The following is a 230,686-nucleotide window of genomic DNA, read 5'->3' as shown; positions in this document are numbered from 1 at the left end:
CAAGCCAAAAACGAAAAGGCCGCATGAAAACCTGAGGGTTGTCATGCGGCCTTTTGTTTGCCTGGCCTTTATAAGGACGACTGTGTAGTACAGCGCGAGCAAGCTCCCTCGCCACGGGGATCGAGCAGAGTCATATCAGCGCTTGTCTTCAACGGTCCACTTGCCACCGTCGTAGAATGCCTTCCAACCGGTCGGCTTGCCATCGACCTCGGTCTGCACGTATTGCTCCTTGGTCTTGCGGCTGTAGCGAATCACCGCTGGGCGTCCGTCCGGATCCTTCTGCGGCGCGTCGCAGAGGAAATGGTACTTCGGATCGATCTCGTCCTTGTGCGGCAAGATTTCAATCACCAACGGTGCCCGGGTCTCGCGGTTTTTCGGGAACTGGCTGGCTGCCAGGAACAGGCCGGAGGCGCCATCGCGCAAGATATAGGTGTCATTGACCTTCTCGCACTTGAGCTCAGGCATCTTCACCGGATCCATCTTCGGCGGCGCCGCGTCACCGCTCTTGAGCAGCTTGCGGGTGTTCTTGCAGGCCGGGTTGGTGCATCCGAAAAACTTGCCGAAACGGCCGGTCTTGAGCTGCATTTCGCTGCCACACTTGTCGCACTCCAGGCTTGGACCTTCGTAGCCCTTGATGCGATAGGTGCCTTCTTCGATCTCGTAGCCGGCACAATCAGGATTGTTGCCGCAGATGTGCAGCTTGCGCTTTTCGTCCAACAAGTAGGCATCCATCGCCGTGCTGCAGATCGGGCAACGGTGCTTGCCGCGCAGTACCAGCGATTCCGACTCACCCTCATCGTCCGCAGCGATTTCGTCGCCCGGCACCAGATTGACCGTCGCCTTGCAGCGTTCCTTGGGCGGCAGGCTGTAGCCTGAGCACCCTAGGAATACGCCAGTCGAGGCGGTACGGATCTGCATCGGGCGGCCGCAGGTCTGGCATGGGATGTCAGTCATGACCGGCTGGTTGGCGCGCATGCCATCTTCAGGGCTCTCGGCTACCTCGAGTTTTTTCTTGAAATCGCCGTAGAACTCGTCGAGCACATTCTTCCAGTCCCGCTCACCCTGGGCCACATCGTCCAGGTTTTCTTCCATGCCGGCGGTAAAACCGTAGTCCATCAGGTTCGAGAAGCTCTCGGAGAGACGCTCGGTAACGATGTCCCCCATTTTTTCCGAATAGAAGCGACGGTTGTGCAGCGTAACGTAGCCGCGATCCTGGATCGTGGAGATGATCGCCGCATAAGTCGACGGACGGCCGATGCCGCGTTTTTCCATTTCCTTGACCAGGCTGGCCTCGGAGTACCGTGCCGGCGGCTTGGTGAAGTGCTGGGTCGGATCCAGCTTGATCAACTTCATCACGTCGCCCTGGGCCATGTCCGGCAGGACATCGTCATCGCCTGGCTTGGTGATTTGCGGCATGACGCGGGTGTAGCCGTCGAATTTCAGGATACGGCCCTTGGCGCGCAGCTCGAAGTCGCCAGCACCGACGCTGACCGTGGTCGACAGGTATTGCGCCGGCAGCATCTGGCAGGCCAGGAATTGGCGCCAGATCAGCTCGTAGAGACGCTCGGCATCGCGCTCCATGCCCGACAGCTTGCTTGGCTCGGTATTGGCATCGGATGGGCGAATCGCTTCGTGAGCTTCTTGTGCGCCTTCCTTGCTGCTGTAGACGTTCGGCGTATCCGGCAGGTATTTCTTGCCGAACTCATTTTCTATATAAGTCCGCGCCATCGCCACGGCATCGGCCGAGAGGTTGGTCGAGTCGGTACGCATGTAGGTGATGTAGCCCGCTTCGTACAGACGCTGGGCCATCATCATGGTTTTCTTCACACCGAAGCCCAGGCGGTTGCTCGCGGCCTGCTGCAAGGTGGAAGTTATGAATGGCGCCGACGGCTTGCTGCTGGTCGGTTTGTCTTCGCGCTTGACGATGCTGTAGCTCGAAGCCTTGAGCTTCTCCAGCGCCGCCATGGCCTGAGCTTCGTTGAGCGGCTTGAAGGCTTCGCCTTTTTCGCGGGCCACTTCGAAGCGCACGGTTGCGCCCTTGGCGGTGCCGAGATCAGCGTGGACTTCCCAATATTCCTCGGGAATGAACGCGCGGATTTCCCGCTCGCGCTCCACCACCAGCTTCACCGCGACCGATTGCACACGACCAGCCGACAGGCCGCGAGCGATCTTGGCCCACAACAAGGGCGAGACCATGTAGCCCACGACGCGGTCAAGGAAACGACGGGCCTGTTGAGCGTTGACCCGATCGATGTCCAGCTCCCCCGGTTGGGAGAAGGCTTCCTGGATGGCCTTCTTGGTGATCTCGTTGAACACCACGCGCTTGTAGCGGCTGTCATCCCCACCAATGGCTTCGCGCAGGTGCCAGGCAATGGCTTCCCCTTCGCGGTCCAAGTCCGTCGCGAGATAGATGGTGTCGGCGTCCTTGGCGAGCCGACGCAGTTCTTCGATGACCTTTTCCTTGCCTGGGAGGATCTCGTACTTGGCTTTCCAGCCGTGTTCCGGATCGACCCCCATGCGTGAGACCAGCTGCTTGCGCGCCTTGTCCTTCGGCGACAGCGCCGGCGCTTCACCAGCGGCCGCCTTGCCGCGCTTGGCGGCTGGCTCCTTGCTGGCGCTAGCCGAACCGCTGGTGGGCAGGTCTCGGATATGGCCGATACTCGACTTCACCACGTATTGGTTGCCCAGATACTTGTTGATGGTCTTGGCCTTAGCCGGGGATTCCACAATGACCAGCGATTTGCCCATGGATCAGAAAATTCCTGAGTTCTAAAAAGTGAAAGGCGGTTGGCGCCTGACGCGGCACCGCTATATATAGTGGCTGCAAGGTGAGGTCAAGGGCGGGGTCGCCCTCGCACTGGCCTCAAGGCTTGGAAAAAACGCTCTCCTCGACCTGCACCAAAGCAAAGCGCGGCACTTGTTCACCGTCAACTTCGACAGACTCCTGGAACATGCTCAATGGACGCACCCAAAAGCCGTAATCGCCATACAGGGCTTGGTAGAAGACTACTTCTTCCTCGGTTTCCGAATGCCGCGCAACACTGAATACGCGGTACTGCGGACCTTTGTAATGTTGGTAGAGCCCAGGTTGTATCGGCATGCATTGGCCCTCACTCAAATCTTTTCAAAATAAAACAAAATCTTTTTGCCAAACCCGAAAACAAAAACCGGGGCACTTGGCCCCGGCTTCCATCAACGCAACGCTTAGACGCGTTCGAAGACAGTGGCGATGCCCTGGCCGAGGCCAATGCACATGGTGGACACCCCAAAGGTGCCGCCGTTCTGCTTCATGACGTTGAGCAGCGTGCCAGAGATACGCGCACCAGAGCAACCGAACGGGTGACCCAGGGCGATCGCGCCGCCGTGCAGGTTAACCTTCTCGTTCATCTTGTCGAGTATTTTCAGATCTTTCAGCACAGGCAGGGCCTGCGCGGCGAAAGCTTCGTTGAGCTCGAAGAAGTCGATGTCGGAAATGCTCAGGCCTGCACGCTTCAAGGCTTTCTGCGTGGCCGGTACTGGACCATAGCCCATGATCGCCGGATCCACACCCGCGACGGCCATCGACCGAATCACTGCCATCGGCTGGATGCCCAAATCCTGGGCACGCTGGGCCGACATCACGATCATGCACGACGCGCCGTCAGTGATCTGCGACGAAGTACCCGCCGTCACGGTGCCGCCCTTTGGATTGAAGGCGGGCTTCAAGGCTGCCAGGCTCTCCAGGGTGGTTTCCGGACGAATGGTTTCGTCGTAGTCGAACAGCTTCAGGAAGCCATTCTCGTCGTAGCCCTGCATCGGGATGATTTCATCCTTGAACTTGCCTTCCACGGTCGCCTTGTGGGCGAGCTGGTGGGAGCGCACGCCAAAGGCGTCCTGCTGTTCGCGGGTGATGCCATGCATCTTGCCGAGCATTTCCGCGGTCAGGCCCATCATGCCCGAGGCTTTTGCCGCGTACAGAGACATGTGCGGGTTCGGGTCGACACCGTGCATCATGCTCACGTGGCCCATGTGCTCGACACCACCAACCACGAACACGTCGCCGTTGCCGGTCATGATCGCCTGGGCGGCAGTGTGCAGCGCGCTCATGGACGAACCGCACAGGCGGCTGACAGTCTGGCCAGCGGCAGTGTGGGGGATCTGGGTCATCAACGACGCCATGCGGGCGATGTTCCAGCCCTGCTCCAGGGTCTGGTTCACACAGCCCCAGATCACGTCTTCAACTTCGTTGGGGTCGACCTTGACGTTGCGTTCCAGCAGTTTGCTGATCAGGTGCGCCGACATGTCTTCAGCGCGGGTGTTGCGGTGCATGCCGCCCTTGGAGCGGCCCATCGGCGTACGACCGAAGTCGACAATCACGACGTCTCTAGGATTCAAGCTCATAAATGTTCTCTCGCTCTAGTCGTTGGGCGCTTAACCGAAGAAGCTCTGGCCGTTCTTGGCCATCTCACGCAGCTTCGCGGTCGGGTGGTACAGCGCGCCCAGATCAGCGTACTGGTCAGCCAGGGCAACGAACTCGGCCACACCGATCGAATCGATGTAGCGCAGCGCACCGCCACGGAATGGAGGGAAACCGATGCCATAGACCAGACCCATGTCGGCTTCGGCGGCGGTTTCGACGATGCCGTCTTCCAGGCAACGCACGGTTTCCAGGCACAGCGGGATCATCATCCAGTTGATGATGTCCTCGTCGGTGACTTCGCGCTGCTCGTAGACGATCGGCTTGAGCACTTCCAGCACCGACGAATCGGCGACTTTCTTCTGCTTGCCGCGCTTGTCGGTCTCATAGGCATAGAAGCCCTTGCCGTTCTTCTGGCCCAGGCGCTTGGCTTCGTAGAGCACGTCGACGGCCGAACGGCGGTCGTCCTTCATGCGGTCCGGGAAGCCTTCAGCCATGACGTCGCGACCGTGGTGGCCGGTGTCGATGCCGACCACGTCCATCAGGTACGCCGGGCCCATCGGCCAGCCGAATTTCTCCATGATCTTGTCGATGCGCACGAAGTCCACACCGGCGCTGACCAGCTTGGCGAAACCGCCGAAATACGGGAACAGCACGCGGTTGACCAGGAAACCCGGGCAGTCGTTGACGACAATCGGGTTCTTGCCCATTTTCTTGGCATAGGCCACGGTGGTGGCGATGGCCTGTTCGCTGGACTTCTCGCCACGGATGACTTCCACCAGCGGCATCATGTGCACCGGGTTGAAGAAGTGCATGCCGACGAAGTTTTCCGGACGCTTGAGGGCCTTGGCCAACAGTGAAATGGAAATGGTCGAGGTGTTCGAGGCGAGGATGGTGTCCTCTTTGACCTTGTCTTCGACTTCAGCCAGTACCGCCTGCTTGACCTTCGGGTTCTCGACGACCGCTTCGACCACCAGGTCGACATGGCCGAAATCGCCGTAGGACAGGGTCGGACGAATGCCGTTGAGCACTTCAGCCATCTTCGCGGCGGTCATGCGACCTTTGTCGACGCGACCGACCAGCAGCTTGGCGGCTTCGGCCAGGCCCTGCTCGATCCCGTGCTCGTTGATGTCTTTCATCAGGATCGGCGTGCCCTTGGACGCCGACTGATAGGCGATACCGCCACCCATGATGCCGGCGCCGAGTACAGCGGCCTGCTTCACGTCACGGGCGATTTCGTCATAAGCCTTGGCCTTCTTCTTCAGCTCCTGGTCGTTGAGGAACAGACCGATCAGGCTCTGCGCAGCCGAAGTCTTGGCCAGCTTGACGAAACCGGCGGCTTCGACTTCCAGGGCCTTGTCGCGACCGAAGTTCGCAGCCTTCTGGATGGTCTTGATCGCTTCGACCGGCGCCGGGTAGTTCGGGCCCGCCTGGCCGGCCACGAAACCCTTGGCGGTTTCGAACGCCATCATTTGTTCGATGGCATTGAGCTTGAGTTTTTCCAGCTTCGGCTGACGCTTTGCCTTGTAGTCGAACTCACCGCTGATTGCGCGCTTGACGGTTTCAAGGGCCGCTTCCTGGAGCTTGCCAGGTTCGACCACCGCGTCCACGGCGCCCACTTTCAGCGCGTCTTCGGCGCGGTTTTCCTTGCCGGCGGCAATCCACTCGATGGCATTGTCGGCACCGATCAGGCGTGGCAGGCGCACGGTACCACCGAAGCCCGGGTAGATGCCCAGCTTGACTTCCGGCAGGCCGATCTTGGCCGCGGTGGACATGACGCGGTAATCCGCCGCCAGGCACATTTCCAGGCCACCACCCAGGGCGATGCCGTTGATGGCTGCGACGGTGGGTACGTTGAGGTCTTCGAAGTCGCTGAAGATACGGTTCGCTTCGAGGTTGCCAGCGATCAGTTCGGCATCGGGCAGCTTGAAGTTGTCGACGAATTCGGTGATGTCGGCGCCGACGATGAAAACGTCCTTGCCACTGCTGACGATCACACCCTTGATCGAAGCATCTGCCTTGATAGTGTCCACAGCCTGACGCAATTCATTCAGGGTAAGACGGTTGAACTTGTTGACGGACTCACCCTTGAGGTCGAATTTCAGTTCGACGATGCCACTTTCAAGAGCCTTAACCGTGATGGCTTTACCTTCGTAAATCATCAACTGATCTCCACGATATGGAAGCTGAACAGTACACGTTGGACGCTGGCCCCTGGCTCGGCACGGACATTACCGCCGATGCTACGCCAATCCGCCAGACACACCCGTCAACGCGATAGTCGGGTTCTGTAGGAACGTTCTGAAAATACAAACGCTCAATTCATACGCCCGTTTGATTTGGGTACGTCACCTTCACGGAATTTCCGACAATTGTCAATCGCCCTAAACAAGCGTTTGAACGGGACTCCGCAGTCATTTCCGTACCGCATGGATCAGCAACACGGAGCCGCATGAGCAACCATTCATAGAATCAATAATTAGAAAAGTCGCCCTAATTCCAACCGCAACGGATTCAACCGACTACGCTGGTGACAACACATTTGAGTTCTATACGCGAAGGTCGTTTCGAATGAACGACCAGAAGAAAACGCTTACCGGCCTGCCTGGCCACCCAGCCCGATGTATCTGTCGGGCTTTTTTACGCGTCAGGCCAGCGCCTTGAGCACAGCAGAAATGTCCTGCAAGACACTGGCTTCGCCTTTTTCCCCCCAGTACAACGCGATCATCTGCCGGTCGGCCTCGACCTTGTAGACATTATCCGGCAACGTCCGGAAATGATTGAGCAACGATTCATCCCGGCAGGTTTCCTGCCATTGATTCACCCACACGCCAGGCGCCTTTTGCCAATAACTCCAAACGGCCGGCCGGCTGCCACGCCGGGCTCGGTGGTATTGCGCACATGGGTTTGGAGGCTGCTGGAGAAGCCAGTGCGGCCAGTCCTGCGGGGTCAGCTGCATGGCCAGCCCGAGGCGTCGCGCCTCCATGCGAAGGGCCATGCGCCCGCTCTGGGAACGGGACGGCCGCAACCATGCCAGGGGGCTTAATACCACCAGCAGGATTGACACCACTATCCAGACCGTCATATCTGTACTCCCGAATTCTGATGAGCCCATTGAGCTGCGTCGCCATCAATGCGCTTGAAACCAGCCATACTTACCGTATCGCCATTCTCTGGAGTGCTTTTCATGTACTACGAACACATCCTGGTCGCCGTCGACCTTACTGAAGAATGCGATCCCGTCGTCAAGCGCGCCCTCGCCCTGTGCGAAGGCCGGGAAAACAAACTGTCGCTGGTGCACATCGTCGAACCGATGGCCATGGCCTTCGGCGGTGACGTTCCGATGGATCTTTCCCAGCTCCAACAGCAGCAGTTCGACCAGGCCAAGGAACGCCTTGACCGACTGATCGTGAAATACCCCGCCCTGAAAAAGGAAAATAGCCACCTGACCTACGGCCAGCCGCGCCAGGAAATCCATCACCTGGCCAAGGAGCAAGGCTGCGACCTGATCGTGGTCGGCAGTCATGGCCGTCATGGTTTGGCGCTGTTGCTGGGCTCCACGGCCAACGACGTGCTACATGGTGCGCCTTGCGATGTGCTGGCGGTGCACCTGGTCAAGCGCACCTGACCCCTGAACTTGCTCGCTCCCACAAGCGATGACATTTTCAACTGAAAATCCCGGCGTTCATTGCTGAACACCGGGATTTTTTAGCTCAACGGATCAAGCGTCCAACTCAGCCCAACGCTCGACCAATGCATCCAGCTCGGCCTGCAGTTGCTCCAGATGCGCGATCACCTTGGCGGTTTCAGCCGCAGGACGCTGGTAGAAGCCGGGATCGGCCATCTCTGCTTCCACCGCGGCGATCTGCTGCTCTTTCGCTTCGATATCGCCTGGCAGGGCTTCGAGCTCACGCTGCAGTTTGTAGCTGAGTTTTTTCTTCGCTGGGGCCGGTGCAGCAGCGGTGGCAACCGGCGCGGGCTCGGCCTTGACCACCGCCGAATTGAGGTCGGCCTTGCCAGACTTGCTCTCGGTCACGCCCAACAGGCGCGGCGAGCCGCCCTGGCGCAGCCAATCCTGGTACCCACCGACGTATTCGCGCACCAAGCCTTCGCCTTCGAATACCAAGGTGCTGGTGACCACGTTGTCGAGAAATGCCCGGTCGTGGCTGACCATCAGCACGGTGCCATTGAAGGTCAATAACACTTCTTCCAGCAGCTCGAGGGTCTCCACGTCCAGGTCGTTGGTCGGTTCGTCGAGCACCAGCAGGTTCGCCGGCTTGCTGAACAGCTTGGCCAGCAGCAGGCGTGCGCGCTCACCACCCGAAAGCGCCTTCACCGGTGTACGGGCGCGCTGCGGGCTGAACAGGAAATCGCCGAGGTAGCTCAATACGTGGCGGCTCTGGCCATCGATCTCGATGAAGTCGCGACCTTCGGCCACGTTGTCGATCACGGTCTTTTCCAAGTCCAGCTGATGGCGCAACTGGTCGAAGTAGGCGACATCGATCTTCGTCCCCTCTTCCACCTTGCCGCTGGTCGGCACCAGCCCGCCAAGCATCAGCTTGAGCAAGGTCGTCTTGCCGGTACCGTTGGCGCCGAGCAGGCCGATCCGGTCGCCGCGCTGCAGGACCATGGAGAAATCCTTGATCAGAAACGGCCCGCCCGGGTGAGCGAAGCTGACGTTTTCCAACACCATGACCTGCTTGCCGGATTTATCTGCCGTTTCCAACTGAATATTGGCCTTGCCGGTGCGCTCGCGGCGTTCGCTGCGCTCGACGCGCAGGGCCTTGAGGGCGCGCACGCGGCCTTCGTTACGGGTACGTCGGGCCTTGATGCCCTGGCGGATCCAGACTTCTTCCTGGGCCAGGCGCTTGTCGAACAAGGCGTTCGCGGTTTCTTCCGCCGCCAGCACCGCTTCCTTGTGCACCAGGAAGCTGGCGTAGTCGCCGTTCCAGTCGATCAAGCCGCCGCGATCCAGTTCGAGGATGCGGGTTGCCAGGTTCTGCAGGAAGGAACGGTCGTGGGTGATGAACAGCACTGCCCCTTGGAAATCCTTCAGCGCTTCCTCAAGCCATGCAATGGCGCCGATATCCAGGTGGTTGGTGGGTTCGTCGAGCAGCAGGAGGTCAGGCTCGGACACCAGGGCCTGGGCCAGCAGGACACGGCGACGCCAACCGCCGGACAGTTCGGCCAAGGTCTTGTCGGCCGGGAGCTGCAGGCGGCTCAAGGTGCTGTCGACCAACTGCTGCAAGCGCCAGCCGTCGCGGGCCTCGAGGTCGTGCTGCACATGCATCAGTTTGTCGAGGTCGGCATCGGTGACGATGTTCTGGCTCAGGTGGTGGTATTCGGCCAACAGCGCGCCGACACCGTCCAGGCCTTCGGCAACCACGTCGAACACGGTCCGCTCGTCGGCCACCGGCAATTCCTGGGGCAATTCGCCGATCTTCAGGCCTGGCGCACGCCAGACCGAGCCGTCGTCAGGCTTCTGGTCGCCCTTGACCAGCTTCATCATGCTGGACTTGCCAGTGCCGTTGCGGCCGATGATGCACACCCGCTCTCCACGGGCGATCTGCCAGGACACCTTGTCCAACAACGGCATCGCGCCGAAAGCAAGGGACACATCGCTGAATTTGAGCAGGGTCATGAGCTTCTCCAAAAACCGGGCGCGCATTCTACCTGAGAAGAGCCCTCAAGGGTCCGCCAATTTCGTCGTCGAAGCACTCTGCACAACAAATGTTGCGAAGTTGTGCCAACGGCCCTGCAAAGCTTTCGCCGGTTGCTGGCAAAAGGCTAAGCTACAAGCAAGTTACCCTGGGTTATTCCTTGGGCTTGTCATGTTTTTTCTGCCCGGACGTATCATGCGCAGTCGCCTTTTCAGTGTTCTATCTTGTTTGTTTGTGTGTGCCACTGCCGTTCAAACCGCCCAGGCGGTGGACATTTCCACCCAGCGCCAATATTACGACGAGGCCAAGCGCGCCCTGGCGAAAGGCGATTCCGGCCCCTACTTTCGCTACAGCCAGGCCCTGCGTGATTATCCGCTGGAACCGTACCTGGCCTATGATGAACTGACCGCGCGACTCAAAAGCGCGAGCAACGCCGAGATCGAAAAATTCCTCGCCGAGCATGGCGACCTGCCCCAGGCCAACTGGATGAAGCTGCGCTGGTTGCGCTGGCTGGCCGAGCGTGGTGACTGGGCGACCTTCGTCAAGTACTACGATCCCAAGCTCAACTTCACCGAACTGGATTGCCTCAACGCTCAATATCAGCTCAGCCACGGCCTGAAGGCCGAAGGCTACGCCAATGCCGAAAAGCTCTGGCTCACCGGCAAATCCCAGCCGGCGGCCTGCGACGCGTTGTTTGGCATGTGGGCGACGCAGGGGCAGTTGACTGAGCAGAAACGCTGGGAGCGCGCCAAACTGGCGGCCCAGGCACGCAATTATCCACTGGCCAACAGCTTGGTCAGCGGCCTGACCACCCTCGCCGCCCGGGGCAAGTTGTTGGTCGATGTCGCGCAAAAGCCCGAACTGCTCAACCAGCCTTCACGCTTCACCCCCGCCGACGAGCCGATGTCCGACATCGTCAGCCTCGGCCTGCGCCGCCTGGCCCGCCAGGATCCGGAGAAAGCCATGGCATTGCTGGACGGCTATGCCAGCACCATGCATTTTTCCCGGGACGAAAAAGTCGCCATTGCCCGGGAAATCGGCCTGACCTTGGCCAAGCGCTTCGACAGCCGCGCCCTGGATGTCATGACCAAGTATGACCCTGAACTGCGGGACGACACCGTATCGGAATGGCGCTTGCGGCTACTTTTGCGCCTGGCCCGCTGGGACGACGCCTACCAACTGACCCGGCGCTTGCCGGAATCGCTGGCCAGCACCAATCGCTGGCGCTACTGGCAGGCCCGCAGCCTGGAACTTGCGCAGCCGCAGAACCCTGAAGCACTGACGCTGTACAAGCATCTGGCTCGCGAGCGTGATTTTTACGGCTTCCTGGCTGCCGACCGTTCCCAGTCACCCTATTCGCTGATCAACAAGCCGCTGCCCATGAGCCAGGCGCTGATCAACAAAGTACGCAACACCCCGGGCATACGCCGGGCGCTGGAGTTCCATGCCCGCGGTCAAATCGTCGATGGGCGACGCGAGTGGTATCACGTCAGCCGCCATTTCAACCGGGACGAAATGGTTGCCCAGGCGAAACTGGCCTACGACCTGAAATGGTATTTCCCGGCCATTCGCACCATCAGCCAGGCCAAGTACTGGGATGACCTGGACATCCGCTTCCCGATGGCCCACCGCGACACCTTGGTGCGCGAAGCCAAGGTCCGCGGCTTGCATCCAAGCTGGGCGTTTGCCATTACCCGGCAGGAAAGTGCTTTCATGGACGACGCCCGCTCCGGTGTCGGCGCCAGCGGCCTCATGCAACTGATGCCAGCCACTGCCAAGGAAACCGCACGCAAGTTCAGCATTCCCCTGGCATCGCCACAGCAAGTGTTCAACCCGGACAAGAATATCCAGCTGGGCGCGGCCTACCTGAGCCAGGTCCACAGCCAGTTCAACGGCAACCGCGTCCTTGCCTCCGCCGCCTACAACGCCGGCCCCGGCCGCGTTCGCCAATGGCTGCGCGGCGCTGATCACCTGAGCTTCGACGTTTGGGTCGAAAGCATCCCCTTCGACGAAACCCGCCAATACGTGCAGAACGTGTTGTCCTATTCGGTGATCTACGGCCAGAAACTCAACTCGCCGCAACCGCTGGTGGACTGGCATGAGCGGTATTTTGATGATCAGTGAGTATTAGCGGAAGCTGTACCGGACAAGAGAAAATGCCCGCGCCTTTCGACGCGGGCATTTTTTTTGGTCGGCTACTTGGTCGGTCGCTCCCGCATTGGGTTTCGGCTCGTCAGGATTTCAGCACGTCCGGCTCAATGAACGTCCTCGCCATGCTGACTGAACTGCAACGCCGCCAACCGCGCATACAACGCATTGCTCGCAACCAACGCCTGATGGCTACCCACCGCAACCACCTTGCCCTGGTCCATCACCGCGATCCGGTCGGCGTTCTTCACCGTGGCCAGGCGATGGGCAATGACCAGGGTGGTGCGGTTTTTCATAAGGTTGGGCAAGGCTTGCTGGATCAAGTGTTCGCTTTGGGCGTCGAGGGCGCTGGTGGCTTCGTCCAGCAGCAGGATCGGCGCGTCCACCAACAGCGCCCGGGCGATCGCCAGGCGTTGGCGCTGGCCGCCGGACAATCCGAGGCCGCCATCGCCCAAGTGGGTCTGGTAACCGTCAGGCATTTTCTCGATGAAGTCATGGGCGTGGGCAATTTGCGCGGCCTCGCGCACTTGCTCGAACGTTGCGCCGGGATTGCCGTAGCGGAGGTTTTCTTCGACCGTGCCGAAAAACAGCGCCGGGTTTTGTGAAACCAGGGCGAAATGGCGACGCAGGTCCAAGGGATCGACCGAGGTCAACGGCACGTCATCAATCAGGATCCGTCCTTGCAGCGGATCGTAGAAACGCAACAGCAAGTCGTACACCGTTGACTTGCCCGCACCGGAGGGCCCGACCAAGGCGAGGGTCTCGCCGGCCTTGATACTCAGGTCGAGGCCATCGACCGCATAGCTGTCCGGCCGGGATGGATAGGCAAATCGCACGCCTTCAAGGCGCAAGTCACCTCGTACCCGCTCTGGCAACTTCACCAGGCCCGTAGCCGGCGGTTGGATGATGTTCTCCGAGCGCAGCAATTCGGCAATGCGTTCTGCGGCGCCCGCAGCCCGTTGCAGCTCGCCGATCACCTCGCTGAGGGTACCGAAGGCGCTGCCGACGATCAGGCTGTAGAACACGAACGCCGCCAGCTCACCACCGGAAATCCGTCCGGCGATCACATCCATGCCGCCGACCCAGAGCATGACGCCCACCGCCCCCAGCACCAGCACGATCACTAACGTGATCAACCAGGCACGCTGGGCGATGCGCTTGCGGGCAGTGTCGAAGGCCTGCTCCACCGTTATGGCAAAACGTTGTTCATCCTGGACCTGGTGGTTGTAGGCCTGCACGGTCTTGATCTGGCCCAGGGTTTCGGAAACGTAGCTGCCGACGTCGGCAATACGATCCTGGCTCTGGCGCGACAAGCTGCGTACGCGGCGACCAAACACCAGGATCGGCGCCAGCACCAATGGCAGGGCAACAACCACAATGCTGGTCAGCTTGGGGTTGGTGATAAATAGCAGCACAATCCCGCCAACTACCATCAAGGCGTTGCGCAAGAACAACGACAGCGACGAGCCGATCACCGATTGCAACAAGGTCGTATCGGCGGTCAGGCGCGACTGGATTTCCGAACTGCGGTTGTTTTCATAGAAGCCAGGATGCAGATACACCAAGTGATTGAACACCTGCCGCCGGATATCGGCCACCACCCGCTCGCCGATCCATGACACCAGGTAGAACCGCGCGAACGTACCGATCGCCAAGCCCACCACCAGCATCATGAACAAGCCAATGGACTGGTTGAGCAGGTGCGGCGAGCGAGTCATGAAGCCCTGGTCCACCAGCAGCCGGATCCCCTGGCCCATGGACAACGTGATACCCGCCGTGACGATCAGGGCCAGCAACGCACCGGCAACCTGCTTGCGATAAGGAGCGATGAAGCCGCTGGCCAGGCGTATGGCGCGGCGATGTCGGGATGAAAGCATTGAGAGTGTCCGATAATGCAACAGGAAATGGGTCGGCCGTCAGCACCGAAACGCAGCGGAACAAAATGGAATCAGAATGAGTCAGGTTAAATATGACCACCCAGACTAGCGCCTAGATGTTATCGGTCTAACGTCTGGCTGGAAACGCGAGTGTGTTTCTGGTTGAGTGGAGTTGTCGTCATGAACCTTCAAGGAGTGTCATGGCTCGGTCACCTGACGACATTACGATAGGCACGCAACCTGATGAGGAGACAGGCCATGTCCTTGCAACACAGCAGCGACGACAAGATTCAAGTGATCCGCACCCAACCGGACCAGTCCCTGGGCTGTTCATTCATCGATGCTCAGGGCCGCGAAGTCCCGATCACCGAAGACATGATCCAGAAGGCCTGCAGTGAACTGGAGAAACGACTGGTCAAGCCTGCCGAACAAAAGTGATACAGCCCGTCTTCAATTGAACCCGACCTTGATGTCGGGTTTTTTATGCCTGTTCAGCCTGTCCGCTTAAACGGCAGTGGCACCCAGGGCAGCCACGATCCCTTGCAAGACTGGCGATTGTCCTTCGATACGCACCTTCAAACTGTCGATTTCGCGGCGTGGCGGGTAATGCTTGCGCAACGCATCGAAAGCACTGCGCTGTTCGCTCACCGTGCCGATCAGGCTGCGGCGAAAATCCGCATCGTCACGGCGTGGGTCATACACGCTCCGGCACAACGCCGCCAGCGCCCAGGCCGGGTCGGTATCGGCGTCCAGGGTGATGCCTGCGAGCCAGGGCCGGGGCAGCAGGTCCGCCAGGCTGACGTCGGCGGGCCGCCCAAGGAAGTCGCACAACGCCTGGTAGATCTGCGCCGTACCGCGCTGGCGGCCGTCCAGGCTGTAGCCGGCGATGTGCGGGGTGGCGATGACGCACAGGTCAGCCAGGTCCACGTCCACCGTCGGTTCCTGTTCCCAGACATCCAGGACCGCCTGCAGGTCTTCGCGCTCCAACAGCACCTCGCGCAGCGCCGAATTGTCGATGACCGGGCCGCGCGCGGCGTTGATCAACCAAGTGCCAGGCTTGAGGTTGTTCAGGCGTTGCTCATCAAAAAGGTGCCAGGTCGGTTGCTCGCCTTCGCGGGTCAATGGCGTGTGCAGGCTGATGATGTCGCACTGCTCGATGATCTGCTCCAGGCTCACGTAGTCGCCGCCTTCGGCAGCCTGGCGAGGCGGATCGCAGACTTTCACCGTCCAGCCAAGGCCCTTGAGGACCTCGATCAATCGCCCACCCACCTGTCCCGCGCCAACCACGCCAAACGTGCGCTGGGCAAGATCCGCGCCTTCGATCTCCGCCAGGGTCATGAGGCTGCCCAGTACGTAATCCACCACGCCGCGGGCATTGCAGCCGGGCGCGCTGGCCCAGCGGATGCCGGCCTCGGCAAAATAGTCCAGGTCCAGGTGATCGGTGCCGATGGTGCAGGTGCCGACGAAGCGTACCTTGCTGCCCTCCAGCAGCGCTCGATTGACCTGGCTGACCGAACGCACCAGCAACACATCGGCCTGCTCGACCAATGTCCGGTCGATGCCACGCCCCGGCACCCGGCGGATTTCACCGAAACCTTGGAAAAATGCATCGAGCAGGGGGATGTTTTCGTCGGCGACGATCAGCATGGCGAAGCTCCTTTGGCGGGATGGGCAGTGTAGGCGTTCCGCTGGGCCTGCGCATCACCTGGCGCGATTACAAATCCACAACACAGGTTTTTTCCTGACCACTGCGTCAAGGCGTAGAATTCGCCGCCTTGCGTTTATCTTTTCGGATGCTTGCCCTGTGAATCCCGTGATTGACACCCCCTCCGCCCTCTCCCGCCCGGCCCGGGTTCGCCTGGAGCTCAAGACGTTGCTCGCCCTCGCCTTGCCGATCATGGTGGCGCAATTGGCGACCACTGCCATGGGCTTTGTCGATGCGGTGATGGCCGGCCGGGTCGGCCCGCGGGACCTCGCTGCAGTGGCGCTGGGCAACTCCATCTGGGTGCCGGTGTTCCTGCTGATGACCGGCACACTGCTCGCCACCACACCAAAAGTTGCCCAGCGTTTCGGCGCCGGCACGTTTGAACAGATCGGCCCCTTGGTGCGCCAGGCATTGTGGCTCGCCCTCGCGGTGGGTCTGATCGCGACCCTGGCGCTGTTCAGCGCCGAGCCGATCCTGCACATCATGAAGGTCGATCCTGAGCTGATCGGCCCGTGCATGGAGTACCTGCGGGGCATCGGCACAGGCCTGCCAGCGGTGGCGCTCTATTATGTGCTGCGCTGCTTCAGCGACGGCTTGGGGCGTACGCGACCGGCGATGGTGCTGGGGCTGTGCGGACTGGCGCTGAACATTCCGCTCAACTACATCTTCATCTATGGACACCTGGGCGTCCCGGCCATGGGCGGGGTCGGCTGCGGCTGGGCCACCGCCATCGTGATGTGGTTCATGGCAGTGGGCATGGCGGTCTGGACATACCGGGCCCCGATCTATCAATCGAGCCGCTTGTTCACTCGTTTCGACTGGCCGCAATGGTCGATGATCAAGCGCCTGCTGGGCATCGGCCTGCCGATCGGCATCGCGGTGTTTGCCGAATCGAGCATCTTCGCGGTGATAGCCCTGCTGATCGGCAGCCTCGGCGCCACGGTGGTGGCCGGGCATCAAATCGCGCTGAACTTCAGCTCGCTGGTATTCATGATCCCCTACTCCCTGGGCATGGCCGTGACGGTACGAGTGGGCCAGGCGCTTGGACGCGGCCAGCCTCGGGAGGCGCGCTTCGCCGCCGGAGTCGGCATGGGCACCGCGCTGGCGTACGCCTGCCTGTCGGCGAGCCTGATGTTCGCGTTGCGCGGGCCTATCGCAGCGATCTACACCGCCGACCCGCGGGTGATCGAAGTGGCATCGATGCTGATCGTCTACGCGGCGCTGTTCCAGTTCTCCGACGCGATCCAGGTCACGGCGGCGGGCGCATTGCGCGGCTACCAGGACACCCGGGTGACGATGATCCTGACACTGTTCGCGTATTGGGGCATCGGCTTGCCCGTGGGTTACGCCCTGGGCTTGACCGACTGGCTCGGCACCGCCAGCGGCCCGAGCGGGTTGTGGCAAGGCTTGATCGTGGGCTTGAGCTGCGCCGCGCTGATGCTGTCGATTCGCCTGGCACGCAGCGCGCGCGGGCAGATCCGCATGAGTCGCTCGCCGGGTTAGGCGAGTTTTTTGCGGATCCAGTAGAGGTAAGTGCCCGCCTCTTCTTGCTGGGCCACGAGTTCGTGGTCCAGGAACACGCAAAACTTGGGAATGTCGCGGCGCGTCGAGGGATCGGTGGCGATGACTTTCAGCAGGCCACCGGGGGCCAGGTCGCGAATGTGCTGGTGCAGCATCATCACCGGCTCCGGGCAATTGAGGCCCGTTGCGTCCAGCGTGCCGTCCACCGGCGTGTCGTTCATTTCACTCATGTTCTACTCCTGGAACCGGCCGGCATTGTCGCGCAATGTCGGCGCGCTTAACAAATGTACATCAGCCCTGCGGCGAGGGAGCTTGGTCCCTTGCCACAAAAGCCCCGGCGCGGTTTCAGCGGGACTTCGGCTTTTTAGCGTCCAACCGCCGCAAATGACAGGTCACTTCTTCACGGTCGTGGTACAGCTGCTTGCAACCGATCTCGACCTGGATGCCACGCGCCTTGAACCCGTCGGCGATGCGCTCGAGCAGGCGTTTCACCTCGGCGTAACGCTGCTTCATCGGTAACTTGAGGTTGACCACGGCCTCGCGGCAATGACCTTCGCCAATCCATTCTTCCAGCATCGCTGCGTTGCGCGCCGGTTTCTCGACGATGTCACAAACCATCCAGTCCACAGGCTGCTTGGGCTTGAACGTGAAGCCGTCCGCCATCAAGTGCTGCACCAGGCCGGTGTCCATCAGGCTTTCGGCCATCGGGCCGTTGTCGATGGCCGTCACCAACATGCCACGTTTGACCAGTTGCCAGGTCCAACCACCCGGCGCGGCACCGAGGTCCACACCGGTCATGTCGCTGTGCAGGCGTTCGTCCCACTGGTCCCGAGGGATGAAATGGTGCCAGGCTTCTTCGAGCTTCAGTGTCGAGCGGCTCGGTGCTTCCCGGGGGAACTTCAGGCGTGGGATGCCCATCGGCCACATCGCCGAGTTATCCGCCTCCGCCAGGCCCAGGAACACTTCGCGGCCACTCTTGAAGGTCAGCAACAGCCGTGGCTTGCGCGGGTCGTCCACCAGCTTGCCGGCCCCACTCAAGGCCTTGCGCAGCGGGCCTTCGAATTTCTTACAGAAATTCGACAGTTCCTTGCCGTCATTCGTATCGACCACTTCCAGCCACAGGCTGCCGCACGTCGGGAAGACGGCCATCTGAGCCAGGATCACGCTGATCCGGTCGGTTTCAGGCAATTCGATGAACGTGCCGCGGGCCCACTGGCGCGGGAAGATCAGCTCGGCAAAACGCTGCCCACGCATCAGCCGCTCGGCGCCGTCCTCTTCAGTACAGACAAATTCGGCGCAAGCGCTGGCCGGCTTGGCCTTGGCATAGCCGGCCACGTTGAGCCGAGCCGCGTGTTCGGCGATCTCGGAACAGACCTCGCCTTCGAAGCCCGGCCGGCAGTGCATAAAAAGCGTGTTCATTGAAACTCCGTAGCAAAGCCTGTCACGAAAACCGGCGCATGATAGCGGAGTTCGGAACCGCGAACCTGCCCATAGAGTCCAGTGATTAGTCATACGCTCAAAACAGGGCTAGGTTAAAGGCTCTGTCCGTTCCGTCAGTCCGTAGCCGTGCGGACTCAAAGGAGTGATTTCAATGCCGTCCCTCGATAGCCTGAAAACCCTTAAAACACTGCAAGTCGACGCCAGGACCTACCACTACTTCAGCTTGCCGGATGCCGCCCGAAGCCTCGGTGACCTGGACAAGCTGCCGATGTCGTTGAAGGTGCTGCTGGAAAACTTGCTGCGCTGGGAAGATGAAAAAACCGTCACCGGTGCCGACCTCAAGGCTGTGGCCGGTTGGCTCAAGGAGCGCCGCTCCGACCGCGAGATTCAATACCGCCCGGCACGGGTGTTGATGCAAGACTTCACTGGCGTCCCTGCCGTGGTCGACCTGGCCGCCATGCGCGCAGCCGTGGAAAAAGCCGGTGGCGATCCCCAGCGGATCAACCCGTTGTCACCGGTAGACCTGGTGATCGACCACTCGGTGATGGTGGACAAGTTCGCCAGCCGACAGGCATTCGAACAGAACGTCGACATCGAAATGCAGCGCAACGGCGAGCGCTACGCTTTCCTGCGCTGGGGCCAGAGCGCCTTCGACAATTTCAGCGTAGTGCCGCCAGGCACCGGCATCTGCCACCAGGTCAACCTCGAATACCTGGGCCGCACCGTCTGGACCAAAGAGGAAGACGGCCGCACCTACGCCTTCCCCGACACCCTGGTGGGCACCGACTCCCACACCACCATGATCAACGGCCTGGGCGTGCTCGGCTGGGGCGTCGGCGGGATCGAGGCGGAAGCGGCGATGCTCGGCCAACCGGTGTCGATGCTGATCCCCGAAGTCATTGGCTTCAAACTCGTCGGCAAGCTGCGCGAAGGCATCACCGCCACCGACCTGGTGCTGACCGTCACGCAGATGCTGCGCAAGAAGGGCGTGGTGGGCAAATTCGTCGAGTTCTATGGCGACGGCCTTGCCGACCTGCCGCTGGCCGACCGTGCCACCATTGCCAACATGGCCCCGGAATACGGCGCCACTTGTGGCTTTTTCCCCGTAGACGATGTGACGTTGGGCTACCTGCGCCTGTCCGGCCGGCCGACGGAAACCGTAAAACTGGTGGAAGCCTACTGCAAGGCCCAAGGGCTGTGGCGCCTGCCCGGTCAGGAACCGGTATTTACTGACACGCTGGAATTGGACATGGGCAGCGTCGAAGCCAGCCTCGCCGGCCCCAAGCGTCCTCAGGACCGGGTCTCGCTGCCGAATGTCGGCCAAGCCTTCAGTGACTTCCTCGGCCTGCAAATCAAGCCCACCAGCAAAGAAGAAGGTCGCCTGGAAAGCGAAGGCGGCGGCGGTGTCGCAGTGGGCAATGCCGACCAGGTGGGCGAAGCGGAATATGAATTCGAAGGCCATACCCATCGCCTGAAAAACGGCGCCGTGGTCATCGCGGCAATTACGTCCTGCACCAACACCTCTAACCCCAGTGTGATGATGGCCGCCGGATTGCTGGCCAAGAAAGCCGTGGAAAAAGGCCTGGCTCGCAAACCCTGGGTGAAGAGTTCCCTGGCGCCGGGCTCGAAAGTGGTGACCGACTACTATAATGCCGCCGGCCTGACCGAATACCTCGACAAGCTCGGTTTCGACCTGGTGGGCTACGGTTGCACGACCTGTATCGGCAACTCAGGTCCGCTGCCAGACCCGATTGAGAAAGCCATCCAGAAAGCCGACCTGACCGTGGCGTCGGTACTGTCGGGCAACCGCAACTTCGAGGGCCGGGTGCATCCCTTGGTGAAAACCAACTGGCTGGCCTCACCGCCCCTGGTCGTCGCCTATGCCCTGGCCGGTACCGTGCGCATCGACATCAGCAGCGAACCGCTGGGTAACGATCACGACGGCAACCCGGTCTACCTCCGGGACATCTGGCCGAGCAGCAAGGAAGTGGCCGACGCCGTGGCCCAGGTCGACACCAGCATGTTCCATAAGGAATATGCCGCCGTGTTTGCCGGAGACGAGCAATGGCAAGCGATCGAAGTGCCACAAGCCGCCACCTACGTCTGGCAATCGGACTCGACCTACATCCAGCACCCACCGTTCTTCGACGACATTGGCGGGCCACCACCGGTCGTCAAGAATGTCGAAGGTGCGCGGGTCCTCGCGCTGCTGGGAGACTCGGTGACCACCGACCATATCTCCCCGGCCGGGAATATCAAGGCCGACAGCCCGGCCGGCCGCTACCTGTGCGAACAGGGCGTGGAGCCACGGGACTTCAACTCCTACGGCTCGCGGCGGGGCAACCACCAGGTAATGATGCGGGGCACCTTTGCCAATATCCGCATCCGCAACGAAATGCTCGGCGGCGAGGAAGGTGGCAATACCCTATACATCCCCAATGGCGAACGCATGTCGATCTATGACGCCGCGATGTTGTATCAGGCTAGCGGCACGCCCCTGGTGGTCATCGCGGGCCAGGAGTACGGCACAGGTTCGAGCCGGGACTGGGCGGCCAAGGGTACGAACCTGCTCGGGGTCAAGGCGGTGATCGCCGAGAGTTTCGAGCGTATCCACCGTTCCAACCTGGTGGGCATGGGCGTGCTGCCGCTGCAATTCAAGCTCGATCAGAATCGCAAGAGCCTGAACCTTACCGGCAAGGAAACCCTGGACATCCTCGGCTTGAGCGACACCGAACTGACGCCGCGCATGAACCTGCCCGTGGTGATTACCCGGGAAGACGGAAGCCAGGAGCGGATTGAAGTGCTGTGCCGCATCGACACCTTGAATGAAGTGGAATATTTCAAGGCCGGTGGGATCCTTCACTTTGTCCTACGGCAACTGATTGCAGGATAAAAAGAAGCGTCCTACGAAAACACCGCCTCAGATGGGGCGGTGTTTTTTTGGGCGCCTGCCTATAATCCCCGCCGGCTCTGCGAGCTTCGCCAGTTTTCCAGCCCAAAGGATTCGACATGCCCGCCCTACCGTGGCCATACCTGGCCCTTCTATCGATCGGTTACGGCCTCGCCCTGGCCTATGGCCACCTAGCCTGGACAGCCGTCATTTCGATCGCGCTATTGTTATTCGCCGGGTACGCCGTTCGGCAGCGGCAGACCCCGGTCGGACAATTCCTCGGGCATTGCCTGTTTGCCGTGCTCGCGGTCGCGCTGGCGCTGCACTGGATGCCGGGCTTCTTCAATGGCAGGGCTATCGCGACGCAACGCTTTACCGAAGATGCCGTGCGGTTCGCCATGTACCTGAACCAGGACAAACCGCTGATCGGCTTCTGGCTCCTGCTGTTCTGCCCCTGGATCGTCGGTCGGCGCCCGTTTCGCTTGTCCGCCTACGCCACGGCCCTCGGCTTGTGCCTGAGCACGGTCATGGCACTAGGCGGGGCCCTGCTGCTGGGCATGATCCATTGGGCACCGAAATGGCCGGACCAAGCCTGGCTGTGGCTACTGAATAATCTTTTATTGGTGACGTTGGTGGAGGAAGCGCTGTTTCGTGGCTACATTCAGGGTGGCCTGAGCCGACGCTTCAAACATTTGCGCCATGGCGACAACCTCGCGTTGCTAATGGCCTCGCTGGTGTTCGGCCTGGTGCATGCCGGCGCCGGTTGGGAATGGATGCTGCTGTCGGGACTGGCCGGTATCGGTTACGGCCTGGCCTACCGATTTGGCGGCCTGGGCGCGGCGATTGCCACGCATTTTGGGCTGAACCTGCTTCATTTCGCCCTATTTACCTATCCGATGCTCGCGTGATACCGCCGGGAAGAATTATTTCAACAAAAAGCTGACGGTGCCGACAACCTTTCAAAGCCTTGCGGACTACAACACCATGCGTAACAACCAACCGATTACACAACGCGAAAGGACCTTCCCGGCCCAGCAACGATTGATTTCCACCACCAATACCAAGGGTGTGATTACCTACTGCAACGATGCATTCGTTGAAATCAGCGGGTTTTCCAAGGAAGAGCTGATCCATTCGCCACACAACCTGGTACGCCATCCGGATGTCCCGTCAGCGGTGTTCGCCCACATGTGGAATACCTTGAAACAAGGCTTGCCATGGATGGGCATCGTCAAGAATCGCAGCAAGAATGGCGATCATTACTGGGTCAACGCCTACGTCACGCCGGTATTCGAAGGCAATCAGGTCGTTGGCTATGAGTCGGTACGGGTCAAACCCACCGCCGAGCAGATTACCCGGGCCGAAGCCCTCTACAAGCGCATCAATGACGGCAAGGCGGCGGTGCCGAGCAGCGATAAGTGGGTGCCGATCCTGCAGGATTGGCTGCCGTTCATCCTGGTCAGCCAGTTGAGTTTCGTTGTCGGTGCGTTCCTCAACTCTTCCTGGGGCTTTGCCCTCGCAGCCCTGCTCTCGGTGCCGTTGGGGCTGATGGGCCTGCAGTGGCAGCAACGCGGAATCAAGCGCCTGCTGCGCTTGGCCGAGCAAACCACCTCGGACCCGTTGATCGCGCGGATGTACACCGACAGCCGTGGCGTCCAGGCGCGCCTGGAGATGTCGATCCTCAGCCAGGAAGCTCGCCTGAAAACCTGCCTGACCCGCCTGCAGGACACTGCCGAGCACCTCAACGCGCAAGCCCGGCAGTCCAACTCCCTGGCGCACGACAGCTCCAGCGGCCTGGAACGCCAGCGGGTGGAGACCGAACAAGTCGCCACTGCCGTCAACCAGATGGCTGCCACCACGCAGGAGGTCGCCAGCCACGTGCAACGCACCGCCGATGCCACCCAGGAGGCCAATCGCCTGACCGGCCGTGGTCGCGACATCGCCGGAGAAACCCGCGAGGCCATCGAGCGCCTGTCGGTCGTCGTGGGGGAAACCGGGCAGACCGTGACTCAGTTGGCCAAGGACAGCGATGAGATCGGTGGCGTAGTCGATGTGATCAAGGGCATCGCCGACCAGACCAACCTGCTGGCCCTCAACGCCGCCATCGAAGCGGCCCGCGCCGGCGAGATGGGCCGCGGCTTTGCCGTGGTGGCTGACGAAGTTCGGCAACTGGCGCAACGCACCAGTGAATCCACCGGGCAGATCCATGCCCTGATCGCCAAGCTGCAACAGACCGCCAACAATGCCGTGCAGACCATGGATGCCGGTCATCGCCAGGCCGAAGAAGGCGTGGCGAGGGTCATGGAAGCGGACCAGGCACTGGTGGGCATCAGCGAAGCGGTTGCCCACATCACCGACATGACCACCCAGATCGCCGCGGCGACCGAGGAGCAGAGTTCGGTGGCGGAAGAAATCAGCCGCAACATCAGCAACATTTCGGAACTGGCCGACCAGACCTCGGGCCAGGCCCACAGCTCGGCGCTGCTCAGCGAGGAACTGACCCGCACGGCCAACACGCAATATTCGTTGGTGGAGCGGTTTAACCGCTGACTGCAGCCTGCAAACAAAAAACCCGGACAGCGAGAGCTCCCGGGTTTTTTATTGGCGGACAGGCCGCTATCAATCTTGAACCAGAAACCCGGCCACTCGCCGCGCCGCCGTCTCCAGATGCGCCTCATGACTGAACCCTGAAGCCTTCAATGGCTTCAGGTCATGATCCCCTGCCTCCAGCCATGACACCTCGATACTTGGCGATAGCCCATAGGCTCCGACCGCCTCCCGACTACCCAACGCATCCCGCTCACCCTGAACGATCAAGGTTCGAGTCTTCAATCCGGCCAGGTGCTCGACCCGCGGTTTCTCCGGCTTGCCCACCGCGTAGAACGGATAGCCCAGGCACACCAGCGCATCGGTGCCCAGCTCATCGGCCAGCAGGCTCGCCATGCGCCCGCCCATGGATTTGCCGCCAATGGCCAGCCGCCCAGCGACATAAGGCCGCACCGTGGCGTACACCTCTCGCCAACATTCCAACAATTTCGGTGCGGGATTGGGTGGACGTCTACCCCCGTCCAGGCGCCGCTGGGCCATGTAGGGAAACTCGAAACGCAACACATTGACGCCATGCGCGGCAAGGCGCGCGGCCATTTCTTCCATGAATCCGCTGTCCATCGGCGCACCGGCACCATGGGCCAGGATCAAGGTCGGCGGCTCGGCGCCGGCGTCCGGTTTCGCGGCTGTCCATAACCAGCCGTGATTGGCCACACATCGCGCCCATTGATCCCCGTCAATACTGGCCTTGTGCTGTTTGTCCATGCTTGCCTCGCTTTTAGTCTGCCTATAACTCCAGGCGAAGACGCCGCACTGCCTTGCGCAGGCGCTACTTCGGCTGAACCGTGGATGGGGAACCATGAACACTTCTATCAGTACCGCCTACAACTACAAGGTGGTCCGCCAATTCGCCATTATGACGGTGGTGTGGGGCATCGTCGGCATGGGGCTCGGGGTTTTTCTCGCCGCCCAATTGGTCTGGCCACAGCTCAATTTCGATTTGCCCTGGACCAGCTTCGGCCGCCTGCGTCCGCTGCACACCAACGCGGTGATCTTCGCCTTCGGTGGCTGCGCCCTGTTCGCCAGTTCGTTCTACTCGGTGCAACGCACCTGCCAGACCCAGCTGTTTGCGCCGAAACTCGCCGCGTTCTGCTTCTGGGGCTGGCAACTGGTGATCCTGCTGGCGGCCATCAGCCTGCCGCTGGGCTACACCAGTTCCAAGGAGTACGCCGAACTGGAATGGCCGATCGACATCCTGATCACCATCGTCTGGGTGGCCTACGCCATCGTGTTCTTCGGCACCGTGGCCAAGCGCAACACCAAGCACATCTACGTCGGTAACTGGTTCTTCGGCGGGTTCATCCTGACCGTGGCGATCCTGCACATCGTCAACAACCTGGAACTGCCGGTGAGCTTCACCAAATCCTACTCGGTGTACGCCGGGGCCACGGATGCGATGGTGCAATGGTGGTACGGTCATAACGCCGTGGGCTTCTTCCTCACCGCAGGCTTCCTGGGGATGATGTATTACTTCGTGCCGAAACAGGCCGAACGTCCGGTGTATTCCTATCGCCTGTCCATCGTGCACTTCTGGGCACTGATCACCCTGTACATCTGGGCCGGCCCGCACCACCTGCACTACACCGCGCTGCCGGATTGGGCGCAGTCGTTGGGCATGGTGATGTCGCTGATCCTGCTGGCGCCGAGCTGGGGCGGCATGATCAACGGCATGATGACCCTCTCGGGCGCCTGGCATAAGTTGCGCAGCGACCCGATCCTGCGGTTCCTGGTGGTGTCCCTGGCGTTCTACGGCATGTCGACCTTCGAAGGTCCGATGATGGCGATCAAGACCGTCAACGCCCTCTCCCACTACACCGACTGGACCATCGGCCACGTACACGCCGGCGCGCTCGGCTGGGTGGCGATGATTTCCATCGGTGCGCTGTACCACATGATTCCGAAGGTCTTCGGTCGCACGCAGATGCACAGCATCGGCCTGATCAACGCGCATTTCTGGCTCGCGACCATCGGCACCGTGCTCTACATCGCCTCGATGTGGGTCAACGGCATCGCCCAGGGCCTGATGTGGCGTGCAGTGAACGAGGACGGCACGCTCACTTACTCCTTCGTCGAAACCCTGGTGGCCAGCCACCCTGGCTTCATCGTGCGGCTGGCGGGTGGGGCGATTTTCCTCCTCGGCATGCTGCTGATGGCCTACAACACCTGGCGCACCGTGCGGGCCTACCAGCCTGCCGAAGCCGCCGCTGCCGCGCAGATGGCCTGAGGAGTCCGCCATGAAACACGAAACAATCGAAAAAAACGTCGGCCTGCTGATGCTGTTGATGGTCCTGGCCGTGAGCATCGGCGGCCTGACCCAGATCGTGCCGCTGTTCTTCCAGGACGTGACCAACAAGCCGGTGGATGGCATGAAGCCCTACACCGCCCTGCAATTGGAAGGCCGCGACATCTACATCCGTGAAGGCTGCGTCGGCTGCCACTCGCAGATGATCCGTCCGTTTCGCGCCGAGACCGAACGTTATGGCCACTACTCGGTGGCCGGTGAAAGCGTCTGGGATCACCCGTTCCTGTGGGGCTCCAAGCGCACCGGCCCGGATCTGGCCCGCGTCGGCGCGCGCTACTCCGATGACTGGCACCGCGCCCACTTGTACAACCCGCGCAACGTCGTGCCCGAGTCGAAAATGCCGGCCTACCCATGGTTGGTCACCCAAGCGGTCGACAGCAGCCACACCGAAGGCAAGCTGCGCGCCATGCGCACCCTCGGCGTGCCGTACACCGATGACGATATCGCGGGCAGCGTGGCCTCGCTCAAGGGCAAGACCGAAATGGACGCGCTGGTGGCCTACCTGCAAGTGCTCGGCACTGCCATCAAGAGCAAGAGGTGAGCCATGGTGTTTGAAATGAGTACTGGAATGATCCGCGGCCTGGGCACCGTCGTGGTGTTCATCGCCTTCATCGGCTTGGTCCTGTGGGTGTTCAGCAGCAAGCGCGGCCCGGAATTCGCCCAGGCACGCCTGCTGCCGTTCGCCGACGAACCGCCTGCTGACATGACCCCCCAAGACCCTGCACCAAGGAGTACCCGGCCATGACCACTTTCTGGAGTACGTGGATCTGCGTACTGACCATTGGCAGCCTCATCGGCCTGACCTGGCTGCTGATCGGCACCCGCAAGGGCGAGACCAAGGGTAGCGTCGACCAGACCATGGGCCACAGCTTCGATGGCATCGAGGAATACGACAACCCGCTGCCACAATGGTGGTTCCTGCTGTTTGCCGGCACCCTGGTATTTTCTGTCGGCTACCTGGTCCTCTACCCAGGCCTGGGCAACTGGAAAGGGATCCTGCCCGGCTATGAAAATGGTTGGACCGGCGCCCACGAATGGGAAAAGGAAATGGCCAAGGCCGACGCCAGGTTCGGGCCGATCTTCGCCAAGTTCTCGGCGATGCCGGTGGAAGAAGTCGCCAAGGATCCGCAGGCCTTGAAAATGGGCAGCCGCTTGTTCGCATCCAACTGCTCGGTCTGCCATGGCTCGGACGCCAAGGGCGCCTTCGGCTTCCCGAACCTGGCTGACAGCACCTGGCGCTGGGGCGGTAATGCCGAGACCATCAAGGCGACCATCATGGGGGGTCGCATGGCGGCGATGCCGGCCTGGGGCGAAGTGCTGGGAGACGCCGGGGTCAAGAACGTTGCGGCCTATGTACGTCACGATCTGGCCGGCCTGCCCTTGCCTGCCGACAGCGGTGCCGACCTGCAAGCCGGCCAGCAAGCGTTCAACGCCACTTGCGTCGCCTGCCACGGTGCCAACGGCCAGGGCACCGAAGCCATGGGCGCGCCAAACCTGACGCAACCGGCCGGCTTCATCTATGGCACCAGTCTGGCCCAACTGCAACAGACCATTCGCCATGGCCGCCAGGGCCATATGCCTGCGCAGAATGAACTGCTCGGCAATGACAAGGTGCAACTGCTCGCCGCTTACGTCTACAGCCTGTCCCACGGCGCCGGTACCGAGCGCCTGCAAGCCGAAAACAAAAGCGAATAAATCCTGACCACACGAACAGCCGCTTTCATCCGCAAGCGGCTGTTTCGTACCCCTGCGCGACGCATTGTCGCACCCCTCCCATAGTCTTCCTTTCGGTTCTCTGGAATCGGGTCTAAGCTTGCCTTTGCGTGCACTGGCGACTGCCGGTTTCAGGTCGATCCGACCCGATGCGTTCGACAATCGTTCGTTCAAAAGGCCGCAAACGCAGGTGAATACCGGCTATTGCGACAGTTGCCTGGCATCCCCCGAACGCCATGTTTGAACACACCCCGTTACAACCGACCTGACCCCCTCGCCTCCTTCCTTTGTCGCGACATTTTGCCGTGGGCCAATTTTGTCCCTACACAGAACATGGAAAGGCCGCAGAATCAGCTTTGGAAAGCATTGACCCAGGTCATGGCGCGTTGCAATGACCCCCCGCTTTCTCCATACTTGCGACCGATTTTTATCCTAATAAAACACCCAAACCGTGGAACCTTAGAATGAGCACAGCAATCAGTCCGACTGCTTATAACTATAAGGTAGTCCGCCAGTTCGCCATCATGACGGTGGTCTGGGGGATCCTTGGCATGGGGCTCGGTGTCTTCATCGCCTCGCAACTGGTCTGGCCGGAGTTGAACTTCGATCTGCCATGGACGACATTTGGACGCCTGCGCCCGCTGCACACCAACCTGGTGATCTTCGCCTTCGGTGGTTGTGCGTTGTTTGCCACTTCTTACTATGTCGTGCAGCGAACCTGCCAGACGCGACTGATTTCCGACAGCCTCGCCGCCTTCACCTTCTGGGGTTGGCAAGCGGTGATCGTCGGCGCGATCGTGACCTTGCCAATGGGTTTCACCACCACCAAGGAATACGCGGAACTGGAATGGCCCCTGGCTATCCTGCTGGCGATCGTCTGGGTGACCTACGGTTTGGTGTTCTTTGGCACGATCGTCAAGCGCAAGACCAAGCACATCTACGTCGGTAACTGGTTCTACGGTGCTTTCATCGTCGTGACCGCCATGTTGCACATCGTCAACCACGCGTCCCTGCCGGTCAGCTTCTTCAAGTCGTACTCGGCCTATTCGGGCGCGACCGATGCGATGATCCAGTGGTGGTACGGCCACAACGCCGTGGGTTTCTTCCTGACCACCGGCTTTTTGGGGATGATGTACTACTTCGTGCCGAAACAGGCCGAGCGTCCGATCTATTCCTATCGCCTGTCCATCGTGCACTTCTGGGCGTTGATCACCCTGTACATCTGGGCCGGTCCGCACCACCTGCACTACACCGCGTTGCCGGACTGGGCACAGTCGCTGGGCATGGCGATGTCGATCATCCTGCTGGCGCCAAGCTGGGGCGGCATGATCAACGGCATGATGACCCTGTCGGGCGCCTGGCATAAGCTGCGCACCGACCCGATCCTGCGCTTCCTTGTGGTATCGCTGGCGTTCTATGGCATGTCGACCTTCGAAGGCCCGATGATGGCCATCAAGACCGTCAACTCCCTGAGCCACTACACCGACTGGACCATCGGCCACGTACACGCCGGTGCACTCGGCTGGGTCGCGATGATTTCCATCGGCGCCATCTACCACATGATCCCGAAACTGTTCGGCCGTACGCAGATGCACAGCACCGGCCTGATCAACGCGCACTTCTGGCTCGCGACCATCGGCACCGTGCTCTACATCGCCTCGATGTGGGTCAACGGCATCACCCAGGGCCTGATGTGGCGCGCCATCAACGACGACGGCACCCTCACCTACTCGTTCGTCGAAGCGCTGCAAGCCAGCCACCCGGGCTTCATTGTCCGTGCCCTGGGCGGCGCGTTCTTCGCCAGCGGCATGCTGCTCATGGCCTACAACGTGTATCGCACCGTTCGTGCCTCTGACCCGGCTGAAGCTGAAGCCGCCGCCAAGATCGCCGTAGTTGGAGCTCACTGATGAAGCACGAAGCAGTAGAGAAGAATATCGGCCTGCTGGCCTTCTTCATGGTCATCGCCGTGAGCATCGGCGGCCTGACCCAGATCGTTCCGCTGTTCTTCCAGGACGTGACCAACAAGCCGGTCGAAGGCATGAAGCCACGCACCGCCCTTGAACTGGAAGGGCGCGACGTCTACATCGCCAACGGTTGTGTCGGCTGCCACTCGCAGATGATCCGTCCGTTCCGCGCCGAGACCGAACGCTACGGCCACTACTCGGTCGCCGGCGAAAGCGTCTGGGACCATCCGTTCCTGTGGGGTTCCAAGCGTACCGGTCCGGACCTGGCCCGTGTTGGCGGCCGCTACTCCGACGACTGGCAGCGTGCGCACTTGTACAACCCGCGCAACGTCGTGCCTGAGTCGAAAATGCCGGCCTACCCGTTCCTCGTAGAAAACAAGCTCGACGGCAAAGACACCGCCAAGAAAATGGAAGTCCTGCGCTCCCTGGGCGTTCCCTACACCGACGAAGACATCGCCGGTGCCCGGGATGCCGTCAAGGGCAAGACTGAAATGGACGCGCTGGTGGCCTATCTGCAAGGCCTGGGCACCATCATCAAAAGCAAACGGTGATCTGGATGGATATCGGGATGATTCGTGGCTTGGGCACCGTCGTCGTGATGGTGGCCTTTATTGGCCTGGCCCTTTGGGTGTTCAGCCCCAAGCGCAAGTCGGAGTTTGACGACGCGACCTTGCTGCCGTTCGCGGATGATCCCGAAGCCATCAAGCACGTCGAGCAAGCTTCTAGGAGTAACAAAGAATGACTACGTTCTGGAGTCTGTACGTCACAGTCCTCAGCCTGGGAACGATCTTCGCCCTGACCTGGCTGCTGCTGTCGACCCGCAAGGGCCAGCGCAGCGAAGCCACCGAGGAAACGGTTGGCCACTCCTTCGACGGGATCGAGGAGTACGACAACCCCCTGCCGAAATGGTGGTTCATGCTGTTCGTGGGCACCATCATTTTCGCCCTCGGCTACTTGGTGCTCTACCCTGGCCTGGGCAACTGGAAAGGCCTGCTGCCAGGCTATAACTACCTGGACACCGAAAAGCAGACCGCCTTCGCCAACGGCCAGACCGGCTGGACCGGTGTGCACGAGTGGGAAAAGGAAATGGCCCGTTCGGATGCCAAGTTCGGCCCGATCTTCGCCAAGTTCGCTTCCATGCCGATCGAAGAAGTCGCCAAGGATCCGCAAGCCCTGAAAATGGGTGGCCGCCTGTTCGCCTCCAACTGCTCGGTCTGCCACGGTTCCGACGCCAAGGGTGCCTACGGCTTCCCGAACCTGACCGACGCCGACTGGCGCTGGGGTGGCGAGCCGGAAACCATCAAGACCACCATCATGGGCGGTCGGCATGCCGTCATGCCGGGCTGGGCTGCCGTGGTTGGCGAACAAGGCGTCGCCGACGTGGCCGCCTATGTGGTGACCAGCCTACACGGTCGCAAACTGCCGGAAGGCGCCAAGGCCGATCCGGCCAACGGCCAGAAGCTGTTCGCAGCCAACTGCGTGGCTTGCCACGGTCCAGCCGGCAAAGGCACGCCTGCCATGGGCGCTCCCGACCTGACGCACCCGGCCGGTTTCATCTACGGTTCGAGCTTCGCGCAACTGCAGCAGACCATCCGCTACGGTCGCCAAGGCCAGATGCCGGCCCAGGCCGATCTGCAAGGCAACGACAAGGTGCACCTGTTGGCCGCCTACGTCTACAGCCTGTCCCACGGCGAAAAGGCTCCGGCCGCTGACGCTCAGTAAGGCCAGTCCCTGCTACACGAAAGGCCCCGCCAATCCGATTGGCGGGGCCTTTTTCATAGGCCTTCGCCGCATTGGTCCACGGACTGACCGTGGTAACTGGCAACGTGACGGATTTTAAAAGCAGCGGCGTGGCATTGCTCAACCCCTGGTCAAGCTGATATCACAGCGGACCGACACTTCACCGCCAGGGAGACAGGCGCAATGAAACGCATCGATCCACTCAAGCACACAGGCACCAGCCTGAGCATCACCGATGTCTGATGCGCTCTGGGCGGCCCGCCTGGGCGACGCGTTGAATCACACCTCGATGATGGCCGACATCCTTGGGGGCGTGCTGGAGGTGGCGGCGAACATCGCGATCACGGCAGTGGCCACCGCCGCGGTAGTCGCGGCCACGGGTATTACGGTAGTCACCGGCGGCCTGGGCTGCTTCGTGCTTGGACTGGTGGTGGGAACAGTGGTCGGCCTGGCCATGAGCAAGACCGGGGCAGACAAGGGGCTGAGCAATATATGCGAGGGCATCGGCAACGCCCTCTTTCCGCCTACGGTGCAGGCGAATATTCTCACCGGCTCCGCCGACACCTTTACCAATAACATCCCATCTGCTCGCGCCGCCGGGGCCATCGAATCCCATGTCGCCCCGGCCGGCACCGAGCTGGAGGCCCCGGAACCTGAAGAAGAGCCCAGCTACCTGGACATGGCCGGGGAGTTCTTCTCGCAGATGTGGCGTCCTACCGTCGCCACTCCGGCACCCGGCGCGGTACCCAAGCCGCAAGACCTAGTCATCTGCATGAAACACCCGCCGATGCCGCCACAGTTCATGGCCGAAGGTTCGGAGAAGGTCACCATCAACGGCCAGCCCGCCGTGCGCAGTGGCGACCGCAGCACCTGCGATGCGACAGTGGTGTCGGCCGGGCTGATTTCGCCCAACGTGACCATCGGCGGCGGATCAGTGGTGGTGCGCGAGATCCGCAGCGGCAAGACCCCGGGCGTAGGCCTGGCGGTTACCGCGTTGCTGATGCTCAAAGGCGGCAAGGGCAAGTTCTTCAGCAAGTTGCCGTGCATGCTGGTGGGCGGCGCGGTGTCCATGGCCGCCAGCAGCGCGGCGAACGCGGCCGCCAACGCCGCCATGGGTTCATCGAACCCGGTGCACGCCGCCACGGGTGCCAAGGTGCTGGGCGGTGACGAAGACCTGGATTTCGTCCTGCCCGGCATCCTGCACATCGACTGGCAACGCGTGTACAACAGCCGCGACGAACGCCGCGACAGTCTGTTCGGGGCCGGCTGGAGCGTCGCCTATGAAGTCCAGGTGCAAATCCAGCCCCACCCCGACGGCGGCGAAACCCTGATCTACACCGACGAACAGGGCCGGCCCATCGACATGGGCTCCATTCCCGTGGGCGGCGCTGTGTTCAGCGCTGGCGAAGGCCTGGCCGTGCGCCGCCATGCGAACGGGCAATTGCTGATCGAAAGCGAAGACGGCCTGTACCGCTTGTTCGAACCTTCGCCAGCGAACCCTTCGCACCTGCGCCTGAGCCAACTGGGTGACCGCAACGACAACCGCATCCACCTCGACTACGACGATGCCGGACACCTGGTGCGACTGCGCGACACCTTCGACTTGGTGCACGTCGAGCTGATCCGCGCAGGCGAACGCGTCACCCACATCGAACGCCTCTACCCCGACCACTCGCGGGAAGTGCTGGTCAGCTACGCCTACGACGCGGCCAACACCCTCGCCGAAGTACGCAACGCCAGCGGCCAGGTGCAACGGCGCTTCCGCTACGACGCCGGGCAACGGATGGTCGAGCACCAATTGCCCACCGGCCTGCACTGCTTCTACGAATGGGCCCTGATCGACGACCAGGAATGGCGCGTGGTCCGGCACTGGACCGACGAAGGCGACGCCTACCAGTTCGACTACGACCTCAAGGCCGGCGTAACCCGCATCAGCGACAGCCTACAACGCGTGAGCATTCGGCACTGGAACAGTCAGCACCAGATCACTCGATACAGCGACAACCTCGGCCAGACCTGGTTGTTCGAATGGAACGATGAGCGCCAGTTGCTCAGCGCCACCGATCCCCAGGGCGGCCAGTATCAATTCAGCTACGACGACGCCGGCAACCTGATCAGCGAAACCGACCCGTTGGGCCGCAGCGAATCCACCCTCTGGCTCGAACACTGGGCCCTGCCGCTGGTGGACACCAACGCCGCCGGCCACAGCTGGAAATACCGCTACGATCAACGCGGCAATTGCACCGCGCAAACCGACCCGCTGGGCCACATCACCCGCTATCGCTATGACGCCCACGGTCAGGTCGTGGAGATCATCGACGCCACCGGCAAAAGCAAAAAGCTGCGCTGGAACCCGTTCGGCCAATTGGTGGAACACGTCGATTGCTCGGGTTACCCGACGCGCTTCAGTTATGACCAGCGGGGCTACTTGCACACCATCACCGACGCCCTCGGCGAGCGCACCCAATTCAGCTACGACACCCAAGGGCGCTTGCTCAGCAGCCAATTGCCGGACGGCCGCACCGAGCACTACCAGCGTGACACCGCCGGCCAACTCACCGGCTACACCGACCCGGCCGGGCACACCACGCGCTACCAACACAACCGCCGCGGCCAGGTCCGCCAACGCACCGACGCCCAAGGCCGGCAGGTGCAGTTCGCCTACGATAGCTTCGGCCGGCTGCAAGCGCTGACCAACGAGAATGGCGAGAGCTACCGGTTTGCCTGGGATGCAGGGGATCGGTTGAGCGAGCAACAAGACCTGGATGGCAGCGCCAAGCGCTACGACTACGACCGCCTCGACAACGTCGCAGCGGTGACGGCGATGCCTGCGCCGTACGGCACGGGCCTGGCGCTCATTCCCGAAACACCGCCGGCGTCCATCGTCCATCGCTTGGAGCGCGACGCCGTGGGCCGGCTGATCGCCAAAAACACCGACGATGGCCGCACCGAATACCGCTACGACCCGCTGGATCAACTCACCGCCGTCACCTTCACCGACCTGCAAGGCAACGCGAAAACCCTGAGCTTTACCTACGACGCCCTCGGCCAGCTGCTCGCCGAAAACGGCGCCGCCGGCAGCCTGCAACACCACTACGACGAACTCGGCAACCTGATCCAGACCCAACTGCCCGATGGCCGCTGGGTCAACCGCCTGTACTACGGCAGCGGCCACCTGCACCAGATCAACCTCGACGGCCAAGTCATCAGCGACTTCGAACGCGACCGCCTGCACCGCGAAGTGCTACGCACCCAAGGCCAGATCAGCACCCGCAGCGAATACGACCGCAGCGGCCGCCTGCGCACGCGACAACGCCGCCACAGCAGTCAACCTTCGCTGCTGCCAGCGGCGGTGCAAAAACATTTCGAGTACGACCCCGCCGATAACCTCATCGGCAAACTCGACCAGCAACCCGCCGCACAACAGCGCCAGCTCCTGCACTACGACGCCACCGGCCGCATCATCGCCAGCCAGGACAGCCTGCACGGCCAGCGCGAAACCTTCACCTACGACGCCGCCGCCAACCTGCTGGACGGCCCAGCGCCCGGCGCCGGGCTGGTGGTGCACAACAAACTGCTGACCTACCAGGACAAGCGCTACCGCTACGACGCCTTCGGCCGGATGATCGAAAAGCGCAGCGCCAAACGCGGCGTGCAACACTTTGCCTATGACGCCGAAAGCCGCTTGATTGAAGTGCGCAACGACAACGGCAGCGTGGTGAAAATGACCTACGACCCGCTGGGCCGGCGCATCGAAAAAACCGAACACGACAGCAATGGTTACCCGCTGGGCGAAACCCGTTTCACCTGGGATGGCCTGCGCCTGTTGCAGGAACATCGCCACCAGCAAACCAGCCTGTACCTCTACGAAGACGACGGCTACGAACCCCTCGCCCGCGTCGACGGCAGCGGCCCGCTGCAAAAAATCCGCTACTACCACAACGACCTCAACGGCCTGCCGGAACAACTCACCGAAGCCGACGGACACAACGTTTGGCAAGCCACGTATCGGGTCTGGGGCAACACGCTGGAAGAGGTGCGCGAGGCTTATTACATTGAGGAGCAGAACCTGCGGTTTCAGGGGCAATACCTGGATCGCGAAACAGGGCTGCATTTCAATACGTTCAGGTTTTATGATCCGGATGTGGGGCGGTTTACTACGCCGGATCCGATTGGGTTGAAAGGTGGGCTCAATCTTTACCAATACGCTCCGAACCCTACCGGTTGGGCGGATCCATGGGGCTGGGCGTTTGCAGGGGTGGACTTCACGGGAAGCAGTGACCTGTTCCCAACAACGGGCTCACAAAAGAATATCGTGACCATCAAGATGCAAGGCGCAAGGGGACGCGACTTCACGCAGGCCTTCAAAGAGGCCGGTATCTCGAAGAAAGCAGCGAAGGACTACACCTGGCACCACGTTGATGACTTCAACCCCAAAACCGGTACAACCACGATGCAGCTCGTTAAAACGACCGCACATGAGGCTACGTTTCCGCATGGTGGTTCAGTCGCGCAATATGAAAAACACTTCAAGGTTAAGTACGAGAGCACTGAGTCAGTCCTTGCGGCCTCCAAAAAAGGTTGGCTGGCCAACAAGATCCCTAAAGCCAAAGCTGGGCGCTGCTCATAAACGGAGATTAACGATGCTTGAAAATACATTCTCAGATGACGAAGCAGCCATCACGCCAGCGGACTTGGATCTTTTAGAGTCCGCTATTGGCAAGAAGCTACCCACACCCTTTAGAAACCATTACCTCAAGTACAACGGCGGCGTACCGGAGCGCACCTACTGGGTCGGCGATGATTTCGACGAGCCACTGGAAGTGGCTGCCTTCAAGCCAATTGCTGGCGCTGACTCCACGGTGCTATCCACCTACCAGTTGATGCTGAAGAAACAGGTACTTCCTGCACACCTCTTACCTTTCGCAAATGACTGGGGTGGCAACTTCTTTTGCCTGAACCTTGATACCGAAGCCGTTAGCTATTTCACGACTGATAGCTTCGATAGCGACCTCAGCCCTGAAGAGAATCAGGCTCAATCCGAAAAGCTGGTCTGCTCGAATTTCCTCCGCTTCGTTCAAGGGCTGATCGATGAGGAAGATTTGGACGAGGAATAAATCAGCGAACGCCACAGGGTGTGATCCGAAACGCAAATCCCGTGGCGAGGGAGCTTGCTCCCGCTGGGTGGCGAAGCCGCCCCAAAACAGGCTGACGCATTCTCCAGAAAAATCGCATCAGCCGGTTTACGACGGCTGCGCCGCCGAGCGGGAGCAAGCTCCCTCGCCACGGATCGTCTACACCTCAAAAGCAGGCGTGTAACCCGCCTTCACCAACCTGCAAGGCAGCGCGCAAACCCTGAGCTTCGCCTACGATGCCCTCGGCCAGTTGCTCGCCGAAAACAGCGCCGTCGGCAGCCTGCAACACCACTACGACGAACTCGGCAACCTGATCCAGACCCAACTGCCCGATGGCCGCTGGGTCAACCGCCTGTACTACGGCAGCGGCCACCTGCACCAGATCAACCTCGACGGCCAAGTCATCAGCGACTTCGAACGCGGCCGCCTGCACCGCGAAGTGCTACGCACCCAAGGCCAGATCAGCACCCGCAGCGAATACGACCGCAGCGGCCGCCTGCGCACGCGACAACGCCGCCACAGCAGCCAACCTTCGCTGCTGCCAGCGGCCGTGCAAAAACATTTCGAGTACGACCCCGCCGACAACCTCATCGGCAAACTCGACCAACAACCCGCCGCACAACAGCGCCAGCTTCTGCACTACGACGCCACCGGCCGCATCATCGCCAGCCAGGACAGCCTGCACGGCCAGCGCGAAACCTTCACCTACGACGCCGCCGCCAACCTGCTGGACGGCCCAGCGCCCGGCGCCGGGCTGGTGGTGCACAACAAACTGCTGACCTACCAGGACAAGCGCTACCGCTACGACGCCTTCGGCCGGATGATCGAAAAGCGCAGCGCCAAACGCGGCGTGCAACACTTTACCTATGACGCCGAAAGCCGCTTGATTGAAGTGCGCAACGACAACGGCAGCGTGGTGAAAATGGCCTACGACCCGCTGGGCCGGCGCATCGAAAAAACCGAACACGACAGCAATGGTTACCCGCTGGGCGAAACCCGTTTCACCTGGGACGGCCTGCGCTTATTGCAGGAAAGTCGGTACAACCAGACCAGCCTTTATCTTTATACGGATAACACCTACGAACCCCTTGCGCGGATCGATGGATACGGCGCGCATCAAAAAGTCCGTTATTACCACAACGACCTGAACGGCCTGCCAGAACAACTCACAGAAGCCGACGGGCGTAGCGTCTGGCAAGCTCGCTTTGAGCTGTGGGGTAATCCCCTTCAGGAAATTCGTGAACCCTACTTCATCGAAGAGCAAAACCTGAGGTTCCAAGGACAGTACCTCGATCGAGAAATTGGGCTGCACTACAACGTTCTCAGGTTTTACGATCCCGACGTGGGTCGCTTCACTACGCCCGACCCAATAGGCTTGGCCGGGGGCGTTAATTTTTATGCCTATGCGCCCAACCCTATCGGCTATGCAGACCCTCTAGGCCTAGCAGTCGACCCGCTGATAAAACTGAAAGACCGTGGGTACACAGGCGTCACGAAGACACCCGGTGGAGGTCTCGACTATTCTGAAAGTAACGCGCTATACAACAAAAAACCCGGCGTGAACCCAATCGTTAGAATTGAATACACCGGGGACTACGGGAAAGACTTCGAGGCCGCAAACAAGGCGGCCAACTTGAGTCAAAAAACTACGCCGTCCGGTCATGTATGGCACCACCTGGAAGATTACGATCCCAAGACCAACACAGGCACGATGCATCTCATCAAGCAAAACGCCCACAATGGCATAAGCCATAACGGCGGCGTAGCTCAATACAAAGCAGCTAGAGGCAAGGCCTATACCCACCCAGCTCGTTTCAAGAGCAGAACAAAAGGAGTATCCAAATGCGGCTGACCCTCGAAGAATCCGAACGCGCCCTCTCTGTGCAAGAGTTGAATGAGTTCCAAGAAAAATTCAATGTGGAATTACCGACAGCCTTTAGGCAATTTTATCTAAAGCACAACGGCGGCGATTTGTCTGAGAGCAGTAGCGAGAATGATTTCTTGCTGGGTGGATTCACGCCGATCAAATACGGACAAGCCCCTATCGAAACGGTCTATCGCGACTTGACGGACGACGTTCCGTCGTTAAAGCAAATGATCCCCTTTGCATACGATCAGGGTGGTAACTCCTTCCTCTTGTCCGTTAAGGAAGCTGACTTCGGAAATATTTACCTGTACTTGATGGATGAAGAGGATCTGGCGTTCGTATGCGAATCATTTGAGGAGTTCCTTGCTGAACTCACGGGCCAATAGAGCCATGCGGCACAGATTGCGCTACCGATTACAGCCTCGTGCCCGCACTGAAAGAAGATCTGAAGCTTTCGAAAAACCGCGACGTCATTGAGAAATACGAGCTCACCAATATGTGGGGGATGAAGACTTGAGCGACAGGCTGTGCCGCTATTTCGATACGGGCATTAACCGCGACGATCTGAAGTTTGAAGTCTTCCCAGGGCTTTGGCCGGATCGTGAGAGCCTAAGGCCGTTAACCTGCCGCTTACCTGTGCCGCTTAGATAGACCGGCGGCGTGAGCGGGCTTTAAGGCATTCAAGACCATGATCTTAAAAGAAATCTACCTGTACCCCGACTTGGGCGAATTCAGCGACGAAATTATTCATCCGTTTCGCGACCAAAGTCGATCGATCTGCAATTTTCTCGAGCGCCACCGGGGTGCAGAAAAATTCGAAACGCCGAATTTCAAGAAGATCTGCTTTGTCGGCACCCGCCAAGCCGTCAATGAGCCCTGTGTAAATTCCAGCGGCGCGCTCATCGTCAATGTCATGGCGAGGGAGCTTGCTCCCGCTGGGCGGCAAAGCCGCCCCAGCCATCCAGCACCCCGCCAACGCCATGCGGTGTCTATAGTCAATTGATCCAGGTCAAGACTTGTTACATCCGCTACACCATTCGGCCCAGACACCCAACGCGACCAAAGGTCGCACCCTTGGACCAGAGCGACAGGCGTATCATTGCGCCACCGCAACACCCTTTTTGACCGTGGTCGGCACGTACTGGCCTCGGCATTTTTCCACTGCCGTGGGATGCAATTGATGAGCAACCAGATTCCGGTACATGACGTTACCCCGCCTGCCAAGGACGCCAACAAAAGCGTCGACCTGTATGCCTCTCGGGAAAAAATCTACACCCGTGCCTTCACTGGCCTGTTCCGCAACCTGCGAATGGTCGGTGGGGCGTTCCTGTTCCTGCTGTATTTCGGCACGGTCTGGCTGAATTGGGGCGGTCACCAGGCTGTCTGGTGGAACCTGCCGGAACGCAAATTCTTTATTTTTGGCGCGACTTTCTGGCCCCAGGATTTCATCCTGCTGTCGGGGATGTTGATCATCGCCGCCTTCGGCCTGTTTTTCATCACGGTGTATGCCGGTCGGGTCTGGTGCGGCTACACCTGCCCGCAAAGCGTCTGGACCTGGATCTACATGTGGTGCGAAAAGGTCACCGAAGGCGACCGCAACCAGCGCATCAAGCTCGACAAGGCGCCCATGAGCGCCAACAAGTTCCTGCGCAAATTCGCCAAGCACAGCCTCTGGCTGCTGATCGGCTTCGTTACCGGCATGACCTTCGTCGGTTACTTCACGCCGATCCGCGAGCTGGTCTTCGAGTTCTTCACCGGCCAGGCCGATGGCTGGTCTTATTTCTGGGTCGGCTTCTTCACCCTCGCCACCTACGGCAATGCCGGCTGGCTGCGTGAACAAGTGTGTATCTACATGTGCCCTTACGCCCGATTCCAGAGCGTGATGTTCGACAAGGACACCCTGATCGTTTCCTATGATCCGCGTCGCGGTGAAAGCCGTGGCCCGCGCAAGAAAGGCATCGACTACAAGGCGCTCGGCCTCGGCGATTGCATCGACTGCACCATGTGCGTCCAGGTCTGCCCCACCGGAATCGACATCCGCGACGGTTTGCAGATCGAATGCATCGGCTGCGCAGCCTGCATCGATGCCTGCGACAACATCATGGACAAGATGGATTATCCGCGCGGCCTGATCAGCTACACCACCGAACACAACCTTTCGGGGCAGAAAACCCATAAACTGCGCCCGCGCCTGATCGGTTATGCCCTGGTGCTGCTGGCGATGGTCAGCTTGCTGGTCACGGCGTTCTTCATGCGTTCGCTGGTGGGTTTCGACGTCAGCAAGGACCGCGTGCTGTATCGCGAAAACGCCGAAGGCCGGATCGAGAACGTCTACAGCCTGAAGATCATGAACAAGGACCAGCGCGACCATACGTACGTCCTCGAAGCCGCCGGCCTGCCTGATCTCAAGCTTCAAGGCCGACGGGAAATCAAGGTCGCCGCGGGTGAGATCTACAGCCAGCCGGTCGAGCTGTCCAGCGCGCCGGAGCAACTGCCATCGAGCACCAACGAGGTGATCTTCATCCTCAAGGATGCCGATGACGAAAGCGTTCACGTTGAAGCCAAGAGCCGGTTCATCGGCCCCCAGACTCGTTGAGAGAAATGAACATGCCTGCAGCAACCGCCACCAGCCCTTGGTACAAGCACCTCTGGCCGTGGATCATTATCGGGATCCTTGCCTGCTCGGTAACGCTGAGCCTGACCATGGTGACCATCGCGGTAAACAACCCGGATAACCTGGTCAACGACAACTATTACGAAGCCGGCAAGGGTATCAACCGCTCCCTGGAGCGCGAGCTGCTGGCCCAGACCCTGCAACTGCATGCCAACGTGCAGTTGGACGACCTCACCGGCGAAGTGAACCTGCGCCTGGACGGCAACAGCCGCCCCCAGACCCTGGAACTGAGCCTGATCTCGCCGACCCAGCCGGAGAAGGACCGCAAGATTGTCCTGACCCGCAACGACAGCGAACCTGGGCGCTACGTCGGCCAGTTGGCGGACAAGGTCGAAGGACGCCGGTTCGTCGAGTTGCTGGGCGTGGAGAACGACAAGACCTGGCGTTTGTTCGAGGAAGAGCAGATCAACCACGACCAGGCCATCCTGCTCGGCGACGAGCCGCTGCAAGGCGCTGAAGACCTGAAATAAGCTGCTTTTGTGGCGAGGGAGCTTGCTCCCGCGGGGTCGCGAAGCGGCCCTGTTTTTGAGCCGACAGTCCTCAGGCATATTGCGTATTGAAACACCACTGCTGCGCAGCCGAGCGTGAGCAAGCTCCCTCGCCACAAAAGGCCTTCACCCGACAACCATGACCACGCCACAGCCCTGCTATCACTGCGCCCTGCCCGTTCCTCCCGGCAGTCGCTTCACCGCCGTTGTCCTCGGTGAGACCCGCGAGCTGTGCTGCCCGGGTTGCCAGGCAGTGGCCGAAGCGATTGTCGCCGGCGGCCTGGAAAGCTATTACCAGCATCGCAGTGAAGCGTCGGCCAATCCCGGGACCTTGCCCGTCCAGTTGACCGATGAACTGGCGCTGTATGATCGCCCTGACGTGCAGCAGTCGTTCGTTCGCCATGAAGGCGAGCTGTGCGAAACCACCCTGCTGATGGAAGGCATCAGCTGCGCCGCCTGTGGCTGGCTGATCGAAAAACACTTGCGCACTTTGCCGGCGGTGGCCGAGGCGCGACTGAACCTGTCCAACCATCGCCTGCACGTCCGCTGGGCCGATGCTCAATTGCCGCTGAGCACCCTGCTCGCCGAATTGCGCCAGATCGGCTACGCCGCGCACCCGTACCAGGCCGATCAGGCCAGCGAACAGCTTGCCGCGCAAAACCGCCTGGCCCTGCGCCAGCTGGGCGTGGCCGGCTTGCTGTGGTTCCAGGCGATGATGGCGACCATGGCCACCTGGCCGGAATTCAACATCGACCTGAGCCCGGAGATGCACACCATCCTGCGCTGGGTCGCGCTGTTTTTGACGACGCCTATCGTGTTCTACAGTTGCGCGCCTTTCTTCAAAGGTGCCATGCGTGACCTGCGTACTCGCCACCTGACCATGGACGTTTCAGTGTCGCTGGCCATCGGTGGCGCTTACATCGCGGGGATCTGGACGTCCATTACCGGTGCCGGCGAGTTGTACTTCGATGCCGTCGGCATGTTTGCGCTGTTCCTGCTGGCGGGCCGCTACCTGGAACGTCGGGCCCGGGAGCGCACCGCTGCCGCCACCGCTCAACTGGTCAACCTGCTGCCAGCCTCGTGCCTGCGCCTGGATGAAGACGGCCAGAGCGAGCGCATCCTGCTCAGCGAGTTGCACACCGGCGACCGGGTGCTGGTCCAACCCGGCGCGATCCTGCCCGCCGACGGCAGGATTCTCGAAGGCCAGTCCAGCGTCGACGAATCGCTGCTGACCGGTGAATACCTGCCGCAACCCCGCCAGGCCGGCGATGCAGTCACGGCGGGCACGCTTAACGTCGAGGGCGCGCTGACCGTCCAGGTGCTGGCGTTGGGACAGGACACGCGCTTGTCCGCCATCGTGCGCCTGTTGGAACGCGCCCAGGGCGAGAAACCACGGCTGGCGGAAATCGCCGACCGCGCCGCCCAATGGTTCCTGCTGTTCTCCCTGGTTGCGGCGACGGCCATCGGCTTGTTGTGGTGGTATATGGATGCTTCGCGCGCCTTCTGGATCGTCCTGGCGATGCTGGTTGCGACCTGCCCTTGCGCGCTGTCCCTGGCGACGCCGACCGCCCTGACTGCCGCTACCGGCACCCTGCATAAACTCGGCCTGCTGCTGACCCGGGGTCATGTACTGGAAGGCCTGAACCAGATCGACACGGTGATCTTCGACAAAACCGGCACTCTGACCGAAGGACGCTTGGCGTTGCGTGCCATTCGACCACTGGCGGCACTCGACAGCGACCAATGCCTGGCCTTGGCCGCCGCCCTGGAAAATCGCTCCGAACACCCGATTGCCCGCGCCTTCGGCCGTGCGCCGCTGGCCGCCGAGCATGTGCAGAGTTTCCCGGGACTGGGGCTTGAAGGCACAGTGGGCGAACAGCGACTGCGCATCGGCCATCCCGGCTTTGTCTGCGAAACGAGTGGCGCGCCCGTCCCGCAGATGCCGAACGAACCCGGACAGTGGCTGTTGCTGGGCGACGACATCGGACCGCTGGCCTGGTTTGTCCTCGATGACCGCCTGCGTACGGATGCCTCGGCCCTGGTCGCGGCCTGCAAAGCGCGGGGCTGGCGCACCCTCCTGCTGTCGGGTGACAGCTCGCCGATGGTTGCCAGCGTTGCCGCCGAACTGGGCATCGATGAAGCTCGCGGCGGCTTGCGCCCTGACGACAAGCTGGCCGTGCTCCAACAGCTGCATCAGCAAGGTCGCAAAGTGCTGATGCTCGGCGACGGCGTCAACGACGTCCCGGTGCTGGCGGCGGCGGATATCAGCGTCGCCATGGGCTCGGCCACCGACCTGGCCAAGACCAGCGCCGACGCCGTCCTGCTGTCCAACCGCCTCGAGGCCCTGGTCCACGCCTTCAGCCTCGCCCGGCGCACCCGTCGGGTGATCATCGAGAACCTGGTCTGGGCGGGGCTGTACAATGGCCTCATGTTGCCGTTCGCCGCCCTCGGCTGGATCACGCCGGTGTGGGCCGCGGTCGGCATGTCCATCAGTTCGTTGACCGTGGTGCTGAATGCGCTGAGGCTGACCCGCCAACCCAAGGCGCAGGTTCTTGACGCCACGCCCGATACCCGTCCGCAGCCGGCCTGAGCCGCGCGGGCATGGAGATCCGACATGCCAGCTCTTTACGTGATGATCCCCGCCGCGCTCCTGATCGTCGCCATCGCCGTCTATATATTCTTCTGGGCCGTCGACAGCGGCCAATACGACGACCTTGACGGCCCGGCCCATAGCATTCTGTTCGACGACCAGGACCCGAACCACAAGGCGGCGGTGGACGAAGCCAGCGGCGAGCCCCAAAAAACCGACGACAAGGCACCGCCCCATGCTTGATCTGGCGCCGCTACTGGTCTCGGCCGTCATCCTCGGCCTGCTGGGCGGCGGCCATTGCCTGGGCATGTGCGGGGGCCTGATGGGCGCCCTTACCCTGGCGATTCCCAAGGAACAGCGCAGCCGGCGCTTTCGGCTGTTGTTGGCCTACAACGTGGGACGGATCCTGAGTTACGCCACGGCCGGCTTGCTGATCGGCCTGGCCGGCTGGGCCGTTGCCAACAGCCCGGCGGCGATGATCATGCGGGTGCTGGCGGGCCTGCTGCTGATTGCGATGGGCCTGTATCTCGCCGGATGGTGGAGCGGCCTGACCCGCATCGAAAGCCTCGGCCGTGGCTTGTGGCGACACATCCAGCCAGTCGCCAACCGCCTGCTGCCGGTATCGAGCCTGCCACGGGCCTTGCTGCTCGGCGCGCTGTGGGGCTGGTTGCCCTGCGGGTTGGTCTACAGCACCCTGCTGTGGTCCGCCAGCCAGGGTAATGCCCTGGACAGCGCGCTGTTGATGCTCGCCTTCGGCCTCGGCACCTGGCCCGTGCTGCTCGCCACCGGCCTGGCGGCGGAGCGTGTCACCGCCCTGTTGCGTAAACGCAGCGTGCGGATGGCCGGCGGATTGCTGGTGATTGTCTTCGGCATCTGGACGCTGCCGGGGCCGCACCAGCATTGGCTCATGGGGCACTGACCGAGTCGCCGCCGTTGACGCAAATCAACACGCCCCTTTCGCCTCGCCCATAGACTTTCGACCATGCCAGCCTATCCGGGGAACGCCCGCATGCTCGACGCCATTCGTTGGGACTCAGACCTGATCCGCCGCTACGACCTGGCGGGACCACGCTACACCTCTTACCCGACTGCGGCGCAGTTCGCCGGCCAGGTGGGCTCCTTCGACTTGCTCCACGCGCTTCGTGACAGTCGCAAGGCGCTCAAGCCGCTGTCGTTGTATGTGCACGTGCCGTTTTGCGCCAATATCTGCTACTACTGCGCCTGCAACAAAGTCATCACCAAGGATCGCGGTCGCGCCCATGCCTACCTGCAACGCCTGGAGCAGGAAATCCAGCTGATCGGCTGCCATCTCGACCCCGCCCAGCGCGTTGAGCAACTGCACTTGGGCGGAGGCACGCCGACGTTCCTCAGTCACGACGAGTTGCGCCAATTGATGGCCAAGCTGCGCCAGCACCTGAGCCTGATGGACGACGATTCCGGCGACTACGGCATCGAGATCGATCCCCGGGAAGCCGACTGGTCGACGATGGGCCTGCTGCGGGAACTGGGCTTCAACCGCGTCAGCATCGGCCTGCAAGACCTCGACCCGGCCGTGCAGCGTGCCGTCAACCGCCTGCAAAGCCTGGAAGAAACCCGCGCCGTGATCGAAGCCGCGCGCACGTTGCAGTTTCGCTCGATCAACATCGACCTGATCTACGGCTTGCCCAAGCAAACGCCAGAGAACTTCGCCCGCACCGTCGAGGAAGTCATCAACCTGCAACCCGACCGCCTTTCGGTCTTCAATTACGCTCACCTGCCGGAACGCTTCATGCCGCAACGGCGGATCAATAGCCAGGACCTGCCGAACCCGGTCCAGAAACTGGCGATGCTGCAAGGCACCATCGAGCAACTGACCGCCGCCGGTTATCGCTACATCGGCATGGACCACTTCGCCCTGCCCGACGACGAACTGGCGATTGCCCAAGAGGAAGCGACCCTGCAACGCAACTTCCAAGGCTATACCACCCACGGGCATTGTGACCTGATCGGCCTCGGCGTGTCGGCCATCAGCCAGGTGGGTGATTTGTACTGCCAGAACAGCAGCGACCTGGCCCAATACCAGAACGCCCTTGCCGACGGGCAGTTGGCAACCAGCCGTGGCCTGGTGTGCAATGCCGACGACCGGTTGCGACGCGCAGTGATCCAGCAACTGATGTGCCATTTCTCGCTGGCGTTCGCCGAGATAGAGCAAGACTTCAATGTCGATTTTCGGGGTTATTTCGCGTCTTTATGGCCGCAATTACAGACAATGGCAGCCGACGGGCTGCTGGAATTGACCCAAACGCATATCAAAGTACTGCCCGCCGGGCGCCTGTTGGTGCGTTCTGTCTGCATGGTGTTTGACGCGTATTTGGAGCAGCAAAACCGGCAACGATTTTCCCGAGTCATCTGAGCGCGACAATTTGACGGTGATACTGCACTGGCCGGAGTTTGTATGGTGGGTTACCCTTACGGCTTATGTGTGTTTTTCTCACAAGGATTTAAGAAATGTCCGAGCCAGTCAAATCCCGCGCTCACAACCAGGCCCATTGCAAGGACTGCAGCCTGGCCCCGCTGTGCCTGCCACTTTCGTTGAATCTGGAGGACATGGACGCGCTGGACGACATCGTTAAACGGGGACGGCCCCTGAAAAAAGGTGAGTTCCTGTTTCGCCAGGGTGACGCCTTTGACTCGGTCTACGCCGTGCGCTCGGGCGCCTTGAAGACCTTCAACCTGAGCGACGGTGGCGAAGAGCAGCTCACCGGCTTCCATCTGCCCAGCGAACTCGTGGGCCTGTCGGGCATGGACACCGAGACCCATCCGGTTTCGGCCCAGGCGCTGGAAACCACCTCGGTGTGTGAAATTCCTTTTGATCGTCTCGACGAACTGGCCTTGCAACTGCCGCAACTGCGCCGGCAATTGATGCGGGTGATGAGCCGGGAGATCCGTGACGACCAGCAGATGATGCTGTTGCTCTCGAAGAAGACCGCCGACGAGCGCATCGCCACGTTCCTGGTCAACCTCTCGGCGCGTTTTCGTGCCCGTGGGTTTTCGGCCAACCAGTTCCGCTTGAGCATGTCGCGCAACGAAATCGGTAACTACCTGGGCCTGGCCGTGGAAACCGTGTCCCGGGTCTTCACCCGCTTCCAACAGAGCGAATTGATCGCAGCCGAAGGCAAGGAGATCCATATCCTCGATCCGATCCAGCTCTGCGCCCTGGCCGGCGGTTCGGTCGAAGGCTGATGCGCTCGCGCGGCTGAGGCTTTTGTCCCGCCGCGCTATACTGCCGCGTTTGCAGCCAGCCAGGACACCTCGACGATGGTCTTTGATTCCTTCGACATCAAATCCCTGATCCGCCCCGTGATCGATTTCCCCAAGCCAGGCGTGATCTTTCGCGACATCACCCCGTTGTTCCAGTCACCCACCGCCCTGCGGCTGGTCATGGACAGTTTCGCCCACCGTTATGTCGAGGCCGAGTTCACGCACATCGGTGCGATGGATGCGCGGGGCTTCCTGATCGGCTCGATCCTGGCCTATCAGTTGAACAAGCCGCTGGTGTTGTTCCGCAAGCAAGGCAAGCTGCCGGCCGACGTACTGGCCGAGGGTTACCAGACCGAGTACGGCGAGGCTTTCCTGGAAGTGCACGCCGACAGCCTGTGCGAGGGTGATTCGGTGGTGATGTTCGATGACCTGATCGCCACTGGCGGGACGCTGATTGCCGCTGCCAACCTGATCCGCCGCATGGGCGCGAAGGTCCATGAAGCCGCCGCGATCATCGATCTGCCGGAGCTGCTCGGCTCCCAGCGCCTGGAAGACATCGGCATCCCGACGTTCTGCCTGACGCAGTTCTCGCTCAGCGAAAAATAATGGTCAAGTGAGTCACCCCGTGGGAGCGAGCTTGCTCACTCCCGCGGGAATTCGTGTTGCAGTTATAGAGCGATCGGCTTGCGCCCCGCAAACGAATGCGCCAGTGTCCCGCCATCAACCAATTCCAGCTCCCCTCCCAGCGGCACGCCGTGGGCGATGCGGGAGGCGACCAGGCCTTTGTTGCTCAGCAATTGGGCGATGTAATGGGCGGTGGCTTCGCCTTCGACCGTCGGGTTGGTGGCGAGGATGACTTCCTTGAACGTACCCGCCTCTTCGATCCGCGCGATCAGTTGCGGGATGCCGATGGCTTCAGGCCCCAAGCCGTCGAGCGGGGACAAATGGCCCTTGAGCACGAAATATCGCCCGCGGAAGCCGGTCTGCTCCACCGCATACACATCCATCGGCCCCTCGACCACGCAGAGCAGGCTGTCGTCCCGGCGCGGATCGGCACATTGCGGGCAAAGGTCGTCTTCAGTCAGGGTACGACATTGGCGGCAGTGCCCGACACCTTCCATGGCCTGGCTCAAGGCCAGGGCCAGGCGCGACCCGCCGCTGCGGTCACGCTCCAGCAGTTGCAACGCCATGCGCTGGGCAGTTTTCTGACCCACGCCCGGCAAAGTTCGCAGGGCATCGATCAGTTGGCGAATCAAAGGGCTGAAACTCATGGAGGAAACGTCCGACATAACAACGAGACGCGGTTTATACCCGCGCCTCCGATTAGCGTCAAATACTCAATCGCGCCCCACTCGCACCACCAACTTGCCGAAGTTTCGCCCCTCCAACATGCCGATAAAGGCCTGGGGCGCATTTTCGAGACCGTCGACCACGTCTTCGCGGAACTTGACCTTGCCATCGCGCACCCAGGGCGCCATGGCACTGATGAACTCCGGCTGGCGATCACCGTAGTCGTCGAACACGATGAAACCCTGGATCCGCACGCGCTTGGTCAGCAGCGTGCGCTGTAACTGCGGCAGGCGATCCGGACCACTTGGCGGCTGATGATCGTTGTAGGACGCGATCAAGCCGCAAAGCGGAATGCGCGCCTTGGCATTCAGCAGCGGCACCACCGCATCGAAGACCTTGCCGCCGACGTTTTCGTAATAGATGTCAATGCCTTGGTCGCAAGCCTGGGCCAGTTCTTCGGCGAAATTCGCGCCTTTATGGTCGACGCAAGCATCGAAACCCAGCTCATCGACCACGTATTTGCACTTCTCGCTGCCTCCCGCCACACCCACCACCCGCAGCCCCTTGATCTTTGCCACTTGCCCCACCACCGAGCCCACGGCGCCCGATGCCGCGGCCACGACCAGGGTTTCGCCGGCCTTGGGCTGGCCAATGTCCATCAACCCCATGTAGGCCGTCATGCCTGGCATCCCCAGCACACCAAGGGCCATCGAGGGACTGGGCAAGCCGGAAGGGATGGGAATCACGTTACGGCCATCGCTGATGCAGTGGCTTTGCCAACCCGTGGCGCCCACCACCAGATCACCCTCATGGAATTTCGGATGCATCGAGCGCTCCACCCGGCTGACAGCGCCACCGGTCATCACCTCGTCGATTTGCACCGGCGCAGCGTAGGAAGGCGCGTCACTCATGCGTCCGCGCATGTAGGGGTCCAAGGACAGGAACTGCGTCTTGAGCAGGATTTGCCCTTCGGCCAGGTCCGGCAGCGTCACGTGTTCAAGACGAAAGTTTTCGGAGGTTGGCGCACCCTGGGGGCGTGAGGCCAGGACGATGCGTTGGCTGGAAATCGATGACATGCAGGCGTCTCCTTGTTCGTTGAGCGGACACGTATAGGGAGCAGACCATTACCGAGGGGGCAGCGTTCGATGTTTTATCCAGCTACACAGGACCTGCGGCGAATATCACAATCGAAACCACTTCAATCCAGTGTCTGTGCAGGCTTGCTCGCAAACGCGATCGGACAGACGCCATTTGCCTCGGCCAGAAACAAAAATGCCAGGCGCGATGCCTGGCATTGTGTGTAGCCCATCCCAAGCGGGATGGCGAATCAGAACGGCAGTTTCATGCCCGGCGGCAGTTGCATGCCAGCGGTCATGCCGGACATCTTGTCCTGGCTGTTGGCTTCGATCTTGCGCACTGCGTCGTTGACGGCAGCAGCGAACAGGGCTTCAAGCATTTCCTTGTCGTCTTCGCTCAGGCCTTCGACCACGCTCGGGTCGATGCTGACGCGCTTGATGTCGTGGCGACCGGTCATGACCACGGTCACCATGTCGCCGCCGGACTTGCCGGTGACTTCAGCGTTGGCCAGTTCTTCCTGCATCTTGGCCATTTTTTCCTGCATCTGCTGCGCCTGCTTCATCAGGCCGGCCATGCCACCTTTCATCATGGTAATCACCTCGAAAGTACTTGGATAAACAACGCGCCCGGCCTGCCCGGCCCGGCGCCTTCAGTTATGAGCCCTGGGTGACCGGGGCCTCGACAGGTTCGATAGTATCGTGACGGACCACGGCGCCGAACTGTTGCATCATCTGCTGGATGAACGGATCGTTGTGGATGGACTCCTCGGCTTCGCGCTGTCGGTCGGCACGGCGCCGGGACGCGGCCTGGGCCGGGGTTTCCTGCTCGGGCTTGATCAGCTCGATGGTCAACGTGAGAGTGCGCTGGTGGTACTGGTTCAGCGCATCGTTGAGGCGACGCTGCTGGGTCGCGTTGAACAGCGCGCTATGGGCCGGATCCAGATGCAGCAACCAATGGTCGCCCTCGATCGAGATCAACGTACAGTTGGCGGCGATGCTGCCGGTCATGCCGCTGATCTGCAGCTTGGGGAACAGCTCCAGCCATTGCAGGGCCAGCCCGGTGGCCGGCATCGCCGCTGGTTCCGGCTCGGGCTCCGGGGCCGGCTCGGCGGCATGCTCACTGGCCAGGTCATCCAGGTAGCTGTAGGCCGAATCCATGTCCGGCTCGATGTAATCCTCATCCAGCGGCGGCTCGTCGTCCAGGTCGATGCCCGGCGTCGCGACATCGACATCGGCCACTGTTGGCTCCGGCATCGGCGCAGCCACCCACTCGGGTGCGTCGGGCACAACGCTGTCAGGGGTCGGCATGGGCATCGGCGGCAGCTCGGGCTGCTCGGCGATGGTTTCCAGTACGGGCTCCACGGCGGGTTGCTGGACAACTTCCGGCTCGACCGGGTCGTTCCAAGGCAGGTCGATGACTTCTTCGGCGACGGGCCCGGGGAGCGCCTCGACGACTGGCTCAGGTGCCGACTCGACGACCGGCTCCGGCGTGGTAACGACAGGCGCCGGTTGGGCCGCGGGCGCCGCTACCGGAGCACAAGCCACTGCCGACGCAACAACGGGCGTGGCAGCCACTGGCTTGGCGGAATCAGCTGTGGCCTGGCTGATCCCCACTGGCTTTAGCGCTTGTCTCGGCGCGTCCGCCGTATCGGCCGGTCGGAACGCAAGCATTCGCAGCAGCACCATCTCGAAGCCGCCACGCGGATCCGGTGCCAAGGGCAGGTCGCGACGACCGATCAGGCCCATCTGATAATAGAATTGCACGTCTTCGGCAGGCAGCGCCTGGGCCAGAGCCAGCACGCGGTCCCGGTCACCATGGCCGTTGTCGACCCCCTCGGGCAAGGCCTGGGCGATGGCGACCCGGTGCAGCACGTTGAGAATCTCCGAAAGCACGCCGTTCCAGTCCGGCCCCTGCTCAGCCAAGTGGCGCACCGCTTCCAGCAACGCTTTTGCGTCCCCTTCGATCAGCGCATGCAAAACGTCGTAGACCTGGCCGTGATCGAGGGTGCCGAGCATGGCGCGCACCTCGGCAGCCATGACCTTGCCTTCACCGAAGGCGATGGCCTGGTCGGTCAGGCTCATGGCGTCACGCATCGAACCGTCGGCGGCGCGTCCCAGCAGCCACAGCGCATCGTCCTCGAACGGCACGTTCTCGACACCCAGCACATGCGTCAGGTGCTCCACGACGCGTTCCGGCGTCATGTTCTTCAGGGAGAACTGCAAGCAGCGCGACAGAATCGTTGCAGGGAGTTTCTGCGGGTCGGTGGTCGCCAGGATGAACTTGACGTAGGGCGGCGGCTCTTCAAGCGTCTTGAGCAGCGCATTGAAGGAATGACTGGAGAGCATGTGCACTTCGTCGATCAGGTAGACCTTGAAGCGCCCACGGCTCGGGGCGTACTGCACGTTGTCGAGCAGCTCGCGGGTGTCCTCGACCTTGGTGCGGCTCGCGGCGTCTATTTCGATCAGGTCGACAAAACGACCTTCGTCGATTTCCCGACAGACCGAACATTCGCCGCAAGGCGTCGAAGTGATACCGGTTTCACAGTTCACGCACTTGGCAATGATCCGCGCGATGGTGGTCTTGCCCACGCCGCGGGTGCCGGTGAACAGATAGGCATGGTGCAGCCGCTGGCTGTCCAAGGCATTGATCAGAGCCTTGAGCACATGGGTCTGGCCGACCATTTCGCGGAACGAGCGCGGACGCCATTTACGTGCAAGAACCTGATAACTCATCGAAAACCGTCGCAACGAAGGAACATAAGCGGCTAATGCTAGCGGAGCAGGGGCGAAATTGCATCCGGTGTACTCGTCTAATCTGACTAAGCTTGGTTGGAAAGCTCGGTTGTCGACACGCTTTTGTTCAGTCAGGAGAGTTTATGCGCTTGGCCATGGGGGCTTTGCTGTTATTGGGAACGGGATGTTTCGCTGATGAGGCCCCCTTGCGTTTCGCCATCGCCGATGGCTGGGCCATGCCCATGGTGCAGATCGATAGAGACCGCCCGACCCAGGGCATCCTGCCGGACATCATGACCAGCCTGGCGACGCAGGTGGGCATGCCGGCGCAATTCCATATCCTGGCCCGCGCAAGACTGGACAGCGCCATGGAGCATGGCGAAATAGACCTGCGCTGTTACGTCTCGCCTGATTGGGTAAAGGATAAAGGCGGGGATTATCTGTGGAGTGTCCCGCTATTCTTCCAGCGCGATGTGCTCGTCGGTTCGGCCAGCGCTCCCGCCCGCATAACGCCACGGGCGCTCACGCAACAGTCCATTGGTACCGTGCTCAGCTACAGCTATCCCACCCTGCAGCCATTGTTCGACAGCGGCCACCTGCGGCGTGACGATGCGCGTAGCCAGGATCAAGTGTTGGCAAAACTGTTGGCCGGGCGCTATCGCTATGCGGTCAGTAATCAATGGGCGCTGGACTGGTTCAACCAGCGTCACAGCGCTGACCGACAGCTACATGAAGTCGCCGTCCTCCAGGAACAGCGACTGAGCTGCTATGTGCGCAATGATCCGAAGATTCCGGCACAGCGCATCCTGCGCACCTTGTTGAACATGAAGATGTCCGGGGAAATCGACGCGATCATCCAGCTCTATACCGGCCGCTCCGAAGGGTCGCAGGCCGACGTCGCGTCTCCGTGACTTCCAGGCAGGGCCTGCCATTGCGGTGGCGGGACAAAGCTCTTCGCCCAGCCGGGCACCTGGCCGGCCGGCATGGGCCGGGCGATGAAATACCCTTGGGCCACCTCGCAGCCCAGGCGCAGCAGCAACTGACCGTGCTCGAGGCTGTCCAGGCCCTCCGCGACCACCTGGCGACCAAATGCCCGGGCCAGGCCGATCACCGCCTTGGTCAACGCCAGGTCATCCCGGTCTTGAAGAATATCGCGCACGAATGTCTTGTCGATTTTGATGGTTTGCGTACGCAAGTGCTTGAGGTCGTTGAGCGAACAATGGCCCGTGCCGAATCCACCCAGGGAGAACGCTACCCCCAAGGCTTGGCAGGCCTGGAGGCAGGCGCTGACCTGGGCGAGATTTTCCACCGCGACCGACTCGACAATCTGCAGGTCGAGCATGCGCGGGGACACCGCCGGATGCCGTTCCAACATTGCCTGCAACCGCTCGACGAAATCCGCCCGCTGGAAGTGCCGCGCCGATATGTTGATGCTCACCGGCCACCCCTGCCCCACACGTTGCCATTGCTGTAGCTGGGTCAGCACCTGCTCCATGACCCATTCGCCCACCTCGACAATCAGGTCGGTCTCTTCCACCAACGGCAGGAACTCACGCGGCGGCACCAGCCCACGCTGCGGGTGTTTCCAACGCAACAACGCCTCGAGACCTACCACTGCACCATTGCGCATGTTGACCTTGGGCTGGAAATGCAGCCGCAGCTCATTGTCAGCCAGGGCTTGGCGGACCCGCTCAACGGTCTGGTAGGTGGCCCGCACCTCTTTATCCCTGGACACATCGAACAGATGGAAACGATTGCGACCGCTCTGCTTGGCCACATACATCGCCTGGTCGGCGTGGCGCAGCAACGTATCGGCGTCCTCGTTATCCCAGGGAAACAGGGTGACACCGACGCTGGCGAAAACATTGATGCTCTTGCCGTCGATGACGTAAGGCATGGAGACCGCGACCAGCACCCGGTTCAATGCCGCGTGCAGCTCGTCCATGCCATGCACATGACGCAACACCAGCACAAACTCATCCCCGGCCAGTCGAGCGACAACGTCCTCGCCGCGCACAATGCTGCGCAACCGCCTGGCGACCTCTATCAGCAATCGATCACCGCTGGCGTGGCCATAACCATCGTTGACTGCCTTGAAACCGTCCAGGTCGAGCATGCACACGGCGAGGGGCAGGTTTTCCACCTGGGAAAATTCAAGCGCCTGGTCCAGCAGGTCGGACAAGTAGGTGCGATTGGGCAACCCCGTGAGCACGTCATGACCGACACGCCATTGCAGTGAATGCAGCAGGCGACGTTTTTCGCTGACATCGAAACGGATCGCCAGATAACGCTCGACGCGCCCCGTGGTTTCGTCGGCTACCGGCACCAGCGTGGTATCGACCCAATGCAGCGTACCGTCCTTGGCCCGATTGCAGATTTCACCCTTCCAGACTTTTCCCACGGCGATAGTCCGCCACATGGCACTGAAGAACTCACCGGGATGCTGGCCGGAATTGAGGAGCCGGTGGCTCTCCCCCAGCAGCTCATCGCGCGGGTAGCCAAACAGCTCGCAAAACTGATCGTTGACGTACGTGATACGCCCGTTCAAGTCGGTTTCGGAAAAAATGGCGGCGGCGTCGACAGCCCTGCGGTACTTCTTATCCATCGAAGCAGTCATCCATGAGTCAGGCTCGTTTGTCGCGCGCGGTTGCACCGCCCCCCGGACGGGCGAAAATCAACTAGGCTCAAATACCTTGAGAAAGCTGGAGTACGGACGCTGGCGGTGCGGCCTGAACCCTCCTAGCCCCGCCTTGTGTCACTGCGAAAAGAAGCACGAGCCCCGGCCTACCCACACGCCCGGCTTCCAAAGCAGAACACCAAACTCCCGTACCAAAGGCCGATTCTACGAAACACATCACATTTTGCAAAGCAAGGTGATGGAACGCGCGGTTGCCTAATGCGAAAATCTATCGTTAAGTTCTTGATTCTGAATGGGAATTAAGCGATGCAAATTTCAAGTCTGGGTCCAGCCATCAGACGCTACCGCAAAGTAGCGGGGCTGACTCAGGCTGAACTTGGCGAAAAGACCGGTTTTGACCCGAAAACCATCAGCCGCTTCGAAACCGGTACCTACACTCCCAGCGTCGAAGCATTGCTCCTGCTTGCCAACGTACTGGACGTCCAGCCCAAGGTTTTTTTCGCAGACATGGGCGACGAAGACGAGCAACGGGCGTACCTGTTCAGCGTCATCCACAAAGCCACCCCGAAAGACCTCGGGAAGCTGATTGCGGCGGTCGACCAGGCGCTGGCCAAGCCTTGATGCGATGTGAAACGGGCGATGCCTGGCAGATCGCAAGCGTTGCCGGGCTGGCAGTCCAAACCGATCAACCCTTGCCTCTCGCCCGATCCACGGCCACGACCACCCAAGACACCAGCAAAAAACCCACCAGCACCATCAACGCATTAGTCAGGGTCTGCGGATAACCCAATCGATCCACTTCGATGAAGGGATAAGGATAGGAGCCGACCCAGCGGCCGCGTATCAGGATGTAAATGAAATAGACCAAGGGGTAGATCAGCCACGGCCACACACTGCTCCAGCGCAAGATTCCCTTTGGCACGCAGAACCACCAATAGATGACAAACAGGATAGGCATCACGTCGTGCAGCAACTCATCGGCCACCCATTGCAAACCCTGGGGATTCCAGGTGTGACGCAGCAGCAGGTTGTAGGCCAGGCAGACCAATACGATGGCGGCAACCACCCCGCCCTGTACGGACGGCCGAAGGAAGAAGCGCCGCAACGGCGAATCGCCTGAGGTAGCAGCGAACGTCAGCACCACCGCTACCAAAATATTGGTCAGCACCGTGAAATAACTGAAAAAGACATCCACTCCCCCCAGCAAACTCCTCCCATCCTGCCAGCGCGAAGCCAGGATCAGATAAAGCTGGAGAAACAATGCCAACCATCCGAGCGCCGCAGCGAACTTGACCGCGATGCCGCTTGCGCCTTGCGTTGATACTCTGTCTTCGCTCATGAGCTTGCCCCTGGCTGCGCGCCCCTGCGACTGCAAAGCCCCATGGATTGGGTACTCGATCAACAGGTGCCTGACGCACACGAACGTAGGAAAAAGGGGCATCCGGCTCTACTGTCAGATCTGACAGTCCCGATCAACGGTAGGAAAACGCGTGAGCGCACGACACTTGGACAGCAGGGAACATTGACCGAACCCGGCGCAAAAAAAGAAATCATGGAGAATTTTGGCAGACCTTGCGAACGAAGGCCTGGAGCGTTATGGAGGCAACCCCACCAGCCACACCCCGGCACACAATGTTCCCGCTGTGGCTGCTTCCTTCCGGATCTGACCAGGTTCACGGGTAATCGTTGCGGGGGGACCGATGGGGTCACCATAACGACGCCCGCCTGACGGCGAGCCGCGCCATTGTACCTATCTGACAAGAAGTTACAACCGTTCGTGTCATATTGAAAAAACCGAAGATGTTCAAGCACTTGCTGTGGGAGCAAAGCCTGCTCGCAAAGGCGTCGGCACATTCGATAGGATGCCGGCTTCCATCCATAGGACCTACAACAACACCTCATCCGCCCGACCGCCCTCCTCCTGGATCACCAGATGGATGAAATGCAATTTGGTGATCACCGCCGCCGGTACGACGAACGGGTAGAAATCCGGCTGACCCATGCTGCGGGACAATTCGTTGAGCATGCCGGCCAGCTCGATCCACGCATTGACGAACGAAAGGAAGGCCGCGCCGCCTGCGTGTTCGGCATCGTACAAGGTCTCGGGGGGGAACGGCTGGTAGTCGAAATCCATTTCCCGCGCACTCATGCCGAAGCCCAACGCGGTGTCGACGGCGTCCATCATGTGCAGGTAATGGGCCCAGGTTTCGGCCCAGTCTTCCCAGGGATGCATGGTGGCGTAGGCGCTCACGTAGCGGCTTTGCCAATCCAGCGGCGCGCCTTGTTGGTAATGCCGCTCCAAAGCCTCGGAATAACTGGCACGCTCATCGCCGAACAGCGTGCGAAACGGCTCCAGCCAATGGCTGTCGGCAATCAACCGATCCCAATAATAATGGCCGACCTCGTGACGAAAATGCCCGAGCAACGTGCGATACGGCTCGTGCATCTGCTGGCGCACGTGCTCGCGATGAGCATCGTCGGCTTCCTTGATGTCGAGGGTGACAAGGCCGCTGGCGTGCCCGGTCGTCGGCGGTTTTCCGTCGGGATCGACGCCGATGAAGTCGAAGGCCAGGCCGATGTTGTCGTCGGCGGTCTTCGGGATGACCGGCAGGCCGAGGGTAATAAGTTGTGCCACGAGACGACGCTTGGCGGTTTCGACCTTGCACCAGCGTTCAGGGTTTTCCGGGATCGACAGGTCGGGAATCGTGCGGTTCAGGCTGCAGGCGATGCACAGCGTGTCTTGCCCGCTGGCTGGCAGCAGCCAGTTGCAGGCCGCGGGGGTATCGAGATTGGCGCAGCGACGGAACAGTCCGGCCTGCGGGTCGACATCCAAGGTCCAGGTACCAGGCTGCTCGCCGGGTTGCAGGGACGACAGGCGACTCTGCTCCGGCTGATAGCCCAGCGCCGCCAGGCAGGCCAGGCATTGGCTGTTGCGAAAGAACAGCGACTGACCGCAACGACACGGCCAGATCTTACTGTTACGTGATCGATCGCCCAGAAACGGCGCGGCGATGCGTGAGCTCAGTTGTTCGAAGAAGCGGTACATGGCGATCTCTCCCTGGAGCCTGCAAGACTAGATCGCCTTACGTTCATGATCGTTCCAAATCACTGGGTCATGACGCCGATAAACCGTGGCGAGGGTACAAGCTCCCTCGCCACAAATAAGCCGAGGACCCTCAGAGCGCGACGCCATGCCCTGTCAGGAATTCGACAAAGGCTTGTTCATCGAGCACCTTGAGCCCCAGCTCGTTGGCCTTGGTCAATTTCGAACCGGCACCCGGCCCAGCGACCACGCAGTGGGTCTTCGCCGACACGGAACCGGCGACCTTGGCTCCCAGGCTTTCCAGCTTGTCCTTGGCGACATCGCGACTCATCAGCTCCAGCGAACCGGTCAGGACCCAGGTGTGCCCCGCTTCAGGCAATCCCTCGACGACTTTTTTCTCGCTCTGCCAGTGCATGCCGAAATCCCGCAGTTGCTGCTCAGCGGCCAAGGCCTGCTCGCGATTGGCGGCGATGGCGAAGAACTCGCGCACAGCGTTGGCCTGTTTTTCCGGCAGCGCTTGGCGCATGTCCAGCCAATCGGCATCCATGACCGCTTCGAGTGAGCCGAACTTGTCCGCCAGCTTTTGCGCACCGCCCGGCCCGACCGACGGAATGTGCAGCTTGTCGAGGAAGCCGCCCAGGGTGGTGCTGGCGGAGAATTCCGCGCTCAGCTCGCCCTGATCCTGAATCTGCAGGCCATGGCGCAGCAAATCCTTGATCACCTGGCGATTGTGCGGGTCTTCGAAGAAGCTGTGGATCTCATGGGCGACTTCGAGGCCGACATCCGGAAGGTACGTCAGCACGTGCGGCAACGCCGCCTGCACACGCTCCAGCGAACCGAGGGAACGGGCCAGGACCTTGGCGGTTTCCTCGCCTACATCTGGAATGCCCAACGCATAGATAAAGCGCGCCAGGCTCGGCTTCTTGCTGTCGACAATCGCTGCCAGCAGATTCCTGCTCGACAGCTCGGCGAAGCCTTCCAGGTCGACCACCTGCTCGAACGTCAGCGCATACAGGTCCGCCGGAGAACCCACCAGGCCCTCATCCACCAATTGCTCGACGCTCTTCTCGCCGAGGCCTTCGATATCCATGGCCCGGCGCGAGACAAAATGAATGATCGCCTGCTTGAGTTGCGCGCCACAGGCCAGGCGGCCGACGCAGCGGTACACCGCACCTTCGCTGACGGTTTCGCGGCCCTTGCTGCGCTTGATCAGCTGCGTGCGTTCAACGTGAGAACCGCACACCGGACACTGCTGTGGCACCTCCACCGGACGAGCATTGTCCGGACGCCGCTCGGTAACGACCTGCACCACCTGCGGAATCACATCGCCGGCGCGGCGAATGATCACCGTGTCGCCGATCATCAGGCCCAGGCGCGCCACCTCGTCCATATTGTGCAGCGTAGCGTTGGCCACGGTCACGCCAGCTACCTTCACCGGCTTGAGCCGCGCCACGGGCGTGACAGCGCCGGTACGGCCGACCTGGAACTCGACGTCCAGCAACTCGGTGAGTTCTTCACTGGCGGGGAATTTGTGGGCGATAGCCCAGCGCGGCTCCCGTGCGCGGAAACCCAGTTCACGCTGTGACGCAATGCTGTTGACCTTGAACACCACGCCGTCGATTTCATAGGGCAGCGAATCGCGCCGCTCGCCGATGTCACGGTAGTAATCCAGGCATTCGTCGATGCCGTGGGCCAGCTTCAGCTCCCGGCTGATGGGCATGCCCCAGGCCTTGAGTTGCTTGAGATTGCCGATGTGAGTATCGGCGATGTCCGAGGTCACCTGGCCGATGCCATAGCAGCAGAACTCCAGGGGGCGGTTGGCGGTGATCCGCGAGTCCAACTGGCGCAGGCTGCCCGCGGCGGCGTTGCGCGGGTTGGCGAAGGTCTTGCCGCCCGCTTCCAGCTGGGTGGCATTCAAGCGTTCGAAACCGGCCTTGGACATGTACACCTCGCCGCGCACTTCCAGCAACGGGGGCCAGCCGCTGCCCTGCAGCTTGAGGGGGATATTGCGTACGGTTCGCACGTTGACGCTGATGTCCTCCCCCGTGGTGCCGTCACCCCGCGTGGCACCGCGCACCAGCATGCCGTCCTGATACAACAGGCTGACCGCCAGGCCATCGAGCTTCGGCTCGCAGCTGTATTCCACCGCCGCACCACCACCCAGCAAGTCGCCCATGGGCAAGTCGAGGCCTTCGGTCACACGCCGGTCGAACTCGCGCATGGTGGTTTCGTCGAAGGCGTTGCCGAGGCTGAGCATCGGGATTTCGTGACGCACCTGGCTGAACGCCGAAAGAGCCACGCTGCCAACCCGCTGGGTCGGCGAGTCGCTGGTGACCAATTCCGGGTGCTGCTCTTCGAGGGCCTTGAGTTCGTGGAACAGCCGGTCGTACTCGGCGTCCGGGATGCTTGGTTCGTCGAGGACGTGGTAGCGATAGTTATGCTGATCCAGCTCGGTGCGCAGCTCTAGGATGCGGGTTTCGACGGCGTTCATGGTGTTCTCTCATAAAGCAAAAGAGCAGCCTGGGCTGCTCATTTTTTAAACCATCGGCAAGTCCTGGCTGGACCGACCGACTGCAGAACCTGTGGCGAGGGATTTATCCCCGCGCCACAAAAGCTCCCTAGCCCACAGCCCGGCTTCAGCGCTTCTGGGTCAGCGCACGGCGCTCGAACTCGACGATGCGCTGGCGGTAGTGCTCGATGGTCTGGGCGGTCAGCACGCTGCGCTGGTCGTCCTTCAGCTCGCCGTTGAGCTCCTGGGACAACTTGCGAGCCGCGGCCACCATCACGTCGAAAGCCTGCTTGGGATGGCGCGGGCCCGGCAGCCCGAGGAAGAAACTCACCGCCGGCGTGCTGAAATGATCGATGTCGTCGAGATCGAACACGCCAGGCTTGACGGCATTGGCCATGGAGAACAGCACCTCGCCGTTGCCGGCCATGCTCTCGTGACGGTGGAAAATGTCCATCTCGCCAAAACGCAGGCCGCTTTCCAGGATGTTCTGCAGCAACGCAGGGCCCTTGAAGCCGGACGGGTCGCGGCAGATCACGCTGATCACCAGCACTTCTTCGGCCTGGGCCTGGTCCTTGTCGCCGCCGGACGGCTTGCTCTCGTCCGGGAAGTCGTCGTCACGACTGTTGAAGCTCGGGCCGCCATCCAGGTCGAGGTTCAGGTTCAAATCCCCCTGGGACGGCTCGCTGTTGCGCTTGCCTCGCTTGGAGCCCGACTCCCGTGGCTCGCGGGCAGGCGCGCTCATGGACGGCAAATCGTGTTCGTCCAGCTGCGGCTCCTTGTGGGTGTCCAGCACCCGGGGCGGACCCAACAGCTCGGCGTTATCGTCCTCATCGGGCAGGTTCGACAGGCTGCGATCCAGGCGAAACTTGAGTTTGCCCTTGCCGCCGCGCATGCGACGCCAGCCGTCGAAAAGAATACCGGCAATGACAATGATGCCGATGACGATCAGCCACTCGCGCAGACCGATTTCCATGTAATCCCGTGCCTCTATAAAAATGCTGAAAAATAAGGGGCTTAGCTATTTGCAAACCGCTTTAAAACGTGGCGCCAACTCTATGTTCTGAATGGCGTTTTGCCCACGCATACGAAAAATTGACATTAAACTAGCACGACCAAAGATAACTTTACACCGTCTGTCGCATAGGCTTGTGCCAATCTGTGAAATGTCCGGCAAGCGCAGAGGGTAAAAAAGTCCTACAGCGCCTCGCGCAAACTCCTACTGCTGGCGTTTTAAGCATCCACCATCGCCATGGCCTCTTCCACATCCACTGCCACCAGTCGCGAACAGCCCGGCTCATGCATCGTCACGCCCATCAACTGATCGGCCATTTCCATGGCGATCTTGTTGTGGGTGATATAGATGAACTGCACCGTTTCGGACATCTCCTTCACCAGCCGTGCGTAACGGCCTACGTTGGCGTCGTCCAATGGTGCATCGACTTCGTCGAGCATGCAGAACGGCGCCGGGTTCAATTTGAAAATCGCAAAGACCAAAGCCAGCGCGGTCAAGGCTTTTTCGCCACCGGAGAGCAAATGGATGGTGCTGTTCTTCTTGCCAGGAGGACGCGCCATGATTGTCACCCCTGTATCGAGTAGATCTTCGCCCGTCAGTTCCAAGTAGGCGCTGCCGCCACCGAAAACTTTTGGAAAAAGGGCCTGCAAACCACCGTTGATCTGATCAAAGGTATCCTTGAAACGGTTACGGGTTTCCTTGTCGATCTTGCGAATGACATTTTCCAGGGTCTCCAGCGCTTCCACCAGATCATCGTTCTGGGCGTCCAGGTAACGCTTGCGCTCGGACTGTTGCTGGTACTCATCGATGGCCGCCAGGTTGATCGCTCCCAGGCGCTGGATGCGCTGGGCAATGCGCTCGAGCTCTTCCTCGGCGTCTTTCTCGTTGGCGCCCGCCACCAGGGTGGCGAGAACACCATCGAGGTCGTAGCCATCCTCCAGCAATTGGTCCTGCAAGGCTTTGCGGCGCACCGTCAGGGCTTGCCATTCCATGCGCTGATGTTCCATCTGGCCGCGGATCAGTTGCGATTGCTGCTCGGCCTGGCTACGACGTTTTTCGGCGTCGCGCAGTTCACGGTCAGCGTCCTCCAACGCGATCTGCGCGGTCTTGAGTTCTTCATCGACGCTCATACGCTTGTCGAGCAACTCTTCGAGCTTGAGGCGCAGCTCTTCCAGCGGTGCCTCGCCCTCCTCCAGATTGAGGCTCAATTGTTCGCGCTTTTCGGTCAGGCGCTCGGACTGCATTTCCAGCCGTTCCAAGGCCTGGCGTGTGGAATCGTGCTGGGCCTTGAGCGAGCCCAGGCGTACCGCCAACTGATGGGCATGATCCTTGTGCTGGCGCGCTTCCTGGCGCACCCGGTCCAGGCGCTCTCGAAGGCTGTCGCGTTGGGCCAGCAGCAATTCACGTTGCTCGGTATCCAGCGCCATTGCGTCGAGGGCTTCCTGCAGTTGCAGGCGCGCCTCGCCGATCTGTTCGTGCTCCAACGCCCGCTGCTCGCCCAACTCGGCGATTTCTTCGTCGAGACGGGTCCGACGCAGGGCCAATTGTTCAACCTTGGCCTTGCCGGCCGAGAGCTGCGCCTTGAGTTCGCCCTGCTGGCGCGCTTCATCTTGCAACAGCCGACGCAGATGCTCACGGCCGTTTTCCTGTTGACGCTGTTGCGCCCGCAGGTTCTGCAATTCGGTTTCCAAGGCTTCGACGCTGGCCTCACGTTCCTCGCGCTCGGCGCCCAGGCGCTGGATTTCCTGGCCGCGCGCGAGCATGCCGCTCTCGGCTTCGCCAGCCCGGCGCACCCGCAGGAAATGCCGTCCCACCCAATACCCATCACGGCTGATCAGGCTTTCGCCGGACGCCAATTGCCCGCGCAAGGCCAAGGCTTGCTCAAGGCTGTCCACCGGCTTGACCTGTCCCAACCAGGGCGACAGGTCAACCCGGGCTTCGACTTTGTCCAACAGACTGCCCGGCACCCGCACGCCATCGCCGGCCGGGCTGAGCAGGCGCAGATCGCCCTGGCTGAAGCCCGACAGGTCTAAGCCGGCGAAATCATCGACCAGCACCGCTTGCAAGTCGGCGCCCAGCACGGTTTCTACCGCCAGCTCCCAACCGGCATCGACCTTCAGGCCTTCGGCCAGGCGCGGACGCTCGGCAAGGTGCTGATCGCGCAACCATTCGGCGGTGCCGGTGCCTGGGTCCAACGCGGCCTGTTGCAAGGCTTCCAGCGAGGCCAGGCGCCCGTTGAGCCGCTGTAATTCGCCCTGGGCCTGCTGCTGGTTCTGCAAGGCCAGTTGCAAGGCCTGGCGCAGTTGCTCAAGGCGTTCGACCTGAGCGTCTTCACTGGCCTGCAAATCTTCGAGCGTGGCTTCGCTGGTGGCGAGCTGCTCGCTCAGTTCCAGGATCGCGGCGTCTTCCGGGTCCGCCGCAAGCAACGCCCGCTCTTCGGACAAGCGACGCTGGCGCTCGGCGAGGCGCTCCATGCTGGTTTCCAATTGCTGGATGCGCGATTGCTGGACTTCAGCCTGACGCCGCGGTTCGGCCGAGATCAGGTTGAAATTGTCCCACTGCTCCTGCCAGCCATGCATGCTCAGCTCGGCTTCTTCCAGGGCCGCAGCAGCCTCTTCGGCGGCGGCACTGGTGAGTTCCTGCTCCGGCGTGAGCCGTTCCAGTTCTTCGCCAAGCGTTAGCAGCAACGTGCGGTCGTGGCCCAGGTGCGATTCGGTTTCCAGGCGTGCGCGCTCGGCCTCCTTCAAGTCGTCCTGCAACTGGCGCAAGCGTTGCTGGCCATGCTGGATGCTCTGCTCGACCCGGGCGATGTCGCCACCCACGGAGTAAAAGCGCCCCTGCACCAGATTAAAGCGCTCGGACAGGTCATGGTGCCCATCGCGCAGGCGCTCGATGGCGGCATCGGCGTTGCGCTGCTCGGCCACCAGCGCTTCGAAGCTGACTTCCTGGTTGCCGATGATCGCCTCGCGCTGGCCGACCTGTTCGTTCAGCGCCTGCCAGCGCAGGGCCGACAGCTGGGCCTTGAGCTGGCGCTCCTCGCCCTTGTATTCCTGATATTTCTTTGCCGCCTCGGCCTGACGGTGCAAGCGTTCGAGCTGGCGTTCGAGTTCTTCGCGAAGGTCGGTCAGGCGCGCGAGGTTTTCATGGGTACGGCGGATACGGTTCTCGGTCTCGCGCCGGCGCTCCTTGTATTTGGAAATGCCGGCGGCTTCTTCGATAAAGTTGCGCAAGTCTTCAGGCTTGGCCTCGATCAGCTTGGAAATCATGCCCTGTTCGATGATCGAGTAGCTGCGCGGCCCCAGGCCAGTACCGAGGAAGATGTCGGTAATATCCCGCCGACGGCACTTGGTGCCGTTGAGGAAATAGCTGTTCTGGCTGTCGCGGGTCACTTTGCGGCGAATGGATATTTCCGCGTAGGCTGCGTACTCGCCAACCAGCGTGCCGTCGGAGTTGTCGAAGACCAGCTCGATGCTCGCCTGGCTCACTGGCTTGCGACTGGTGGAGCCGTTGAAGATGACGTCGGTCATCGACTCGCCACGGAGGTTTTTCGCCGAGCTTTCGCCCATCACCCAGCGCACGGCGTCGATGATGTTCGATTTGCCGCAGCCATTGGGCCCTACCACCGCCGCCATGTTGCTGGGGAAGTTCACCGTCGTCGGGTCGACAAAGGATTTGAACCCCGCCAGCTTGATGCATTTGAGCCGCACGTCAGGCCGCCGTCAGCGCCGAGACCACCAGATCGCAACTGCGCTGGGCGTAAGCCGTGAGCACGATGCGGATCTGTGGCAAATCACGGGCCAGCACGGCGGCGAGCAGGCGCTGGAACAACTCTAGGAACTCGCTCATTTCCGCCTTGCGCTGTTCGAGGGCCAGGAAATAGGCGCGGCTCATGGCCGGCTGCAGGTTCTCGACGGTTTCCTGCAAGTAAGGGTTGTCGGCAAAGGGATAGGCGGCGCGCATCACGCTGAAACTTTCGTCGACGAAGGTACGGATGTCTTGGCGCGCATAGGCGTCGTTGAGGCGCTGCTGGATCGCGACGAACGGCGCCATGTCGGCCTGTTCTTTCCAACCATGGGCCACGGCGTTGCCCAGCAGGATGTACAGCTCGCTCATCAATGCACAAAGGCTGCGCACCTTGTGTTCGGTCAGCTCGGTGACGTGCGCACCCCGGCGCGGCAGGATCGCGATCAAGTGGCGTCGCTCCAGGATCAGCAAGGCCTCGCGGACCGAGCCGCGGCTGACGTTGAGCGCCAGCGTGACCTTCTGCTCCTGGATGCGCTCTCCCGGTTTCATTTCGCCGCGAATGATGCGCTCGGCGAGATGATGGGCGATTTGCTCGGCGAGGCTGTCCGGGGCCTTGAACGTCATGGTTGTCCTTCAAACTCTTAGATCTGCACAAGCGGCGCAGTGTAGCGCACTCGATACGTCATGGCGCAGGGCCTGCACCGGGTTTTGGCACGATATAAGCAAAAATCCAGTGGAACGAAGCTTGCTCCTACAGAGTGACCATACTCAATGAATAGGTTGTCAATCGACAAAGCGGATTTTTCTTGACCCTTAAGTCAGAAAATCATTGACCGAAAAGTCAGAACTGCTAAATTCAGCCCACGTCGATACAACAATAATGAATCTGCGAGGCCTTCCGTGATCCAGTTTTTACTCAACCAGGAACTCCGTAGCGAGCACGCCCTGGACCCGAACCTGACCGTGCTTGACTATCTGCGCGAACACGTTGGTAAACCCGGCACCAAGGAAGGCTGCGCCAGCGGCGACTGCGGCGCGTGCACTGTCGTGGCTGGCGAACTGGAAACGGACGCAGATGGCCGCGAACGCATTCGCTACCGCAGCCTCAATTCGTGCCTGACATTCGTCTCCTCGCTGCACGGCAAGCAACTGATCAGCGTCGAAGACCTCAAGCACCAGGGCCAACTGCACAGTGTCCAGCAGGCAATGGTCGATTGCCACGGCTCGCAATGCGGTTTCTGCACGCCGGGCTTCGTCATGTCGCTGTTCGCCTTGCAGAAAAACAGCGAGCAGCCCGACGCTCACAAGGCCCACGAAGCCCTGGCCGGCAATCTGTGCCGCTGCACCGGCTATCGGCCGATCCTGGACGCCGCCGCCCAGGCCTGTTGCGGCAAGCAGCCGGATCAGTTCGATGCCCGCGAGGCCGAGACCATCGCCCGCCTCAAAGCCATCGCCCCCACCGAGACCGGCGAACTCAACAGCGGCGACAAGCGTTGCCTGGTGCCGCTGACCGTGGCCGACCTGGCCGATCTCTACGACGCCTATCCGCAGGCGCGACTGTTGGCCGGCGGTACGGACCTGGCCCTGGAAGTCACGCAATTTCATCGCACCCTGCCGGTGATGATCTACGTCGGCAACGTCGCCGAACTCAAGCGCGTCGAGCGTTTCGACGATCGCCTGGAAATCGGCGCAGCCACCCCTCTTTCCGATTGCTACGAAGCCTTGCAAGCCGAATACCCGGATTTCGGCGAGTTGCTGCAGCGCTTCGCCTCGTTGCAAATCCGCAATCAGGGCACCCTGGGCGGTAACATCGGCAACGCCTCGCCGATTGGCGACTCGCCACCCCTGCTGATCGCCCTCGGCGCGCAGATTGTCCTGTGCAAAGGCCAGGTCCGTCGCACCCTGGCCCTGGAAGACTACTTCCTCGATTACCGGGTCACCGCACGGCAGGAAAGCGAATTCATCGAAAAGATCATCGTGCCCCGGGCCAACGCCGAACAGGCGTTCCGCGCCTACAAGGTTTCCAAGCGCCTGGACGATGACATTTCCGCCGTCTGCGCGGCGTTCAACCTGCGCATCGAAAACGGCGTGGTCCAGGACGCTCGCGTCGCCTTCGGCGGCATGGCCGCCACGCCCAAGCGCGCCAAGCATTGCGAAGCCGTCCTGATCGGTGCGCCATGGAAAAACAGCACCATCGAACGCGCCTGCATCGCCTTGGCCGAGGACTTCACGCCGCTCTCGGACTTCCGCGCCAGCAAGGAGTACCGCCTGCTCAGCGCCCGCAACCTGCTGCGCAAATACTTCATCGAACTGCAAACGCCGCACATCGAGACTCGGGTGACCGCTTATGTCTAACCATCACGCCGTAGAGAAGACCCAAACAGAACTGGCGGAGCTGTTCGCCCGCGACCTCATCACGGGCGTGGGTCGCAGCGTCAAGCACGACAGCGCCGCCAAGCACGTGTCCGGCGAAGCGCAGTACATCGATGACCGCCTGGAATTTCCGAATCAGTTGCACGTCTACGCCCGGCTGTCGGACCGCGCCCACGCCCGGATCCTGAGCATCGATACCACGCCGTGCTACGCCTTCGAAGGCGTGCGCATCGCCATTACCCACCAGGATATTCCGGGCCTGAAGGACATCGGCCCGCTGCTGCCCGGTGACCCGCTGCTGGCGATCGACGACGTGCAATTCGTCGGCCAGCCGGTGCTGGCCGTTGCTGCCAAAGACCTTGAGACCGCACGCAAGGCCGCCATGGCCGCAATCATCGAATACGAAGACCTGGAACCGGTGCTGGACGTGGTCGAAGCACTGCGCAAGCGGCACTTCGTACTCGACAGCCACACCCACCAGCGCGGCGATTCAGCCACGGCACTGGCAAGCGCCGAGCATCGTATCCAGGGCTCGCTGCACATCGGCGGCCAGGAACACTTTTATCTGGAAACCCAGATTTCCTCAGTGATGCCGACCGAAGACGGCGGCATGATCGTCTACTGCTCGACCCAGAACCCCACCGAAGTGCAGAAACTGGTGGCCGAAGTGCTCGGCGTGTCGATGAACAAGGTCGTGGTGGACATGCGCCGCATGGGCGGCGGCTTTGGCGGCAAGGAAACCCAGGCCGCCAGCCCGGCGTGCCTGTGTGCCGTCATCGCACATCTCACCGGCCAACCAACGAAGATGCGCCTGCCCCGGGTCGAGGACATGCTGATGACCGGCAAGCGCCATCCCTTCTATATCGAATACGACGTCGGCTTCGACAGCACCGGCCGCCTGCATGGCATCGCCCTGGAACTGGCAGGTAACTGTGGCTGCTCGCCGGATTTGTCGGCCTCGATCGTCGACCGGGCGATGTTCCATGCCGACAACGCCTACTACCTGGGCGATGCAACCATCAACGGCCACCGCTGCAAGACCAACACTGCGTCGAACACCGCTTATCGGGGTTTCGGCGGGCCCCAAGGCATGGTCGCCATCGAAGAAGTGATGGATGCCATCGCCCGGCACCTGGGGCTCGATCCCCTGGCCGTGCGCAAGGCCAACTACTACGGCAAGACCGAACGCAACGTCACGCACTACTACCAGACCGTCGAGCACAACATGCTCGAGGAAATGACCGCCGAGCTTGAAGAAAGCAGCCAATACGCCGAGCGCCGCGAAGCGATCCGCCGCTACAACGCAGGCAGCCCGATCCTGAAGAAAGGCCTGGCGCTGACGCCGGTCAAGTTCGGCATTTCGTTCACCGCCAGCTTCCTCAACCAGGCCGGGGCGCTGATCCACGTCTACACCGACGGCAGCATCCACCTGAACCATGGCGGCACGGAAATGGGCCAGGGCCTGAACACCAAGGTCGCCCAGGTGGTGGCCGAGGTGTTCCAAGTGGAAATGGACCGCGTGCAGATCACCGCGACCAACACCGACAAGGTACCGAACACCTCGCCGACCGCAGCCTCCAGTGGCGCCGACCTGAACGGCAAGGCGGCGCAGAATGCCGCCGAAACCATCAAGCGGCGCCTGGTGGAATTCGCCGCGCGCCAGTACAAGGTCAGCGAGGAAGACGTGGAGTTCCACAACGGCCATGTGCGGGTGCGCGATCACATCCTGACGTTCGAGGCGCTGGTGCAGCAGGCCTATTTCGCCCAGGTCTCGCTGTCGAGCACCGGTTTCTACAAAACCCCGAAAATCTACTACGACCGCAGCCAGGCCCGTGGCCGCCCCTTCTACTACTACGCCTACGGCGCGGCGTGTGCCGAAGTGATCGTCGACACGCTGACCGGCGAATACAAGATGCTGCGCACCGACATCCTCCACGACGTCGGCGCCTCGCTGAACCCGGCCATCGACATCGGCCAGGTCGAGGGTGGTTTCATCCAGGGGATGGGCTGGCTGACCATGGAAGAATTGGTATGGAACGACAAAGGCAAGCTGATGACCAATGGCCCGGCCAGCTACAAGATCCCCGCGGTGGCCGACATGCCTCTGGACCTGCGGGTCAGGCTGGTGGAGAACCGCAAGAATCCTGAAGACACCGTGTTCCACTCCAAGGCCGTGGGCGAGCCGCCGTTCATGCTCGGCATCGCGGCGTGGTGCGCGATCAAGGACGCCGTGGCGAGTCTGGGCGATTACCGGCATCAACCGAGAATCGACGCCCCGGCGACGCCGGAGCGGGTGTTGTGGGGGTGTGAGCAGATGCGTGGGTTGAAGACAGTCAAGGTTGAGGAAGCTGAAGCCGAAGTGGCTTCGCTTTAGACCGCGGCGCGGCCTTCGCGAGCAAGGCGGCCGAACAGACAACAGAGATGTCGAGGTGAACATGTACAACTGGATCAGCGCCCTCGCCGACCTGCAAACCCGCGGTGAACCCTGCGTGCTGGTGACGATCATCGAAGAGCTCGGCTCTACGCCGCGCAACGCCGGCTCGAAAATGGTCATCAGCGCCAGCCAGACATTCGACACCATCGGTGGCGGGCACCTGGAATACAAGGCGATGGAAATCGCCCGGAACATGCTTGCCTGTGGCCGGCAGGACACGCATCTGGAGCGCTTCAGCCTCGGCGCCAGCCTGGGCCAGTGCTGCGGTGGCGTCACCGTGTTGCTGTTCGAACCCATGGGCCAGGTCCAGGCGCAGATCGCCGTGTTCGGCGCCGGCCATGTCGGTCGCGCCCTGGTGCCGTTGCTGGCGAGCCTGCCCTGCAAGGTGCGCTGGATCGACTCGCGGGAAGCCGAATTCCCCGAACAGCTGCCCCACGGCGTGCGTAAGATCGTCACCGAAGAGCCGCTGGATGAAGTCGACGATTTGCCCGCCGGCAGCTACTGCATCGTCATGACCCATAACCATCAGCTCGACCTGGAGCTGAGCGCTGCAATTCTCAAGCGCAACGACTTTGCCTACTTCGGCCTCATCGGCTCGAAGACCAAGCGGGTCAAGTTCGAACACCGCCTGCGTGATCGCGGTTTCGACAGCGGCACCCTGCAACGCATGCGTTGCCCGATGGGCATCGGCGAAGTCAAAGGCAAGCTGCCTGTGGAAATCGCCATCTCCATCGCCGGCGAAATCATCGCCACCTATAACGCGGATTTCGGCCAGCACACCTCGCGCGCCGAACCCATCGCCAAGTTGCTGCCGGCTTCACGCCGCAGCCAGCGTTAAATCTTTTATCGAGACAGACCATGCCCCTGACACGCAAAGCCTACCGCGCCGCCCTGCTCCACAGTCTCGCCGACCCGGCCGAGGTCGGTATCGAGGCGTCCCATGAGTATTTCGAGGACGGCCTGCTGGTGGTGGAAAACGGCCGGATCAGCGCCATCGGCTACGCCAGCGACCTGCTGCCGACCTTGGCGGCGGACATCGAAGTCGCCCATTACCCGAACGCACTGATCACTCCCGGCCTGATCGACACGCACATCCACCTGCCACAAACCGGGATGGTGGGCGCCTATGGCGAACAACTGCTGGATTGGCTCAACACCTACACCTTTCCCTGCGAAAGTCAGTTCGCCGATGAAGGCCACGCCAAGGCGGTGGCGGATATTTTCGTCAAGGAACTACTGCGCAATGGCACGACCACAGCCCTGGTGTTCGGCAGCGTGCACCCGCAATCGGTGAACGCGTTTTTTGAAGTGGCCGAGAAGCTCGACCTGCGCATGATCGCCGGCAAAGTGATGATGGATCGCAACGCCCCCGACTACCTCGTCGACACCGCCGAATCCAGCTACACCGAAAGCAAGGCGCTGATCGAACGCTGGCACGGCAAGGGTCGCCTGCACTACGCCGTGACGCCGCGCTTCGCCCCCACCAGCACCCCGGAACAACTGACCCTGGCCGGCCAATTACTGGGTGAATACCCGGACTTGTACATGCAGACCCACATCAGTGAAAACCTGCAGGAAGTGCAGTGGGTCAAGGAGCTGTTTCCCGAGCGCAAGGGTTACCTGGACGTCTACGATCACTACCAACTGCTCGGCGAGCGCTCGGTGTTCGCCCACGGCGTGCACCTGTGTGACGACGAATGCGCACGCCTGGCACAAACCGGTTCGGCCATCGCCTTCTGCCCGACCTCGAACTTTTTCCTCGGCAGCGGCCTGTTCAACCTGCCGATGGCCGAGAAGCACAAGGTGAATGTGGGATTGGGCACCGATGTCGGTGGCGGCACCAGTTTTTCGCTGCTGCACACCCTGAACGAAGCCTACAAGGTGATGCAATTGCAGGGGGCGCGGCTGAGCCCGTTCAAATCGCTGTACCTGGCCACCCTCGGCGGCGCCCGCGCTCTGCGCCTGGAGGACAAGATCGGGACGTTGCAGCCGGGGACGGACGCGGATTTCCTGGTGCTGGACTACAACGCGACGCCGCTGTTGAGCTATCGCCTCAAGCAGGCCAAGGACATTGCCGAGCGGCTGTTCGTGTTGATGACGCTGGGGGATGACCGGGCGGTGGCGCAGACGTATGCGGCTGGAAGGCTGGTGCACCAGCGCTAGATATCAGCGCCAGTGGAATAGTATTCGCGAGCAGGCTAGCGAGCCTGCTCGCGAAGGGCGCAGCTCGGTACGACTGAATCAACTCGATCAGAGCTTGGCAGGCGTACGCCCCGGCTTCTTGCTCTGCAACAAATGCGAGAACACCGCATGCAAGTCATCCGACGCGCTTTCTTCGTCGAGGTTGAGCTTGCTGTCGATGTGGTCCATGTGGTGCATCATCAGGTTCACTGCCAAGGCCGCGTCGCGGGCCTCGATGGCGTCGATCAATTGGGTGTGTTCGTCATAGGAGCAGTGCGAGCGGTTGCCGCTTTCGTACTGCGCAATGATCAATGAGGTCTGGGACACCAGGCTGCGCTGGAAACTGATCAGCGGGGCATTTTTCGCCGCTTCGGCCAGCTTGAGGTGGAATTCGCCCGACAACCGGATGCCAGCGCCACGGTCGCCACGGGAAAAACTGTCGCGCTCGTCGCTGACCATCTGCCTCAACTCGGCGAGCTGCTCGGCAGTGGCGTGCTGGACCGCCAACTCCGTGATCGCCTTCTCCACCAAGCGCCGGGCGAAGAACACCTGGCGAGCTTCCTCGACGCTAGGGCTTGCCACCACTGCACCACGATTGGGCCGCAGCAGCACCACGCCTTCATGGGCCAGGCGTGACAGTGCACGGCGAATGATGGTGCGGCTGACCCCGAAAATCTCCCCAAGTGCCTCTTCGCTCAATTTGGTACCGGGCGCCAGGCGCTGTTCGAGGATGGCCTCGAAAATGTGCGCATAGACAATGTCGTCCTGGGTTCCGCTGCGGCCGGCTTTGCCTGCTCGCGGTTGTTTCTTGAGGGGCTGCAACTGTTCGTTCATGGGCACTCGAGTCGGGAGAACTGCGGCGATTTAACCGTGACTGTAATACGGCACAGCGGGTCGCTGGCAAGTATCGCGTAAAAAACACGTCGATTGTACACAACCTCTGATGGCAACACGACTGTACGGCTATTTGCGGACACGGCTGTATTGCAACCGATGATGAGGTTGAGTTTAGGCTTGAACCTCGGTTTTGTGGCGAAGGAGCTTGCTACCGCAGGATTGCGCAGCAATCCCCCCGCACAAGCAACGGCTCGCCCAAGTCCAGACAATCTACAACAAGGATCACCGCCCACCATGACCGAAGTCACGACCGCGCCACTTCGTCCATTGGCCGATACATCGCCCTCGGCCATTGTCGCCGGCTTCATCGCCATGATGACCGGCTACACCAGCTCCCTGGTGCTGATGTTCCAGGCCGGGCAAGCGGCGGGCCTGACCAGCGGCCAGATTTCCTCATGGATCTGGGCCATTTCCATCGGCATGGCGGTGTGCTCCATCGGCCTGTCGCTGCGCTACCGCACGCCCATCACCATCGCCTGGTCGACACCCGGCGCGGCGTTGCTGATTACCAGCCTCGGCGGCGTGAGTTATGGCGAGGCGATCGGTGCGTATATCACATGCGCCATCCTGGTCACGATCTGCGGCCTGACCGGTAGCTTCGAGCGCTTGGTCAAGCGTATTCCAGCCTCGCTCGCGGCGGCGCTGCTGGCGGGTATCCTGTTCAAGATCGGCAGCGAGATCTTCGTCGCCGCCCAGCATCGCACCGGCCTGGTGCTGGGGATGTTTTTTACCTACCTGATCATCAAGCGCCTGTCGCCGCGTTATGCCGTGCTGGCGGCGCTGCTGGTCGGCACGGCGCTGTCGGGCCTGCTTGGGCTCCTGGATTTCAGCGGTTTCGCCCTGGAAGTCGCGACGCCGGTCTGGACCACGCCGCACTTTTCCCTGGCAGCCACCATCAGCATCGGCGTCCCGCTGTTCGTGGTGGCAATGACTTCGCAAAACATGCCCGGCATCGCGGTACTGCGCGCCGATGGCTACAACGTGCCGGCCTCGCCGTTGATCACCAGCACCGGCATCGCTTCGTTGTTGCTGGCGCCGTTCGGCTCGCATGGCATTAATCTGGCGGCCATCAGCGCGGCCATCTGCACCGGGCCCCACGCCCACGAAGATCGCAACAAGCGCTACACGGCGGCGGTCTGGTGCGGGATTTTCTACGGGATCGCCGGGGTGTTCGGCGCGACGCTGGCGGCGTTGTTCGCGGCATTGCCGAAGGAACTGGTGCTGTCGATTGCGGCGCTGGCACTGTTCGGGTCGATCATCAATGGCCTGAGCATCGCCATGAACGAAGTGAAGGAACGGGAAGCGGCGCTGATCACCTTCATGGTCACGGCGTCGGGGCTGACGCTGTTTTCCATTGGTTCGGCATTCTGGGGAATTGTCGCGGGGGTATTGACGCTGCTGATCCTGAACTGGCGTAGCGCCTGACAACTTATAAAGCTTCGCGGCCTGGCATGCCCCTATAAATGGCAGGCACAAAAAAACCGGCACCCGTAAAGGTCGCCGGTTTTTTTTCTACACCATCAAGCCTTCGGATTGATCGGCTTTTCCGGATACCACACGTCCAGCAGCGGGCTGACTTCAACGCTGGTCAGCTCAGGACGGGCCTTGAGCCAGGCTTCTACGGCAGCGCGCTGCTCTTCGGTGACCGAGCCACGCTTCTGCAGGCAAACCAGACCGTAGTCGTCACCGCCGACATAACCCAGGCCGTTGGCTTCCATGGCTTCTTTCAGGAAAGCGTCGAGGAAAGCGTCAATAGCCTCATCGGCCAGATCTTCTTTGAAATCCAGGTTCAGTTCGAAACCCAGCTCTTGAAATTCATCCACGCACAGCTTTTTGCGCAGACGCTGGGAACGGTTAGTCGCCATTGAAACAATCCTCATAAGTAATAACGGCCGGCACTTTACCAGTTTGGTGCGTCGATTGCCCGACTGATCGGGCATCTACCCCTACCGCCGGTAAAAAAATACCGCTTCGGCGGGCTTGGGCACGGCACAAGCCGTTGCGCCTTGGGGCATAATGCCGAACATTCATGACCGTTGAGGACGTTCATTTTCATGTCCTCGTCTTTTTCCCCCTCGCCTGCAGGGTTTTACTTCACATGATCAAATCTTTGCGTCCACTACTCCTGGCCAGCCTTCTTCTTCCCTTGGCCCTTCCTGCTTCCACCAGCGCCGCCACCATCAACACCGCCCTGTCGCCCAATGTGCAAAAAGCGCTGAAGAACAGCAAACTGCAAGACAACGCTCTCTCCCTGGTAATGGTTCCGCTCAACGGCCCGGGCATGCCGACGCTGTACAACGCCGATGTCTCGGTGAACCCAGCGTCCACCATGAAACTGGTAACAACCTATGCAGCCCTGGAAATGCTCGGGCCGAACCATCAGTGGAAAACCGAGTTCTACACCGACGGAACCCTCAATGGCGGGATCCTCAATGGCAACCTGTACCTCAAGGGCGGCGGCGATCCCAAGCTGAACATGGAAAAGCTCTGGCTGTTGATGCGCGACTTGCGGGCCAACGGTGTGCAACAGGTGACGGGCGACCTGGTGCTCGATCGCAGCTTTTTCATCCAGCCGCAATTGCCCGAGTTCAACGATGACGGCAATGACGAGAACAAACCCTTCCTGGTCAAGCCGGACTCGCTGCTGGTCAACCTCAAGGCCTTGCGCTTCGTGGCCCGCAATGACGGCGGCCGGGTGCTGGTGTCGGTGGAACCGCCGATTGCCAGCATTCGCATCGAAAACGTGGTCAAGGCCGTCAATGGCAAGCAATGTGCCGGCGGCGTTCGCTACAACCCCGTAGCCCAGGCCGATGGCAGCATGACCGTCACCGTCAGCGGCCAACTGGGTGAAGGTTGCAGCTCCCAGACCTACCTGTCGCTGCTCGATCACGCCACTTACACCGCGGGTGCCGTGCGGGCGATCTGGAAGGAGCTGGGCGGCAGCATCCAGGGCAACGACCGCCTGGCCGCGACGCCGAAGAGCGCCAAGCTGCTGGCCCGGGCATTCTCGCCGGACCTGGCGGAGATCATCCGCGACATCAACAAATACAGTAACAACACCATGGCCCAGCAACTGTTCCTGAGCCTGGGCGCGGAGTTTCGCAACGAGGCCGACGGTGACGACGCCAAGGCTGCGCAACGTGTTGTGCGCCAATGGCTGGCCAAGAAAGGCATCACGGCGCCGCACCTGGTGATGGAGAATGGCTCGGGCCTGTCCCGCGCGGAACGGGTCAGCGCCCGGGAAATGGCAGCGATGCTGCAAGCGGCATGGCGCAGCCCGTACGCGGCGGAGTTTGTCAGTTCGATGCCCATCGCCGGCACCGACGGCACCATGCGCAAACGCCTGAAGACCACCGCCATGGCCGGCGAAGCCCACATCAAGACCGGCACGTTGAATACCGTGCGCGCCATCGCCGGCTACAGCCGCGACATCAACGGCAATACCTGGGCGGTGGTGGCGATCCTCAACGATCCGAAGCCATGGGGCGCTTCCTCTGTGCTGGATCAAGTGCTGCTGGATCTGTATCGCCAGCCGAAACTGCCGCAGGCGGCTTCGCTGCTCTGATCGCAGAGGCTGGTGTGGGAGCGGGCTTGCTCGCTCCCACAGCCAGGTTGCATATCCCAGGCTGCTTGCTACCCCGCCTGCACCTCCACCCGATCCCTTCCAGCCTGCTTCGCCGCATACACCCCGGCGTCAGCCCGCAGCAACAACGCATCGGCACCTTCGCCGGCGCGCCAACTGGCGACGCCGAAACTCGCGGTGATGACGCCGACGTCATCGATCGGCGCGCTTCGAAGGCCGTCCCACAACCCCAACGCCAGCGTGTAGGCACTTTCGCTATCCGTATTCGGACACAGCACCACGAACTCCTCCCCACCCAACCGGCAGAACACATCGGTGCGGCGCAATCGCTGGGTGATCCGCTGGCAGACCGCCTGCAATACCCGATCCCCCACCGCATGGCCGTGCTGGTCGTTGATGCGCTTGAAATGATCAATATCGAGCATGATCACCGTCAGGTCCCCGGAGCCGCGCTCGACCCGGGTCATTTCCGACGTAAGGCGTTCCTGGAAGTAGCGCCGGTTGCGAATCCCGGTCAAGGCGTCGGTGACCGACAGCGCCCGCAACTCTTCCTCGACGCGCTTGAGGTCGGAAATATCCGAAATATAGCCGTGCCACAACACACCGCCGCCCGGCAACTGTTCAGGTGTCGCCTCGCCTCGCACCCAACGCAGGCCGCGATGCGGCAGTTGCACGCGATATTCTTCTCGCCAAGGGCTCAAGGTATCGGCCGACGTGCGAATCGAAGCGCGCACGCGTGCACTGTCCAATGGATGGATACGCGAGAAAATCGCTTCAGCGTGCCGCACCAGCACATCCGGCTCCAGTTCATAGATGTCGCGGATGCCATCGCTGGCGTAGATCACACTGAAGCCGCCATTGAAATCCATCTTGAACTGGTAGATGCCACCAGGCACATGGGCGCTGAGTTTCTTCAACAAAAGATCCCTTGCCGCCAGCGCCTCGTGGACGCGCTTGCGCTCGGTGATGTCGATGCAGATCGCCAGGTGCCCGACCCATAAGCCCTGGTCATCGAGTACCGGCGCGGCCAACATGTTGACCGTCAGGTGGCTGCCGTCGCGGCGCACCAGGGTCCACTCGCGGGCCTGCTGTCCACCGTGCTCGCCACCCTCGAGCAACATCGCATGGCACGTGGGGATCGGTTTGCCAAAGCGGGCCGCCAGCTGTGCGGCACGGTACTGCAATTCGCGGGGAACATGGAGGCTCTCCAGGGTCATGCTTTGCAGGACATCGCAGCTGCGGTAGCCGAGCATCTGTTCGGCGCCGGCATTGAAGGTGGTTATCACACCGCGCAGGTCGGTGGCGATGATCGCAACCTGTGTCGCGGCGTCCAGCACGCCTTTCAATTGGCCATGGGTGCCGCGCAGTTCCGATTCCCTGGCGCGCAGTTCCCGGGTTCGCTGCTCCACCAATGCCAAGGCACGTTGCCGTTGACTGACCAGCATATAAAGCAAGGCGCTGAGCAACACGCTGATCAAGCCTCCCAGTACCGTGAGGCTGATCACGCTGGAATGACTGCTCGACAGGAATGCAAGACTGGGCCGCAACTCTATGCGGAAGTCATGATCGGCTAGGCGCACCATCCGTACCGCCGACAAGTCGCTTTCGCCCGGCCGGTTCGAGGTTTCGAACAGGAGTTCCCAAGGGAGCTCGTGGGCGGAATCAAGCACGCGCATCGACAGGTTGTCATCGTCAACCTCCGGCAGGCCATCGGCGACCAACTGGCGCATGCTGATCGCCGCCACCACGTAACCGAACGGCTCGCCGGCTGATTGCTTGAAAACAGGCGCTGCCAGCATGACTCCACGGGAAAGGGCCGGATCGCCTCCAATCAGGTCTATGGGCTCGGAAACCACCAAGGCGTTATGCTGACGGGCCCGTTCAAGTGTGGCGCGGCGCATAGGGTGCGAAAGCAAATCCAGGCCCAGCGGCGCGCTAAAGGATGGCTGGCTCTGGACGTACAGCACCGGAACATATTCGTCCCGTTCCTCGGCCACGCGCAGGTTCCCAGCCTCGTCCGGTTCACGCACGGTAAAGGTGCCGGACACTTCGGCCTGTGCCCGTTTTTCAAATGCCTGGCGCTCCCCTTTCAGCACCCGAGGCGCCCAAGCGAAAGCCCAGGTACGCCGCAGCAACGCTTCGGTGTAGCCATGGAATTCGTAGCTGGAAACCCCAGCGGAGTTGGCGAAAAAGCGCCTCAGACTGTCAAGACGTTGCTCTTGGTCCTGGAAACGCTCTTCGAGGCGGGTATAGCGTTCTTCGGCCAACAATTCAAAGCGCTGACGCAATTGCTGGTTGAATTGTTTCAACGTGCCCCAGGCTAACAAACCGGTCAGCAGCAGGCCCGCCACCAGAACCAACCACGCCACTAGCCATGCCGAAACATCTTCGCTGATAAAGCCCAGGATCCTGGGGCGCACCTGATGTAATGCCATACACATAACTCAGAAAAGGACCAGGCGTAGGTACAGCCCCGGCCACAGCCTAAGTTATAGCTATCTGCCATCACTTTAGCCAGCCCCAGGAATGCCAGGAGCCTTGAATTTCAAGGCTCACATGGATCCAATGCCTGCTCAGCGCGCCATGATTTTCCAGGCGCGGTGGATCTTGCCGTTGCGGGCGAAATCCGGGTCGATGGTCTTGGCGGTGATTTCCTCCACCGCGTAGCGCTCGGCCAGGTTCTCTTCGAGTTGGAACTTGCGGAAGTTGTTGGAGAAATACAGCACGCCGCCCGGCGCCAGGCGCGCCATGGCCAGGTCGAGTAATTGCACGTGGTCGCGCTGCACGTCGAACACCCCTTCCATGCGCTTGGAGTTGGAGAAGGTCGGCGGGTCGATGAAGATCAAGTCGTACTCGTCGCGACTGGCTTCAAGCCAGGCCATGACGTCGCCTTGCTCCAGGCGGTTCTTGTCGGAAAAACCATTGAGCGACAGGTTGCGCCGTGCCCAGTCCAGGTAGGTTTTCGACAGGTCGACGCTGGTGGTGCTGCGGGCACCGCCCTTGGCAGCGTGGACGCTGGCGGTCGCGGTGTAGCAGAACAGGTTGAGGAAACGCTTGCCGGCCGCCTCCTTCTGGATCCGCAAGCGCATCGGCCGGTGGTCGAGGAACAAGCCGGTGTCCAGGTAATCCGTGAGGTTGACCAGCAGCTTCACGCCGCCTTCGTTGACCTCGGTGAACTTGCCCTGGGCGCTCTGGCGCTCGTATTGCTTGGTGCCGCTCTGGCGCTCGCGACGCTTGATGACAACGCGGCTCTTGTCGATATTCAAGGCCTGGGGAATCGCCGCCAGGGCGTCGAACAACCGGGCCGAGGCCTTTTCCGGATCGATGGATTTGGGCGCGGCGTATTCCTGAACATGGACCCAGTCGTGATACAGGTCGATGGCCATCGAGTATTCCGGCATGTCGGCATCGTAGACGCGATAGCACTCCACGCCCTCACGCTTGGCCCATTTGCTCAATTGCTTGAGGTTTTTCTGCAGGCGGTTGGCAAACATCTGCCCACCTTCGCTCAGGCGCGCCTGCTCGACCACGGGAGCCGGCGCCGGCGCTGGCTTGATGGGGTTGCCGTTCTTGTTGTACTGGCGTTCTTGCGGGACATCCGGGGCCTGCTCGTAGGCCGATTGCTCACGCTCGGCCTGGCGTTGCTCCGCAGTGCGGCGCTCGCCGGTGACAAACTGATCCGGCAGCACTTTGATCAACAGCAGCTTGCAAGGCAAGGCGCCGTTCCAGAACGAATATTGCTTGTGGCTGCGAATGCCCATGCGCTTGCCCAGGTCTGGCGCGCCGGTGAACACCGCCGCCTCCCAGTTCAAGCAGGCCTGGCGCAGGCGCTCGCCAAGGTTCTGGTAGAGATACAGCAGGCTGGCCTCATCGCCCAGGCGCTCGCCGTACGGCGGGTTGCAGATCACCAGGCCCTTCTGGTTCTGGTCCGGGCGCGGCTCGAAGGTCGCGACTTCGCCCTGATAGATCTTGATCCACTCGCTCAGGCCGGCGCGCTCGACGTTGTTGCGACCCGGCTGGATCAGCCGCGGGTCGGCCTCGTAGCCACGAATCCACAACGGCGGCTTGGCCAGCCCGGCGGCGGCGCGTTCACTGGCCTCTTCGTGGAGTTTCTTCCACAACGCCGGCACATGGCCGAGCCACGCGGTAAAGCCCCATTGCTGGCGACGCAGGTTCGGCGCCATGTCGGCGGCAATCATCCCGGCTTCCACCAGGAACGTGCCGACACCGCACATCGGGTCAGCCAGCGCCCCGCCTTCGGCGGCAATGCGCGGCCAGCCGGCGCGGATCAGGATCGCGGCAGCGAGGTTTTCCTTCAGCGGTGCCGCGCCTTGCTGCAGGCGATAGCCACGCTGGTGCAAGCTGTGGCCCGAGAGGTCCAGGGAGAGGATCGCTTCGCCACGGTCCAGGCGCAGGTGGATGCGCAGGTCCGGGTTGAGCTTATCGATGGAAGGACGTTCACCCGACGGCGTGCGCAATTTGTCGACGATGGCGTCCTTGACCTTCAGGGCGCCGAAATGCGTGTTGTCGATGCCCGAGCCGTGGCCACTGAACTCAACCGCCAGGGTGCCATCGGCGAGCATGTGGTCTTGCCAATCGACATCCAATACGCCGTGATAAAGATCCTCAGCGTCCTTCATCGGGAAGCGCTTGAGCACCAGCAGCACGCGGTTCGCCAGGCGCGACCACAGGCAGAGCCGGTAGGCCGTCTCCATGTCGGCGCTACCGCGCACCGCCGAGGTGTGCTCGCGCGCCTCTTCAAGGCCAAGCCCTACGGCTTCCTCGAGAAGCAGGCCTTCGAGACCTTTGGGGCAGGTGAGGAAGAGTTCGAAACGGTCGGACATGGGATTTCCAGAGCCTTTGGCTAAGTGGACCGGGCAACGCATTGCCGGGCCGGGTTCAATCAGGTGCTTTTCTCAAGAGCACCCGCGTGGCACGAAAGTGTGCCGTTCCGTACTCGCCGCTCAGGTTCAAAGAGCTTAGATGCGTGTACAGATAAAAAATTCTGTGCAACAAATTGTGAAAAGTCGTCCCTTTCGTCGAATAATACCCGAGTGCAAAGGGGGGACATTCTCGTTCGATACGGGCAACCGCCTTTCAGCGCAGGGCTGATCATACAGGGGTCTTGCCCGAAAGCGGGTGCCGAACACCTGGTTACTTATCGCACTAACATCTTTATTGTTACGTGCTTATGACAAAACGATCATTCCATCCCTGTGACGCTTTGGTTAGAACTCACCACAGGTTGACGTCGCAACGGCGTCAACACCTTGGCTCGTCACGCCGGCAACGAGCCGCCAACGGCAGAATGATTCTGCCCCGACCTCGATTGAGGTCGACGCTAAGCAACAGTCAACAAGTGAGGGCAACACCCTATGAGAAGACTTAAGCGTGATCCGTTGGAAAGAGCATTTTTACGCGGTTACCAATATGGCGTTGGTGGTAAATCCCGTGAGCTTTGCCCCTTTACTCTACCGTCGGTACGCCAAGCCTGGATCAATGGCTGGCGGGAAGGACGCGGCGACAATTGGGACGGTATGACCGGCACTGCGGGTATCCATAGACTCAACGAACTTCACGCCGTCGGCTGACACAGGGCTTACTACTCGAGAACTCGACAATCTGACACTTGCATCGATTTAACCACGCACGTCCCATCCGGACGGCGGGCTACGGCCCAGGGGGCTCCTTCAGGAGCCCTTTTTAATACCTGGGTTTCCTGGATTTGACCTGCAAATATCGTCGTGGCGACCCGCTAGTCTTCCGAGCTCAGCCCAACGCCGCAATCGCATCCACCGACTCACGAATCAGTGCCGGCCCCTTGTAGATGAAACCCGAGTAAACCTGCACCAGGCTCGCCCCGGCGGTAATCTTCTCGGCGGCGTGCCGGCCTTCGGTAATCCCGCCTGCCGCAATGATCGGCAAGCGTCCCGCCAGTTCACCCGCCAGGACTTTCACGGTGTGGGTGCTCTTTTCACGCACCGGGGCGCCGGACAACCCGCCCGCCTCGTCACCATGCTCCAGCCCTTCGACACCTTGGCGACCCAGCGTGGTGTTGGTGGCGATCACCGCGTCCATGCCGGTCTCGATCAGGGCCTGGGCCACCTGGACGGTCTCCTCATCGCTCATGTCCGGGGCGATCTTGATCGCCAGCGGCACATGCCTGCCATGGATGACCGCCAGTTCCGCACGGCGCCGGGCCAGGTCGGCCAGCAATTGCTTGAGCGAGTCACCGAACTGCAGGCTGCGCAGTCCCGGGGTGTTGGGCGAGCTGACGTTGACGGTGACGTAGCTGGCGTGGGCATAGACCTTGTCCAGGCAGATCAGGTAATCGTCGACGGCGCGCTCCACCGGGGTGTCGAAATTCTTGCCGATGTTGATGCCCAGCACGCCCTTGTACTTGGCCGCCGCGACACGGGTCAGCAAGTGATCGACGCCCAGGTTGTTGAAGCCCATGCGATTGATGATCGCCTCGGCCTGGGGCAGGCGGAACAGTCGTGGCTTGGGGTTGCCCGGCTGCGGACGCGGTGTGACGGTGCCGATCTCCACGAAGCCGAAACCCAACTGCGCAAAGCCGTCGATGGCCGCGCCGTTCTTGTCCAGGCCCGCCGCCAACCCGACCGGGTTGGGAAACTCCAGGCCCATGACCGTCACCGGCAGTTTCGCCGGAGCCTTGCACAGCAGACCGTTGAGGCCCAAGCGCCCGCCCGCGCCGATCAAGTCCAGTGACAGGTCGTGGGAGGTTTCCGGGGAGAGTTTGAACAGCAGTTCACGGGCCAGGGTGTACATGGGCGGCTTTGACTCGGGCGACGAAATGAGGCGGCGATTATAGCCGCGCAACGGCGTCGCAAGCGAGGCGCTCGCACAAAAGCGCAGCGCTGGCATATGCCTTGCACCTTTTTGGTCATCAGCGCCCCATGCCAACGACGGAATGTGTGGCGCACTGTTTCAAAGGACAACGGCGTCGGCGTCCGGCCTCCCTGGCCAGGACACGGCGCTTTTTCATGTGGAAGGTGATAGCGATGAATGAAATTCCAGCCACGCCCCTGGCCTGGGTCAATGGCAGCGATGCCCCGGAAAAAAGCGCGATCAACCTTGGCTTCATGGCCTTGAGCGACTGCGCCCCGGTGGTGGTGGCCGCCACCCAGGGCTTCGCGCAACCTTACGGCCTGACGTTGAACCTCAAGCGCCAGGCGTCCTGGGCCAACCTGCGGGACAAGCTGGTCAGCGGCGAAATCGACGCAGCCCACAGCCTGTACGGCCTGGTCTATGCCGTGCACCTGGGCATCGGTGGCGTTGCAGCCACCGACATGGCAGTGCTGATGGGGCTGAATCAGAACGGCCAGAGCATCAACCTTTCCCACGGCCTCCAGGCCCAAGGCGTGACCAGTCCTGAGGCACTGGAACGGCACGTGCACCAAACTCGCCCGAAACTGACCTTTGCCCAGACTTTTCCCACCGGCACCCATGCCATGTGGCTCTATTACTGGCTCGCCGCCCAGGGCATCCATCCTCTCTCGGATGTCGACAGCGTCGTGGTGCCGCCGCCGCAAATGGTCGCGCACCTGCAAGCCGGGCGCATCGACGGCTTCTGCGTGGGCGAACCGTGGTGCGCCAGCGCGGTGAAACAGAACCTCGGCTTTACCCTGGCGACCACCCAGACCATCTGGCCCGATCATCCGGAAAAAGTCCTCGGGTGTACCCGGGCGTTCGTCGAGCAATACCCCAACACCGCCCGGGCCTTGGTGATGGCGATCCTCGAAGCCAGCCGCTTCATCGAACAAAGCGAGGAGAACCGTCGCAGCACCGCACAACTGCTGAGTGCGCCCGAATACCTCGACGCCCCGCTGGACTGCATCGAGCCGCGCCTGCTGGGCATCTATGCCGACGGCTTGGGCAACAGTTGGCAGGATCCCCATGCCATGCGTTTCCACGGGGGCGGCGAGGTGAACCTGCCATACTTGTCCGACGGCGTGTGGTTCATGACCCAGTTCCGCCGCTGGGGCCTGTTGCGCGAAGACCCGGACTACCTGGCCGTCGCCCGCCAGGTCCAGCAGCTCGACCTGTACCGGGAAGCCGCCACGGCGCTGGGCATAGCATCCCCAAGCCAGGACATGCGCAGCAGCCAGCTGATCGACGGCACCATTTGGGACGGCTCGGATCCGGCCGGGTACGCCCGCAGCTTCAAACTGCACGCCTTGAGCGATGCGGCTCCCCTTCTCGCCAGCCGCTGACAGGAGCCACGACCATGCTGCGTATCCTGCTGATCAACGACACCGCGAAAAAAGTCGGCCGCCTGAAGGCCGCCCTGATTGAAGCCGGCTTCGAAGTAATCGACGAATCCGGCCTGACCATCGACCTGCCGGCGCGCGTCGAAACAGTGCGTCCGGACGTGATCCTGATCGATACCGAGTCACCCGGACGCGATGTGATGGAGCAAGTGGTGCTGGTCAGTCGCGACCAGCCACGACCGATCGTCATGTTTACCGACGAGCACGACCCGGATGTGATGCGCCAGGCCATCAAGTCGGGGGTCAGCGCCTATATCGTCGAAGGCATCCACGCCGCGCGCCTGCAGCCGATCCTCGACGTGGCCATGGCCCGTTTCGAGAGCGACCAGGCGTTGCGTGCCCAGCTCCTGGCCCGGGACCAGCAACTGGCCGAACGCAAGCGCATCGAACTGGCCAAGGGCATGCTGATGAAGATGAAGGAATGCAACGAGGAACAGGCCTACACCCTGATGCGCCGCCAGGCGATGAGCCGCCAGCAGAAGCTGATCCAGGTGGCGGAGCAGATCATCGCGATGAATGAGCTGCTCGGCTGAAAGCTTGTAGCACCGGGCCTGCTTGCGAATGGCCTCCCCCGATCTCGCAGGTTGGCACAGATCTCGCTTAAGCAATCCCACAGGTAACCAACGGCGGTTGCCCCACCTACGACAAAGACGTCGCACACCCTCCTCGCCTCTCTGGCGATCCGGGTTGCGGCGTTTTTTTGTTTTGGTCCTGCGGGACCGGTGGTGCGACCACAGGCGGCGCACTGCTCAAAGCACTGACTCATTTCTCGAGACTTTTACAGCTGAGGTGCGCGATGAATTCAAGCTTCTGGAAATCCGGCCACACCCCGACACTGTTCGCGGCCTTCCTCTACTTCGACCTGAGTTTCATGGTCTGGTACCTGCTCGGCCCCCTGGCGGTGCAGATCTCCGCCGACCTGCACCTGACAACCCAGCAACGCGGCCTGATGGTGGCGACGCCGATCCTGGCCGGCGCCGTACTGCGTTTGTTCATGGGCCTGCTGGCCGACCGGATCTCGCCAAAGACCGCCGGCATGGTGGGCCAGGTGATCGTCATCGGTGCGCTGTTCTGCGCCTGGAAACTGGGCATCCACAGTTACGAACAAGCGCTGCTGCTGGGCCTGTTCCTCGGCGTAGCCGGCGCTTCATTCGCCGTGGCCCTGCCGCTGGCCTCCCAGTGGTATCCGCCGCAACACCAGGGCAAGGCCATGGGCATCGCTGGCGCCGGTAACTCGGGCACCGTGCTCGCGGCGTTGATCGCCCCGGTGATGGCCGTGGCCTTCGGCTGGAGCAACGTGTTCGGCTTCGCGCTGATCCCGCTGGTGCTGACCCTGGTGCTCTTCGCCTGGTTGGCCAAGAACGCCCCCGAGCGCCCCAAGGCCAAATCCATGGCCGACTACCTCAAGGCCCTGGGCGACCGTGACAGCTGGTGGTTCATGTTCTTCTACAGCGTGACCTTCGGCGGTTTCATTGGCCTGGCCAGTGCCCTGCCCGGCTACTTCAACGACCAATATGGCCTGAGCCCGGTCACCGCCGGCTACTACACCGCCGCCTGCGTCTTCGGTGGCAGCCTGATGCGCCCACTGGGCGGCGCCCTGGCGGACCGTTTCGGCGGCATCCGCACCTTGCTCGGCATGTACACCGTGGCGGCCGTCTGCATCGCCGCAGTGGGCTTCAACCTGCCGAGCTCCTACGCGGCACTGGCATTGTTTGTCTGCACCATGCTCGGTTTGGGGGCGGGCAACGGCGCGGTGTTCCAACTGGTGCCACAACGCTTCCGTCGCGAAATCGGTGTGATGACCGGGCTGATCGGCATGGCCGGCGGCATTGGCGGTTTCGCCCTTGCGGCGGGCATGGGCGCGATCAAGCAGAGCACCGGCAGCTATCAACTGGCGCTGTGGTTGTTCGCCAGCCTCGGTGTGCTGGCCTGGTTCGGCCTGCACGGCGTCAAGCGTCGCTGGAGGACCACTTGGGGTTCGGCCGCTGTCACCGCCGCCCGGGTATAACAGCAACCATGAGCCTGCAATTGAGTTTCGCCGAAGCCAGCGCCATCGGCCCACGGGAGGAAAACCAGGACGCCCTGCGCCTGGTCACCCCCGCCCCGGCCCTGGCCGCCAGCAAGGGTTACCTGTTCGCCATCGCCGACGGCGTGAGCCAATGCGCCGATGGCGGGCTGGCCGCCCGTTCGACTTTGCAGGCATTGGCGCTGGACTACTACGCCACGCCGCAAACCTGGGGCGTGGCCCAGGCGCTCGACCGACTATTGTCCGCGCAGAACCGCTGGCTGCAAGCCAACGGTGGCGGGCAACCGCTGCTTACCACCGTCAGCGCCCTTGTACTGCGGGGCCGGCGTTTTACGCTGGCCCACGTCGGCGATTGCCGGGTCTACCGCTGGCACGCCGATCACCTGCAACGCGTCAGTGAGGATCACGTCTGGGAGCAGCAAGGCATGCAACATGTGCTCAAGCGCGCCCTGGGGCTGGATCAGCATCTGGTGCTCGACTTCCTCGACGGCGAACTGCGCGAAGACGAAACCTTCGTGTTGCTCAGTGACGGTGTCTGGGCGGTCCTGGGGGACACAGCCATCGCCGGCATCCTTCGCGACCAACCGGACCTGGACCTCGCCGCGCAGACGCTGGTCAACGCCGCGCACCTGGCCGGTAGCCAGGACAACGCCAGCGCGCTGCTGGTGCGGGTCGATGCGGTGGGCGAAGCCAGCATCGGCGACGCACTGATCCAATTGCAGCAGTGGCCTTTGCCCCCTGCGCTGAAGGCCGGCCAGACGTTCGAAGGCTGGCAGATCGAAGGTCCACTGGGCCAAAGCCAGCAATCGTTGCTCTATCGAGTACGTGACGGCCAAGGCCAGCCCTGGCTACTGAAAACCCTGCCCGTGCAGCTACGGGACGACACCCGCGCCGGGCAAGCGCTGCTCTCGGAGGAATGGTTTCTCAAGCGGGTCGCGGGCAGGCAATTTCCCGAAGTGCATGGTGTTCCACAGCGCCAGCATTTGTACTACGTGATGCGCGAATACCCGGGGGCGACCCTGGCCGAGCTGTTCAACCAGGGCGGGCCGCTGCCCCTGGCCCAATGGCAGGACCTGGCCCAACGCCTGGTGCGAGCGGTGGGCCTGCTGCATCGACGGCAGATCTACCACCGCGACATCAAGCCGGAAAACCTGCACCTGGGCGACGATGGCGAATTGCGCTTGCTGGATTTCGGCCTGGCGTATTGCCCGGGCTTGTCCGAGGACCAGGCCAACGTGTTGCCCGGCACGCCCAGCTACATTGCCCCGGAAGCCTTCGGCGGCACCGCCCCCACGGTACAACAGGATTTGTATGCCGTCGGCGTAACCTTGTATTTCTTGCTGACCGGACATTATCCCTACGGCGAGATCGAAGCCTTCCAGCGACCGCGCTTCGGCGTGCCGGTCAATGCCAGCCGCTATCGACCGGACCTGGCCGAATGGCTCGGGCAAAGCCTGGAACGCGCGATCGCGGCGGATCCGGACCAGCGTTTTGAAACCGCCGAGGAATGGCTGTTGCTGCTGGAACAAGGCGAGCGCCGTAGCCTGAGCGTAAGGCCCCGGCCGTTGCTGGAACGCGAGCCGCTGAAGGTCTGGCGGACATTGGCATTGGTGTCGTTGGTGATAAATCTGGTGATGCTGTTTCTAGTCTTTCATAGCTAGACCCAGTTGCTCGCGAAGACGGCGTGCCTGCCTATACCTATCCCCAGCCTGACGCTCCATTACCGGGCAACACGCTTTCATTCGGTGCAATAAATCCCCCTTCAACGCCTCCAACCTGCAGCTCAGCCAATAAATCCGCGCCCCAAGAGCACTTGGCACAACCACTGCATAACCTCTCTCACCATACATATAGCAACGCCTCCAACGATGAAGGCGGTGCTTCCCGAGAGAACGGGACCAGGACAAAGGCGTCCTCGCTAGCTTGCTAGCGGGACGCCTTTTTTGTTTTCGAAAAAATTGCCGAGCCAGCCTGACCGCCGTGATGAACAGGCCTGAGCTTGCGGAGAACCCTGATGAAAAAACTCAAACTGGTAATGATCGGCAACGGCATGGCCGGGGTTCGAACCCTCGAAGAACTGCTCAAGCTGAGCAACGAGCTGTACGACATCACGGTGTTCGGCGCCGAGCCCCACACCAACTACAACCGCATCCTGCTCTCGCCGGTGCTGGCCGGCGAGCAGACCTTCGAAGAAATCGTGCTCAACGACCTGAGCTGGTACCTGGACAACAACATCAAGCTGTTGCTCAACCGCAAGGTGGTGGAAATCGACCGGGTCAAGCGCCGGGTCATCGCCGAGGACGGCAGCGAAGCCGAATACGACCGCCTGCTCATCGCCACCGGCTCCACGCCGTTCATCTTGCCGATCCCCGGCAACACCCTCGATGGCGTGATCGGCTACCGCGACATCGCCGACACCCAGGCGATGATCGACACCGCGAAAACCCATAAACACGCGGTGGTCATCGGTGGCGGCCTGTTGGGCCTGGAAGCCGCCAACGGCTTGAAGCTTCGCGGCATGGACGTGACCGTCGTACACATCGGCGAATGGCTTTTGGAACGGCAGCTGGACAAGACCAGCGGTCAACTGCTGCAAACCGCGCTGGAAAGCCGTGGCCTGAAATTCCGCCTCTGCGAACAGACCCAGGCCCTGCACGACGCCGGCAATGGCCGGGTCGGCTCGGTCCAGTTCAAGAACGGCGACATCATCCCTGCCGACCTGGTGGTGATGGCCGCCGGTATCCGCCCCAATACCGAACTGGCGGAAAAATCCGGCATCCCGTGCAATCGCGGGATCCTGGTCAACGACACCATGCAAACCTACGACCCACGCATCTATGCCATCGGCGAATGCGCCAGCCATCGCGGCACCGCCTACGGCCTGGTGGCGCCGTTGTTCGAACAGGCCAAGGTCTGCGCCAACCACCTCGCGCAACTGGGCTTCGCCACCTACAAAGGCTCGGTTACTTCGACCAAGTTGAAAGTCACCGGCATCGACCTGTTCTCCGCCGGCGACTTCATGGGCGGCGAAGGCACCGAGACCATCACCCTTTCCGACCCGATTGGCGGCGTCTATAAAAAACTGGTGATCAAGGATGACGTGCTGGTCGGGGCCTGTCTGTACGGCGATACGGCGGACGGCGGATGGTATTTCCGCCAGATTCGTGAGAATCACGCCATCAGCGAGATCCGCGATCACCTCATGTTCGGGGAAAACGCACTGGGTGATGTAGGACACCAGGGCCAGGACAAAGCCATGAGCATGGCCGACACCGCAGAAGTCTGCGGCTGCAACGGCGTGTGCAAGGGCACCATCGTCAAGGCGATCCAGGAACACGGGCTGTTCAGCGTCGATGACGTGAAAAAACACACCAAGGCCGCCAGTTCCTGCGGCTCCTGCGCCGGCCTGGTGGAGCAGATCCTGATCAACACCGTGGGCGGCGCAGCGGACGTCAAGCCGAAAAGCGAAAAAGCCATCTGCGGCTGCAGCGACCTCAACCACGGCCAGATCCGCCAGGCGATCCGCGACCAGCATCTGCTGACCATCGCCGGGGCCATGAGCTACCTGAACTGGCGCACCCCGAACGGCTGCGCTACCTGCCGCCCCGCCCTGAACTACTACCTGATTTCCACCTGGCCCGGTGAAGCCCAGGATGATCCGCAGTCGCGCCTGATCAACGAACGCGCCCATGCCAACATCCAGAAAGACGGCACTTACTCGGTGGTCCCGCGGATGTGGGGCGGCGTGACCAACCCTTCCGAGCTGCGGCGCATTGCCGACGTGGCGGACAAGTACAACGTGCCGATGGTCAAGGTCACCGGCGGCCAGCGCATCGACCTGTTGGGGATCAAGAAGCAAGACCTGCCCGGCGTCTGGAAAGACCTCGACATGCCCTCCGGCCACGCCTACGGCAAATCCATCCGCACCGTGAAGACCTGCGTGGGCAGCGAGTTCTGCCGCTTCGGCACGCAGAACTCCACTCAGTTGGGGATCGAGCTGGAGCACGACCTGTTCAACATGTGGTCCCCGCACAAAGTGAAGCTGGCCGTCTCCGGTTGCCCCCGCAACTGCTCGGAAGCGGGCATCAAGGACGTTGGCATCATCGGCGTCGATTCCGGCTGGGAGATGTACATCGGCGGCAACGGCGGGATCAAGACCGAAGTCGCCGAGTTCTTCGTCAAGCTCAAGACCGCCGAAGAAGTGCGCGAATACAACGGCGCCTTCCTGCAGTTGTACCGGGAAGAAGCCTTCTACCTCGAACGCACCGTGCACTACATGCAGCGGGTCGGCATGGAGCACATCAAGAAAGCCGTGCTGGAAGACCCGGAGCGGCGCAAAGCGCTCCATGAGCGGCTGAAGTTTTCCCTGTCGCTGGAACAAGACCCTTGGAAACAGCGCCTGGAGCAACCCCAGCTGAAGAAAGAATTTGAAGTCATTCCCGTGAAGCACCTGGAGGTGCCGGCATGAACTGGCTGGATATCTGCGCACTGGAAGAGATCAACGCCCTGGGTTCTCGAATCATCCAGGGACCGAAGGGCGATATCGCGATTTTTCGTACCAGCGACGATGAAGTTTTCGCACTCGACGACCGCTGCCCGCACAAGGGCGGTCCATTGTCCCAGGGCCTGATCTACGGCAAGCGCGTGGCCTGCCCACTGCATAACTGGCAGATCGACCTGGAAACCGGCCTGGCCCAAGCCCCGGACGTGGGTTGCGCCCATCACCACTCGGCCCGAGTCGAGAACGGCCGCGTGATGCTGGCCCTGCGGGAAGCAAGCTCATGAGCCGCCAGACCACAGCCACGACCTGCTGCTACTGCGGGGTCGGTTGCGGCGTGTTGATCGAGCATGACGGCGAGCGCATCTTCGGCGTCAGCGGCGATCCCAGCCACCCGGCCAACTTCGGCAAATTGTGCAGCAAGGGCTCGACCCTGCACCTGACCGGCGACCTCGCCGCACGCGCGCTTTACCCCGAGCTGCGCCTGGGCAAAGGCCTGGCTCGGGCCCGCACCGACTGGGACAGCGCCCTGGACCATGCCGCCACTATTTTCGCCGAGACGATTGCCGAACATGGCCCCGACAGCGTGGCGTTCTACATCTCCGGCCAACTGCTGACCGAGGACTACTACGCCTTCAATAAACTCGCCCGGGCCCTGGTGGGCACCAACAACATCGACAGTAACTCGCGGCTGTGCATGTCCTCCGCCGTGGTGGGCTACAAGCGCAGCCTCGGCGCCGACGCCCCGCCTTGCAGCTATGAAGACCTGGAGCTGAGCGATTGTGTGATGATCGTCGGCAGCAACATGGCCTACGCCCATCCGATCCTGTTTCGTCGCCTCGAAGAAGCAAAATCCCGCCGGCCCGAGATGAAAATCATCGTCATCGACCCCCGGCGCACCGACACCTGCGACCTGGCGGACCTGCACCTGGCGATCCTGCCGGGCACCGATGTCGCGCTGCTCCATGGGATTTTGCACTTACTGCTGTGGGAAGACTGGATCGATCGCAGTTTCATCAAGACCCACACCGAAGGGCTTGCGGATCTGAAGAATCTGGTGCGCGACTACACGCCCGCCATGGTTGCCCAGCTTTGCGGCATCAGCGTCGAGCAGCTGCACCAATGCGCCGAATGGGTCGGCACATCGCCCAGTTTCCTGTCGTTGTGGTGCATGGGCCTGAACCAGTCCACCGCCGGCAGCGCGAAAAACAGCGCGCTGATCAATCTGCACCTGGCCACCGGCCAAATCGGCCGGCCGGGCGCTGGACCGTTCTCATTGACCGGCCAGCCCAACGCCATGGGCGGGCGCGAAACCGGCAGCCTGTCGAACCTGCTGCCGGGCCATCGCGAAGCCGCCAACCCGGAACATCGCGCTGAAGTGGCCGATTACTGGGGCGTCGATGCGTTACCGGCAGCCCCTGGCCTCAGCGCCATTGAACTGTTCGAACAGGTGCGCAGCGGCAAGATCAAGGCAGTGTGGATCGCCTGCACCAACCCCGCCCAATCGATGCCGGACCAGGCCGCCGTGCGCGAGGCCCTGCAAGCCTGCCCGTTCGTGGTGTTGCAGGAAGCCTTTCGCACCACCGAGACCGCCGCCTTTGCCGACCTGCTGCTGCCCGCGGCCAGTTGGGGCGAAAAAGAAGGCTCGGTAACCAACTCCGAGCGGCGCATTTCCCACGTGCGCCGGGCAATCAACGCACCGGGTGAGGCACGACCGGACTGGGCCATCACAGTGGATTTCGCACAACGCCTGGAGAAACGCCTGCGCCCGGGGCAATCGAGCTTGTTCGCCTTCGACACGCCGGCCCAGTTGTTCGATGAATACAAGCAATTGACCCGTGGTCGTGACTTGGATCTGTCCGGTATCAGCCATGCGCTGATCGATCAGCTTGGCCCCCAGCAATGGCCTTTTCGCGAAGGCGCCACGGTCGGCACCGCCCGTTTGTACGTGGATGGGATTTTTCCTACCGAAAGCGGCCGTGCCCGATTTGTCGCCGACCCTTATCGCGCCGCCAAGGAACTGCGTGACGCGCGCTATCCCTTGACACTGAATACGGGTCGCCTGCGAGATCAATGGCACGGCATGAGCCGCACGGGAACCGCTGCGCAGTTGTTTGGCCATGTGAACGAAGCGGTGCTCAGCCTGCATCCCGACGATTTGGTCCGCCATCGCCTGCAAACCGGTGACCTGGTCAGTCTCAAGAGCCGTCGCGGCAGCCTGATCGTCGCCGTCGACAGCGACGAAAGCGTGCGCCCCGGCCAGGCGTTCCTGCCCATGCACTGGGGCGATCGGTTCCTCAAGGGAGGGGTGAACACCCTGACCCAGCCGGCTTTCGACCCACTGTCCAAACAGCCGGAACTCAAACACAGCGGCGTGCGCCTGGAACCGGTGAACCTGCCCTGGCAGCTTTTCGCCCTGATCGAAGGCGATGTTCAACAGCATTTGGAGACGTTGCGTCCGCTGTGTGAGGCGTTTTCCTACGTCAGCCTTAGCCTGACCGGTCGCGAACGTCCCGCGTTGCTGATTCGCGCCGCCAGTGCCGTCGCCCCCGAACCGCAACTGCTACAAGCGATTGACGAGCAACTCGGCCTTATCGAAGGGCCAGTCTTGGCCTATGACGACCCACGCCGCGCCATCGGCAAGCGGGTGCGGATCGAAAACGGACGCATCACTGCCATTCGCCTGGCGGGTGAAACCCTGGCCCGGCACTGGCTGCAGAACCTCTGGCTGGAAGGTCGCGCCGACGAGCAACTACGGCGCTGGCTGCTAGCTCCCCTGAGCGCGCCGCCAGGCAACACCGGTGCCACCGTGGGTGGCGGGAAAACCCTGTGCAACTGCATGAATGTCAGCCAGCGCGCGGTTTGCGCGGGTATCGAGCGCGGCCTGGATTTGCAGGGCCTGAAAAAGGAACTGGGCTGCGGCACGCAGTGCGGTTCCTGCGTACCGGAAATCAAGCGTTTGCTGGTTGCCACCGCGCAACCGGTGGCGGCTATCTCGTGAGGAAACACTATGAACGCAAAAGTCTGGCTGGTCGGTGCAGGTCCCGGCGACCCTGAATTGCTGACCCTCAAAGCCGTGCGCGCCTTGGGCGAAGCCGACGTGGTGTTGATCGATGACCTGGTCAACGACGCGGTGCTGGAGCACTGCCCCGGTGCACGCATCATCGCCGTGGGCAAGCGCGGCGGTTGCCGTTCCACGCCACAGGCGTTCATTCATCGGTTGATGCTGCGTTATGCCCGCCAAGGCAAATGTGTAGTGCGCCTCAAGGGCGGCGATCCGTGCATTTTCGGCCGGGGCGGTGAAGAAGCGCAGTGGCTGCGCGAGCATGGCGTTGAGGTGGAACTGGTCAACGGCATCACCGCCGGCCTCGCGGGGGCGACTCAGTGCGACATTCCCCTGACCTTGCGCGGCGTTGCGCGGGGCGTGACGCTGGTCACCGCCCACACCCAGGATGGCAGTAGCTTGAACTGGCAAGCCCTGGCACAAGGCGGAACCACCCTGGTGGTGTACATGGGCGTGGCAAAGCTCAGCGAAATCCGCGAGCAATTGCTGGCCGGTGGCCTCGCGGCGGATACGCCGGTGGCCATGATCGAAAACGCCTCCCTGCCCCATCAACGCGACTGCCGCAGCGACTTGGCCTCGATGGAAACCGATGCCGGCGCCTTTCAACTCAAGAGCCCGGCGATCCTGGTGATTGGCGCGGTGGCGGGCGCAGCCGAACTGGCCGCCTCCCCGCCGGTCTTCGCGCAGGCTTCAGCGCTCTAACAGACAACAGCGAGCCCATTGAGGTAGCGAGCAGGCTCGCTACCACAGGTTTCTGTCTCCCACCTCTAAATCGCACGCAAAGAAAAACCCGGCCTAGGCCGGGTTTTTCCAAAGCTTCGGGCTAATTACTTAGCTTGGGCTTCAACCTGCGCTTCTACGCGACGGTTTACTGCACGACCAGCTTCAGTGGCGTTGTCAGCAACTGGGCGGGATTCGCCGTAGCCAACAGACTGAACGCGGGACGATTCAACACCGTACTGGTTGGTCAGAACTTGCTTGACGGCGTTTGCACGACGCTCAGACAGCTTCTGGTTGTAAGCGTCAGGACCGACGGAGTCAGTGTGACCTTCAACAGTGGTGCTGGTGGCTGGGTACTGCTTCATGAAATCAGCCAGGTTCTTGATGTCGCCGTAGCTGTTTTCTTTAACGACCGACTTGTCGAAGTCGAACTTGACGTCCAGCTCAACACGTACGACTTCAGCAACAGCTGGGCAGCCATCAGCGTCAACGGTTACGTTGGCTGGGGTGTCAGGGCACTTGTCGACGTTGTCGCACACGCCATCGTTGTCGCTGTCGGAGCAGACTTCAGCCGGAGCTGGAACTGGAGCAGCAGCAGGCTTGGAGCCGCCACCGAAGTTCACACCGATACCGACGCTAGGAGCCCACTCGGTGTCGCCCTGGTCGATGTTGTACTGAGCTTCAACGCCGGCACGGGCGTAGAAGTTGTCGGTGAAATACAGCTTGGCGCCGCCACCAACGTTGGCGAAGGTAGAACGGTTACGACTGTTGCTACCGTTCTGGTCGATGCTCTGGTCGGAGAAACCGGCAGAGACGTAAGGACGCAGCATGTCGCCTGGGTTGTTGAAGTGGTACAGAGCGTCCAGAGCGGTGTTGGCGCCCTTGACGTTAGTGCCGTCTTCGGTACGTGCGTTGTGCACTTCGTCGTAGGCCAGACGCAGTTCAACGTCGTCGGTCAGGAAGTAACCAATCGAACCGCCGAACAGATTGCCGTTATTCTTGAAATCACGAGCGCTGTCGAACATTTCCTTCTTTGCGAAGCCTTCGATTTCAACTGCGCCTTGGCCTTGTGCCAGAGCGCCGAACGAAGTGGCAGCAATCAAAGAACCAATGGCAAAGCCCAAGGTGTTTTTCAGTTTCATCCGTTAAATCCCCATCTGGTGATTGTGAAGCAGTCCCGCAAACCGGGGGACAACTCGGCGGCAAGTCTATCAGAACTTGCCTACACGTAAGAGATATTTGCGCCGAACTAAGTTTCGGCAATGCCTGCAAATTTCTCACGCAGCTTATCGAGCGCGCGCTTGTAACGCATTTTTGTCGCGCTCAAACCCATATGCATTATGTCTGCGATCTCCTGGAATTCCAGTTCTGCGACAAATCGTAGCACCAGAATCTCCCGATCGATCGGGTTCACATAAACCAGCCAGCGATCGAGCCCACCCTTTTCCTCGGGCTTGGGCGCCTTTTCTTCAGACGCTTCCTCAAGGGGGTCAAGGCTCAACGCGTCCATTAACCGACGCTTTCGCCGTTCCTTACGATACTGCGTGATGCATTCGTTGTAAGTGATGCTATATAGCCACGTCTTGAACTTCGATTTCCCCTCGAAGTTCTTCAAGCCGTACAGCACCTTCAACATCACCTCCTGACAGACATCATCAGCATCGCGATCGTTCCCAAGATACCGTGCACAAACATTAAATAATGTTCGTTGGTAACGGCGCATCAGCTCTTCGTAAGCGCGTGTTACGTGAAACAGCTCCGTATGCGCGCGCGCGACCAACTCCTCATCGGAGAGATCACGGGGGTCGTAGCGCGTGGATAGCGATTGGGGTTTGTTCAAAACAAGTCGGGCCGACAGTCTAGGTCAATGTGCGCCGCAGCCAGCGATAGCAGGCATTTTGCGGCGGCATACATTAGCAGGGTTTGCCGGGTTAGCGGCTACTCACATGCTGTTCCAGCAGAATCCGATTGGAAAGCGACACCAGCCCGCCCTCCTCGGTCAGCAATGTGGTCTTCACCGTGCCAATCTCTTCGATCTGGCCTTCGACCTCTCCAACACGCACTTGTTGCCCCACCTCATACAGCTCACGCACATAGATTCCCGCGAGAATCTGGCCGGCGATTTCCCGGCTTCCCAACCCCATGGCCAGCGCAACCGCCAGACCAACGGTAATCAAGACAATCACGATCACATGGTTTAGAAGGTCAGTCTTGACCTCCAACTGGCTGATCGCGACGGAAATACTGATGATAATGACCAGGCCCTGGGCGATTCTTCCCAGTCCCGAAGCGTAGTCCAGCCCCACACCTTCCGCAGCGCCGCGTACCAGGCCGTTGGCCAGTTGCGCCAGGAGAACGCCCACCAGCAACACCAGGGCCGCGCCGAAGACCTTCGGCAAATACAGCGCAAGCATGTCCAGGGTCGCTGAAACGCGCTCCAGGCCCAGGGATTCAGCCGCGGAAACCAGGAATATAAGCAGCACGAACCAATAGACGATCTTGCCCACCAGCGTCGAGATCGGGACCTGGATGCCGCCGCGGGACAAGAGCTTGGTCAGGCCAGTACCACCCATCAGGCGATCGAGGCCCAGCTTGGCGAGCAGCTTGGACAGCAGCGTGTCCAGCAACTTGGCCACGACGAAACCCAACAACAGCACCACCAGGGCGCCAAAGAGATTGGGGATGAAGTTAGCTATCTTGGTCCACAACGCAGTCATTGCCGTGACGAGGCTCTGGGTCCAGAGATCAAGTTCCATATTCAGTCAGCCTTATCAGCGGTGCGAGTAACGGGTTTGCGACGGGAAACCGGCGAGACGTGGGCCGACCCGTTGTTAAGGGCGATCATCAGCGCGGGCAACCAACGGCCCAGCAGGCTGAACAAGTCGCCGGCGCCGACCTGGCGGTTGGCGGTTTTGAGTACACGGCCCAGGCAAGCATCGTCGTCCCGACTGGACGGCGAGGCCTTGAGCATGTCGCGCAGAGACTGTTCAAACGGATCGTGCATACGCACCTCTCGTGATGTCTGTGGAAGACGCGATCAGTTTTCGTCGGGTCACATGAAACCCCATCACACCCACCGCAAGCGGCGGAACAGCCACCATTGCCCCATGGCCACGCAGACCATCAGCAGGCAGGCGACCAGGAACCCATAGGAGCTTCCGGAAAACGGAATGCCGCCGACATTGATGCCGAGCAGCCCGGTGAGAAAACTCATCGGCAAGAAGATCCCGGTGATGATGCCGAAGCGGTACATGGTGCGGTTCATGCGCACCGAGAGACGCCGGTCCTCGGCCTCCAGCACCAGCCCTACGCGCTCCCGGGTCAATTCCAGCTCCTCGAGGTAGCGGGTCAGGCTGTTGTTCAATTCATTCCAGTAGTCGCCGTCGTCCTCGACGAACCAGGGCAACTTGATCCGCGACATCTGTCCGAAAATATCCCGCTGCGGCGCCAGGAATCGCTTGAGCCCGGCCGCCCTTCGACGGATGTGAAGAATGGCGTCGTGCTCAGGGGTATACCGTTCGTCGGTATCGAGTTTTTCTTCCTCGGTGTCGACGATTTCAGACAGGCATGTCACCAGGTCCTGCACTTTATTGGTCAGGTATTGCGCCATATAAAGGATGAGTTCCGAAGCGGTCCTGGGGCCCTTGCCCTCGGACAGCTCGGCCAGCAGCTCATCGGTGGCGCGCAATGGGCGCAGCCGCAGGGATATCACCCGCTGCGCCGCGGCGAAGATGCGCACCGATACCATGTCTTCCGGCTCGGCCCCTGGGTTGAGGTTGATCCCGCGCAAAAAAAGCAGCAGTTCGGCGTTGGGCAGGGGCAGCAGTCGCGGCCGGGTGTTTTCTTCAAGCAGCAGGTCGCAGTTGAATTCACTCAAGCCACTGGATTTGCGCAACCACGTATGGGTTTGCGGATGACTGCGATCCCAGTGCAGCCACAGGCTTTCATGGGCTTGCAACTGCAGATCGTCAAGTTCGGTCCGGGCTATCGAACGCGCGCCACCTTTACCATCCAGCACCAGGGCATGCACCAGCCCCCATTGCGCGTTTTCTTCCTCGAACATCCTCATCCCTTATGGCCTTGGTGCTTTATTCAGGCATCTTCAGCGGGCTTGGCGAGACGATCACGCCGTTGTTGTCCGCGTAGACATATTCGCCCGGACGAAACGTCACACCCGCAAAGGTCACGACGACGTTGAGATCGCCAATGCCGCGCTTGTCGGTCTTCATCGGATGGCTGGCCAGGGCCTGGACGCCGAGGTCGGTCTGGGCAATGACGTCGACGTCGCGGATGCAACCGTAGATCACCAGCCCTTCCCAGCCATTTTTCGCGGCCTTTTCGGCCAGCATGTCGCCCAGCAGCGCCCGACGCAGGGAGCCGCCGCCGTCGACGACCAGCACCTTGCCCTTGCCATCGAGTTCAACCTGCTCCTTGACCAGCGAGTTGTCTTCGAAACACTTGATGGTCACGATCTCGCCGCCGAAGGAATCGCGACCGCCGAAATTGCTGAACATCGGTTCCACCACTTGCACGAGGTCCGGATAGGCATCGCACAGGTCAGGCGTGAGGTAATGGTTCATCGAACAACTCCTGTATGGGCTGGAACGTCGGGCTGAAGTGAACCGCCGTTTGTGACCAAAACAGCGGAACGCGTCATATCTTAGCCGCAAGCTGACAAGAGCGAAATGCCCCTGTCAGAGCCTTCGCCTCAAACTGCCTGGGCCAGGCGCGGCTGGTCGGCCAACAACGGCGCACCTTGATCGTCCAGCCATCGCGCCACCAGCGGCCAGACCTCGGCTTGCGCGGCCTTGCTGACGAGCATTTCGACGTGACCGAAATCATCGCCGAAGCCTTGCTCGCGCCCAAGGCAGACAAACTGCTTGTGCTCGGAACCGATCTGGTCGAACAGTTTGCGGCAGGCCCAGGTCGGATCCTGCTGATCACCGGCGGCGCTCACCGCCAATACCGGCACCTGCACATCGGCGAGACCCGCCCACCAATTTTTCTCGGCATCACCGAAACGCCCGAACAGGCCATACCAGCGCATGCTCTCCAGTGCCAGGCCGATGGGCTCATCTTCCGGACCACGCTTGAGCCTGGAACCGGACAATTGCGCAAATCGCTTGAGGATGAAACGTCCGCTCCATTCCACCGGCGGGATTTTCAGCGGCCAGTAAGTACGACTGACCTGGGCGCCGAAGAACGCCGCCGACGCCACGGCAGGCGCGCCGAGGTAGTGACCGCCCAAGGCAGCCGCCAGGGTAATGCCGCCCAGGGAATGGCCAATCCAGTGTGGCACTTGCCCGCTTTGTTCACGCACAAAGGCGCCAATGGCCGGCAAGTCATAACGGGCGTAGTCGGCCACGCGGTTGTTGCGGTAGCCCTGGTTTCGTTGGGACAAGCCATGGCCGCGCATTTCGGGAATCCAGACATCGAACCCCAACCGCGCCAGATACGCCCCCAGGCCGAGGCCCTTGGGCGAATACCAGAAGCGACGGTTGGAAAAACTGCCGTGCAGCAGGATCACCGGGACCCCACGGACCTCACAGGCGTCGGCCATGCCCAGGCGGGTGACCGCCAGTTCGACGCTGTAGTCAGGGCTGTTGCCCGGTTTCAAGCGATAGACATCTTCGCTCAGATCGCCGCGCCGTTCGGCGCTGATCAGGGCGACAGGAAATAGGTTGCTGCTGCTTTGCATGATCTTCTTGCACAAAAAAGGGCGGCTTCCAGATGGAGCCCGCCCTACTTCAAATCAAAAGGGGCCGGTGATGCCCCTTCACTCGATCAGACCGCAGCCTGACCCTCAGCCAGGAAGAACCAAGTCTCCAGCACGGAATCCGGGTTCAACGAAACGCTTTCGATACCCTGCTCCATCAGCCACTTGGCCAGGTCCGGGTGATCCGAAGGGCCCTGGCCGCAGATGCCGATGTATTTGCCGGCCTTGTTGCAGGCGGCAATGGCGTTGGCTAGCAGTTTCTTGACCGCTGGGTTCCGCTCGTCGAACAGGTGGGCGATGATCCCGGAGTCGCGGTCCAGGCCCAGGGTCAGCTGGGTCAGGTCATTGGAACCGATGGAGAAACCGTCGAAGAATTCGAGGAACTCGTCGGCCAGGATGGCGTTGGACGGCAGCTCGCACATCATGATCACGCGCAGGCCGTTCTCGCCACGGGCCAAGCCGTTTTCCGCCAGCAGGTCGACCACCTGGCTCGCTTCACCGAGGGTCCGCACGAACGGCACCATGATTTCGACGTTGGTCAGGCCCATCTCGTTGCGCACGCGCTTGAGGGCACGGCATTCGAGCTCGAAGCAGTCACGGAACGACTCGCTGATGTAGCGCGAAGCACCGCGGAAGCCCAGCATCGGGTTTTCTTCTTCCGGCTCGTAGAGCTTGCCGCCGATCAGGTTGGCGTATTCGTTGGACTTGAAGTCCGACAGGCGCACGATGACTTTTTTCGGCCAGAAGGCCGCCGCCAGGGTGCTGATGCCTTCCACCAGCTTCTCGACGTAGAAACCGACCGGATCGTCATAGCCGGCGATGCGCTTGTCGACGCTGTCCTTGATTTCCTGCGGCAGGCCGTCGTAGTTCAGCAGTGCCTTGGGGTGCACGCCGATCATGCGGTTGATGATGAATTCCAGGCGGGCCAGGCCCACGCCGGCGTTCGGCAACTGCGCGAAGTCAAAGGCGCGGTCCGGGTTGCCGACGTTCATCATGATCTTGAACGGCAGCTCCGGCATTGCGTCCACGGAGTTCTTCTTGATGTCGAAGCCCAGTTCGCCTTCGAAGATGTAGCCGGTGTCGCCCTCGGCGCAGGAAACGGTCACGCCCTGGCCGTCCTTGAGCAGCTCGGTGGCGTTGCCGCAACCGACCACGGCCGGGATACCCAGCTCGCGGGCGATGATTGCCGCGTGGCAGGTACGGCCACCGCGGTTGGTGACGATGGCGCTGGCGCGCTTCATGACCGGTTCCCAGTCCGGGTCGGTCATGTCGGAGACCAGTACGTCGCCGGCCTGGACCTTGTCCATTTCCGAGACGTCCTTGATGATCCGCACCTTGCCGGCGCCGATACGCTGGCCGATTGCGCGGCCTTCCACCAGCACGGTGCCGGTTTCCTTGAGCAGGTAGCGCTCCATGACGTTGGCCTGGGTGCGGCTCTTCACGGTTTCCGGACGGGCCTGCACGATGTACAGCTTGCCGTCGTCACCGTCCTTGGCCCACTCGATGTCCATCGGACAGCCGTAGTGCTTCTCGATGATCATCGCCTGCTTGGCCAGTTCGCTGACTTCAGCGTCGGTCAGGCAGAAGCGTGCGCGATCGGCCTTGTCGACATCGACAGTCTTGACCGAACGACCGGCCTTGGCTTCGTCACCGTAGACCATCTTGATGGCCTTGCTGCCCAGGTTGCGGCGCAGGATGGCCGGGCGACCGGCTTCCAGGGTGCCCTTGTGGACATAGAATTCGTCGGGGTTCACCGCGCCTTGCACGACGGTTTCACCCAGGCCATAGGCACCGGTAATGAACACGACGTCGCGAAAGCCCGACTCGGTGTCGAGGGTGAACATCACGCCGGCGGTGCCGGTTTCGGAGCGGACCATGCGCTGTACACCAGCGGACAGGGCGACCAGCTTGTGGTCGAAGCCCTGGTGCACGCGGTAGGAAATGGCACGGTCGTTGAAAAGGGAGGCGAAGACTTCCTTGGCGGCCCGGATGACGTTTTCCACGCCACGGATGTTCAGGAAGGTCTCCTGCTGGCCGGCGAACGAGGCATCCGGCAAGTCTTCGGCGGTGGCCGAGGAGCGCACGGCGACGGCAACATCGGGGTTGCCTTCGGAGAGCTTGGCAAAGGCCGTGCGGATCTCGGCGTTCAGTTTCTCGGGGAATTCGGCTTCCATGATCCACTGGCGGATCTGGGCACCGGTCTTGGCCAGGGCATTGACGTCATCGACGTCCAGGGCGTCGAGCGCATCGTGGATCTGCTGGTTCAGGCCGCTCAGTTCCAGGAAATCACGATAAGCCTGGGCGGTCGTGGCGAAGCCACCTGGCACCGATACACCGGCGCCGGCGAGGTTACTGATCATCTCGCCCAGGGATGCGTTCTTGCCCCCCACATGCTCTACATCATGGACGCCGAGCTTATCGAGGGAAACTACGTACTCTACCAAGGTGATCTCTCCACTAACTGTGTTGGAAAAGCTCAAGGTACCGGCGGCTCCAGGGGAGCGCTCACCGGCGATATGGCCTGGACCTGGAAAATAAGTGAGAATGCGGGCCACGGGCGGCCGGCAAATCGCGCCTATCATATCCAAGAATCGTCACTAGCTCACTAGCTTAAGGCCCAAGGCGCAAATGAAACGATCTGCTTTCTTTATCTCCGACGGCACCGGCATCACGGCCGAAACGCTAGGCCAGAGCCTGTTGGCGCAGTTCGAAAACATTACCTTCACCAAGCTGACACGCCCGTACATAGACAGCGTCGACAAGGCGCGGGCCATGGTACAGCAAATCAATAAAGCCGCCGAAAACGACGGATTTCGTCCGATCATCTTCGATACCATCGTCAATCAGGACATCCGTGAGATTCTCGCAACGTCCAATGGTTTCATGATCGACATTTTTTCCACGTTCCTGGCGCCGCTCGAACAGGAACTGAGCGAACACTCCTCCTACTCCGTGGGCAAGTCCCATTCCATTGGCCACAACTCCAACTACATGGAGCGGATCGAGGCGGTGAACTTCGCGCTGGACAACGATGACGGCGCCCGCACGCATTATTACGACAAGGCCGACTTGATCCTAGTGGGTGTGTCGCGGTGTGGTAAGACGCCGACGTGCCTGTACATGGCGATGCAGTTTGGCATCCGCGCGGCCAACTATCCGTTGACCGAAGACGACATGGAGCGCCTGCAACTGCCCAGCGCCCTGCGCGCCCACCAGCACAAGCTGTTCGGCCTGACCATCGACCCGGACCGCCTTACCGCGATCCGCAACGAGCGCAAGCCCAACAGCCGTTACTCGAGCTACGCTCAGTGCGAGTTCGAAGTGCGCGAGGTAGAAAACCTGTTCCGGCGGGAGAACATTCCCCACATCAACTCCACGCATTTTTCCGTGGAGGAGATATCGGCGAAGATCCTGGTGGAGAAAGGGGTGGAGCGGCGGTTCAAGTAAGCCTCAAGCACACCCTGAAACCTGGGGGAGCAAGCCCGCTCCCGCAGGGGTTGCGGTGTTTCTGAATCAACGTTCCAACCGCTTGACCAGCGCCTGCCCCACTTCCAGCGCCGACGCCGGATTCTGGCCGGTGATCAACTCCCGGTCCATGACCACATGGGACGTCCACGGCGAGGTATTGCTGCTGTATTGGCCACCCGCCTGCTGCAATGCAGTCTGCGGATAGAATTTCATGGCGCCTCCACCCAGCAGCCCTTTGGCCAATTCCTCTTCCTGATTGCTGATGACCGTCATCTTGTAGCCGGCGTAGATCCAGCCGGACTGGGCCGAAGCCTGGCCCTTGGCGCTCAACTGGCCGACAAAGTCGTTGGCATCGGGCAGGGTCGCCAACAGGGCGATTGGCCCATGGCAAACGAGCGCGGTGGTCTTGCCCTTTTCATGGAAGTGCGTCAGCACCCGCCCCAGCGATGCGCTCGTGAGTAAATCCTGCATCGGTGCATGGCCGCCGGGGACGTACAGCGCGTCGAACCGATCCAGCCCCAGCTGTTCGACACGGCTCAGGCTGATCACCGGTGAATCCTCGGGCGAGGTGATGTTCAGTTGGGCCAGCAACGCCTGGTAGCGCTCAAGTTCCGCCGCGTCATTATTGAAGTACATCTTGTCCACCGAAGAGCGGTCCAGGGTTGGCGCCTTGCCCTCGGGCGTGGCAAAGGTCACGTGGTGACCGGCGTCCAGCAACAGTTTCACCGGCTGTAGCAATTCGTTGAGGTAGAACCCGGTGGAAAAGACCTGGCCATTTTTCAGATCCAGATGATCGGAGTCCGACAGGACCACGAGCACATTATCGGCATGGGCCGCGGCGCTGATGCCTGCCAGGACGACAGACGTTGCCAAGGTAGTGAGCTTTTTCATGATGACTCCGTTTCGATAAAAGATGCGCTCACTGTATTGATGCCCTTGCCGGCGATAAACTGGCCACCCGGAACATCACTTGGCCTCTGGAGGCAATAATGGCCCGTCGATTCGATCATCTGGCCGACGTGGAAGCCTTCGTCACAGTTGTGGAAAAAGGCACCCTCAGCGCCGGTGCCGTGGCGCTGGGCACCACGCCTTCTGTGCTGAGCCGCGCAATCTCGCGCCTCGAAGCCCGCCTTGGAGTGCAACTGTTGCGGCGCACGACTCGCCGATTGAACCTGACCGATGCCGGGACGTTGTACCTGGAACAGTCGCGCTCGGCCTTTGCCTTGATCGACGACGCCGAGCGACGTATCCAGGGTCAGGACGGCGTCTTGACCGGTCGTGTGCGTCTCAGCGTGCCGACCACCTATGGCCATTACCGCCTGCCGGCGCTGCTGTCGCGTTTCGCCCAGGCTTGCCCGCAGGTGCGGGTCGAGCTGAGCATCACCAACCGCAATGTCGACCTGGTGGCCGAGGGATATGACCTGGCGATCCGCCTCGGGCCGCTGCCCGACAGCGGCTTGGTCGGCCGCAAGCTGGAAGACGCCCGCCTCTGCCTGGTGGCTGCGCCGCAATATCTTGGGCGCGCCGGAACGCCCAGGCACTTCGATGAACTGGCCGCCCACGCCTGCCTGCCCTTCGTGATGCCCAGTAGCGGACGCATCGCCCCGTGGCTGTTCCGCGAACACCAGCAAGACCGGGAATGGTTGCCGACAGGCAATGTGCAAGTGTCCGACGACGTGCTGGGCATCGTTTCCCTGGCGCAGGCTGGAATGGGGATTTGCCAGACCTATGAATTCATAGTCCGGGAGCGGATCGAGCGGGGGGAATTGGTGCAATTGCTGGAGGACTTTGGCGGGCGCAGCAGAGCGTTTTCAATCATCTATCCGCCCCATCGGCAATTGCCGGCGGCGGCACGGGCATTGATTGATTTTCTGGCGGAGCACTCATGAGTACGCCAACCTGTGGGAGCGACGTATCGCCGCTCCCACAAAAAAGCTGCCCATACCGGCGTTAGTGAGCCGCAGCCGCTTGCTCTTCCATCTTCTTGCGCAAGCTCAACGGCCTCATGTCGGTCCAGACCTCTTCGATATACGCCAGGCATTCTTTCTTGAAGCCGCTTTTGCCGACCGTACGCCAGCCTTCCGGGACAGCCTTGTAGTCCGGCCAGATCGAATATTGCTCTTCGTGGTTGACCACGACCTGGAAGAGGATGTCCTCGCGGTCGAATACTGAAGTCATGGTGTTTCTCCGTCGTTGCTCAAGGTTCGCCGCGCCACGGGCGCAGCCAAGGTATGAAAAGGAACGTACCGGGCCGGATGAAAATTAGGCGTCGGCCACGGCGGCTTCAAGGGCGCGCCGGAAAATCTCCGCGACCCGGTCGATTTCCGCCGCCGTGATGATCAAGGGCGGCAGGAACCGCACCACGCTTCCTTGTCTTCCGCCCAACTCCAGGATCAACCCACGCTTGAGGCATTCACGCTGCAACCGTGGCGCCAGGCGTGCGTGCACCGGTGGATGACCCTGGGTGTCCGGTTGGCCCGCCGGGTCTACCAGCTCGACGCCGAGCATCAGCCCGCGACCGCGGATATCGCCCAACTGCGGGAAGTCCCGTTGCAGGATATGCAAATGTTCGCTCAAGCGCTCGCCCATGGCGGCCGCGTGGGCCGACAGGTTGTGCTCCACCAGATAACGCATCACGGCGGAACCGGCGGCCATGGCCATCTGGTTGCCTCGGAAAGTACCGGCATGGGCGCCCGGCAGCCAAGTGTCCAGCCAGTCGCGATACACCACGACCGCCAGCGGCAGGCTGCCGCCGATGGCCTTGGACAGCACGACCACGTCCGGGACGATTCCGGCGTGCTCGAAGGCAAACATCTTGCCGGTGCGACCAAAACCGCTCTGGATCTCATCGACGATCAGCGCCACGCCGGCCTGCTCGGTGATCCGTCGCAAACCGCGCAGCCAGTCGAGGTCGGCCGGTATGACGCCGCCCTCGCCCTGCACCACTTCGACGATGACGGCCGCCGGCAACTGCACGCCGGCCTCCGGATCGTTCAGCAGGTTTTCCAGGTAATGCAGATTGGCCCTGACGCCCGCCACACCGCCCAGTCCGAACGGGCAGCGGTAATCGTAGGGATACGGCATGAACTGCACGCCGTTGCTGAGCAAGGCACCCAAGGGTTTCTTCGGCCCCAGGCTGCCCATCAGGCTCAACGCGCCCTGGCTCATCCCGTGATAACCGCCCTGGAACGACAGGACCGTGCTTCGCCCCGTCGCAGTGCGGGCCAGCTTGAGCGCCGCTTCCACCGCATCGGTGCCGGTGGGCCCGCAAAACTGGATTTTCGCTTCGGCGGCGAGGGCCGCCGGCAACAGGCCAAACAGGTCCTGGACAAAGCGGTCCTTGACCGGCGTGGTCAGGTCCAGGGTATGCAGCGGCAATTCATCGGCGAGCACTTGCTGGATCGCCTCGATCACCACCGGGTGGTTGTGCCCGAGCGCCAGCGTGCCGGCGCCGGCGAGGCAATCAATGAAAGTGCGACCCTCGACATCCTCGACGTATAGGCCCTTGGCGCGCTTGAGTGCCAAGGGGATTCGCCGTGGATAGCTGCGGGCATTGGATTCCTGGCGATTCTGACGAGCCAGCAATGGCGATTCGTTGAACTGGTAAAGCGTCTCGACCGGCGTGGAACTGCTTCGTACTGGCGACGCTTCGATAGGACTTGTGACTGACATGTTCTCGACCCCGCAATGAGTGACCCAACGGCGCACCGGGCAGGTGCGCATTCGGTAGCGCACATGCAGGTTTCCTGTTGTGGAAACGCATCAGCAGGGCAAGGATTTACTGCCGATTGAAGACCCGTGGCGAGTTATCTACAGAACGGGCGACAGTTGCACCGGCACGGTCAGCTCAACCCGCAAACCGTCCGCGCGGCTGTCGAACTGCAGGCCACAGCCGCAACGCTGGACGATGGCCTGGACAATCGCCAGCCCCAGCCCGCAGCCATTGCTCTGGCCGTTGCGCCAGAAGCGCTGGGTCAGGTGCTGGATATCGTCGGCGGCGATGCCCGGCCCATGATCACGCACCTGGAAACGCACGCGCTGGCCCACCATTTCCAGGTTCAACTCGACGTCAGTCTCGTCCGGCGTATGGCGCAAGGCGTTTTCCAGCAGATTGCGCAGCGCGGCAATGGACAGCACCGCCGGCATCTGCACCGGCGCATCGGTCAGTTGAGGCGATACCCGCATCCTGATCCGCTGGGGTGCGCCGCCGGTGGCGTCCTGGATGGCCAGCCGCGCGACCTGCTCGGCGTTGCATTGCACCCCATCATCGAACGACAGGCTGCCTTCCACCCGGGCCAGCAGCAACAGTTGCTCCAGCGTGCGATGCATCCGGTCGGCCCCCTCCTCCGCCCGGGCGAGGGCCTGGTCACGCGCAGCCCCCTCGGTCATCCGCGCCACTTGCAGGTGCGTCTTGATGGCCGTCAACGGGCTACGCAGTTCATGGGCGGCATCGCCGGTCAGCCGTCGTTCGCGCTCGATGGTCTTTCCGATGCGCTGGAGCAACTGGTTCTGGGTCTCCAGCAAGGGCCGCAACTCGCTGGGCAGCGGATGAATCTGCAGCGGTTCCAGCGAGTCCGCGTTGCGCCGCGTCAGGGCATCGCGCATGCGGTTGAGCGGCGCCAGGCCCTGGCCGATGCCCAGCCACAGCAGGCACAGGCAACCGAGCAACGCCACGCCGACCGGCACCGATGCCGCCAGCAGCACCGACAGGTTCAAGGCTTCGCGTTCGATCTGGCGATCGGCGGTGGTGATACGCAAGTCACCTCGTGCCAAGGTAAAGCTGCGCCACGGCGCACCGTCGATCATCTGGTCATGAAAGCCCATTTTCTCGGCTTCCAGGGGTTGCCCCGGGGTGTCATGGCTGCGCGCCAGAATCTCCCCGCGCAGTGAGCTGACCTGGCAGGCCATGCCGCCAGGAACGCTCAATTGTTCAGCACTGAAGTGCGTGCCTTCACCTTTGCTCGGAACCGGCGGCAACTGCTCCAGCAACCCGGCGACCATCCGCGCCGAGGCCACCAGGCGCTGGTCGAGGGAAAACATCATCTGGTTGCGCAGGTCGCTGAGCATCCACGCCGCGGCCAATGCCCAGATCAGGGCGAAGGCAGCCCCGAGGGTCAGGCTCAAGCGCAGTCGCAGGCTCATCACTTGGTGGATTCCCCGCCATCGGCCGGCCCCAGGCGGTAACCCAGCCCGCGCACCGTTTCGACGATCCCGTTGCCCAGTTTGCGCCGCAGGTGGTGGATATGGACGTTCAGGGCGTTGCTTTCCAGTTCATCGCTGAAGCCGTAGACGCTGTCCTTGAGTTGTTCGGTGGAGAGCACCCGGCCGCGGCTGTGCAGCAGCGCCTGCAACAGCGCCTGCTCGCGGCGGGAGAGGTCCACCGGCTGACCGTCCAGGATCGTTTCCCGGCTGCTCGGGTCGTACGTCAGGCGGCCATGTTCGATCAGGTTGACGCTGCGCCCCGCCACCCGCCGCAGCAGCGTGTGCAGGCGCGCCGCCAGCTCGCGCAGGTCGAAAGGCTTGAGCAGGTAATCGTCGGCGCCCGCCTGCAAGCCGTCGACACGGTCGGTCACCGAGTCCCGTGCGGTCAGGATCAGCACCGGGATTTCGAGGCCTTGCTGGCGCAATTGCTTGAGCAGCTTGAGGCCGTCTTCATCGGGCAAGCCGAGGTCCAGCACCATGACGTCGAACGTCGCCACGCCGACCATCGCCCGCGCCGCCGATGCCGTGGCGACGTGCTCGACGGTCAGGCCTTGAGCCGTGAGCCCGGCAACGATGCCGCTGGCAATCAACTCATCGTCTTCGCAGACCAGTACGTGCATGGTAAGCCCCAAGGAAAAAAGTAAATTAGGCGGGCGCCCGATTAAGCCGACATTATGCGACGAGTCGGGCAAATATGGGCGATCATTGGCCCTTGTCATTATTGCTGGGTTAATCGACGGTTAATCGCCAGTCGCCACTGTGCCCTTCACTTGCTTCGTTCTAAGGCTTTGTCCATGCGTCGATTGTTTTTGCTGTGGCTGTTCCTGATCTCGGGCCTGGCCCAGGCCGCCAATCCCTTCGAAACCAAACCCGACTTCCTGCCGGTGGAAAAGGCGTTCGTCTTCACCTCCGAACGCCTGGATTCCGGTGAAACCCAGCTGTTCTGGCAAATCGCCGACGGGTATTACCTGTACCAGCAGCGGCTCAAGTTCGATGGCCTGGCCGAAGCGCAAAAACCGAAGTTGCCCGAGGGCGAAGCCCACAGCGACGAATTCTTCGGCGACCAACAAGTGTATCGCCAGGCCCTGGAACTGAAGATTCCCGCCGGAGCGACCGGCAAGATCAAGGTCGGTTTCCAGGGCTGCGCCGACGCGGGCCTGTGCTATCCACCCCAGACCCAAGTGGTCGACCTGGGCGGTACGACTGCGCTGGCAGCCACTGGCGAAGCCCAGGACCAAGCCTTGGCCAGCGGCTTGCAACAACGCGCGCTGGGCTGGAGCCTGCTGGTGTTCTTTGGCCTGGGGCTGTTGTTGGCCTTCACCCCCTGCTCGTTGCCGATGTTGCCGATCCTCGCGGGATTGGTGGTGGGCAGCGGCGCCAGCCCTCGGCGCGGCCTGGCACTGGCCGGCAGCTACGTGATCAGCATGGCCCTGGTGTATGCCGCCATGGGCGTGCTCGCCGCGCTGCTGGGGGCCAATCTGCAAGCATTGTTGCAACAACCCTGGTTGCTGGGCACGTTCGCCGCGATCTTCGTCGTACTGGCCCTGCCGATGTTCGGCTTTTTCGAATTGCAATTGCCAGTCGGCCTGCGTGATCGCTTGGAAAACGCCGGCCGCCAGCGCCGCGGCGGCAACCTGGCAGGCGCTGGCATCCTGGGGGCGCTGTCTGGCCTGTTGGTCGGCCCGTGCATGACCGCGCCGCTGGCCGGCGCGCTGCTGTACATCGCCCAGAGCGGCAATGCGCTGCACGGCGGTCTGATCCTGTTCACCATGGGCGTCGGCATGGGCCTGCCGCTGTTGTTGCTGGTGACGGTCGGCAATCGTTTCCTGCCCAAGCCCGGCACCTGGATGAACCTGCTCAAAGGTGTATTCGGCTTCCTGTTCCTGGGTACCGCGTTGCTGATGATCCGCCCGGTCATCGACGGCTCGCTGTGGATCGGTCTGTGGGGTGCGCTGCTGGTAATCGCCGCCTACTGCGCCTGGCGCCAGACAGAAGGGTTCGGCCGCGCCGCCTATCTGTGGGGCAGCGTCTCGCTGCTGTTCGGGTTGTGGGGCAGCCTGTTGATGGTTGGGGCTGCGGGAGGCAGCGATGATCTGTTCAAGCCGCTGGAGGTGTACAGCGGTGCCCGCGCCACGGCGACCGCCGAGGCCCGGGACGCCTTCACCACCATCAGCGAACCCGCTGCGCTGCAACGCGAACTGGACGCCGCCAAGGCCCGGGGCCAATGGGTCTTGCTCGATTACTACGCCGACTGGTGCGTGTCCTGCAAAATCATGGAGAAGCAGGTATTCGGCCGTGCCGAAGTCCTTGATGCGCTCAAGGACGTACGCCTGCTGCGCCTGGATGTCACCGCCGACAACGCCGCCAGCCGTGAGCTGCTCAGCCGCTATCAGGTGCCTGGACCACCGAGCCTGTTATGGCTCGGCGCCGATGGCGAGGAGCGTCGAAGCCAGCGCATTACCGGCGAAATCGACGCCAAGGGTTTCCTGGAACGCTGGAACATGACCCGGAACGCGCCCTGATGCTGACGTTGACCTTGGGCACCTTTGCCATTGCCCTCAATCACTTGCTGTTGATCAGCGCATTGGCCTTGGCGACTTTCGTCGGCTGGCGGGTGGCAAGGCGCGGCGGCGAGAATCCCGAATCGGTGCTGTTCGCACTGTTCCTGCTGGGGCTCCTGGCCGCAAGGATCGGCTTTGTCGTCGCTTACTGGAGCCATTACCGGGACGACCTGTGGCAGATCGTCGACCTGCGCGACGGCGGGTTCCTGGCCTGGCCGGGCATCGTCGCACTGCTGGTCGGCGCCCTGCTCTGGGCGCGTCGCCGCCCGAGCCTGCGCCGGCCATTGGCGTTCAGCGTCACCGGCGGCCTGCTGTTCTGGCTGGTAGCAACGATGTCGTTGACGATCTATGAACAAGGCACCCGTCTGCCGGAGATCGACCTGCGCAACGCCGACGGCGAAACCGTGAACCTTGTCGATTACCAGGGCGGCCCGTTGGTCATCAATCTGTGGGCCACCTGGTGCCCCCCCTGCCGACGTGAAATGCCGGTGCTGGAGGAAGCTCAAAAACAGCGCCCGGACCTTACCTTCCTGTTCGTCAATCAAGCCGAAAGCATGCAAAGCGTCAGCACCTACCTCGCCACGCAGGGCTTGAGCCTCACCAACGTGCTGTTCGACGGCAGCGGCCGCCTTGGCCAAGCCGTCGGCTCGATGGCGCTGCCAACGACGCTGTTCTACAGCGCCGATGGCCGCCTGCTGGGCAGTCACCTGGGCGAATTATCTGAAGCGAGCCTGGCCCGGGCCCTGGAAAATTTCGATACGCCGGGTACCACTACGGCGGCCCACCCCGCGACAAGGAAACTGCCATGCCCCGCCTCCACCACCTGCTGACCCTGGCCTTCGCCGGCGCGCTGTTGCAAGCACCGTTGCTCCAGGCCGAGGAGTTGCCCGCGGCCATCAAGAAAATCGAAGCCAAGGGCGCCAAGATTGTCGGCACCTTCGAAGCACCGGACGGCTTGCGCGGTTACGCGGCGCAATACCAGAACCGTGGCATGGCGCTGTACCTGACGCCGGATGGCAAGCATGTGTTGCTGGGCAACCTGTATGACGCCGGCGGCAAGGACCTGAGCGCCGAACCGCTGCAAAAGCTGGTCTACGCGCCGATGGCCAAGGCAATCTGGGCGAAAATGGAGACCAGCAACTGGATCGCCGACGGCAACCGGGACGCCCCTCGCACGGTGTACCTGTTCAGCGACCCGAACTGCCCGTATTGCAACATGTTCTGGGAGCAAGCCCGCCCCTGGGTCAAGGCCGGCAAGGTGCAGTTGCGCCACATCATGGTGGGCATCATCCGTGAAGACAGCCCGGGCAAATCAGCCGCGCTGCTGGCCGCCAAGGAGCCGGAAAAAGCCCTGGCGGACCATGAGAAGGCCGGCAAGGGCAGCGCACTCAAGCCGCTCAAGGAGATCCCTCCGGCCATCCAGGCAAAACTGGACGCCAACCAGCAACTGATGGATGAGCTGGAACTGTCCGCCACCCCGGCCATTTTCTACCTGGATGACCAGGGCGACCTGCAACAGCAGCAAGGCGCGCCGTCGCCGGACAAACTGGTGAAGATTCTCGGGCCGAAGTGATCCGGGCAACGACCTGTGGGGAGGGAATTTAACCCCTCGCCACAGGTTTTCAGTGCCATTGTTTCAGGAACGCTGACAACGCCTGCGTCACGAACTCCGGATTTTCCAGGTTGGAAATATGCCCAGCCTGCGGAATCAGCACGTGGTCACACCCGATCAGCTTGGCCATTTCCAAAGCCTCGGACGGTGGCCGAGGCTTGTCCTGGTCGCCACACATCACCAGCGTGCGCCTGGCATCCAGTCCAGGCAGCTGCGCCAAGATATCGTCCCGGCCAAAAATGATCCGCCCCAACGGCACGATGCTGTCCTTCAGGCGGTCGGTCGGCATCGCGGCCAAGGTAGCGCGAAACTGCTGGTAGAGCGCCGACTGCGGGTCGATGCCCGGCCGGAAGAAAATCGGCACGATGATGTCCAGCAAAGGCTCGGGAATCGCGCCGCTGGCATCGATCTTGTCGAACAGCGAAAAGTAATACAGCCGGGTCGGCTCCGGCTCGACGCCGACGTAGGTGTCCATCAGCACCAGCGACTGCACACGCTCGGGTGCCGCCAGCGCCAACCGTGCGCCCCACATTCCCCCGACCGACAACCCGACCAGGTTGAAGCAGTCGATACCCAAGTAATCCATCAACGCCAACGTCTGGCGAGACAAATCGTCCAGCGAGCTCATGCCCTCAGGCAACCGCCCGGACTGCCCGTGACCCCACAGCTCCGGCACAATGACCCGATAGTGTTTCGACAACGCGTCGATCTGTGGTGCCCACATGCGGTGGTCCCACAAATAACTGCTGCCCAGCACCACCACCGGGCCACGGCCTTGGTCGAGGTAATGGAGCGGTTGTCCGTCAATCGTTGCAAAGGGCATCGGGTGACCTCCTTGTTGATCGTTTGGAAAGCTTGGGGAGACTGACGTGGCGGGCATGCAGCGTCAACCGTCGGCGACAAGTCGCGTCGCGGTGACCTGTCAGGTCTGACAGTAGATCTGATAGGCCATTGGCGATAGCTTGAAGACTTGGCAGACAGAGTATGGAGCGATCATCATGACAAAAGCCGAACTTGAAGCGTTCGCCCGGGAACAGGTAGCCCTTTTGCAACCGAAGGCCTTGGATCAGGGAAAAGCCTCTGGACAGCGAGCCAAGGGAAAGCTTCAGTTTTTTGAAGCACTGGTGGCGGCGTATGACAATACCGTGACCCCTGAGCAATTCGGCCAGCTGGACGCGGTGAACGATACATTCCAAAAAATCGGCGCCTTTGAATCCGGGGTGACCTTTTTCAACGATCCGGGCTCATGTCGCAAGTAGTTCTGGCCCAATCGCGAGCAAGCTCGCGATTGGGCCGCTACAGGCGCCGCAGACCTAAAGTCCTTCCAGCTCCGCCATCAAATCATTCAACCGATCCACCTTCTCCTCGGTGATTTCACTGGCAGCCAATCCGCCAATGTATCCAGCCAACTCCTGCACCGTGCTGCACTCGAACATGGCCCTGAGCGGCACATTGCGCTGCAGGGCTTTTTGCACGCGGGAAGCGATCTGTGTCGCCAGCAGCGAGTGCCCGCCGAGTTCGAAGAAGTTGTCCCGTACCCCCACCCGCTCTACCTTCAACACTTCGGCCCAGATATCGGCCAGGGTCTGCTCCAGTTCATTGGAGGGCGCGTGGTAGTCCTGGCTGTGCAACTGGCCGATGTCCAGCGCCGGCAGCGCCTTGCGATCGAGTTTTCCATTGGCATTGAGAGGCAGGCGGTCGAGCCATAGCCAGTGCAGCGGCACCATGTATTCCGGCAGTTCGCTGCGCAGGCGCTGTTTGATCCGATCCAGGCGTTCGCTCGGGCTGAGCGTCGAGTCGGCCGCGACCAGATAGCCCACCAGATGCTTGCCATTGGCGCCTTCCTGCACTGCGACCGCCGCGTCGCGGACTTCCGGTCGCTCGTGCAAGCGGGCTTCGATTTCTCCCAGTTCGATGCGATAGCCGCGAATCTTTACCTGATGGTCGATGCGCCCGACATATTCCAACACGCCATCGCTGCGACGACGCGCCAGGTCGCCGGTGCGGTACAGCCGCTCGCCCGGTGCGCCGAACGGGTTGGGCACGAACACCGGCGCCGTACGCAGCGGATCGCTGACGTAGCCACGCCCCACCCCGGTGCCGGCGACGCACAGCTCGCCCACCGCGCCCAATGGCACCAGTTCCAGCGCGCCGTCGAGCAGGTACAAGCGGTTGTTGTCGGTCGGCGTGCCGATGGGCAGGTAGGTGCCACGGGTCGAGGCCAGGTCGACTCGGAAGAACGCTACGTCATCGGAACATTCCGCCGGGCCGTAGGCGTTCACCAGGCCGATGGCCGGGTAACGCACCAGCCACTGATGGGCCAATTCCGGCGGCATCGCTTCGCCGGTGGGCAGCATCCAGCGCAAGCCATCCAGGCCGATACGCTCCTGGGCCAGCATGCCTTGGATCAGCGACGGCACGCTCTCCAACACGGTAATGCCCTGGCGACCCACGTGGTCCAACAATCCTTGAGGATCGTGGGCGATGGCGTTGGGCACGATGTCCACCCGAGCGCCGAACAACGGCGCGGCCAGGAACTGCCACACCGAAATATCGAAGCTTTGTGACGCGGTCTGGGCAATCACATCCGTTTCATCCAGCGCCAGGTACGGCACCTTGCTGAGCTGGTTATTGAGCATGCCGCGCTGCTGGACCATCACGCCTTTGGGCAATCCGGTGGAGCCTGAGGTATAGATCACGTATGCGAGGTTGTCCGGCCCGCTGTAAATACCTGGATTGTCCGTCGACACTGCGCTGGCCTGGACGTCCTCCCAGACCAGCAGCTTCGGCCGTCCGGCACAAGCAAACTCTTCCAGCAAGGCCAGCGCCTGCTCACGACAGGCTTGCGTGCAAACCAGCAACGGCGTGCGGCTCAGCTCGATGATGCGGCTCAGGCGCTGGCTCGGCAGGCCCGGGTCCAGCGGCAGGTAACCGCCGCCGGCCTTGAAGCTGCCGATGATCATGCCGAGCAAATCCAGGTCGCGCGCGGCCAGCAGCGCCACCGGCTGGTCGAGAACAACGCCCGCCTCGATCAGCGCATGGCCGAGACGGTTGCTGCGTTCGTTCAACTCGGCGTAAGTCCAGGTGTCGTCCTGGCAACTGGCGGCAATGCGTTGCGGATGAGCCCTCACCCGGGCCTCGAACAGCTGGGCGTAGCTCTGTTCCAGCGGATAGGCCCGCGCGCTCTGGTTGCAACCTTCGATGAGGAAATCCTGTTCCTCAGGGCCGATCAGCGGCAGCTCGGCCATGTCGCCGTGGAACCCTTCCATCAACGCCAGCAGCAATCGCTTGAACTCGCCCAGCAGCCCTTGGACGGTCGACTCATCGAAGTAGCGCTGGTCGTAGGACAAATGAAGCCCCAGGTCATCGCCCGGATAGCACACCGCCGTCAGCGGGAAGTTGGTGTGGGTGCGACCTGAATCCGATGTGGCGTTGAGACTCTGGGCGCGGTCCAGCACCGAAACTTCCACCGGCGCGTTCTCGAACACGAACAAACTGTCGAACAACGGCTGGCCCTTGGGCAGCTCGCTGACGTCCTGGATACTCACCAGTGGCAGGTATTCGTACTCGCGCAGTTGCATGTTGTTGTCCAGCAAGCCGCTGAGCCATTGGCGCACGCTGCAGCACTGGTCATCCGCCGGCATTTGTACCCGCAGGGCAACGCTGTTGATGAACAGCCCCACCGTGCGCTGCATGTGCGGCAGCTCCACCGGCCGCCCGGCCACGGTGACGCCGAACAATACGTCGCGATCACCGCTGATACGGCGCAACACCAGGGCCCAGGCCGCCTGGGCGAAGGTGTTGACGGTCAATTGATGGGCTTGGGCCAGCTCCCGCAGGCGCGCACCGTCCCGGGCATCGAGGCGGGTGTAGCAATCGCCGACAACCATGCCGCCGCTGTCACCGGCATGCTCGCGCAGGAACGGCCGGTCGCCAGGGATCGGCGTGGTCCGCTCGAAGCCTTGCAGGTTCTGCTTCCACCACTGCCTGGCGTCGGCCAGGCCCCGGCGCTGCAGCCAGCCGATGTAGTCGCGATAGCGCGGCGGTACAGCCAGGCGGGGCTCGCGCTGTTCACCGAGGGCGGTGTAGATCTCAAAGAAATCGTCCATCAGCAACGAACGGCACCACGCATCGATGAGAATGTGGTGGTTGCTCATCATGAACCAGTAGCGCGCCGCGCCGACCCGGATCAAACGCAAGTGGAATGGCGGCTCGTTCAACAGATCGAAACCGGCCTCGCGTTCGCGCTTGAGCAGCGCCTGGAGCTTGGGCTCCTGGGCTTGCTCGGGTACTTGCGTCCAGTCGAGGTATTCCACCGGCGTGCGGCCGGGCTTGTGGATGACCTGCAGCATGTCTTCGCCGACGTTCCAGCAGAACGAGGCGCGCAAGGCTTCGTGACGGGCGATCACCGCTTGCCAGGCCTGGGCGAAACGCTGGGGGTCGAGTTCGCTGTTGATGCGGTAGCGGTCCTGCATGTAATACAGGCCCGTGCCCGGCTCCAGCAGCGTATGCAACAGCATGCCTTCCTGCATCGGGGTCAGCGGGTAGACATCTTCGATCTCTGCGGCCGGCACCGGCAGGTTGTCCAGCTGTGCCTGGGTCAGTTTCGCCAGCGGGAAGTCCGATGGCGTCAGGCCGCCCGCCTCGTCCGTGAGGCAATGCTCGATCAGGTGCTGCAATTGCTCAAGGTAGTCGTCGGCGAGCGCGGCGATGGCCTGGCGGTCGTGACGCTCGGCGCTGAAGGTCCAGCGCAGCGCCAGCTCGCCGCCACTGACCTGGCAGTCGAGGCTCAGCTCGTTGGGCAGCGGTGCGTCGGGGTCATGGATCGCGCCAAGCGCTTCTTCCAGCGGGCGGAACAACGCGTCCTGGCCGAGGGTATGGTCGAGCTGGCCGAGGTAGTTGAACGTGACGGTCGCTTGCGGCAGGCCGGCCATCGCCTCACGGGTGCCGGTATCTGCCAGGTAACGCAGCACGCCATAGCCGAGGCCCTTGTGCGGCACCGCGCGCAGCTGCTCCTTGATGGCTTTGATCGAACTGCCGATATCAGCGGCCGACGGGCTCAGGCGCAGCGGATAGACGCTGGTGAACCAACCCACGGTGCGGGTCAGGTCGAGATCATCGAACAGCGCCTCGCGGCCATGCCCTTCGAGCTGGACCAGGGCCGATTCGTGATTGCTCCAACGGCACAACACCCGGGCCAGCGCGGTGAGCAACAGATCGTTGACCTGGGTGCGATAGGCGCTTGGCGCTTGTTGCAGAAGTTGTCGGGTGCGCTCGGCGTCGAGGCGCAGGCTGACGATGCCGGCATGCCGCTCCTGCCGTCCGCCATCGGGACGCGCACAAGGCAGCGTTACGTCCGGGCCACTCAACTGGCCTTGCCACCAGCTCAACTCTTCGCGCAGGGACTCACTGCCGGCGTAAGCCTGCAAACGCGCGGCCCAGTCACGGAACGGACTGGTCTTTGCCGGCAATTGCAGTGTGTGTTTGTCGATGCATTGGCGATAGGCGGTTTGCAGGTCGTCCATCAACACTCGCCATGACACACCATCCACCACCAAGTGATGGACAGCGATCAGCAAGCGCTGCCGACTGTCCGGCAGCTGCGCCAGTACGGCCCGCAGCAGCGGCCCGCTCGACAGCTCGAAGCCACGCTGCGCCTGGGCAAATACGGCTTCGCAAGCGTGCGGCGAATCCACCGACACAGCCTCCAACAGCGCCCCCTCGAACATTGGCTGATGCTCGGCGCGCCAGTGCCCGGCGCTGTTGACGAAGCCCAGGCGCAAGGCATCGTGCTGCTCGAACACCGCGCGCAACGCTTGCTCCAGGAGACCGGGCTGCAAGCACGTGGTCGGCTCCAGCAACAACGCCTGGTTCCAGTGATGACGGTTGGGTATCTCGCGGGCAAAGAACCAATGCTGGATCGGCGTAAGCCCCGATTCACCGCTCAACAAGCCTTGCTCGGCGCTTACTTGTTCGCTGTGAGTGGCGACGGCCGCCAGGGCCTGCACGGTCTGGTGCTGGAACAAATCCCGCGGCGTGAAATGCAAGCCTTGTTGCCGGGCCCGGCTGACAACCTGGATCGACAGGATCGAATCGCCGCCCAGTTCGAAGAAGTTGTCGTTGAGGCCGACTTGCCTGACGTTCAGCACGTCGCACCAGATCGCCGCCAACGCTTGCTCCACCGCATTGCTCGGCGCCACGTACTGCTGGCGATTGAGCTCCGGATCCGGCATCCGCAAGGCGCGGCGGTCGAGCTTGCCGTTGGCGGTCAGCGGCATGCTCGGCAGCAGGATCAAATGCGCGGGCACCATATAGTCCGGCAGTTGCGCCTTGAGTTGGTTTTTCAGCGCTTCTCGCAGGGCCGCTTGCCCGGCGGCATCCTGTTCGGTGATGTCGCTGACCAGGTAACCGGCCAACTGCTTGCCACCCGGCATATCCAAGGCCAAGACCACGGTCTCGCGCACGGCGTCGTGTTCCAGGAGACGGTTTTCGATTTCCCCCAGTTCGATACGGAAACCGCGAATCTTCACCTGATGATCGACTCGTCCCAGGTACTCCACCTGCCCATCGCCGCGCTGGCGCACCAAGTCCCCGGTGCGATACAGCCGTCCGCCATCGGCAGCAAATGGGTCGGCGACAAAACGTTCGGCGGTCATGCCCGGGCGCTGGTGATAACCCTGGGCCAACCCGGCGCCGCCGACATACAACTCTCCCGTCGCACCTTGTGGCACCAATGCCAGGTCGGCGTCGAGAATGTAGGCCACGCGAGCGCCGATCACGCTGCCGATCGGTACGCTGCCGGCGCCCTCTTCCAGCTGTTCCGGGGCAAGGCTCGCCAGCGGCATGACCACGGTTTCGGTCGGGCCGTAGGCGTTGAAGAACAGCTTCGGGCTGAACGCGGCGCGGATGCGCTGCAAATGCTCGCCCGTCAGGGCTTCGCCACCCGTGATGCACATGCGCACCGGCAGCGTTTGGCCCTGGGTTGCCAACCATTGCGCCAATTGGCTGCCATAGCTGGGCGTGAAACCCAGGACGTTGATGCGGTGTTGGCGGATCAGGCCGCAGATTTGCTCGGCATCCCATTGGCCCTGGGCACGCAGCACCACATGGGCGCCACTGAGCAGCGGCACCAGCAAGCGCTCGGTAGCGGCGTCGAAATTGATCGAGTAGAAATGCAATTCGCAGTCATCAAAGCGCATGCCGAAGCGCTGGATCACCGCCTGGCAATGCATGGCGATCTCACCGTGGGACACCACCACCCCCTTGGGTTTGCCGGTGGAGCCGGAGGTGTAGATCAGATAGGCCTGGTGCTGCGGCAGGTTGATCAGCGGCGGCGACTGCTCGGGATAATCCGCCAGGGCCTCGCGATCATCTTCCAGGCACCAGCGCTGCACGCCTTCGGGCAGTTCGCCGAGGGCCTGGAACATGGCCCGATCGCTGAGCAGCAAGCCGACGCCGCTGTCCTCGATCATGTAGAGCAAGCGGTCCAGCGGATACTCCGGATCCAGCGGCACGTAGGCGCCGCCCGCCTTGAGGATCGCCAGCAGGCCGACGACCATTTCCAGCGAGCGCTCCAGGGCCAGCCCTACCCGGACCTGCGGCCCGACGCCGCGGTCTCGCAACATCCAGGCCAGGCGATTGGCCCGGCGTTCGAGTTCGCCATAGGTCAGGGTCTGCCCGGCGAACGTCAGCGCCGGCGCGTCCGGGCGCAGGTGGGCCTGTTCTTCGAACAATGCATGGATGCATCGATCCAGGCGATGCTCGCCCGGCTCTTCGCCGAGGCTGTCGAGCAACTGCCGCTGCTCACTGGCGTCCAGCAGCGGCAGTTCGCTCAAGCGCCGAGCCGGGTCCACCAGCAGCGCTTCCAACAGGTTGCGCCAGTGCCCGGCCATGCGGGCAATCCGCGGTTCGTCGAACAAATCGGTGCTGTAGGTCAGGCAGCAACCCAGGCGCTGATCAAGGTCCGTGACTTCCAGGTTGAGGTCGAACTTGGTCGCGCGGGCGTCGTTGACCAAATAGTCGACACTCATGCCGGCCAGCGTGCGGCTCTGCTGGAATTCCCAGCGCTGTACGTTGCACATCACTTGGAACAGCGGGTTGTACGCCGCGCTGCGCGGTGGCTGCAAAGCTTCCACCAGATGATCGAACGGCAGGTCCTGGTGGGACTGGCCCTCGATCACCGTGTAGCGCACCTGCTCGAACAGCTCGCCCACGGACATCTGCCCGTCGAGTTGGCAACGCAGCACTTGGGTATTGAGGAACGCGCCGATCAGCCCTTCGCTTTCCGGCCGGATCCGGTTGGCCACCGGCGCGCCGATGCGCAGATCGGTCTGGCCGCTGTAGCGATAGAGCAGCACCGCCAGCGCAGCGGTCATGGTCATGAACAGGGTCAGGCCATGCTCGGCGTTGAACGCTCGGACCCGTGCGGCCAAGTCGTCGCTGAGGTCGAAACGCAACAGTTCGCCGCGATGACTTTGCACCGGCGGACGCGGGCGGTCCGCCGGCAATTCCAGCAAGGGATGTTCGCGGCCCAACTGCGTGGTCCAGTAATCGAGCTGGCGCTGGCGCTCGCCGGACTCCAGCCATTGGCGCTGCCAGGCGCTGTAGTCCAGGTATTGCACCGGCAACGGTTCCAGCGGCGACTCGCGGTCATCGATGAAGGCTTCGTACAGCGCGCTCAGTTCGCGAGCAAAAATGTCCATCGCCCAGCCTTCGGTGACGATGTGATGCAGCGTCAGCACCAGGTAGTGTTCGCGCTCGGCGGTCTTGACCAGGCACGCCCGCAGCAGCGGCCCGGTTTCCAGGTCGAAGGGCTCGTGGGCCTCGCTGTCCGCCAGTTGCTGCACGCGCTGTTCGCGAATGTCGGCGTCGAGCATGGAAAAATCTTTCCAGTCCATGCGCAGGCCCGTCTCGTCGTGTACCTGTTGGCGCGGCACGCCGTCGACGCTTGGGAACGTGGTGCGCAGGGTTTCATGGCGCACGATCAAGGCCTGCAACGCCGCTTCGAAGCGCCCGACATCCAGTACCCCGCGCAGGCGCGCCATGCCGCCGACGTTATAGGCCGGGCTGTCCGGCTCCATTTGCCAGAGGAACCACATGCGTTGCTGGGAATAGGACAGTGGCACCGGTTGGCTGCGGTCGACTTTCTCGATCGGCGGCTGGCGGTTGGTCCGGCCGCTGGCCTGGATCAACCGCACCTGTTCGGCGAAGGCGCCCAGCTCGCTGGCTTCGAACAACGCGCGCAACGGCAGCTCGACGTCGCAGGCCTGGCGCGTGCGGGAAATGATCTGCGTCGCCAGCAATGAATGGCCACCCAAGGCAAAGAAATCGTCCCGCAGGCCGATGCGGGCAAGGCCCAGCACCTCGCGCCAGATTCCGGCGATCTGCTGCTCGATGACACTGACCGGCTCGACGTGTTCGCGCACCTGCCATTGCGGCTCGGGCAAGGCACGACGGTCGAGCTTGCCGCTCGGGCTCAAGGGCATGGCGTCCAGGCGCAACAATTGCGCGGGCACCATGTAGTCAGGCAGCTCGCTGGCGAGGGCATTTTTCAGGCGAGCGGCCTGGGCGGCGGCGTCTTCGTCAGGCGCTGCGGCGGTGTAATAGCCGATCAACTGCGGACCGGCCGCCGTGTCGCGCACCAGCACCGCCGCCTGGGCGACACCGTCCTGGGCCAACAAGCGCGCCTCGATTTCCTGTGGCTCGACGCGGAAACCGCGCAGTTTGACTTGTTGATCGAGGCGGCCGAGATATTCGATCACCCCGTCGGCATCCCAACGCGCCAAATCGCCAGTGCGGTACAGCCGGGCGCCAGCCGGTCCCTGGGGATCGGCGACAAAACGTTCCGCCGTCAGCGCCGGGCGCCCGAGGTAACCCCGGGCCAGGCCAAGGCCACCGATGCACAGTTCCCCCGGGACGCCGACGGGCACGGGATTGAGTTCATTGTCGAGGATCCGGCACAGCACATTCGCCAAGGGACGACCGATGGGCGAGCGCTCGTCATCGCCTGCGGTGCAATGCCAATGGGTGACGTTGATGGCGGTTTCGGTCGGGCCGTAGCGATTGTGCAACTGCGCTGTCGGCAGCTGCGCGAGCACCCGGTTGCGCAACTCGGCCGGCAGGGCTTCGCCCCCGGAGAAAATCCGTCGCAGGCTCGTGCAACGGGCGCTCAAGGGCTCGTCGATAAACAGGCTGAGCAGCGGCGGGACGAAGTGCAGCGTGGTCACGCCAAACTGCTCGACCAATTGGGCAATGCGGTGCGGATCCCGGTGTTCGCCCGGGCCGGCCAGGACCAAGCGGCTGCCAGTGATCAACGGCCAGAAGCATTCCCACACCGACACATCGAAACTGATCGGCGCCTTTTGCATCAACACGTCGGTTTCATCCAGCCCATAGGTGGCCTGCATCCATTGCAGGCGCTCAGCCAGGGCCGCGTGAGTATTGCCAACGCCTTTGGGTTGGCCGGTCGAGCCGGAGGTGTAGATCACGTAGGCCAGATGATCGCCATGCAAGTGCAGCCCCGGCGGATTGCTCGGCCACTGCTCCAGGTGCAGCGCGTCCATGGCGATGACGCTGACGCCCTCGCAGGTCGGCAAGCGTTCGAGCAGCGCGGTTTGGGTCAGGAGCAGATCGACGCCGCTGTCGTGGAGCATGTAGGCCATGCGCTCGCTCGGGTAATCGACATCCAGCGGCACGTAGGCGCCGCCGGCCTTGATGATCGCCAGCACGCCGACGAGCAATTGCGCCGACCGCTCGGCGGCAATCGCCACGCAGACGTCGGGGCCGACGCCTTTGTCTCGAAGATAATGGGCCAGCCGATTGGCCTGGGCGTGCAGTTCGGCGTAGTCCAGCGAACCACCGTCCCACTGCAATGCAGTGCGTTGCGGAGTGCGGCGGGCCTGTTCGTTGAGCAATTCCGGTAGCCATTGTGTGGCGGGCGCGCAGGGTGCCGTCGCCCAGCGCTGCTGCTGGACGAGTTCTTCGGCACTCAACAACGGCAGGTCGCCGAGGGCCTGTCGGGGATCAGCGCAGACCGCTCGCAGCACGCTGCAGAAATGTTCGGCCAGGCGTGCGACGGTTGCCGCCTCGAACAGCTCGTCCGCGTAGTCGAACGACAGTGTCAGCCGGCCGTTACGGTCTTCCTCGCTGTGCAATTGCAGGTCGAACTTGGCTTCGCGGCTGTGCCATGGCAATTCATCGGCCAACAGCCCGGGCAGGCGCCGCAACGCGCCGAGGTCGCGCTGCTGGTGGTTGAACATCACCTGGAACAGACCTTGTTCGCGGGCCTGGGGGAAGACTTCCAGCAGCTGTTCGAAGGGCAGGTCCTGATGGGCCTGGGCGCCGAGCGTCGCCTCCCGGGCCTGGGCCAGCAACGCGACGAATGGCTGGCGCGAATCGACTTGTGCGCGCAGTACCTGGGTGTTGATGAAAAAGCCGATCAGCCCTTGGGTTTCCAGGCGCGGGCGGTTGGCGTTGGGCACGCCGATGCGCAGGTCGGATTGGCCAGTGTAGCGCTGCAACAAGGCCTGGAACGCCGCCAGCAACAGCATGAACACCGTGGCGTCATGGGCGTGGGCGACCTGGCGCAGGGCATCGCCTAGCGGCTTGTCCAGGCGCAGGGTATGGCGCGCCGCGCTGCGATGCTGCTGGGCGCTGCGCGGATGGTCGGTAAACAACGCCAGGGGCGGGTGCTCGTCGCCCAATTGCTTTTTCCAATACGCCAATTGGCGCTCGGCTTCGCCCTGGGCGAGCCATTGCCGCTGCCAACTGCCGTAGTCCGCGTATTGCAGCGGCAACGGCGGCAGTTCGGCGACCTGCCCTTGGGACGCTGCGGCGTACAGCCGCGAAAACTCATCGATCAAGACATTCATCGACCAGCCATCGGCGATGATGTGATGCATCGTCACCAACAGCTGGTGATCGTCTTCAGCCAGGCGCAACAAAGTGACCCGCAGCAGCGGCCCGTTTTCCAGATCGAATCGAGTGGCCGCCTCGTCTTCGCGGATCTGCCGCGCCCGCGCCTCGCGCTGGTCGGCGGGCACATCGCCGAGGTCGATCACCTGGAGATTGAACTCACCGGCCGGATCGATCTGTTGCAGGGCCACGCCATCGCGTTCCAGGAAGCGCGTGCGCAAGGATTCGTGGCGCTCGACCAATTGCTGGAAGCTGACGCGCAACGCTGCTTCGTCCAGCTCGCCACGCAGGCGCAGGGCGCCGGGGATGTTGTAGGCGCGACTGGCAGGATCCAGCTGCCAAGTCAGCCACAAACGGTTCTGGGCCAGGGATTGCGGCAGGGCTTCATCGCGGGCCATTGAATTGATAACCCCCTGGGCCTGGCCGCCGTCCTGTTGCAGGTTCGCCACCGCCATCGCGAAAGCACCCAGGGTCGGCGCTTCAAAAAGCAGGCGCAGGTTGAGCTCCATACCCAGCACTTCACGCAGCCGTGCAATGACTTGGGTGGCTGCGATGGAATTGCCACCCAGCAGGAAAAAATGGTCATTGCCCTGCACCCGATCGATCTGCAACTGCTCGCACCAGAGTCGGCCGATCAGGTCTTGCAGCTCGGATGACGGCGCGGATTCGTCGACCGTCTCAGTCTTGGGCGAAGGAAACAGTGCATAGCGGTCGAGGCTGCCATCCGCCAATCGGGCGCGGCACGCCGAACGCTGCAGTTTGCCGCTGGACGTCTTCGGCAGCGCCCCAGGATTGAGCAGCACCACCACGCTAGGCGCTTGCTGGCAGGCGTCGGCCACGGCTTGGCGAATCGCGTTGATCAGGGCTTCGGGAGGTAGGATCTTCTGCACACTGCGGCTGATCTCGGCGGCAATGCCGATGCCTTCCTCGCCCGCCTCGTTGACGGCGAAGGCGGCAACCCGTCCTTTGCGCACCACCTCCACTTCCCGCTCGATGGTTTGCTCGATGTCCTGCGGGTAAAGGTTTTGCCCGCGCACGATCAACATGTCCTTCAAGCGTCCGGTGATGAACAGCTCACCTTCGCGGACAAAACCCAGGTCGCCGGTGCGCAGCCACGTGCGGCCGTCATGCTCGACGAAGGTCTTGGCGCTGGCCTCGGCGTTGCGCCAGTAACCGCGGGCGATGCTCGGCCCGGCGGCCCAGACTTCGCCAACCTGGCTGTCGCTGAGCGGTTGCAGGGTGTTGGGCTCGACGATCAGCACCGCATGGCCCGGCTGGCTGACACCACAGCTCATCACCGCACTGCCCTGCCCGGGCTCGGCACGGTTTTGCGTCAAGGCCGCGTCATCCATGCACATCGAGGGGATGCCCCGGCCACGTGGCGTGCCAGCCACGAACAATGTCGCTTCGGCCAGCCCGTAGGACGCCATGAAACTGTCGGCCGTGAAGCCGCACGCCGCGAATTTTTCGGCGAAGCGTTCCAGGCTGTCGAGGCGGATCGGTTCGGAGCCGGAATAAGCGACGCGCCAGCCGCTCAGGTCGAGGCGGGCCAGGGCGGATTCACTGACCCGTTCGCTGCACAGGCGATAGGCGAAGTCCGGGCCGCCGCTGATGGTGCCGCCGTATTCGCTGATCGCTTCGAGCCAGCGCAACGGCCGCGCGAGGAAATAGGCCGGCGACATCAGCACGCAAGGCACGCCACTGAAAATCGGCTGCAACAACCCACCGATCAGCCCCATGTCGTGATACAGCGGCAGCCAACTGACAATGACATCGTCGGGATTCACATCGATGCCGAAGCCATGGCGAATCAACAGCTCATTGGCGACGAGGTTGCCGTGGCTGACCTGTACGCCCTTTGGCGATGCGGTGGAACCGGAAGTGTATTGCAGGAAGGCGATGTCATCGTCTTGCAGGTCCGGCATTCGCCATTGCTCGGCGCGGGTCGGATCGAGCGTATCGACGCACAGCACCGGGGGAGCCGATTCGATGGCTTGCAAGGTGTCGCGCAAGTCAGCGGTGCTCAGCAACAGCCGCGGTTCGGCGTCGGCGATGATCGACAGCAAGCGCTCCTGATGGTGCCGACGGGTGGACTCCGGCGGGTAGGCCGGCACGGCGATCACGCCGGCGTACAGGCAACCGAAAAACGCCGCGACATAATCCGGGCCGCTGGGAAACAGCAGCACCGCCCGGTCGCCGGATTCTGCTTCGGCCTGCAAGGCGGCGGCAATGGTCCGGGCGCGCAGATCCAGGTCGCGATAACTCAAGACCACGCCCTGCTCCGGGGTGTCGGCAAGGAAGCGCAAGGCTACCCGGTCCGGGGTCAACGTGGCGCGGCGCTGGAGGGCATGAGCCAGGGTGCTGGGAAGTTCGAACGCGTCGGTCATGAGGGGCTCCTGCCTGAAATTCGGCTTGCAAGTGGTCACCCATGGGGACGGATGACCTCGGCAAATAATTAGTCGCAGAACCCTGTTCCCACGCAGGTACCAGACCTGCGGACCACCGCGCACCGCGGCAATGAGTCGCAGCCTGGGGAGCTGGACTTCCGCCCATCAATAATTCTTCTTCTCAATTGACAATAATTATCATTAAGCCTAATTTGGCCGTCGATGCGTAGGACATGTCCGCCGGACCGGTCGTCCTGCTAACTATTTGCAGCAAGGTGAATTCCATGACGGAACAAGTATCCACAAGCAGGTGCGACTCACCGCTACTCCAGGCATTCGTCGATAACCGAACCATCCTGGTCAAGATCGCAGCGCGTATCACTGGCTGCCGATCTCGCGCCGAAGATGTCGTTCAGGATGCCTTTTTCCGGTTGCAATCGGCGCCCCAGATCACCTCATCCTTCAAGGCCCAGCTCAGTTATCTGTTCCAGATCGTGCGCAACCTGGCCATCGATCATTACCGCAAGCAAGCGCTGGAACAGAAATACTCGGGGCCGGAAGAGGAAGGGCTGAACGTGGTGATCCAGGGTGCTTCGCCGGAGACGTCTCACATCAACTTTTCCACCCTTGAGCACATTGCCGAAGCATTGACCGAGTTGCCCAGCCGCACCCGTTACGCCTTCGAGATGTATCGCCTGCATGGCGTACCGCAGAAGGACATCGCCAAGGAATTGGGGGTCTCGCCGACCTTGGTGAACTTCATGATTCGCGACGCGCTGGTGCATTGCCGCAAGGTGTCTGGGGTGCGTGGGGATACGTTTGCACGGCGGTGATCCATTGATTTGCCGATGCCCATGTGGGAGCGGGTCCGCTCCCACAGTGACCTGCCCCATTTCACATCAACGAACACCGATCAAAAAACCGCTCCCGCCCCAGGATCATCAACGCCGCTCGCTTGTGCGGAAAATCGAACTCCTTTTCGCAGTGAAAGCACTGGTTGTGCAAATGCCCGATCATTCGAGCATTGTCAGCCCTGGGCTCGGCTACCACGCGTTGGGTACGCGGGTCGTCCAGAAACAGATAATGCACCAGTGCCGATAACCAGCTGGCGACCTTATGCGGGCCGCGGTGTTGTTCTTCACCCACCAGCATATGGATGCCGCGGTCATAATCGTCAGCCGGGTAGAACGGCGCGATTCGATCTTCCTTGGCCCAATACGCTTCGAAATACGCGAATGGCTGGTCGTCGAAACAGCCGATCAATGTCAGGACCCGAGGGTCGTGCTGCAATTGGCTCAAGTACTCGCGATGCTGCTCCAGGCTGCCCTCCTCCTGCCAGAAGCTGGCGACCCGAGGGCTGTTTTGCCAACGGTTGAAACGCGCCAGGTCCTGCTCGATTTCAAGGGTTCGCAAGGACACCCAGGCACCCAGCCGCGCATCGAAGCGGCGGTACACCTCACCACGCGGCTTGATCGGCCTGCGGGGATGTCGCTTGCCATCGGTGATGACCATCTGTTGCGGATAACTGCCGCTGAACGACACCCCTAGCCAGGGCTGCGGCAATTGCCAGAACAGCGTGCGCTCGCATGCGTATTCGTTGGGGTGCGCGGTGGCGACCAGCAGGCCGCTGAGCAATGCTTCGCCGGGATGTTCGTCGAGGTGCCAGACCAGGCACTGGCAACCTGGATCCCGGGTGAACAGCCAATAGCAGGCCGCCCAGAGTGCCGGCCCCACTGGGCGATCGTTGGTTTCCTGCAAACGCACATGCAACGGCGAGCCACGTTCCAGGCGCAGCTGGATCAATGGCGCACCTTCGAGCATCAGGCTCAGGTGACGTTCGGTTTCATCGGCGCCGAGGCAACGACCGCCGGGCAAGGGCAGCGTTGCTGGAGGATTGAGGTCAGGCATTGAAGGCTCGCGTATTCGTCGGTAATCAACGAGTGACGTGAGCCGGTAGGGGAAATTTAGTGTCGCTTCAGTGGTGATGGGTCGACACCAGCTCGATCTGGTAAGGGTTGAAAATTTCCAGCAACTGGCCGTTGTCTCGCAACTTGCCCAGCAATTGCCCGAACGCCTCGCTGGAAATTGGCGCCTGTGGCCGGATCAAGGCGTAGTGGTGATAGACCTGGTCGACACGCTCGGATACGAGCAGTTGCGGAGCGAATTGAGGATTGCGCAACAGATAGTCGCTGAGGTACGAGCGGGTCACCAACGCAACGTCCGCGCGCCCGCGCAAGACCATTTGCAGATTGCTGTCGTGGGAGTAAGTCAACGTGGCGTTGAACTGGCCAATGAGAAATTTGGGATCGGCATTGAATTCGGCGAAAGCGTAGTGATAACCGCTGAACAGCGCCAACCGCTTGGCCCTCAGGTCGGCGAAATAGCTCTGCTGGCGTTCAGGCAAACGCTGGGCCACAAAGATTTCCGCGTCTTCCAGCCCCATGTCTACCGTTGTGTGCGGCACATCCTTCCAGCCCCACTCCGGGTTTTCGAAGATTGCCATGTCGACCCGGCCTTGCTTGAAATCGTTGAAACGCCGCGGAATCGAAGTGGGTACGAGTACGAACTGGTAGTCGGTCTGGGAGCGATTCAACGCCTCGACCAGTTGCGGTAGCAGACCGGTGTCGGCACCATTTTCGGGGCGAACGGTATAGGGCGGGAAATGTGCTGCGCCGATCCGGACCAGTTGCGCCGCCTCGACGGGCACCATCCATAAAAAGACCAGAGCAGCCAGAACTCGCGAGGTCATCCCCATCGGCGAAAACGTCAAGATAACCACTCCCCAGAAGTATTCTTCAATATGTTCACGCTAGGCGGTTTGAGGCGCTTAGCCAGCCGCTCGCTTATTGTTTTTCTTTCAGTACCAGAATCAATGCCTGTTCAGCCAGTTGATCAAGGCTCAGGCTGCCTTCGGCGCGAAACCACGTGGTGGTCCAGGACAACGCGCCTGTCAGGAAACGCCGGGTAACGGCTACGTCTCCGCGAATATACCCGGCCTCCTTGGCCTCTCCCAGGACTTCAAGCCACACACGTTCGTAGATATCACGCAGGGCCAGCACCTGCCGCTGCCCTTGCTCCGACAAGGAGCGCCACTCGTAGACCAGCACCGCCATCGCCTCGCCGTTTCCGCCCATGATCGATTGCAATTCGCAGCGGATCAACGCCAGCACCCGTTCGCGAACGCTTGAACCCTCGGCCAAGGCCGCGTGCATCAACGCGGTGTTGTAGCGGACGGTTTCTTCCATCACCGCACGCAGGATCTCCTCCTTGCTTTTGAAGTGATGAAAAATGCTGCCCGACTGAATGCCCACGGCACTCGCCAGATCGCGAACCGTGGTGCGCTCGAAGCCTTTATGGCGAAACAGGTGGGCGGCGGCCTGGAGCAGTTTGCCGCGAGCGCTGTCCGGATCGGTCAGCTGCCCGCCGTCGACCAGCTCACGCATCACGTCCAGGGCTTTTTGCTCGTCCACCGACTTTGCTCCTCAATCGAACGATCAATGCGCGGCCACTATCAAAACGCCAGCGACACGGCAATTTAAGCTGGCCGGGGCAACCAAGCAAGCGCTCGGGCGCAAGAACCTGCGCTCGGCTCCGTGGGTCGGCGCGTCAAGACAGGACTAGGCGGATGCGCCGGGTTTGACTACGCTCAAAGCCATCAGCACGCCGATACCGGGAACCCTGAAATGCCTCACTGGCTGGTGATTGATCTGGAGGCCACCACCGATGAAGGTGGCTGGCCGGTAACCGAAATGGAAATTATCGAAATCGGCGCGACCCTGGTGAATCGAGACGGCCGGGAAATTGATCATTTCCAGCGGTTCGTTCGGCCACTGAGACGACCGTTGCTCACCTCTTTCTGTCGCTCGCTGACCCATATCAACCAGGCCAACATCGACAGTGCCGCCCCCCTGACCGAGGTCTGGCCGGCGTTCGAGCATTGGCTCGCGCCCTACCACGCCAAGCTCGAAGGCTGGGTCAGCTGGGGTGATTACGATCGCAAGCAACTGCTTCAGGAATGGCAGCAACAGCAACTGCACAGCGTCCTCGGCCACGTGCCGCACATGAATCTCAAGCAGCGTTTTGCCAAGGCCCGTCGGTTGGAGCGGCCGTTGGGGCTCAATGGCGCGCTGCAACTGGCCGGGCTGCAATTTTGCGGGCAACAGCACCGCGCGCTGGAGGACGCCCGCAATACAGCACGATTATTGCCCTTGGTTCTGACGGGCTGAGCCGGCGCAGCAGATGACGGCCCGTGTGGCCTTGTGCATACTGGCCGGCCTTTTTCAGCCCTTTTTCGAGGAATCGCCCATGTTCAAAGTCAACGAGTACTTCGACGGCACCGTCAAGTCGATCGCGTTCGGCACTGCCGAAGGCCCCGCGACCATCGGCGTCATGGCACCGGGCGAATACGAATTCGGTACCGCCCAGCGGGAGATCATGCATGTCGTTTCGGGCGCCCTGACCGTGAAACTGCCTGACAGCACCGACTGGGAAACCTTCGCGGCCGGCAGCCAGTTCAATGTCCCGGCCAACAGCAAGTTCCAGCTCAAGGTCGCGGTCGACACGGCTTACCTGTGCGAATATCGCGGCTGAGTCGAGCGGTAGCGGGGAGGTTTACTCCCCTCGCGCAAAAGCGATTGGTGATAAACAAAAATGCCCGTGTCCAACGACACGGGCATTTTTTATTCCAGCACTTCTACCGGCATGCCTACTTCGAGGCTGCCATGACCGTCGTTCACCAGGTTCTGGCCGAACATCGCGCCGTCCGGAGTAGACCGATACTGCTGCAGCGTTGCGAAAGGCTCGCGCTGCGGATCGCGCTCACCGGTCTGCGGATCGATCGTGGTCATGATGCAGCGCGAGCACGGCTTGACCACCCGGAACTCCACATCGCCGATGCGAATCCGCTTCCAACCATCCTCCGCGAAGGCCTCGCTGCCCTCGACCACCAGGTTCGGACGAAAGCGCAGCATTTCCAGCGGGCGACCGACCCTGCCAGACAGATCCTGCAATGAAGCCTGGCCAATCAACAGCAAGGGGAAACCGTCGGCGAAGGCAACCTTGTCATCGTCCTTGCCATAACCGGCGGCCGTCGTGCGGGCCAATTCCACCGGCACGTGGACCAGCCGGGTAGGACTGCCGATAAATGCGCTGACCCATGCCGCCGCCTCGTCACCGGCATCCGGTACGCGCAGCGTGTCACGCCAGATAATCACGCCCCGCCGTTGTTCTTCGAGGAAAGGCGGCAGCGGCACTTCGATGGCGCCATGGCCCGGCGCGCTGAGCGTCAGGCCACCCGCCTCGTTCCACAGCGCCGAGAGCTGGCTCATCTTCGCCACGGCCCGCTGGGTCAGGAACCGGCCGCTGGCCTCGTCCACCAGCATCCAGCGCCGATCACCGTCGAGCCCGAGCTTGTCCAGGCCAATCCCTTGCAATGGCTGGCCCTTGCCGGACTTCAATGGATAACGGTACAGCGCGCTCAGCCGCAACATGGTCGACTTCCCTGGGAGGCGAAAAAACGCAACCTTATACGAGCCGGTCGACGAAGCAAACCTCGATTGGCCTCAGTCGAGCATCAACCGCTGGCGCACCACATCGACGAGCTTGTCCGGCTGGAACTTGGAGAGGAAATTGTCACAGCCGACCTTCTTGACCATCGAGTCGTTGAAGCTTCCGGACAACGAGGTATGCAATACCACGTAGAGCCCACGCAGGCGTGGGTCGTTGCGGATTTCGGTGGTCAGGCGATAACCGTCCATTTCGGGCATTTCCGCGTCGGTGAAGATCATCAGCAGCTTGTCGGTCATCACCTCGCCGGAATCAGCCCAGGCCTTGAGCATGTTCAGCGCCTTCAGGCCGTCGCTGGCGATGTGCATCTTCACGCCCAACTGGCCCAGGGTATCGCGCAACTGAGAAAGCGCGACATTGGAGTCGTCCACCAGCAAGACCTCGCGGCCACGGGCGCGCTCCAGCACCGGATCCTCGAGTTTGTCCCGGGAGACCTTGGCGTTGTACGGAACGATCTCCGCCAGGACTTTTTCCACGTCGATGATTTCCACCAACTGGTCGTCCACTTTGCTGATGGCCGTCAGGTAATGCTCGCGACCGGCGCTGGTCGGGGGCGGCAGGATCGCTTCCCAGTTCATGTTGACGATGCGATCAACGCCGCCCACCAGGAACGCCTGGACCGAGCGGTTGTACTCCGTGACGATGATGGTGCTGTTCGGCCCTGGCACCAGCGGACGCATGCCGATGGCCTGGGACAGATCGATGACCGGCAACGTCTGGCCCCGCAGGTTGACCACGCCGCAGACGAATGGATGGCGCTGGGGCATCAAGGTCAGCTTCGGCAGTTGCAACACTTCCTGGACCTTGAACACGTTAATGGCGAACAATTGCCGTCCTGCCAGGCGGAACATGAGAATTTCCAGGCGATTCTCACCCACCAGTTGGGTTCGTTGATCTACTGTGTCGAGAATGCCGGCCATCGATGACTCCTGGGCTTGTTCGGATGAATCTTATAAAGGCTCTATCGGCTGCCAGAGCCGGTTCTTGACCCCGATATGAAATACCGTCGCGGGGGATTGATGTCACATTAACATCATGCTTTACTGGCGTTCCGTTTTTCCCCGTTATTATTTCGCTGCGCGACTCCATTCTGCGCACAAAGTTCCCCTGCCTAAGGGATTCCCCTAGGCACAATCAGGTCCAACCTGATATTCCCGCTATCCAATAGCCATTAATGTGACGCCATTCTCATTGCTGAACGGAGTCAGGCTTTTGTGCGCCACTGCAGGACATCGGACCTCAAGCCTTCCGGCCGATCCCGCCCGTGCAATCGTTCGCGATCAGCAGGCCTTTGCCGAACGGCATGGGCTCGCCGGGCGTCTTCGTTCGTCAACAGCCATGAGATCCAACCGTTCGCCACGCGCGAGTTACTTTTCGCCTGACATGATGTTGTGGAGATAAGCATGCCGAACGATCGCAAGAATTGGAGCCAGCGCCTTCCTGAGTTCCTGATCGAAGCCGAGACCCTCTTGGCCAAGTCGGAAGAGTGCCTGAGCCACCTGCAATTGATCAGCAATGACAAAGACGCCATTGATTGCATGCTCAGTACGCTGCTGAAGCTGGCAAACAAGGCCGATGCGCTGGCGCTGGAGGCCGTTTCGGAGTTCTCGTTGCACATCCACGGCTTGCTCAGCCATGCGCAAGACATGGAACTGCACGAACAGGCACTGGGCGCGCTGAAGGATTGCTTCACGCTCATGGCCTGGCAATTGGAGCTGGTCGACCACACCACCGGCAAACTGGGCTTGGACAGCAGCGAACAGACCTCACTCATCGAAGCCTTCGCCTTCCAGGTGGGCCAGAACCCCTGCCAGGCGTTGCAACCACCGCGCCCGCTGGCATTGGTGCCCTTCGTCCAGAAACAAGCATGAGCGTGCTTGTCGCACCCCGCGTCCCTGTGCCTGGTTCCTCGAGCTTTCCGGTCGCCAAGCCGAGCGCGACCAACGATATTTGAAGTGGTACTATGTCTCGCGTCAGTCGCTTCAACCAGCCGCCGCCAACTGAAGCCGTCCCCGACCTGAAACGTTTACCCGACCCGGCCCGTCAGATGCGCTGACCGGCTTGCCCGCAGCGAACATCCATTGGCTCCATCCGCTATGTACGCCAGCTTCAAGTCATTCATTTCCTGGCCACCCTCCCGAGAAAACGCCCGCCGGTTCACACTGTTCCTGTGCATCTGCTCGACCCTCGGTTGCCTGCTGGCTTACTTGTCGGCCCTCACGGTGCCGTTGAGCTTGCTGGCGTTGAATGTTGCGGCCCTTGCCTGTGTCTGGATCCACTACCGGTTGTCACGAAAGTCCATCAAGTTCCAGCCGCAGGAACTCGCTGACCGGCTGCTTGAGGTTCAGGAAAATGAGCGTCATCGGCTCAGCCGGGAATTGCACGACGATATCGGTCAATTATTGACAGCGGCAAAGCTGCAAAGCGAATGGCTCAAGCGCCGCATGCCGGAAGAGCTGCGGAGCCAGTGCTCAGTTCTCAGCGAGACGCTCGACGAAACGCTGAACAAAGTGCGCGACGTGTCGGCGATCCTCAATCCAAGACAACTGACCAGCCTGGGACTCGAAGCCAGCCTACGCGCCCATCTGCTCAAGACCCTGGCAAATACGCCGGTCAACTGGAGCCTGGATTGCCAGCAGCGCATGACCGGTATACCGGAAGAAATGACCGTAGCGGCTTTTCGGATTACCCAGGAAGCGGTCACCAACATCCTGCGCCACGCCCAGGCAAAGAACCTGCTGGTGCGCCTGCAACGACTGCCCGAAGGGCTGACATTGCTGATCAGTGATGACGGCCAGGGGTTTGTCCCCGCTCCCCATCCCGCTCGTGAAGGGCAACGTGGCATGGCCGGCATGTCGGAGCGAGTCGAACAACTGGGCGGCACGCTCAAGGTAACCAGCGAGACCGGCAAAGGCACGCATATCGAAGCTCGTTTTCCGTGGGCGCCTCGCACCCTGGAACGGGCCAGCAAGAATAAGGTTCTCCATTGACTTGTAATTTGCTTTTGGTAGATGACCATTCGCTGATCAGGGCCGGTGTACGCGCCCTGGTCCTCGACCTGCCTGGCTACGCCGTGGTCGGCGAAGCCAACGACGGCGCACAATTGTTGGGGCTGGTGGAGCGACTCAACCCCGATATCGTGCTGCTGGATATTTCCATGAAAGACACCAGCGGCCTGCAAGCCTTGCAACAACTCAAGCAGGTCCGCCCCCACAGCAAAGTATTGATCCTGTCCATGCACACCGATCCAGAGGTGATCATGCAGGCACTGGAATCCGGCGCCCATGGGTATCTGCTCAAGGACGCCACCCCCACCGAACTGGAGCACGCCCTGGAAGCGCTACGCAACAACGAGCGCTACCTGAGCCCGGCCATCGCCCATACCGTGATCAACCAGGCGCTGACCCGGACCCAGAAACAGCAGCCCAATCCTGCCCAGACCCACAACTTGACGGCGCGCCAGCTGGAAATCCTGCGGCTGATCGTGCGCGGCAAGTCCACGCGGGAAATTGCCAACGGCCTCAGCCTGAGCATCAAGACGGTAGAGACCCATCGCGCCCAGATCATGAAGCGCCTGCAGATCCATGATGTGGCAGGCCTGGTGTTGTTTGCAGTACGCGAGCAGATTATCAGCCTGGACGATTGAGCAGTCCGGGCGATCCCAACAGCGGCGAATCCGCCGGCAAATGCACCCGCAGAGCCTTGGGCCGCAAGGTAAAACGCAGCTTGTCGACCTGTAGGGGCTCGCCATCCAGATTGATATCCAGCCCTTGGGCTACCTTGATTTCCACCCAGGGCAAGCGTGCCCGCACGAACATGTTGTCAATTCCCAGGCCGCCGGCCAGCAGATCCTTCAGCGTGCTGACAACCTCTTGGGGCGCCGGCAGGATGCTGATGTCGAGTAGTCCATCGTCCGCCAACGCCTCAGGGCACAGCATATGGCCTCCACCGGCCTGCCGGCCATTGCCTATGCCCAATGCCAACAGATCACCGCGCCAGTGGAAACCAGGCCCTTGCAGTTCGCCATAGGCTGCGCTCAGCTCGCTGAATCGAGAAAGACCGGTAAACAGATAGGCGGCGCCGCCGAGCACTTTTTTCAGGTCTTCGGACGTGTTCGCCGTCACCTGGCTACCAAAGCCACCCGTCGCCATGTTAAGGAAAATCCTCCCGCCCACCTCCCCCACATCGACCGCCCTGGGCTCGACATCCAGCAGATCCAGGGCCTGCTCAGGCTCCAGCGGGACACCGGCCGCCCGGGAAAAATCGTTGGCGGTGCCCAGTGGCAGCAACACCAGGCTGGCATCGCCAGACTGCTGGACAATGGCCTCGGCAATATCTCGCAAGGTCCCATCGCCGCCACCGGCAATCAACCGTGTATATCCGGCGGCCATTGCTTCCTCGACGCACCGCCGGGCATCACCGGCTTCCCAGGTCAATCGAACCGCCAGGTCCCACCCGTGCTTGCGCTTGAGCATCACTGCGGCGCGAACCTCTTCGTTGAGCGCTTGCTTGCCATGCAGGATCAATAGCGCCTTGCCTTTGCTCATCGTCGTCTCCGTCATTGGAAGGATGGTTCAGGAAATGGGACCGCACATTCACTGGAAAAAGCCAGGGCCCCATTCAAATAAAAGACACGGTCTCGACCAGCCAATCCTACTGGGCGCGGACGGGCCTCCCCAGGGTATTTATTTATTCAAGGAATTTTCTTACGAGGCGTGGCGAATCAGCTCAATTGACCCCCTGGCCGTATTGAGACACCTTGGTTTCTGTCGCTTTGAACTGGCAAACGATCATTTAAACAAGGAAGAGTCACCCATGGATGGATATGTAATGGCCCCCAGAGGCCCGTTGAATCGCTTGATAAATCATGGCAACAGGGAAGGAGCGTCCTATGCGTAGCCATGAACGCAAGGTGCCGCCCCAGTTCGGACCGTACGCGAGCGAGCGAACCGACAAAAAAAACGAAGGTAAAAGTTGCAATAAACCCGCTGGAGGAATTGATTTGGAACCGCGTGTCGTTGAACTGGAAACCCACCTCAAATACATCCGCAGGGACATGGATGAAATCCGTACCGACGTAAAAGCGGTTCGCCACCGGCTAGCCTATCTGGCTGGCGCGGCGGCAGTAGTGGTCGGCCTGCTGGGCTGGGTCGCCAACAGCCGTTTCGATCAGTTGGTGACGCTGCTGTCGCGATAAGGGAACACCGCGAAGGCCCGACTCCAACTCGGGCCGTAACCGATGAGTTGCGATCAGGTTTAACCCAGCACTTCACTCAAAGGGATGAAGCCCACTTCATCGCCCTCGACCAGTGTCCGCCCTTCGAGGACTTCGACCAGTCCATCGGCCCAAGCCGCGCTGCGCAGGACTCCCGAACTCTGGTTGCGGTAGATAATGGCCCGGCCGTTCTCGATGCGGCCTCGCAAGTATTCCCGCCGACTGCCCGCCTTCGGCCAGGCAAAACCGGCTGGCACCTTGAACGTGAGCGGTGCCACTGAATGAACGCCTTGGCGTCGCAATAAATAAGGCCGCGCCAACAGAGCGAAAGTCACCAGCGTCGAAGCGGGGTTTCCTGGCAGGCCTATTACCGGCACACCACGAAAATGCCCGAACGTCAGGGGCTTTCCTGGCTTGATAGCGAGTTTCCAGAGTGTCAGCTCACCTTCTTCACGAAGCGCGACCCCCAGGAAGTCGGCTTCACCTACCGACACACCACCCGTGGACAGGATCAGGTCGACGTCCGACAACTGGGCCAGGCAATGGCGCGTGGCAGGCAGGTCATCGGGCAGGATTCCCGCATCGACGACCTCGCACCCCAGGCGTTGCAGCCAGCCACAGAGCAACACGCGATTGCTATTGTAGATCTGGCCCGCCCCCAGGGGCTGGCCAGGCTCCACAAGTTCATCGCCTGTGGACAGAACCGCCACGCGCACTTTTCGCACAACCGCCAGCGATGCACAGCCCAGGGATGCCGCCAGCCCCAGTTCGATCGGACCCAAGCGGGTGCCCGCGCAGAGCACCTGCTCCCCGACAGTCGTTTCCTGTCCTTGGGGGCGAATATTTTGTCCAATCGCCAGGGGTTGGGTGAACCTTACCCGCCCATCATCTTCAACGACGACATTTTCCTGCATCTCGACGCAATCGGCGCCGACCGGAATCGGCGCGCCGGTAAAGATCCGCGCGCAGGTTCCCGCTGCCAAAGGTTCCGGGGCCTGCCCCGCGAAGATCCGCTGGCTGACCGCAAGCGCCTCGCCGCGCGAGTCGGCCAGGCGCAAGGCGTAGCCGTCCATCGCGCTGTTGGACCACGGGGGCAAGTCGAGCGTCGCCACGAGGTCTTCGGCAAGCACCCGACCCTGCGCTTGTGCCAAGGACACCCGCTCGCGCTGGACAATAGGCGAAGCTGCCGCACGCTCAAGCAAGCGCTCCAACGCGACCTCGACGGCCATCAAGGCGCCGGCCTTGCCCGGTTTACCCACGGGATTCACAAGGAGCCGCCTGTTTCAAATGGGCTACGAAGTTACATGGCCGGTGCCGCGCATCAAGCTGCTCGGCCAGGATGCCGTCCCATCCGGTGCGCACTGCATTGGTCGAGCCCGGCAGGCAGCACACCAACGTCCCGTTGGCCAGTCCCGCCAGAGCCCGGGACTGCACAGTGGAGGTGCCAATGTCGGCTACGGATATCTGCCGGAACAACTCACCGAAACCATCGACCTGTTTGTCCAACAGGCACGCAACGGCCTCGGGCGTACTGTCGCGGCCGGTAAAGCCGGTGCCTCCAGTGATCAGCACCACTTGCACCACCTCGTCGGCGATCCAGGCGGCGACTTGCGCGCGGATCTTGTACAGATCATCTTTGAGCAATACGCGCGCAGCGAGGTTGTGCCCAGCTGCCGAAAGCCGGTCGACGAAGACCTGCCCCGACGTGTCGGTTTCCAGGGTACGGGTGTCGCTGACAGTCAGCACCGCGATATTGAGCGGTACGAAAGGTACATCAGCCTTGGGTTTCATAGGCTCGTCCAGTTGTAGGGGAAACAGCCTGGTGTTATATCACAGCCCCCGTTTTTTTCGCCCGTGCGGAGACACGCCATGATCATGATCGATCCCCTGCCATCCTGTTCCATCCTGCTCCTGGCGGGGGGGCGAGGACAACGCATGGGCGGCCAGGATAAAGGTCTGCTGGAGTGGCAAGGTCGACCGCTGATTGCTCATCTGCACCGCAAGACCCGAGCCCTGAGCGATGACTTGATCATCTCCTGCAACCGCAACCGGGAACGTTACGCCATGTATGCCGACCAACTGGTTCATGACGAAGAGAGCGATTTTCCCGGCCCGCTGGCGGGCATCCGGGCGGGCCTGAGGGCGGCACGCCATCCGTACCTGTTGGTCTTGCCATGCGACGTGCCGCAAATCGACACGAGCCTGCTCCAAAGCATGCGCGAAACAGCAAGCCGAAACCCCGACAAGCCGCTGATGGTGCGTCATGGCGAACATTGGGAACCGCTGCTATGCGTCATCCCAAGCGCCTTGGCCGGGGCTTTCGAACAGGCGTGGAGCGAAGGCGAACGCAGCCCCGGCCGCATCATGCGCGCGCTGCACGCGGTCGCACTGCAATGTCCGCCCGATGATCCCCGGCTGGCCAATCTGAATACGCCGGAACTGCTAGTTCAACACAAAGGCGTGTCAGATTGACACTAGCCAGGAACTTGCGCGCGATGTATACGTCTGAAGGTCAGTAACTTGAAGAATCCCTTTTGGAGAAACACCATGACTCAACGGACCCTCGCTACTTTCATGCTCGCGCTGGGCCTCGCCACTCTTGCCGGGTGCGCATCGCCAACAGTGATTACCTTGAATGACGGTCGCGAAATCCAGGCCGTCGACACGCCGCACTATGATGAAGACAGCGGCTTCTATGAATTTGAACAGCTGGATGGCAAGCAGACCCGCGTGAACAAGGATCAGGTTCGTACCGTTAAAGACCTGTAATCCCCAGCGTCACCGCCAGATAAAGAAAAGCCCGCAATACTTATTGCGGGCTTTTTGTTGCCTGCTCGAAATGGCGGCTACCACCCCAACGAAATCCTACTTTCAAAAAACCGCTCCTGCCCCGTAAGCGGATCGACGAAACGCACACCCTGGGCCAGCAGCTTGAGCGGATTGGCATAATCGTCCTCGGCGTCCCGCACCACATCCGGATAGAACGGATCATTACAGATAGCCGCGCCCAAGGCGTTCATGTGAACCCGTAGCTGATGCTTTTTACCCGTGACTGGGTACAAGCCGTAGCGCCACAGGTCCCCGTTCCTTTCAAGCACTTCCATGGCCGTTTCGGTGTTGGGCTCACCCACCCCTTCCTTCATCCGGAAGAATGGCTCCCCATCGACCATCCGGCTTTTGTGCACGCGGGGAAAGGTCACCCCAGGCAACGCGGGAGCGATGGCCTGGTAGTACTTTTCAATCCGTCGCGTCGGAAACAAGGATTGAAAACGCGAGCGGGTGTCCGGGTTGGCTGAAAACAACACCAGCCCTGCCGTATGCCGATCGATTCGGTGCAAGGGCACCAGGTGAGGATTGTCCAGGCGACGAATCAACCGCCGCAACAACGTTTGCTCAACATACTCGCCCGCAGGGGTGACGGGCAGGAAATGCGGCTTGTCCGCCACGATCAGATGCTCGTCGATATGGAGAATCGACTCCACCACCGGAATCGGCTTTTCGTCGGGCACTTCCCGAAAGTAATGAATGCGCAGGCCCTCACGGTAAGGCAGGTCGGCTGGAATGGCCTTGCCCTCTGCGTCCAGTACCCGGCCACGGGCGATGCGGTCCTGCCACTGCTCGCGGCTGATTGCACTGAAATGCTCGCAGAGACAATCCAACACCGTCTGCCAGGCACCGGGCGGCAAATACAGCGTGCTGGCCTGATGCCGGGCTGCACAAAACGATGAATCGGACATTGATAACCCTTGAGCCTGTTGCGGGTTCGGCATTATCCGACAGTCACGCGGACCAGCCCAGCGATGATTGACTCAGGCGGTGATCGGCGTCGGTCGCGCCGCGGCTTCGGTGAATTCCTTCAACCAGCGCAGCACCTCGACCGCCTCCCAGCGCCCGGGATCGTACAGCGCATACAAAAGCCCCTGATACCCCACCACATCCAGCTGCTTGTGGTAGCCGGCGCGCTGGAACAGCGCTTCTATCTCGGCAAAGCAGGTATTGAAGTGCAGCTTGTTGAAGGGTGTCTTGCCTTCGGTGACCAGCCCGTCCAGACGCAACTCCAGCACAGCCTCGTGCACAACCTCCACGGGCATCCGGTTCACGCTGTTTTTCAGTTGTTCGACATTGACCAAGGCATGCACTCCAGATAGCTGTATGGGCATACAGTAACCGAAGATCGTCTTTTCGCCAATCGCGCAATACCGACCCAACCGATGGAAGGTATCAACGTAGAAACGCGGCAACCTGGTCTGAATCGAAGGGCCAGTTCAATTCCGCGCCCGTATCGATCCTGCGCAACACGGGAATGCGCAGTCCATAGGCTTCGAACAAGGCCTGGTTTTCGGCAATATCCACCAGCTCCACCAACAGTCCATGTTCGACGAAGGGCATCAGCTCCCCCTCGGCAACTTCACACAGATGGCAACCCAGGGTGCCGAAAAGCTGGCATTCAGGTGTCATGGCGGGTACCCAAAAAAGACAGACCGTCATTCTAGGCCCGCCCCACGCAACCGTCGAGCCGCGTACCATGTCGCAGAATGCCTTGGTAAAACGCTGACGCAAATCATTGAGCGAACATGACTTTCCAGTGATGCTCATTTTTTCTTCTGTTCTACGCTGGACCTCGGAACCTTGAAACGGAGTGCCTCTTGTACGCCAACCTGCTGATCATCCTTGCCTCGTCCCTGGTGGTCATTGCCCTGTTCAGGCGCCTGCGCCTGCCGCCGGTACTCGGCTACCTGTGTGTCGGATTGGCCGTCGGGCCCACCGCGCTGGATTGGGTCAACGACAGCGAAGAGCTGCCGGACCTGGCCGAGCTTGGCGTGGTTTTCCTGTTGTTCTCGTTGGGCCTGGAATTCTCGTTATCGAAGATGTTGGAACTGCGTCGCGTAGTGTTTGGCCTTGGCAGCCTTCAGGTATTGGGTTCAGGAGTTTTGTTGGCGGTGCTGCTGGCGAGCATTGATGTCCCGATGGCGGCGGCGGTGCTGCTTGGCGCCGGGCTAGCCTTGTCTTCCACGGCCATCGTCAGCAAAGAGCTGAGCAGCCTGGGGGAAATCTTCACCAGCCACGGCCAGAATGCCATCGGTGTGTTGCTGTTCCAGGATGTAGTCGCGGTGTTGCTCCTGACCCTGGTGCCGGTGTTTGCCGGCAGCAGTGAACAGCCTTGGTATTGGGCATTGCCATTGACGCTGGGCAAGACCTTGGTGCTGTTTGGCGGCCTGTTGCTGGCCAGCCGTTTGTTGCTGCCGCGGCTGTTCCATGAGGTGGCAGCTTCGCGGTCGGCAGAACTGTTCGTACTGCTGGCCCTGGTGATCGTTTTGCTCACGGCGTGGCTTACGCACCTACTTGGCCTTTCCCCCGCCCTGGGCGCGTTCCTCGCCGGCATGCTGCTTGGGGAAAGCCATTACCGGCATCAGATCGAGGCCGATATACGCCCCTTCCGCGACATCCTGCTGGGGCTTTTCTTTGTCAGCATCGGCATGCTGATCGACCTGCAGCTGTTCGTCGACGATGGGCTGTTGATCCTCGGGCTGACACTCGGGTTGATGCTCATCAAGGGCTGCGTAGTCGCCGCCCTGGTGAAATGGCGCGGCAGCGACGGCGAAACCGCCTGGCGCAGCGGCCTCGCCCTGGCCCAAGGCGGTGAGTTCTGTTTCGCGCTGATGGCGCTGATGCAGCAGAACCGACTCATGCCAGGCGACATCGGCGGCCTGCTCTTGGCCGCCACCTTTTGCTCGATGCTGTTGACGCCGCTGCTGTTGCGCGCTGCACCGGGCCTGGCCGCGCGGCTGCACCGCAAACCCAACGAAGAGGCGCAGCTGGACCAGATCAGCGCGCTCAATGCGGGCTTGTCGAGTCACGTGGTGATTTGCGGGTACGGGCGCGTGGGACAGTCGATCGGACGCTTTCTGCGCCGGGAGGGCCTGGCGTTCGTGGCCCTGGATGATGATCCGGTCATCATCCGTGAAGCGTCCGTCGGCGAACGATGCGTGCATTACGGAGACTCTCGCCGCGCGGATCTGCTGGAAGCCGTAGGCCTGGGTCGCGCAAGGCTACTGGTCATCGCGGTGGACAAGACGGACATTGCGATGAGCGTGCTCAAGGAAGCCCGGCGGGTCAACGCGCAAGTGCCCATCCTGGTGCGTACCCGGGACGACAGCCAACTGGCTGAGTTGCAGGCCGCCGGAGCCACCGAGGTGGTTCCGGAACTGCTGGAGTCGAGCCTGATGCTGGCCTCCCACGCGCTGATCATGCTGGGACTGCCCGAACAGCGGGTACGGCACCATGTGGATCAAGTCCGTCACGAGCGCTATGGCTTGCTGCATGGGTTCTATCCCGGCAATCAGGACAAGGAGCCGTAGTGATGGCTCAGTCCTGGTTGACCGCGCCGATCTTGTGAATCGACAGGTCGGCACCGTAGTACTCTTCTTCCTGAGTCAGCCGCAAGCCCAGCGCAACCTTGATCACACCGTAGACCGCGAATCCGCCCAGCAGGGCGATCACCACGCCGAGGACAGTGCCGACCAGTTGGCTCGCAAGGCTCACCCCACCCAAGCCACCCAGGGCGGCCTGGCCAAAAATTCCGCAGGCGATACCGCCCCAGACGCCGCACAATCCATGCAGGGGCCAGACACCAAGCACATCGTCGATTTTCCACTTGCCCTGGGCCGCGGTGAAACACCAGACAAACAAACCGCCGGCAATCGCGCCGGTCGCCAGGGCGCCAACCGGATGCATCAGATCGGAGCCGGCGCAGACCGCGACCAGTCCCGCCAACGGGCCGTTATGCAGGAAACCGGGGTCGTTGCGCCCGACAATCAATGCCGTCACGGTCCCGCCGACCATCGCCATCAATGAGTTGACCGCCACCAACCCGCTCACGCCGGGCAAGGTCTGGGCGCTCATCACGTTGAAGCCGAACCAACCTACAATAAGGATCCAGGAACCCAGCGCCAGGAATGGAATGCTCGACGGCGCGAAGGCCACCAGCCGACCGTCCCGGTAACGCCCGTTTCGCGGTCCGAGCAGGAGTACCGCGGCCAGCGCCAGCCAGCCGCCCATGGCATGCACCACCACGGACCCGGCAAAATCATGGAAACCGGCGCCGAAGCGTGCTTGCAGCCAAGCCTGCAGGCCGAAATTGCCGTTCCAGACCAGACCTTCGAAAAACGGATAGATGAACGCGACGATCAGCACGGTGGCGCATAGCTGCGGGACAAACCTGGCACGCTCGGCTATACCGCCAGAGATAATGGCCGGAATCGCGGCGGCGAACGTCAGCAAGAAGAAAAACTTCACCAAACTGTAGCCGTGGTCAGCGCTGAGAACGGCCGCCGGTTGCAGGAAGGTCACGCCATAGGAAATCCAATAGCCGATGAAGAAATACGCCAGCGTCGAGACCGCAAAATCACTGAGGATTTTCGACAGGGCGTTGACCTGGTTTTTCTGCCGGACAGTGCCTACTTCCAGAAACGCAAACCCGGCATGCATGGCCAGGACCATGACCGCGCCGAGCAGGATGAACAGCGTATTGGAGCTATGGACGAGACTGTCCACAGCGCTTTGCAGATTTTCCATGGTATTGGCAGACCTGATGAAGTGGAAAAGAGCACCGTGACGGTTCATTCCAGTTGCCATTGCACCAAGTTGAAACGATCTTCCGACCATTGTCGGGCAGACGAACCGCTTTGGTGCATGAAAGCCGGCAACATGGCGCCCCGCTTGGAGGTGCTTCGCGGGTTTTGATTATTTGGGTTAAGGTTTTCGGGCTTTCGCCCAGCTTCAGCGCACTGTCACGGGCCAACGCACCAGTACATGGCAGAGACCCGAGCAAAAGTTGTACCAGCCAGTTGTACTGAACCTTCCGGCTGGGCTCATACTCGAACGCTTCAGACGTCACTTACGGAGATCCACCCCCATGGCCAGAACCCAGGCAAAGACTGCTCAAGAAACCCTGATGGAAGATTTTCAGACGCTGGTCAGAGACACCGAACGATTGCTCGACCACACCGCGACGCTGGCCGGCGACCAAGCGGACGAATTGCGCAGCCAGATCCACGAAACCCTGCTGCGCGCCCGCGAAACCCTCAAGCTGACGGAAGATTCGGTGCGCGAGCGCGGCCAGGCGGCCGTGATCGCCACTGAGGAATACGTGCAGGCCAATCCCTGGCAATCGGTCGGCATCGCGGCGGGCGTGGGCTTCTTGATCGGACTGCTGGCGACACGGCGCTGATCATGGGTATCGACGAATCCGGATCGCCCGAAACGGGTGCAAAACCGACAGCGCGTCGCCTGGGCGCGGCATTCCTTGGGTTGCTGCACAGTCACGTCGAATTGTTCGGCATTGAGCTGCAGGAGCAGAAGGCTCGCACCGTCAGCCTGTTGTTATTCGCCGGCTTGGCGCTGGTTTTCGGCTTGCTGCTGCTGGTTGGACTGTCGGCGCTGGTGCTGATACTGGTATGGGATACCTACCGCCTGGCGGGAATTATCGGCCTGTGTCTGTTCTATCTGCTGGCGGCGCTGTTCTGCGGGCTTCGACTCAAGGCAGCGATTTATGATGAGTCCTCGCCGTTCCACGCCACCCTCGAAGAACTGGCCAACGACCGGGAGCGCCTGTTGCCATGAGCCGCCCTAATGTTCCTCAAGCCCGTACGCGGCAGGAAATGCGCAAGGCGCTGGTGCGTCTGCGCATGGAAATGCATCGCCAGGAAATCCGCCAGGAAACACGCCAATTGCTGCACCCTTTGCAACGGGTACGCGGGTTCACGCAAAGCTGGCATGAAGGGTTCGGCCTCAAGCACGCCTCGCTTTGGGGCGTCGCGGCTGTGAGCCTGCTCGGCTTCCTCGGTGGCAAGCGAACCCGCAGCGGCCGCTCCGGTGGCTTGTCGCGCCTGATCCGGCTGGCAACGGCGGTGATTCCGCTGATCAAGCTTGCCAAGAGTGCACGCAAACCTTGAGTGCCATTGACCGGGCCTTTCCATCGAAGGGCCCGATTCGATTATCAACGCAACACCTGGGCACACTGATCGAGCCCCACAGGCCTTGCAGGACATCGCTCGAACCGGGAAGCTAAGGCTTCGACTCATCAAACGGAGCAATCGGCCTTGGATTGGCACACCCTGCTGACTCGCGAACGCCTGGGAAAACCGCTGCACAGTCCGGAAGAACTGGGCCGCAGTCCGTTCCACAAGGATCATGACCGCATCATCTTTTCCGGTGCCTTCCGCCGCCTCGGGCGCAAGACGCAGGTGCATCCGGTTTCCAGCAACGACCATATCCACACGCGCCTGACCCACTCGCTGGAGGTCAGTTGCGTTGGCCGCTCCCTGGGTATGCGCGTAGGAGAAACCATACGCAGCGCCCTGCCCGACTGGTGCGAACCCAGTGACCTGGGCATGGTGGTGCAATCGGCCTGCCTGGCCCACGACATCGGTAACCCGCCGTTCGGCCACTCGGGGGAGGATGCCATCCGCTACTGGTTCCAACAGGCGGCGGGACGCGGCTGGCTTGACGCGATGAGCGAGGCCGAGCGCAACGACTTTCTGAACTTCGAAGGCAATGCCCAAGGATTCCGGGTTCTAACACAGCTCGAATACCATCAGTTCGACGGCGGCACCCGGCTGACCTACGCCACCCTCGGCACCTACCTGAAATACCCTTGGACCGCTCGCCACGCCGATTCCCTGGGCTACAAGAAGCACAAGTTCGGCTGTTATCAGAGCGAATTGCCCTTACTGGAACAAATCGCCCATAAACTCGGCCTTCCGCAAATCGAGGACCAGCGATGGGCGAGACATCCGCTGGTCTACCTGATGGAAGCCGCCGATGACATCTGCTACGCCCTCATCGACCTGGAGGATGGCGTGGAGATGGACCTGCTGGAGTATCCCCAGGTGGAATCGCTGCTCCTGGACCTGGTCGGTGACGATCTGCCAGAGACCTACCGTCAACTCGGGCCACAGGATTCGCGACGGCGAAAACTGGCCATCCTGCGGGGCAAGGCCATCGAACACCTCACCAACGCGGCTGCCCGGGCATTCGTCGAGCAGCAGGAGGCGTTGCTCGCGGGCACGCTACACGGTGACCTGGTGGAACACATGCACGGTCCGGCCAAGCGCTGCGTGTTGAACGCCAAGGACATGGCACGCAAGAAGATATTCCAGGATAAACGCAAGACCCTGAACGAAATCGGCGCCTACACCACGCTGGAGATCCTGCTCAACGGCTTCTGCGGCGCAGCCCTTGAACAACACGGTGGACGTACGCCGTCGTTCAAGAATCGCCGGATCCTCGACTTGCTGGGCAATAACGCACCCGATCCTGAAGGCTCGCTCCACAGTGCCTTCCTGCGGATGATCGACTTTATCGCCGGCATGACCGACAGCTATGCCAGCGAAATGGCCCAGGAAATGACCGGTCGTACGCGTCAATGAAATGACCGGCCACGTCACCGCCCCCGCGTGCGATAGGGGGCATCCCTCTATTGATGCTCACGCGAACTTGCGGTTAAACGCTCCAACCGCGTGGAAAGCGCTGGCGCGTGGTCGGAAATTACTTTTCCTGTTTATTACGCAATAACGAAAATACTTACAGTACTAAACACTAAAACATACATTTCTTACCCCTCCGCCTACCTAAAGCCGAAATACGTCGTGGTACCTCGCCTCTTTTTTTGTAGGAAAGTTCTGAAATTCGCCATGTCCGCCTGTCTCCTCGTACGACCTGACCTTAACTGGGCTAAGGTGCGCGCTTTATTTAAGCTTGTAGGGGACTTTATTCATGAACTCCGTTTTCATTGTCGACGATCATCCGGTCATCCGCCTCGCCGTTCGAATGCTGTTGGAGCATGAAGGCTATAAAGTCGTAGGGGAAACTGACAACGGCGTCGATGCGATGCAAATGGTGCGTGAATGCATGCCGGACCTGGTGATGGACGTTTTCTAGACACGAAAACCATCCAACATTTAAAAGTGATTAAAATCAATCAGTTGCAGAATCTATTGACACCAGCGTTTGACACCTACCAATCGTCCGCTAGCATTTACCAGGAACCCGTTGGCGGGATCTCCGATGATGCTGACCTACACAATCACAGCCAAGACACTAATCTTCGAATGGCCTTCAGATCTAAGGGTCAAAGAAGTCATGACTCATACCTGTTTACGAAACCGTAAACATACAGTCGCGCAAACACAGATACTAGCCGAGGCTGCTAAAGTTGTATGCGCTAGATTGTCAGAAACCAGCTACGGCAACATATTTTCCGGTCTGAGTGTACTCGTCAATAAGCTACCAGACCAACCTTGGCCGGCTCACGACGATGTCGATAACTGGCAAAAAGTCGTCGTTACATTGTTCGAGAGAACGATTCAAGCAAAAGGCGTATCGCTCGAAACAAGGATCGCATACTGGGCCGCTGCGGTTCGTATCCTAAAAGCGATGGCCCGCATGGGAGTTATGCCACAATCGGTCATTATCCCTAGTGTAAAAGGTAATCTCCGAGGTGGTGAGCGGGGGACTGCACCAGTCGGATTCAAGCGCAAAAAAATACCCCCAGCAGTAGAGATCGAAGGAGTTTTACCTAAATCGTTCATAATAGAACGCGACCTCCACATAGCAGACGATTTGTTTCTATCACAGTTTAAGGCCGAGCTTGAGACGAGCATTTCTCTGATAGCTAACGCTTTAGATGGCTACTGGACTGAAATGATAGAAACACATGAGATAGGAAAAAAACTCATCGAAACAATCCCAGTTGAAATACGGGATGCGATAATCAACAACAACGGCATTGGCATTGATGGAGTACATGTTTGCGCGAAAGCAAAGCCCTACGCCTTTGAGTCGTTGCTACTTCTAGCGAAGCACAAATATGAAACTGGCCAAATAAACGCCATTACAGCCACTGAAATATCAAGAACATCGACCGGACTCAATCTGGAGAGAATAAAAAGACTATTCAGAGTATCCAAAGCCATCTGCCCCCAAAAATATCTGAAGAGTAAGATTAGCAACGAGTTTACGGGACGCCTGATAGGTTTATTGAGTACCGTAGACTGCAATGCAGCGGTCGCTATCCTGATCATTAACAACCCGGTATTTACATCTGAGTCCATCGGCAGAGCTAATTTGCTCATGGATAATGGCGACTGCTATGTTCAGGTAGATACTGAGGATGGTGTCGTGCGGTTTTCCGTTTCCAAGCCTCGATCAATGAGCCGAAAAGTCGCCCACCTCAATAAAGTAAGTTGTGAGGTACTGTCGAAGATTATCGAGTGCACCGCATCTACCAGAAAACTGTTATTCACAAAGAAACGCCGTAACTGGAAACGTTTATTTTTGTATGTTGCCCAAAAGGGGCCTGCGGCAAATCCTGGCCAGATAAGCAATAATAACAGCATCAAAAATTCTCTAAGGAATCGGCTTATTTCAGACCTTAACTCGATCAAGGGGAGTCTCGACATATCGCCAAAAGCCTTGCGGGCTACACAGGGGATCATCACATTTCTGAGGACAGGTAGCCTTGCACTCACTGCGATGGTACTGGGCAACACCTTAGCTGTGGCAAAGTCCAACTATGTACCCGGATGGCTAGTCAAACGGTTCACTAACCGGACGCTAAGAATTTTGGCGCAGAAAGTAATTGTGGTTGCTACTCATGGATATCCGTGGGCTCTTGCCGCCAGCGACTGCACGACCTCTGAAGATCTTCATCTTTTCATCGTCAGGATTCTGACTGAAGCCACGGGCAACGATCCGTTTTCGAAGTTTGCTCGTAAACGCCTAGACAAAAATAACGAATTCACTTCAAATCAAACTTCAAAGTCAGGAGATTTGTACCTACACATGGACAATGAAGTATTGGCAGCGTTGTACGCCTACGAGTCCAAAGTCTCAACTTTACCGGAGGATGAGCAACTCAGAATCCACCTTGAAACAAACCTAAGCCACAAAGCGCTGTGCAACATTGCGAGTCTGTCCAGACTAGCTGCTGAATTGGATATAGAAACTGCCAGCGAGGCAGACCTCAAAATCGCAAATAACTTCTGCGGCGATTCGTTGGATGAAATTAAAGGTGCGCATAAACAGGCGCTCGCGCAAGCTGATTACTTTCACTCTCTATTCAGCAATATCAGAGCTACTGCGGAGCTTTCACCACAAGCAAGGTGATTTCTAATGCCAAGAAAAATACCTGGGCACCTCACTGAAGACGAGCATGTCAGCGAGCTGCTAGAACGAGCGAGAAGACTGATACGCGCTAACCACTATGATTACACGGCGGATTGGCTGAAATCAGGAGTCATTGGAAGCAGTACCTGGACAGTGATAGACAATTTTGAAACAAATACGATTAAAACAGTACGATTCCACGAGCACCTTCCAGACGGCAGCCTACTGACCGACCCTGAAAACGGCCTTCTGCTGTCCACTATCCAAAAATTTGCGTTTCACCTCAAAATGGGAAACTTGCCATGTGGTCAAATATTGTATAAACAATGGAAGAAAATTATTGACACCTCCATCAGTCTTGCGAGGTGGATGGTGTTGCACTCTGAAATTTTTCAACCATCCGACTACGGGTTTAGCCTACTGACAGATGATCATGTCAAAGCTTACCTTCATGACTATGCCAACGGAGGTCTCGCTAACACGTTGAAGCTGGATGATCGGCTAATAATCACGCTGCATGAAAAAACTCAAAGCCTAATACCCTTAGAAAATATCCTAGCTACTAAAGATCGCCTGGATGAGAGTTTTATCCAAGCGTCCGCCGAATGGCTCAACAGCCAGCGAGCGTACATGCGCTCAAAAAATCCGAACACCAAGGTCATCTCACAGAAATATCTAGGATCTCTATTGGGCTGCTCCCATCAAGCTCTTACCAGATACTCTATTGTAACAAACATAATTAAACAATTAGATTTACAATATTCTCCCGCATCACCTGAATCAGTCGTATTGATTCCAATTGAGGAGCGAAGGATTGGCTCGGTAACCCCGATAGTCAGACGAACTATGTACACCCACACCAAGGATATAAAAATCCTTTGCTCTGCTCACAACTTGGTGAATGACATCCCTTACATTTCAGAATCTGTTTTCAAAGCAAAATACTCAGGTAAAATTGGGCTCGATGGCCACACCCGGCTTATTCCCCTCGAAATCGGCCTAGAAGCGATAAATCGGGCAGCAGAGATTATCATCTGCTTTGGCAGTCAAATTGTCGAAGCGGCTACCACCTTTGCGGAAAGCTACTCTGCGCTCAAAAGAAATCACACGCAAGCCATTTGCAATGCGCGAATTCAAACTTTTTTTGAGCAGCACAAACTTTGTTGGTCATCCAGCCCCGAGTTCGGCAGCATCCGTTTGTTAACTCGATACAATGTCACTTCATTTACTTCAAGCTTCAAAACCTTGGACATTGAAGCAGGGATCACTTTCAAAACTCTTCAATCGGCTTTCTATGGTGCCTGTGCTCTCATCATCGGCATGTGCAAGCCTGTTCGTGAAGGTGAGCTCCACATGCTGAACCTAGACTGCCTTGAGTCTGAGTTCGAAGGTGGGGGTGCGGAACTGGTACAAATTCTGGAAAAGAGTGGACTTCTAGGAGAACACCAAACCATCAGACGCCCGATCCCCTTTCTCGCAGCTAGAGCCATCCAATTACTGCAAGTATTGGCTGCAAATCTTAAGGAAATTTATGGTGATGAAAACGGCCCTCTTAGCGGTCATCTTTTCTATATCCCGTCTCAAGGGGTCACTCCCCCGACCGGAAAAGCCTTGGCCGCTACACTAAATGCCGCCATTGATACATTCTGCTTGATTTCAAAATTTCCGAAAGAGCTCAACGGGCAACCTAGCAAAATCCGAATTCATGAAATGCGTAAGTTTTTCTTGATCGTTATGTATTCCCACCATGATGAATCCCTTCGTCGGGCGTTAGGATATGCCGCTGGGCACCTCGATGAAAATCAAATTGACGCTTATACCTCTTTTTCCCATGACGACCCGGAAAGGGCGAAATTCGAAAGCCAGTGTATCAGTGATAGGTTAGTATCCTTGGAGCTAGGGCAGATTTCTTCAAAAGACAATAACGGACTTAGCACACTGTACAGCCACATCTGCAACCACTTCAATGTCAACACCATCCAAAACTTACGCCATGAAAACTTCATACGTTTTTTGAGCCTTCTACAATGCTCCGGGACGTACAAAAGCACGCTATATTCAGTGGAATTCACAACACCCGATGGGACGCTCACCACTCTTGAATTCGCAATTAAATTCGAAGGAGAGCAAGATGAAAAATACTACTGAACACAATCTGGAAGCTAGGATACATTGGCTTCTAAAGATCATAATGCATGAGATATCGCTGAGTCCATCTGAGGTGTCAATACTCTCCGACTTACGGACATTTCTCTCGTCAGAGATTAAGGGTCTATTCACGCGCAAAGCCTATAACACAATCAAAACCTACGCTGTAGAAAATCGCAGCATTGCAACACCTCACCACCATCCAAACACGTGGGAGTACTTGAAAGAACTTCGCACTCAAGCTTATCAAGAAACAATGGCACAGGAAAGACTTGTTGAGGGAGAAAAGAATATTAAAAACCTTGAAAACACTGCACTACTTGAAGCCCACCTATGCGGAATGGCGTATTTTGAGGTTTACGAGTTCCTTCGCTCTCTCCTTAAAGAACCTTCTCTCACCAATCTTATAGAAGCAAAGATAAAAAACTTCCTCTCTATAAGCCAAGCCAAGTATGAGCATATCACTTCGCATCACTCGCGCGAAGCAGGCACATTACATGTTATTCGAGGAGGAAAGGAGTAATGGCGCAACTATATCGCCTGTTGCCTGATGTAAAATTACCTAGTGGCGCAGCACCACTAACCAAAACAAGGCAGCACTTCGTTACCTATTTACAACACGCCTCTTTACCGCTCATGTATTGGCCAAACGGAAAACCTTGTCACCTTGTGAATTTATGGCTCACGGAAACAGCTGAATGCACTACTGGCACCGAGTCTACCAAAACACACGCCACGTTGATAACACCGTTAATTAGATTTGCATTTACCCGCGGCATTTCATTATACGAATTCAATGATTCTTATTTTACGATCTTTACCAACGTACTTAAGGAAGAATCAAAGGTTGGAAAAACTGGCATAGCTCACCTCGCTCGCTCCAAGAAACAGGTTCTGGCAATCCAACACGCGACCTTAAGATTCTTTGTGTGGCTACAGCGTAATCATCCTCTTTACGACCACACTCCCCTTATAGGACTTGCCATCGACCAGCCAAGGATAGTTATAGAATGGCGCTCTACCCCCTACACCTCTGCCCTACACATCTGGCATTCCGAACTGGTCGTTCCAAGCCCCCCCATCAACGACAAGTTCCCAATGCCAGAGAAGTACATCACCAAACTACGAACTGCAGTTTATCAGCGCCATCAAAAACTTGTCGACAGGCATAAAAACTCCAAGAGACACTCTAATCAACACTTCCTGGAAGTCCTAAGGTACCTATATAGTCGCAGAATGTTCACAATAAACATGATGACAAATTTCGGCCTGCGCCCTCAAGAATTGATGGAAATGCCGATTCAGGAAAACTCATCTATAACTTCAACTCTCACAATAGTACTGCCTACAAAAAAAACCAGAACGGACAATACCTTCCGCTATTTAAAAATCACTATCGGCCTAGCCGTTACTTTGCAAGCTTATTTTGACGACAGATTGCAGTTCATCGCGTACCTCGCAGAACATAAAACGCCTCCCTCAAGCACGACCGAATTATTTTTGGGCAAAGATGGCGCCCCCTTAAATAAGGCCTCGGTGACTAAAGAGTTTGACAGACTTTGCTCAGACGCTGAGCTCAACAATAGAAAAGTCTGCCTGTCAATGTTTCGCCACAGATTTATAAGCAGAGAGGTAAAAGCTGAACTTCTGCTAAGATCAAGAAAAAATACTGACCTCTTAAGAGAGCTTACCCCATCCCTTCGGGAGAGCGTTGCTCGTACAGTCATGACAAAGACAGGGCAGCGAGATCCCAAGTCTATCTGGCACTATGTTGACGAACAATACAAACTTCTGGCCACTCCTGACTCACACGAATCCTTTCAATCTATCAAAGATGATCTAGATCAAACAAAAAACACCCTTGAAGACCTCCTATTCAGGCAAAACTTCAGTTCACAAGAACAAGTTACCACTGAACTTAATCTTTTACGTGATTACATCCGCGCATTGGAGGAACGGCTCTATGTTGCGGAGAGAACACAAGGTGATGATTAGCCAGACGGCCCGCACAACAAATTAACTCTTCATTCAAACAACCATACGTACCATTTACAGTGCAATCCTTTTCATAACCAAATCAGCCTTCGACTTAAATCCCACTTAACCTATAAATTGACCAGCCTCATGAGCGTCGTGCAGCCAAATGCGACTGCCATCACGATCGAGATGAGGATCGGGTTAATCTGCAGCGTAAGTCGCGCAACGATCAAGCCTAAAGCGTGGAAGTGCAGCCATTGGAGGCCAAATTCAGTTTTTGTCCAGACAGACCACAGTCAGTGTCAAAGCCCACCAGGCTTTGACTGCTTTGCTCCGGGCTATGCTCTTGATCCAGTTCTTGATGTGAAGCAGTGAGACCTTGATGGGGAGTGCTCCTGAGCCCATCCTAAGTTAAACCACTAGCTAATCAATCAGATAGATAACACACAGGAAGTGGAGCGACCAGATCTCAATCCAGACATATGACTGAACCCAGAGTTACTCATCCAGCCCCTCCCTTCCCAACGCACCCAAACCACAAACCACAAACCAACCAGTTATAGCTTTCTTTTGGTTCCGCGCTTGTAAGGCTCATCAAGCTCGGCAAGCTCTCTAGACAACTGAGCAAGAACACTGGATGCCTGATCGATCTTCGATCTATACACAGCTCCTAGCCGCTTGATCTCATTCTGGCTGGCTTCCCAAGAGGCAGCTGAGTAGGAGTAAGGATCAGACTTAGAACCGCGCGACTGTCTTGAGCCATACGAGAAACTGGAAGAGACACCTGGAACCAGCTCGACAACCACCTCGTTTTGATGACCGAAGTTTCTGACTAAGCCATCAAGCCCTGTGCGCTCAAGTATCTTGATCTCCTCATACGAGATATCCGCAGACGGTGGAGACAGTAGATCTTCCACTGAGGCCACACCCCGGTAGATCTTGAACCCCAGCCCCGACTGAGATGAAAGAATATCGCTGGGAGCTTGTAGCGCTGCATAAAGGGCGTACCAGAAAACCAATGCAGGATTCCCAGATTGTCTCAGCAGCTCTAGGTGCTCTAAGGAGCCGGGCGCGATTTGAGTGGCGATAAACGCGCAGACGGCAGCATCCACTTCGCTCCCTCTACTCGATATTCCGTGAGCACTGGCCGACATTCCATGACCGCTTCCTGATATCCCACGACCACTTTCTAGAATTCCATGCCCACTCTCCAAAACCCCCGGCTCATTCCCCGAAAAGGCATAAAGCGCAGCCTGCAGGTAATTGGCACGATTTTCCCGTGTAGAAGCCTGCAAGGCATCAAGCTCTATACCGGGAGCTAAGGTGCGACTGTATTTAGACCAGAACAAACGAAGCGCCTCACGATCACCTCGATGTATCGCAAATGCCAGTTCAGTCGCTTCGCTATTTGGAGACAAACCCCAAGAAATTGACGCGAAGGTTCTCAAGGCGCTGGTCAATGCCGACAAGGTGTCCCGCAATTGAGACGACGACACATTGGGATTAAGAATCGAATAAACTTCCAGCCAGCGCTGAGGCAATCTCTCTAAACCGTCGCCGCCCAGTTGCCCCGCCAGTGCACGCCCGAACGCATATGACAGTGTTCGTTTACAGGCAGCAAAACTAACCTGACGCAGTCCGACTTTCCCTTCCGAATGCCAAACAGCTTCCGCCATAACCAAGGCTACGATTGCCGCATTCAGCAGCCCGGTAAAATTCATCGACTTTGATCGGGAGTACTCATTGAAGTCTCGGGTGGAAATCAACCGGGAGAATGCCGAGACCGGAGTTGTCGCTGATGGGGAGGAGTTGATAGCCGTAACTACGCTGGCCAGCTGCTCTTCCGACCCGACGATGCAGTTCGGGAACGGGGACGCGTCGGAAGGCTCATCCATCCAGAACGCCCGAATGAGATCATCAGTCTCCACCTGGCCGCTGCTTTGAAAACGAGAGACCTTCGCGGGCGTGCTCCTGCCCCCGCTGATCCAGAATTCCAAGAAGTCCCGCTTAGATAGCTTGATATGCCACATGGTCAAATCCCAAATATTTGATTGCGTTCTGGAGCCGGCTTCGGCGCCTCCAACGGAAGGCAGGCTGATTTCAGGTAGCCAGGCGCGGTGCGATGCCAATACAAGGTCAACGCGGTCTTCGCTCGCGTCACCCCTGTAAAAATCAGCCGCATCGCGACTTTCGGCATACGCTGCAGATGGCCGATGCCCAGAATATGAACTGCGCGGAACTCCAGGCCTTTTGCTGCCGCGAGCGTCGACAGCCAGATGGGACGGGTGTAATCAAACCGGTTGGAAGCATTCGCCCGGGTGCAATAAGCCCCTAATCCGGCGCGATTGAGCTCCGCCTCAATCACGTCCAACTCTTCGTTCCGAGGCGTGAGGATGCCGATCAGGTCTTCTGGGTAAGCCACACGTTGCCGGCGTACCTGAGCGATCATTTCAGCGATTTGGTCAGGGAACTGCAGAGGGTATTTGGGCAGGGCCTCGGAGGGGTAGTCAGCCTCGCGGTAGTTAGAGGTCGGCAGCATGGGCTCGTAGACGGGGTATCCCTTGTAGATCCCATCGGCAACCTTGCAAATGTCGTGGCCGTTGCGGAAGTGGTACTTGAGCTTGTACTCCTGACCGATCGCATTCGCCAGAACAGCGGAGCAGTCCGCCACGTCATAGATTTTTTGCCGGACGTCCGCGGTCGCGACGAGGACGTGTGTGAGCTGCGAGAAAATACGGATTTCCTGCGGCGTATAGTCCTGGGCCTCGTCCAGCAGCAAGGCATCGAATTGAGCGCCGATCTTCCCGGCATTGATCAGGTCTTCCAAATGGTTTGCTCGATGCTGACGAGCCTCCATCAAACCCAGCGCTGCGTCGTTCACCTCAATACCCTCCCGCCGCAGGATCATGTTGAACAGGCTGGCATGAGTTACGACGTTTTCGGATGGAAACTTGTACTGAGTGCCCCCCATCTGGATGAACGACTTCAGCAACGAGCCGAACACCACCACATAGAGGTTGGGATGGGCACCAAGGTACAGCTGATTGGCCCGCAGCAGCAGCAGATTGGTTTTGCCACTGCCTGGCGGGCCACTGATGAGCAGACGCTGATCAGGGTCGATATCCAGCAGGTCTGACTGTTCTTTCACCAGCTCACTTGCATCACGCCACCAGGTAGAGGGCATTGCGAAATCCTTGTCAATTGCAGATCAGACGGAAACCCACATCAGGTATCAGTTCGACACCTTGATCAATGGCGTTATAGGCAGCATCGAGGTAGCCCAGGAGGACGACCTCAAGGAACGATCCATCCAGCAGTGCCGGCAGATCCCCTGCGTAGGATTTATCAGGTTCCGAGGTAATGGTGCTGATGGGCAAAGGTGCGAGGGCGCTGGCCGTGGTGGCCCGGAAGACCGGATCGCCCGCATTGGCATCAAGCAATTCAACATCGATCAGGACACTCATGCTGCAAGGCAGCCCCAGGTCGTCATCCCGCTCGAACTGGATGTAGATCTGGAACTTTTTCTGCACAGGGTCGCTGGAGGTATGCGTCATCCGCAGCGGGAACATGCCTGTCCCATTGAAGAAGGCTGCCAGCCGCGTCTCAAACTGGTTGCATGCATCCTCAAGCATGCGCTTGATCTGTGAGGCCGCCAGGGCAGCGGGCTGCTGGGGCCCAATCGCCTGACGCTGGTACTGTTGACGTTGAAGGACACGCTCTCGGGCCACGACTGCGGGGCTTACCGAGGGCTCATCGAAATTGAAATCAGCCCACTTCACCAGTTCCAGCCTGGTTGAAGCCAGTTTGGTCAGGCATCGGTTGGCAAGCTGCACACACCGATAATCCTCAGACACGATATGAGGCTTCTCGCTTTTAACCGCCTCGACGAGCCGCGGGAACGGATCGGTGAATTCAGCGAACAGCACCTTTTTCATCAGCAGATCATGGAGCACTGCCCCGAGCTGATAGAACGTGACAGCCCGCCATCCCTCGATGGTGTTTTCCTCTTCGCGGAACAGAAACTCAGGTGAGCTGTAGCGCAGCGTGCCGATAAACTGGCGCTGGTCGACGTCAGTGAAGCTCGCCGCACCGATAGGCAACAGTACACCGAGGTCGAGCAGGATGGCCTTGGAGAAGTCATCCGAAATCACGATGTTCTCGGGCTTGATGTCCCGGTGGGCGAGGTGCCGATCCTCAAGGTAATGGGCTGCGGAAGCGATCTGGGAAATGATCCCGGGCACTGCGGCCAGCGGGATATCAACGATGCGGTCGTGCAGGTTTTTGTACGGCAGCCGCTCCATCACGACGTACAAATAGCCGCTGGACAGGCACTCTCCGCCGTCCAGAATCTTCACTAGGTTTTCGTGATGGGCGCCGACTAGGCTGCGCTCGCGAAGAATCCGTTCGTACTGCATTTCCTTGCCATACCGCTCCACCAATTCCCGGTGGAAGACCTTGATGGCGCCATGCTCGCCGTCTTTGCTTGCGGGCAAGACCACAGCAGACTTGCCATTGCCCAGAAATCCATCGATGAGCCACCCACCGACCAACTGCCCCTGAAGCTCATCACGCATCATCTGGGCCTGAATATTGTCCACTCTGGCTACCCCTGTTCGCATCCTGCAATTACAGCGGAAATCGTATGACGGCCCGATGCCGCTAGCTGAGTGCGACGTTGAGCCAAGCCCACGTCAGAGTCAATATCCTCATGGAAAATCACACACCGTCGGCGAATACAGCCTTGCCTGATCCTGCAGCCGGCCTTGTCATTTCTGCCATCCAGCCCATCGAAGCCAGTCTCAATAAATGATCAAATCGACCAACAGCGTGACAACAAACAGGGACAACAAACAGGGACAAGAGATAGGGCAGCGATTAGGGTTTCCAGACCCCACCTGTATCGGAAGCACTCCACTTTGATGACGCGTTGCGCTCCTGGCTGTGCTTTGCCGCGTCGGGGCCTAGCAGCATAAGGGTTTTGTGGCGATTCTCCGGGCTGGGCTTACGACCGCTTTCGGCTGACCAGTACATCCAGGCGTTGAAGAAGGGTTTGTCCCGTTCTTCAACGATGTCGGGCCGCAGTCGCACGATTTCTGATGGTTTGGGGGCCGCCCGCTCAGTTGCGGTAGTAGGAATCGCGTCGTTGAGCTGGGCCAAAAACTCCTTGGGGATCAGGCGCTGCCCACTTGTCCCGTCCGAGCGCAGCACGGCGAGGAGGTCGCCATACATGTCACCCAGGTAGTCTTTGATCTTGTAGCCGGCCAGAACGTCGAAGCGGAAGAATCCCCTGACTTCGCCGCGTGCGGTCAGGGTCAGCACGAAGGGTGTATCACGTGTCGAAAAGAGGCAATCAAAGCTGGCAGCCCCGGTCGTCACGAGAAACTGCTGCATATCACTTCCGATTGAAATCATGCTGCGGTGCAGCAGCCTGAGAGACGTCATTTCCATCCAGCCCTGCCCTCCAATGCTCTCTGTCTTCCATGACCGCGCTCCACGTTTACTGCCGTATGTCGCGCTAGCATAGAGCGCAGAAGGAAAACCGTGCAAGGTCAGGTTGGGTGGAGGGTCGCGGCCCCATGCCACGAATCCCGTTGACCGCGTACCCATCTCCTGCCCCTCTACCGACCTGCGACATCGCTAGATGAAACAGCCCTGACAGTCCCGGCCCTGCTCACTCGTTATCTTCATCCATCGTTGCCGTGATGAAGTATCCCCCACCCCAGATCCTGCCAGCGTAGGCTGGATCATCGTCGGGGGAATACGAATACTTCACACTGAAATAGCTGCTCTGGACGCCGTATTTCTCACGCAGTTGCTCGGATAAAGCCAACACGATTTCTTGACGCTCACGCAGATCCCGCTTCGTGTCCAGTTCGTCCAGCGAGGCGAGATAGCGCCCCTTGTTGTTCGGTTTGACACGGCCAGCCTGCACCAATTTCCTGACATACGGGTGGCTGTTGTCCTCGAACCACAGCCAGCAGCCTCCTCGCTCGTGTTGAGGTGCCCTTGCGGTCGAGCCCTCAAGCACAATAAGGCGGGTGGAGAAATCCATCGCCGCCAGACCTGCCTTGAACGTCGGGACAGCCCTACAGGATTTGAAGTCAAAGCATGCATTGGAGAAAGCCGCGTGCAGCGCTTGCTCGTCCAGCCCCTCCAGGGTTGCCGGCAACTGGTCGCAGACGAGGATGTGATCGAACTGTGCTTCTGATACCAGCCCCTGATCAATCAAGGTCAGGACGTCGTACTGAAGCTTGCGGGCCGTCGGCATATCAGACACTACGATGCCCAGGCCAGACCATTTTTTCTGGGTAATCTTCAGGCCAGGGATGACGTTGTCCTCAAAACCGTTCGCCTCGATCTTCTTGATGTTGCGGCGGTAGTTCCTGGGATACCGCCACCGCCATTCAGGGTGCGTAGTGGGCTGACCGGGTGGAGTCGTTTGATTACTGACGTAGCGGTACTGGTTGTCGGCATCGTCTTGCGACATTCCAACAACTGAAGACCCGTCCAGCAGGTTAGCCTGGCCGTTCGACCATCGGACGACCGGCTGAATACCACCCTTCAACGCAGTCGTTATAGGGAACGTGATGGCGTACTGAGTGACCGCGGCATTCTGCGGGGTAAAGCCATCACGCACTGCGATGAGGTCAACCAGGCTGAATGCCGTGAAACACACAGCGGGATGCTCGCCCTGGATGGTTCTCATGCCCTCGCGAACCCCGTACGTGGGCCAAAGATGGTGCATACGCAGGGCAATCCTGAGCAGAAGCCCACCCGACCACTCTTCATCATCAAACTGGCAATAGGAAGGGAATGATTTAGGGATGAACTCCGGGCGCGACACGTCGAGAAGATTGACCGCACGAAAGTAATGAGCCATACGAGGCACCGAACGACCATCTTTTTTCTTCATTGGCATTTTGAAATCCCCGCTGATGCTATATGACGACCTTCAAGCTCACACCCTACTATTCAGCTAACACTTAACTAAGAACCATAGGCACACTCTCAAAACCACGCAAGCATCTCACTAAACTTTTGGAGACACCTAATAACATCGACTTAAGCGATTATTATACTGCCTTCAATAAATACACCTGCGCGCTCCCACCACCTTCCCGTCCGACCCGCAAGAATAAAATGCCCACCACCACCGTCCAATCAAACCTTCAATGACCACACCCTGCAGCAACCTACTGATTTCAGCGAACAATCCCTTCACCATACTTTACCAGCCAGAAAATAGCTTTGCCCTTATATTGAACCATCAACTTAATTTCGTCATCAATTGCGAAACTATCAATATTTAAAACCCATCAACAACACCCACAGGACAACTTTACCCTCCTATCTTGACAGCGTATCAACCCTGTACTTCAGTGAGCAATACAGTCAGCCTCTACGCGAAGCAGCCATGAACCACTCAAAAGTTCTCCACATCGTCCATGAAGAACCCATGAATGATTATTCTGAAGGTGCTTACACTGTGCTCAGTGCGACTCACTGCTTCAACGTAAACCTCGCTCCTGAGCCCAGGGTATTCATTCAAAATCTTGCTGTATTATGGAACGACCGCATCGACGTCCACATTATCGGTATGATAGAAAAAGGATTGATTCAAGGTGTACTGTCTCCCGTCAAACTACTGAGCGTAACGGAAGGCACCCTGAATATCCTTTACGACAGTTCGATCAGCAAAAACGCGCAAATCCGCTTCGAGCAAACCTGGAGCGAAATCGCGCGTAAGGCGTGGGGAGATGTATCGATTGCTAGCTTTATCTCCGAAACTCAGCTTCGCGATATAGACCTTCGCAATAATGACTTCGCGATTTACGCTGACTACATTATCTGCAGTCACGGTCTTGGCATTGGGGAGTTCAAGGGAGACAGGCTGCATTACCTCAACAGGTGGCAACCGGACAACCATTCCGATTCGGTAGTTTCCAATCCTCGCCCTGAAGCGGGCCCAGAGAACGATTTCGGAACATTTGACGACGAGTTACCTTTTTAGATGGCTCATATGTCCTCCTTCAAGTGGCTATCAATTGAGCGAAAGGCCATCGTAGCCACATGTCATCTCCAATCCGTGATCGGCACTGCTCGATGTACAAGCGTACTGGGATCAAGCCGAACCGTTTCTAGAAGTGCCAATCCGATGAGAAGAGGGCCTCCCTGCGTCACCCTCCCCCTCCCCCTCCCCCTCCCCCTCGCGCTGGAGCTGGAGCTGGAGCTGGGATTTTTCCTGACCGTGAAGTCTTTCCAATCCCAACTGATGACTGACGGGGTAAGTAACCACCAGAAACAACACCACACCGGTCACATCCGAGACGGAATGCTGGTAGGTCTGGGTGAACGGAATTCCGTTGCCGATGGGGTCATTCCGTGTCACATCCGCCCATCGAGAATCCTCAAAGTTATGGCCAAATGACATCTTCGCCGGTACATTCCGTAACCCGTTGCGCCATGGAAAGAGGAATGGGGGCACGGCCCCGCCGTTACACGGGTATGGACTGAGAGATAGAAGGATGAAAGATCCAGATGCTAGCCCCAGCGCAGCGGGGTATGGCTACCAGTATGAACGCGCGCTGTACCGTATCTTCACGGCACCCAATGCGCAGACTAGGTTTGGCATTGAAACGGCTGATGATGTTGAAGAGATCAGCCAGACAGCGACAGGCTCTCGGCGTGTGTCAGAACAAGCGAAGCTCTCTGTTCAGCCTCGCAAAAACCCACTGCAAGACAGCAGTAAAAACCTGTGGAAGACACTCCGCATCTGGTTGAACGGGTTAGCGGCTGCCCGGAAGGAGCATGAGGAGTTGCAATTCCTCCTCGTCACGAACCGCGTGCTTAAGAAAGGCACGCTGGCCATGCGGCTCTCTGACGCCCTTTCAAAGCAAGATGTGGCAGACGCGGTCGTTGCGCTTCGAACGCATGCCGCCGGAATGACAGGCAAGCCTGGCGAGATCGCTCGGGATGTCATCGCGTACTCGGACGCCGACTTGGCATTTCTGATCGAGCACATGTCCATTGAGGACGGCCAGCTCAATGCTCAGATGAAGCAGCGGGTGATCGCGTCCCTCCACCTCCCCGAGGATGCGGTAGCGAATGCTGAGGACATCTACCATGGTCTGGTCGGTTTCCTGTTCGACCATTGCCAAGAGACCTGGGTAGCCCGAAAGCCTTTCTGGACGACCGCTCAGCCTTACTACAACAAGCGTCAAGCGCTCGTTGAAGCGTTCATGAATGGCCCTTGGGAACCTCTGCCCTTCGAGAAAACCGAGTTCGCAGAGTGGGCCGAGAAGATCGACCCCGCGGACATGCTGTTCGTGGAGCAGCTCACCAAAATCAACATGCCGGAAAACCTGCTGATGAAGCAATTTGGCTTCTACTGTGGCGCCTATTCTGAGCGCATCCGCCTTCTGGAATCAGGTGGAGTTCTGGCCAAGGACTTTGATGTGGCGGAGCGTGTGCTCAGTGATCGCTGGGAGGCGATCAACGACCGCCACCAGTTGGACAACATGACGTCGCTGGATGACTACGGCACGGCTGATTACAGATCTGTGATGACCAAAACCTTGTTTCCAGAAACCTTTCCCATGAAGGTTGGACGGGTGCACTCGACGGCTCAGTACCTGTTCAGCGGCACCTACCACCGGATGGCCAACGCCGATGGAACGCATTCGCCCATCCATTGGCACCGTGACGCGCCGAACCCAGAGGAAGAGTCATGAGCGAGGCGTATATGGATCATCAATTGATCCACAACTCGTCATTGGCCTGCTTTGTCCTGACGCACTTCATAGGTGAATACCAAGAGGCAGGGCTTGGACAAACCCCGGATCTACCGAAACTGATGTTGGTGCTGCCGCTGGTGTGGAATCAGCGCTCACGCGACGCGTTGAGCAAGCGCACCAGCCGCTCCACCCTGGGTGCAGTGCTGAGGGAAACCCCGGTATTGAAAATTGATCTGCAGCGAAGGGTGTCCGCCCATGCGGCCACCACCCTGCAAGGGCTCAATCTCGCCGTCTCTTCGCGTTTGGTTGGAAAGATCGGCTCCAAGGGAAGTGAGACCAGCTTCCAAGTCCTGGTCGATCGTTGGCCACGAGGCATCAAGAACACCATCCCCGCGGCCATGCTGCAGACCACTGAGAAACTCGCGAAGTGGTTTGCCACCGACACGACAGAAAATCTGTACAAGCTCTTGTTTGGGATTCCCAATGAAATTCACGATTGACGCAGTCATCCTCTGGCCTCGCTGCCCTGGCTTGGAACCACGAGTCATTCCCTTTCAAGACGGGAAGATCAACATCATTTACGGGCTGAGCGGCACCGGCAAGTCGTCAATTGTGCACATCATTGACTACGTGCTGGGCGCGACCAAGTGTCAGATTCCAATCGGCATCATCCGCGACACAGTCGATTGGTTCGGGATGAAGATCCGCCTTCTCGATACGACCTACATCGTCGCGCGACGCACTCCGGGAAGCTCCCAAGGCTCTAACGAGCTTTGCATGCTGGAGGTCGATGATGAACAGATCCCGAACTCCGTTTACCGTACCCACTCCTTGGGGCAGTACAAAGCCGCCTTCGACGGCATGGTTCGGGTCAGTGACCTCCCCCACTCCGATGAGGAAGAGCCGTCGGGCTTCGACCGCCGCAGTTCCTATCGCGACATGGCGGCGTTCAACTTCCTGCCTCAGCACATCGTGGCAAACCCCAACACCCTGTTCTTCAAAACCGACTCGTTTGCTCACAAGGAGCGCCTGACGCGAGCTATGCCCTACGCGCTCGGTATGGTGGATGCAAACTACATAATGAATGAGCGGCGTCGGGATGAAGCGCAGCGCGAGCAAGATCGGCTGCGCAAGCAGCTTGCAGTCCACGATGCGGCCAAGGCGAGCCACTACGCTGACGTCGACCAACTGTTTGATCGCTGCATTCAGCTGGGCTTGCTTGAGCGCACCAATACCCAAGGTGCTCAGAAAATCGAACTGCTCAAAAAGGTCGTCATCGCGACCCATGAAGGGCGGCTGGAGCAGACACTCCTGGAACCTCAACGACTGCATATCTCAGAAAAGCTAAAGGTGGTCATCGAGGAAGTCGGTAAGCAACAACGTATTGTTGACGAATTTGATGCCCAGATCGATGGCTTCGACCACCTGGCGCGTAACAGCAAGCGATTCGTCGCGGCGATTGATACTGAGAAGTCCCATGTCATTGGGCTCGACTGGCTCAAGCAGAGCGTCACTGATGGTGGGCACTGCGTGGCCTGCGGCTCGTTCACCAACGCCTTGCCTATGGTGATCGAGAACTTGGAAGAGAAGGTCAACAAGGTCACCCGGATTTCGGACGCGCTCAAGGACAACCCCGTCGTCGACAAGCAACTGGCTACGCTGAAACGGCAACGTGCCAAGGAGGAGCGTGAGCTGTCTCGTTTGATGCGAGAGCAGGGTCGCTTGATCCAAGAGGATGAGCGCACCCGTACTGCCATTGGCCAGATTTACTATGTGGCGGGTGAGATCAGCCGGCTGATCAAACAACTGGATGGCTCTGAAGCGGACGACGGTCTGAAGAAGCGCATGACCGAGCTGGAAAGCCTGATTCGGCATTACAACTTCCAGATGTCGCTGACTGACATGGCTGAGCAAGAGCGGAAGGTGGATGCCCAGCTGGCCCCGATGTTCGAGGACTATGCGGATCAGTTCGGCTTGAACGGAACGCCTGGCGCTCAGATCTATCTCGATCGGAAAGAGCTCACGCTTCGCTTCGACTCCCACGGCCAGCGGGATTTTCTCTGGGAAATCGGCAGTGGTGCGAACTGGATGGGGTATCACATCGCGACGTTCCTCGGCATTCATGAATACCTGTCGAAGGACGAGAATCGCAAGCTCCCACCTTTCAGCTTCATCGTGATCGACCAGCCGAGCCAGGTCTATTTCCCAAGCAATACCGGTGGCCTCAACGCACTGGATGCGGGATTCGAAGCGGTGAATCAAGCCCGCCCAGCGGATGTCGTTGCCACACGCCGAATCTTCGAAGTCTTGGCTGAAGGTCTCAAGCGTGCAGGCCATTTCATCCAGATCATCGTCCTTGAGCATGCGGGCCCGGACATCTGGGGCCAAGTCGCTGACACCGTGCCCGTAGCGGCGTGGCAGAGCAAAGACGACGGGCTCATCCCTGCCCACTGGATCCACCGTCACAATGACTTAGCGTAAATACACGTGGCCAGTTGTGTTCCTCGGGCACAACTGGCTTAGGTGTTGATCAAATCAATAGCCTTTAGCGTGAAACAAAGAACATCTTGGCAAAGGAACCTGTATGTCACTCATGCGCATGAATCATGTAAAAAATGAACTAAAAAGCTTGAGCAATGTGATAGCCTCATTAATAAAAAACCATGAAAGAGACCTCATGGAGTACAACACTCAGGCTAGCGAGAGCGAAAGCAAATTCACTGAAAGAGAAAGCATGGCGCACAGCCAGCAAGACTGGGATGCCTTGCATGAAATAAATATAGAAAGACTCAGCAGCACTCAACCCCTGAAAACTATCGAGTCGCTTGCAAAGCTTCAGAATGAACTCATTCTCGTCAAACACGTGGCGTTAATTGAGAGCATGATCGTCAAAACCTTCTGGTGCCTGACCTATGTGCTATCTCACCAAGAATATCAAAAACAATATTTCTTAGATCAGACAAATTTTTCAGATGGCTTTGAAGCAGCCAGCAAAATACAAGAACTCACGAACAATAATGTAAAACCAAAATCCTTGAAGTTTTGGGACATCTTCGAAACACTGAAGACGATAAGAAACACGATCGCACATGGAGATCCGCTTTTCGTAATCAGCTACAGAAGGGCAAATAAATTCAACAAGCAAATAGATCTTATCCATTTATCTTCAGAAAAAAATGAGTGCCCTCACACCAAAAGTCTCTATCCGAGCCGCCCCCACCCTTCGTATGAACCAACATCCAAATGGTTCTGCAGCTTAAAAAGCGATTTAGGGGGGATTGAGCAACTCAACAAAAAGTGCCTCGACTTCGTTGAAGAGGTTCGAAGCCAGTACTTGAAATTTGGAGAGCTCAGAGGAATATCCAAAGACATGCTTTACGCATGCCGATTTTAATTCGCCATAGGCTCAAGCTGCTGGGGCACTCGTGATACGCTCTGATGCTCTATGTCAGAGCTTTCCGCCGCTTCAAGCAAGCGTGAAAAGCTTTTCTCGCTTCGCTTTGGCCAGGAGCATCTATGTCGCTCAAAACAGGCTTTGCCACTGCCCTAAAAGCCATGCGCGTCAGCCGCGGGCTGACTCAGAAGCACATGGCCGACACCACCAGTCGGACTTATATGTCGAAACTGGAGCATGGGCGATCGAGCCCTATCATCGACAAGCTGACGGCCATCAATGGGGCGCTGGGGCTCAGTCCATTAACGCTGTTCACACTCACGTTGAGCGTGGAAAGCGGCCATACCGTGAAGACCCTATTGCATCACCTCGAAGCCGACATTGCAGACCTTGAGGCAATGGGTGCGCTCAAGAGTCTTGGCCTCAGCTCGGTCTCAGATATCCGCCCAACCCGGGCCATCCTATCCCGCCTAAAAAGGACTAGTGCCCCATACTCGCAAGCGGAGCTGTGCTTCGCTGAGCAAGAGAAAGCGTGACCTAAGGATCAAATCCCTAGACCCATCGAAAAAGCGCATCTCTGAGCTCAGGCAACGACACTTGATCCTCCAGAAGCCACGTTTAGCTCTTGGCACTTCGGGCCTTCACGAGCATGGCTTCGAGCTCCGCAATCAGCTCATCGACATCGACCTCCACGAACTCCCCCGGGTTGAGCAACTGCTCCACAATCGCGGGGTTGCAACACTCCGCGATTTCAGCATGCCCTGGTAGCCACATTCCGCCGGCGCCAATGATCACACCCTGACGCTGCAACTCCAGAAGTGCCTCCTCGATGTCACCCACGACCAGACTCGGCGATTGTTCGGTGAGTAGCGCTCTGAGCGTTGCGTCCAACACGCCATGCCCAATGAGGTCGATGATCAATGATTTGATGTCAGGCGACGTACTCATGGTTGTTCACGCTGCGATGCCGAGGTCGTACCCCATCATGAAGAGCGCCATTTCGAGTCGACGCAGCGCGTTTGCACCACCGCCGAGGAAAGGGCTGGTCGCTGCGGATTGATGGGCCAATGCCTGGCTCAAGATCCAGCTTGCGCGCATGTTCCAGATCGCGTGATGGTGCCCGCGTCGCAAGCCCGGGAATTTGAATGCGTCGCCCTTGCTTGGATTACGACGTTTAGGGACTGCGGCGCTCTCGCCCTCCTTCGCGGGAGCCCACGGGAAACGCAGGCCATCAGGAAGAGCATGGATACCCTTTTCCTCACAGAAGATGACAACAAGCATGCCCAGGGCAGCGGCGACGCGGCTGTCGTAGATGATGAAGTCCTGGCAGATCAGCGAATACACCTTGGTCATGCCCGCGTTGAAACGAAGATTATTCTGGAATTGAGGGCTGTCGAGATTACCAATACGCAGCACCTGTGCGACCTGTGCAATCGTCTTGGCCAAGCCTTTCTGATTGGCCTCAAGCCACTGATTGTTGTGCGCCGACACGCCACCCCAGAACATCGTAGCTTTCGTTCCTCGCAGCATGGTGGCATCGCAGTTCGCCAAGCTGAGATCAGTGCTCAGCGCATTCAATGCATTCGTGTTGCTAGTCGCGCAAGTGCCAGCGCTCACCTTCAAATGCGGTACCCCGGAGTGCTGCCATTCGTACTGTTGGTAAGCATCGTACAGGTCAGTGAACTGCCAGCGTTTTGCCGTTTTCCGGTTGACGTACTCATGCTTGAGCTGCTGATTCGAACCAAGGTGCAGGGCGAGCCACTCGATGAAGGCTTTAACTTCTGCGCGTTGTTTGTATGGGGGATAGATGCGACGGGTCACTTTGGTTTTCATAACCACTCCAGGGTATTGTCCAGAATTCGTTGCTGGCAAAGCGATACTGCAGCACCATAAGGACACTTTTTGTCCCTGAGTACCTGGTGTGAGCGAAATAAAGCCAAAAGATTTGCGCCGCAGAACGCTGACAAAAATTTTGCGCCGTGCAAGAACTCCGCTCACGACCGAGGAACTGCATGCCTTGCAAACGGAATGGGCCGAGCAAATCCCTCACATCAAAACCACCTTGCGTGATCTGCGAGCCCTGGCCGAAGATGAGCAGGTCGTCGGTGAGAAACCCAAAGGTAAAAAGTCCTTTCAATGGAGGTTGCACAGGAATGTGAGCCTCGACCTGGTACTGACGCCGACCGAATCGATGACCCTCCTCGCGATGCTGCAGCATTCTGAGCGCTTCGGCTTCAAGCTTGTGGCCAAGCAGCTGGTCAAGCTGCGTGACTATGCTTTGGGCGTGATCACTCGGAACTCGAAGCAAGACCTGATTGCGCAAGGCCGCATCACGTCCGGCACGCGATTCATGACCCTCCTCCCTGGCATCTACGACCCGGCCCACCTGGATATCATTCAAGCCGCTTTATTGGCTGGCCATAGCCTCACCATGGTGTACAAGCCGCGGGATGCCGAGGACGCGGAATGCACCTATCTGCTGAAGCCCCTGGCGCTCTCATTCCAGGATTCCAATATCTATCTTTCTGCTTACGTCGAGTCAGAACAATGGCCAAGCGGCGAACCACCTGAGGGAACTTCGCGTGGCAAGTACAGCAGCAATGGCCCTGGAATGACCTGTGTCCTGATGCTGCATCGCGTGGTCAGCGTAAGCACTAGCTTCTTGGACATTCCCGACCCTAAAAATTACCGGTTCGATTCATTCGCTATCCAGAAAGATCTCATGACCATCCACGGCCAGGATGAGATCGATCTCGTGCTGGGGTTGGGGCCGAATCTCTTGAACCGGCTCACAGAAAATCGCCTGAACGAAACACAGAAGATCGAACCTACCGAAGCGGGAGCGATCTTGAAGTGCTCCGTCCAAGACACGCAGGGGCTGCGTCTGTTCCTGATGAGTAACGCTGATGAGATCGAGGTGCTGCAGCCTACCTATCTGCGCGAACACATGCGCAAAACACTGATGAAGGCACTCCACATGTATGTCGAGGAGAATGAGACTGCATAGCGTCATCCCCGATACCCGATGAGTGCAGGTCTAAATCCCCAAACCGCTTTCCAGCACAAGCATCTGGATGCACACGGGTCAAGCGCTCTACAGAGCTGCTCGTGTAGCATTGGATGGCACAACCAAAAATCAAAATTCCAAGAGGCTAATGTGAAAATCTATACAGCCAGGACGCTCGTAGAATTCGTAGGCATCATTGACAGCTTGAAACCTGACGAACCCAACTCACTGTGGTTCCGAGGGCAATCGAGCGCCAGTCACCGGCTCATACCTGGAGCACTGCGAAATATCCATCAGTCTCACGACCACCTTGGCGAAGAGATTGACGACACGGCAGTAAGACTCAGCAGTGGTGGGGTCTACTCCGGCCCGGACTCGGAAAAAATGCTCCAGGACTTCAAGCAGCTAGGCAGGCCATTTCTGGAACAGCAACCCACGAACGAATTCGAGTGGATGTTCATCGCTCAGCATCACGGCTTGCCGACAAGGCTGCTCGACTGGTCTACCAATGCCCTAGTGGCATTGTATTTTGCAGCCCAGGGCGCTCAGGTACGCGAAGGCGATGGAGAAGCTGAATGCGAGCGATTTGAGGAAGATAACTTCAGCGAGGAAGGCTTCGCGGTGTTTGCCATTGAGCCGACGAAGATCAATGCGAAAACGGTTTTGCAGTCTAAGACGATTGATATCGCGTCACACGCAGAACGCTGGGACAAATATCTCAATCCCGTTGAAAAAGACACCACCACGCTACCGGTATGTATCACCGCTCCCCACATGACAACCCGAATACGGGCCCAGAGCGGTACGTTCACACTTCATGGTGCGCAAATCGCAGCACTTGACTACTACACCGATTTACAAGATCTCATCTCAAAAATTTTCATCCCGTACACGTCTACCAAAGCCATCCTGGCCAGCTTGGCAAAATTAGGCATCAACGAAGGCTTCATCTATCCCAGTCTTGATTCGATCGCCAAAGACATCGCGAAGTCGGCCAACCTGACGTACGCCAACGCACGAAACAAAAAGGCAGGCAAACGATCCGCTCGTTGATCCTGAGTCTGTGTTAGGTACTGCTGGTAGAATCTGGCGCAATACCTGCCTGCCCATTTTGACGATTGGCTGTGTTCCATGGCAGTCAGTGTTCCATGGCAGTCAGCCTGGCTCACCGTTCGCCCGAACGTGCAATACATCGTCCATCCTGGCGGCACTGATCATGTGGACAACGCGCTGGTCGCTGGCATCAAGCTGCAGACCAAATTCTGATTAACGCTCTCTCTGGTGTGGGTTTTGGGCAACTTTGCTGCCCTTTTTTTATGGTTGAAATTTACTGCCTACGATGGGTCAAGAAGGGTCTTGGTGGTGGTGCAATCCTGATGGTCATCAATATGACAACGAGAGGATTGTTTGGATTGGCAAACGAGGCCAACGCTCACAGATATTGAGGAAGTCCTACAACAGCTTATGCTGCACGGTCAGGTCTGCTTTAGACTCAGATGTAGTGTCGACCTTGTGAGTGCCGCCGGAGACCTCTGATACTTGACCTCTCTGATCGGGACTCCCGGTCTCAGATCTTCCCCCATCGTCATCGCTTTGATGATCGGACTGATCGTGACAAATTCCTTCAGCCGGCGCAGCACTTGAATGAAGGTCATCAGGACTGTTTTTGGAAAGATCGTCTCTCTCAAGCACCAGAGATGCTTGCTCTCTCCCCTCCTCGCCATCAAGTGCCATTTCCTCTTCCGCCTCAAGTACGCCTACAGACGCGGAGACCAGTCGGGGATAGTCTTCCCTTGCCCGCAACACGATTACTTTTGAAAGCCTACTGAGGTGACACTTGAGCAAATTGGCACGGTCAATGTCCGCGTCCGAATTCGCAATCAACAGATTCGCCTGGATCTTCGGTTCATTGGCCAACTCGTCTGTAGCGGTTGGGTATGGCACAGCCAACCAACGCTCGTAGTCCAGCGCAGCCCTGGAGGCGTGGAGACTGCCTCCCTTGAGGTCAGATTGGATCATCACAACGCCCTGGGCTAGGCCAGCTTGTGTGCGATCACGCTTCACGAACTGGGTGGGGAGAGCTCCCTGCCCAAATCTGTACTCGGAAACTAAAGCGCCTCCGCTGTTCAGTATCTCCTCAGCCAGCTTTCGATGCTGCGACGGAGCAACGGTCTGCAACCCGTGAGCTAGCACCGCAACGGTGTGTCCCCCAGCCTCGATGGCCGCTCGATGAGCTATCCCGTCGCATCCCAGAGCCAGTCCACTCACTACGCTCCAACGCTGGCCACAAAAAAAATCAGTGATTCGGCGGGTGATCAGCTCTCCATGTTTCGTAGGCTGCCGGGTGCCAATGATCGCTACGGACTTTTCAGGGGTTTTGAATAGAGTGCCTTTGACGAAAAGGATAAAGGGATCGTCTTTGGTGGCGGAAAGCAAAGCTGGATAGCCTTCATCCAGAGCACTGATGATGTACGCACCTGCCTTCTCAGCCGCGTCGCGCTGCTTCTGAGCAAGCTCTTGAGCCAGCTCCCACGCACTGGGGGCAGCAACCGCCTTGGCTATCGCAGGTATTCTCAGCGATAGCTCAATGATTGGAGCAGACACCAAGCCATGAGATACAACCCGTCGAAGGGTCGCTGGGCCCACCCCGGACAGCATGGATAAGGCGAGCATTTTTTGGGTTGAAGGCGAAATCGTGATCATTGGGTATTGATGGCCTTTGTCAGTGAAAGGCACGTAACCTGCCTGGCCCCAGCTGCCATTAGATATTTCCTAGCGTAAATGAGTGAAGCCCCTGTGGTGGCGACGTCATCAATGACTACCACATGCTTATTCTCGTAGCCAGATCCTGCTATGACCTCTAGGTGATTCCTAACGTTCTGAATCCGCTGCTCCTTGGTCAGGCCCTCGCCGTGGTGCGAGAGCACCCCCTCGCGATACCGCATGAGGTCAGGAGTGAACGACACCCCTGCATTCACAAGTGGTCTCTGAGCATGGACAGTCGATAGCTGGGTCAGCATGGCCTCCAAGCGCCTGGTTCTGCCCGGCTTTGCGGGTACAACGGTCACTACGAGGGAATTACCGAAGGTGAGATGCGGGTTTCTCCGCACCAAATTCTGGAGGAAAGCGCCTATGGCCGCTACCCAATAATCAGGAACGACCAAGGCATTCTTCATGGCATGGATATCGTTGGTGACTTGGTGCCAAACCGCACGGTTTTGCGCCTGTACAGAAAAGTGCCTTCCTAAATAGTGGATGTCATGCTTCACACTCTCGTGGTCGAAAGCGCCGAACTTCTCCATACGCGCGAAGGGTTGGCGGTTCGGAATCGGGGCGCACGCCGTCTGCTGCAGGCGTTCAGCAACAGGCAGATAAGACACGTGGGAGTTTAGTGTGGAAAGCAAATCGACAGGATCATCGATGATGGCATCAGGCATTCTCTCTAGAGCCCTCCAGTCATCCCGGCGGCGAGGGGCTGGAATTCTTGGCCAAGTGGTTGTGTCAAGAACGACCTGGCAGCCTGCATCATAGGCAGCTCGTATATCTACGGGGGAATCCCCAACCATCCAAACATCCCGGGGGTCGGGAACGTTAAAATGTGCCATCGCCCCACGAATACCCGCACCACTAGGCTTGGGTTGCGCTGTGTCCTCGAACGCTATAAGGAAATCCCAGGCCAGCCCAGGATAGGCGACACCTAGAAGAGTTTCTGCGTAATGCCTAGGTGACCTTGTGAAAACACCAATCCGGGCTCCAGGGAATCTTGCTCGCAGCATTACGATGGTGAGTGCCGAGTAAACGATTCGGGCAGGATCCTGACGATAAGCGGCGCGGAGATCATCCACATACTGCTGCGACTGCCTGCCTAGAAACTGCTGACCACGAAATCTCTGCTCCAGGTCACCGGTGCGGATGAGCGTGTCATCCAGATCGAAAATCAAAAGCTGTACCGCCATGCTGTCGTCCTTGATACGTTGCGATTCCAAGACAACTAACACGGATAAAAAGCGTCAGCAACATCAATTTGCCACTAATTCGTCCAGTCAATAATTCGGGGAGCCCTCTAGAACGAAAACGCTTTGAGGGCCCCTTTTAACGCTCAGTATCTCAGACAACGCGCGCGGACAGGTTCTTGATCCGATGGTCTATGCTGGCTTCCTTGCCTCGATCACCCGAAACGTGGCAATCGGTACCGCAGGCATCGTTTTACCGCTGCGCGACCCACTGATTGTTGCGAAGCAGACAGCCAGCGTTGACCAACTGCTTGGGGGGCGTTTCATTCTTGGATTGGCGTCGGGTGTGCCTATCGAAACCGCCAGGGAAGCTCGCGACGTTGCCCGGCAACTTGGGGCGGACTATGCGATTGCGATCGGCGGTGGTTCAACCACTGGCCTGGGCAAGGCCATCGCCCTTGACTCAGGCCTGCCGATTCTCGCTTTCCCCACCACGTACGCCGGCTCCGAGATGACCCTGGTATCCGTCCAAGTTTCCTCCGTTCACCAAGCGGCTGTAGCCAAACGGAGCATTCCTCCCCTCCTAGGAAACCTCTACTGATCGTCAGCCCCTCGTTTCGGATCAAACCGCCACGGCCAATCATGGCTCAGCGCCCTATCGCAGGCTGGCCATCGACAGTAACCTCGCTTTTATATCAACACGAACGGCACAAGGCCTATCCACACGAAATTTTTTGAGGATATAATCTCGTTATTCGAAACCAGAGAATCACTCAATGATTGAACCCCGCAGCCTTACCATTCCGGAGTTGCTGATCCAGCACGTCCCGCGCGACCTGATCATGGGCGTTGAAGACGCCTGCGAGGTCGGTGCAGTGCGCGCCCATGAAGCGACAAAGGACATGGACGAGAACCATCGTAAGAATGCGTTGGGTCAGATGCGGGCGTTTTTCATGAATGAAGCGTTCGACGAGACCCTGCGCGCCGCGGATTCCGTCCACACCCCGCTCAAAGGCAACAGCGTTGTCGTGGGGCGTGCTGGAATTTTCAAATTCAGCCGGGTGAACATGTCCTCGGAGACTTGGAACAACTGCGGGCGCAGCGCGATCCGCCGTCAGCTTGCCGAGGCCAATCAGTCGATCACCCAACTGGTGCAGCCGTCGCTTTTTGCTGTGGAACCTATCACCACCGCTACGTTCTTCTTCGTAGCGTGCTTCAGCGGCTCGTTGACCAACCAACCTGAACGGCCACTGGAAATACACATTGCAGTGCCAGACACCAAAATGAAGGGCTGGCTTTTCCGTGAGCCATTGGGCCGATTCCTGGCTCGCTACGACGAGGCGCCTCAGTTGCAAGTCGACCTGGCAACGCCGAAGCTCAAGAAAGGCCTACTCGAAACAGGACAGCAAACAACATCATGAGTCGTGGAATTACAGGGTTTGAGCCGGGGCGGCTGATACAAGCGCTCTCGGCGCGCGGCCTTTCTCAAGTTGCCCTGGCCAGTATGGTCGGGGTTTCACCTGCAACCGTGAGCAAGTGGAAAAATGGCCAGCAATCCCCTGAAGCTGAGGCGTTGACGAGTCTATCCCAGGTCATCAACGTGACCCCGGAGTGGTTCACTCGCCCCTTACCAGAGAAGTGCTCACTCCCACTGTTCAGGAGCAACGCCTCGGCGCACTCCGACGCTCGAAAAATGCTCGAAGCCCGGTTGGAGTGGGCTCAAGACATCGCGCTGGCCCTCAGCGAATTCGTGGATTTTCCAGACGTGAATTTGCCTGTGCGCTCATTCACTGATCCTGAGCAGATCACGAGCGCGGATATCGAGGAAGCTGCAGATGAATGCCGCGCGCTCTGGAATCTGGGGCGACGCGCTATCCCAGATCTGGCCATGGCAGTTGAAGGCGCTGGGGTAATTCTGGTTCGTGAAGAAACAGGCATCGCGACTATCGAAGGCCTTTCTTCATGGAGCCAAGTTTTGGGTCGCCCGATGATTTTGCTGTCAGCGGACAAGCAAAATGGCTTCCGTAGCCGTTTCGACTTGGCTCATGAGTTGGGTCACCTGATCCTGCACAAAGGCATCGAGCGCTCGACCGACCCTGTTCGACACAAGATGATGGAAGACCAGGCACACCGATTTGCGGGTGCGTTCCTGCTTCCGGCTGAAACCTTTGCCGCCGATGTGCGAAGCCCGGTCACGCTGGACAGCCTCCTGTTGCTGAAACAACGATGGGGCGTATCCGTTGCCGCCATGTTCATGCGCCTTTGGGCCTTAAAGATCATCGACGACGAAACCAAGAGCTTGCTCTTCAAGCGCCGCTCTGCTCGTTGGGGCGTCAAAGCTGAACCGGGTGATGATGGCCGTGCACCGGAGCAAACTCGACTCCTCAAGCGCACCATTGAGCTATTGGCGTCATCGGGAGTTATGCCCGTCGATGCGGTATCTAGCTACATTGGCTTGTCGGCAACTGATATCGAGATGCTCACCGGCTTGCCCCTGCGCTACCTCAGCGGCAACGGTGCTGTGGTGCACCTGGCCAAGCTCAAAAGTGTTAATGCTCCCCAGGCCAAGCCTGCGAGCGAACCTGGGGTTGTAGTTCCGTTCACCCGGGGTCGCTGACCCTGGGTGGCCTAAGTGTTCAGCCTCAGATCAGAAGTGCCAATACCGACTGAAGGCCCTTTGCAGGAGAGTGCACCCGGTACTCTTCTGCCCTGTGTTCACGGGCTGGATTCATGTGATTTCCAGCAAGTTGGATGCCGGTCGCATTCAGGCTGAACGCTGTCCTCGGATCAAACTGTTTTACGACTGTTGTGGCCAATATCAAACTCTTAACACTTACGGACTGAATGACCGGGACGCGGTTAAATTTACGCAAGGAAAAAGCATGCTTTTGTACAAGTATCGATCCGCAATGGGAAGCGCTGACAACGACAACACACGCCGAATTTTTTCGTCGTCTAGTTTGTATTACGCCAAGGCCTCAACCTTCAACGACCCCTTCGACGCGCAAGTCAATGTAGAGCCTAACTCGTCCCGAGCAGAGGCCATAGACCGACACTGGTTAATATTGCGCGAGCGAGCCCGTGGCAGGGGCGGCTTTATCGACAGCGTTCAAGGTACACACTCGAATGCGACATTCAACATCGAGCGCATATACGACAAGGTATTGAACGACACCCATATTGATCACGACCGATACTACCGGGACATGATCGACTCATTCGGAATAGTGTCGTTGGCGGAAAATCCCGACAATCTTCTGCTCTGGGCTCACTACGCCACCAACCACTACGGAATGTGCTTGGGATTCGAGTGGGACGAGACAGGCTTACCACCTGCTGAAGAGGTCATCTACCAGAATCGCTATCGCACGCTCGAATACTATTCACACACTGAAGCTGAACTCGCGGCGATTTCTCTTTTGCAGAAATCAGCAGATTGGGCATATGAGCGCGAGTGGCGTTCGGTGGCTAAACCCGAAATGGAGTACAACAGCAGCTTTGCGCCTGATGAACACTACGAACGAGAACTAGAGGGGCTTAGGTCGAATCCAAGCCAGTCACCCTACTACTCCGAAGAGCAACTCAAAGAAAAATACACATTCCTGGTGGGTAATGTGACGGTTGAAGGTTCTGGGCCCAAGGTTTTCAACCAGAGTGCTCTGAAGGAAGTCGTATTTGGCATGCGCATGAGTCAATCCGACGTGATAGACCACATCAACGCAATTGAGAGCTATGGGTTCAAGCCAAAATTTTTCCAGGCTCGCAAGAATCCGAAGCGGTACCAGGTGGATATCCACGAACTCTAAGGCGTCGCCCTTCTTGGGTGTTCTGCCGATTAAGGGGTTAATCTTCGCCCACTATGAAAGACCGTAGCGCTGGGTTTTGGTCATGGACACCCAGCGCGCTGGCCAAATCCAGTGCAAACGACTCCTCAGGTTGAATGCAATTGGGAGATCGTTGGCGATGCAAACGGTTGCTCAAGTGGAATGCAATTACGCACTCCGCGGTTGATGCCAAGGAACGCAGGAAGAACACGTCATGTCAGTCGATTACCCAACCCTTGATGAAGCCCAGGAAAAGCGGATTGCTGCTGTCCATGGAGGCTTCCTGTATCAGCATCTGTTCGCGGTGGCTTGCCTACTCAAAGCCAAGGCATCAAACGTCCTGAGTATTGTGATCGAGCGAGATGAGGACGTCGAAATCGTGCTCGCCGATACCCGGATTTATGTCCAGGTTAAAACTCGCAGTGATCCCCTAATCCCGAGCGACCTCGGCACTGCTTTAGACCGGTTTAAGCTACTCCGCGAGCAGCACGAGCAAGGCCTTCGACACGGCACTCCTCTTTTCGTGGTTGCCTCTAACCAGCCCCCTGGCCCGAAACTTAGTGCCCGTATCAAGCAGGGTGAATTGGGTGATTATGTGCAGTTCATCCATCCGGGCGAGACGCTCCCTGCGGAGCTTGCGTGCCTACCGAGTTGCTGGACTGATCTGAGTAGCGCGGTGGCCGACTGTGTGAAGCTGGCAGAGACGATTCCTCATGGGGCATTGGTACCCGAATCGCTGGTATGGAAACTGGCGGGAAAGGTGCAAGCCGCCGCCACTGGCCACCAGAATCTAGGTGGTTACACCTTCCATTCAGAATCGCTATCTGCCCTGTTCGAGCAGCTACTGACGCAGCTGCAAAGATTGCCGGCGCTTCAAACCCACTATCTCCCGCAGATTGACGAGCCTGCACTCATCAACGGCGAGCGCATTCGGATCATCTGCGGCTTCTCCGGCGCAGGCAAAACATCCTGGTGCGCTCAGGCCGCAATGCATACCCCGGAACCGTGCATCTACTTCGACGCACGTGAGACCGCGGGCCCAGCGTTCGCACGATCCCTGGTGAGGGAAATCGCAGGCGGGCTGGTCGACAACCCCCATGAAATTGGTGAACTCTTCGCCCCAGGCGCATCTGGCATCGACTCGATGACAGCACTGGGTCGTCACTTGGAGATACAAGGCATAGAGCCATTAGTGATCATCGACAACGCTCACGAAATTCCTCCCGCAGATCTACAAGCCGTGTTCGGTTGTACCATGCATATGCGCTTCATCCTTCTGTGCCAACCCGTCGGGTCGATTCAGGAAGTGGAGCAAGTGTCGGGGGTGCTCCGGGAGGTGCTTCAGGGGTGGAGCTTGGACTCCGTGGCGGTGGAAGCCTCTCGCCTGGGTGCCAAGGGCAATGTTGAGACAATGGAAAGGGTGCGCGTACTGACAGGTGGCATGCCGCTGTATCTCCAAAGCGCCGCCAGACTCGCAGCCAAGGACTATGCGGGAGATCTGTCCGAGCTTTGCACCGCGCTGGAGCAACAGGCCACGCTGGAGACGACCGCACAGGAACTCATTCTTGCCAAGGTGTACCAGGGGCTCCCAGAACCGAGCCAGCACATCGTTACCCTTCTGAGCATGGTCGATGTTGCTATCACTCAAAACGAGCTGCAGAGCTTGATGGCAGCTTACGCAACAACACCTCCTGCTGCGGTTAATCAGGCTATCCGAGCACTTCGTGCGCTCGGCGTCCTGGAGGTGCAAGGCAGCCTCGAAATCAAACTCCACGATGCCATGCGATTGGTTGGAGCAAGCGGGTTGCTCGCCATGGCAGACCCACGCTTGCTGGCAACCAAGGTGGTGCTCAAAGATCTGCTTCTGACTTCCCTGAAGCAAACGCGTAGCCACCATAAGCTCAGGCTGCTCATCAAGACGTTGATCGATCTTGAAGAGAGCGAGTTTCTCATTGAGCTGGCCGGGGAAGAGCTTTTCCAGGAAACGGGGCTAGGGCCACTGCTCATCGATTATCTGGAAAAGGCGTCCAGCTCATCTGAGCTTGATGCAGAGACCAGATTTTGGGCGTTCGACTCTCTCTTCTTCATTACCAATCGAACGGAGAACCCGGAACAGAAGTCGATCTTTCTGACCTCGATGGCACAATTGGTAGCCAATCATGAGCTGTCAGATCGGGCGTTACTTTCCTACCACCAAAAAATATGGAGTGGGAGGGCTTACAAGAGAACGCCAAAGGTGTTCACGACGCTATCAAGCTCATCAAAAGATTACCCGCCCTGTCTCCAGATCGGCGTCTGACTTTGGATTACAACACCGCGGTGGCGCTATGGCGAGTCCATGAGGACAAGGCAGCCGAAGCACTAATCGAGAAAGTCATCAATGAGCATCTCAAGCTGCTTCAGATAAGTGAACAATGGATACACGGACGCTCGCTCAACTCAGTCGTCAACCACCTCAGCGAGTTATCTCCGGATATAACATTGGTGACCCACCTTGCTAATGCCTATGAGGTCAAATCAATCCTACTGAAAAGACGCAGGGTGAACCCACAACTCTATCGTCTGTATGCATGGAAATTCTTTGTGTGTACCCAGTCATTCAGTTCGGCTGTGAGAACTGGCCTGGACGCGGCCCAGGACATGATGGATCTGCGTGATTTTCATGCTGCACGGACGATGGTCGGAGGCAACATTATCCCTCTCATCAAGCAAGCACACTTACTAGGTGAGCTATCCAGTGCTCGCAGCTTCTACGCTGTGATCTTGGCCTACTGCAGAGACTTTGAAGCCGCCGATCGCGAGATGGCATCGATCGCACCGTTTCGCGCAGGGTTCACGGATGCACAACGCGATGAGTTCGACTCCCAGCTGAGATTGATCGAGGACATTCGAGCGGGTCGAGTAAGGTAGCCTGAACATTGGTGCCTTTCCGCTTGGGCGGCATAGCATCCGCTTCAGTCACCTTCCAAACCGGATGACGTGGTGAGCTGACATGCGACTACAACATCGGCGTGTAAACCAGTTTTTTACACTGTAAACCACGTAGGTTTACAGTGTAAAAAACTGGTTTACACGTTTCCTGACATGCGTGCTTGCAGATGCAAGCGTGCCGGCAAACAGGTTGCGTCGTTCATGAGCTTTAGCCTTGAGGTGCGCGCGTCTCGGGCGCTCCACGCTAAGTGGGCGTTGATGCCAGGAACAACCAGCCGTCTGACAAACGGATCCAAGCGCATCGCCAAGCCTTTGATCAAGCACTTCCGCTCGCCTGGCGACGACGTGCGCCGCTCGTGAGAGCTCCAGCGAAGTCCTATCCATAGTCTTGAGATGTTGTGAGCAGCGAGGCGACATATCACAATGCCACTTCACTGGTGATACAGCGCTCTGCATAACTTGCCCACAGTTCAGGCCCTGACAGCGTCGTGGGCAAGACCCGCCCATTATTTGAAAGGAAGTGCGCCAGGCTTAGTTCATGATGGCGGTGCTGGTACAGATGTGACCGACATTACTCCACCCTGGTGGGCCCGATGGCTTCCATCAGCAGCGTATGCCCTGGGTATATCCAGTAGCGGCATTCAGATTCGCACACGCAAAGGCATCGAGAGCTTTGACTGGGAGGCCATCGGTCAGCCATGCGTGCGACTGGTCGGATCGAATGCAAGTGACCGGTCAAGTCGAATGCAAACGGCTGGTCAGCATCAATGAAAGTCACTGGTCAAGGCATGGTAATTTCCCAAAAGATCCATCACCCGTATCAGCCTGATGTGTTAGGTTTTTGCCTTTTACCCGCAAGGAAAATGGCATGGTGCAGGAGCGAAGTCTTCGTCAGTGGTACACAGAACTTTCGGAGCTTGCTCCAGATGCTGATGCCGTCGCGAAACGCCGCCGCGGTTATGACTTTGAAAAGGTCTTGAAGGGCTTACTGGAGTCAGAGGGACTGGAGCCCCGCTCCAGCTACAAATCTCCCGGCGAGCAAATCGACGGTTCGTTTTACCTGGATGGAGGCTTCCTTCTTCTAGAAGCGAAATGGCACGCGGATCCCATCCCAGCCTCCACCTTGTATCAGTTCAAGGGCAAGGTAGATGGCAAGCTTGTCGGGACGCTAGGCGTTTTCATTTCGATGTCCGGCTACTCTGCCGACGCGGTCGATGCCCTCATCGCCGGCAAATCGCTCAATCTGATTCTCTTCACCAAAGAAGACATGGATGCGGCCATCATCCAAGAGATCGGATTCAAGCAAATCCTGAAGGAAAAATTGCGCAAGGCAGCAGAGGAAGGCTTGGCGTTTTACCCTATCGTGACCGAATTGGTGAAAGCCTCAGCTTCAGAGCCCGTGCACATTGAAAGGGCTCACTACGATCGAGTAACAGGGAAAGTGCTGCGCAATGACACCCAACCTGCAACACCAACAGATCTGATCATTGTCTGCGAAAGCGACACTGACCGTGAGGTACTGGCCAATATTGTCCAACGCCTGCTGAGCGGCTCAAAATCCACCAAGAAAATCGAAATCATCTCAGCCCTGGGGAAAATTTCAGTACCACGAATTGCAAACAGCTTGCTGATGGCTAATCCCGAAGTACGAGTACTTACGGTAGTTGACAGTGATAATGACGTTGCAGGCTCACAACTCCTTCTGTCAAACAACATAGAGCCCACCAACTGGGCACCTATCATCATCGATCCGCAAATAGAAGAATGGCTTGGGCTTTCTGAGGAAGAAATGCGTCGCCTGCGTCGTGCCTCTCGCCTGAATCGTTCGCTGCAGGCAGTTGAACAACTCGACCTTGATCAGTTGAGAAAAACTGCCCCTGTGTTCGACGCTTTCTGCCGTGAAGTACTATCGGCTTAATTACTGGCGGCAAGCGTGGGGCTCTATCTACAAGCCCCACATGCCACCATCGACCTCAGCCTCAAGCTTTCTGAGGTTTCAGGGCACGGTGGCAGAATCGACGCACAACTGCCGGTCAGGACAGGCGGGACTCGGCCAAAAGCGGACGTTTCGCTATCTGCCAGCCGATATAACGCGTGAGCGTGCATAGCGCCTGAGCGTGCGATGTAAATAGCCCTGTCGCTGCAAATTACGGCGACTTTGCGAGCTAGGTACGCGGTTGCGGCGTTCACAAGGCTGCCGTGCTTCTTTGCTTGCTCTATCCGGTGAGATATCAGGGCTCCATGGTAGCCCAAGCCTCGTGCATTTTTTCGAGTGGCAGCCGTCCCAAGGTAGGCAACGCCATTGCTGGCCAGGTACATCAACGCTCCTGCGACTACCTTCAGCAGCCATACCCATGCTCGATCTGAGTCAGCACCTCGATCACCCGCTGCTGGGTTACGTGGTCTTCTACGAAGTCGATTGCTGTCATGCCATCGAATAAATGCCTGGGCGTAGACATCCATACCGCCGCTTTGGCTTTGTCCCCAAAAACCTCCTCAGCCTTCTGCCACATCAATTTAACATCTTGCATAGCTACCCCGCGCTACTCGGTACTCCATCGTGTTAACCCGATCAGCCCTGCGGTCTGGGCGTATTCCCAAAACGCATGTCATCATGCCTTGCCCCTATTATGAGCAGAAGTTTAACTGCGGCAGCGAATCGCACCGTTGCGCAGGGCTGGCGAACCGTACCACGGAGGCGAAAATCGCTGTACTCGATACAGATGGATCTGATGCTAGCCAGTGCCTTGACAGGTTCGAGGGAGTTGCCGCACCATTTCGGCCACAGGTACGACTACAGGTGCCTGAGCCGCCCGCTGGCCAAGTGAGAACACTGTAAGCAAAAATCTGACGATTCCCCAAAAATCTAGGGCCTGAGCGGGCCAGTGCTCCGTATTGGATTTATGGGACTATGTCTAAACCTCTTACCCCCAAACAGCCCCTCACCCCTGAGCTTCTCCGCAAAATCAAACGCGAAGCTAAGGTTCTAAGGCGTACAAGTCAAAAAACTCTGCGACATAGGGCATGCCTGTGCATCGTCGCGCAACGCTATGGCTTCGAGTCGTGGGAAACTTGCTACGAGTCATTCCAGGAAGCCTTCAAATCGTGGCGTGACCAAGGAAAAGATCTCTGCGCAGCGGCATTAGCTGACGAAAGGCGGTCGTACTATTTCGTTCAAATGCATGATTACTTTGAGCGCAGCTTTTTCAGCCACTGGGTTGGGTGGTCGGATGACGGCTATGAGCTTCGGGTGCCTTCCGAGGTCGACCCGGCTTGGTTTATTGGCGCCTTCAGGGAGTCCAATAACGAAACGCTTTACGTGATCGAGACAAAGGAAGACTACAAACGCTGGATGCTTTTCTGGCACGGGCCGGCATTGATTGAATGCGACCTCATGCTGTCGCAGGCGCCCCGATTTCTGAGCCCTGAGCCTTCGTATAGCCGTCCTCGCTTGAGGTAAAGCCGTCACAAAAGAAAAGGCCCGGATTAGTGGGTTCCGGGTCTTTTTTTAACCTCGTCAGCCTCAGCTCGGAACTGCTTCAGCAGCTTACTTTCGACTACGACTCCCCAATATGCCGTAGTACCTGCTCAAGCTTCTCGGTTGACCAAAGCAGTTCCTTTCCATTCTCCCTGGAGGCGTTCAAAACCTGCCCCGGGTTCATTACATTCACCTTGCGTATGACGCTAGCAACGGACGCTTGATGCACCTTGGTGGCAATGTTTATATCGCGCTCATGCAACTGATCCGGGGTAAAAATGCGTATATCTAGATTCTGTGTCATGACGTGACCTCTTCGAAACTTGGGATGCCCTGACCAATTTACGCTCCTCCTTTCCACACACAACGCCATTCCTCCAGGATGCATAGGCTGCCGACCAGTGGCGAGAGTTCGTCACAAATGAACAGATGAGGCCGAAGCTACAACCTCCCTCTGACTGCGAACCAGTTCAGAACTTGATGACGTGACAATGTGATGGGGATGGCTCTTCCTGGGATCTAGAGAGGACTATCACTCATGATCATGGCGTTGATGCCTAATTCGGAAGGAATGACCACTGCGCCAAGATGGCCTTTGGCTGGAATGCCTGCACCCTGGATAACGCTGGCCACTCCAAAAATTGGGCAATCGCCCCGAACGCAAGGAAGACCTCATGCCCATGATCGCCAATGACCCCACTACCCAGCTTGCATTCTCGGTAAATGAGAACAAAGGAGTGTACGCACTGCTTCTGGGGTCAGGAGTATCCCGCTCCGCCGGCATCCCAACCGGCTGGGAGATCACAATGGAACTGGTCAAGCGAGCCGGTATAGCCACAGGAGTCGGTGAGCAAGAAGGTTGGCATGCCTGGTATGTAGGTCAGACAGGAGAGCAGCCTAACTATTCGACGCTGCTTGAGACCTTGGCAGGTACGCAAAGCGAACGCAGAGCAATTGTGCAAGGCTTCCTGGAGCCCACAGTCCAAGAGCTACAGGATGGGTTAAAGTTACCCACCAGGGCTCATCGCGCCATCGCAGAAATGGTGCGCGCTGGTCACGTGCGCGTCATCATTACCACCAACTTCGACAGACTGATGGAAAATGCACTGATGCCGGCATTGAGCCCACGATCGTAGGCTCAGTAGACAGCTTGGCAGGCGCGGAACCGATCACCCATTCCCAATGCTTCATCCTCAAAAAACACGGATGTAGAGCTGGGTGACTACCCTGCCGAGCTCAACACCCTGCTCGACCGCATCATCGATGAGTTCGGGTTGATCGTTGCCGGCTGGTCAGGAGAATGGGATCACGCGCTGAGGGCCGCATTTCTACGCGCGCCCTCCCGCCGTTACCCAACCTACTGGCTTGCACGTGGGGGTCTGTCTGAGCGCGGGCCAGTGGGGTGGGATGACGGATCCCCCGACTTTAATCAGTGTCAGGTGAAAACACGCCCTATGCGGAGTGGCACAATCTCTCGCTGCTACGCAAGCGAGATAAAGATCATGCACAGGCTCGCCTGTTGATCCTTGTTTTAACCTTTAAAGAATAGCGATCTTGCTCCCGACAGAGACTCGGTGGTACCCGACATAAAATCGTCGGTGTAAAACTCTCGAATGCCGGGCGTGCCTGCGTCTGTGGCGCCGCAAGCTAAACCTGCCGCGTGAATCTCATCCACCTGAGCTCCGGAATTAGCTCTCCGCGCCGGCACCATCCCATTTCCCACCGAAGCTGGCTCGTCATCGAGAGGCTGCAATGTGGCGGCTCCTAAGCCCGTTGAATTTGTCCACCGTCTCAGGAAGCGAGAAACAGTAATACCCTTTAGAAGCTGCTTCACATAGTTGAGTAGATATAGAACTGCGTAGTAGAACCGAGCTGAGGCTTCCAAATCGTTGGCGCCCATGAACAGATAGCTAAGCATGAGCTTTTTCCTTGTCGTCACAGCCGCTATAAATCGACGATGCTATCTCTGACAACAGAGGACATGAAACCCAAATCAATAAGCTGGGCCCAGCATAAGATTTTCATTCCACATAACGTAGGCAAAGATGAATCTGACCGAAGCTCGCCGGAGCTACTGCGAAAATGCGTGCTTGGTTTTCGCTAGTGTTGTAGAACCCACAAAAATCTTTCGCAGCGAGGTTATCTGTTTCAGAAAACTTACACATTGGGGTTAAGGTATTGACCCATGTAGACATTGGCTATTAGCCGAATAGATTACCCCACAATAAAGTATAAGCACCTACTTGAACTTCAAAACTAACATGCTTAACTCACAATAAATTTAGCTATTTGTAACTCGCAATAAAGCTGCGTTGCTCGCAGCGTTTATTTATTCGCCAGGTATCCCTATGAATGAAGAAACAGCAGGATCCCACGGAAGGCTCTCAGCGCAGATGGTATTAGCGTTTATTTTTGGTGTGATTTTTGTATCTATCATCTTATACCTATCCGTAACCAATCCAACACTTAACTCATTCACCAGAATGATATTTTTAGTCGTACTAAGTTTGGCAGCGGGTGGAGTTGGAGGAATTCTCCCCGGTTTTATAATAGCCGGCGACCCCAATAAACTGGTCAGAGCAGGCGGTGCGTTGGCAGTTTTTCTCGTGGTTCTATATTTCGGCTCGCGCTTTATACCACCAACCCCCGACCCACTGACCAAGCCAGTTGCAGACCCTTCGTTGACATCTAACAAATTTGTAACTGCTATTGATACAGCGAAATACGAAGAGGCTTACGAGCTAACCTCTAAAGCCTTTAAAACTGAAATGAACTACTTTTTCTTTACTGAAAACTCAAAGAAAATAACAGCAAAACTTGGCATTCCGAATTCCCGCTCTATGGTCGAACAAAAGATAATGGAATCACCTGCGGGCATGGCGGCGGGGTTTTATTGCTATACAACATATACAGTCGATTATTCTAAGAGCTCCGTAAAAATATACCAAAACATCAACCTCATTGGCGAAAAGGAAACAAACACCAATGAATGGCGAATATTTGGTGCTTGGTTTTATATCAAAGACAGTAGCGGAAACTTTCGCCCAGTAGACTTTAATTCACCGGATCCACTATAGCTCGCCTGAGTGGCCACGCCTTTCGTGGAGGCAGTATGACGAATTTTAAGCTTGGAGATGTTTCTATTTTCGAACTCAAAAACGTTCATGAAGACTTGGTTTCTGTAGTAAAACGGGCACTGGAATTGACAGTACAGGATTTCGTAGTTCATGACGGTATTCGCTCAGTGGTCGAGCAAAAAAAGCTGATGACCGCAGGCGCCTCAAAAACCATGGATTCACGGCATCTAACAGGGCATGCGGTCGATTTAGTTCCTTATATAAATGGAAAACTGCGTTGGGAATGGGAGCCAATTTATAAAATTGCGGATGCAGTGCGTATCGCCGCAAAAGAGCTAGAAATCCCAATAAGATGGGGCGGTGCTTGGGATATCAATTTTACCGATTCCGAAGCGTTGCCAGAGTATCTCGTATTGGACTACGTGAACCGTTTGAAAAAAACGGGCAAGAAGGCCTTTATTGACGGCCCGCATTTTGAGCTTCCACGCAAAACCTACCCTTAGGTGCTCTATGAAATTTTTTATCGAAGCTTTAAAGGGTTTAACAATCGCTACCGCGTTGTGTCTAGATTTCAGTAGCTATGCGAAAGCCGACGCGTTCATCAACGTTCCGCATATTCAGCAACTTACTCCCGTCTGGTGTTGGGTGGCAGCAGCGCAACAAATTATCGCTTATAAAAAGGGCTTTGTTGGAACGCCTCAACAATGTGCATTGGTAGAAGCAACAGATGGTGCACCCGCCGGAATGTGCTGCAATTTTGGACATCCAGGATGTGTGCACACAGGCAATTTTACGCAAGTTTCTAATTTAATCTCTTATTTTGGCGGGTCTTATTCAACCTACGTTTTACCAGCAAATGCTTTTATCATTGAGGCGACGCTTCAATCCGGGAGACCTATCTTAGCGCAGATAGCTACGGGGGGTAGCAGTACACACGTTGTCGTAATACGTGGCATTAAGATGATCCCTATCCCTATTTTATTAATTAACGATCCGATGGCACCAGCACCTTATGAGATTCCATTCGCCAACCTAGCCAGCGTATGGTTAGATGGTATTGTTATCAACTAATCTGTTGATAATCTAAAAATTAAAAACCCTAGCTCCAATATGCAGCCGTACATAGAGAGCTTACGTGTTATCTCACACCAACGTCGCTCGCCATAAAATCGAGGAGCGCCTAGGTAACACTGAGATTGCCCGGCGACTACTGAGCTATCCCCATTACATCGACACGATTCATGGATTCGTCAGGCGCTTTCTTGCTACGCCGTAGCTGCTCTCCGCTCAACATCGTTTCACCGCGACCGGCGATGAGCTGACTCATCGGATGCGCGCCAGGTGTCATACCTTTGAAGATCGAGCCAAAGCCCCAGTCCGAAGCCACAGTAATCAGCGAGCTAGTAGTCGGGGCAGTAAACGTCCATAGCAAATGGCCGACGTCCGCCTTGATGGCAGCGCAGGCGTTGCCCGTGGGCTCACTCGATGAACCGCATCGACGCCGTCTGGCTCGCCACAAAACCGATGAGACGGGCTGAGTGTTGAAGAAGCTTGAAGTTCGCCGAAAAAGATTTGCAGCAGCTCGCCTTGCTGGAGGTGTCGATTCCGCTAGATACCGAGGATGCGGCTCACCCTCGCGTTGCTGCGGCTGCAAAAGCTCGGGAGAAAGTCCAGGCGCTCAAAGAAGAAGGTTTTTCGCAGGCTGAAATCGCCAGGGAGCTTGGGATGGCAAAGACCACGGTTCAGCGTCATTGGCATCGTTCGGATTAGACTTTTTGCTACGACCCTCAGCCACCGACCGCTCCGGCCATCATATAACCCCTGCTATGCTTTGCTCTCTATCCGAACGGAGTCAGGTTATGGCTGAGCAATATTCCCTTGCCGACGTACTTTCCAGAATGTACGAAAACCAACTGGCGATCGAAGCTGCCCTGATGGAGCTTGTCCTTTTGGAGGAGCAGCGCGGATCATCTGAGGCTTGTGGGAATGCGCGCGGGGCGCTTGAGAGGATCGGTGAGAACGCCGGGCACATCAAGCAAGGGATTGCGAGGTTGGGCGGGGCTGCGGAGTCCTAGTCAGACCTGATTACTTCCAGTCCAAGTCTGCCGTGGAAAATTTCAACGCCTGGTTACCCGACTGATAGAAACTCGCCTCGATGAGCACTTCTTCGACCTTACGCATCTGACTCACGAATTTGTTGTAGTCGGAAATGAAGATGTACGTCGTGCTGTTATCACTCGGCTCACTGGCAGAAAACCGTTGAGGCTTCCCATCTCCGAATCGAACGCTCACGCTGCAACCATCGTAGTTGTTGCATAGAAACTGCCCGCGCTCAACCTGAAGAATAACGTCCGATCCCCACCGAGGATGCTTTCGTAGTTCAAGCGTAGCCCGTTGTGCTCCTGCATAAGGAAAACCGAAGAACAGCGTATTGGTCGAGTCGACCTCCGCTGTCAGCACCTCTTTCTGGGTCATCTCATCCTTGTGGATACCGTAGCGCCACACCAGTCCCCTCTGCCGTTGTTGGGCTTTGAGTGCGGCCGCCTCTTCCTCTGCTTTTTTCTTGGCGGCTGCCTGTGTGATCTTGGTATTGAGCTCCGTCAGCTGTTTTTTGTTCCCGGCATTGTCGGGAGCCAAAGCGACCAGTTGCTCGTAAATCCTGGCTCGCTCAGAGAGATCGTCATCTTTGATAGTGCCAAGACTCTCTACGAGTATGGCCTTTTTGGCCTCAGCAGCCATGGTCTTATTCTTGAGTTCCGCCTGCACGGCAATTGCATCGATGTCGGCGTCTCCAAGACCTCGATACTTACCAACAACGTTCAGCGCGTCGGCAATCTTGCCCTTATCAATAAGAGCTTTCGCCTCGGCTTGAATCGCAGCTTTATTTGACTTGAGGTATTGAGCCGTTTGTTCTCGCTCGGCTTGACGCTGTTGCTCGGCCTGTTTTTTCGCGAGCTCGCTGCGCTCGGCATACTCATTGGAGGTGGCGGAGGAGAACATCATCATGTAGCAGATGAATAGGACAACCGAGCCCATCACCTTCCACCGTGCATCAACATCAAATCCGAGCATCGACCGAGCGCGTTGGTAAATGGGCGGAGTGAGCAAAGCCGCACCCGCCAGTGCCGGCAGCGACACCAATGGATACCGCCAGACGCTTAGGAAGAACAGTCCCAAGAAAAGCAGTCCAAAAAACCAAGCAATGGCACTTCCGGCGAGAATGAGGGAGCGTGCTCTTAAATCTACGTTTTTATTACTTACATCGGGCCGCAAAACAATGGTCTGTATAGGCTCAAGCTCTACGAAAACATCGTCATGCAGCGACGGGTCACTCGCAACGGGAACAGTCACCGGCTTCGTGCAATGAGGGCACCTTCCAGAGATACCAGCCTTGTTGTTGCTCAATCGAATGCTTTGTTGGCAGTGTTTGCATGCAAACTCGATCATGGCCTTCCCTGGTTGTTGAAACCTGAGCCTTAGCCTACGGCGGTGGCTCATTGCCAGTCAACCGCTCGCGTGTTTGATCAGCGTTGATCTAGGACGGTTCGAAAGGCGCGTGAATTGACGCCGTGGGGAGCTATGGTAGACAAGCACCGCACATCCCATACTATATTCCCTGAAGCCCTTTAAATCCGGCGCTTTATGAGTAGTATACATATTCAAAAAGCCATACTATTTTCAGCAAATATTTTCACTTTTATCAAATTATTTTCCTCCCAGGATCACTTCGCGGTCCTTCACCGATTTCCTTTCTCGGAAATTGCTCGCCACGATCAACGAATTGATGACGAAGAATCAAGTACGAGGGTGGCTTTCGCCACACCTCCCCCCTCTCATGGTTTTCCTCCCATGCTTCCTCAGCGCTCTCGCGTATGCCGGCTTGCGTCCGGCATTCAGTGTTGTGGGCTTCGATCGTTATCTGCTTCTGACCAATACTGGCCTTATGAGGATGGAGTAAAACGCTGCACAAGCAGTGAGCTGAGGTTGGCTAGGCGAACGCAGCTGGCGCGGATTCAAGGGCCTTATGTACGGTGGTGCTGGCGAAAGCGTCCGGCGAAACGAGCTCAGCTGTTTATGGGTGGAGATGAAGCAAGATCAGGAGGTGAGCGACTCGGAAAAAGCTTGAGTCTCGCTAGGAATTGTTACAGCACGAGTTTTCAAGTGGATTGTTTCTCATCATTTTTGAGCGACACCATTGGGGCCGTCAGGAAGAGGGATAGGAGATCGTTCAGTGCCTGCCGAATCGAAGGTGCACTTCGACTAACGTCGTAGAACCCAGATGCGCCAAGCCTGGCTGCTAGTGATAGCCTTCAAGCACCATTGAGCTGTTGAGAAAACGACATGATGAAAGGCCCTCCGCTGGACAACAAAATCATTTCTGATCAGATCCATATCGCTGAAGACATGCTGCGCGTTGCGCGTGACGAGCTCGAAGATGAGCGGGTGCAGATGGAAAGTGCGCTGGCTGGGGAGAAGCGAGCCAAGGCTTTTATCGAATTTCTTGAACGTGCTGATGAACGTCGAAGCGCTCTGTACCCATTCTCCTCAGTCCGTGATAACTACCTATCAGCCGGCTTTGGCGGAGTCCAAGCAAACGAGCTTGAGAGGCATAGGGACTACCTCAACCAGATGATTTCCTATGCTCGAAGAAAAGAAAATGAAGTACGGCGATTAGAGGAGATGGTGGCGCTGCTAGAGAAAGACATCAGCCAATTGCAAACCGTCGAAGGTTATGGATTCGGTGGGATCCTGCATTTCTTTGCAGTCAAAAACTTAGGGTGGGGACAGACCGCACTTTGCAACCTGGGCCATCATGGTGACCTACCTCCGAGATTGAATCCGCCCAGCTGAGGCTAGGGTATCCAAAATTGTTGGAAATCCTGGCGATAGGAATCATCGCGTCCTCTTAAAATACACGGATACCATCGCCCTTAATGTTGGAGCGTGGAAGGTGAGCTCAGGCTCACTGCCTGGCATAGCTGCTCAATAGAGTGAAATTTCGGCGATCGTGATAAGGCTGATTGGGTATGGAATCGTCAGCCCAAGCCTGAATGGTGACAGAGCGATGAAGCTGTGTAATCTGCGACCGAGCATTTCAGTTCCTTGGGTCAACCAAGATGGACACGCTCTCAAGGAAGCGCGTTACCAACTCAACCTCGATGGCGCCAGCAAGACCCAATATTTCAAGGAATGAAGCACATGAGCACAACCGTAGTTTTCGACTCCAATGTGTGGGAACAAGTGGCCGATGAAGCCAAACGTGCTGTCGCGCCCCCCACCATCCAAGCACTTCACGATCTAATCAGCATGAAAGCGATCACGCCCTTCTTCTTTGAGGGAATTGTGAATCTGGAAGCCATTCCAAAAAAGGCACGCAAGGCCTACCTCCAACGCTACAAGCCTTCGATCAAGATGTCCGTGGATAACACGGTAGAACACGAATCCCTGGGAACGCCGCCAGCAGGGATACCGGAGTACCTGGAAACAACCGTCAAGAAAGCGGTGGCACTTGGATTTCGCTTCGTCCATCTACCTCGCATTGCAGCCCCTCGCCATCTGCTGGCAGACCAATACAAAGCGCCAGAAATCCTGCCCCTCCAAGTCAGGCTCGACAGAGGCTTCGAGTGCCTGAGGTACATCGAGTCTCTTGGCTGCGGGAAGGGAGCTTTGATGGCAATGCTTGAGAACCCGCAGAACGGGTTAGTGCCAGCTCTGCAAGACGATTCGATTACGGAAAAGAAATTCGCGCAAGGCGTCGCCGAATGGATGGATGGTGATGCACTGTCCGCGACGTACGCTTACGGACTTGAGTATTTTTGCACGAGCGACCAAGGCGCAGGAGCGGGCACAAGTTCGATTTTCCACCCATCCAAACGCGCGCTTTATGTTCAGAATTACAACGTAAAGATCGTAACCCCAGATGAGCTTCTAGCCATTCTTCATACAGCTCCCCCTGAAGTGCCTGCCCCTCAGGAAGCTTGAACGGAGTCAGCCACTGCCCGCCGAGCGCGCCCTCTGATTCCGAGCGCACATAGGTCAGACAGTTGACTGTGATTTGCGCCTGGAGAAGGTAACCGTCCGGGTGACACACCTTCCTGATGCCATCGCTTAAGGCGATGGTGTCCACCTAAATTAAGTGGACACCATTTCTAGCTTTTTTTAAGCGGACGCCCATGCCACAAGAACGCCGTTCCTATTCCAAGTCCTTTAGGAGAGGTGCTTGACCTGCGCTGGCAAAACTCAAAGCAGGCCGAGCCCTCTTAGCTGCACTTCTACCAGCGCGTGGCTCGCTGCGCTGCAGCAATATCTGCCCGCTCCGCGTCTGCTTCCCAGCCATCAGCAATCGTGCGGAGCATTGCTGAAGTCCTTACTGACTTTATTATTTTCGCAGCCCACTCACGCGTTTGAGAAGCGAGGGCGCGTTCCTGATCCCCACCCTCATCTGGTCTTTTGCTGTAGACCCCGCGCATGTTGTACCGCTCGAGGCTGATGCTCGCTCAACCTCAGGCGATGCCAAGACTTCGATGACGTTTCTGACGGCCTCGTGAGGCCATGCCAGATCCTTCGTTCCAAGGGGAGCGTGTGCCAGTATCGCCTTAGGGCCAGGCCTCACAGGAGGTAGGTTTATAATCGGGATTGAATCGGTCTGTAAACCGGCCAAAGGCCCAAAATAGACAGGCTCGGACAGCTCTATCTTGTGGGGAAAGGAGCAATGATCTTTACAGGATCACTCTGTCGACGGATCGCGTTGCTGTGCCTTACGCCATGCTTCAAAGGCTGATGCAGTTTCGATACGTCATCAACCGATCAATCAGGCGCTTGACGTCCAACGCTTGTACCGCTCCCTGGTCTAGGTCTGAACAAAGCTTGAGCGTCGAACTTCGCTGCTCCTCTAGACCAGGAAATCGCAGGTTTACTTGACCAACCACGATTCAACTTGTTCAGCGCCGTATTTGGCCTTCCACGCCTTAAGAAGCTTGTGATTGCCTCCCTTGGTTTCAACGATGGCGCCGTCGTGCGGGTTTTTGTACTGCTTCAACTGACGGGCTCGACGTTGGTTCCTTTCGTGAACACCAGGCGTGGCCGCATGCTGCCCGGACTGGGGATCAAGAATGTTGATGATGTCGCGCAGGCTGAATCCATAGAGGCTCAACAAGTCGCGAAGCTTTTTCTCGAACTCGATTTCTTTCTGCAGCTCCGATGAGCCCTTCAAGTTTTCCAATTCAGCCAATTGGGCAGCCAATTTTTGTTCAAGCGCGCGAAATTCAGCTAAACGGGACATCGATGACTCCTCAAAAAACCAGGCGGTGGCATCCATCTTAAATCATTGAGGCGCAGCCAACCCAACCTCTGTTTTTTTGCGAAAGACGCCTTGAGTGTTTGGCCGTCGACCAGCTCTCGCCCTGCTCCCTAGCTGGACGTTGGCTGTGGAGACTGCGTTCGGCATGCTCTAGCTGACTTGTTCGCAGCTAGCGAACAAACGCTGTGCGTAGGCAAAGGCTCTAACCCGAACCCAATCGTGGTTCACCAGGAAGATCCAGCAAAGCAAGATGACCAGTTCAACTCCTGTGGCTGCGAGCAGGATTGGATGTATCGCTAACGCTTCGAAGCTCAATTCTTGCAGGGGCAAACCTATCGTGTAATACAGATTCACCAGGCAGAGCGCGACGCAGGTCAGGGCCACTAGGATGCCTGTCGACTTGCAAGCCGTGAGATTCCGGGCGAATCCATACTCCACGTTTTCGTCAAAGATCATGGCGTACTTTTTCGTGTCTCTCGTCTGTTCACGCAGGAAGTTCGCCGCAGACCGATACACATCATCTGCGGCCTTTGGGTCAGTTTTTTCTTCCTCTTCCGTGACGACGGTGAAATCCTTTATGAGATTCGCCAGACGCTGCATGTAGCGTTTTTTCGTGGGCCGCTCCAACGTGTCGTCGGAGTGCCTCAGCACGATGGTGGTTGGGGCACCACCCCACGCCTTGAACAGTTTCTCCTGGAGCTTATTGCCTTTGCTGGACATTTGGCTCGCGGCAAAGGCGACCACACCGAACGATACTAGGAAGGTTGCGATCACCCCGTTCAAGGATCGCGCAGCTTCGAAGAAAGCCATGACGTAAATGACTACCGGCAACACCAACAGCAAAGCAGGCTTTACCCTGGCCTTGTACTTATACGCATCAAAAACCTTGCTGAAATCCATACCAACCCCTCACGCAGTGCATGGTATTTGGGCATCAATCGAACAAGCAGACGTCGATCATCTAGGCTTGTCGCGCAATTTCGCCGCTCGCCAACAACTAACCAAAGATGAAACCCGTTACGCCAAGGCTCACCTCACATAAATGCCGAGATCAGCATCGGAAACGATCAGCATCAGTGCCGGTAAACCCTCTATCTGCATCCGGCTGACCAGCGTGGCAAACAGGGCAAGGTCGTCTGCGCTCTGCTTGACGGAACAACCGTTCGGATGGGAATGCCAGTCCCCGACATAGTCAACGGTGCCAGCAGTCAGATCGTGCACCTTCCTCAGTGCCTCTAACTGACCTTCCTTGCCCCGGATGAAATGGGTGGGACTCGACTCGCTGTCGGGTGGAGGTGGCAGGGTATCGACAAGGACGATGGCCTTCGTCTTCAAGTCAGTGATACCGAGTATGGATCCACCGGTTTCGTTGGGAAGCGCCGCAAGCCGCTGTGCCTTGATCTTGTCGATAAGGCCACTGTCATACGTTACCGACCACTCTCCAATCGTTGCGCAGGTGACGGGATGTACCAGGGCCCCATGTGATCCCACACTGCCAGACTCATCATCCAACGCCGATATCATGATCTTGGCTTCGGCGCCGGTTACGACCTTGCGCAGCCTCCGGGAAATTAGTCCCGCGTGGACATGGATGTTTTCATTCGACATGCGGAACGAAATATCCCGGCATCCGCCACCCACCCACCGATCGCCAAGATGGTTGACGAGATGGGTTTCACCCCAAGGGCTGTTCAAGATTGCGCGGTAATACTGCCCTTCAAGGGCATCCAAACGCTGCAACCGTGCCGAGTCTTCTAGCAGAATGACATTCGACATCCCTGATGGAGTAAGGAAGACACTGGCCATCCGGGTTGAATGATCCCGTCGCGCCAGATCACGAGGCACAGCCAGCGTCGTGGTGGCATCGATCAAAAGGTCAGCGTGCTCTATGGCCTCATTGATGCGGGGATCGTCAGCGAGAATGCCGTCGCAGATCGCAGCAGGTACCGGCTCGCCCGGATAGATCTGCCCTACCATCCTCCGAAGCACATCCGCTTTGCGTAAGCCGATAAATCTGTCGTTTGCGACATGCCTGACCACGTTGTGGGGGAGGAGCAAATCCGGGTCTACATACGTCCAAGTGCCCCAGGCCAAGCGAGCCCAGATGTCGGCAAGCATCCCCCCTAACGCACCTACACCAGCCAACACACCCTTGAAAGTTGCAGTGCCAGGATCGACAGCAGAGAGGTCTCGGGCAAACGTCGCGTTCAGCGAAGATCGCACCTCCACAGGCCTGAGGCCAAGCCCCTTCCATGTCTCCCCTGTGTAACCTCCCAACTGCACGGCGGGATAACAAACACCGTCTGCGTTCGGCGGTGCCAACATCTCGAATGAGGCTGCCAGATCGAAGAGATTGATCTCCAGCATGTAGCCTTTGACATCCATCCGATCCACTTCACCATTGCGAAGTCTGGGTACCCAAGCGAGGATCAAGATGCCCTGATTTTCGTTCTGAGCTGCCCGACTTAGCCCGCCAGAAGCTGCTTCACGCACAGCATTTGAGAGTTGCGCAGAAAGCTCGCTGCCCCACGCCACCAACTGGTCATGCAACTCCCCAAGGTTGAGCGGGAACATGGCCACCGACGTTGGCTCAACGGGGGGCACCATGATATTGAGTAACCGATAATTGCTTTGGGTCGCTCCACTGGAATCCATGACCGCACGCAGCGTGACTTTGTCGCTTTTGTCTGTCATCAGGACGTGCAGTTTGCAATCGTCACTCGCCAGCTGCGCCGGAGTTATCGCTGGTAGGATGAGCTGGAAAGGGCTCGCGTAGAACATTTGCTCCAGCGGTTGGTCTTCACGGTGCAGGCGCAGCTCCGATGACTCACGCAGCCACCAGAACAGACGCTCAAGAAACCGTTCAGCCGTCCAAATCCGCTCAACGCCACTCCACTCCACATCGTAGAGGCACAGGATCTTCGGCGTACCCGGCGCCGAGCCATGAAGATGTGATAACGCAGGAAAATCTGTGCGAAGCGCATGCACAGTCACCGGAACACGAAGCCGTGGATTCACTGCGATGGCTAAGGTCTCTACACGGTGGATTCCCCCAGGGTTAGCCCTGGTAATCGTGCCGTCGCCCGCCTCGATGACGACGTACTCGGTTACCCCGCCTGCCTCAGCTTCCTGCCGAAGCTCCAGGAACTCGACACCCGAGGCCCCCTTGCATGCTTTCACCAACGCCCGGGTGCAGGCATGAATAGACTCGGGCTGATCGCCCATTGGGTCACCGACCGCATAGAAGCTGGTCATTTTCTAGGAGCGCCTGCGCGAGGGGCCGCAGCAGCCGCAGCCGAGGTCGCAGCTGCGGCAACCGCTACCGCAGCCTTGATCACCGTACCGTCAGAGGCCGACTCCAATTCGAGTACGCCTTTGGAGCCATTCTCTTCCGTGCAGGCGAACCAGCCATCCACTGGGCGCAGAATCGACCTGTATTCACGCTTGGCGCGGATGCAAGGTGGATCGTTGAAGTCATCAACGATCTTCTTGCTGCTGGATACAATCGTCGCGCCCTGCTTTGCCTGGCCAAGAGCATTGCGCGCGGCCTGGGATACCTTCGCGTCCTCGCCTTTACCCGACCAGCTGTCCCAGGACAGGGTGTGCCACGAGCAGTGGTGTGGCGCGAGGAGCAAGTCGTAAGCGAGCGTTTCTGGGTCATCCTCAAAGCGTTTCCACATCCGCTCCCAGATGAGAACCTCGGCATCACCACCTACGAAGAACCGGGTACGCTTGCTGCTGAATTGAGACGGCGAGATGTGCATGTTCATGACGATGCTCGACTCGTTCTTGGTCAGCTCTTCCTCCAGCGCAGCATCATCTTCATGAGGTGCAGGAGCCAGGAGCTGGGCCCTAAACACTGACGAAGAAGACCCATCGATGTCACTGAACCATTCGCCCGACTTCACCAGGATCGCGCGCAGATCGTCAGTTTTGTCATCAACGTCTTCGCCCATGATCTTGATGCGGTTGCCGCTGGCTGCCCAGCGGTGATCACGCCAATACTGGACGCGCCGACGCGCCTCTTTGTTGAAAGCGCTCGCGTCATCACACAGCGTGTGATTTGGCGACCGACGCCGAAAGACCAGAGGCGAAGACCAGAGCTCGCGAATGATGATGCGCTTTTCCCAGCGATCCTTTTTATCATCCGGATACTGATCGGGAGGGCCCAGCCAAAAATGCTTGCTCAGCCCGCCGCAGTGATCCTTGTCCGGATGGCTCAACATGAAGGCATCAACGTACGGACGATCCTTGTCATCCCGCAAAAGCCGCTCGCGCAGTGCTCGCCCCACATCGGGTGTGTCATCGTTCGGGTCGTCAGCTTTTCCCCGGATGTGGCAATCGATCAAGATGCTCGTGACATTGAAGTCTGCCAAGCGTACGAGCGTCATATCCCCGTTACCGACTTGGAAAAAAGTAAATTTAGCGGGCACTCTTACCTCCATGCGCTATCTGCAAAATAACCCTCAGGCCATAGCCGAGCATCATCTTCCATTCACTGAAAAACGTTTATTTTTTTATGCACCATCGCGCCTCTTATAAAACAGGGCGCAAATGATTCATCGCTTTGGTGAGTAATATTTACGCAACATGTGCTGAGGTCAGATTTCAAGAGAACCGGAGGAATGTTGAGATGCTCGTTCCCTGATGCCTGGACAGCCTAACCGGCAAGCCTGGGCCGCCACTTCAACCGCACATCACCATCCGTTCTTCGCTGGCCACGGTAGCTACGATGAGCCAAGGCTCAACCGCATGCCACCTAGCACAACCCCAAGAAATCCGTTTCGAGGCCGCCCAAAAAAACACTACATCTAGTGCCTTACACAAAGGACAGATACAACATATTCAAAACCACGCACGACCGCAAGTGCCTGTCGCACGAGTAGCCTGCGTACTCAGCTACGGTTGGATCCCATTTTTAAACTGTACAGATGCACAGCCCTGATGTTTCAAGGGCTTAACAGGAAAGAGGGCGTAATAAATTGTTACAAACTCAGATCTGTATGGGATTTTCTCGATGCGACGAGTTATGACGCACCTAAAGGAACGCCTGAAAACCGACAGTAGATCAGCGTCAAATTAGCGACATAAAGTTGCACAACTTACTTGCCAAATCTATCTAATCGAGCCCTCTCGCTTATGAACTGAGCCTGAAGTTAGCGGCGCTGCCGTACCTAACTAGCGGACAATTCAATAAACCAATTGCAGACGCACTTGCAGTACTTGCTCATCGAACAGACCCTCGCTGGGCTCAAGTCTGGCTTGCCGCTCGGCGCCTGAATCAAGGCAAGTTTCACTGGCCCGGCATTCGCCATGGCTGCGAAATCGAACTCGACAGCGAACAACTCCAGGCACCTGGCCTGACGTGGCAGCGGGTCGGTTCAGGCGGTGTGATCAGCATGCTGTAGGCTAGGGCCTGTACTTCGTCATAGGACAGCCCCTAAGATCTAAAGCCATCACAAATCCAGGGAGTGCCAATCTTGCCAAGCGTATTTTTCTCATACTGCCATGCCGATGAAGCGCTTCGTGATCAGCTGGAAAAGCAGCTCTCGATGCTTAAACGCCAGGGCGTGATCGACACGTGGCATGACCGCAGGATTGGTGCAGGTCAGGAAATTGATGCGGCCATCGACAACCAAATCAACAGTGACGAAATCATTCTCCTTCTAGTCAGCCCGGACTTCATCGCCTCAGATTATTGCTACAACATCGAGATGGCTCGCGCCATGGAGCGCCACGCGGCAAAGGACGCGATCGTCATCCCTGTGATTCTGCGCGCTTGTGATTGGCACCATGCTCCCTTCGGCAAGCTGCTTGCCACGCCTGAGGATGGTAAACCGGTCACCCTTTGGCCCGACCGGGATGTGGCTTTCCTGCAGGTGGCGCAGGCGGTACGCAAGGCTGCAGAACGATGCCGCCAGGCTATGCCCAGTCCTGCATCGCAACCCGAGCACGTGGAGTCAGTTATTCCACAGCCGCCCACCCATTCAGCTCCTGCCGGCCCTCGGTCGAGTAACTTACGAGTTGCCAAGAGCTTTACCCACCGGGACAAAGATCAGTTCTTGCTGGACACTTTCGAGTACATCGCTCGCTATTTCGAGAACTCCCTGCAAGAGCTTCAAGCTCGTAATCCTGGCTATGAAGGCGTGTATCGTCGAATTGACGCCAATCGCTTTTCTGCGGTCATCTACAAGGACGGACAGGACGTGGCCCGAGGGACGGTATTCACGGGAGGTCAGATGGGGGCTGGGATTTATTACAGCCAAGGCGATTCGTTTGCGGGTAACAGCTACAACGAGTCCTTGTCGGTAAACGCTGATGATCAAGCCCTGTATTTGAAAACTTTGGGCATGTCCCACTACGCTGGGCACGATCAAAAGCTATCTCAAGAAGGTGCTGCGGAAGCGCTCTGGGGCATCGTCATCACGCCATTACAGCGCGGGAGATGATCCTTCCTGATCAACCACAGAGACTTAGTGATGTAGTGGAGGCGGGACGCGCATCGGTTGCTTATCGCATGGTGTCGATGTCTGCCGTCATTTGGGACGCTTCGAAGCAATCAAGGCATCGAAGGCCTCCTTGCTCGAATGTCCCTCGCGCATCCTCGTGACCAAAAAATCCGCATCCAACCCTGCTGGGTCAAAAAACTCTCGGGCATGCCGGACGATAGCCAACCAGAGCTCGAAAGGGACTGCAGTAGTATCACCATTTCTGCAACGGTAACTTGGGCGTTGAAGCAACGCCGGCGCTCGTAACACCAGTTCGTCACACAGCCGTTGGAAAACTCGGAAGGGTGTCTCGCTCATTCCGATTAGGGAGGGATGGGTGAGGCGGCTGATCGATTGGATAGCTGACTCGGTATCGACAGTGTGCAGGCTCGATAAAAGTCGTACATCGGCCTCGAACGCCGCTGGCCCGATTGACGCTACTAGTCGTTCAACAGATTCGAGTTCTGATAGGTTGTCGCGGCCCAGCGTTCTTACGTGCTGCTCCATCATTCTCCTCCCGCTGACTAATTCCCTGCTTTCCACGCTCAAGAGACCACTCTGAGCCACTGGAGCAACATCGTGGGCATTCGGGAAATTGCTGTTATTCGTCATCGAGTGCCAATCGATGCTGTTCCACGTGCGCGACTTCGCGCTCCCAAGCCTCTAAAAAATCAGTCCAATCATGCCAGTAGAATCCTGCCTCCACGCGAGCTGCGGGCCCCAGAGCCACCGCAAAGCGGGATCTCCAAGGTTCTGGGATATCTGCGTCCCGAATAATCCAGCACCCTACGGGATGAGCCTCCCTAGGCAGCCGAACCAGCTCAGCGTGGTCGAGATGGCAGGCGCTCAATGGAACTTCATGATCAAGTCGTACAAGCTCATCCAATCGTTCCAGGATCGCTCGTGCGCTTTGATCGCCTGGTACCAGCTCAGCGAGCTGCCATAGCGCCTTCCTTCGTTCTCGTTCTCGTAGCCAGATATCACTCATCACGACGCCCTGGGAGCACGTAAGTACTCATAGTTAGTTGAGTGGGTGCTGCGCGGTTGTCCATTAGCCATATCCATGGATTGCAAGTCCAAGCTACGCCACCCAGCGAAGGTCGGACGGGAGGTAGGGAGGTCAGCTTCATAAGTTAGCGGCCTCGACTACCGCAGCCGAAACGCATGTCCAAACGACATTCGTGGAAATTAACGAACTATGATTCCGTGCTGCGCAAAATCGTTAAGGAGCGTCTTGCGACTCAGCATTGCAGGTAGCTTGAAAATGTTCCTGTATCCGTACCAAAGGCCCATAGGAATGATCACTAATCCAAGGCCGAATGTGGCCGTAGCGGCAATCATGGCTGCTGGAATTGAACCGAGCGAGAACACCACGCCTTTCAATATTGTCGATCTAGCAATCAAGCGGATGTCATTGAGATCATATTCGACTTTTCCGTTTTGTTTTCAAAAGCCAGCACCACAATGGTCTTCTTAGAGATTCTTTTGAAATACCAGGTTCGTGGAGTCTCAGTCGCCATTGCCCCATGATTTTTTAGGTATTTCGGAACGACCACTTGTTTGAAATAGAACGTTTCTCCTCGTGCATCTTCAAGTCTCACGCGACTGTAAAGGGCATCGAGATCGCCTTGCGCTTGGACGTCATAATTCTTGATAGTCACCATTATTTTTTCGAGGTCAGCCATTTTTCTTCCTTAAGCGCATTGGTTTACTGCGGGCGTGACTATCTATACAAACCATCAAGCGCAGCCTGACGGCGTTGGTCATGCAGTACATATTTGAAAATGAAGTTGCGGTTATCTGTCTCTTTCATCATCTCGCTCGCCGCTAGAGACAATCGGGCCTCCACACTCTCATCCGCCATGTTCGCTTATGATCACGTAGTGATCTCCTGCGACGGTACGAACCAGCTTGAAGCCCTCCCTCTCGTCGACGCACCGCACAGGAGGCGTCGCAACTGTCATACCGTTTTCCGACACTCCCGATTGGTCGCTGTAGACGAGCGCGACGTATCGCTGTCCTACTCTTGCCGCGCTGAAAAGATACGCGTCGACACCTACTGACCAGTCGACGTCCTGGGCCCGGACGACATCAGGGGGCAAACCTTGCCAGGCGCTCTGACGTTCCTCAGTCTCCTGGAGGTCTCGCGCCCAATCACAATTTGACATCTACTTGATTCTCGAAAATTAATAAAACTGCTACGGATAAAGAGCGAGTAACGCCGCCTCCTTATGTCCGGCAGGCCAGCAGAACGCGGGCGATTTAGCAGATTATTGAACGGCTTTGGTTTGCCTCTAACCGCAGTCTCGCTGCGCCCGCCAAACGCCAGACCAAAGGCTGCGCCCTCCCAGCCCGTCGCGCCTAACACCACCGAACTATTGCTCTGGCTACCGCAAGCGAGGTCACCAGGATCGAACTGGACAGTTTTATACATCATATGATGTGTAACTGTACACGCCAACATGGCTACATCCTCTCTTTTTGAGGACATCGTCTTGTTGAAGCAAGCGTTGGCGGCAGTCGTACGAGCAGTGCGGGAAAATCTGGGACTAACACAGGAGAGCTTGGCCAATGCTGCGTCTCGCACTTATTTGAGCAAGATCGAGAACGCTCAGAGCAGCCCGACGATCGACAAATTCGCGGAACTGGCCGAGGCGCTCGGGCTGAGCCCGGTGTCGTTCATGGCCCTGGTTGTTTCCACACGCGACAACGCCCACCCTGCCGATCTCCTCGCCAAGGCCATTGAACAATTGCAAGCGCTCGAAGCTAAGGTCAGCTCTGACGATATCAAAGCGCACCTCGAAGGTATGACAATTCACAAACGGCCCGCCGCGCGACCAGTTGATGTCGTCAAGTTGCGGAAGGTGCTTGAGTGCAAAGAGGTTGGGCTGAGCAAGGCCGAAACTGCGCGGCGATTGGGTCTGAGCCGATCAACCGTAGGGTTTCTTTGGGAGAGGCCATTGCCTGCATAAGACTGAACTAGGTTCGACTCCGAGCGAGCCCAGAGTCTGCCAGTCTCAGGTGCGCCGCATTGGCACAAGTGGCAGGCAATGATGCTCTCACCTATTTGTTCTCGCATAGTTGAGAGCATCATGAACGCCACATTAGTAAGCCATATTCGTGGTGCGTCCTCTGTTTACATTTTCGCTCAGCGTGACCACTAGGACTCGGTACCTCATATCAGTACCCAGGGTGCGAAAAGGACTATTCTACTTACAGTGCTTTGCGTTTGACCCCATCCGAACGCGACGCAGGCCGGTGGCCCACGACGTCCCAGAACGCTTCCCCCGCGACGATATGACGGCTCGCTTTCTCAGAGGCGGGCACCTTTTCGTCCCACGTGATGTACCAATAGCAGTACGTTACTGCACGAGTGATCGCAACATAGGCCGTCCGCAGGGCCTCTTGCTGCTGAGCTGTATCGTAACCGCATGGGTCGCTAGGGTTGCCCATGCCCGCTTGGGCGTAAAAGTCATTCTTCGAGGGTGACGAATTGGCGCCAGTGATCCTCAACATGACAGAAATGACTATGGGCATTTGCTTGTGACAAGGCAATCCCAGCATATCGTTGCGTTTGCTAGGAACGCTCATGTCGCTTCGCATACGCCTCCGCGCTCCATTTTCTCCGTAAACGGAGTGAGGTCTCACAGCAGCAACTGGCACCAGCCGCCAATCCTTCCTATGTGAGCCGCTTGGAAGCCGGGGCTCGTTCGGTGACCCTCGACGTCAGCCAAGAGCTTGCTAAAGCCCTGAATGTGGATCCCCTAACCTTACTTGTGTTGGCGTATGCAGCGGAGCGTTATCAAACCCCGCAGGAGGTCATAAATCACCTATGGGGTGACCTCAGTGATCAAGACTTGCTGAGGAGCAAAATCCCTTCTGGGATTACCAAGGATCCACATCCAGAAGTGGTCGCAGGTTTGGAACTGCATGCCCAGATCATTGAGCTTATGGGTCAGGGGCTGACCCAGGCGGAGGTTGCGAGGCAGCTGGGCGTTGCCAGGCAGACGGTGAGCAACCACCTGAAAAGGAAATGAGTGTCGGCGAAGCGGGTTGCGAGGGAAGTGAGTGCTGGGCTGGCGGAGCTTCTGGTGCGAGAGGTTTTGCAAGGTAACCAGGTTTCCTAGGGATCCTCCGAAGTCTATTTTTCGTTGAAGGAGACTGCTGGAGCCCCCGGATTTACAGGGGACGGGTCAGCTCAAACCGACTTGTTCGGAGGATCCCTAGCTGGCCTGGGACTGGGGCATTCCGTCTGGCGAGGCGCATAGTCAGAATGACTGGATTGATCCGCATAGCTGCTGACAGCAACGCTGTGTATATACAGTCAATTCATCTGCCGACGGTATCCTCTCCATCTGGAGGGTTGTACAACCTAAGCGATGTACCCCAGCAGAACCACCTTGCAAACTGATTGTGAGGTGGCATGGAGCCCCTAGTGGGGCTTTTTTCGTTGGCGCTATAAATTACCTACTTATGACCTTCGCGAGAACCATCATCGCTGCCTCCTGAAATCCTTCTCAGCCGATTCATCCTACTGTCAACATTGCTGCGCCTATCTGAGAGCGCGCCAGCCCATCAGTGGCCGCGGCTTTCGCACATCGCACAATGCTCAGAGACCACCTCAGTACTGCTTACGTCCACTCGCCCAATGGGGTGGACACTGCAATAGTCTCTACGAACGCGCAAAAAATCCCATCCCGAGCAACCTGTATCAGGCTGGATTACCTATCCACCCTGATTGAATCACTACCAGCCCGACCAGCGACTTCATCAGGCCGATCCTCAGTGGATTCATCTCGGGGGTAATGGCATCCCATAGCAGTAAGATCTCAGTCGGCGCGCCCACACGGCTCATCGCCACTCGCAAGCAGGAAGGCGCCCAAGGGCTCGCAGCGAGCGCATCGATGCAGATATGCTCCGAGGCAATCCAATTCACCTCCAAGAGTAGAAGTACGCCCTCAATGACTACTAGAAAAGAAGCGCTATCGCGTTTGGCCAGGCTGGTGGTGGAAACCCGTAGCGAGATACGGGCCGGGCTGCAAGTTGTCGAGAACGATCTGCGCGAAAGCGTCAGTGGGCTAGATGTTTACGCGTGTGGGCAGCGGATCACATTTGGCAGGATTGATGAAGACGCATGGGAATACGGCATGTTGAACTTCGATGGTAATCACCTGCGAATTTTGACGTCGGACACAATGGAGGACGCTCAATATCGTGGAACCCCGTACGAGGGCTCGATGACTGTTCGCTACCTCAGCGACTTCAACGATGATGAAAACCTCACCAAGCTGGCCTCGCCAGCTTCGATTGACTCGCTCTGGTTAGCGGTGGAAGAGAAAGTTAGGGAAAAGCTTGGTGAAGCTAAGAGTGCTGCAAGGCTCCTCTCCGAGTTTTCCGATGATCAAAGCGAGAGCATCGACAGAGATTTGTCAGGCTTGATGCAGGGCGACTACTTCGAAAAACAGTGGGCCGGAGCACGCTTGGCCATCGACATCGATGCAAGCGATTCTCTCACCCGTACCAACCAGTTCCTGGAATCAGTTTGCCGCCACTACCTCGACATGCGGAAAATTCCCCTCGGAAGCAAGAAAACGATAACCGAGCTAATTAACGCGGTAGTGGACGATTTTTCGCCAATCATAATTCCCGATGGGACTGACCATTCCAAAGATATCAAATCATTGTTGGGAGGCGTGAAATCGATCGCTCAAGGAACTGGCGTATTAAGAACTCACCTAGGCACGGCTCATGGCGGCGACAAAGTTGCCAACGCGGATATAGCGAGACTTTCAAACAACCTGGCTGGGGCGGTCGCGATCTATACATTGCAAAAACTGAAGGCACACATGAAAACTCGTTGAACAGCCAATATAGTGTAAATATTTGGCGTCCGGGGTTTGCCATATATCGCGGTGTGTCAGGAAAAGCTACTGAGGAGCACTCCCAGTCAATAAAGCATCTTGATGCTTGCTTTCTAAGGATCCTCCGAACAAGTCGGTTTGAGCTGACCCGTCCCCTGTAAATCCGGGGGCTCCAGCAGTCTCCTTCAACGAAAAATAGACTTGTTCGGATGATCCCTAACGTCAAAGCAGAAACAGAAGCAAGGCAGGAGCAGGAGCAGGAGCACCAAGATCTTGTGGATCTTGGAATCAAGAGCCAGAGCCAGAGCCAGAGCCAGAGCACCAAGCCTTGTGAGCTTTGGCCTAAAAGCCAAGCAGATCAAGGGCTCAAAGGCAGTCAAAGCCTTGTGGGCTTTGACACCAAAACAGGTCTTGTCTAGAAAATCCTGGACATCAGCATTCCAAAACTCGACGGGCTGGAAATCCTTTCGCGCTTCAATGCCATGACCACTCCGCTCAAGACCTTGGTACTGACTGCGCAATCCCCGACGCTGTTCGGTATCCGCTGCATGCAATCCGGTGCTTCCGGCTACGTTTGCAAACAAGAGGACCTCAGCGAACTTGTCAGCGCAATCAAAGCGGTGTTGTCCGGGTACAACTACTTCCCGAGCCAGGCACTTACACCGGTTTCCCAAGACGATCCTCGCAGTATCGAGCTGGATCTTTTCAAAAGCGTCAATGACCGTGAACTGATGGTATTGCAACTCTTTGCCCAGGGACGTACCAACAAGGAAATAGCCAAAGGCATGTTTCTGAGCAATAAAACTGTCAGCACTTATAAAAAACGACTCATGCAGAAACTTAAAGTCAAGTCTTTGGTAGACCTGATTGAAATGGCAAAGCGAAACGCGTTGGTGTGAGAGAAAACCGGATGTTCAATCGCATAAGCAGATGCCTTTTATTATTGAGCGCATGGTTATACGCGGGAATCCTCGTGGCGGCGGCGAGTGTGCCCGAACGTTATACGTTGCTGAGTCGCTCGACTTCAGACTCCATCGAGGTCCGGCTCGATGATGCCCATCGCACCTGGCTGAACGGTCGTCGGGAACTGATCCTGGGCACCTCTGCACCTGACTATCCGCCCTTCGATCTTTCCACCAGCGGGCGCGACTATGAAGGCATGACCGCCGACTACGCGGGCCTCATCGCCAAGGCGACCGGCCTGCCGATGAAAGTCCTGCGGTTCACTTCCCGTGAGGCGGCCCTCGACGCGCTCAAGACTGGACAAATCGACCTGCTCGGCAGTGCCAACGGCTTCGAAGCCCGAACCAGGGGTGTCGTCCTGTCAACGCCCTACGCCGTCGATCAACCGGTCCTGGTTACCCGCACGAACGAAAACCGCCCCCTGACCGACGATCTCGAAGGGCTGCGGCTCAGCATGGTTTATCACTACCTGCCGCTGCACGAGATCGAAAAGCTCTACCCCAAGGCACTGATTACCGCGTACCCCTCCTACCAGAACGCCATCAATGCGGTCGCATTCGGGCAGTCCGATGTCTTCCTCGGCGACACCATTTCCACCCATTACATGATCAGCAAGGGTTACCTGAGCAACATCCGCATGGCCAGCTTCGCAAAGCACGAGTCGCACGGATTCGGCTTCGCGCTGCGGCAGGACAACACCCGATTGCTGGACATCGTCAACGCCACGCTGAACCAGATTCCCATTGCCGAACAAGCAGCGATTGCCAAGCGTTGGAGTGCGGGTAGCGATCTTTACCTCACCAATTACAAGATACAACTGACCGAGCGCGAACAACGCTGGCTGGCTGAGCACCCCACGGTACGGGTGGCGGTGAACGAAACGTTTGCCCCCTTTACTTTTTTCGATCCTGACGGCGACTTTCGTGGGATCAGCGCCGACTTGCTTGAACTGGTCAGGCTGCGTACCGGCCTGCGCCTGGATATCCAACGCCATCGGACGGACAACGACATGATCGCCGCGGTCCTCAACGACCAGGCCGACGTCATTGCCGCGCTCCTGCCCAGCCGCGAGCGGCAGGACGTGCTCAAATTCAGTCGCCCCTACCTGGACAGCTCTTTCGTCCTGTTGATACGCAAACAGTCCGACGCCCCCACGACGCTGGACCAATTCGCTGGCAAGCGCCTGGCGGTGGCCAAAAGCAACCCCGTCATCGATTGGCTACGCACCCAATATCCAAGCCTGCAGATAATCGAAACCACCGACTCGTTGAATGCAGTCCAGTTGGTCGCCCAGGGTCAGGCGGATGGGAGCGTGACTTCGCTGGTCATGGCCAGTTACTTCATGACGTCCCATGCATTGCGCGACACACTGCAAATCAGCAGTACCGTCGGCACACGTCAGGCGATGTTCTCATTAGCCGCCGCAAAAGACGCCACGGAGCTCAATTCCATTCTCGACAAGGCCTTGTCGAGCATCGACCCGGACGAACTGGGGGTTATCAACAACCATTGGCGGGGCTTCATCCCGGCATCGGAGATGGCCTGGCGCACCTATAACCGCTTGTTCCTGCAAGTTGCCGCCGGCGCGGGCCTGTTGCTCCTGCTCTCGCTGGCATGGAACGCCTACATGCAACGACAGATCAGGCAACGCCAGCAGGCGGAACTGGCCCTCAATGACCAATTGGAGTTCATGCATGCCCTGCTCAACGGCACGCCCCACCCCATCTATGTGAGAGATCGCAACGGATTCCTGCAAAGCTGCAACGACAGCTACCTTGAAACGTTCGACGTGAAACGCGAAGACGTCGTCGGAAAGAACGTCATGCCCGGCTCGATGAGCAACGCGTTCGAAGCACAGGAGTACCAGGCGGATTATCAGCGCGTCATGGCTGAAGGCTCGCCCATGATCGTTGATCGGCCGCTGCACATCGGTAACAGGAAACTGACGATCTACCACTGGATCCTTCCCTACCGCAATTCGGCGGCGCAGGTGCAGGGCATCATCGGCGGCTGGATCGATATCAGCGAACGAAGGCAGCTTGTCGAAGAACTGCGGGCCGCCAAAGAGCAGGCCGAGAACGCCAATCGGGCCAAGAGCACCTTCCTTGCGACCATGAGCCATGAAATCCGCACGCCAATGAACGCCGTGATCGGCATGCTCGAGCTGGCCCTCAAGCATGCCGACAAAGGCCAGATGGACCGCGCGGCAATAGAGGTCGCATACGAGTCGGCCTCCGGCATGCTCGACCTGATCGGCGATATCCTCGACATCGCCCGTATCGAATCCGGCCACTTGGGGCTTGCGCCCGAACGGGTCGACCTCAAGGCCCTGGTGCAATCGGTGATGCGGGTTTTCGAAGGACTGGCCCGGCAGAAAAACCTGGCACTGTCGTTGCGATTCGAACCCGCCGAGGGCAACCCGGACGTGTTGATGGACCCGCTGCGATTCAAACAGGTAATTTCGAACCTGATCAGCAACGCCCTGAAGTTCACCGAGCGAGGCGAAGTGAGTGTCAGCGTGAAACTGTCCCGCACGATCGGGGAAGACACCCTTCGAATGCAATTGGACATCCGCGACAGCGGCATCGGTATCAGCCCCGCCGACCTGCAACGCTTGTTCGAGCCGTTTGCCCAGGTCGACAACAGTAACCGGATGGCCCGCAAGGGTGCCGGGCTGGGCCTGGTGATCAGCCGCCACTTGTGCCAGGTCATGGGCGGTGAAATTCACATGAACAGTCAACCGGGCGCCGGGACCCAGGTCCAGGTTTGCCTGCCCTTGGCCATCCTGCCTGACGCAAAGGTTCGCGCTCCCGTCACGCCTGTCGTTGAAACAGCCGCGTGCCCACTGAATGTCCTGGTCGTGGACGATCATCCGGCCAATCGCTTGCTGATGTCGCAGCAACTGGATTATCTCGGTCATCATCACCATGTCAGCCATGACGGCGAACAAGGCTTCAAGGCCTGGCAGGAAGGGAACTTCGACCTGGTCATCGCCGACTGCAACATGCCGGTCATGAGCGGCTACGAACTCGCCGGGGCGATCCGTCGGCACGAGGCCGAGCAACAACGATCGCCCTGCACCATCCTGGGATTCACGGCCAATGCACAACCCGAAGAAAAACAACGCTGCAAGGATGCCGGGATGGACGACTGCCTGTTCAAACCGATCAGCCTGAACGCCCTGAATCAATGGATGAGCGCCATCAAGCCCAACAACCGCCCCCCCGCTTTCAACGTCCAGAGCCTGCACATGCTGACGGGTGGCGACTCTGTGTCCATCCAGCGCTTGCTGGCTGAACTGCTCAGGAGCAACCGTGCCGACCGCCAAGAGCTGCTCGATGTCGCCCGAGGGGCAAATCGACAGGCGATCACCGAGGCAGCGCACAAGATAAAAGGTGTCGCCCGCATCGTGCAGGCGAACTCGCTGATCCAATTGTGCGAGGCACTGGAACAGGCCTGCCAGCAAGGTGCTTCACCGGAGCGCATCGATGAAGGCACGCACGCGCTGTGCCGGGCCATGGCCGAACTGGAGCAGGCCCTGGAAACGGAGATCGCCAAGGCAAATTAATCCAGTGTTTACTATGCTGTTCGCTCAGCAGTGCGTAGCCGGGGGCGATCTCCCCCAACACTTGGAGTGACGGAAATGCCCAGCGCACCGCGTCCGCAAAAACGCCGGTTTCCCCTGCACGTTCATATCAGCGTGATGTTCACGCTGCTCCTGCTGCTGACCGGTGTGGTGCTGGGCGTCTTCAACTACCGGCAAACCACCCAGATCATCCTGTCCAGCAGCGAACAGCTGTTCAATCGAATCGAACAGGACGTGCGCCTGGACCTTTACGACACCTATGAACCGATCCGCCATCTGCTGGGCCTGCTGGCGCACTACCCGGCGACCCGAGAGCCCCGGATGGCTCAGCGACTGGCCTTGCTCGGTCCTTTCACCCAGGCACTGCGGGACAACCCGAACCTGGCATCGCTGTACCTGGGCGATCGCGATGGCAACTTCCTGATGGTCCGGCCGTTGCGTACAGAAGCCGCAAAAACCGCGCTCAAGGCGCCGGCCGCTGCACACTACGAGGTCTGGACCGTCGAGCGTCCGGACAACGAAGGCCAGGTAATCTCCCAGTCGCTGTTCTACGACCAGGCCCTGACGCTCATCGGCCGTCGCGACAACCCCGGCGAGACGTTCGATCCGCGCAGTCGCAGCTGGTTTCGCAGCGCAATGGACAGCAACGAACAGATCACCACCGAGCCCTATGTGTTTTTTTCCAGCCGCAACATCGGCACGACCCTGGCCCGTCGAAGTGGCGATCAGGCGGTCATCGGTGCGGACCTGACCCTGGCCGCCCTCTCCCAGACGCTGGCCAAGCACAAGGTGACCGCCGGCACCGAAATTGTCCTGATCGATCTCCAAGGCAACGCAGTGGGATACCCCGACAGCGAGCGGTTGATCACCGACAGCCAGTCGGCACGCCTGATCAAGGCACGTGACCTGCACCCCGCCATTGCCACCGCGCTCGACAACGACGCTGACACACCGCGCCTGGAGGCGTTGGGCCGTGAGTGGATCGTTTCTCGCAGTCACATGCAGGAAGGCGGGCCGAAGGGTCTGGAACTGGCGTTGCTGGTTCCGGAAGACGAGTTGCTGGCCGGTGCCTATCGCATGCGTTGGCAAGGCGCGCTGATCACCCTCGCCACGTTGCTGCTGTGCCTGCCCTTGGGCTGGCTGACCTCCAGGATACTGGTCAAGCCATTGCGTGCCCTGGTGCAAGAAGCCGATGCCATCCGCAGTTTCAATTTCAACTACCCGGTGTCCCGTCGCTCCCCTGTGCTGGAAGTCGATCAATTAGGCGTTTCGATGGGCCGCATGAAAGAAACCCTGGCAAGTTTCTTCGAGATTACCGCCAGCCTGCGCGCCGAAACCCGCTTCGCCCCGCTACTGGAACGCGTGCTGTTCGAGACCGTGAAAATCGCCCAGGCCCAAGCCGGCCTGATCTATCTGCGCGAGAGCGATGGCGAGCACATCAAGCCCTACGGACTGGTCATCGACGGATCGCCTCGGGATCCGCAAACCTTCGCGCTGCGAGGCTATGGATTGGGCGCCGCGGACAATCCCCAGTGGCTTCGTGAACTGGCCACCGCGCAAACCCTGGTTTCATCCCTGGGCTTCGAGCAGGCGGCCGACTTGCGCAGTGTCCTGCTTGCGCTGGACGCGCCACGGGTCCACCTGATCGGCATTCGCTTGTGCAACCGTCATCAGGAAACCGTCGGCGCGCTGGTCTTGTTGATCACTGACACAGGCACCGAAGCGGACCTGGAAAAACTCCAGCCGGACCGCATCGCATTCCTGCAGGCCGTGTCCGGCACCGCGACGGTGAGCATCGAAAGCCAGCGCCTGCAAGCCAGGCAAAAGCAACTGCTCGACTCATTCATACAATTGCTTGCCGGCGCGATCGATGCCAAAAGCCCCTACACCGGCGGCCATTGCCAGCGAGTACCGGCCCTGACGCTGATGCTTGCCCAGGCCGCCGCCGCCAGCCCGGCGCCAGCGTTCGAAGGCTACCAGCCGACCGAAGACGAATGGGAGGCGCTGCACATCGCTGCCTGGCTGCACGATTGTGGCAAGGTCACCACACCCGAATACGTGGTGGACAAAGCCACTAAGCTGGAAACCCTGAATGATCGCATCCACGAGATCCGAACCCGTTTCGAAGTCCTCAAGCGCGACGCCTGGATCGACTACTGGCAGGGACTGGCAACTGGAGGCGACGCCTCACCCCTGGCCGCGCAACGCGACGCGACACTGGCCGCCCTCGACGATGACTTCGCCTTCGTCGCACGTTGCAACCTCGGTTCAGAAGCCATGGCCGATGCCGACCTGCTACGCCTGCAACACATCGCCCGGCGCACATGGACCCGGACCCTGGACGATCGCCTGGGGGTTTCCTGGGAAGAGAACCGTCGCCAGGCGCGCACGCCCAAGCCGACGCTGCCCGTCGTTGAACCTCTGCTGGCGGACAAGCCCGAGCATCTGCTCGAGCGGCATGAGGCCGAGCTGATTCCGGCGGACAATCGATGGGGCTTCCAGCTCGATGTGCCGACCTGGAAATACAACCGCGGCGAACTCTACAACCTCAGCATCACGCGCGGCACGCTCACTCGCGAAGAGCGCTACGTGATCAACCATCACATGGTCCAGACGATCCTGATGCTCAGCCAGTTGCCCTTCCCCAGCCACTTGGAAAACGTTGCGGAAATTGCCGGCGGCCATCACGAGAAAATGGACGGCACCGGTTATCCCAAGCGATTGAAGCGCGAGCAGATGAGCCTGCCGGCTCGAATGATGGCGATCGCGGATATTTTCGAAGCCCTGACAGCGGCTGATCGCCCGTATAAAAAAGCCAAGAAGCTGAGCGAAGCCCTGGGCATCATGGCCACCATGTGCCGCGACGCCCATATCGATCCCGAGCTGTTCGGGTTGTTCATCGAAGAAAGGATCTACCTGCGCTATGCCGAGGCGTTTCTTGACCCACGCCAGATCGATGAAATCGACCCGGACAGCCTGCTGGCCAAGGCAGGATTGACCGCATGATCAGCAATCGGTCAGGCGCAGGAATATCGCGGCCAATTGTTCGATGCCGGCCTGGTCATGCTCGGTAAAGCGCGCCAGTTTCGGACTGTCCAGGTCCAGCACGCCGATCAAGCGTCCGTCCTTGACCAACGGCACCACCAACTCGCTGTTCGAGGCACTGTCGCAGGCGATGTGCCCGGCAAAGGCATGGACATCCTCGACGCGCTGGGTCTGGCGGCTTGCCGCAGCGGCTCCACACACGCCGCGGCCAAAGGGAATCCGTACACAGGCGATCTGCCCCTGGAACGGACCCAGCACCAGTTCATCGTTGCGATTGAGGTAAAAACCAGCCCAGTTGAGGTCGTCCAGTTGACTGAACAGGAAGGCCGAGAACTGTGCCGCGTTGGCAATGAAATCGCGCTCATCCGCCAGCAGCGATTGCAGCTGTGCCGATAACAAGCCATAGCCTTCGAGGCCTTCGCCGGTGCTTTTCAAATCGATCATGCGTTGTGCTCCAGGAGTTTGAGGCCCACCCAATAACGGGCGAATTGATAGGCGCAGCGCCCGTTGCGATTGCCGCGTCCGGTCGCCCAGCGAACCGCCTGTATTTCCAACGTTTCGTCACGTTGCCAGGCCAGTCCGGCCTTCGCCGCGAGCTCGCCGATCCAATGCTCCACCACGTCGAGGAAATGCTCCTGGGTAAAGGGGTAGAACGACAGCCAGAGACCGAAGCGGTCAGACAAGGCGATCTTGTCCTCCACGGCTTCACTGGGATGAAGCTCGCCGTCGACCCGCTTCCAGTTCTCGTTGTCGCTTTCCTTCTCCGGCACCAGGTGGCGGCGGTTCGAGGTGGCATACAGCAACACGTTGTCCGGGGCTTGTTCAAGGGAACCGTCAAGCACGCTCTTGAGCACGCGGTAGTCACCTTCGCCGGATTCGAACGACAAGTCGTCGCAGAAGACCACGAAGCGCTGGGGCAATTTCGCTACCTGCTCGACCACCCGAGGCAGATCGGCCAAATGATCGCGCTCGATCTCGATCAAGCGCAGCCCCTGGCCGGCATGTTCGGCCAGCAAGGCCCGCACCAGCGACGACTTGCCAGTGCCGCGCGAGCCCCAGAGCAACGCATGGTTGGCCGGCATGCCATCGATGAATTGCCGGGTGTTGCGCCCCAACTGTTCGACCTGGCGATCCACACCGATCAGGTCCGACAGGCGCATGTCGAGGCTGACCTGCAGCGGCAGCAGGAAACCGCCGCGCCCGTCGCGTTGCCAACGGGCGGCCAGGGTCTGGTTCCAGTCGATGGCGGGCCGTGGCGCGGGCAACAGGGGCTCGATACGGGCCAGCATCGCATCGGCGCGCTCAAGAAAAGCAATCAATCGGGCGTCCACGTCTTCTCCTCGGACAAGTTCACAGTAATGATGACGCTACAACGACGAAACGACGAAGCCGATGGCGGGTTTGTTTCACACACTACACACCGGTCGCACCGGTATTCAGAGATGATCAGCTATGCTTGACCGGCGAAGGGAAACGTAAGTGGTTCACCATTCCATGGACATCAGGTTCACCCAACGTCTGTCGTACAAACAGGCCCGACTGACCGTCCTGGTGGGTTTCGTGCTGGGCACGTTGCTAAGCCTGGTGCAGATCGGCATCGATTATGCCAGCGAAGACGCGTCGATCAACCGTGAAATCCTCTCGTTGCTGGAAATCAGCCACAACCCGGCCTCGCGCATCGCCTACAACATCGACGCCGAACTCGCCCAGGAACTGGCCCTGGGCCTGTTGCGCTCACCGGCCATCATCGGCGCCGAACTGATCGACAACAACAATACGATCCTGGCCAGCGTCAAGCGCCCCGAATTACAGAGCAGCTACCGGTTCATCAGTGACTTTCTCTTTGGCGCCCAACGCCAGTTCGAAGACCGGCTCTACCTGAGCCATCTGCCCGGAGAATCCCTGGGTGTGTTGCGGTTGGATGTCGACACGTATTCGTTTGGCAGTCGCTTCCTGCGTCGGGCCGAAATCACCTTGCTCAACGGTTTCGCCCGCAGCCTGATCCTGACCGGCCTGCTGCTGGCGCTGTTCTACGTCATGCTCACAAAGCCGTTGGTGAGGGTCATCCGCGAGCTGAGCAGCCGCGATCCCGGCACCCTCGAACAGAGCCCGCTGGAATGCCCTTCCGGCCATCAATACGATGAAATCGGCGTGCTGGTATCGGTCGCCAACCAGCAGTTCGAAAATATCTCCACCGAGATCCAGCAGCGGCGCACGGCTGAAAATCGCCTCACCGATTACCTGGCGCAACTGGAAAACATCGTTTCGGCGCGCACCGCCGAACTCAAGGCCATCAACGCCCGCCTCAGCCAGTCCAACGAAGAGCTGGAAGTGGCCCGGCGTACCGCCCTGGACATGGCCGACGCACGCTCCGCATTCCTTGCCAACATGAGCCATGAGATCCGCACGCCACTCAACGGCCTGCTCGGGATGATCGCGCTGTCGCTGGACGGCCCGCTGACCGCCGAACAACAGCAACAACTGTCGATTGCCCACGACTCGGGCAAGGTACTGGTCGAGCTGCTGAACGATATCCTCGACCTGTCCAAATTCGACGCCGGTCAATTGGAACTCGAACGCATTCCATTCGACCTGGGTTCGCTGATTGAAGACACCGCCAACCTGCTCTCCCAGAATGCCGCCCCGAGCGTAGAGCTGGCGTGCCTGATCGATCCGCAGTTTCCCGCGCAGGTGCTTGGCGACCCGACCCGCGTCCGCCAGATCGTCAGCAACCTGCTGTCCAACGCCTTGAAGTTCACCCGCTTCGGCCGGGTCGATGTGCGCTTGAGCCAGTACGAAGGCGGCGTGCGGATCGAAGTCTGCGACACCGGCATCGGCATCCCCCAGGAGGCCCAGGCGCGGATTCTCCAGCCGTTCACCCAGGCCGGCGCCGGCATTACTCGCCAGTTCGGCGGCACCGGGTTGGGGCTAGCATTGACCTACAACCTCTGCGAAGCCATGCAGGGCCGGCTGACGATCAGCTCCGAAGCCGGCTTCGGCAGCCAGTTCTGCGCAGACCTGCCGCTGCCTTGCCACACCCCCGCTGCGCCCATCGAGCCCTTGCATGGAAACGTCGTGGCCATTACCACCTCCAACAGCGGGCTGAGCGAACTGCTGGGCATGTTGCTACCCGCCTGGGGAGTGGACTATATCCAGCGTTCCGTCGATGACGGGCTGCTGGGGCTCAAGCCCGACGTCCTGGTGACCGATTGCCCGGAATGCCTGTTCAACCTGCGACCGACCTTCGACGCCCCCATCCTGTTGGTCACCGCCTACGGCAGTTTCATGCCCAGCGAAGAAGCGAGCGCCCTCGCCCCCTTGCTGCAACAGGCCCGGCCGTTGGCGCGCCATGCGCTTTACCAGATTTTGCGTCGTGCCTTGCAAAGCGAGGCGACCACGATCAATGAAGCGCAGATAGAAGCCTCGGCCCCCGCCTTGCGTGCTCGCGTGCTGCTGGTGGAAGACAACCCCGTCAACCAACTGGTGGCCAAGGGGATGCTGATCAAACTGGGGTGTGAAGTGGTTGTCGCGGCCCATGGCGCCGAGGGCCTGGACCAGCTCGAACAACGGGAATTCGACCTCGTCTTGATGGACTGCAACATGCCGGTCATGGACGGTTACGAAGCCAGCCGGCAGATCCGCCGCAGCGGGCGCTGGCCGGACCTGCCGATTGTCGCGCTGACGGCCAACGCCATGCCCGAGGAACGGGAGCGCTGCCGGGCCGCTGGCATGAGCGACTATCTGTCCAAGCCGTTCCGTCGCGAAGAACTGGCCGCACTGCTGGATCAATGGGTGCCCACTACGTCAGCGCTTTGATCTGGGCCAACAGGTGGTCCAGGCCATCGCGCAGGTCACCCAAGCGATCCAGATCGACGCCGCTGTCGCACAACAAGCGAGCCTTGAGCGGGCCGACTTGCTCACGCAACGCCTTTCCGCTTTCCGACAGGCTCAGGTGCACCTCGCGTTCATCCCGGGCCGAACGCTGGCGCTGGACCAGCTCCAGCTGTTCCAAACGCTTGAGCAGCGGCGTCAGCGTGCCTGAATCGAGCAGCAAGCGTTCGCCCAGGGCTTTTACAGTCGGCTGCTCCGGCGTGTTGTCCTGCCATTCCCACAGTACGAGCATCGCCAGGTATTGCGGGTAGGTCAGGCCAAGCTGTTCCAGCATCGGCTTGTAGCCACGGATCACCGCCCGCGATGCGGCGTACAACTTGAAGCACAGCTGGCTGTCGAGCTTCAGCGAATCGACTGGCAGATCATTCATTTGAGCAGGGCTTCGATCTCGGCGGTGAGGTCCTGGGGCTTGGTGGTCGGGGCAAAGCGCTTGACCACTTGGCCGTCCTTGCCGATCAGGAACTTGGTGAAATTCCATTTGATGCCCTTGGACCCCAGCACGCCAGGCGCCCGCTGCTTGAGCTGGACGAACAATGGATGGGCATTGGCGCCGTTGACTTCGACTTTCTTGAACAGTGGAAAGCTCACGCCGAAATTGAGCTCGCAAAACTCGGAAATGGCGCCTTCGTTGCCTGGCTCCTGCTTGCCGAACTGATTGCAGGGAAAACCCAGTACCACCAGCCCCTGGTCCTTGTAGGACTGCCACAATGCCTCAAGCCCCTTGTACTGCGGGGTAAAGCCACATTGGCTGGCAGTATTGACCACCAAAACGGCCTTGCCGGCGAAATCCGCGAGGGTCTTTTCTTCACCCTTGATGGTGGTGCAGGGAATGCTCAGCAAATTGTCAGTCATGACGGCGGCTCCTGGAAAGGTTGGGGAGACGAAGATAGCGAGCAATTAAATTGTGTGCAATTTAATTATCCGGACACCTCGATAAAACCAAACGGCTCTTGTGGCGAGGGAGCTTGCCCCCTCGCCACGAAGGCCGCGCCGAGTCTTACTCGCGCGGCACCAGATCCAGGCACACCGAGTTGATGCAATAACGCAAGCCGGTAGGCGGCGGGCCGTCGGGGAAGACGTGGCCCAGGTGCGCGTCGCATTTGGCGCAGACCACCTCGGTGCGAATCATGCCATGGCTCACATCCCGTATTTCCACCACCGCGCGGCCTTTGATCGGCGCGTAGAAACTCGGCCAGCCACAGCCCGAATCGAACTTGGTCGTCGAATCAAACAGCGGTTCGTTGCAGCAAATGCAGTGGTAAACGCCGTCGATCTTGGTCTCGTTGTATTTGCCGGAGAACGGTCGCTCGGTGCCTTTGAGCCTGCAGACGTTGTATTGCTCCGGATCGAGCATCTCACGCCATTCTTCAAGGGTTTTCTCCAACTTTTCCATCGTCCTACCTCGGCAATTGAAAAAGCCCGATCCGACGCTTTTCCGCAGATCGGGCGGCACGTATGATTGCGCCTCGTCAGGCGCCAGTCTGGCAGTCACGCCATGCGCATTCAAATGGATTGTGGCGCATCTACCGCGTCCGGCCCGGGCACAGACGCAGGATCCCCAGTACGGTAGTTCATCTGCCCCCTGGATCGTTCATTTTCGGGAACACATCGCCATGCAGGTCAGCAAATCGAACAAGCTCGCCAACGTCTGCTACGACATTCGCGGCCCGGTGCTCAAGCACGCCAAACGCCTGGAAGAGGAAGGCCACCGCATCCTCAAGCTGAACATCGGCAACCCGGCGCCCTTTGGTTTCGAAGCGCCCGATGAGATCCTCCAGGACGTCATCCGCAACCTGCCGACCGCCCAGGGCTACAGCGACTCCAAAGGCCTGTTCAGTGCGCGCAAGGCCGTGATGCAGTATTACCAGCAGAAGCAGGTCGAGGGCATCGGTATCGAGGACATCTACCTGGGCAACGGCGTGTCCGAGCTGATCGTGATGTCCATGCAGGCCCTGCTCAACAACGGCGATGAAGTGCTGGTACCAGCACCGGACTATCCGCTGTGGACGGCTGCCGTGAGCCTGTCCGGCGGCAATCCGGTGCATTACTTGTGCGATGAACAAGCCGATTGGTTTCCCGACCTGGCGGACATCAAGGCCAAGATCACGCCCAACACCAAGGCCCTGGTGATCATCAATCCGAACAACCCGACCGGCGCCGTCTATTCCCGGGAAGTGTTGCTGGGCATGCTGGAACTGGCCCGCCAGCACAACCTGGTGGTGTTTTCCGACGAGATCTACGACAAGATCCTGTACGACGACGCCGTGCACGTCTGCACCGCCTCCCTTGCGCCCGACCTTCTTTGCCTGACCTTCAACGGTTTGTCCAAGTCCTATCGCGTCGCCGGCTTCCGCTCCGGCTGGATCGCCATTTCCGGGCCCAAGCATCACGCCCAGAGCTACATCGAAGGCATCGACATGCTGGCCAACATGCGCCTGTGCGCCAACGTGCCGAGCCAGCACGCGATCCAGACGGCGCTGGGTGGCTACCAGAGCATCAACGACCTGGTCCTGCCCCAGGGCCGGCTGCTGGAGCAACGCAACCGTACGTGGGAATTGCTCAACGACATCCCTGGCGTCAGCTGCGTCAAGCCAATGGGGGCCTTGTATGCCTTCCCACGGATCGACCCGAAAGTCTGCCCAATCCACAACGACGAAAAATTCGTCCTCGACCTGCTGCTGTCCGAGAAGCTGCTGGTCGTCCAGGGCACGGCGTTCAACTGGCCATGGCCGGATCATTTCCGCGTTGTGACCCTGCCCCGGGTCGACGACCTCGACCAGGCCATCGGCCGCATCGGCAACTTCCTCAAGTCCTACCGCCAGTAGTCCGGCCAGCGTGCGAGGGCCCTCGCCTCGCACGCTGTCTGATTCAGCAACACATCCGTTCTTTGCGCGGCGGCTGGCCTTCTACACTGGGAATCGAGCATCCGGTATGAGAGGAGACTCAACGTTCAGGGGGCATGGACGTCAAATCTCAATTCCGCGACGACTTTCAGAAAAGTCTTTCAAACATTTAGGATGCGTGTAGGACACAGTTTGAAATAGTAGGCGAGTTGAATAGCCCGCGGCAGCACCTTATATACCCCGCATAACGCTACATCTTTAGCATGAGGAGATTGCTACCACCATGATGCGCATCCTGCTGTTTTTGGCCACTAACCTGGCGGTCGTGCTGATTGCCAGCATCACCCTGAGCCTTTTCGGCTTCAACGGGTTCATGGCGGCCAACGGGGTTGATCTCAACCTCAATCAGCTGCTGATCTTCTGTGCGGTGTTCGGTTTCGCCGGTTCCCTGTTCTCGCTGTTCATCTCCAAGTGGATGGCGAAGATGAGCACCGGCACCCAGATCATCAGCCAGCCGCGCACTCGCCACGAACAATGGCTGCTGCAGACTGTAGAGCAGCTGTCCCGTGAAGCCGGCATCAAGATGCCCGAAGTCGGGATTTTCCCGGCTTACGAGGCCAACGCCTTTGCCACCGGCTGGAACAAGAACGACGCCCTGGTCGCGGTTAGCCAGGGCCTGCTCGAACGGTTTTCGCCGGACGAAGTCAAGGCTGTACTGGCGCACGAGATCGGTCACGTCGCCAACGGCGACATGGTGACCTTGGCGTTGATCCAAGGCGTGGTGAACACCTTCGTGATGTTCTTCGCCCGCATCATTGGCAACTTTGTCGACAAGGTGATCTTCAAGAACGAAGAAGGCCAAGGCATCGCCTATTACGTGGCAACCATTTTCGCCGAGCTGGTACTGGGCATCCTCGCCAGCGCCATCGTCATGTGGTTCTCGCGTAAACGCGAATTCCGCGCCGATGACGCCGGTGCCCGCCTGGCCGGCACCAGCGCCATGATCGGCGCCCTGCAACGCCTGCGGGCCGAGCAAGGTCTGCCGGTGCACATGCCCGACACCTTGAATGCCTTTGGCATCAACGGCGGCATCAAGCAGGGCCTGGCCCGCATGTTCATGAGCCACCCGCCGCTGGAAGAGCGAATCGACGCACTGCGTCGCCGTGGTTGATCGCTAGAGCCTCAAAAGGAAAGCCCGCAGCGATGCGGGCTTTTTTGTGGCGATCGTTTCATGCGGTGCCTGGCCTGTCATAAGCACCACATATCAAAGCCTGGAAAGGAGATACACCCGCTCATCCAACCGCTTCACACCCGCCTGCAAGAATTTCCAGCTCTCTCCCAACACATCCTGCTCCAGCAAGACCTCCAGCTGCCAGCCTCCACCCAGCAACCGCTGCACCTCGTCATGCCCAACGGAAAACGGCGGTCCAGGCATTTCGTCCTGGTTGTAATCGAGCGTAATCAACAGTCCGACACAGTCTGGCAATATCCGCTGCAAGTGGGCCACGTACCGCTCGCGCATCGGCGCCGGCAAGGCGATCAATGCCGCGCGGTCATACAACGTCGCGCAATCAGCGACATCCAATGGCGTCAAAGCAAAGAAATCGCCGCAGCGAATTTCGATGGCACCGGCACGAAATACCTTGAAGGCGCCCTCCTCACTCACGTTCGGCTCAAGCTGGTGCTCCCGGAAAAAATCAGTGACAGCTTTTTCCGACAGTTCCACGCCGAGCACTGAGCAACCCTGCTCGGCCAACCACAGCATATCCAGGGTCTTACCGCACAGGGGCACCAACACTCGTGTCTCTTCAGGCAATCCCAACTGGGGCCAGAAACGCTGAAGGTAAGGGTTCACTTGCGGCAGATGAAAACCGATCTGGTTGGCGGACCAGCGCTTATGCCAAAACTCGGGATCCATGGGGTTCGCTCCATAAATTCGATCAAAACAGCTCAAAACTTATATTAGATTTTGATCATTGACCTGGCAGAAGATGACACATCTTAACGCTCAGGAGCCCGCTCATGCTGCCCAGCCTGTTTATTTCCCATGGCTCACCCATGCTTGCCCTGGAACCCGGCGAAAGCGGCCCGGCCCTGGCTCGCCTGGCCGCACAACTGCCCAGGCCCAAGGCCATTGTCGTAGTCTCGGCTCATTGGGAGAGCGATGAGCTGCTGGTCAGCGCCAATCCGCAGCCACGCACCTGGCACGACTTCGGCGGCTTTCCACCTGCATTGTATGAGGTGCAATACCCGGCGCCTGGCGATCCTCGACTGGCAAGACAGGTGGCAGACATGCTCAACGCCGCGCATCTGCCGGCACGCCTCGACCCTCAGCGGCCATCCGACCATGGCGTCTGGGTGCCGTTATTGTTGATGTATCCCGAGGCGGATATTCCCGTGGTACAGGTCTCTTTGCCTAGCCGCCAGGGGCCGACGCTGCAAACGCGAGTCGGTCACGCGTTGGCGAACCTGCGCGAACAAGACGTGCTGGTGATCGGTTCCGGAAGCATTACGCACAACCTGCGCGACCTGGATTGGAACGCCGGCCCCGACAGCATCGAGCCGTGGGCCAAGGCGTTTCGTGATTGGATAGTCGAGCAACTGGCGGCCAACAACGAGCCCGCGCTGCACGATTACCGCCGACAGGCGCCCAATGCCGTGCGCAGCCATCCCAGCGATGAGCATTTGTTGCCGCTGTTTTTTGCTCGCAGCGCCGGTGGAAAATTCAGCGTTGCCCATGCAGGTTTCACCATGGGAACACTGGGGATGGATATCTATCGGTTCGACTGATGGGCCGGGCCGATCCATCTGAGGCGCACCAAACGACAGGCAAAAAAATCCCCGAACCAGTCGGGGATTTTTTCATGCTCGATCAATCAACCCGCAAGTCGATCAATCCTCGCGGTAGCGACGCAGCTTGAGCTGCTTGCCGGCCACGCGGGTGTCCTTGAGCTTGGTCAGCAACTTCTCCAGGCCATCTTCCGGCAGTTCCACCAGGCTGAAGCTGTCACGCACCTGAATACGACCGATGGCTTCGCGGGCCAGGCCGCCTTCGTTGAGGATCGCGCCAAGCAGGTTCTTGGCGGCAATGCCGTCACGAGCGCCCAGCGCGGTACGGCAACGGGCACGGCCTTCGGCCAGCGGGATCGGTGCACGACGCTCGCGATCACCACGGTCCGGACGATCACCGCTGCGCTCAGGACGGTCGCCACGCGGTGCGCTGTTCGGCACCAGTGGACGTTCCTTCTCGATTGCAGCCAGGTTCAGTGCTTGGCCGTTGGTGGCCTTGCGCAGCAGGGCAGCGGCCAGGGCACGCGGGGTGCAACCGATGTCGGCGGTCAGGCGATCAAGCAGATCACCGTGGGTCGACTCGGCGTCAGCCACCAGCGGCGACAGGCTGTTGGTCAGCTTCTTGATGCGCGCATCGAGAACGGCCTGGGCGTCCGGCAGGCGAACTTCAGCCACCTTCTGGCCCGTCACACGCTCGATGACTTGCAGCATGCGGCGCTCGCGCGGGGTCACCAGCAGCAGCGCGCGACCTTCGCGACCGGCACGGCCGGTACGGCCGATACGGTGAACGTAGGACTCCGGATCGTACGGCATGTCCACGTTGAACACGTGGGTGATGCGCGGCACGTCCAGGCCACGGGCAGCGACGTCGGTCGCCACAACGATGTCCAGGCGGCCATCCTTGAGGGAATCGATCACGCGTTCACGCTGGTTCTGGGCGATGTCGCCGTTCAGCGCAGCAGCCTTGTAGCCTTTGGCTTCCAGGGCGCTGGCCAGGTCCAGGGTCGCTTGCTTGGTGCGCACGAACATGATCAGGGCGTCGAAATCCTCGACTTCCAGCAGGCTCAGGACGGCAGAGGTCTTCTGGTCGGCGTGAACCAGCAGGTGAGCCTGCTCGATCGCGGTGACGGTCTGGGTCTTGCTCTGGATCTTCACGTGCTTCGGATCGCGCAGATGGCGTTCGGCGATGGCACGGATCGACTGAGGCAAGGTGGCCGAGAACAGGACGGTCTGGCGAGTCTCAGGCATGGCCTTGAAGATGACTTCCAAGTCGTCCATGAAGCCCAGCTTGAGCATTTCGTCCGCTTCGTCGAGAACCAGGTGGTTCACGGTGGCGAGGACTTTTTCGTCGCGACGCAGGTGGTCGCACAGACGGCCCGGGGTGGCGACAACGATTTGTGCGCCATTACGGATTGCTTTCAGTTGTGGGCCCATCGGCGCGCCGCCGTAGACAGCCACGACAGTCACGCCTGGCATTTGCTTGGCGTAGGTTTCGAAAGCGGTTGCAACTTGTAGCGCCAACTCACGGGTTGGGGCCAGGATCAGAGCTTGCGGCTCGCGCTTGGACGGATCAATGCGGTGCAGGATCGGCAGTGCGAACGCGGCGGTCTTACCCGTACCGGTTTGCGCCTGACCAATCATATCGTGACCGGCGAGAATGATCGGGATCGACTGCTGCTGAATGGCCGAAGGCTCTTCATAGCCGGTAGCGACTACTGCAGCGACAATATTGGGATGAAGTTCAAGAGCGGCGAAGCCGCCGATTTCCTGGGTCATGGGTCTGCCTCTAAGTGCATCCGCAAAGACCCATGCTCCAAAGCTGCGCATGCCGTGTTGAGACTCAAGAGTCGCCCTGGCAGCTTTGTCGGCGGGGATTTGCGAAAACGAATGAATGAAAAAGAACGTCGTGGAAGCATCCGTTGTGCGGACATGCAACCGAAGCTGGCTTCGGGGAATTGCGCTACCTTGACGCGGCCCGGCTAAAGGCCGGCGCGCACTATACCGGAATTCGCCCAAAAAGGGAGATTTTTTTCCTGAAAACACGGTTTTAGGGCTCGCCGCCAAAAACCTTGCGGCGGCTGGCTAAAACGGTTCACCTCCAAACGAGCGCCCCCCCGTGGCGAGGGAGCTTGCTCCCGCTGGGTCGCGAAGCGGCCCCCATCGATTTCAGATCAACCCAGGCGTCTGCTTCGCAGCCGAGCGGGAGCAAGCTCCCCTCCCACAAAAGCCCTTGCGAGTCTGATCACGTCGCCGGGCGAATCGCCTTGATCAACGACTGCAACGAATAGCCCAATCGCGGCGCCAGTCCCTCGGCACGGGCAACCAAGCCTTCCATGTCCAGCTCCTGGTCCAGGTCCGCAGGCACGATCAGGATCACGTTGCCCTCCTTCACCGGCAGCTCCCAATAATGCCGGTGATAAAGGCCTCGCAACAGCGCCGCGCCCAACGGCTTGCCGTCGTCGGTGGCCCATTGGTTGATCACCAGCCAACCACCGGGGTTGAGGCGCTTCTGGCAGTTCTCCAGGAATCCCCACGCCAGGTGGCCTACACCAGGACCGACGTCCGTATAAAGATCGACAAAAATGAGGTCCGCCGGCTCTGCCGTTTCGAGCAATTGCAGGGCATCGCCGACGCGGATGTACAAGCGCGGATCATCATCCAGCCCCAGATATTCGATAGCCAGGCGCGGTACATCGGGGCGCAGTTCGATCGCCTCGACGTCTTCCAGCGGCAGGAACTTGAGGCACGCCTGGGTCAAGGTGCCGGCGCCTAGCCCCAGGAACAGCGCGCTTTCCGGCTGCTGGTGACACAACGCACCAATGAGCATGGCGCGGGTGTAGTCATATTCGAGCCAGCTCGGATCGGCTGTGAACACGCAGCTCTGCTCGATGGCATCGCCGAATTCGAGAAACCGGTAATCGGCCACTTCGAACACGCGAATCATCCCGAACTCGTCGTGCACCTCGGCGAGCAAATGCTCGACGCGCTCCTCTGTCATTTCATCTCCTGATGTTGCCGGGCGGGCATGGGCCTGCGCATACGGGGCAAAGGCGCGATTGTCCGCGAAGCAAGCGGAACAGGTCACGTACTAATTTGCTGATAACATGAGCGCCCGAGCGTAAATCACCTAGAGATCATGATGAGCCAACCCTGGAGCCCTGACAGCTGGCGCGCCCTGCCGATCCAGCAACAACCCCGCTACCCCGACGCCGCGCACCTGTTGCAGGTTGAGCAGACCCTGGCCAGTTATCCGCCATTGGTGTTTGCCGGTGAAGCCCGGGAGTTGCGCCGTCAGTTCGCCGAAGTTACCCAGGGCCGGGCCTTCCTGCTACAGGGCGGCGACTGTGCCGAGAGCTTCGCCGAGTTCTCGGCAGCCAAGATCCGCGACACCTTCAAGGTGCTATTGCAGATGGCGATCGTCATGACCTTTGCGGCTGGTTGCCCGGTGGTCAAGGTCGGGCGCATGGCCGGCCAGTTCGCCAAGCCACGCTCGGCCAACGATGAAACCATCGACGGCGTAA

Annotated in this window: 185 protein-coding genes, 1 other RNA gene and 7 pseudogenes (1 of these 193 running past the window's edge); 111 read left to right on the top strand and 82 right to left on the bottom strand. The window is 59.2% G+C overall.

The window, feature by feature from the left end; all coding sequences use genetic code 11:
• Window positions 1-135 precede the first annotated feature (135 nt).
• From topA to JZ00_RS10085, 5 genes are all read right to left on the bottom strand, one after another.
• Window positions 136-2,748, bottom strand: coding sequence for a type I DNA topoisomerase (gene topA / locus JZ00_RS10105; RefSeq protein ID WP_039589079.1), 2,613 nt, complete (start codon window positions 2,746-2,748; stop codon window positions 136-138).
• 115 nt (window positions 2,749-2,863) lie between these two features.
• The gene (locus JZ00_RS10100) at window positions 2,864-3,100 is read right to left on the bottom strand and encodes a DUF1653 domain-containing protein (protein WP_039589078.1); all 237 of its coding nucleotides are present in this window, start codon (window positions 3,098-3,100) and stop codon (window positions 2,864-2,866) included.
• Window positions 3,101-3,204: 104 nt separating this feature from the next.
• On the bottom strand, window positions 3,205-4,380 hold the full coding sequence (fadA, locus tag JZ00_RS10095) for an acetyl-CoA C-acyltransferase FadA (protein ID WP_039589077.1): 1,176 nt from the start codon (window positions 4,378-4,380) through the stop codon (window positions 3,205-3,207).
• A 30-nt stretch (window positions 4,381-4,410) separates the two neighbouring features.
• Complete coding sequence (gene fadB, locus JZ00_RS10090) at window positions 4,411-6,558, bottom strand: fatty acid oxidation complex subunit alpha FadB (protein WP_039589076.1); 2,148 nt, start codon at window positions 6,556-6,558, stop codon at window positions 4,411-4,413.
• Between the two features lie 485 nt (window positions 6,559-7,043).
• Complete coding sequence (locus tag JZ00_RS10085) at window positions 7,044-7,481, bottom strand: hypothetical protein (RefSeq protein ID WP_039589075.1); 438 nt, start codon at window positions 7,479-7,481, stop codon at window positions 7,044-7,046.
• A 102-nt stretch (window positions 7,482-7,583) separates the two neighbouring features.
• Here JZ00_RS10085 and JZ00_RS10080 point away from each other — a divergent pair, with 102 nt between their 5' ends.
• Window positions 7,584-8,024, top strand: coding sequence for a universal stress protein (locus JZ00_RS10080; RefSeq protein WP_039589074.1), 441 nt, complete (start codon window positions 7,584-7,586; stop codon window positions 8,022-8,024).
• Window positions 8,025-8,117: 93 nt separating this feature from the next.
• Here the strand turns inward: JZ00_RS10080 and JZ00_RS10075 are convergent, their stop codons facing one another.
• The gene (locus JZ00_RS10075) at window positions 8,118-10,037 is read right to left on the bottom strand and encodes an ATP-binding cassette domain-containing protein (protein ID WP_039589073.1); all 1,920 of its coding nucleotides are present in this window, start codon (window positions 10,035-10,037) and stop codon (window positions 8,118-8,120) included.
• Between the two features lie 214 nt (window positions 10,038-10,251).
• Here JZ00_RS10075 and JZ00_RS10070 point away from each other — a divergent pair, with 214 nt between their 5' ends.
• Window positions 10,252-12,180, top strand: a complete 1,929-nt coding sequence (locus tag JZ00_RS10070; RefSeq protein ID WP_039589072.1) for a transglycosylase SLT domain-containing protein — start codon at window positions 10,252-10,254, stop codon at window positions 12,178-12,180.
• Between the two features lie 131 nt (window positions 12,181-12,311).
• On the opposite strand, the gene JZ00_RS10065 is transcribed toward JZ00_RS10070, so the two are convergent.
• The gene (locus JZ00_RS10065; RefSeq protein ID WP_039589071.1) at window positions 12,312-14,081 is read right to left on the bottom strand and encodes an ABC transporter transmembrane domain-containing protein; all 1,770 of its coding nucleotides are present in this window, start codon (window positions 14,079-14,081) and stop codon (window positions 12,312-12,314) included.
• Between the two features lie 258 nt (window positions 14,082-14,339).
• Here JZ00_RS10065 and JZ00_RS10060 point away from each other — a divergent pair, with 258 nt between their 5' ends.
• On the top strand, window positions 14,340-14,519 hold the full coding sequence (locus JZ00_RS10060) for a PA1571 family protein (protein ID WP_003199629.1): 180 nt from the start codon (window positions 14,340-14,342) through the stop codon (window positions 14,517-14,519).
• Between the two features lie 66 nt (window positions 14,520-14,585).
• On the opposite strand, the gene pdxB is transcribed toward JZ00_RS10060, so the two are convergent.
• Window positions 14,586-15,728: a 4-phosphoerythronate dehydrogenase PdxB gene (gene pdxB / locus JZ00_RS10055; RefSeq protein WP_039589070.1), complete on the bottom strand. Its 1,143-nt coding sequence runs from the start codon at window positions 15,726-15,728 to the stop codon at window positions 14,586-14,588.
• 157 nt (window positions 15,729-15,885) lie between these two features.
• Between pdxB and JZ00_RS10050 the strand changes: the two genes are divergently transcribed.
• The gene (locus JZ00_RS10050; protein WP_039589069.1) at window positions 15,886-17,289 is read left to right on the top strand and encodes an MATE family efflux transporter; all 1,404 of its coding nucleotides are present in this window, start codon (window positions 15,886-15,888) and stop codon (window positions 17,287-17,289) included.
• On the opposite strand, the gene tusA is transcribed toward JZ00_RS10050, so the two are convergent.
• Window positions 17,286-17,537: a sulfurtransferase TusA gene (tusA, locus tag JZ00_RS10045; RefSeq protein ID WP_003183455.1), complete on the bottom strand. Its 252-nt coding sequence runs from the start codon at window positions 17,535-17,537 to the stop codon at window positions 17,286-17,288. The genes JZ00_RS10050 and tusA overlap by 4 nt on opposite strands.
• A 115-nt stretch (window positions 17,538-17,652) precedes the next feature.
• The gene (rlmM, locus tag JZ00_RS10040; RefSeq protein WP_039589068.1) at window positions 17,653-18,726 is read right to left on the bottom strand and encodes a 23S rRNA (cytidine(2498)-2'-O)-methyltransferase RlmM; all 1,074 of its coding nucleotides are present in this window, start codon (window positions 18,724-18,726) and stop codon (window positions 17,653-17,655) included.
• 172 nt (window positions 18,727-18,898) lie between these two features.
• On the opposite strand from rlmM, the gene acnA reads away from it, so the two are divergent.
• The 3 genes from acnA to JZ00_RS10025 all read left to right on the top strand — a co-directional run bounded on the left by acnA (window position 18,899) and on the right by JZ00_RS10025 (window position 24,187).
• Entirely contained in the window at window positions 18,899-21,640 is a 2,742-nt protein-coding gene (gene acnA / locus JZ00_RS10035; protein WP_039589067.1) for an aconitate hydratase AcnA, read from the top strand.
• Between the two features lie 116 nt (window positions 21,641-21,756).
• On the top strand, window positions 21,757-22,545 hold the full coding sequence (locus JZ00_RS10030) for a CPBP family intramembrane glutamic endopeptidase (RefSeq protein WP_039589066.1): 789 nt from the start codon (window positions 21,757-21,759) through the stop codon (window positions 22,543-22,545).
• 76 nt (window positions 22,546-22,621) lie between these two features.
• Window positions 22,622-24,187 carry a methyl-accepting chemotaxis protein gene (locus JZ00_RS10025; protein ID WP_039589065.1) on the top strand — a complete coding sequence of 522 codons (1,566 nt, stop codon included), beginning with the start codon at window positions 22,622-22,624 and terminating at the stop codon, window positions 24,185-24,187.
• Between the two features lie 69 nt (window positions 24,188-24,256).
• Here the strand turns inward: JZ00_RS10025 and JZ00_RS10020 are convergent, their stop codons facing one another.
• Window positions 24,257-24,949 carry an alpha/beta family hydrolase gene (locus JZ00_RS10020; RefSeq protein ID WP_039589064.1) on the bottom strand — a complete coding sequence of 231 codons (693 nt, stop codon included), beginning with the start codon at window positions 24,947-24,949 and terminating at the stop codon, window positions 24,257-24,259.
• Between the two features lie 94 nt (window positions 24,950-25,043).
• Between JZ00_RS10020 and ccoN (JZ00_RS10015) the strand changes: the two genes are divergently transcribed.
• From ccoN (JZ00_RS10015) to JZ00_RS09915, 22 genes and pseudogenes are all read left to right on the top strand, one after another.
• Complete coding sequence (gene ccoN / locus JZ00_RS10015; RefSeq protein ID WP_039589063.1) at window positions 25,044-26,468, top strand: cytochrome-c oxidase, cbb3-type subunit I; 1,425 nt, start codon at window positions 25,044-25,046, stop codon at window positions 26,466-26,468.
• A 10-nt stretch (window positions 26,469-26,478) separates the two neighbouring features.
• Window positions 26,479-27,087 (top strand): cytochrome-c oxidase, cbb3-type subunit II, encoded by a 609-nt coding sequence (ccoO, locus tag JZ00_RS10010; RefSeq protein WP_003183469.1) that lies wholly within the window; start codon window positions 26,479-26,481, stop codon window positions 27,085-27,087.
• A 3-nt stretch (window positions 27,088-27,090) separates the two neighbouring features.
• Window positions 27,091-27,291, top strand: a complete 201-nt coding sequence (locus JZ00_RS10005) for a cbb3-type cytochrome oxidase subunit 3 (protein ID WP_039589062.1) — start codon at window positions 27,091-27,093, stop codon at window positions 27,289-27,291.
• Window positions 27,288-28,241 carry a cytochrome-c oxidase, cbb3-type subunit III gene (gene ccoP, locus JZ00_RS10000; RefSeq protein WP_039589061.1) on the top strand — a complete coding sequence of 318 codons (954 nt, stop codon included), beginning with the start codon at window positions 27,288-27,290 and terminating at the stop codon, window positions 28,239-28,241. The genes JZ00_RS10005 and ccoP (JZ00_RS10000) overlap by 4 nt, the downstream gene beginning before the upstream one ends.
• A 482-nt stretch (window positions 28,242-28,723) precedes the next feature.
• Window positions 28,724-30,166 (top strand): cytochrome-c oxidase, cbb3-type subunit I, encoded by a 1,443-nt coding sequence (ccoN, locus tag JZ00_RS09995; RefSeq protein WP_039589060.1) that lies wholly within the window; start codon window positions 28,724-28,726, stop codon window positions 30,164-30,166.
• Window positions 30,166-30,774, top strand: coding sequence for a cytochrome-c oxidase, cbb3-type subunit II (gene ccoO / locus JZ00_RS09990; RefSeq protein ID WP_039589059.1), 609 nt, complete (start codon window positions 30,166-30,168; stop codon window positions 30,772-30,774). Before ccoN (JZ00_RS09995) ends, ccoO (JZ00_RS09990) begins: the two co-directional genes overlap by 1 nt.
• Before the next feature lie 5 nt (window positions 30,775-30,779).
• Window positions 30,780-30,965 (top strand): CcoQ/FixQ family Cbb3-type cytochrome c oxidase assembly chaperone, encoded by a 186-nt coding sequence (locus JZ00_RS09985; protein ID WP_003183474.1) that lies wholly within the window; start codon window positions 30,780-30,782, stop codon window positions 30,963-30,965.
• Window positions 30,962-31,945: a cytochrome-c oxidase, cbb3-type subunit III gene (ccoP, locus tag JZ00_RS09980; protein WP_039589058.1), complete on the top strand. Its 984-nt coding sequence runs from the start codon at window positions 30,962-30,964 to the stop codon at window positions 31,943-31,945. Before JZ00_RS09985 ends, ccoP (JZ00_RS09980) begins: the two co-directional genes overlap by 4 nt.
• Window positions 31,946-32,004: 59 nt before the next feature.
• Window positions 32,005-32,103 (top strand): annotated as a pseudogene (locus tag JZ00_RS30115) (VapC toxin family PIN domain ribonuclease); the annotation flags it as partial.
• Window positions 32,104-32,198: 95 nt separating this feature from the next.
• Window positions 32,199-36,593 (top strand): RHS repeat-associated core domain-containing protein, encoded by a 4,395-nt coding sequence (locus JZ00_RS09975; RefSeq protein ID WP_039589057.1) that lies wholly within the window; start codon window positions 32,199-32,201, stop codon window positions 36,591-36,593.
• 13 nt (window positions 36,594-36,606) lie between these two features.
• Window positions 36,607-37,080 (top strand): SMI1/KNR4 family protein, encoded by a 474-nt coding sequence (locus tag JZ00_RS09970; RefSeq protein ID WP_039589056.1) that lies wholly within the window; start codon window positions 36,607-36,609, stop codon window positions 37,078-37,080.
• Window positions 37,081-37,288: 208 nt separating this feature from the next.
• Window positions 37,289-38,950 (top strand): annotated as a pseudogene (locus JZ00_RS09965) (HNH endonuclease signature motif containing protein); the annotation flags it as partial.
• Window positions 38,941-39,351 (top strand): SMI1/KNR4 family protein, encoded by a 411-nt coding sequence (locus JZ00_RS09960; protein ID WP_039589055.1) that lies wholly within the window; start codon window positions 38,941-38,943, stop codon window positions 39,349-39,351. The pseudogene JZ00_RS09965 and the gene JZ00_RS09960, both read left to right, overlap by 10 nt.
• A gap of 302 nt (window positions 39,352-39,653) precedes the next feature.
• Window positions 39,654-39,968, top strand: coding sequence for a hypothetical protein (locus tag JZ00_RS30105; RefSeq protein WP_235433070.1), 315 nt, complete (start codon window positions 39,654-39,656; stop codon window positions 39,966-39,968).
• A gap of 177 nt (window positions 39,969-40,145) precedes the next feature.
• Window positions 40,146-41,561, top strand: a complete 1,416-nt coding sequence (gene ccoG, locus JZ00_RS09950) for a cytochrome c oxidase accessory protein CcoG (RefSeq protein WP_039589053.1) — start codon at window positions 40,146-40,148, stop codon at window positions 41,559-41,561.
• Window positions 41,562-41,572: 11 nt separating this feature from the next.
• On the top strand, window positions 41,573-42,109 hold the full coding sequence (locus JZ00_RS09945; RefSeq protein WP_039589405.1) for a FixH family protein: 537 nt from the start codon (window positions 41,573-41,575) through the stop codon (window positions 42,107-42,109).
• A gap of 157 nt (window positions 42,110-42,266) precedes the next feature.
• Window positions 42,267-44,717: a heavy metal translocating P-type ATPase gene (locus JZ00_RS09940; RefSeq protein WP_039589052.1), complete on the top strand. Its 2,451-nt coding sequence runs from the start codon at window positions 42,267-42,269 to the stop codon at window positions 44,715-44,717.
• 24 nt (window positions 44,718-44,741) lie between these two features.
• Window positions 44,742-44,960 (top strand): cbb3-type cytochrome oxidase assembly protein CcoS, encoded by a 219-nt coding sequence (gene ccoS, locus JZ00_RS09935; protein WP_039589051.1) that lies wholly within the window; start codon window positions 44,742-44,744, stop codon window positions 44,958-44,960.
• Complete coding sequence (locus JZ00_RS09930) at window positions 44,953-45,636, top strand: sulfite exporter TauE/SafE family protein (protein WP_039589050.1); 684 nt, start codon at window positions 44,953-44,955, stop codon at window positions 45,634-45,636. Before ccoS ends, JZ00_RS09930 begins: the two co-directional genes overlap by 8 nt.
• A 90-nt stretch (window positions 45,637-45,726) precedes the next feature.
• Window positions 45,727-47,109 (top strand): oxygen-independent coproporphyrinogen III oxidase, encoded by a 1,383-nt coding sequence (gene hemN / locus JZ00_RS09925; protein ID WP_039589049.1) that lies wholly within the window; start codon window positions 45,727-45,729, stop codon window positions 47,107-47,109.
• A gap of 95 nt (window positions 47,110-47,204) precedes the next feature.
• Window positions 47,205-47,939 (top strand): fumarate/nitrate reduction transcriptional regulator Fnr, encoded by a 735-nt coding sequence (fnr, locus tag JZ00_RS09920; RefSeq protein ID WP_039589048.1) that lies wholly within the window; start codon window positions 47,205-47,207, stop codon window positions 47,937-47,939.
• Window positions 47,940-48,014: 75 nt separating this feature from the next.
• Entirely contained in the window at window positions 48,015-48,563 is a 549-nt protein-coding gene (locus tag JZ00_RS09915; RefSeq protein ID WP_039589047.1) for an adenine phosphoribosyltransferase, read from the top strand.
• Window positions 48,564-48,625: 62 nt separating this feature from the next.
• Here JZ00_RS09915 and recR read toward each other — a convergent pair whose 3' ends face one another.
• From recR to dnaX, 4 genes are all read right to left on the bottom strand, one after another.
• The gene (gene recR / locus JZ00_RS09910) at window positions 48,626-49,228 is read right to left on the bottom strand and encodes a recombination mediator RecR (protein ID WP_039589404.1); all 603 of its coding nucleotides are present in this window, start codon (window positions 49,226-49,228) and stop codon (window positions 48,626-48,628) included.
• 66 nt (window positions 49,229-49,294) lie between these two features.
• Window positions 49,295-50,323 (bottom strand): NADP-dependent oxidoreductase, encoded by a 1,029-nt coding sequence (locus tag JZ00_RS09905; RefSeq protein ID WP_039589046.1) that lies wholly within the window; start codon window positions 50,321-50,323, stop codon window positions 49,295-49,297.
• Between the two features lie 251 nt (window positions 50,324-50,574).
• Window positions 50,575-50,913: a YbaB/EbfC family nucleoid-associated protein gene (locus tag JZ00_RS09900; RefSeq protein WP_003183512.1), complete on the bottom strand. Its 339-nt coding sequence runs from the start codon at window positions 50,911-50,913 to the stop codon at window positions 50,575-50,577.
• Window positions 50,914-50,977: 64 nt separating this feature from the next.
• Window positions 50,978-53,056, bottom strand: coding sequence for a DNA polymerase III subunit gamma/tau (gene dnaX / locus JZ00_RS09895; protein ID WP_039589045.1), 2,079 nt, complete (start codon window positions 53,054-53,056; stop codon window positions 50,978-50,980).
• A 143-nt stretch (window positions 53,057-53,199) separates the two neighbouring features.
• Between dnaX and JZ00_RS09890 the strand changes: the two genes are divergently transcribed.
• A complete protein-coding gene (locus tag JZ00_RS09890; RefSeq protein ID WP_039589044.1) occupies window positions 53,200-53,967 on the top strand; it encodes a substrate-binding periplasmic protein in 768 nt (255 codons plus the stop codon).
• Here JZ00_RS09890 and JZ00_RS09885 read toward each other — a convergent pair.
• A complete protein-coding gene (locus JZ00_RS09885; RefSeq protein WP_039589043.1) occupies window positions 53,919-55,661 on the bottom strand; it encodes a putative bifunctional diguanylate cyclase/phosphodiesterase in 1,743 nt (580 codons plus the stop codon). The genes JZ00_RS09890 and JZ00_RS09885 overlap by 49 nt on opposite strands.
• A 339-nt stretch (window positions 55,662-56,000) precedes the next feature.
• On the opposite strand from JZ00_RS09885, the gene JZ00_RS09880 reads away from it, so the two are divergent.
• On the top strand, window positions 56,001-56,315 hold the full coding sequence (locus JZ00_RS09880) for a helix-turn-helix domain-containing protein (RefSeq protein ID WP_039589042.1): 315 nt from the start codon (window positions 56,001-56,003) through the stop codon (window positions 56,313-56,315).
• Between the two features lie 64 nt (window positions 56,316-56,379).
• On the opposite strand, the gene JZ00_RS09875 is transcribed toward JZ00_RS09880, so the two are convergent.
• The 7 genes from JZ00_RS09875 to JZ00_RS09850 form a co-directional block, all read right to left on the bottom strand.
• Complete coding sequence (locus JZ00_RS09875; RefSeq protein ID WP_046509573.1) at window positions 56,380-57,033, bottom strand: Pr6Pr family membrane protein; 654 nt, start codon at window positions 57,031-57,033, stop codon at window positions 56,380-56,382.
• Window positions 57,034-57,300: 267 nt separating this feature from the next.
• Window positions 57,301-57,397: signal recognition particle sRNA small type (ffs, locus tag JZ00_RS30100), an RNA gene on the bottom strand.
• 182 nt (window positions 57,398-57,579) lie between these two features.
• Window positions 57,580-58,740, bottom strand: a complete 1,161-nt coding sequence (locus tag JZ00_RS09870) for a zinc-binding metallopeptidase family protein (protein ID WP_039589041.1) — start codon at window positions 58,738-58,740, stop codon at window positions 57,580-57,582.
• A 130-nt stretch (window positions 58,741-58,870) separates the two neighbouring features.
• Entirely contained in the window at window positions 58,871-61,228 is a 2,358-nt protein-coding gene (gene ligA, locus JZ00_RS09865) for an NAD-dependent DNA ligase LigA (RefSeq protein ID WP_039589040.1), read from the bottom strand.
• A gap of 145 nt (window positions 61,229-61,373) precedes the next feature.
• Window positions 61,374-62,219, bottom strand: coding sequence for a cell division protein ZipA (zipA, locus tag JZ00_RS09860; RefSeq protein WP_039589039.1), 846 nt, complete (start codon window positions 62,217-62,219; stop codon window positions 61,374-61,376).
• Window positions 62,220-62,476: 257 nt separating this feature from the next.
• On the bottom strand, window positions 62,477-65,965 hold the full coding sequence (gene smc, locus JZ00_RS09855) for a chromosome segregation protein SMC (protein WP_039589038.1): 3,489 nt from the start codon (window positions 65,963-65,965) through the stop codon (window positions 62,477-62,479).
• A gap of 1 nt (window position 65,966) precedes the next feature.
• Window positions 65,967-66,626 carry a GntR family transcriptional regulator gene (locus JZ00_RS09850; protein ID WP_039589037.1) on the bottom strand — a complete coding sequence of 220 codons (660 nt, stop codon included), beginning with the start codon at window positions 66,624-66,626 and terminating at the stop codon, window positions 65,967-65,969.
• A gap of 276 nt (window positions 66,627-66,902) precedes the next feature.
• On the opposite strand from JZ00_RS09850, the gene xdhA reads away from it, so the two are divergent.
• From xdhA to guaD, 4 genes are all read left to right on the top strand, one after another.
• The gene (gene xdhA, locus JZ00_RS09845) at window positions 66,903-68,357 is read left to right on the top strand and encodes a xanthine dehydrogenase small subunit (protein WP_039589036.1); all 1,455 of its coding nucleotides are present in this window, start codon (window positions 66,903-66,905) and stop codon (window positions 68,355-68,357) included.
• Window positions 68,350-70,749, top strand: coding sequence for a xanthine dehydrogenase molybdopterin binding subunit (gene xdhB / locus JZ00_RS09840; protein WP_039589035.1), 2,400 nt, complete (start codon window positions 68,350-68,352; stop codon window positions 70,747-70,749). Before xdhA ends, xdhB begins: the two co-directional genes overlap by 8 nt.
• 61 nt (window positions 70,750-70,810) lie before the next feature.
• The gene (gene xdhC / locus JZ00_RS09835) at window positions 70,811-71,647 is read left to right on the top strand and encodes a xanthine dehydrogenase accessory protein XdhC (protein WP_039589034.1); all 837 of its coding nucleotides are present in this window, start codon (window positions 70,811-70,813) and stop codon (window positions 71,645-71,647) included.
• Window positions 71,648-71,667: 20 nt separating this feature from the next.
• A complete protein-coding gene (gene guaD, locus JZ00_RS09830) occupies window positions 71,668-72,972 on the top strand; it encodes a guanine deaminase (protein WP_039589033.1) in 1,305 nt (434 codons plus the stop codon).
• An 87-nt stretch (window positions 72,973-73,059) separates the two neighbouring features.
• On the opposite strand, the gene JZ00_RS09825 is transcribed toward guaD, so the two are convergent.
• Window positions 73,060-73,824 carry a GntR family transcriptional regulator gene (locus JZ00_RS09825; RefSeq protein ID WP_039589032.1) on the bottom strand — a complete coding sequence of 255 codons (765 nt, stop codon included), beginning with the start codon at window positions 73,822-73,824 and terminating at the stop codon, window positions 73,060-73,062.
• 297 nt (window positions 73,825-74,121) lie between these two features.
• Between JZ00_RS09825 and JZ00_RS09820 the strand changes: the two genes are divergently transcribed.
• Entirely contained in the window at window positions 74,122-75,312 is a 1,191-nt protein-coding gene (locus tag JZ00_RS09820; RefSeq protein ID WP_039589031.1) for a benzoate/H(+) symporter BenE family transporter, read from the top strand.
• Window positions 75,313-75,407: 95 nt separating this feature from the next.
• Here JZ00_RS09820 and JZ00_RS09815 read toward each other — a convergent pair whose 3' ends face one another.
• On the bottom strand, window positions 75,408-75,752 hold the full coding sequence (locus JZ00_RS09815; protein WP_039589030.1) for a YggL family protein: 345 nt from the start codon (window positions 75,750-75,752) through the stop codon (window positions 75,408-75,410).
• Between the two features lie 233 nt (window positions 75,753-75,985).
• Between JZ00_RS09815 and dacB the strand changes: the two genes are divergently transcribed.
• Window positions 75,986-77,452 (top strand): D-alanyl-D-alanine carboxypeptidase/D-alanyl-D-alanine endopeptidase, encoded by a 1,467-nt coding sequence (dacB, locus tag JZ00_RS09810; protein WP_039589029.1) that lies wholly within the window; start codon window positions 75,986-75,988, stop codon window positions 77,450-77,452.
• A 68-nt stretch (window positions 77,453-77,520) separates the two neighbouring features.
• On the opposite strand, the gene JZ00_RS09805 is transcribed toward dacB, so the two are convergent.
• Both JZ00_RS09805 and rlmKL read right to left on the bottom strand, forming a co-directional pair.
• The gene (locus tag JZ00_RS09805) at window positions 77,521-79,905 is read right to left on the bottom strand and encodes a sensor domain-containing diguanylate cyclase (protein WP_039589028.1); all 2,385 of its coding nucleotides are present in this window, start codon (window positions 79,903-79,905) and stop codon (window positions 77,521-77,523) included.
• 138 nt (window positions 79,906-80,043) lie between these two features.
• Window positions 80,044-82,314 (bottom strand): bifunctional 23S rRNA (guanine(2069)-N(7))-methyltransferase RlmK/23S rRNA (guanine(2445)-N(2))-methyltransferase RlmL, encoded by a 2,271-nt coding sequence (gene rlmKL / locus JZ00_RS09800; RefSeq protein ID WP_039589027.1) that lies wholly within the window; start codon window positions 82,312-82,314, stop codon window positions 80,044-80,046.
• Window positions 82,315-82,845: 531 nt separating this feature from the next.
• Here rlmKL and rmf point away from each other — a divergent pair.
• Window positions 82,846-83,061, top strand: a complete 216-nt coding sequence (rmf, locus tag JZ00_RS30095) for a ribosome modulation factor (protein WP_003223300.1) — start codon at window positions 82,846-82,848, stop codon at window positions 83,059-83,061.
• A 178-nt stretch (window positions 83,062-83,239) separates the two neighbouring features.
• Here rmf and JZ00_RS09795 read toward each other — a convergent pair whose 3' ends face one another.
• On the bottom strand, window positions 83,240-84,259 hold the full coding sequence (locus JZ00_RS09795) for a quinone-dependent dihydroorotate dehydrogenase (protein WP_039589400.1): 1,020 nt from the start codon (window positions 84,257-84,259) through the stop codon (window positions 83,240-83,242).
• 233 nt (window positions 84,260-84,492) lie between these two features.
• On the opposite strand from JZ00_RS09795, the gene JZ00_RS09790 reads away from it, so the two are divergent.
• From JZ00_RS09790 to cobA, 8 genes are all read left to right on the top strand, one after another.
• Window positions 84,493-85,704: a CmpA/NrtA family ABC transporter substrate-binding protein gene (locus tag JZ00_RS09790; RefSeq protein ID WP_039589026.1), complete on the top strand. Its 1,212-nt coding sequence runs from the start codon at window positions 84,493-84,495 to the stop codon at window positions 85,702-85,704.
• A 14-nt stretch (window positions 85,705-85,718) separates the two neighbouring features.
• Window positions 85,719-86,294 (top strand): ANTAR domain-containing response regulator, encoded by a 576-nt coding sequence (locus tag JZ00_RS09785; protein ID WP_025212689.1) that lies wholly within the window; start codon window positions 85,719-85,721, stop codon window positions 86,292-86,294.
• 263 nt (window positions 86,295-86,557) lie between these two features.
• Window positions 86,558-87,769, top strand: coding sequence for a nitrate/nitrite transporter (locus JZ00_RS09780; RefSeq protein WP_039589025.1), 1,212 nt, complete (start codon window positions 86,558-86,560; stop codon window positions 87,767-87,769).
• 8 nt (window positions 87,770-87,777) lie between these two features.
• Entirely contained in the window at window positions 87,778-89,448 is a 1,671-nt protein-coding gene (locus JZ00_RS09775; RefSeq protein ID WP_039589024.1) for a bifunctional protein-serine/threonine kinase/phosphatase, read from the top strand.
• Between the two features lie 353 nt (window positions 89,449-89,801).
• Window positions 89,802-92,255, top strand: a complete 2,454-nt coding sequence (gene nirB / locus JZ00_RS09770; protein WP_039589023.1) for a nitrite reductase large subunit NirB — start codon at window positions 89,802-89,804, stop codon at window positions 92,253-92,255.
• A complete protein-coding gene (nirD, locus tag JZ00_RS09765) occupies window positions 92,252-92,572 on the top strand; it encodes a nitrite reductase small subunit NirD (RefSeq protein WP_039589022.1) in 321 nt (106 codons plus the stop codon). The genes nirB and nirD overlap by 4 nt, the downstream gene beginning before the upstream one ends.
• Complete coding sequence (locus tag JZ00_RS09760; RefSeq protein WP_039589021.1) at window positions 92,569-95,286, top strand: nitrate reductase; 2,718 nt, start codon at window positions 92,569-92,571, stop codon at window positions 95,284-95,286. Before nirD ends, JZ00_RS09760 begins: the two co-directional genes overlap by 4 nt.
• A gap of 9 nt (window positions 95,287-95,295) precedes the next feature.
• On the top strand, window positions 95,296-96,051 hold the full coding sequence (cobA, locus tag JZ00_RS09755) for a uroporphyrinogen-III C-methyltransferase (RefSeq protein WP_039589020.1): 756 nt from the start codon (window positions 95,296-95,298) through the stop codon (window positions 96,049-96,051).
• A gap of 125 nt (window positions 96,052-96,176) precedes the next feature.
• On the opposite strand, the gene JZ00_RS09750 is transcribed toward cobA, so the two are convergent.
• The 8 genes from JZ00_RS09750 to ppsA all read right to left on the bottom strand — a co-directional run bounded on the left by JZ00_RS09750 (window position 96,177) and on the right by ppsA (window position 104,229).
• Window positions 96,177-97,211 carry an OmpA family protein gene (locus JZ00_RS09750; RefSeq protein WP_039589019.1) on the bottom strand — a complete coding sequence of 345 codons (1,035 nt, stop codon included), beginning with the start codon at window positions 97,209-97,211 and terminating at the stop codon, window positions 96,177-96,179.
• Window positions 97,212-97,318: 107 nt separating this feature from the next.
• A complete protein-coding gene (gene sigX / locus JZ00_RS09745) occupies window positions 97,319-97,909 on the bottom strand; it encodes an RNA polymerase sigma factor SigX (protein ID WP_025212681.1) in 591 nt (196 codons plus the stop codon).
• Window positions 97,910-98,000: 91 nt separating this feature from the next.
• Window positions 98,001-98,825, bottom strand: a complete 825-nt coding sequence (locus JZ00_RS09740; protein ID WP_039589018.1) for a mechanosensitive ion channel family protein — start codon at window positions 98,823-98,825, stop codon at window positions 98,001-98,003.
• A 2-nt stretch (window positions 98,826-98,827) separates the two neighbouring features.
• On the bottom strand, window positions 98,828-99,073 hold the full coding sequence (locus JZ00_RS09735) for a hypothetical protein (protein WP_014337331.1): 246 nt from the start codon (window positions 99,071-99,073) through the stop codon (window positions 98,828-98,830).
• Between the two features lie 63 nt (window positions 99,074-99,136).
• Entirely contained in the window at window positions 99,137-100,132 is a 996-nt protein-coding gene (locus JZ00_RS09730; protein WP_039589017.1) for a zinc transporter ZntB, read from the bottom strand.
• Between the two features lie 25 nt (window positions 100,133-100,157).
• A complete protein-coding gene (gene rraA, locus JZ00_RS09725) occupies window positions 100,158-100,649 on the bottom strand; it encodes a ribonuclease E activity regulator RraA (protein WP_039589016.1) in 492 nt (163 codons plus the stop codon).
• A gap of 128 nt (window positions 100,650-100,777) precedes the next feature.
• On the bottom strand, window positions 100,778-101,767 hold the full coding sequence (locus tag JZ00_RS09720) for an alpha/beta fold hydrolase (protein WP_039589398.1): 990 nt from the start codon (window positions 101,765-101,767) through the stop codon (window positions 100,778-100,780).
• An 86-nt stretch (window positions 101,768-101,853) separates the two neighbouring features.
• Entirely contained in the window at window positions 101,854-104,229 is a 2,376-nt protein-coding gene (ppsA, locus tag JZ00_RS09715) for a phosphoenolpyruvate synthase (RefSeq protein ID WP_039589015.1), read from the bottom strand.
• Between the two features lie 184 nt (window positions 104,230-104,413).
• On the opposite strand from ppsA, the gene ppsR reads away from it, so the two are divergent.
• A complete protein-coding gene (gene ppsR / locus JZ00_RS09705; RefSeq protein WP_039589013.1) occupies window positions 104,414-105,232 on the top strand; it encodes a posphoenolpyruvate synthetase regulatory kinase/phosphorylase PpsR in 819 nt (272 codons plus the stop codon).
• 66 nt (window positions 105,233-105,298) lie between these two features.
• Here the strand turns inward: ppsR and JZ00_RS09700 are convergent, their stop codons facing one another.
• A complete protein-coding gene (locus tag JZ00_RS09700) occupies window positions 105,299-106,144 on the bottom strand; it encodes a type 1 glutamine amidotransferase domain-containing protein (protein WP_039589012.1) in 846 nt (281 codons plus the stop codon).
• A 98-nt stretch (window positions 106,145-106,242) separates the two neighbouring features.
• Between JZ00_RS09700 and JZ00_RS09695 the strand changes: the two genes are divergently transcribed.
• Window positions 106,243-107,142, top strand: coding sequence for a LysR family transcriptional regulator (locus tag JZ00_RS09695; RefSeq protein WP_039589011.1), 900 nt, complete (start codon window positions 106,243-106,245; stop codon window positions 107,140-107,142).
• Window positions 107,143-107,203: 61 nt separating this feature from the next.
• Here the strand turns inward: JZ00_RS09695 and JZ00_RS09690 are convergent, their stop codons facing one another.
• The 4 genes from JZ00_RS09690 to JZ00_RS09675 all read right to left on the bottom strand — a co-directional run bounded on the left by JZ00_RS09690 (window position 107,204) and on the right by JZ00_RS09675 (window position 111,075).
• Complete coding sequence (locus tag JZ00_RS09690; protein ID WP_030141931.1) at window positions 107,204-107,431, bottom strand: MbtH family protein; 228 nt, start codon at window positions 107,429-107,431, stop codon at window positions 107,204-107,206.
• An 84-nt stretch (window positions 107,432-107,515) separates the two neighbouring features.
• Complete coding sequence (locus tag JZ00_RS09685; protein ID WP_039589396.1) at window positions 107,516-108,925, bottom strand: aspartate aminotransferase family protein; 1,410 nt, start codon at window positions 108,923-108,925, stop codon at window positions 107,516-107,518.
• A gap of 138 nt (window positions 108,926-109,063) precedes the next feature.
• The gene (locus JZ00_RS09680; protein ID WP_039589010.1) at window positions 109,064-110,395 is read right to left on the bottom strand and encodes a sensor histidine kinase; all 1,332 of its coding nucleotides are present in this window, start codon (window positions 110,393-110,395) and stop codon (window positions 109,064-109,066) included.
• Window positions 110,395-111,075 carry a response regulator gene (locus JZ00_RS09675; RefSeq protein WP_039589009.1) on the bottom strand — a complete coding sequence of 227 codons (681 nt, stop codon included), beginning with the start codon at window positions 111,073-111,075 and terminating at the stop codon, window positions 110,395-110,397. Before JZ00_RS09675 ends, JZ00_RS09680 begins: the two co-directional genes overlap by 1 nt.
• 174 nt (window positions 111,076-111,249) lie before the next feature.
• Between JZ00_RS09675 and dsbD the strand changes: the two genes are divergently transcribed.
• The 3 genes from dsbD to dsbG are packed head-to-tail and all read left to right on the top strand — an operon-like array spanning window position 111,250 to window position 114,589.
• A complete protein-coding gene (dsbD, locus tag JZ00_RS09670; RefSeq protein WP_039589007.1) occupies window positions 111,250-112,977 on the top strand; it encodes a protein-disulfide reductase DsbD in 1,728 nt (575 codons plus the stop codon).
• A complete protein-coding gene (locus JZ00_RS09665; RefSeq protein ID WP_039589006.1) occupies window positions 112,977-113,846 on the top strand; it encodes a TlpA family protein disulfide reductase in 870 nt (289 codons plus the stop codon). Before dsbD ends, JZ00_RS09665 begins: the two co-directional genes overlap by 1 nt.
• On the top strand, window positions 113,822-114,589 hold the full coding sequence (dsbG, locus tag JZ00_RS09660) for a thiol:disulfide interchange protein DsbG (RefSeq protein ID WP_039589005.1): 768 nt from the start codon (window positions 113,822-113,824) through the stop codon (window positions 114,587-114,589). The genes JZ00_RS09665 and dsbG overlap by 25 nt, the downstream gene beginning before the upstream one ends.
• 49 nt (window positions 114,590-114,638) lie before the next feature.
• Here the strand turns inward: dsbG and JZ00_RS09655 are convergent, their stop codons facing one another.
• The gene (locus tag JZ00_RS09655; protein WP_039589004.1) at window positions 114,639-115,451 is read right to left on the bottom strand and encodes an alpha/beta fold hydrolase; all 813 of its coding nucleotides are present in this window, start codon (window positions 115,449-115,451) and stop codon (window positions 114,639-114,641) included.
• Between the two features lie 175 nt (window positions 115,452-115,626).
• Here JZ00_RS09655 and JZ00_RS09650 point away from each other — a divergent pair, with 175 nt between their 5' ends.
• A complete protein-coding gene (locus JZ00_RS09650) occupies window positions 115,627-115,887 on the top strand; it encodes a hypothetical protein (RefSeq protein ID WP_039589003.1) in 261 nt (86 codons plus the stop codon).
• A 54-nt stretch (window positions 115,888-115,941) separates the two neighbouring features.
• Here the strand turns inward: JZ00_RS09650 and JZ00_RS09645 are convergent, their stop codons facing one another.
• Window positions 115,942-128,928 (bottom strand): non-ribosomal peptide synthetase, encoded by a 12,987-nt coding sequence (locus JZ00_RS09645; protein WP_039589002.1) that lies wholly within the window; start codon window positions 128,926-128,928, stop codon window positions 115,942-115,944.
• Between the two features lie 284 nt (window positions 128,929-129,212).
• Between JZ00_RS09645 and JZ00_RS09640 the strand changes: the two genes are divergently transcribed.
• Window positions 129,213-129,761, top strand: a complete 549-nt coding sequence (locus JZ00_RS09640; protein WP_039589001.1) for an RNA polymerase factor sigma-70 — start codon at window positions 129,213-129,215, stop codon at window positions 129,759-129,761.
• 61 nt (window positions 129,762-129,822) lie between these two features.
• Here the strand turns inward: JZ00_RS09640 and JZ00_RS09635 are convergent, their stop codons facing one another.
• The 3 genes from JZ00_RS09635 to JZ00_RS09625 all read right to left on the bottom strand — a co-directional run bounded on the left by JZ00_RS09635 (window position 129,823) and on the right by JZ00_RS09625 (window position 132,398).
• Complete coding sequence (locus JZ00_RS09635) at window positions 129,823-130,836, bottom strand: GNAT family N-acetyltransferase (protein WP_039589000.1); 1,014 nt, start codon at window positions 130,834-130,836, stop codon at window positions 129,823-129,825.
• Between the two features lie 67 nt (window positions 130,837-130,903).
• Entirely contained in the window at window positions 130,904-131,677 is a 774-nt protein-coding gene (locus JZ00_RS09630) for a substrate-binding periplasmic protein (protein ID WP_039588999.1), read from the bottom strand.
• Window positions 131,678-131,771: 94 nt separating this feature from the next.
• Window positions 131,772-132,398, bottom strand: a complete 627-nt coding sequence (locus tag JZ00_RS09625) for a TetR/AcrR family transcriptional regulator (protein ID WP_039588997.1) — start codon at window positions 132,396-132,398, stop codon at window positions 131,772-131,774.
• Window positions 132,399-132,611: 213 nt separating this feature from the next.
• On the opposite strand from JZ00_RS09625, the gene JZ00_RS09620 reads away from it, so the two are divergent.
• Both JZ00_RS09620 and ppnP read left to right on the top strand, forming a co-directional pair.
• Entirely contained in the window at window positions 132,612-133,154 is a 543-nt protein-coding gene (locus JZ00_RS09620; protein ID WP_039588996.1) for a 3'-5' exonuclease, read from the top strand.
• Between the two features lie 79 nt (window positions 133,155-133,233).
• Window positions 133,234-133,518: a pyrimidine/purine nucleoside phosphorylase gene (gene ppnP / locus JZ00_RS09615; RefSeq protein WP_003183665.1), complete on the top strand. Its 285-nt coding sequence runs from the start codon at window positions 133,234-133,236 to the stop codon at window positions 133,516-133,518.
• 89 nt (window positions 133,519-133,607) lie between these two features.
• Here ppnP and JZ00_RS09610 read toward each other — a convergent pair whose 3' ends face one another.
• Together JZ00_RS09610 and JZ00_RS09605 are read right to left on the bottom strand one after the other, a co-directional pair.
• Complete coding sequence (locus tag JZ00_RS09610; RefSeq protein WP_039588995.1) at window positions 133,608-134,417, bottom strand: MOSC domain-containing protein; 810 nt, start codon at window positions 134,415-134,417, stop codon at window positions 133,608-133,610.
• 72 nt (window positions 134,418-134,489) lie between these two features.
• Window positions 134,490-135,413 carry a chemotaxis protein CheV gene (locus JZ00_RS09605; protein WP_039588994.1) on the bottom strand — a complete coding sequence of 308 codons (924 nt, stop codon included), beginning with the start codon at window positions 135,411-135,413 and terminating at the stop codon, window positions 134,490-134,492.
• Window positions 135,414-135,896: 483 nt separating this feature from the next.
• Here JZ00_RS09605 and JZ00_RS09600 point away from each other — a divergent pair, with 483 nt between their 5' ends.
• The 3 genes from JZ00_RS09600 to JZ00_RS09590 all read left to right on the top strand — a co-directional run bounded on the left by JZ00_RS09600 (window position 135,897) and on the right by JZ00_RS09590 (window position 138,139).
• Window positions 135,897-136,364 carry a hypothetical protein gene (locus tag JZ00_RS09600; RefSeq protein ID WP_039588993.1) on the top strand — a complete coding sequence of 156 codons (468 nt, stop codon included), beginning with the start codon at window positions 135,897-135,899 and terminating at the stop codon, window positions 136,362-136,364.
• Window positions 136,365-136,589: 225 nt separating this feature from the next.
• A complete protein-coding gene (locus JZ00_RS09595) occupies window positions 136,590-137,483 on the top strand; it encodes a sensor histidine kinase (protein ID WP_039588992.1) in 894 nt (297 codons plus the stop codon).
• A complete protein-coding gene (locus JZ00_RS09590) occupies window positions 137,480-138,139 on the top strand; it encodes a response regulator (RefSeq protein ID WP_039588991.1) in 660 nt (219 codons plus the stop codon). The genes JZ00_RS09595 and JZ00_RS09590 overlap by 4 nt, the downstream gene beginning before the upstream one ends.
• Here the strand turns inward: JZ00_RS09590 and yegS are convergent.
• Complete coding sequence (yegS, locus tag JZ00_RS09585; protein WP_039588990.1) at window positions 138,123-139,040, bottom strand: lipid kinase YegS; 918 nt, start codon at window positions 139,038-139,040, stop codon at window positions 138,123-138,125. The genes JZ00_RS09590 and yegS overlap by 17 nt on opposite strands.
• 344 nt (window positions 139,041-139,384) lie before the next feature.
• Between yegS and JZ00_RS31460 the strand changes: the two genes are divergently transcribed.
• Window positions 139,385-139,690 carry a hypothetical protein gene (locus tag JZ00_RS31460; protein WP_230633440.1) on the top strand — a complete coding sequence of 102 codons (306 nt, stop codon included), beginning with the start codon at window positions 139,385-139,387 and terminating at the stop codon, window positions 139,688-139,690.
• A 59-nt stretch (window positions 139,691-139,749) separates the two neighbouring features.
• Here JZ00_RS31460 and JZ00_RS09575 read toward each other — a convergent pair whose 3' ends face one another.
• Together JZ00_RS09575 and moaB are read right to left on the bottom strand one after the other, a co-directional pair.
• Window positions 139,750-140,937: a molybdopterin molybdotransferase MoeA gene (locus JZ00_RS09575; RefSeq protein ID WP_162488967.1), complete on the bottom strand. Its 1,188-nt coding sequence runs from the start codon at window positions 140,935-140,937 to the stop codon at window positions 139,750-139,752.
• A gap of 22 nt (window positions 140,938-140,959) precedes the next feature.
• Entirely contained in the window at window positions 140,960-141,499 is a 540-nt protein-coding gene (gene moaB, locus JZ00_RS09570) for a molybdenum cofactor biosynthesis protein B (protein WP_039588988.1), read from the bottom strand.
• 78 nt (window positions 141,500-141,577) lie between these two features.
• On the opposite strand from moaB, the gene mobA reads away from it, so the two are divergent.
• Window positions 141,578-142,180, top strand: coding sequence for a molybdenum cofactor guanylyltransferase MobA (gene mobA, locus JZ00_RS09565; RefSeq protein WP_039588987.1), 603 nt, complete (start codon window positions 141,578-141,580; stop codon window positions 142,178-142,180).
• Window positions 142,181-142,255: 75 nt separating this feature from the next.
• Window positions 142,256-142,477 carry a YgdI/YgdR family lipoprotein gene (locus tag JZ00_RS09560; RefSeq protein ID WP_039588986.1) on the top strand — a complete coding sequence of 74 codons (222 nt, stop codon included), beginning with the start codon at window positions 142,256-142,258 and terminating at the stop codon, window positions 142,475-142,477.
• 77 nt (window positions 142,478-142,554) lie between these two features.
• On the opposite strand, the gene JZ00_RS09555 is transcribed toward JZ00_RS09560, so the two are convergent.
• The 3 genes from JZ00_RS09555 to JZ00_RS09545 form a co-directional block, all read right to left on the bottom strand.
• Window positions 142,555-143,445 carry a pseudouridine synthase gene (locus JZ00_RS09555; protein WP_039588985.1) on the bottom strand — a complete coding sequence of 297 codons (891 nt, stop codon included), beginning with the start codon at window positions 143,443-143,445 and terminating at the stop codon, window positions 142,555-142,557.
• 72 nt (window positions 143,446-143,517) lie between these two features.
• Window positions 143,518-143,838, bottom strand: coding sequence for a hypothetical protein (locus tag JZ00_RS09550; RefSeq protein WP_039588984.1), 321 nt, complete (start codon window positions 143,836-143,838; stop codon window positions 143,518-143,520).
• A 91-nt stretch (window positions 143,839-143,929) separates the two neighbouring features.
• Window positions 143,930-144,166, bottom strand: coding sequence for a glutaredoxin family protein (locus JZ00_RS09545; RefSeq protein WP_039588982.1), 237 nt, complete (start codon window positions 144,164-144,166; stop codon window positions 143,930-143,932).
• Between the two features lie 188 nt (window positions 144,167-144,354).
• On the opposite strand from JZ00_RS09545, the gene JZ00_RS09540 reads away from it, so the two are divergent.
• Window positions 144,355-146,067 (top strand): cation:proton antiporter, encoded by a 1,713-nt coding sequence (locus tag JZ00_RS09540; protein ID WP_039588981.1) that lies wholly within the window; start codon window positions 144,355-144,357, stop codon window positions 146,065-146,067.
• Between the two features lie 7 nt (window positions 146,068-146,074).
• On the opposite strand, the gene JZ00_RS09535 is transcribed toward JZ00_RS09540, so the two are convergent.
• Window positions 146,075-147,283 (bottom strand): ammonium transporter, encoded by a 1,209-nt coding sequence (locus JZ00_RS09535; RefSeq protein ID WP_039589392.1) that lies wholly within the window; start codon window positions 147,281-147,283, stop codon window positions 146,075-146,077.
• 340 nt (window positions 147,284-147,623) lie between these two features.
• On the opposite strand from JZ00_RS09535, the gene JZ00_RS09530 reads away from it, so the two are divergent.
• The 9 genes and pseudogenes from JZ00_RS09530 to JZ00_RS09495 all read left to right on the top strand — a co-directional run bounded on the left by JZ00_RS09530 (window position 147,624) and on the right by JZ00_RS09495 (window position 157,018).
• Entirely contained in the window at window positions 147,624-147,938 is a 315-nt protein-coding gene (locus tag JZ00_RS09530; protein ID WP_039588980.1) for an ElaB/YgaM/YqjD family protein, read from the top strand.
• A gap of 2 nt (window positions 147,939-147,940) precedes the next feature.
• Window positions 147,941-148,330 (top strand): phage holin family protein, encoded by a 390-nt coding sequence (locus JZ00_RS09525; protein ID WP_039588979.1) that lies wholly within the window; start codon window positions 147,941-147,943, stop codon window positions 148,328-148,330.
• On the top strand, window positions 148,327-148,662 hold the full coding sequence (locus JZ00_RS09520; RefSeq protein WP_039588978.1) for a hypothetical protein: 336 nt from the start codon (window positions 148,327-148,329) through the stop codon (window positions 148,660-148,662). The genes JZ00_RS09525 and JZ00_RS09520 overlap by 4 nt, the downstream gene beginning before the upstream one ends.
• A gap of 147 nt (window positions 148,663-148,809) precedes the next feature.
• Window positions 148,810-150,138, top strand: a complete 1,329-nt coding sequence (locus JZ00_RS09515; protein WP_039588976.1) for a deoxyguanosinetriphosphate triphosphohydrolase — start codon at window positions 148,810-148,812, stop codon at window positions 150,136-150,138.
• Window positions 150,139-150,484: 346 nt separating this feature from the next.
• Window positions 150,485-150,637: pseudogene (locus JZ00_RS30090) on the top strand (response regulator transcription factor); the annotation flags it as partial.
• A gap of 138 nt (window positions 150,638-150,775) precedes the next feature.
• Complete coding sequence (locus tag JZ00_RS09510) at window positions 150,776-152,875, top strand: hypothetical protein (protein ID WP_039588975.1); 2,100 nt, start codon at window positions 150,776-150,778, stop codon at window positions 152,873-152,875.
• Between the two features lie 6 nt (window positions 152,876-152,881).
• Entirely contained in the window at window positions 152,882-155,023 is a 2,142-nt protein-coding gene (locus JZ00_RS09505) for a hypothetical protein (protein WP_039588974.1), read from the top strand.
• On the top strand, window positions 155,007-155,546 hold the full coding sequence (locus JZ00_RS09500) for a hypothetical protein (protein ID WP_039588973.1): 540 nt from the start codon (window positions 155,007-155,009) through the stop codon (window positions 155,544-155,546). Before JZ00_RS09505 ends, JZ00_RS09500 begins: the two co-directional genes overlap by 17 nt.
• Window positions 155,546-157,018, top strand: coding sequence for a site-specific integrase (locus JZ00_RS09495; protein ID WP_039588972.1), 1,473 nt, complete (start codon window positions 155,546-155,548; stop codon window positions 157,016-157,018). The genes JZ00_RS09500 and JZ00_RS09495 overlap by 1 nt, the downstream gene beginning before the upstream one ends.
• Window positions 157,019-157,557: 539 nt before the next feature.
• On the opposite strand, the gene JZ00_RS09490 is transcribed toward JZ00_RS09495, so the two are convergent.
• The 5 genes from JZ00_RS09490 to JZ00_RS09470 form a co-directional block, all read right to left on the bottom strand.
• A complete protein-coding gene (locus JZ00_RS09490) occupies window positions 157,558-159,030 on the bottom strand; it encodes a beta/alpha barrel domain-containing protein (protein WP_039588971.1) in 1,473 nt (490 codons plus the stop codon).
• Between the two features lie 2 nt (window positions 159,031-159,032).
• The gene (locus tag JZ00_RS09485; protein ID WP_039588970.1) at window positions 159,033-160,184 is read right to left on the bottom strand and encodes an ATP-binding domain-containing protein; all 1,152 of its coding nucleotides are present in this window, start codon (window positions 160,182-160,184) and stop codon (window positions 159,033-159,035) included.
• 13 nt (window positions 160,185-160,197) lie between these two features.
• Entirely contained in the window at window positions 160,198-161,598 is a 1,401-nt protein-coding gene (locus tag JZ00_RS09480) for a serine/threonine protein kinase (RefSeq protein WP_039588969.1), read from the bottom strand.
• A gap of 277 nt (window positions 161,599-161,875) precedes the next feature.
• Window positions 161,876-162,448: a DUF6037 family protein gene (locus tag JZ00_RS09475; protein WP_039588968.1), complete on the bottom strand. Its 573-nt coding sequence runs from the start codon at window positions 162,446-162,448 to the stop codon at window positions 161,876-161,878.
• Window positions 162,449-162,671: 223 nt separating this feature from the next.
• A complete protein-coding gene (locus JZ00_RS09470; RefSeq protein WP_235433069.1) occupies window positions 162,672-163,919 on the bottom strand; it encodes a DUF4427 domain-containing protein in 1,248 nt (415 codons plus the stop codon).
• A 537-nt stretch (window positions 163,920-164,456) separates the two neighbouring features.
• On the opposite strand from JZ00_RS09470, the gene JZ00_RS09465 reads away from it, so the two are divergent.
• The 6 genes from JZ00_RS09465 to JZ00_RS09435 all read left to right on the top strand — a co-directional run bounded on the left by JZ00_RS09465 (window position 164,457) and on the right by JZ00_RS09435 (window position 170,664).
• Window positions 164,457-165,011 (top strand): hypothetical protein, encoded by a 555-nt coding sequence (locus JZ00_RS09465; protein ID WP_039588966.1) that lies wholly within the window; start codon window positions 164,457-164,459, stop codon window positions 165,009-165,011.
• A 514-nt stretch (window positions 165,012-165,525) separates the two neighbouring features.
• Window positions 165,526-166,731 (top strand): ABC-three component system protein, encoded by a 1,206-nt coding sequence (locus tag JZ00_RS09455; RefSeq protein ID WP_039588964.1) that lies wholly within the window; start codon window positions 165,526-165,528, stop codon window positions 166,729-166,731.
• Window positions 166,728-167,234, top strand: a complete 507-nt coding sequence (locus tag JZ00_RS09450) for a three component ABC system middle component (protein ID WP_039588962.1) — start codon at window positions 166,728-166,730, stop codon at window positions 167,232-167,234. The genes JZ00_RS09455 and JZ00_RS09450 overlap by 4 nt, the downstream gene beginning before the upstream one ends.
• Window positions 167,218-169,215 (top strand): DUF3732 domain-containing protein, encoded by a 1,998-nt coding sequence (locus JZ00_RS09445; protein ID WP_039588961.1) that lies wholly within the window; start codon window positions 167,218-167,220, stop codon window positions 169,213-169,215. Before JZ00_RS09450 ends, JZ00_RS09445 begins: the two co-directional genes overlap by 17 nt.
• Window positions 169,216-169,318: 103 nt before the next feature.
• The gene (locus JZ00_RS09440; protein WP_039588960.1) at window positions 169,319-170,128 is read left to right on the top strand and encodes a hypothetical protein; all 810 of its coding nucleotides are present in this window, start codon (window positions 169,319-169,321) and stop codon (window positions 170,126-170,128) included.
• 122 nt (window positions 170,129-170,250) lie between these two features.
• Entirely contained in the window at window positions 170,251-170,664 is a 414-nt protein-coding gene (locus JZ00_RS09435) for a helix-turn-helix domain-containing protein (RefSeq protein WP_039588959.1), read from the top strand.
• An 82-nt stretch (window positions 170,665-170,746) separates the two neighbouring features.
• Here the strand turns inward: JZ00_RS09435 and JZ00_RS09430 are convergent, their stop codons facing one another.
• Window positions 170,747-171,076 (bottom strand): hypothetical protein, encoded by a 330-nt coding sequence (locus tag JZ00_RS09430; RefSeq protein WP_039588958.1) that lies wholly within the window; start codon window positions 171,074-171,076, stop codon window positions 170,747-170,749.
• 6 nt (window positions 171,077-171,082) lie between these two features.
• Window positions 171,083-171,961: a hypothetical protein gene (locus tag JZ00_RS09425; RefSeq protein ID WP_152668419.1), complete on the bottom strand. Its 879-nt coding sequence runs from the start codon at window positions 171,959-171,961 to the stop codon at window positions 171,083-171,085.
• An 88-nt stretch (window positions 171,962-172,049) separates the two neighbouring features.
• On the opposite strand from JZ00_RS09425, the gene JZ00_RS09420 reads away from it, so the two are divergent.
• The 3 genes and pseudogenes from JZ00_RS09420 to JZ00_RS30085 all read left to right on the top strand — a co-directional run.
• A complete protein-coding gene (locus JZ00_RS09420) occupies window positions 172,050-173,135 on the top strand; it encodes a helix-turn-helix transcriptional regulator (protein WP_235433068.1) in 1,086 nt (361 codons plus the stop codon).
• A gap of 150 nt (window positions 173,136-173,285) precedes the next feature.
• A complete protein-coding gene (locus JZ00_RS09415) occupies window positions 173,286-174,188 on the top strand; it encodes an FRG domain-containing protein (protein ID WP_039588957.1) in 903 nt (300 codons plus the stop codon).
• A 108-nt stretch (window positions 174,189-174,296) separates the two neighbouring features.
• Window positions 174,297-174,401 (top strand): annotated as a pseudogene (locus JZ00_RS30085) (carbohydrate porin); the annotation flags it as partial.
• Window positions 174,402-174,587: 186 nt separating this feature from the next.
• On the opposite strand, the gene JZ00_RS09410 reads toward JZ00_RS30085, so the two are convergent.
• Together JZ00_RS09410 and JZ00_RS09405 are read right to left on the bottom strand one after the other, a co-directional pair.
• Window positions 174,588-175,871, bottom strand: a complete 1,284-nt coding sequence (locus JZ00_RS09410) for a DNA-processing protein DprA (RefSeq protein WP_235433067.1) — start codon at window positions 175,869-175,871, stop codon at window positions 174,588-174,590.
• Entirely contained in the window at window positions 175,835-177,091 is a 1,257-nt protein-coding gene (locus JZ00_RS09405) for an HAD hydrolase-like protein (protein WP_039588955.1), read from the bottom strand. The genes JZ00_RS09410 and JZ00_RS09405 overlap by 37 nt, the downstream gene beginning before the upstream one ends.
• 148 nt (window positions 177,092-177,239) lie before the next feature.
• Between JZ00_RS09405 and JZ00_RS31455 the strand changes: the two genes are divergently transcribed.
• The 7 genes from JZ00_RS31455 to JZ00_RS09370 all read left to right on the top strand — a co-directional run bounded on the left by JZ00_RS31455 (window position 177,240) and on the right by JZ00_RS09370 (window position 185,761).
• Entirely contained in the window at window positions 177,240-177,689 is a 450-nt protein-coding gene (locus JZ00_RS31455) for an LLM class flavin-dependent oxidoreductase (protein ID WP_268794848.1), read from the top strand.
• Window positions 177,690-177,930: 241 nt separating this feature from the next.
• Window positions 177,931-178,509 (top strand): hypothetical protein, encoded by a 579-nt coding sequence (locus JZ00_RS09395; protein WP_235433066.1) that lies wholly within the window; start codon window positions 177,931-177,933, stop codon window positions 178,507-178,509.
• Entirely contained in the window at window positions 178,506-179,705 is a 1,200-nt protein-coding gene (locus JZ00_RS09390) for an XRE family transcriptional regulator (protein WP_039588951.1), read from the top strand. The genes JZ00_RS09395 and JZ00_RS09390 overlap by 4 nt, the downstream gene beginning before the upstream one ends.
• 265 nt (window positions 179,706-179,970) lie before the next feature.
• The gene (locus JZ00_RS09385) at window positions 179,971-180,894 is read left to right on the top strand and encodes a DUF2971 domain-containing protein (protein WP_039588950.1); all 924 of its coding nucleotides are present in this window, start codon (window positions 179,971-179,973) and stop codon (window positions 180,892-180,894) included.
• Between the two features lie 232 nt (window positions 180,895-181,126).
• Entirely contained in the window at window positions 181,127-183,211 is a 2,085-nt protein-coding gene (locus JZ00_RS29725) for an ATP-binding protein (protein ID WP_235433065.1), read from the top strand.
• 2 nt (window positions 183,212-183,213) lie between these two features.
• Window positions 183,214-183,822 carry a hypothetical protein gene (locus JZ00_RS31450; RefSeq protein WP_039588949.1) on the top strand — a complete coding sequence of 203 codons (609 nt, stop codon included), beginning with the start codon at window positions 183,214-183,216 and terminating at the stop codon, window positions 183,820-183,822.
• Window positions 183,823-184,711: 889 nt separating this feature from the next.
• Window positions 184,712-185,761 carry a restriction endonuclease gene (locus tag JZ00_RS09370; protein WP_039588948.1) on the top strand — a complete coding sequence of 350 codons (1,050 nt, stop codon included), beginning with the start codon at window positions 184,712-184,714 and terminating at the stop codon, window positions 185,759-185,761.
• Window positions 185,762-186,182: 421 nt separating this feature from the next.
• Here the strand turns inward: JZ00_RS09370 and JZ00_RS09365 are convergent, their stop codons facing one another.
• Entirely contained in the window at window positions 186,183-186,374 is a 192-nt protein-coding gene (locus JZ00_RS09365; protein ID WP_039588947.1) for an MbcA/ParS/Xre antitoxin family protein, read from the bottom strand.
• A 380-nt stretch (window positions 186,375-186,754) separates the two neighbouring features.
• Between JZ00_RS09365 and JZ00_RS09360 the strand changes: the two genes are divergently transcribed.
• Window positions 186,755-187,303 carry a glyoxalase superfamily protein gene (locus JZ00_RS09360; protein ID WP_039588944.1) on the top strand — a complete coding sequence of 183 codons (549 nt, stop codon included), beginning with the start codon at window positions 186,755-186,757 and terminating at the stop codon, window positions 187,301-187,303.
• Between the two features lie 692 nt (window positions 187,304-187,995).
• Window positions 187,996-188,457, top strand: coding sequence for an SIR2 family protein (locus JZ00_RS31445; RefSeq protein WP_052742297.1), 462 nt, complete (start codon window positions 187,996-187,998; stop codon window positions 188,455-188,457).
• A 395-nt stretch (window positions 188,458-188,852) separates the two neighbouring features.
• Here JZ00_RS31445 and JZ00_RS09345 read toward each other — a convergent pair whose 3' ends face one another.
• Window positions 188,853-189,239, bottom strand: coding sequence for a VOC family protein (locus JZ00_RS09345; protein WP_039588941.1), 387 nt, complete (start codon window positions 189,237-189,239; stop codon window positions 188,853-188,855).
• Between the two features lie 430 nt (window positions 189,240-189,669).
• On the opposite strand from JZ00_RS09345, the gene JZ00_RS09340 reads away from it, so the two are divergent.
• From JZ00_RS09340 to JZ00_RS09325, 5 genes are all read left to right on the top strand, one after another.
• The gene (locus tag JZ00_RS09340) at window positions 189,670-190,398 is read left to right on the top strand and encodes a DUF4019 domain-containing protein (RefSeq protein ID WP_082112063.1); all 729 of its coding nucleotides are present in this window, start codon (window positions 189,670-189,672) and stop codon (window positions 190,396-190,398) included.
• Between the two features lie 35 nt (window positions 190,399-190,433).
• Window positions 190,434-190,901 (top strand): M15 family metallopeptidase, encoded by a 468-nt coding sequence (locus JZ00_RS31435; protein ID WP_039588939.1) that lies wholly within the window; start codon window positions 190,434-190,436, stop codon window positions 190,899-190,901.
• 7 nt (window positions 190,902-190,908) lie between these two features.
• Window positions 190,909-191,469: a papain-like cysteine protease family protein gene (locus tag JZ00_RS30070; RefSeq protein ID WP_082112062.1), complete on the top strand. Its 561-nt coding sequence runs from the start codon at window positions 190,909-190,911 to the stop codon at window positions 191,467-191,469.
• 480 nt (window positions 191,470-191,949) lie between these two features.
• Window positions 191,950-192,168: a helix-turn-helix domain-containing protein gene (locus JZ00_RS09330; RefSeq protein ID WP_082112061.1), complete on the top strand. Its 219-nt coding sequence runs from the start codon at window positions 191,950-191,952 to the stop codon at window positions 192,166-192,168.
• Between the two features lie 89 nt (window positions 192,169-192,257).
• Window positions 192,258-192,473: a hypothetical protein gene (locus JZ00_RS09325; RefSeq protein WP_039588938.1), complete on the top strand. Its 216-nt coding sequence runs from the start codon at window positions 192,258-192,260 to the stop codon at window positions 192,471-192,473.
• A 10-nt stretch (window positions 192,474-192,483) separates the two neighbouring features.
• On the opposite strand, the gene JZ00_RS09320 is transcribed toward JZ00_RS09325, so the two are convergent.
• On the bottom strand, window positions 192,484-193,845 hold the full coding sequence (locus JZ00_RS09320) for a zinc ribbon domain-containing protein (protein ID WP_039588937.1): 1,362 nt from the start codon (window positions 193,843-193,845) through the stop codon (window positions 192,484-192,486).
• Window positions 193,846-194,739: 894 nt separating this feature from the next.
• On the opposite strand from JZ00_RS09320, the gene JZ00_RS09315 reads away from it, so the two are divergent.
• The 3 genes from JZ00_RS09315 to JZ00_RS09310 all read left to right on the top strand — a co-directional run bounded on the left by JZ00_RS09315 (window position 194,740) and on the right by JZ00_RS09310 (window position 196,380).
• Window positions 194,740-195,249: a hypothetical protein gene (locus JZ00_RS09315; protein ID WP_039588936.1), complete on the top strand. Its 510-nt coding sequence runs from the start codon at window positions 194,740-194,742 to the stop codon at window positions 195,247-195,249.
• 214 nt (window positions 195,250-195,463) lie between these two features.
• Window positions 195,464-195,592: a hypothetical protein gene (locus JZ00_RS31710; RefSeq protein WP_268794833.1), complete on the top strand. Its 129-nt coding sequence runs from the start codon at window positions 195,464-195,466 to the stop codon at window positions 195,590-195,592.
• A gap of 5 nt (window positions 195,593-195,597) precedes the next feature.
• Window positions 195,598-196,380 carry a hypothetical protein gene (locus tag JZ00_RS09310; protein ID WP_046509553.1) on the top strand — a complete coding sequence of 261 codons (783 nt, stop codon included), beginning with the start codon at window positions 195,598-195,600 and terminating at the stop codon, window positions 196,378-196,380.
• A gap of 931 nt (window positions 196,381-197,311) precedes the next feature.
• Here JZ00_RS09310 and JZ00_RS09305 read toward each other — a convergent pair.
• From JZ00_RS09305 to JZ00_RS09290, 4 genes are all read right to left on the bottom strand, one after another.
• Window positions 197,312-197,680: a histone-like nucleoid-structuring protein, MvaT/MvaU family gene (locus JZ00_RS09305; protein WP_039589378.1), complete on the bottom strand. Its 369-nt coding sequence runs from the start codon at window positions 197,678-197,680 to the stop codon at window positions 197,312-197,314.
• A 168-nt stretch (window positions 197,681-197,848) separates the two neighbouring features.
• On the bottom strand, window positions 197,849-198,598 hold the full coding sequence (locus tag JZ00_RS09300; RefSeq protein ID WP_039588935.1) for a hypothetical protein: 750 nt from the start codon (window positions 198,596-198,598) through the stop codon (window positions 197,849-197,851).
• A gap of 129 nt (window positions 198,599-198,727) precedes the next feature.
• Window positions 198,728-200,953 carry a Mov34/MPN/PAD-1 family protein gene (locus JZ00_RS09295; protein ID WP_039588934.1) on the bottom strand — a complete coding sequence of 742 codons (2,226 nt, stop codon included), beginning with the start codon at window positions 200,951-200,953 and terminating at the stop codon, window positions 198,728-198,730.
• On the bottom strand, window positions 200,950-202,131 hold the full coding sequence (locus tag JZ00_RS09290) for a ComEC/Rec2 family competence protein (protein WP_039588933.1): 1,182 nt from the start codon (window positions 202,129-202,131) through the stop codon (window positions 200,950-200,952). The genes JZ00_RS09295 and JZ00_RS09290 overlap by 4 nt, the downstream gene beginning before the upstream one ends.
• A gap of 1,047 nt (window positions 202,132-203,178) precedes the next feature.
• Here JZ00_RS09290 and JZ00_RS09285 point away from each other — a divergent pair.
• A complete protein-coding gene (locus JZ00_RS09285; protein ID WP_039588932.1) occupies window positions 203,179-204,147 on the top strand; it encodes a toll/interleukin-1 receptor domain-containing protein in 969 nt (322 codons plus the stop codon).
• An 87-nt stretch (window positions 204,148-204,234) separates the two neighbouring features.
• Here JZ00_RS09285 and JZ00_RS09280 read toward each other — a convergent pair whose 3' ends face one another.
• From JZ00_RS09280 to JZ00_RS31905, 3 genes and pseudogenes are all read right to left on the bottom strand, one after another.
• On the bottom strand, window positions 204,235-204,798 hold the full coding sequence (locus JZ00_RS09280) for a hypothetical protein (RefSeq protein ID WP_235433064.1): 564 nt from the start codon (window positions 204,796-204,798) through the stop codon (window positions 204,235-204,237).
• 576 nt (window positions 204,799-205,374) lie between these two features.
• Window positions 205,375-205,871, bottom strand: a pseudogene (locus tag JZ00_RS09275) (hypothetical protein).
• Window positions 205,872-206,039: 168 nt separating this feature from the next.
• On the bottom strand, window positions 206,040-206,354 hold the full coding sequence (locus tag JZ00_RS31905; protein ID WP_039588931.1) for a hypothetical protein: 315 nt from the start codon (window positions 206,352-206,354) through the stop codon (window positions 206,040-206,042).
• Window positions 206,355-206,648: 294 nt separating this feature from the next.
• Here JZ00_RS31905 and JZ00_RS09265 point away from each other — a divergent pair, with 294 nt between their 5' ends.
• The 8 genes and pseudogenes from JZ00_RS09265 to JZ00_RS09235 all read left to right on the top strand — a co-directional run bounded on the left by JZ00_RS09265 (window position 206,649) and on the right by JZ00_RS09235 (window position 217,602).
• Complete coding sequence (locus JZ00_RS09265; protein ID WP_082112060.1) at window positions 206,649-207,158, top strand: helix-turn-helix domain-containing protein; 510 nt, start codon at window positions 206,649-206,651, stop codon at window positions 207,156-207,158.
• A gap of 651 nt (window positions 207,159-207,809) precedes the next feature.
• A pseudogene (locus JZ00_RS31705) lies at window positions 207,810-207,941 on the top strand (helix-turn-helix domain-containing protein); the annotation flags it as partial.
• Window positions 207,942-208,223, top strand: a complete 282-nt coding sequence (locus tag JZ00_RS31780) for a helix-turn-helix domain-containing protein (RefSeq protein ID WP_327183120.1) — start codon at window positions 207,942-207,944, stop codon at window positions 208,221-208,223.
• 924 nt (window positions 208,224-209,147) lie between these two features.
• Window positions 209,148-210,047: an abortive infection family protein gene (locus JZ00_RS09250; RefSeq protein ID WP_235433062.1), complete on the top strand. Its 900-nt coding sequence runs from the start codon at window positions 209,148-209,150 to the stop codon at window positions 210,045-210,047.
• 209 nt (window positions 210,048-210,256) lie between these two features.
• Window positions 210,257-210,466 (top strand): hypothetical protein, encoded by a 210-nt coding sequence (locus JZ00_RS31420; protein WP_235433061.1) that lies wholly within the window; start codon window positions 210,257-210,259, stop codon window positions 210,464-210,466.
• Between the two features lie 3 nt (window positions 210,467-210,469).
• Window positions 210,470-210,946: pseudogene (locus JZ00_RS09245) on the top strand (LuxR C-terminal-related transcriptional regulator); the annotation flags it as partial.
• A gap of 11 nt (window positions 210,947-210,957) precedes the next feature.
• Complete coding sequence (locus JZ00_RS09240) at window positions 210,958-214,578, top strand: transporter substrate-binding domain-containing protein (RefSeq protein WP_039588928.1); 3,621 nt, start codon at window positions 210,958-210,960, stop codon at window positions 214,576-214,578.
• 75 nt (window positions 214,579-214,653) lie between these two features.
• A complete protein-coding gene (locus JZ00_RS09235; protein ID WP_039588927.1) occupies window positions 214,654-217,602 on the top strand; it encodes an HD domain-containing phosphohydrolase in 2,949 nt (982 codons plus the stop codon).
• On the opposite strand, the gene JZ00_RS09230 is transcribed toward JZ00_RS09235, so the two are convergent.
• Together JZ00_RS09230 and JZ00_RS09225 are read right to left on the bottom strand one after the other, a co-directional pair.
• A complete protein-coding gene (locus JZ00_RS09230) occupies window positions 217,603-218,085 on the bottom strand; it encodes a GAF domain-containing protein (RefSeq protein ID WP_039588926.1) in 483 nt (160 codons plus the stop codon).
• The gene (locus JZ00_RS09225; RefSeq protein ID WP_039588925.1) at window positions 218,082-218,972 is read right to left on the bottom strand and encodes an ATP-binding protein; all 891 of its coding nucleotides are present in this window, start codon (window positions 218,970-218,972) and stop codon (window positions 218,082-218,084) included. The genes JZ00_RS09230 and JZ00_RS09225 overlap by 4 nt, the downstream gene beginning before the upstream one ends.
• A gap of 163 nt (window positions 218,973-219,135) precedes the next feature.
• On the opposite strand from JZ00_RS09225, the gene JZ00_RS09220 reads away from it, so the two are divergent.
• Entirely contained in the window at window positions 219,136-221,457 is a 2,322-nt protein-coding gene (locus JZ00_RS09220) for a hybrid sensor histidine kinase/response regulator (protein WP_039588924.1), read from the top strand.
• Here JZ00_RS09220 and JZ00_RS09215 read toward each other — a convergent pair.
• From JZ00_RS09215 to msrB, 3 genes are all read right to left on the bottom strand, one after another.
• Window positions 221,441-221,902 (bottom strand): MarR family winged helix-turn-helix transcriptional regulator, encoded by a 462-nt coding sequence (locus tag JZ00_RS09215; RefSeq protein ID WP_039588923.1) that lies wholly within the window; start codon window positions 221,900-221,902, stop codon window positions 221,441-221,443. The genes JZ00_RS09220 and JZ00_RS09215 overlap by 17 nt on opposite strands.
• Window positions 221,899-222,384, bottom strand: a complete 486-nt coding sequence (locus JZ00_RS09210; protein WP_039588922.1) for a glutathione peroxidase — start codon at window positions 222,382-222,384, stop codon at window positions 221,899-221,901. Before JZ00_RS09210 ends, JZ00_RS09215 begins: the two co-directional genes overlap by 4 nt.
• Window positions 222,385-222,529: 145 nt before the next feature.
• The gene (gene msrB, locus JZ00_RS09205; RefSeq protein ID WP_039588921.1) at window positions 222,530-222,925 is read right to left on the bottom strand and encodes a peptide-methionine (R)-S-oxide reductase MsrB; all 396 of its coding nucleotides are present in this window, start codon (window positions 222,923-222,925) and stop codon (window positions 222,530-222,532) included.
• A 220-nt stretch (window positions 222,926-223,145) separates the two neighbouring features.
• On the opposite strand from msrB, the gene JZ00_RS09200 reads away from it, so the two are divergent.
• Window positions 223,146-224,357 (top strand): pyridoxal phosphate-dependent aminotransferase, encoded by a 1,212-nt coding sequence (locus tag JZ00_RS09200; protein WP_039588920.1) that lies wholly within the window; start codon window positions 223,146-223,148, stop codon window positions 224,355-224,357.
• Window positions 224,358-224,658: 301 nt separating this feature from the next.
• Window positions 224,659-225,546, top strand: a complete 888-nt coding sequence (htpX, locus tag JZ00_RS09195) for a protease HtpX (protein WP_003183732.1) — start codon at window positions 224,659-224,661, stop codon at window positions 225,544-225,546.
• A 93-nt stretch (window positions 225,547-225,639) separates the two neighbouring features.
• Here the strand turns inward: htpX and JZ00_RS09190 are convergent, their stop codons facing one another.
• Window positions 225,640-226,293 (bottom strand): thiopurine S-methyltransferase, encoded by a 654-nt coding sequence (locus JZ00_RS09190; RefSeq protein WP_039588919.1) that lies wholly within the window; start codon window positions 226,291-226,293, stop codon window positions 225,640-225,642.
• Between the two features lie 104 nt (window positions 226,294-226,397).
• Here JZ00_RS09190 and JZ00_RS09185 point away from each other — a divergent pair, with 104 nt between their 5' ends.
• Window positions 226,398-227,165, top strand: coding sequence for a DODA-type extradiol aromatic ring-opening family dioxygenase (locus JZ00_RS09185; RefSeq protein WP_039588918.1), 768 nt, complete (start codon window positions 226,398-226,400; stop codon window positions 227,163-227,165).
• 102 nt (window positions 227,166-227,267) lie between these two features.
• Here the strand turns inward: JZ00_RS09185 and JZ00_RS09180 are convergent, their stop codons facing one another.
• Entirely contained in the window at window positions 227,268-228,941 is a 1,674-nt protein-coding gene (locus tag JZ00_RS09180; RefSeq protein ID WP_039588917.1) for a DEAD/DEAH box helicase, read from the bottom strand.
• Between the two features lie 466 nt (window positions 228,942-229,407).
• A complete protein-coding gene (locus tag JZ00_RS09175; RefSeq protein ID WP_039588916.1) occupies window positions 229,408-230,163 on the bottom strand; it encodes a spermidine synthase in 756 nt (251 codons plus the stop codon).
• A 141-nt stretch (window positions 230,164-230,304) separates the two neighbouring features.
• Between JZ00_RS09175 and JZ00_RS09170 the strand changes: the two genes are divergently transcribed.
• Window positions 230,305-230,686 carry the 5' portion of a class II 3-deoxy-7-phosphoheptulonate synthase gene (locus tag JZ00_RS09170; RefSeq protein ID WP_039588915.1) on the top strand. Its footprint extends 965 nt past the window's final position, so the window shows 382 of its 1,347 coding nt (coding positions 1-382); it begins with the start codon at window positions 230,305-230,307; its stop codon lies off the right edge, out of view.

Source organism: Pseudomonas frederiksbergensis, from assembly GCF_000802155.2.
In the GTDB taxonomy this organism is placed as follows: domain Bacteria; phylum Pseudomonadota; class Gammaproteobacteria; order Pseudomonadales; family Pseudomonadaceae; genus Aquipseudomonas; species Aquipseudomonas frederiksbergensis_A.
The sequence above is the reverse complement of the archived record's forward strand: the minus strand, read 5'-3'. Positions and strand labels throughout refer to the sequence as shown.

What these genes read in the sequence shown, in the direction of transcription:
- JZ00_RS09520 (WP_039588978.1), top strand. Translation starts at nt 148,327, where the DNA reads ATGAGCCGCCCTAATGTTCCTCAAGCCCGTACGCGGCAGGAAATGCGC.
- tusA (WP_003183455.1), bottom strand. Translation starts at nt 17,537, where the DNA reads ATGAGTGAAATGAACGACACGCCGGTGGACGGCACGCTGGACGCAACG.
- JZ00_RS09430 (WP_039588958.1), bottom strand. Translation starts at nt 171,076, where the DNA reads ATGAGTACGTCGCCTGACATCAAATCATTGATCATCGACCTCATTGGG.
- JZ00_RS09475 (WP_039588968.1), bottom strand. Translation starts at nt 162,448, where the DNA reads ATGGAAATGACGTCTCTCAGGCTGCTGCACCGCAGCATGATTTCAATC.
- JZ00_RS09825 (WP_039589032.1), bottom strand. Translation starts at nt 73,824, where the DNA reads ATGAACGAACAGTTGCAGCCCCTCAAGAAACAACCGCGAGCAGGCAAA.
- JZ00_RS09510 (WP_039588975.1), top strand. Translation starts at nt 150,776, where the DNA reads ATGATGCTGACCTACACAATCACAGCCAAGACACTAATCTTCGAATGG.
- JZ00_RS09450 (WP_039588962.1), top strand. Translation starts at nt 166,728, where the DNA reads ATGAGCGAGGCGTATATGGATCATCAATTGATCCACAACTCGTCATTG.
- JZ00_RS10060 (WP_003199629.1), top strand. Translation starts at nt 14,340, where the DNA reads ATGTCCTTGCAACACAGCAGCGACGACAAGATTCAAGTGATCCGCACC.
- topA (WP_039589079.1), bottom strand. Translation starts at nt 2,748, where the DNA reads ATGGGCAAATCGCTGGTCATTGTGGAATCCCCGGCTAAGGCCAAGACC.
- JZ00_RS09210 (WP_039588922.1), bottom strand. Translation starts at nt 222,384, where the DNA reads ATGACTGACAATTTGCTGAGCATTCCCTGCACCACCATCAAGGGTGAA.
- JZ00_RS09605 (WP_039588994.1), bottom strand. Translation starts at nt 135,413, where the DNA reads ATGGCCGGCATTCTCGACACAGTAGATCAACGAACCCAACTGGTGGGT.
- JZ00_RS29725 (WP_235433065.1), top strand. Translation starts at nt 181,127, where the DNA reads ATGTCAGTCGATTACCCAACCCTTGATGAAGCCCAGGAAAAGCGGATT.
- JZ00_RS09220 (WP_039588924.1), top strand. Translation starts at nt 219,136, where the DNA reads ATGGACATCAGGTTCACCCAACGTCTGTCGTACAAACAGGCCCGACTG.
- JZ00_RS09365 (WP_039588947.1), bottom strand. Translation starts at nt 186,374, where the DNA reads ATGCAAGATGTTAAATTGATGTGGCAGAAGGCTGAGGAGGTTTTTGGG.
- recR (WP_039589404.1), bottom strand. Translation starts at nt 49,228, where the DNA reads ATGAGTTTCAGCCCTTTGATTCGCCAACTGATCGATGCCCTGCGAACT.
- htpX (WP_003183732.1), top strand. Translation starts at nt 224,659, where the DNA reads ATGATGCGCATCCTGCTGTTTTTGGCCACTAACCTGGCGGTCGTGCTG.
- JZ00_RS09600 (WP_039588993.1), top strand. Translation starts at nt 135,897, where the DNA reads ATGCCGAACGATCGCAAGAATTGGAGCCAGCGCCTTCCTGAGTTCCTG.
- JZ00_RS09805 (WP_039589028.1), bottom strand. Translation starts at nt 79,905, where the DNA reads ATGGCATTACATCAGGTGCGCCCCAGGATCCTGGGCTTTATCAGCGAA.
- JZ00_RS31905 (WP_039588931.1), bottom strand. Translation starts at nt 206,354, where the DNA reads ATGTCAAATTGTGATTGGGCGCGAGACCTCCAGGAGACTGAGGAACGT.
- JZ00_RS10070 (WP_039589072.1), top strand. Translation starts at nt 10,252, where the DNA reads ATGCGCAGTCGCCTTTTCAGTGTTCTATCTTGTTTGTTTGTGTGTGCC.
- dnaX (WP_039589045.1), bottom strand. Translation starts at nt 53,056, where the DNA reads ATGAGTTATCAGGTTCTTGCACGTAAATGGCGTCCGCGCTCGTTCCGC.
- JZ00_RS09360 (WP_039588944.1), top strand. Translation starts at nt 186,755, where the DNA reads ATGTCTAAACCTCTTACCCCCAAACAGCCCCTCACCCCTGAGCTTCTC.
- JZ00_RS09940 (WP_039589052.1), top strand. Translation starts at nt 42,267, where the DNA reads ATGACCACGCCACAGCCCTGCTATCACTGCGCCCTGCCCGTTCCTCCC.
- JZ00_RS09505 (WP_039588974.1), top strand. Translation starts at nt 152,882, where the DNA reads ATGCCAAGAAAAATACCTGGGCACCTCACTGAAGACGAGCATGTCAGC.
- JZ00_RS09850 (WP_039589037.1), bottom strand. Translation starts at nt 66,626, where the DNA reads ATGACGTTCAAGGCCCCGGACAGCCTCGCCGAGCAAATCGCCCATCAT.
- JZ00_RS10065 (WP_039589071.1), bottom strand. Translation starts at nt 14,081, where the DNA reads ATGCTTTCATCCCGACATCGCCGCGCCATACGCCTGGCCAGCGGCTTC.
- JZ00_RS09685 (WP_039589396.1), bottom strand. Translation starts at nt 108,925, where the DNA reads ATGTCAGTCACAAGTCCTATCGAAGCGTCGCCAGTACGAAGCAGTTCC.
- JZ00_RS09650 (WP_039589003.1), top strand. Translation starts at nt 115,627, where the DNA reads ATGACAAAAGCCGAACTTGAAGCGTTCGCCCGGGAACAGGTAGCCCTT.
- JZ00_RS09545 (WP_039588982.1), bottom strand. Translation starts at nt 144,166, where the DNA reads ATGACACCTGAATGCCAGCTTTTCGGCACCCTGGGTTGCCATCTGTGT.
- JZ00_RS09700 (WP_039589012.1), bottom strand. Translation starts at nt 106,144, where the DNA reads ATGAAAAAGCTCACTACCTTGGCAACGTCTGTCGTCCTGGCAGGCATC.
- JZ00_RS09250 (WP_235433062.1), top strand. Translation starts at nt 209,148, where the DNA reads ATGACTACTAGAAAAGAAGCGCTATCGCGTTTGGCCAGGCTGGTGGTG.
- JZ00_RS09310 (WP_046509553.1), top strand. Translation starts at nt 195,598, where the DNA reads ATGAGCACAACCGTAGTTTTCGACTCCAATGTGTGGGAACAAGTGGCC.
- JZ00_RS09665 (WP_039589006.1), top strand. Translation starts at nt 112,977, where the DNA reads ATGCTGACGTTGACCTTGGGCACCTTTGCCATTGCCCTCAATCACTTG.
- JZ00_RS09645 (WP_039589002.1), bottom strand. Translation starts at nt 128,928, where the DNA reads ATGACCGACGCGTTCGAACTTCCCAGCACCCTGGCTCATGCCCTCCAG.
- JZ00_RS09960 (WP_039589055.1), top strand. Translation starts at nt 38,941, where the DNA reads ATGCGGCTGACCCTCGAAGAATCCGAACGCGCCCTCTCTGTGCAAGAG.
- JZ00_RS09880 (WP_039589042.1), top strand. Translation starts at nt 56,001, where the DNA reads ATGCAAATTTCAAGTCTGGGTCCAGCCATCAGACGCTACCGCAAAGTA.
- JZ00_RS09630 (WP_039588999.1), bottom strand. Translation starts at nt 131,677, where the DNA reads ATGACCTCGCGAGTTCTGGCTGCTCTGGTCTTTTTATGGATGGTGCCC.
- JZ00_RS09915 (WP_039589047.1), top strand. Translation starts at nt 48,015, where the DNA reads ATGGTCTTTGATTCCTTCGACATCAAATCCCTGATCCGCCCCGTGATC.
- JZ00_RS09180 (WP_039588917.1), bottom strand. Translation starts at nt 228,941, where the DNA reads ATGACCCAGGAAATCGGCGGCTTCGCCGCTCTTGAACTTCATCCCAAT.
- JZ00_RS31420 (WP_235433061.1), top strand. Translation starts at nt 210,257, where the DNA reads ATGATCCCTAACGTCAAAGCAGAAACAGAAGCAAGGCAGGAGCAGGAG.
- JZ00_RS09390 (WP_039588951.1), top strand. Translation starts at nt 178,506, where the DNA reads ATGAGTCGTGGAATTACAGGGTTTGAGCCGGGGCGGCTGATACAAGCG.
- ccoP (WP_039589058.1), top strand. Translation starts at nt 30,962, where the DNA reads ATGACTACGTTCTGGAGTCTGTACGTCACAGTCCTCAGCCTGGGAACG.
- JZ00_RS09905 (WP_039589046.1), bottom strand. Translation starts at nt 50,323, where the DNA reads ATGTCATCGATTTCCAGCCAACGCATCGTCCTGGCCTCACGCCCCCAG.
- nirB (WP_039589023.1), top strand. Translation starts at nt 89,802, where the DNA reads ATGAAAAAACTCAAACTGGTAATGATCGGCAACGGCATGGCCGGGGTT.
- JZ00_RS09655 (WP_039589004.1), bottom strand. Translation starts at nt 115,451, where the DNA reads ATGCCCTTTGCAACGATTGACGGACAACCGCTCCATTACCTCGACCAA.
- ccoN (WP_039589063.1), top strand. Translation starts at nt 25,044, where the DNA reads ATGAACACTTCTATCAGTACCGCCTACAACTACAAGGTGGTCCGCCAA.
- msrB (WP_039588921.1), bottom strand. Translation starts at nt 222,925, where the DNA reads ATGGAAAAGTTGGAGAAAACCCTTGAAGAATGGCGTGAGATGCTCGAT.
- JZ00_RS09785 (WP_025212689.1), top strand. Translation starts at nt 85,719, where the DNA reads ATGCTGCGTATCCTGCTGATCAACGACACCGCGAAAAAAGTCGGCCGC.
- moaB (WP_039588988.1), bottom strand. Translation starts at nt 141,499, where the DNA reads ATGAAACCCAAGGCTGATGTACCTTTCGTACCGCTCAATATCGCGGTG.
- JZ00_RS09425 (WP_152668419.1), bottom strand. Translation starts at nt 171,961, where the DNA reads ATGAAAACCAAAGTGACCCGTCGCATCTATCCCCCATACAAACAACGC.
- JZ00_RS09635 (WP_039589000.1), bottom strand. Translation starts at nt 130,836, where the DNA reads ATGCCTGACCTCAATCCTCCAGCAACGCTGCCCTTGCCCGGCGGTCGT.
- JZ00_RS09490 (WP_039588971.1), bottom strand. Translation starts at nt 159,030, where the DNA reads ATGTGGCATATCAAGCTATCTAAGCGGGACTTCTTGGAATTCTGGATC.
- JZ00_RS09790 (WP_039589026.1), top strand. Translation starts at nt 84,493, where the DNA reads ATGAATGAAATTCCAGCCACGCCCCTGGCCTGGGTCAATGGCAGCGAT.
- JZ00_RS09535 (WP_039589392.1), bottom strand. Translation starts at nt 147,283, where the DNA reads ATGGAAAATCTGCAAAGCGCTGTGGACAGTCTCGTCCATAGCTCCAAT.
- JZ00_RS09735 (WP_014337331.1), bottom strand. Translation starts at nt 99,073, where the DNA reads ATGCACGATCCGTTTGAACAGTCTCTGCGCGACATGCTCAAGGCCTCG.
- JZ00_RS31710 (WP_268794833.1), top strand. Translation starts at nt 195,464, where the DNA reads ATGAAGCTGTGTAATCTGCGACCGAGCATTTCAGTTCCTTGGGTCAAC.
- yegS (WP_039588990.1), bottom strand. Translation starts at nt 139,040, where the DNA reads ATGAGCAAAGGCAAGGCGCTATTGATCCTGCATGGCAAGCAAGCGCTC.
- JZ00_RS09875 (WP_046509573.1), bottom strand. Translation starts at nt 57,033, where the DNA reads ATGAGCGAAGACAGAGTATCAACGCAAGGCGCAAGCGGCATCGCGGTC.
- acnA (WP_039589067.1), top strand. Translation starts at nt 18,899, where the DNA reads ATGCCGTCCCTCGATAGCCTGAAAACCCTTAAAACACTGCAAGTCGAC.
- JZ00_RS09820 (WP_039589031.1), top strand. Translation starts at nt 74,122, where the DNA reads ATGACCGAAGTCACGACCGCGCCACTTCGTCCATTGGCCGATACATCG.
- JZ00_RS09315 (WP_039588936.1), top strand. Translation starts at nt 194,740, where the DNA reads ATGATGAAAGGCCCTCCGCTGGACAACAAAATCATTTCTGATCAGATC.
- JZ00_RS09495 (WP_039588972.1), top strand. Translation starts at nt 155,546, where the DNA reads ATGGCGCAACTATATCGCCTGTTGCCTGATGTAAAATTACCTAGTGGC.
- JZ00_RS09900 (WP_003183512.1), bottom strand. Translation starts at nt 50,913, where the DNA reads ATGATGAAAGGTGGCATGGCCGGCCTGATGAAGCAGGCGCAGCAGATG.
- JZ00_RS09795 (WP_039589400.1), bottom strand. Translation starts at nt 84,259, where the DNA reads ATGTACACCCTGGCCCGTGAACTGCTGTTCAAACTCTCCCCGGAAACC.
- JZ00_RS10085 (WP_039589075.1), bottom strand. Translation starts at nt 7,481, where the DNA reads ATGACGGTCTGGATAGTGGTGTCAATCCTGCTGGTGGTATTAAGCCCC.
- JZ00_RS09230 (WP_039588926.1), bottom strand. Translation starts at nt 218,085, where the DNA reads ATGATCGATTTGAAAAGCACCGGCGAAGGCCTCGAAGGCTATGGCTTG.
- JZ00_RS10025 (WP_039589065.1), top strand. Translation starts at nt 22,622, where the DNA reads ATGCGTAACAACCAACCGATTACACAACGCGAAAGGACCTTCCCGGCC.
- rmf (WP_003223300.1), top strand. Translation starts at nt 82,846, where the DNA reads ATGAGAAGACTTAAGCGTGATCCGTTGGAAAGAGCATTTTTACGCGGT.
- JZ00_RS09525 (WP_039588979.1), top strand. Translation starts at nt 147,941, where the DNA reads ATGGGTATCGACGAATCCGGATCGCCCGAAACGGGTGCAAAACCGACA.
- JZ00_RS09620 (WP_039588996.1), top strand. Translation starts at nt 132,612, where the DNA reads ATGCCTCACTGGCTGGTGATTGATCTGGAGGCCACCACCGATGAAGGT.
- JZ00_RS09530 (WP_039588980.1), top strand. Translation starts at nt 147,624, where the DNA reads ATGGCCAGAACCCAGGCAAAGACTGCTCAAGAAACCCTGATGGAAGAT.
- JZ00_RS09185 (WP_039588918.1), top strand. Translation starts at nt 226,398, where the DNA reads ATGCTGCCCAGCCTGTTTATTTCCCATGGCTCACCCATGCTTGCCCTG.
- JZ00_RS09680 (WP_039589010.1), bottom strand. Translation starts at nt 110,395, where the DNA reads ATGAGCCTGCGACTGCGCTTGAGCCTGACCCTCGGGGCTGCCTTCGCC.
- JZ00_RS09730 (WP_039589017.1), bottom strand. Translation starts at nt 100,132, where the DNA reads ATGTTCGAGGAAGAAAACGCGCAATGGGGGCTGGTGCATGCCCTGGTG.
- pdxB (WP_039589070.1), bottom strand. Translation starts at nt 15,728, where the DNA reads ATGCTGATCGTCGCCGACGAAAACATCCCCCTGCTCGATGCATTTTTC.
- JZ00_RS09640 (WP_039589001.1), top strand. Translation starts at nt 129,213, where the DNA reads ATGACGGAACAAGTATCCACAAGCAGGTGCGACTCACCGCTACTCCAG.
- JZ00_RS09500 (WP_039588973.1), top strand. Translation starts at nt 155,007, where the DNA reads ATGAAAAATACTACTGAACACAATCTGGAAGCTAGGATACATTGGCTT.
- JZ00_RS10075 (WP_039589073.1), bottom strand. Translation starts at nt 10,037, where the DNA reads ATGACCCTGCTCAAATTCAGCGATGTGTCCCTTGCTTTCGGCGCGATG.
- JZ00_RS09930 (WP_039589050.1), top strand. Translation starts at nt 44,953, where the DNA reads ATGCTTGATCTGGCGCCGCTACTGGTCTCGGCCGTCATCCTCGGCCTG.
- JZ00_RS09885 (WP_039589043.1), bottom strand. Translation starts at nt 55,661, where the DNA reads ATGGATAAGAAGTACCGCAGGGCTGTCGACGCCGCCGCCATTTTTTCC.
- JZ00_RS10030 (WP_039589066.1), top strand. Translation starts at nt 21,757, where the DNA reads ATGCCCGCCCTACCGTGGCCATACCTGGCCCTTCTATCGATCGGTTAC.
- ppnP (WP_003183665.1), top strand. Translation starts at nt 133,234, where the DNA reads ATGTTCAAAGTCAACGAGTACTTCGACGGCACCGTCAAGTCGATCGCG.
- rlmM (WP_039589068.1), bottom strand. Translation starts at nt 18,726, where the DNA reads ATGAACACGCTTTTTATGCACTGCCGGCCGGGCTTCGAAGGCGAGGTC.
- JZ00_RS09300 (WP_039588935.1), bottom strand. Translation starts at nt 198,598, where the DNA reads ATGGATTTCAGCAAGGTTTTTGATGCGTATAAGTACAAGGCCAGGGTA.
- JZ00_RS10080 (WP_039589074.1), top strand. Translation starts at nt 7,584, where the DNA reads ATGTACTACGAACACATCCTGGTCGCCGTCGACCTTACTGAAGAATGC.
- JZ00_RS09215 (WP_039588923.1), bottom strand. Translation starts at nt 221,902, where the DNA reads ATGAATGATCTGCCAGTCGATTCGCTGAAGCTCGACAGCCAGCTGTGC.
- JZ00_RS09690 (WP_030141931.1), bottom strand. Translation starts at nt 107,431, where the DNA reads ATGACTTCAGTATTCGACCGCGAGGACATCCTCTTCCAGGTCGTGGTC.
- ccoP (WP_039589061.1), top strand. Translation starts at nt 27,288, where the DNA reads ATGACCACTTTCTGGAGTACGTGGATCTGCGTACTGACCATTGGCAGC.
- ccoS (WP_039589051.1), top strand. Translation starts at nt 44,742, where the DNA reads ATGCCAGCTCTTTACGTGATGATCCCCGCCGCGCTCCTGATCGTCGCC.
- JZ00_RS09815 (WP_039589030.1), bottom strand. Translation starts at nt 75,752, where the DNA reads ATGGCGACTAACCGTTCCCAGCGTCTGCGCAAAAAGCTGTGCGTGGAT.
- JZ00_RS09555 (WP_039588985.1), bottom strand. Translation starts at nt 143,445, where the DNA reads ATGTCCGATTCATCGTTTTGTGCAGCCCGGCATCAGGCCAGCACGCTG.
- JZ00_RS09395 (WP_235433066.1), top strand. Translation starts at nt 177,931, where the DNA reads ATGGGCGTTGAAGACGCCTGCGAGGTCGGTGCAGTGCGCGCCCATGAA.
- JZ00_RS10020 (WP_039589064.1), bottom strand. Translation starts at nt 24,949, where the DNA reads ATGGACAAACAGCACAAGGCCAGTATTGACGGGGATCAATGGGCGCGA.
- JZ00_RS09975 (WP_039589057.1), top strand. Translation starts at nt 32,199, where the DNA reads ATGTCTGATGCGCTCTGGGCGGCCCGCCTGGGCGACGCGTTGAATCAC.
- JZ00_RS30070 (WP_082112062.1), top strand. Translation starts at nt 190,909, where the DNA reads ATGAAATTTTTTATCGAAGCTTTAAAGGGTTTAACAATCGCTACCGCG.
- JZ00_RS09695 (WP_039589011.1), top strand. Translation starts at nt 106,243, where the DNA reads ATGGCCCGTCGATTCGATCATCTGGCCGACGTGGAAGCCTTCGTCACA.
- JZ00_RS09970 (WP_039589056.1), top strand. Translation starts at nt 36,607, where the DNA reads ATGCTTGAAAATACATTCTCAGATGACGAAGCAGCCATCACGCCAGCG.
- JZ00_RS09720 (WP_039589398.1), bottom strand. Translation starts at nt 101,767, where the DNA reads ATGCAAAGCAGCAGCAACCTATTTCCTGTCGCCCTGATCAGCGCCGAA.
- JZ00_RS09985 (WP_003183474.1), top strand. Translation starts at nt 30,780, where the DNA reads ATGGATATCGGGATGATTCGTGGCTTGGGCACCGTCGTCGTGATGGTG.
- JZ00_RS09485 (WP_039588970.1), bottom strand. Translation starts at nt 160,184, where the DNA reads ATGCCCTCTACCTGGTGGCGTGATGCAAGTGAGCTGGTGAAAGAACAG.
- JZ00_RS31445 (WP_052742297.1), top strand. Translation starts at nt 187,996, where the DNA reads ATGCCCATGATCGCCAATGACCCCACTACCCAGCTTGCATTCTCGGTA.
- JZ00_RS09675 (WP_039589009.1), bottom strand. Translation starts at nt 111,075, where the DNA reads ATGCACGTACTGGTCTGCGAAGACGATGAGTTGATTGCCAGCGGCATC.
- fadA (WP_039589077.1), bottom strand. Translation starts at nt 4,380, where the DNA reads ATGAGCTTGAATCCTAGAGACGTCGTGATTGTCGACTTCGGTCGTACG.
- ligA (WP_039589040.1), bottom strand. Translation starts at nt 61,228, where the DNA reads ATGAACGCCGTCGAAACCCGCATCCTAGAGCTGCGCACCGAGCTGGAT.
- JZ00_RS09775 (WP_039589024.1), top strand. Translation starts at nt 87,778, where the DNA reads ATGAGCCTGCAATTGAGTTTCGCCGAAGCCAGCGCCATCGGCCCACGG.
- hemN (WP_039589049.1), top strand. Translation starts at nt 45,727, where the DNA reads ATGCTCGACGCCATTCGTTGGGACTCAGACCTGATCCGCCGCTACGAC.
- JZ00_RS09305 (WP_039589378.1), bottom strand. Translation starts at nt 197,680, where the DNA reads ATGTCCCGTTTAGCTGAATTTCGCGCGCTTGAACAAAAATTGGCTGCC.
- JZ00_RS09760 (WP_039589021.1), top strand. Translation starts at nt 92,569, where the DNA reads ATGAGCCGCCAGACCACAGCCACGACCTGCTGCTACTGCGGGGTCGGT.
- JZ00_RS09595 (WP_039588992.1), top strand. Translation starts at nt 136,590, where the DNA reads ATGTACGCCAGCTTCAAGTCATTCATTTCCTGGCCACCCTCCCGAGAA.
- guaD (WP_039589033.1), top strand. Translation starts at nt 71,668, where the DNA reads ATGCCCCTGACACGCAAAGCCTACCGCGCCGCCCTGCTCCACAGTCTC.
- JZ00_RS09370 (WP_039588948.1), top strand. Translation starts at nt 184,712, where the DNA reads ATGGTGCAGGAGCGAAGTCTTCGTCAGTGGTACACAGAACTTTCGGAG.
- ppsR (WP_039589013.1), top strand. Translation starts at nt 104,414, where the DNA reads ATGAAACGATCTGCTTTCTTTATCTCCGACGGCACCGGCATCACGGCC.
- JZ00_RS31460 (WP_230633440.1), top strand. Translation starts at nt 139,385, where the DNA reads ATGCGTAGCCATGAACGCAAGGTGCCGCCCCAGTTCGGACCGTACGCG.
- JZ00_RS09440 (WP_039588960.1), top strand. Translation starts at nt 169,319, where the DNA reads ATGTCACTCATGCGCATGAATCATGTAAAAAATGAACTAAAAAGCTTG.
- dsbD (WP_039589007.1), top strand. Translation starts at nt 111,250, where the DNA reads ATGCGTCGATTGTTTTTGCTGTGGCTGTTCCTGATCTCGGGCCTGGCC.
- xdhC (WP_039589034.1), top strand. Translation starts at nt 70,811, where the DNA reads ATGTACAACTGGATCAGCGCCCTCGCCGACCTGCAAACCCGCGGTGAA.
- ccoO (WP_039589059.1), top strand. Translation starts at nt 30,166, where the DNA reads ATGAAGCACGAAGCAGTAGAGAAGAATATCGGCCTGCTGGCCTTCTTC.
- fadB (WP_039589076.1), bottom strand. Translation starts at nt 6,558, where the DNA reads ATGATTTACGAAGGTAAAGCCATCACGGTTAAGGCTCTTGAAAGTGGC.
- xdhB (WP_039589035.1), top strand. Translation starts at nt 68,350, where the DNA reads ATGTCTAACCATCACGCCGTAGAGAAGACCCAAACAGAACTGGCGGAG.
- dacB (WP_039589029.1), top strand. Translation starts at nt 75,986, where the DNA reads ATGATCAAATCTTTGCGTCCACTACTCCTGGCCAGCCTTCTTCTTCCC.
- JZ00_RS09455 (WP_039588964.1), top strand. Translation starts at nt 165,526, where the DNA reads ATGAAAGATCCAGATGCTAGCCCCAGCGCAGCGGGGTATGGCTACCAG.
- JZ00_RS09740 (WP_039589018.1), bottom strand. Translation starts at nt 98,825, where the DNA reads ATGGAACTTGATCTCTGGACCCAGAGCCTCGTCACGGCAATGACTGCG.
- JZ00_RS09445 (WP_039588961.1), top strand. Translation starts at nt 167,218, where the DNA reads ATGAAATTCACGATTGACGCAGTCATCCTCTGGCCTCGCTGCCCTGGC.
- JZ00_RS09560 (WP_039588986.1), top strand. Translation starts at nt 142,256, where the DNA reads ATGACTCAACGGACCCTCGCTACTTTCATGCTCGCGCTGGGCCTCGCC.
- zipA (WP_039589039.1), bottom strand. Translation starts at nt 62,219, where the DNA reads ATGGAAATCGGTCTGCGCGAGTGGCTGATCGTCATCGGCATCATTGTC.
- JZ00_RS09870 (WP_039589041.1), bottom strand. Translation starts at nt 58,740, where the DNA reads ATGTACCGCTTCTTCGAACAACTGAGCTCACGCATCGCCGCGCCGTTT.
- dsbG (WP_039589005.1), top strand. Translation starts at nt 113,822, where the DNA reads ATGCCCCGCCTCCACCACCTGCTGACCCTGGCCTTCGCCGGCGCGCTG.
- JZ00_RS09750 (WP_039589019.1), bottom strand. Translation starts at nt 97,211, where the DNA reads ATGAAACTGAAAAACACCTTGGGCTTTGCCATTGGTTCTTTGATTGCT.
- JZ00_RS09190 (WP_039588919.1), bottom strand. Translation starts at nt 226,293, where the DNA reads ATGGATCCCGAGTTTTGGCATAAGCGCTGGTCCGCCAACCAGATCGGT.
- rraA (WP_039589016.1), bottom strand. Translation starts at nt 100,649, where the DNA reads ATGAACCATTACCTCACGCCTGACCTGTGCGATGCCTATCCGGACCTC.
- JZ00_RS09780 (WP_039589025.1), top strand. Translation starts at nt 86,558, where the DNA reads ATGAATTCAAGCTTCTGGAAATCCGGCCACACCCCGACACTGTTCGCG.
- JZ00_RS09340 (WP_082112063.1), top strand. Translation starts at nt 189,670, where the DNA reads ATGAATGAAGAAACAGCAGGATCCCACGGAAGGCTCTCAGCGCAGATG.
- ccoN (WP_039589060.1), top strand. Translation starts at nt 28,724, where the DNA reads ATGAGCACAGCAATCAGTCCGACTGCTTATAACTATAAGGTAGTCCGC.
- mobA (WP_039588987.1), top strand. Translation starts at nt 141,578, where the DNA reads ATGATCATGATCGATCCCCTGCCATCCTGTTCCATCCTGCTCCTGGCG.
- ccoO (WP_003183469.1), top strand. Translation starts at nt 26,479, where the DNA reads ATGAAACACGAAACAATCGAAAAAAACGTCGGCCTGCTGATGCTGTTG.
- JZ00_RS09405 (WP_039588955.1), bottom strand. Translation starts at nt 177,091, where the DNA reads ATGGCGGTACAGCTTTTGATTTTCGATCTGGATGACACGCTCATCCGC.
- JZ00_RS09265 (WP_082112060.1), top strand. Translation starts at nt 206,649, where the DNA reads ATGGCTACATCCTCTCTTTTTGAGGACATCGTCTTGTTGAAGCAAGCG.
- JZ00_RS09280 (WP_235433064.1), bottom strand. Translation starts at nt 204,798, where the DNA reads ATGACGAATAACAGCAATTTCCCGAATGCCCACGATGTTGCTCCAGTG.
- JZ00_RS10005 (WP_039589062.1), top strand. Translation starts at nt 27,091, where the DNA reads ATGGTGTTTGAAATGAGTACTGGAATGATCCGCGGCCTGGGCACCGTC.
- JZ00_RS09175 (WP_039588916.1), bottom strand. Translation starts at nt 230,163, where the DNA reads ATGACAGAGGAGCGCGTCGAGCATTTGCTCGCCGAGGTGCACGACGAG.
- JZ00_RS09235 (WP_039588927.1), top strand. Translation starts at nt 214,654, where the DNA reads ATGCCCAGCGCACCGCGTCCGCAAAAACGCCGGTTTCCCCTGCACGTT.
- JZ00_RS09890 (WP_039589044.1), top strand. Translation starts at nt 53,200, where the DNA reads ATGCGCTTGGCCATGGGGGCTTTGCTGTTATTGGGAACGGGATGTTTC.
- JZ00_RS09435 (WP_039588959.1), top strand. Translation starts at nt 170,251, where the DNA reads ATGTCGCTCAAAACAGGCTTTGCCACTGCCCTAAAAGCCATGCGCGTC.
- JZ00_RS09465 (WP_039588966.1), top strand. Translation starts at nt 164,457, where the DNA reads ATGAATGATTATTCTGAAGGTGCTTACACTGTGCTCAGTGCGACTCAC.
- JZ00_RS09295 (WP_039588934.1), bottom strand. Translation starts at nt 200,953, where the DNA reads ATGACCAGCTTCTATGCGGTCGGTGACCCAATGGGCGATCAGCCCGAG.
- JZ00_RS31435 (WP_039588939.1), top strand. Translation starts at nt 190,434, where the DNA reads ATGACGAATTTTAAGCTTGGAGATGTTTCTATTTTCGAACTCAAAAAC.
- JZ00_RS30105 (WP_235433070.1), top strand. Translation starts at nt 39,654, where the DNA reads ATGATCTTAAAAGAAATCTACCTGTACCCCGACTTGGGCGAATTCAGC.
- cobA (WP_039589020.1), top strand. Translation starts at nt 95,296, where the DNA reads ATGAACGCAAAAGTCTGGCTGGTCGGTGCAGGTCCCGGCGACCCTGAA.
- nirD (WP_039589022.1), top strand. Translation starts at nt 92,252, where the DNA reads ATGAACTGGCTGGATATCTGCGCACTGGAAGAGATCAACGCCCTGGGT.
- JZ00_RS09470 (WP_235433069.1), bottom strand. Translation starts at nt 163,919, where the DNA reads ATGCCAATGAAGAAAAAAGATGGTCGTTCGGTGCCTCGTATGGCTCAT.
- JZ00_RS09345 (WP_039588941.1), bottom strand. Translation starts at nt 189,239, where the DNA reads ATGCTTAGCTATCTGTTCATGGGCGCCAACGATTTGGAAGCCTCAGCT.
- JZ00_RS09240 (WP_039588928.1), top strand. Translation starts at nt 210,958, where the DNA reads ATGTTCAATCGCATAAGCAGATGCCTTTTATTATTGAGCGCATGGTTA.
- fnr (WP_039589048.1), top strand. Translation starts at nt 47,205, where the DNA reads ATGTCCGAGCCAGTCAAATCCCGCGCTCACAACCAGGCCCATTGCAAG.
- JZ00_RS09575 (WP_162488967.1), bottom strand. Translation starts at nt 140,937, where the DNA reads ATGGCCGTCGAGGTCGCGTTGGAGCGCTTGCTTGAGCGTGCGGCAGCT.
- JZ00_RS09945 (WP_039589405.1), top strand. Translation starts at nt 41,573, where the DNA reads ATGCCTGCAGCAACCGCCACCAGCCCTTGGTACAAGCACCTCTGGCCG.
- JZ00_RS09200 (WP_039588920.1), top strand. Translation starts at nt 223,146, where the DNA reads ATGCAGGTCAGCAAATCGAACAAGCTCGCCAACGTCTGCTACGACATT.
- JZ00_RS10100 (WP_039589078.1), bottom strand. Translation starts at nt 3,100, where the DNA reads ATGCCGATACAACCTGGGCTCTACCAACATTACAAAGGTCCGCAGTAC.
- rlmKL (WP_039589027.1), bottom strand. Translation starts at nt 82,314, where the DNA reads ATGTCCGACCGTTTCGAACTCTTCCTCACCTGCCCCAAAGGTCTCGAA.
- JZ00_RS09325 (WP_039588938.1), top strand. Translation starts at nt 192,258, where the DNA reads ATGGCTGAGCAATATTCCCTTGCCGACGTACTTTCCAGAATGTACGAA.
- JZ00_RS09385 (WP_039588950.1), top strand. Translation starts at nt 179,971, where the DNA reads ATGCTTTTGTACAAGTATCGATCCGCAATGGGAAGCGCTGACAACGAC.
- JZ00_RS09320 (WP_039588937.1), bottom strand. Translation starts at nt 193,845, where the DNA reads ATGATCGAGTTTGCATGCAAACACTGCCAACAAAGCATTCGATTGAGC.
- JZ00_RS09610 (WP_039588995.1), bottom strand. Translation starts at nt 134,417, where the DNA reads ATGTTGCGGCTGAGCGCGCTGTACCGTTATCCATTGAAGTCCGGCAAG.
- ccoG (WP_039589053.1), top strand. Translation starts at nt 40,146, where the DNA reads ATGAGCAACCAGATTCCGGTACATGACGTTACCCCGCCTGCCAAGGAC.